Source organism: Halohasta salina (assembly GCF_024178165.1).
Lineage (GTDB): Archaea > Halobacteriota > Halobacteria > Halobacteriales > Haloferacaceae > Halohasta > Halohasta salina.
The window spans coordinates 1-223,534 of record NZ_JAMZIE010000004.1 but is presented as its reverse complement, the minus strand read 5'-3'; the positions used below and the strand labels follow the sequence as shown (position 1 = coordinate 223,534).

The following is a 223,534-nucleotide window of genomic DNA, read 5'->3' as shown; positions in this document are numbered from 1 at the left end:
GCCCACTGTCGACGCGTTGGCGTCGGTCGTCGAATCGGTCCCCGGCGTCGACCGCGTCGCCGAGCTGTCGGCGACCGTCACGGTCGACGACGACCGTTATCGACTCGGCGCGGCCGCCCGGTCGCTGCCGGCCGACGGGCTGATCTGCGACGGCAGCCACGAGATTACGGTCCGGGCGGGTGATCTCCGGTGAGCATCGAGGTGCCGGAACTTGACGAGGCGGAGTACGAAGCGCTGCTGGAGCAGGCGAAAACGGTAATCGCCTCCCGGAGCGACACGTGGACCGACTTCAACCCTCACGATCCCGGAGTCACGATCCTCGAACTGCTGGCGTGGCTGACCGAGACCCACAGCTACGAGTTCGACCGGATCACCGACGCCCACCGCGAGAAGTACCTCCGGCTGCTCGGGGCGAGCCCTCATCCGCCCCGTCCCGCGTCGGTCCGGCTCGATCTCTCGTCGTCGGGGTCGACCGGCCGGCTCCCGGCGGGCACCCGACTGTCGGCGACCGACGGCGACCGGACCCTGCAGTTTACGACCGACCACGCGACGACGATCACCGACGCGTCGATCGCGGCAGTCGTCACCGACGCCGGCGAGCCCACGCCGCGGACGACCGCCAACGACACCGCAGGGATGTCGTTCCGCGCGTTCGGCGACGAACCGACCGCTGGCGACGCCATGGCACTGGGCTTCGATGGCGATCCGTTTTCGTCCGGCGATCTCACGCTGTTCGTCGACTTCTACGACGACGACCTCCCCGACCCGGCTGGGCTCGATGCCGACTCGTTGGCCTTCGATCCGCCGACGTTCGAGCCGTCGGTCGACCTCTGCTGGGAGTTCTGTCGACCGAAGCCCGCCGGCGATGGGGTGGCGTGGGAGCCGCTCGCCGTGGTCGACGACACCACCACCCGGTTCTACGAGACCGGCTTCGTCACGCTCGAACGCCCCGAGCCGTGGCGGCCGGCGGCGTGGGACGCTGCCGACGCCGATCTGTTCGACTCCGACTCCGGGCTGGTCTGGCTCCGGTGTCGGCTCCGCCGTGGCGGCTACGAGATCCCGCCACAGTTCGACAGCGTCGAGACGAACGTGGTCACCGCCAGCCACCGGCGTCGACACGAGGCCGCCCTCGAACCGGTCGGCGACGGGCCCGCCCCCCGGACCTACCGGTTCGACCACGCGCCCGTGTTGTCGGCGACCGTCTCGATCGACGGCGAGCCGTGGACCGAGGTCGCGGATTTCGACGCTTCGGGCCCGAACGACCGCCACTACGTCCTCGATCGGGCGGCGGGCGAACTCACCGTCGGCGACGCCGAACGCGGGGTGCGTCCCGCCCCCGATGCCAGCGTGACCGCCAGCTACGTCGCCGGCGGCGGCCCCGCGGGGAACGTCCCCGCGACGGCCGTCTGGACGGTCGACGATCCCGATCGCCCGCTCGGTGACGGGACGCTTGCCGGGGTCGACATCAGCCCGCGGGGGCCGGCGACTGGCGGCCGTGCGGCCGAATCGGTCGCCGATGCCGCCGACCGCGTCCGCCGCGAGCGCCGGACACCCCACCGGGCGGTCATCGAGGACGATTACGCGGCGATCGCCGAGCGGACCCCCGGCCTCCGGATCGCCCGGACCGCCGTCCGGCTCCCCGAGTCAACCGACACGCCGGCGGTGACCGTCGTCGTCGTGCCGTACGCGCCGCCCGAGGTCGACCGTCCCTCACCCAGCGAGGGGTTCCGCGCGGCCGTCCACCAACAGCTCGACCGCCGACGGCTCCTGACCGACCGGATCGAGGTCGTCGGCCCGACCTACGTCGGGCTGGCGGTCTCGGTGTCGGTGACGCCTGCCGAGCCGGTCGACGGCGGCGTTCGGACGGCCGTCGAGCGCCGGCTCCGGTCGTATCTCGACCCGATCCGAGGGTTTGAGGGCGACGGATGGCCTTTCGGCCGGTCGGTGTCGACCGCCGACATCGAAGCCCAACTCCGCGCGGCACCGGCGGTCGGCGGCGTCGAGTCGGTGTCGGTGCGGGCGATCGGCGACGCCGCGGTCGACGCCGACGGCACCGTCCGCGTCGACGACCGCTCGCTGTTCGCTCTCGATACCCTCGACGTCGAGATCGCCGGCCCGACCGACGGAGGTGAGCGGCCGTGAGTCCCGCGCGAGCCACGACGCTTACTGCGGCCGACTGGGAGACGTGGGCTCACCGGAACCTCGCGGTCCACGACGGCGGGCTCGAACTCGCCACTGAGCCGACCCTGCGGGCCGAGCGGGTGGCGCTGCCGGCGGTCGACCTCGCAGTCGGTGCCGGCGGCACACGCTACTCGCTGGACGCCGACGGGGTCGTCCGGAGCTACGACGGCCGCCGGTCGACCACCCGCCGGCTCTGGGAGCCCGCCGATGGCGGGGTCGACGAGCCGCGGGCGATCGCCGTCGACGGCGACCGGCTGGCAGTTCTCGGAGCCGACGGCGCGGTAACAGTTGTCTCGATCCGCCGCCGGCAGGCGATCGACACGACCCAAGCCGGCGTCGACGACCCGATGACGATTGCCCCGGTCGACGACGGCTGGCTGCTGCTCGATGCCGCCGGCGCGGTCCGGCTGCTCCGGACCGATGGCCGGACCGAGACCCACTGGGAAGGGTTCGCCAAACCGCTCGATATGACCACCACCGCAGCCGGGGACTGCTACGTGCTCGACGAGCGGACCGAACGGCGGCGGATCCGGAAACAGGCCGCCAGCGGCGACCACCTCGACGGCCGGATCCCGACCGGCCGGCGGCGAGTGCTCCACAAACGGACCGCCGACGGCGAAGTCGACCCCGACCCGTTCCCGCTGTCGAACTTCGAGACCGCTGACGGCGAGTCGTTCGTCCCCAACCGTGTGGCGACCGCGGCCGCGGTCGACACGCCGGTGTGGCTGGCGGGGTCGGCGGGCGACCGGTCGGCCGTCGCGGCCGCCGATCCCGAGACGGGGAGGGTCGACGTCCGCCACCGGCTCGATGGCTCCTGCCGGCTCCTTCGTGCGCCCGCAGTCGACGCCGGGACGATCTACGCTGTCGCTGGGGGCGATCTCATCCGGCTGGAGCCCGTCGAGCGACGACGGCGCGACGCCGACGGAGCCTACCGCGGGGTCGCCTACCGGCAGTTCGACGCCGGCGAGTCGGTCCAGTGGCACCGGCTGGCGCTGGGGCCCGAGCCCGCGGGGACGAACACGCGGCTCCGCGTCTCGTATCTCGCAACCGACGACCCCGCGCCGCTGTCGACCGATCTCACCGACGTGACCGGGCTTGAGGAGCCACCCGACACCGTCTGGGAACTACTGGCGATGGAGCCGGCGGCGCTGGCAGCCCGCACCGACGGGCTGAGCGAGGCGGCGGCCGCCGACGCGATCGACGCCGGCTTTGCGGCCGTCGGGGATGCCCTCGACGATCAGTGGCGGACCGTCGACGCGCCGACCGACGCGCTGTTCGAGTCGGCGACCGGCCGGTATCTGGTCGTCCGGCTGGAACTCGTCGGCAGCGAACGGGCCTCCCCGCGGGTCGACTCGCTGCGTGTCTCGTGGCCCCGACAGTCCTCCATCGAGTCGCTGCCGGAACTCTACCGGGAGGACTCGGGCTCCAAAGCGTTTCTCGAACGCTTCCTCTCGGTGTTCGACACCGCCTTCGACGACCTCGAAGCCGACGCCGACTCGCTGACCAGCCATCTCGATCCGGCGGCGGCCCCCGCCGAGAGCCTGCCGTGGCTCGCCGACTGGCTCGGGGTCGACCCGCCGGTCGACTGGCCGACGGCGGCGACCCGCGAACTCCTTTCGGCCGCGCCGGAACTCTCCCGCCAGCGCGGGACGGCTGCGGGGCTCCGGCGGCTGTTGGGGATCTACCTGCGGCACCTCCCGGCCCCGGAGACTCCGCCGGGCGACCGGTTGGTTCCCGGCGAGGCGGCCGCCGGTGGCGACGACGCGCTGGCGGGCGTCGACCACGGCCTGTGCCTGCTCGAACCACGCGATCTCGATGGGACCGCCCCGGTGGCCCGCGCGGCCTACGAGCGTCACCTCCCGAGCCAGCGGTCGGTGGCGGTCTACGCCGGTCCCTTCGATGATCCCGCCCACCGGACGGCCGTCGAGACGATCGTCCGCGAGGAGACGCCCGCCCACGTCGAGGCCTCGGTGGTCGACCTCGACCCCACGTTCCGGCTCGGCGGCGACAGCTTCCTCGGCTGCAACAGCCGGCTCGGCGAGCGCCGGCTCGAACTCGGGTCGACGTCGCTCGGCCACACCGCAGTGCTCGATTGATTCGAATTTCTGGCTGAGTGAAACGTAGGTCTATATACCAGAAGTCGACACAGTACCGTCGGTTGTTGTGTACATGGGAGACGAGAGCAACGACGCCGGGGGCGAACCGACCCAGTTCGAGAAAAACCGGTTTTTCGAGGGGAAGCTGATGACTGCCCGCGACATGCGGACCGAACAGCAGTACCACGCCGGTCGGCTGGAGCTAGTCACCCGGCAGACAGCCGATATGGGCGTTCTTAGCGGGTTGGAACTCCGATCGGTCGAGCCGGCCGACGAGGGACTCGCGGTCACTGTCGGGCCGGGGGTCGCCATCGACGCCGCGGGCCGGCCGATCGTGGTCGAGTCGCCGACGACGGCCTCGGTTCCGGAGCCGACGGGCGACGAACTCTACGTCTTCGCCCGGTTCGACGAGGTCGACCTCGAACCCGTCGCCGTTCCGGACGCCGGCGGCTCCCGCTCGGACCCCGAATCCAACCGAGTCGTCGAGCGCTTCGAACTCGCCGCCCGCGAGCAGCCGCCCGAGGGGGTCTCCCCTCCGTCGGTCGACATCGAGGTGGCCGACGACGACGCGCCGGCGGCGGTCGCCGATCGGCTGCTGGCCGCCGCCCACGAGGCCGACCGCTCGGAGGCCGACGCACCCGCGGAGACGGCGGTGTATCTCGGCGGCTTCGAGCGCGGTCCCGACGGCGCGTGGCAGCCGTCGGAGACGGCTCCAGAGCCGGCGTATGCGGCCTCCACCGACCTATTGTTGGGGGTACTCGCCGACCACATCGCCGACACCGACAACCCCCACCGGACGACGACCGAGACCGAGCCCCCGACGCCGGAACTCGATCCCGCCGAACTGGAGGGGATCCACGAGCGCGTCGACTACCTCCAATCGGAGCTGTCGGCGCTCAAAAACCGCCACCGGCGGACGGCAACCCATCTGCGGCTGCGGAGTCTCGACACCACCGCCCGGCGGTTCCGGGCGGTCGCCGAGGCGTTCGCCGACCACGACGGCGCGGTCAGCAAGGCCGCCCGCGAGGTCGCCCGGCAGGCCGCCGCCGCCAGCCGCGACGGGGCGGGTGAGGAGCCCAAATCCTACCGGTCGGCGGTCCGACAGCTCCACGCGGCGCTAGCGGCCGTCGGCGACGACCTCGCCGGCACTGCCCGCGAGCCGACCGCCGACCGCTACTACGATGCGGTCGCCGCGCTCCAGTCGACCATCGAAGCCGACGAGCCGGCCGTCGACGTCGCCATCGCCCTCGATCGCGTCGCCGAAGCCGCCGCCGGTCTCGAACGCCTCCACCCGGTCGCCGCCGAGGCGTGAGCCTCCGTTCTATTCATTTAAACTGAATTATTGCTGAAATTACGTAATTATATAGGCCAAAACGGGGCCCAGATACGGTGTACCGTTGCGGACAGCTACTGCAGTTCGATCGCAGCTACAGACGATACACAGATGCCAGAATACCAGTCCCCAGGCGTATACGTAGAGGAAGTCGATACCGGATCCAAATCCGTCGAAGGAGCCAGCACGTCCACTGCCGGCTTCCTCGGCGAGACCGAGCGCGGTCCGGTCGAACCGACGCTGATCACGAGTTTTGGTCAGTTCAAACGCACTTTCGGCAAGAGCCCCTCCAGCTCGGATCTCGACGCCGCCGTCGACGGCTACTTCAAAAACGGCGGCAGCCGGTGTTACGTCGGCCGTGTCACTGCGGCCGCTCCCGACGACGTCGCCACCGCGGAGTTGGCCGACGCCGCCGGCCAGCCGGTGCTCGAACTCTCGGCCAACGGCCCCGGCGGCTGGGGCAACAGCGTGGCAGCCATCGTCTCGGAGGGTGACGGCGAGTACTTCGATCTCACCCTCCGCTACTGGTCGACCGATATCGAAGCCGTCGACCAGCCTGCCGCCGACGAACCCCACCCGGCCCCGGACGTCGAGACGACCTACGAGGACCTCTCGACCGATCCCGAATCCAGCCAGTTCTACGAGTCCCAGCTCGCGGGCTCGGTGCTCGTCGACGCCGAGTACCTCGGCGACGGCCGGCCCACCGCGGGGCTGACGTGGCTCTCGACGGCCGCCGGCGCGGCGCGGGCGGCCGCCGACGGTGGCAGCGCCCAGCAGGCCGTCGAGATCCCCGCGGACCTCGACGACAAAAAGAAAGCCGAACTCAAAGAGATCGGCGAGCCGCTCGATCTCGACACGAGCCAGAAGAAGGCCGACCTGAAGGCCGATCTCGAAGCGGTTCGTGACGGCGACAAATCGGTCGACGTCGAGGTCGCCTCCGACCTCTCCTCGAAGCCCGAGGGCCACGAGGTGTCGCTGTCGGACTACGAGGGCATCGACCAGCCCGGCATGCGGACCGGACTGGCGGGATTCAAACAGCACGACGACATCTCGCTGGTCTGCGTCCCCGACGAGAACGATATTACGGGGCTCACCGATGCGGTCGTCGCCCACTGTGAGAACAAGGGCGACCGGTTTGCGATCCTGCAGGCCCCGCAGGTCGCCGGTGCGGTCTCGGATATGGAGACGCCGGTCGACTCCTCGTATGCGGGCTACTACTACCCGTGGATCGAGGTTTCGGACCCCCACACCAACCGCCAGAAGCTCGTCCCGCCGGGCGGCCACGTCGCTGGCATCATCGCCCGCAGCGACGCGACCCACGGCGTCCACGCCGCCCCGGCCAACGAGCCGGTTCGCGGTGCGGTCTCGCTCCAACACGAGATCACCAAAGACGAACAGGACCTCCTGAACCCGAAGGGGATCAACTGCCTGCGGAGCTTCCAGGGCCGCGGCATCCAGCTCTGGGGTGCCCGCACTACGTCGAGCGACCCCTCCTGGAAGTACATCAACGTCCGTCGACTCTTCCTCTACGTCGAGCAGTCGATCGAGGAGGGCACCGAGTGGGCGGTCTTCGAGTCCAACGACAAGGACCTCTGGGCCCGCGTCCGGCAGTCGGTCGAGAACTTCCTGACGACCGTCTGGCGCGACGGCGGCCTCCAGGGGTCGACCGCCGACGAGGCGTTCTACGTCAAATGCGGCGAGGAAACGATGACACAGGACGACATCGACAACGGTCGACTGATCGTCGAGATCGGCATTTCACCCGTGAAGCCAGCCGAGTTCGTCGTCTTCAGAATCGGCCAGTGGACGGCCGACGCCTGATCACACCTAACGATTTACACACTCACCAATGCCAGACAGACACGGTCCACTCCGAGCCAACCGGTTTCGTATCGAACTCGACGGGATCCAGATCGGCGGCTTCCGCCGCGTCGAGATCCCCAGCCAGCGTACCGAACAGGTCCAATACCGCGAGGGCAACGATCCCACCCACGATCGGGCCCTCGGCGGGAAAACCGTCTACGACGACCTGATCCTCGAACGCGGCTCGAAGCAGGAAAACAGCGAGATGTTCGACTGGCGGCAGACCGTCGTCGAGGGGAACGTCGACGAGGCCCGCAAGGAGATCGCGGTCATCCTCCAGGACGAACAGGGCGAATCGCACCTGCGGTGGAACTTCACGAAGGCCTGGCCCAAGGAGTACCAGCCGCCATCGTTGAACTCCGGGGCCGGCGGCGGCGACAACGTCGCCGTCGAGACCTACGTCATCACCTTCGACGAGATGGAGCGGAAGGACGTATGACGGGGTCGACACGCCTCGCTATGGAGCCGCCGGCCCGCGTCGGCACCGCACGCCTCGACGACGAGGGGTACCTGCATACGGGTCGCGCCCAGCGCCAGCCTGATCGCGTCGTCGTCGAGTGCGGCACGGGGGGTGAGCAATGACCGACTCGACGCTTCAGACCGAACACGAGTTCACCCTGCCGCAGGGGTACGTCGACGACGAGGGCACCCTCCACAAGGAGGGCCGGATGCGGCTGGCGACCGCGGCCGACGAGATCAAACCCCTCAAAGATCCCCGCGTCCAGTCGAACTCCTCGTATCTGACCGTCGTCCTGCTGTCGCGGGTGGTCACCGAACTCGGTGATCTGGAGACGGTCGACCCCGAGGTGATCGAGTCGCTGTTCGTCACCGATCTGGAGTACTTGCAGGGGCTCTACGAGCAGATCAATAGCCCCGACGACCCACAGGCGGCCGTTCCCAACGAGGGCGGCATCGAGCCGACCGGGATGGACGCGATCGGCGGCGAGGCTGACGCGGCCGACGGCGACGAGATGGACGGGGCCGAACTGGGAAATCCGACGGGCTGAGGCTGTACGATCCCGATGAACTGTACGAGGAGATCGCCTTCGTGGCCTACCATTTCAACTGGAGCCACGACGAAATCTTGGGGATGCCCCACTGGGAGCGCCACCGCTGGTGTGAGGAGATCAGCACGATCAACGAACGCCGCAACCGGGAGTCCGGCGGCGGCCCGCCCGGCGGCGGGCTCGGCGGGTCGACCGGCGGCTCCACCGAGGGCGGCGGGATCGAACTGGTCAATCCGGAGTTCGAGGGGTGACCGCTAGTGGTCGACAACCCCTACTCGCAGTACAACTTCGAACTCGAAGTCGACGGCCAGCCGGTCGCCGGTTTTTCCGAGGTATCGGGGCTGACCATGGAACTCGATACGGTCGCCTACCGCGAGGGCGGAGTCAATGACCATGTCCACCAGCTTCCCGGCGGGTTTGCTCACGCGAACCTCGTCTTGCAGCGAGGCCTGACCAAGGACACGACCTTCTGGAACTGGCTCCATGAGGTGATGAGCGGGACGATCAAGAAGCGAACGGTCGTCCTCAAACTCAAATCCGGATTCAAAGGCGACAGCGCGTGGGGCTGGGAGTTCACCAACGCCTACCCGGTCAAGTGGAGCGGCCCGGACCTCACCGGCGGCGCAAACGGGATGGCCATCGAGTCGATCGAACTCACCTACGAACGGTTCGACACGCTCTCGGGGCTCCCCGAGTAGCTGCCGCGTGTGTTTCGGTTGTTCTTCGCCTCTCAATCCCTCCAGTCGAAAGTGGATGCAACGTTTTCCGTGCCGAACTGGACATACGTAGCCTCCAGCGCCCCGACAGGAGCCTATTAGTCGATCCCGACCCAGCTACTCGTATGGACAGTGACGCCGCCGTGCTCTCCGCCGACGCCCCGCTGGATCTCCGGCTGTCGGGGCCCGAACTGGATCGGACCCGCGACCACCTCGTCTCGTTCATCCGCGAGACGGTCGACGCCGCCGATGCCGAGGGGGCGACCCTCGGCCTCTCGGGGGGGATCGACTCGACGACGACTGCCCACCTCGCAGTCGAGGCCCTCGGGACCGACGGCTTGCATGGTCTCGTCATGCCCAGCGAGGTCAACGATCCCGAGGTGATGAGCGACGCCGAGCGCGTCGCCCAACAGTTGGAGATCGAGTACGACGTGATCGAGATCCAGCCGATCGCCGAGCAGTTCTTCGAGGCCGTCCCCGAGGCGGCCGACGATCGGATGGCGACCGGCAACGTCTACGTCCGGACGCGCGCCGTGTTGAACTACTTCGTCGCCAACGCCGAAAACCGGGTGGTGCTGGGGACCGGCAACCGTGCGGAGGCGATGACCGGCTACTTCACCAAATATGGGGATCAGGCCGTCGACTGCAACCCCATTGGTAACCTCTACAAACAGCAGGTCCGCCAACTTGCGGCCCACATCGGTGTCGACCACGATCTGGTAATGCAGACGCCGACCGCCGGGATGTGGACCGGCCAGACCGACGAAGCAGAGTTAGGCCTCGACTACGACCAGTTGGATGCCATTCTCGCGCTCCACGTCGACGGACCGCTGTCGGCGGCCGCAACGGTGCGGGCCCTCGATGGGATCTCGTTGGCGGCCGTCGAGCGCGTCGAGTCGCTGGTCGAGACGAGTTCCCACAAGCGATCGATGCCGCCGGCACCCGAGCCGCTGGAGCTGTAGGGTTTCCAAAGGTCTTTGACTGCCCCGATCCTAGCAAGAAGGGATGGATACTGCCGCGCGGGCGCGGGCTGCAGCACGGGAGGTGGTGACGGACATCGAGCCCCGTCACCTCCGCGAGGTGCTGTTCGACCGGCTTGCGAATGCGTCGATGGCCCCCGGCGTGCTCGTGTTCCTGAGTGCACAGGCCAGCGACCCCGACGTCGATCTGGAGGCGCTGGCCGAGCGGAGTGCCGGCGTCCAGCTCATCTACGAAGGGCTCCGGCTCACCCGGTCGTTGGCCCACGACGAGCCGTGGACCGATACGACGACCGACGAGATCGACGCCGACATCGACATTCTGGCCGCCGACGTCTTCGTCTCCCGGGGGTTCTACCTGCTGGCACGGTCGGAGGCCGCCGCCGCGGCTGTCGAGACCGTCCAGTCGTTCGGCCGCGATCAGACGCTCCGCGACCGGCCGGCCGCCGACGGCGCGACCCTCGACCGCAATCTGGAGGCCGACATCTTCGCACTGGCGGTCCGGGCCGGACTGACCGCCGTCGACGCCCACCCCTCGACGGAGGTCCTCTCGTTTGCAGCCGATCTCGCCCGCGAGGACGGCGAGCCGCTTTCGGCTCCGGGCGTCGTCCTCCCCGAGTCGGCGGTGAGCCGGCTGACCGAACTCTCCGAAGGAGTCGACGGTCGACTCCCCTCCTCGGCCAGCGACGGGTAGCAAACCGCCCGCCTGCGAATCGAAACCCATAAAGACATCTCCCGACAACCAATGAGTGCGTGCCTGGGTAGCTTAGCGGTAAAGCGCGTCCTTGGTAAGGACGAGACCCCGGATTCAAATTCCGGCCTAGGCTTTCTCTCAGTATTGTTTCATCAGTTTTACTGCTCGTTTCGGCCAGCCTGTTCCGGGACGGAGTTTTAACCAGTCGGGGCGCCCAACCTCGTTTATGATCACAGCCGACCGCATGGCGGCCGTCGACGCTAACGCTGCCGCCCTCGGTATCCCACGCAAGCAGTTGATGGAGTCCAGCGGCAACGCCGTCGCCCGCGTGGTCCGCTCGGAAGTCGAACCCGACAGCCGAGTTGTCTTCGTCTGTGGCCGCGGCAACAACGGCGGCGACGCCTTCGTCGCCGCGCGCTTCCTCAGCGACTACGACGTCGAGGTCGCCCTGCTGGGTCGACCCGACGCCATCGGCACCGAGATCGCCAGCGAGAACTGGGCGGCCCTGCAGGCCGCCACCCTCGGGACGACGACCGTCACCGACACCACCCAACTCGACGATCTCCGACTGGAGGACGCCGACTGTATCGTCGACGCGATGCTCGGCACCGGCGTCACCGGCGCGCTCCGCGAGCCCGAAGCGAGTGCGGCGCGGGCGATCAACGCCACCGACGCGCCGGTCGTCGCGGTCGACGTCCCCTCGGGGGTCGACGCCGACACCGGCGATGCCGCGGGCGTGGCGGTCGACGCCGACCACGTCGTCACCTTCCACGACACCAAACCCGGCCTCGAATCACTGGACACCGCACTGACGGTCGCCGACATCGGGATCCCCGAGGCCGCCGAATTGTTCGTCGGTCCGGGGGACCTGCAGGGTCGACGCCGCGCCGCCGAGAGCCACAAGGGCGACCACGGCGAACTCCTCGTCATCGGTGGCGGCCCCTACACCGGCGCACCCGCCCTCACGGCGCAGGCCACCCTCCGAGCCGGTGTTGATCTGGTCCACGTCGCCTGTCCCGAATCGGTCGCCGCGGGGATTCAGGCCTACAGCGAGAACCTGATCGTCCACCCCTTCGAGGGCGACCGACTGACGCCCGCGGCGGTCGACGACGTACTCGATCTCGCCACCGGGATGGATGCGGTGATCTGTGGGCCCGGACTCGGGAGCCACGAGGAGTCGCTCACGGCCGTCGAGGCCTTCCTGTCGGCCTACGCGGGTCGCGCGGTGGTCGACGCCGACGCACTATCGGTGGTGCCTGAGGTCGACACGGACGCGACGCTGGTCTGTACACCCCATCAGGGCGAACTTGTCGGGATGGGCGGTGAGACCGCCGACGACTGGGAGCGACGCGCGGCGTTGGTCAGTGAGTTCGCCACCACGATCGGGCAGACGCTGCTCGTGAAAGGTGCCTACGACGTCATCAGCGACGGCGAGGAGACACGGATCAGTCGGACCGGCAACCCCGGAATGACCGTCGGCGGCACCGGCGACGTGTTGGCAGGAGTCGTCGGCGCGCTGCTGGTCGGCCGCGAGCCGCGGTCGGCCGCCGCCGTCGGCGCGTACGTCAACGGCCGAGCCGGCGATCTCGCCTTCGACGAGACGGGGTACGGCCTCGTGGCGACCGATCTCCTCGACCGACTCCCGGAGGCGATCGCCCATGAGTGAGGACCCGACCGAGGAACTCACCCACACCGACGACGAGGGGTCGGTCCAGATGGTCGACGTCGGCGCGAAACCCGACACGAGCCGGCGGGCGGTCGCGGCGGGGACGATCCGGCTGGAGCCCTCGACCATTGAGGCCATCGACGCCAACCAAGTCGAGAAGGGTGACGTGCTGGCGACTGCGCGGATCGGCGCGATTCAGGCGGTCAAACACACCTGGGAGACGATCCCGATGTGCCACCAGATCCCGATCACGAACGTCGACGTCGAGTTCGACCTCGGCGAGGATCGGGTCGAGCTTACGGTCGCCGTCGAGACCACTGGCAAAACCGGCTGCGAGATGGAAGCCCTGCAAGGCGTGACCACCGGTCTGAACGTCGTCTGGGACATGTGCAAAGCCGCCGAAAAAAACAGCGAGGGGCAGTATCCGTCGACCGCGATCGAGGACGTACACGTCGTCGAGAAGCGAAAACGGCAGCTATAGCTCCACTCGCCGGCGCTGTCTCGGCTGGATCGAACCGGTTGTTGTTGACTGTTCGGTAGTCGGCTAGCAACTCTCGTATACGTATATTAATCATTATGGTATATGTTGCGTCTGTTAGCACAGCATTATTTTATAATCATATAAATTGAAGAAAACTATTCACAACCGGCCGTCGAACTCCCCTGTTGCGGACGAAGGTGTTATCAAATGTCAATGCAAGCCGTGGTCTATCAAGGACCACACGATGTAGCCATCGAGGAGGTCGACGAACCGCAGATCGAACACGAAAACGACGTTGTGATCGACATCACGACGAGCTGTATCTGTGGGTCGGACCTGCACATGTACGAGGGCCGAACCTCGGCCGAGGAAGGGATCGTCTTCGGTCACGAAAACATGGGTGTCGTGACCGAAGTCGGCGAGGCAGTAAGCACGCTCGAAGAAGGCGACCGGATCGTCGCTCCCTTCAACGTCGCCTGTGGCTTCTGTCAGAACTGTGAAAACGGCAAGACGGGCTTCTGTACCAACGTCAACCCCGGGTTTGCGGGGGGTGCCTATGGATACGTTGCAATGGGGCCGTACAAGGGTGGACAGGCCGAGAAACTCCGCGTTCCGTACGCCGATTTCAACGCGCTGAAGCTCCCGGAGGGTGACGAACACGAGGATTCCTTTGCCCTGCTGGCCGACATCTTCCCGACCGGCTGGCACGGTACTCGGCTTGCGAACCTCGAACCCGGCGAGTCGATCGCCATCTTCGGGGCCGGACCGGTCGGCCTGATGGCCGCCTACAGCGCGGATCTGCAGGGAGCCAGCGAGATCTACGTCGTCGACCGCGTGCCGAGCCGCCTCGAACTCGCCGAAGACCACTGCAATGCGACGGCAATCAACTTCGAGGAGGCCGACCCCGTCGAGCAGATCACAGACGCCCACGGCGCGATGGTCGACAAAGGCGTCGACGCCGTTGGCTACCAAGCTATCGACCCCGAAACCGATCCGACCGACGACGCCTACGATCCGGCCCGCGAGAACCCGGCGGTCGTCCTCAACCAGCTAATTCAGGTTGTTCGACCGACTGGACAGCTCGGCATTCCCGGGCTCTATGTGCCCTCGGACCCCGGTGCGCCCGACGAGATGGCCGCACAGGGTCGACTCGGGATCGACTTCGGGAAACTGTTCGAGAAAGGGATCAAACTGGGCACCGGCCAGTGCAACGTCAAGTCGTACAACCGCGAACTGCGGGATATGATCATCTCGGGGAAAGCCGACCCGAGTTGGGTCGTCTCCCACCGCGTCGACCTCGACGAGGCCCCGGAGATGTACGAGGCCTTCGACAACCGCGAAGAAGGCGTGACGAAGGTCCTGCTCGAACCATAACCGGCCGACCTTCTTGCCGCCGAGTTATTTATGCGCTACCCTCGGAGCCACGCGGTTGGGTGTTCGGCCCGGAGATGGTCTTGGTATGCTTTCGTGAGTTTGGCGTACGACGTTTCGACCGTGGTCCACGCGCAGTGTCGACATTCGCCGGTGAGTGTGGCTGTTGGATGGTGTTGGTTCATGGATGCCCGGCTACCGGACTGCCCGGCAGGCTGGTCGGGTCTTCGGGTGCATATATAAGACTGTATCGGTAACCTGAATCTCAGCTAACGGGTACGTTCCGTTTCGTGGTCCGCGAAACGCCTAACAGCGTCTCCGGCGTACCGGTCGCTATGTGCAAATACTGCGCCTACAGCTTCACTGAGGGGTGGACGGCCCTCCTCGAATATGACGATGTCTATCAGAACGCCATCGGTGGCCGATCCGAGTCGACTCACGGCTTCCACGAGTCGTGGGACGAACTCCGTGACGAACTCGAAGTGTAACACGTCCCTCAGGTAGCCCCCGTCGACTCGATCGGAAACGGCAGTTCGACTCCGTCCTCGACCGACGCCGCGTCGACCACACAGTCGTCGAGCCCGGCTTCGATCGACGCCCGATCCATGTCGGTCCCGATGAAGACGAGTTCGGTCCGTGGCTCGTCGTCGCCCCACTCGCCGATCGACCCCGCCTGTACCACCCCACCGGCGCGGTTCATCCCGATCACCTCGTCGCTCCCGACGACGTAACAGACGCCTTTAGCACGAATTACTCCCTCAGGCCGCTCGACGAGTCGGTCGGCCAGCGCCTCGGGATCGAACGGCCGCTCACGGCGGTAGACGAAGGAGTCGACAGCGTGTTCGCCTCCGTGGTCCCCGTGGTTGGCATCGTGATCGTGGTCGGCCCCGGCCCGTGCCTCCCGGAGTGCGGCCTTCCAGCCGACCGACCGGCTGGCCTCCGCGAACGAGAAGCGGCCGGTGTCGATCACGACCTCGGGGTCGACGTCGGCGTACTCGGTCCGCCGAACCTCCGCCCGTGGGTTGAGTTCGCTCACGACCTCAGTGATCTCGTCGAGCACGTCGTCGGGGACCATATCGCATTTATTCACGAGCAGGACGTCACAGAACTCGACCGACTGGACGAGGACCTCGGCGAGCGGCCGCTCGTCGTCGGTCGCGTCGGCCGGCAGCGACGCCCCCGCGTCGAACTCCTTCCAGAAGCCGTAGGCGTCGAGTACCGTCACCATCGTATCGAGCCGGACTGCGTCGGTCGGATCCGGTCCATCTTCGGGCGGCTCGGTGAGCCGCCGGGCGATCGGCGTCGGCTCGGAGATCCCCGAGGCCTCGATCACGACCGCGTCGACGTCCCGCCGGTCGACGAGATCGACGATCCCCTCGACCAGATCGCCCTGCAGCCGACAGCAGATACAGCCGTTGGAGAGCTCGATGAGGCCGGCCTCGGGGTTTTCGCGTTCGATCAGGTCGGCGTCGACGTTGACCTCGCCCATGTCGTTGACGACGACCGCGAGTTCGTAGCGGCGCTGTTCCAGCAGGCGGTTGAGCAGCGTCGTTTTGCCCGCACCCAACACGCCGCTGAGCACTGTCACTGGGGGTCGCTCGTCGCTGGTAGTCATGCGTCGACTCCGGTTGGAGCCCGCAAAAAAGCAGAGAGCCGTCGGTATCGATGACTGTCCCGGTCAGTTCAGGGTCAGCGACGCGATGTCGCCCTCGATCTCGGCGATCATCTCGGTCTGCTGGCGGTTGAGCCGGGTGAGGTCGTCGGTCTCGTCGGCAACGTGTTCGGCCTGCGTGACGATCTCGTCGACCATCGAGGCGATCTCCTCGGCGGTGGCGGCCTGATTGTCGGTCGCCTCGGAGACCTCGGTGATCCCCTGGGCGGTCTCCTCGTTGGCCTCGACGATCTCGGTGAGGTTCGACATCGCATCCCGAACCCGGTCGACGCCGCGGTCGACGTGGTCGGTGGTCTCGTCGAGACTGGCGACGGTCTCCTCGGTGTCGTCTTGGATCTCCTCGATCTGCGTCTCGATCTCCTTGGCGTACTGCTGGGTCTGGTCGGCCAACTCCTTGACCTCGTTGGCGACGACCGCAAAGCCCGATCCCGCCTCGCCGGCGCGGGCAGCCTCGATCGAGGCGTTGAGCGCGAGGATGTTGGTCTGTTCGGCGATGTCGTTGATCGCGTTGGCGATGCCGTCGATCTCATCGACTCGCTCCTGAAGGCGGTCGACCTCGGCGACGACGTCGTCGACGGCCGTGCCGATGTCGTCGATCACGACCTCGGCGTCGTCGGCGGCGGTCTTGCCGTCGATCGCCAGCGTCTCGGCGGTCTCGCTGACGCGTTCGACCTCTTCGGCGGTCGCGGCGACCTCCTCGATCATCGCCGAGAGGTTCGAGACCTCGCTGGCGATCTCGTCGACCTGCTCGAACTGCTCGTCGGCCGCCCGCGAGATCTCGTCGGTGCTGTCGGCGACGTCCGCGGCGGTGTCGCCGAGCGAATCGAGCGGCTCTCCGACGGCCTCCCTGACCGCCCCCGGCGTGAGCTGTCCCGCCTCTTCCTCTTTGTCGTCGACGAGATCGGTGACATCCGGGGCGATCCCGACCGTGCCGGCGATATCGCCCGCCGCGTCGTACAGCGGCCCGGCGAACCCGCGGCTGTAGCGCCGCCCGCCGATGCCGCCCGCCGGCTGCGGCTCGGCGTCCCGGACCGCGCCGGCCTCCCGGAGCGCTCGGGCGGCCGCCAACTCCCCATCGCCGTCGACCTCTTGAGCGTGTGTCCCGACCGCCGTCTCGGTGTCGACGCCCGTCAGCGAGGCCATCCCGCCGTTCCAGTGGGTGACGACCCCCTCGGCGTTCAACACGACTGCCGGCTCCGGCAGCTGCTCGATCACGCTGTCGAACAACGATTTCCAGTAGTCGCGCTCCTGTCGCATCCGTTCGTGTTCGTCCTCGGCCGTCACCGGCGGCGTTAGCGCTGCCATATCCCTCAACTATATTCAATAATTAAATAATTCACCCCTGACATTCCGCGGCGAGGCAGTGGCGTCGCCGGGAGCGATGGCGGCGTTCAGGCCGATTCGGCGGCGTTGAGTGCGGCGGCCTTCGCGCGGGCTTGCTCGACGATCGCCGGCCGGGCGTCGAACTCCAAGAGTACCTGATCGGCCTCGTAGGACTCGGTCTCGACGTGGGCGTGGTCGTGGATCCACGAGACTAGACTCATCGTCTCGTCGGCCATCGGCACCAGCAGGCGCTCGTGGTCCCAGTCGGGGAGTTCGGCCTCAACCCGCCGGCGGAGCGTGTCGACGCCTTCACCGGTCTTTCCCGACACCGCGATCGGGTCGGGAGCGATCCCCGACAGCGCCGCCCACTTCTCGTCGCGTTCCGACGCCGACAGCAGGTCGACCTTGTTGAAGACGGTGAGGATCGGGGCCTCGTTGCGTTCGTGCAAGGTGTCGTGGGAGGTGACGAGTTTCTCGCGCATCTCGGCGACCGGCTCGCTGGCGTCGACCACCAACAGGACGAGATCCGCCCGGTACACTGATTCGAGGGTCGACTGGAAGGACTCGACGAGCCAGTGTGGGAGGTCGGAGATGAAGCCGACCGTGTCGGTCAACAGCACCTCCCGGCGGTCCAACTCGGCCCGGCGGGTGGTCGTCCCCAGCGTCGTAAACAGCATGTCTTGGGATTCGGCCACCGAGTCGAGATCCGGGTGTTTCTCGGCGTTCTCGTCGACATCGAGTTCCGCCGCCAGCCGGCGGAGCAGCGTCGACTTGCCGGCGTTGGTGTAGCCCGCCAAGGCGACGAGGTCGAACCCCGACTCTCTGCGTTCGTCCCGGCGTTTGGCCTCCGTCTCGGCGATGGCGTCGAGCTCGTCTTTGATGTTGGCGATCTGGGATTTGATGTCCTGCTCGCGGCTCTCGTCGTACTCGCCGAGCCCCATGAACCCGGGGCGTTCGTCGCGTTTGGCGAGGCTTGCTTTGGCCGCCGCCCGCGGCAGCTCGTAGCGGAGTTCGGCGAGTTCCACTTGGAGCTGGGCCTTCCGAGTCTGGGCCCGCTGGCCGAAGATGTCGAGGATGAGCGTAAACCGGTCCAACACCTCGGTCTCCTCGGGCAGCGTTCGGCCGATGTTGAACATCTGGAACGGGCCGACCTCGTTGTCGATGACGACAGTGTCGGCGTCGACCGCCTCGACGAGTGCGGCCAGCTCTTCAACTTTCCCCTCGCCGAAACAGTAGGCGGGGTCCTCGGTGCGCGTCTGGGTCAGCTCGCCGACGACGGTGTAGCCCGCTGCGGCCGCTAGATCCCGCAGCTCCGAGAGGTCGGCCGTTCCGCTGTCGACGCGTTTGGCGACGATCGCTTTCATGGCACCTCCAGCCGGTGGGCCGGCCGGCAGCTACTGATGGTCAGCGTGAACCACATCCATGGGTCGGGTTGGCGCGCCACGGTGAAGAATCCCTCGGGGTCAGCGTGTTTTGATGTCGTCTTCGTCCTTGATGATCCGCGTTTCGGCCTCGCCGCTGGTCTCCTCGTTGACCAGATCGTAGAACTCGTTTTGGAGCCCCGCGGGGAAGGTGACGACGCCGACCCACGAGCCGTCGGCCTGCCACTCCTCGCGTTCGAGCTCGCCGTACTGCCGGACCTTCGCCTGAGCGCTGCCGGCGTACTCGGCGGGGAGTTGGACCGCGATGGTGACCTCGTCGAACCGGATCGGGATCACCGGCCGGAGATCTTCGAGGGCCTCGTCGACTTGGGATTCGACGGGCTCCATCGGGTCGATCCGGAAGCCGGCCTCTTCGAGGGCCCGCTCGATGCGCTCGGGCGGGTGAGGCGCGTCGTCCATCTGGGGGTTGACCGCGTTGCGCGCGATCCGGTTGATCAGCTGTTTCCGCTTCTGTTCCTGCATCTCGCGGCGCTGCTCGGCGGTGATCTGGATCTCTCCCCGCTGGATGACCTCGGGGATGATCGCCATGGGGTCGGTCGTCCCGAAGACGTCTTCGAGGTCGGTCTCGGCGGGCCGGTCCCCGCGGGAGGCGTTCTCGAAGACGTCCTCGGCGGCGATCACGTCCTCCAGTTCGCCGTCGAACTCCTCGCGTTTGATCGCCAGTGCGGCATCCGGGTCGACGAGCACCTCGAAGCGCGCGCCGTGGGATTCGAGCCGCGCGGTGACTGCATCCTCGAGCGAAATCATACACGGACGTAGCGCCGCCGGTGATAAAAACTCTCCCCGAAGGCACTGTTGGCCGGCGGCGGCTGCGGCGCAGTCGACCGATCTGCCCGATCAGGCGGCCTGCCACTCGTCGCGGCAGGCGTCGCTACAGAAATGGTAGTGGACTGCTTTGCCCTCATCGATCGCCGTGACGACCCGGTGGCTCGTCGACTGGATGATCTTGTCGCTACACTGTTCGCACTCCGGTGCGTTGTCCTCCGTCACATCTTCACCAATATCGGACGTGGGATCGACCATACTCCACAGAGAACGGTCTCGGTATGTTAAGGTGTCTACTCGGAGTCGGGTTGGACGACCACGATCCGCAGGTCGTTGACGTTCGTCCCCGTCGGTCCGGTACGAACGAGCGCGTCGGCCGCCTCCAGCACACTGTAGGCGTCGTTGTTGGCCAACGCCGCGGCCGCCGCCCCGTCTTCGACGGTCCCGCAGTCGACAACCGCCCCGGCGGCGTCGGTCGGGCCGTCGATCCCGTCGGTGTCGATCGCAGCGACCACGACCCCCGACTCGTCGCATTCGAGCGCCGCTGACAGCGCGAACTCCTGGTTCGGTCCGCCGGTGCCGTCGCCCCGAACCGTCACGGTCGTCTCGCCGCCGGAGACGACCGCTGCGGGCGGGTCGAGTGGCTCGCCGGTTGCCCGCATTTCTTCGGCGATCGCCATCCCCGTTTTGGCGGCCTCCCGGGCCTCGCCGCGGATCCGCGAGGAGAGGAGCAGTGGCTCGAACCCCGCCTCGCGGGCCGCCTCGGCGGCCGCTTCGAGGGCGACGGCGTTGTCGCCCAGAATCGTGGTCGACACTCGGTCGAAGACCGGATCGTCGGGGCCGGGTGTCTCCGCGATCTCGCCGGCTGCGCCCGCTTCGATCCGCCGCCGGACCGCCTGCGGTACATCGCAGTCGTAGCGGTCGAGGACAGCCAGCGCCTCGTCGTAGGTCGAGGCGTCGCCGACGAACGGTCCGCTGGCGATCGTGCCGAGATCGTTGCCGACGACGTCGCTGACGAGGAGACACTCGACGCGGGCGGGCGCTGTCGCCGCGGCCAACTGCCCGCCCTTGATCGCCGAGCAGTGTTTGCGGACGGCGTTGATCTCGTCGATCGTCGCCCCGCTGTCGAGCAGCGACTGGGTGGTCGACTGGAGATCCGCCAGCGACAGCCCCTCGGCGGGAGCCGCCATCAGCGCGCTGCCGCCCCCGGTAATCACCGCCAGCACCAGCGTCTCTTCGCCCGCATCCCGCGCGGCCGACAGTAGTCGCCGACTACTTTTCAGGCTCGACGCTCCCGGCACCGGGTGGTCACCCGGCAGTTGGTCGACCCGTTCGGCGTCGACCGGTTCGTTCGTGACGACGACCCCGCCGTCGAGTCGGTCGTCGAGGATCGCCTCCAACTCGGCGGCGACGACGCCGGCAGCCTTCCCGCCGCCGAGGACGCGGAGGGTCTCGTAGTCGTCGAGCGAAACGGCCGATTCGCCGACGGAGAGTCTCGACCCCGAGACGGAGACGCGCTCCCGCGTCAGCCGGGCGGGATCGGCGGCCGCGATGCCCGCGGTGAGCGCATCGAGGGCCACCCTGTGTGCCGCCGACCGTTCGAGTTCCTCGCGCTGGTCGATCATAGCGGTCGTTCCGTAGCCGGCTACAAAATAGTGGGTTCCGGATCGGCGCGGGTCGACGGCGGGTCGTCGTCGGTTTCCTGTCGGCCGGTGTCGGCGACGGCCGGTTAGTCGTCGGCTACCTGGCCGCCGGTGTCGGCGACGACGTCGATATCGGCCGGCTGACGGGCGCTGTACTTGGCGACGAACTGGTCGAGCCGGTCGGGATCGTTGGCTCCCGGCAACTGCTCGTCGGCGGTGATCGACTCGCCGCCGACACCCAGCACCTCGTCGACGTGGTCGGCGACGGCCTCGGCCATCATGCGGTAGGTCGTCAGCTTGCCGCCGACGACGCTGGCGAAGTTCTCGACACCGTCTTGCTCGTGGTCCAGCAGGAAGAACCCTCGCGAGATGCCGCGTTCGTCCCCTTTGCCTGAATCTTTGCTCCCGCGGCCCGCCTCGTCGGGCGCGTACAGCGGCCGGACGCCCCAGTAGGTACGGGCGACCTCACGGCCGTCGAGTTCGGGCAACATCGCGGCACACTCCTCGAACATCTTCTCGATCTCCCACTGTTCTTCCTCGTAGTCGTCGGGGTCGTCGACCGCGACGCTCGTCGTCCCGAGGACGACCTGACTCTCGTGTGGGATGATGATGTCGCCGTCGTCGGGGACCCGACACCGGTTGAGCACGGGGCCCAATCCCTCGTAGTCGACGCCGACCATCACGCCCTTGGTGGGCTGCATTTCGACGTCGATGCCGGCCATCGCCGCACACTCGCCGGCCCACGCGCCCGTCGCGTTGACGACGTACTCCGGCTCGATCGTCTCGTTTGCCTCGCCGCCGACCTCGACGCTGGTGATCGCCCCGTCGCTGACGGTGATCGCCTCGACAGGGGCGTGTGTCAGTACCGTCGCGCCGTGTTCCTCGGCGCTGGCGGCGTTGGCCGCTACCAGCCGCGAGGGGTAGATCACGCCGTCGGGGACGACCATCGCCCGCTCGACGTCCTCGGAGAGTTCCGGGACGCGGTCGCGAGCCTCGTCACCATCGATGACCTCCGCCGGGATCCCGTGTTCCTCACAGCCTTCGAGTTTCGCCTCGAAGTACTCGGGATCGTCCTCGCTCAACTGGACGAAGATCCCACCGGTGTCGCCGATCGCCTCGCCGGCGATCTCGCGGATGATCCGGTTTTCCTCGATACATTCGGCCGCGCCCTCGGGGTCCGACTCGGCGTACCGCGCCCCACTGTGGAGCAGCCCGTGTGATCGCCCCGTGGTGCCACCCCCCAGTCCATCGCGTTCGACCAGCGTGACGTCGACGCCGCGGGCGGCCAGATCGCGTGCAGTTCCGACGCCGGTTCCGCCACCGCCGATGACGAGTACGGTTGTCTGGTGTGTCATAGTATACCACTCTGGCCGGACGACGTACTGTCGGCTCCGTCGGGGGTCGTCTTGACGGCCAGAGAGTTACGCATAGATACGGACCGCGTACTGATAAGCCCAATTCTTTTTCCAGTGAATCCTCGGGATTAAACCCGGAGTTCCGGGTCGACGTCGGCCGACAGGATCTCTCTGATCCGTCCGTCTCTGGCCGCCGGCTGTTCGGCACAGCCAGGGCCGGTACAGACCGACTCGAAGGCGTCGGGGTAGCTCAGATCTCCCGCTCCGGTGATCTCGACGCCCGTCGCCTCCCAGCCGTCGGCGACGTCGGCTTCCTCCTCGATTGCCTCCGACGAGGCGTCGTTGTAGATGGTGACGTTTCTGATGACGCCGCTGCCGCCGTCGGCCCCTTCGTGGAGTTCGATCGCCGAACTCGCTTCCGGATAGGTCACCCGAATCTCACAGTCCTCGATCCGGATGTTCTCGCCGGGATTCCGGACCCGGATCCCCCGCATGTTCAGTTGTCCGCGCCGACTTTCGGGTGCGGGCCCGTCGTTGACGACGAGGCAGTTCCGCACCACGCTGTCGTCGGAGCCGATCCGGATGCCCGCGATGTTGTTGTTGTGCGATACGCAGTTTTCGACGATGACGCGGCCGCCCGCCCCGTCGTCGTACCCCGGCGAGGAGGCATAGATCCCGTTGTCGGAAAACCCCCAAAAATAGCAGTTGCGGATGTCGACCGTCCCCCCGTGGTCGCGTGGCACGTAAAACGGCCGACACTTGGTTCCGTCGGCCGCGCCGTCGGGGAAGTCCACGTTGTCGGCGACGATCTCCGCATCCGCCGCGGTCTCCAGCCGGAAATGCGATTTGTCGCTCGGCCTGCCACCGACGGTAAGGTTGCGGAGTTCGATCGTCCCCGACTCCGCCCGAACGTTGTTGCGGAACGCATCGCCCGTCAGGTCGAGGCGCACGTCGCCGTCTCCGACGACGGCCGCGTTTTCGGTCGCCCCCTCGAACCCGCCGCCGTGCCACGCGTAGCTCCCCGCCGGGATCGAGACCCTCGCGCCGTCGACGAACCACTCTTCGAGGTAGGGATCGACTACCGCGCCGGTAGTCAGTCCCTGCGCGCCGAGGTCGACGGTGCCGTCGGCCGTGGCTCCGGCGACGCCCGCAATGGCCGTGGCCGCGACGGTACCCCCGACTACGCGTGTCGTGCGTGCGAGGAATGCCCGTCTGCTCCCTACTGATCGCCCAGTCGTCCCGCGGTGGCTGCCCATGCCCGAACCCGGACTGTTCTGAAAATAGTCCTTCCTACCAGATAGGTAGCGTTACCGATAGTAACAGTTCCCTTCGGTTCGTTACGTACTCCATACTCACCAGTCGGATGTGAGTGTCTCTGCAGACGGATGGTCAATGACGACGGACTGTCGGCTACGGCAGGACGTGTTCGTCGACGGTCACGACCCGCGCTGTTGCTCTCGCGCAGTCGAACGCGGGAACCGACGGTGTGGAGGACTAGTTGACGAGAGCTTCTTCGAGCAGTTCGAGGGGGTGGCGGATCTCGTAGCCCGTCCCATGGTTCATCTGCATCGCACAGGTGGGACACTCGGTCATGCCGACGTCGCCCTCGGCGTGTTCCATGTGGTCGAACATCTCGGCACCGATCTTCATCGAGGTCTCGTACTTCTCGGACTTCCAGCCGTAGGTCCCGGAGATGCCCGAGCAGGACTCGCCGACGTCCTCGATATGTGCGCCGTCGAGTTCGCGGAACAGTTCGACGGCCTGTCGATCCAGTCCCTGATTCCGTGCGTGACACGGCGCGTGGTAGGCGAAGGCCTGTGGGTCGACCTCCGACTCCCGGATCGCACCCTGAACGTCCTCGTGGATGCGGAGGAACTCCATGGCCTCGTAGGTGTGTTCCGACAGCTCCTCGACGCCGTCGATGTCGAACAGTTCGGGGTACTCCTGACGGAGCGCCATCGAACAGGAGGTACAGGAAGCGATCACGTCCGCTCCGTTGTCGATCGCCTTACCGAGTTCGCGGACGTTGACTTCCGCCTCACGGCGGGCGTCCTTCAGCATCCCGTTTGCGAACATCGGGGTCCCCGAACACTGCTGTTTCGGGACCAGCACTTCGTAGCCGAACTCCTCGAAGACCCGGACCATCGCCTTGCCGACCTCTGGGGTGTTGTAGTTGGAGTAACAGCCGTGGAAGTAGGCGACCTGCTTGTCGGGGTTGCTGACCTTCGAGCCGCCGCGCTTCTTGAACCACTGCCGGAAGGTCTCGGTGGCGAACTCGGGCATATCCCGCTCGGTCGGCAGTCCCATGATCTTCGCGCCGATGGTGCTGGTGATGCCCAGCCCCATGAAGAAGTTCGAGATTCGCGGGATCTTGCTGCCGATGGAGGCCAGCGTCCGGTAGTTGGCCAGCATGCGGTTGCGGATGTACTCCCGGGAGAGCTTGTCCATGTGTTCTTCGACGTACTCCCCGCGGGCGGTGTTGTGCATCTGGCTGAGCGGCACCGACGACGGACAGGCGTCGTCACACCGCATACAGTTCGAACACGAGAGGATCGAGTCGTCGATGTCGACGTCCTCGTGACGTTTCAGCCGCCACTGTTCGGGACCCTGGAACTTCGGCCCGGGGAACTCCTCGTCGACCTCCGCGACCGGGCAGGACGTGTCACAGCTCGTGCATTTATAACAGTTGTCGGCACCCGGCCGGAGGTCCATATCCTCGCTGGAGGGGAAGACGTCGACCGGCTCGAACTCATCTACCGTTGTCGAATCGAAATCGCTGGGTTGTTGTGCGTCGCTCATTGGCTCACCTCGTGTTTCGCTGCCTGTTTGCCGGCCTGCTCCCCAGCGACGACCGCTGTCGCCAGCGAGACGCCGCTCTGGGACTTCTCGGCGACCGTATCCGCGCCGCCGACCACCGCGCCCGCCGCCCGGAGGTTGTCGAACTCGGGGGCGTCGGTCGCGTCGAGCGGCCGCATCGTCTCGTCGACGACGACTCCGAAGTGGGCGAACGGCTGATCGCCGAAGGCCTCCTCGTCGAACCACTCGTAGCGGTCCTCCGGATGGGGGATGTGGCAGTCGAAGATGGGCTCTTCGACGCCGTCCTCACGGGAGGAGTCGATCCCCTTGCCAACGAGGCCGCCGGTCGCCAACACGTACTCGTCGGCGTGGTACGGTACCTCGCGGCCCTTGCTGTCGACGGTGACCGACTGGATCTCGCCGCCGTCGGCCTCGAAGCCGACGACGGGGTTGCCGGCCGAGATGCGGACGCCCGCCTCGTCGACCGCGTCTTTGAGCGTGTCTTCGAGCCGCATGCCGGGGTAGCTCGGCGGCCCCATCGGGATCTCGAAGACGTCGACGCCGAGGTGGCGTTCGAGGTCGGTCCGGACCGCCTCGGCGTGGTCGTCGCCGAGGAACGCCGGGAAGCCGACGCGTTCGGCGTCGCCGACGTGGGGTTCGACTTCGGCGGCCAGCGCCTCGCGTGCGCCCATCGATCGCCCCTCGTAGTCGACGGTCTCGTCGATGTCGAGCCGTTTGGCGAACCGGGTCACCCGGGAGTCGTTGACGTACTCGCCGGGGAAGTTACACTCGACGCCCTCGACGTCGAAGGGGACGCCTGCGGCCTCCAAGTGGGCCGCGAGCATCTCGCCGTTGTACTCGGTCATCTCCTCGAAGCCGACCACGAGCATCGGCCGGTCGTCGCTGGCGATCCCGGCGGCGGCCGCGGCGGGATACCGGGCGGTCGGCTTGACCGCGCCGCTGAACGTCGGGATCAGGGCGTTGGTGTCGGTATGGCTGCCCTGATAGGTCTCGCCGGTGATCTCGTCGAAGCGAGCCAATCCGTCGCGGACCGCCGCCTCGCCGGCGATTGCGTACGGGTGGTCGGCCGGCAGGTCGTCGAGCTCGGCGAAGGGGTCGACCACCGGATCGTCGCCGTCGGCATACCCCAGTACGTCGATCAGCCCGCTGGCATGGCGGAGCGTCGACTTCTTGTAGGTCACCAGTCGGACCGACGCGCCGGTCTCTGCGGCCTCGATGGCCGCGACCGAGCCGGCCAGGCCGCCGCCGATCACGATCACGTCCTCACGGATCGCCACGGTCAGTCATCCCCCGTTCGCCCGCCGTCGGTGGCGGCCGTGCTGGCGGTGCCGCCGGCGCCACCGGCGGTCGCCCCGCTGTCGAAGGCCGAAAAGTCGACCACGCTGTCGGTGGTCGCGGCGTCCTTGTCGCGGTTCATCGTCGTCGCGTGCAGCGAGTACTTCAGTGCCGCCTGCGAGAGTTGGGTGCCCCACATCGCGTGGCGCTCGCCCTTCCAGCGTTCCTGATACAGTTCGTCCCAGGCGTCGTAGGCGATGTCGGCGTCGTACTCGTCGTACAGTTCGGCGGCCATCCGGTGGGTACAGAACGCCCCCTGACAGTTACCCATCGAGGCGCGGGTCCGGATCCGCGTCGCGTTGAGGTCCGAGCCGGCGCTCTCGATGCTGTCTTGGATCTCCGCACGCGTGACGGCTTCACACTCACAGACCGTCGGGTTCGGGCCGTCGTAGTCCAGTACTTCGTCGGTGCGGGAGCCGAGCCGCTGGGTGCTCCGTCGACCGATCGGCGAGCGGATCCCGTACTCGTCCATGTAGTCGTCGAGCACCGAGAAGTCATCGCTGCCGGGCAGCGGCACGTCCGCGGTGCGACACTCGGCGTCGATGTCGAACTTCTCGCAGACGTGGTCGGAGATCTCCTCGGCCATCAGTCGGTAGGTCGTGAACTTCCCGCCGACGATGGACGTCATCCCCTTGACGTTGTCCCGTTCCTCGTGGTCGAGCAGGAAGTACCGGCGGGTGATGTCCGTCGAGTCGCTGGTGCCGGTCTCCGGCGGCTCGTACAGCGGCCGGACACCCCAGAAGGAGCGAATCGTTCGGGCTTCCTTGAGGATCGGCACCAGCTCCGAGAGGGTGTCGATCATCAGGTCGACTTCCCACTGCTCTTCGGGGTAGTCCTCGGGATCGTCGACCTCGATATCGGTCGTCCCCAGAATCGCCGTCGTCTCGTGTGGGACGACGATGTCGGCGTCACCCTTCGGCTTACACCGGTTGATGACGGTGTCGACCTGTCGGGTGTTCATGATCGTCATGACGCCTTTACCGGGTCGGACCTCGATTTCCTGTTCGAGGCCGGCCATCTCGCCGATCTGTCCGGCCCACGCGCCGGTCGCGTTGACCACGTAGTCGGCGCGAATCTTCTCGCGCGTGCCCGGCTCGCGGTGGACGCGCTTGCCGGGCCCCGTCTCGTGTTCGACCTCGACGCCGACGACCTCGCCGTCCTCCGTGAGGAGGTCGACGACCGGTGCGTGCGTCTCGATGCGCGCGCCGTGTTCCTCGGCGCTGGCGGCGTTGGCGACACAGAGCCGGAAGGGGTCGATCGCGCCGTCGGGCACTTTGATCGCCTTGTCGATATCCTTGGCGAGGTACGGCTCGATCTCGCGGGCCTCTTCGGCCGACAACACCTCGGCGGGAATGTTGCACTCCTTGCAGCCCTCCAGTTTCTTCTGGAAGTACTCCTCGGTGTCCTCGGGTCGCTTGACGAACAGCCCACCGGTCATCTCGACACAGTGGCTGGCGATATCCCGTAGAATTCGGTTTTCGTCGATACACTCTTCGGCAGCAATCTGGTCCGCAACGGCGTACCGGCCGCCGCTGTGGAGCAGTCCGTGCATTCGTCCTGTCGTCCCGTGGGTCAGGTTCCCCTGCTCGACGAGCGTGACGTCGACCCCGCGCATAGAGAGGTCGCGTGCGATCCCGCACCCCGTGGAACCGCCCCCGATGACGACAACGTGTGGCTTGTTACTCATCCGTTCAGTTGGGTTTTGCACTATAGTAACTTTACTTTACCCCTACTGGCCCGATCGGCGTAACGTTCGAGTTGTTTCTCAGTCGACACAATAAATAGGCCGGTAATGTGTGCTAAATACTACCAAACGAACATGGATATTAAGGACAATTATGGGTAGTAGAGCAAGATTTATCATGTTATTCTATAGTGTTTACCCGTGGTCAGGGAACCGCCCGTAAAGAACGGTTCCCGGGCCAGGGGGGTCTCCCCCCAAGGAGTGTGGTGAACACATATGTCAGACACATACGTCGGTTCCATCGATCAAGGGACCACAGGAACGCGGTTCATGGTCTTCGACCATGGTGGTAACGTCATCGCAAACGCCTACGAGAAACACGAGCAGATCTATCCGGAGCCCGGTTGGGTCGAGCACGACCCGATGGAGATCTGGGAGAACACGAAAGCGGTCATCAATCAGGCGCTGGACGACGCCGACCTCGACGCCGAGCAGCTCGAGGCCATCGGCATCACGAACCAGCGAGAGACCACGATCGTGTGGGACGCCGAGACCGGCAAACCAGTCCACAACGCGCTGGTCTGGCAGGACCGCCGTACCACCGACCGTGTCGAAGAGATCCAGGAGATGGGCAAGGTCGAAGAGATCCGAGAGAAGACGGGTCTCGAATGTGACGCCTACTTCTCGGCGACGAAAACCGAGTGGATCCTCGACAACGCCGACCCGATCAAGCTCCAGCGATCCCGACCGCAGGACGTTCGGGACCGCGCCGAGGAAGGCGAGCTCCTGATGGGGACGATCGACACGTGGGTCATCTACAACCTCACCGGCAACCACATCACGGACGTCTCGAACGCCTCGCGGACGATGCTGTACAACATCCGCGAGCTCGAATGGGACGACGAACTGCTGGACCTGTTCAACGTGCCCAAGGCGATGGTGCCGGAAGTCCGTCCGTCCTCCGACGACGAGACCTACGGTTCCACCGATCCGGACGGCTTCCTCGGTGCCGAAGTGCCCGTCGCGGGTGCGCTCGGTGACCAGCAGGCAGCCCTCTTCGGCCAGACCTGTTTCGACGCAGGCGACGCCAAGAACACCTACGGTACCGGTTCGTTCATGCTGATGAACACCGGCAACGAGGCCGTTCCTTCGGATCACGGCCTGCTGACGACGATCGGCTTCTAGCGCTCGGGTGAGCCGGTCCAGTACGCCCTCGAGGGTGCCATCTTCATCACTGGCGCGGCCATCGAGTGGCTCGAAGACATGACCCTGATCGAGGACGCCGCCGAATCCGAGAGTCTCGCACGCAGCGTCGACTCCACGGACGGCGTCTACGTCGTGCCCGCCTTCACCGGTCTCGGTGCCCCCCACTGGGATCAGCGCGCACGCGGTACCATCGTCGGCATGACGCGTGGTACCCGACGCGAACACGTCGTTCGCGCGACCCTCGAGTCCATCGCCTACCAGACGAAGGACGTCGCCGAGGCAATGGTCGAAGACGCCGACATCGATCTGTCGAGCCTCCGCGTCGACGGCGGTGCAGTCAAGAACAACTTCCTCTGTCAGCTCCAGTCGAACATCATCGGTACGGAGATCGTCCGTCCGGTCGTCGACGAGACCACGGCACTGGGATCGGCCTACGCCGCCGGGCTCGCCGTCGGTTACTGGGACACCGTCGACGAACTCCGCGACAACTGGCAGATCGACCGCAGCTTCCCTGTCGACGAGGACGCCGACATCGAAGTCAACTACGACCGCTGGAAGGACGCCGTCGCCCGAGCCGAGGACTGGGCTCGTGACGGGGGCGAGTAACGATGGTAACGGAAGCACTCACTGATCCGACGTTCTGGATCGCGTCGTTCGCGGGCGGCGCGTTCGGTGCGGCGATCGGTGCTCTGCCGGCGTTCATCTTCACCGGCTTCATGGTCATCGCCGGCGAGGCAGCAGGCGCACTCGGTCTCGAGGGCGCTGGTGAAGCCTCGCTGACCGCCACCGGCTTCACCGGTCTCCTCGGCTTCGGTCCGGTGTTCGGTCCGCACATTTCGTTCGCAGCCGGTGCGGCCGCAGCCGCCTACGCAGCCAAGCAGGGCTACATCGACGACGGAAAGAACATCCTGTGGGCCGCAGGGACCCACCACACCGACGTGCTGATGGTCGGTGGGCTCTTCGGCCTCATCGGCTTTGCCGGCACGGAACTCGGTCGCACGATCGGGATCCCGACCGACAACATCGCGCTGATGGTGTTCGTCTCGGCGCTGCTCCACCGCGTTGCCTTCGGCTACAGCGTCATCGGCGAGATCACCGGTAGCGGCATGTTCGACGTCGGCCCGTGGGAGCGCGACGAGGACGAAGCGCCCGGCATCTGGCTGCCGTGGCAGTACAAATGGGGTAACGTCGCCCTCATCGGTGTGATCGGCGGTATCCTCGGTGCCTTCGCGTTCCAGGCCACCGGTAGCCCGCTGATCGGCTTCGGTATCAGCGCGGCCAGCCTGGTGTTCCTGCAGGCCGGTGTCGACAACATCCCGGTCACCCACCACATCACGCTGCCCGGCGCAGTCGGTGCACTCGGCGCACAGGCTGCCGGCTACAGCCCGGCGCTCGTGTTGATCGTCGGTGGGCTCTTCGGAGCCTTCGGCGCAACGATGGGTGAGGTCTGTAACCGTGTGTTCTACATGCACGGCAAGACCCACGTTGACCCGCCGGCGTTCGGCATCTTCATGTCCGGCCTGCTGTCGGCCGTCCTGACGGCCGCCGGCGTCCTGGGGACCACCTTCTGGGCCCCGATCAGCGCGCTCGGCCTCTAAGCCACGCCGCGCCAACCACTCCTTGCTCACCGGATTGGTGAGTTCGGAGCCGCTATCGGCCGTCCGCTCGGCGGACGGTTGTTGAGGCGGTTTGCGTTTTTTAATACACGAGAGACACCAATGAATCTCGAAGAGCGGATCGTTCGCCGACAGCAGCCCGACAGCGAGCCGCGGCTGGTGCTCGAATCCGACGCCCTGAATCCGATCGCCCACCCCACCGAGCCGGTCGGTCGGGGGCTCGTCATCGAGCAACTGCTCGACGCCATCGATCCGGCGTTCGAGGATCGCTGTCCGCCGGACTGCTACGTCTGGGGGCCGAAAGGAACCGGTAAATCCGCCGTCGTCCGCTCGCTGTTCGCCCAACTCGACCGGCTGATCGGCCGGGCCCACGGCCGGATCTACACCACGACCCGCACCGAACCGACAGCGGACATCGCCTTCGTCTACACCGACGGCCGGGTCGCCAAAACCGGGTTCGCGCTGCTGCATGCCGTACTCAACAGCCTCACGGCCGATCCGGTACCGAAACAGGGTGTCAGCGCAGACACCATCCGTCGCCGGCTGGCCGACAGACTCGCCCCCGGCTCCCGGTCGGTCGTCGTCGCCGTCGACCACGTCGGCGAGCCCGAGACGCTGTCGACCGAGGCCGTCTGCGAGCAGTTCGCCCTGTTCGGCGAGTCGGTCGCGCTGGTGCTCTGTGGTCGTCAGGAGCCGGCGGCGGTCACCGGCCCGCTGGAGGATCCCGAGACGGTCCGGTGTGACACCTACCGCCGCCACACCCTGATCGAGATCCTCACCAGCCGCGGGGCCGACGGATTGACACGGTCGGCGATCAGCCACGAGCGGATCCGTGAACTCGCCGGCTGGGCCGACGGCGACGCCCACGACGCGCTGGCGGCGCTGTTCAGCGCCGGTCTCGACGCCCAGCGTCGCGGCCACGACCGGATCGACGCCGACGCCCTCGAGGCCGGCACCGACGCCGTCCCCAAACCCTGCGTCTCGCTTGGCCGACTGTTGGCGCTACCCGAGAGCCGCCAGCGGATCCTCGGCCGGCTGGTAGCGCTCCCGGATGCCGACCGCAACTCGGTGAGCGCGGCCGCCGACGCCATCGCCGGCGACCGGATCGAACTCTCCCGGTCGACCATCGAGCGCGTCCTCTACGAGCTCGCCGAGGCCGGGATCGTCCGCCGGCTCAAAGTCGACGCCGAAAGCCACGTCGGCCGCCCGCCCTCGCGGCTCGAACCACGGTTCCCCACGCTCGTGTTCGATCACCTCACCGCAACCGGCTGACCGCCACGTGGATGGTTTTCATTCACGATAATTTGGAACACAAGCTTATTTAAACGGTCAGTGAACACCGGACCACATGCACGTCCGACTGAGAGCCAGCCCTGCCATCGAGAACGTCCCATGGTACCGTCTCACAATCGGTGCCGCTGTCGTTGGGTTGATCGCCTTCTGTGTCGCCGCCAGCGGTGTGACCGACGCCTCGCTGGGTGTCGGTTCGGTGCTCGGTTTCTTCGGTCCGTTTTCGAGATGGGGCAGCGACGACGACGCCGACCCCGATGCCGACCCGCTGTCGCCCGACGCCGGCAGTGCGGCGGTCGACCCCGACGCCGCTGACGATCCCGACGCTTCGAAGGACCACGACGCCGCTGCCGACGCGGAGCCGGCACCGACGACCGAGTCCGACGCCGAGTCGACGACTGATCGCGACGTGGAGCCGGTCGCTGCCACGACGGACGCCTCGGGTTCGCCGACGGCCTCCGACGGCGGCGAGCCGGTCGCTTCCGACTACTCCGGTTCGGCCGACGGGACTGGCTCTCACTCGTCGGATCTCGACTGGGAGCGGTTCTCCTCGCAGCTCGTCTCGGCGATGGAGCAGTGTGCCGACGGCGATCTCACCGTTCGGATGGACACCGACCGTGCCGACCCCGAGGCAGCCGCGGTGGCCAACGCGTTCAACGGCATGCTCGACGAGTTCGAGGACACGATCCAGACCGTAGACGAGTTCGGCGATCAGGTCGACGGCGCGACCGAGCGCGTCACCAGCCGGGTCGACGAGGTCAAGCAGGCCAGCAAGGAAGTCAGCCACTCGGTGTCGGGCATCTCGGAGGACACGACCAAACAACACGAGATGATCGACGATCTCTCCGACGAGATCCGGTCGCTGTCGGCGGCGACCGAGGAGGTCGCCTCCTCGGCCAACGAGGTCGCCCAAGCCTCCGAAACCGCCGCCGAACGCGGCGAAGAGGGCCGAGAGTTGGCGACCAACGCCTTGGCCGAACTCGACGAGATCGACACCCGGACCAGCCGAACCCTCGAAGCCACCGAGGAGCTCGACGACCTGATCGGCGAGATCGAGGACATCGCGGAGTTCATCGGCGAGGTCGCCAGCCAGACCAACATTCTCGCGCTCAACGCCTCCATCGAGGCCGCCCGCGCGGGTGAGGCGGGCGAAGGGTTCGCCGTCGTCGCCGACGAGGTCAAGAGCCTCGCCGAGGACGCCGAGGAGGCCGCCGGCGACATCGAGGAGTCGGTCGCCACCGTCCGCGAGCAGGCCGATACCACGGTCGACGAGATGCACGAGACCCGCGAGCGGATCGACGCCGGCGTCGAGACGATCGAGGGTGCCGTCGAGACGTTCCGGCAGATCGCCGACGACGTCGAGGAGACCAATGTCGGCGTCCAGGAGATCAGTCAGGCGACCGACAGCCAGGCCGAGTCCCTCCAGGAGGCCGCCGCGATGGTCGACGACGTCGGCGAGATCTCCGACGAGACGGCCGAACGCTCCGAGACCGCCGCCTCGGCGGCCCAACAGCAGACGACGGCGCTGGCGGAGGTCTCGACCGGCGCGACCACCCTCGACGAGCGGGTCGACACCCTCGGGACGCTGCTGGACTCCTACGAACTCCGGGAGACCCGCTCGCGGACGACCGTCGGCGAGAACGTCACCGCCGTCGAGTTCTGGCACGCGATGGGTGGCGAAAAGGGGCTGTTGCTCGAAGAGCTGATCCGCGAGTTCGAAGAACAGGCCGACGGCATCCACATCAATGCCACCTCGAAGGGGAGCTACCGCGGCACCCTCGAGTCGACGCTGTCGGCCGCCGAGAAGGGCAGCCCCCCGGTGTTGGCACAGATCTACGAGATCGGGACCGCCCGCGCGATGGACAGCGGGGCGTTCACCCCCGTCGAGGGCGTGTTGCCGAACCGCGTCTCCATGCGTGACTACGTCGACCCCGTGTTGAGCTACTACCGGACCAACGGTCGGCTCAACTCGATGCCGTTCAACTCCTCGGTGCCGGTCCTCTGCTACAACGAGGCGGCCTTCCAACAGGCCGGCCTCGACCCGAACAACCCGCCGACGACCTTCGAGGAAGTCACCGATGCCGCCCAGCAGCTCGTCGACCAAGGGGTCGCCGAGAAGGGGATCACCTTCGCCAACTACTCGTGGTTCGTCGAGCAGTGGTTTGCGACCGCCGGCCAGGAGATCGTCAACAAGAAAAACGGTCGGGCGGGAACGCCGGACGAGGCCTACTTCGACAGCGAGGCCGCCCAAGAGATCTACGGCTGGTGGACGAACCTCGACGAGCAGGGACTCTACCACAACCCCGGCATGGAGGCCCGTGGGAAGGCCAAAAAGGCCTTCTACGAGGGAACCGCGCCGATGGTCATTGCCTCCTCGTCGTCGGTCGGCGGCATCACCGACACCGCCGACTTCGATGTCGGCATCAGCGGCCATCCGACGCCCGGCGCTGGCCAAGGGCTGATCGTCGGCGGGGCGTCGCTGTGGGTCTCCGATTCGGCGACCCAAGCCGAACGCGACGCCGCCGGCGAGTTCCTCGCGTGGCTCACCCAGCCCGAACAGCAGGCCCGCTGGCACCGCAAGACCGGCTACCTGCCGGTCCACGAGGGCGGGATCGACAAACTCGAACGCGACGGCTGGTTCCGGCAGAACCCCGGCCACGAGGTCGCTATCGAACAACTACTCTCAAGCAAGGACAGCCCCGCGACCAACGGCGCGCGGATCGGCCCCTTCAGCACGGTCCGGACGCTGGTCGGCGAGGCCTACCCCGAGATCCGCGACGGCGACCTCGAAACCGAACTCGAACGCCTCAACGACCGGGTCGAGAGCCAACTCGACTCCTACAGCCGAAACGGCCGGTAGCCCCACGCTCTTTTGTCGGATTCTCGACTAATCAGTCGACAATTGCGAGTCGACCCGTTCCTTTCGGTCGGTTGTCGCGTCGCAGCGGCCTGTCTGCACTAGTATAAAGACCGTCGGCTCCAACAATGGGGTATGGAACGAATCCTGACAGTCGTCCCTGACGACGGACTTCACGCCCGCCCAGCAGCCACCTTCGTCGAGACCGCCGGCGAGTTCGACGCCGAGGTCACCGTCGCGGCCGTCGACGGCAACCGGCCGGCCGTATCGGCCGACAGCATGCTCGGGGTCACCGGGCTCGGCGTCCGCGGCGGCGACGAGGTCCGGCTGGTCGCCGAGGGCCCCGACGCCGAGGCCGCCCTCGACGCCCTCGAGGTGATCCTCTCGACGCCGGAAGACGAACTCGACGAGATGGAGTTGCCGTGACAGAGCGCCGCTTCGAGGGGATCGGTGCCACGCCGACGCTCGGCGTCGGCACGGCGGTGTGGTACCGCCCGACCGACGTGACCGACCTCGAGGAGCCGCCGGTCGACGGCGTCGACCCCGTCGCCGAGCGCGAGCGGTTCGACGCCGCGCAGGCCGACGCCCGCGCCGAACTGGAGGCCGAACGCGAGTCGACGCGCGAGCGCGTGGGCGAGGATGAAGCAGCAGTGTTCGACGCCCACCTCAAGTTCCTCGAAGATCCACAGATCGAAAGCGGGGTCGAGGAAGCCCTCGAGGAGGGACTGCCGGCTCCCCACGCGGTGAAAGAGGCCTTCGCGGGGCCCATCGAGCAGTTCGCGGGGATGGACGGGATGATGGCCGAGCGGGCCGACGACCTCCGGGACATCCGGGACCGCCTGCTCCGGCTGCTGACCGGCACCGAACGCACCGACCTCGGCTCGCTGCCCGATGGGTCGGTCGTGTTGGCCGAACTGCTCACCCCGAGCGACACCGCCCAACTCGATCCCGACTCGATTACGGGGATCGCCACGATGGAGGGCGGCCGGACCGCTCACGCCGCGATCATCGCCCGCTCGCTGGGGATTCCGGCGGTCGTCGGTGTCGGTGACGAACTCGACGCGGTCGACGACGGCACCGACGTCGTCGTCGACGGCGAGGACGGCGTCGTGATCGCCGATCCCGACGCGGCGACCCGCGAGCGGGCCGCCGAGTCGACCCAGACCGCCGTCGTCGAGGAGTCGGTCGCAACCGCCGACGGCCGGTCGGTCGAGATCGCGGCCAACCTCGGGACACCCGCCGAGGCCGGCCCGGCGGTCGACCGCGGGGCCGATGGTGTCGGTCTCTTCCGGACCGAGTTCCTCTTTCAGGACCGCGCCGCCGCGCCCGACGAGGACGAGCAGTACGCGGCCTACCACGAGGTCTGTGAGGCCTTCGCGGCGGGCGTCGCGGGCGACGGCGAGCCGCGGATCGTCGTCCGCACGCTGGATGTCGGTGGCGACAAGCCCATCGACTATCTGGGGCTCGATCCCGACGAAAACGGCTTCCTCGGCGCACGCGGCATTCGCCTCTCGCTGGACGAGCATGCCGACCTCTTCGAGACCCAACTCCGGGCGCTCCTGCGTGTCGCCGCGACCGACGCCGGGGCCGGACTCGCGGTGATGTTCCCGCTGGTCTCGACGGTCGAGGAACTGGAGGCCGCCCTCGAACAGGTCGAGAGTGTCGCCGACGATCTCGACGACGAGGGTGTCGACTACGCCATCCCCGAACTCGGCGTGATGGTCGAGACGCCAGCGTCGACGTATCTGGCCGACGCCTTCGCCGAGCGCGTGGATTTCCTCTCGATCGGCACCAACGACCTTACCCAGTACATCCAGAGCGCCCAGCGCGACCTCGATCGGATGAGCGAGTATCAGGACCCGCTGGCCCCGGCGGTCCTCCGGGCGATCGACCGCACCGTCACCGCGGGCCACGCGGGCGACGCGTGGGTCGGGATGTGCGGCGAGATGGCCGGCGATCCCGACCTCACGGAACTGCTGGTCGGACTGGGTCTCGACGAACTCAGCATGAGCGCCGTCACGATCCCCGATGTGAAGACGGCGATCCGCGAGGTCGACACCGAGGCCGCTGCCGAACTCGCCGACGCCATGCTTGCGGCCGATACGCTCGCCGAGGTCCGCCAGCGGCTGTAGCTCGATTTTCGGTCGATAATTAGGCGCTGGCTACCGTCGCCTCGGTTGGTCGAACGACTACGAAAACATCCCCTCGCCGGCGGTAGCCTTAGCTTACCTTTCGGTAGGTGCGGGCTTCTTCGGCCTTTTCGAGTACCGAGTCGACGGTTGCCTTCTTGTTCGTTGCCTCGACAGCCGCGTTGAGCGCGCCCTCGAGGATCGGTGCGTCGGCAATCGTGGCGTTGGCCTCGGTCATTTCGATGGCGAGTTCGGCGTTCATCACCGCGCTGCCGAGGTCGACCAGCACGACGACGCCCTCGCCTTGGTCGGCGGCCGCGATGGCCTCGCCGATCCGGTCGGCGTCGGTGCCGATGCCGCCGTCGCCGTCGCCGCCGGCGGGCTCCAGCGGGGCGTCCCCGCCCATCTGGGCGGCGAGCTCGCAGATGCCCTCGGCGGCCGCATGGCTATGGGAGACCACGACGAGGCCGATCACGACTCCTCCTCGTCGGGCGTTTCCTCGGGGATCGTCGGCGAACTGGCGTCGACGTCGACCTCGCCGTCGAGGTAGTCGTCGGCGACGTCGAGGAGTTCCTGCATGATGAACCACGTCGAGGTCGCCCCGGGGTCCTGATGGCCGACCGACCGCCAGCCGAGGAAGGAGGCCCGGCCCTTCTGTGCCCGGAGCGGGACCGTGTACTCGACGCCCCGCTCGGCCGCAGCCGTTGCCTTCGCCAGCGCCGTCAGCGGCGGGAGCTCGTCGACCTCGATCGACTTCTTGAACGTGTGGACCGCCGGCGTCAGCGCGTCGACCATCGTCTTCGCGCCGAGTTGGGCGTCGCCGCGGTCTTTGACCTTCTCGAGGTAGGCCTCGGCGAACGCCACCGAACTCTCGGCGGTCAGTCCATCGTCGAGGGTCGCACTCGCGCTCATGATCGAGCCGCCGTACAGCGGCCCGGAGGCTCCGCCGACCTCCGAGATCAGCGTGACACCGATCGTCTTGACCAGTTCCTGTGGCGTCGACTCGTCGTCGTCGACCACCGCATCCGCGGCTGCCCGGAAGCCGCGTGCGAGGTTCGACCCGTGGTCGGCGTCGCCGATCGCCGAATCCAGATCGGTGAGATGCGTCTTTTCGTCCTCGAGCCGGTCGGCGACTGCCTCGGCGGCTGCCCGGATCGCCTCCCGCTGCGTTGCTTCATCTACCATACGTACGGAGAGTCCCCCGAAGGTCAAAGTATTTATGTTGAAAAACAGTGAAAAATGTCGGATTACCTGTCTGTACCGGTGTCAGGTTCGGCGTGTCAGCGGTGATCGTCGAAAAACAGGGTGTGCTGATCGGCTCAGACGGTGAGCGCGGGCGTGTCGGCCGGCGCTTCGAGCAGGTCTTTGAGTTCGTCGTCGACTGCCGCGACGGTGATCGACGCCCCCATCATGTCCAGCGAGGTCATGTAGTCACCGACCCACGCGTCCCACGTGTCGAGGCCGTGATCGTCGACGATCTCCTGGAGCCTACGGTTGAGGATGAATAGTTCGGACTGTGGGGTGCCTCCCATCCCGTTGACCATCGTGATGATTTCTTGGCCCTCGTCGAGATCGAGGTCCTCCAGAACGTTCTCCGTGAGGTGGTCGGTGATCTCGTCGGCGCTCATCATATCGGTGCGCTCGGTGCCCGGCTCACCGTGGATCCCGATCCCGAGTTCGATCTCGTCGTCGGGGAGATCGAAGGTCGGTTCACCCTTGTCGGGGGTGACACAGGAGGTGAGTGCGACCCCCATCGTCGCCACGTTGTCGATCATCTTGTTGGCGACGCGCTCGACCTCTTCGAGGTCCGCGCCCTCGGCGGCCTTTGCCCCCGCGACCTTGTGGACGAAGATCGTGCCCGCGACGCCCCGTCGACCGCTGGTGTACAGCGAGTCCTCGACGGCGACGTCGTCGTTGACGACGACCTGTCTGACGTCGACGTCCTCCATTTCGGCCATCTCGCCGGCGGTCTCGAAGTTCATCACGTCGCCCTCGTAGTTTTTGACCACACAGAGGACGCCCTCGCCCGAATCACAGGCCTCGATCATCTCGTTGAGCTGGTCGGCCGTCGGCGAGGTAAATACCTCACCCGCGGCCGCACCGTCCAACATTCCGTCGCCGATAAACCCGGCGTGTGTGGGCTCGTGGCCGCTGCCACCGCCCGAGACGATCCCGACTTTGCCCGAGACGGGAGCGTCTGCCCGTACCATCACCTCCGTATCATCGAGCCGTCGAAGCTCTCCCGGATAGGCCGCGAGCATTCCTTCGAGCATTTCGTCGACGACTGTCTCTGGATCGTTGATCAGTTTCTTCATACGACGCCAGATACTACACCATCTATTATGAAAAAGATGAGTTCTTCCGCACTGACAGTACCGCCCGTCGAGCCGTTTTTGCGTCTGCCCACCAAGATTGTCCATGGTACCACCGCTTGCGCTTGATATCGACGGCACGCTGACGACGCCGGACCACCGGGTCGACCCGCGGGTGTTCGAGCGGCTCCCCGAGTGGCCTGCGCCGGTCGTCATCGCCACGGGCAAATCCTTTCCCTACCCGGTCGCGCTCTGTCATTTCGCCGGCATCCCCGAGCGCGTGATCGCCGAAAACGGCGGCGTCGTCTGTGCGGACGATCATCTGGCGTTTCAGGGCGACCGGTCGGCTGCCGAGGCCGCAATCGAACTGTTCCGCGAGCGGGGCGGCGATCTCGGCTGGGGGACGGTCGACACCACCAACCGCTGGCGGGAAAGCGAGATCGCCGCCTCGACCGAGGCCGACGAGGCGCTACTGCGGGAGGTCGCCGCCGAGTTCGACCTCGAAGTCGTCGACACGGGCTACGCCTACCACCTGAAGACGCCGGGCGTCGAGAAGGGTGAGGGCCTCGTTGCGGTCGCCGACCTGCTCGGCCTCGACCCGAGTGCGTTCGTTGCCGTTGGCGACAGCGAAAACGATGTCTCGCTGTTCGAGACCGCCGGGGAGTCGTATGCGGTGGCCAACGCCGACGACCGGGCGCTGGCGGCGGCCGACCACGTGACCGACGACTCGTACTTCGACGGGACGCTGTCGGTGCTCGACGCGCGTAGTCAGTGACTACTATGTGAGTAGTCGCCGGCGACGATCCGACAATCACTCTCGCGTCGGCGCGTTCCAAACGGTTTATACTGGCCCCTCAAGAAGAGACGGGCATGCCGCGAGAACAGAAGCAGGTTCGCGACCTTCAGGAAGGCAGCTACGTCATGATGGACGACTCCCCGTGTAAGATCAACCACTACAGCACGGCCAAACCGGGCAAACACGGCAGTGCGAAGGCCCGTGTCGAGGGGAAGGGCGTCTTCGACGACAAAAAGCGGAGCCTCAGCCAGCCCGTCGACGCCAAGATCTGGGTGCCGATCATCGAGCGAAAACAGGGGCAGGTCGTCTCCGTGACCGGTGACGACGCCCAAGTGATGGATCTCGATACCTACGAGACGTTCACCATGCGCATCCCCGAAGACGAGGAGTTCGAGAGCGACATGAACATCGAATACCTCGAGTACGAGGGCCAGCGAAAGGTCGTGTAATGTTTCCCGGCGCGACTGTCGACCGCGAAGCTGCTTCCTACGTGGTCGTCGGCGCGCCGCTCGACGTCACGACCACCTTTCAACCCGGGACCCGGTTCGGTCCCGACCGCATCCGCCGCTTTTCGGAAAGTTACGACGACTACGACCACCGGACGGACCGGCATTTCACCGACTGTGAGGTCCACGACGCCGGCGACGTCCGCGCGTGGGACGACGTGGCCGAATACTGTGACTACCTCGGCGGCCAACTCCGTGATATCGTCTGGGACGACGCCGTTCCCCTCCTGCTCGGCGGCGAGCATACCGTGACGGCTCCGGCGGTCGAGGCGGTCGACCCCGACGTGTTCGTCTGTCTGGACGCCCATCTCGACCTCCGGGAAGAGTACGACGGCAACGCGTGGAGCCATGCCTGCGTGACGCGGCGCGTACTGGAGACTGCAGAGGAGGCGATCATCCTCGGCGCACGAACCGGCTCGGAAGCCGAGTGGGAACGGGCCGAAAACGACGACGTGACCATCGTTGCGCCCGACGACGTCGACGACTGGCTGGCCGATCCACCCGCGTTCGGCGACCGGTCGACGTATCTGAGCGTCGACATCGACGCCGCCGATCCGGGCGTCGCGCCCGGCACGGGGACGATGGAGCCGTTCGGGCTGAGTCCTCGCCAGATGCGCGATGTGGTGCGGACGGTCGCGCCCCACTGCGAGGGGGTCGACGTCGTTGAGGTCAACGACCGCGACGACGGGCAGGCCGCCGCGCTGGCCGGCAAACTCCTTCGGGAGTTCGTCGTTTCACACGCCGCGGCCACAGAGCACGCTGCTGGCGACCACTGACGGCACTCGTGTCGAACTGCCGGTTTCGTTATTCCCCGACTATTTAAAAGGTTGGTCGGGACTAGACGCTCGGCTTCACGCCTTCGTCGACCGGCTCCTCGGCCGTCGCAGCCATTCGTCGACGGTTCGCGTAGCCGACGTAGGCCATCGTCGCCCCGGTCATGAAGACGTTGACCCCGAACAGCAGGCCAACGGCCCACAGCAGGCTCCCCGGGAGGCCGGCGACGAGCAGTCCGGCCAGCACCAGCGACAGCAGGCCGCTGGCGATCAGCGACGTCCAGCCAGTGTGGGCCCGTGACCGCAGGCCCATGCCGATCTCGGCGATGCCCTCGAAGACGAAGAAGGCGATGACCAGCGTCGTCAGCGTGGCGAGGCCGACGATAGGATTCGTGAGCAGAGCGACGCCAGCGATGCCGTAGACGCCAGCCAACAGGACCTGCCAGATGAACGCGCTCCAGCCGCGGACGCCGAAGGCGCCGACGAGGTGGACCACCCCGCCGACGACGAGCAGCCCGCCGAGCAGCAGCGACAGCGAAACGCCCGTCAGGAACGGGGCGACTATCGCCACGAGGCCGACGATCGCGATAGCGAGACCGCCGATGATGACCGGTCGCCAGCTTCCGGGCGTGGTCATCGTCGTCGGTTGGGTGGGGGATTCGGTTGCCATGATCACTGTCCCAGTGGCTCGCTACCGAAATAGCCGTAGTCGACGGATGACCCCCGCTGTGGAACCGGTGGTAACCGATAGCACCCCAGTGCGTTCCCGTTCGTCCCAGTTGCTGACTCCGGGCCAAACGGCAGCTACAGCGCCCCAACGGCTATATAGGTCTCTACAGGCAGGTGTATGGCTCCTAGATACGGCTTTAGGTTCCCGGATCCGACCTGTATCTAATGAGTGGTCGACCGCTTCGGAACGCCGGAAGCACCGTCATGGCGCGACTCGCTGCCCCTACCACCAGCCGTCCCACGCGGCTCGCGGTGCTCGCCGATCCCCACGTCTCGACGCGGGCCGACGGCTCGCCGAAGCAGTTCGAGCGAACCGAAGGCTTTCTGGAAACAGCGATTACCGACATCAACAGCCGCGACGTCGACGCGGTCGTCTCGGTCGGCGACCTCACCAAGGACGGCGCGCCGTGGGACTTTGCTCGTGTTGACGACCTGCTGTCCGACCTCGACGCCCCGTTTTTCGCGGTCCCCGGTAACCACGACGTCCCCAAAACGTTCGACGCCCATCGGTCGGCCTCCCGCGGTCGCTTCATCGACCGCTACACGCCCGGGAAACTCCCGTATCAGGTGGGAGTCGGCGGCGTCGACCTCCTCGGCCTCGACAGCGCGTGGACACCCGACGGCGACCTGCGCGAGAGCCACGACGGGCGGGTGACGCCGAGGCAGTTGGACTGGCTGGCCGACCGCGCCGAGACCGCCGACTGTCCGGTCGTCTTCACCCACCACACGCTGCCGCCGACGGCACGACAGGCCGCGAACTCCGGTGCTGCGACCGGCGTCGACATGTCGGCCGTGCCGATCATGCGTAACGGCGAGGCGGCCATGGAGACGCTGGCCGGGGCCGGCGTCCCGCTGGCGCTCACCGGCCACATCCACCTCCCCGGTGTTGCCGCCCGCGAGACCTCCACTCACACCGTGACCGAGGTTACCGCGCCGTCGATCTGTACGTTCCCGCAGGCGTATCTCGTCGTCGACATCGACAGCCGCGGGACGACCGTGCGCTACGTGTCGACGGCCTCGCCGAGCGAGTCGATGGCCGCCTACAGCGCCCGCCTCGACGGCACCGATATCGACCGCGCACAGGCGGCCGTCGGCGCGACTCGTACCGCTCAGTTCCCGCTGGTCGAAGACTGGCATCCGACACCGCCGCCGTCAACCCCCTCGCCGACCGCGCCGCTGTCGACCCCACAGCGGACTGACGACTGACCCCCTCAGAACAGTCCGCCCGTGAGCCGATCCAGCAGCCCCCGCTTGCTGGTCTCGGCGCTCGTGGTTTCGGCGGTCGGCGCGGTCGCTGCGGCCGTCTCCAACTCGGCGATCACCCGCTCGTAGCGGTCGACCATCGCCCGCTTGGACTCGTGGTGGCGTTCCAACTGGTTCCGGAGCAACTCGACCTGCGACTCCAGTCGCTGGATCTCCGCGTCGGCCTGCCGTTTCTCCTGCCGGAGCCGGTCGACTTCGGCTTCCAACTCGGCCCGCGGCTGGCGGTCCGACCGACGCCGTCGTCCCGACTGTTGGGCCGGCTGTGGGTAGGTCCGACTCCCACGCCCCTCATCGCGCACCGTCCCCGTCGGGAGTGTCGACGACCACATGTTCCGTAACATGTCGGGCACATACAAAATAGTATGTCAGACAGTCGCATGACAGTCCCGGTGGCCGTCGCTGGCCCCCGTTTGGGGGCTACTCGGTTTGCTCGCGGAGCTTCCGGTAGCCGAGATACGCGAGCCCGAGGCCACCGAGGGCCGCCACCAGCGGCGAGCCGACGGCGTTCGACACCCGTTCGGCGACGCGCCCGACCGTCGACTCCGGGGCGTTGATGTGTTCGAGGACGGCCTCGGTGTCGTTCGGCACCGGCTCGGGGTCGCCGCCGGCCTCGAAGGCGGCGTCGGGATCCTTCAGCAGGTGGCCGGTCGTCAGGCAGACGACCGACTCGTCGGCACCGATCTCACCCTGTTTGCGGAGCTTGCGGAGCCCGGCGACGGAGGCCGCCGAGGCCGGCTCGACGCCGATCCCTTCGCCCGCGAGCGAGCGCTGGGCGTCGGTGATCTCCTCGTCGGAGACCGAGACGGCAGTGCCGCCGGTGTTGCGGATCCCCGGCAGCGCCTTCGGTGCGTTGACCGGGTTACCGATCCGGATCGCCGTGGCGATGGTTTCGACGTCGTCCCACCGGCGGACCTCGTCGTTACCCTCGCGGACGGCTTCGACCATCGGCGCAGCGCCCTCCGCTTGGACGCCGGTGAGTTTCGGCACTTGATCCTCGTCGAGGGCGCCGCTCTGGACGAGTTCGCGGGACGCCTTGTAGAGCGCCGAGGTGTTGCCCGCGTTGCCCACCGGGAGGACGATCCGGTCGGGGTACTCGCCGTAATCGGCGTAGTGTTCTTCGAGGATCTCGAAGCCGATCGTCTTCTGGCCTTCGAGGCGGAACGGATTGAGGGAATTGAGCAGGTAGACCTCACCCATGGCGGCGAGGTCCTGGACGATGTCCAGACAGCTATCGAAGTTGCCGTCGACCTCCAAGATCCTCGCGTTGTGCAGGCTCGCTTGGGCGATCTTCCCGGCGGCGACCTTGCCCGAGGGCAACAGGACGAGCGTTTCCATCCCGCCGCGGGCCCCGTAGGCCGCCAGCGCCGCGCTGGTGTTGCCGGTCGAGGCGCAGGCGAGTCGACCGACGCCGAGTTCCTTGGCGACGCGGACGCCCACGGTCATCCCGCGGTCCTTGAACGAGCCGGTGGGGTTCATCCCCTCGTGTTTGATCCGGAGGCTGTCGACGCCGATCGACTCTTCGAGCCGTGGGGCCTCGTGGAGCGGGGTGTCGCCCTCCGGGAGGGTGACCCCGACCTCGAACGGCAGGCCGGCGTTGTACCGCCAGACGCCCCGGCCCTCGAACTCCTCGAACGTCGGCGGGTCGGCGTACCGGACTTCCAGCAGCCCGTCGCAGTCGTCACAGGTGTACCGGATGTCCTCGAAGGGGGCGAACTGTTCGCCACACTCGATACACTCCAGCCAGACGCCGTCGTCGTTCGCACAGCCCGGGGCCGGCTGGGCCGGGGCCGACAGGTCGAGACTCATTATCTACTTCTGATGTGGCTGGCGTAAAAAGACGGTCGGTTGTCGACTGCCCTGTCGGTCAGCCGCCGAACTCGTCGATGGCGTCGTGGACCGAGTCGGCCCACTCGTCGAGCGACTCGTGGAGCATCCCCTTGGCCGTCGGCAGGTCGACCGCGGTGTACTGGTAGACGTAGCCGCCGGGATCCAGCAGGCGGCGCTGTCGTTCGACCAGCCCCTTCTCCCGGAGCGTCGACAGCGAGCGGTTGACGTTGCTCCGGTCCCGGTCGAGGGTGCCGGCGAGTTCCTCGACGGTACTGCCGGGGTGATCGAGCAAGACGAGATAGGTCCGGCTCTCGTGGTCCCGGATGCCGAACACACACGAGAGGATGTGGGCGAACTCCGGCTCGGTGGTGCCCACGAGGGATTCGATGTCGGATGGGTCGCTCATGGATGGCTTTCGGACCGGTTCGGGGTAAAACTACGCGCTACTCGCCGTACCCCATCTTTCGGACACACTCCCGCATCTCGGCGGCGTCGCTGTGTTTGTGGAGCCGGGTCGGCGTATCGCAGTAGAACCACTCGCCGTCGTACCGGAGGCTGATCTCCCGTGGCTCCCCAAGCAGTTCGACGGTCACCAAGATCCGTCGGCCGGCTTCGAGTGCGTCGACGATCTCGGCGGCCGTCCGATCGCCGGGCTCGATGCGAAGCGGCTCGGCCATCGTCAGTTGGTCGTCGACCGGGTATCGTCGTCGTCCTGTGGTTCGGGCGGCTCGACGCCCTCGGCGGCTTCGACGCTTTCGGTCTCCTTTTCGGTCGTCACGTGCCAGCGATCGATCGTGTCCTCGTACTCGCCGAGTTGCTGGGAGACCGCCTCCTTGAGTTCGTCGTCGTTGACGTTGACCTCGAAGATGAACTCCTCCTCGCCGTTGCCCTGTGTGGTTTTTTGGATGTTGGCGCTGATCAGGTCGTTATCGAAGTAGTAGGGCGCGAGCTGTGTCATCACCTTTTCATACACTGTGGTCTCGACCGTCCGCAAGGCCTTCCGGCTCACCGAGTCGGCCGCGCGGGTGACGTAGTCGATCGAGTCCTGCCAGCGTTCGACCGCGCCCTCGTCGTCGCCGTTGCCGATCTTCTCGTAGGACTCCGAGAGCTTTTCGCCGGCCGTCCGGACGTCCTCGGTGGCTGCTTTCCCCGCTTTCTCGCCTTCGCCCTCGCTGACGCTGGCTTGGTCGGCCGTCTTCTCGTTGACGTCCTCGTTGAGCCGCTCGTGAGCCTTGGGTCGCCACTCGTTCCACTCCTTGAACGCGGCCGCGAACGGGTCGCCCTCCGCCGTGCCCGTCTCCCGGAGTGCTTGGGTGATGCGCTCGCCGTGTTCGACGACGTCGCTCCACTCACCGCGTACTTTGAAGCCGGAGATACTCTCTTCCATCGCGTTGGAACGCCCCTATGACGGCCGCCTACATAAACTTCGTTGACGGCTGGGAGCCCGACACACGGTTCGGTCGACGGCCCCGGCTGACGGTCCGGTCGACTGGTCCCGCCGACCGGCCCGTGCGCCCCGAGACAGCACTGTTTTCACCGTGCCAGCCAGTCGACCCGTATGGCAAACCCAACCGCGACCCTACACACGAACCACGGCGACATCACCGTCGAACTGTTCGAAGAGCGCGCTCCCAACACGGTCGGCAATTTCATCGGCCTCGCGACCGGTTCCAAGGAGTGGACTGACCCCGAGACCGGCGAGACGGTCGAAAACGAACCCCTGTACGACGACGTGTTGTTCCACCGCGTCATCGAGGGGTTCATGATTCAGGGCGGCGACCCCACCGGCACCGGCCGCGGTGGCCCCGGCTACCAGTTCGACGACGAGTTCCACGACGACCTCACCCACGACAGCGCAGGGATCCTGAGTATGGCCAACTCCGGGCCGAACACCAACGGCTCGCAGTTCTTCATCACCCTCGACGCGACGCCGCACCTCGACGGCAAACACTCCGTCTTCGGCGAGGTTACAGAGGGGATGGACGTCGTCGAGGAGATCGGCTCGGTCCGCACCGACGGCAACGACAAACCCTATGACGACGTGGTGCTCCAGTCGGTCGACGTCGAGTGGCACTAACTTCGGGTTCACCCCCCGGCCGACTCCTCACATACAACTACTCGCCGACTACTCTCGGTTCCCCGTCGACGGGCTGTACTCCCACTTGACCGACTGGCGAATCATCTGATTGCGGTCCTATATAAAACACCTCGACAACGCTTATCAGTCGTCATGGTATACCATGCCACGAATAGTATGTTCGAGCAATTCTCGGGCGGCTACTACCTCGGCAAACTGTACGTCGAGCCGCACGACGGCGAACAGGCAGTAATCCATCGGGACGACCACGAAGCGGTCAACGAGCAGTTGTATGCCGACGGCGACGGCATCGAGCGGCTCGACGCGCCGCTCGTGATGAAAGTCGATAACACACACTTCCCCGTCCACGGCGACGAGGGGGTGCCGTCGGGAACCCTCGCGGTACCGGCCGAACTGCTCGACGAGGCCGCACCGAGCCAGCGCGAGGTGCTGTTAGCGAAGGCCAACCGGGCGATGGAACTGCTTCGCTACTCGGGGTGGCAGCCGGCGGCCGGGACGTAAGCCGACCCAACGTTTCAAGTTCGCTGACTGCCCCCTTGGGGTATGCTTGACGAACTGCTCGGGCGGGCCGAACTCAAAGACCGTATCGAGGAGTTGGAGGAGGAGAAACACCACTTAGAGCGGCAGCTAGAGGCCGAATCCGAGCGGCGGGCCGATGCCGTCGCCGACCGCCAGCGGGCCGAACAGCGGGTCAACCGGCTCGAAGACAAGATCACCGAACTCGAAGACCGCCTCGACCGTACCGAACCGGACGCCGACGTCGACCGCTCGCCGCGCGGGACTGAATCGCTCCGTGGCGAGCGACTCGCCGCAGTGCTCGATCGGCTCCAGTCGTTCGAAACGGGGCCCGAGGGCGCGCTGACGGCCGCCCTCGTCGACGCCGAGGGTGGCCTCCCCGAAACGGTCAGTGAGGTCGCCGGCGATTGCGCCGCCCCGCTTCGTCGGGCGGCACCGACGATCTACTACACCGACGACGCGGGACTCGTCTCGGCGGCGCTCCGGCCACCGCTGATGCCCGAGGGCTTCGTCGACTGGGCCGACGCCTTTCGTGTCGAGGCGTCGTGGTTCCGACCGACCGGCACGCTGGTCTTCGGCGTGGTTCGGGCCGACGTGTTCGCCGTTGGCGTCTACGACGCGGGCGAGCGCGTCGCGTTCGACGGGTTCGAAAGTAACATCAAATCCGACCACTCGAAAGGCGGGTTCTCACAGGGTCGTTTCGAGCGCATCCGGAACGAACAGATCGACGACCATCTCGACGCGGCCCGCGAGCAACTGACCGATCACATCGAGCAGGCCGACCCCGACCGCGTGATCTTGACCGGCGAGCGGTCGGTCCTCCCGGATCTCGCCGACTTCGCCGACCACACCGCCAGCACCGACGCCGGTGGGAACCCCGAGGCGGCACTCGACCACGCGTTTCGTGACTTCTGGACGACCCGGTTAGTCCGTCTCTAACGTCGGTTGGCAGCCAGTAGCCGTCGACTACCAGCTATCGAACGACGGTGACCGGAACGGGCGACCGCCGGACGACGGTCTCGGAGACGCTCCCCAAGAGGAGCCGGGCCGCGCCATCCCGGCCGTGGCTCCCCATGACGATCTCGTCGATCGCGTTGTCCTCGGCGTAGCCGACGACTTCAGTGGCTGCCCGCCCTACCAGCAGGTCGGTGTCGACGATGCGGTCGGCACCGACGATCTCGCGGGCCTCGTCGAACAGTTGCTCGGCGAACTCCTGTTGTTCGTTTACCATTCCGGCCGTATCGGCGACCATCCCGTCGATATCTCCGGCCCCAGCGGCGGGATTCAGGACGTGGACGACGACGAGGTCGGCGTCGGGAAACGTCTCGACTGCGTACCGCAGTGCCTCCTTCGACTGTGGCGAGCCATCGAGCGGCACGAGTAGTGTTCGTGGCATTGTCCCGGTGTTCCCATGGCAGCTACTAAAATCATCGCGGCTGCTCACGCTGGCGTCCCGAGGACCGTAATATCGTAGGCTGCGATGTCGCCCGGCGCTTCGAGCACGATCACGGTGAACCGCCACGACCGGCCACCGTCGAGGCCACCGACGCGGTCGAGATACCGGCCGAGCAGCTGCTCGTCGCCGTTGTAGACACGCACACGGACCTCGCAGCGATCGATCCGGCTACCGGCTCGGTTGACCACCGTTCCCTGAACGGTCGCGCCGAGATACCCCGACTCGAAGACGAACGCGTGGTCGACGAGGTCGACGGCGCTCGTCGGTGCCACCGCGTCGCTGGGGTCGGTCGTCGCCTGTTGGGTCGCCACCGACAGCTCGGCGGGCGTTCGTGGCTCGGCATCCGCCGGGAGTTCGACGGTCCCACGCTCGTAGTCCCGCCCGCCGGAATCGTCGGTACAGCCAGCGAGGCCGACCGTGAGGACGCCCCCGACCCCGCCCAACAGTCGTCGACGGCTCGGTTTGCGATCCATCAGGTCCCTCATTCGACATCCGTCTCCCGTTCGGTCTCTCGCAGGATGAACGGCCCCATCGCGAGGGTATGTTTGGCGACGGTCGCGATCCGCAGGATGAAGACGATAAAGACGACGAACGGTGCGATCCCGAGTGCGAACCCCGCGCTGGCCAGCCAGACGAGGTTGTCGACCCCCAGTGTCGTTCCGTACAGTGTGGTCGCGTCGACGTACATGAGAAACACCCCAACCACGGCCAGCGCTGGTAGCGCGATGTAGAGCAGCGCCCGCGAGAGGTTGATCAGCTCCCACTGGAAGTACAGCGTCTTGAAGTGTTCCCGCGCCTCGCCGAAGAATTTCAGCAGCGAGAGCAGTTCGTCGAGCGCCGCCTCGGCCTCGGTCGACAGCGATTCGCCGTGGTGGTGACGTATCCGACGGGCGGCGTAGATCTTCCAGGAGTAGTTGAAGTCGAGTGCGGCCAGCATCACCTCGAACGTTCCGAACTGCGCGCCGTCGAGATCGTCTCTGACCGTTTCGGCGTTCCGGGTGACATCGTCGACGAAGTCGGTTACTGGTTCGGCACCCTCCGGGTCGTCGGCCGTCACCGTCTCACCGAGTCGGCCGGCCCGGTCTTCGATTCCACCGACGAGTTGGTCGAGAAACGCCGCAGGCTCCGGGTTGCTGACCCCGATCCCGAGTGTCGATTCGACGTCCGTCTGGAACCCCATCGCCTCCTGCATCCGGCTCCGCTGGTCGCCGACAGCGCCGAGTTCCTGTGAGAGTACGAGTTGGTTGATAGTGACGACGATCGAGGTGCCGGTGATGATCGCCCCGATGAACGGTGAAAACAGGTATCTGATCCCGTTTTGGCTCGCCGCGATCTCTCGGAGGGGAGCCAATCCGAGCCGACTCGTGACGACGAGAAGACAGAACACGACAGCGAGAATGACCGCGACGAGCAGCCACCGGTCGACCGCGATCAACAGGCGCATCCAGTACCGACTCCCCTCGGTTCGTGCTTCGAGACGATCACTCGGGGTTGAGTCGCTCATCAGGTGTCCTGTCCGACGGGCGAGACACCCAAAACAGTCCGGAGCTACCGAACGCCCGGACTGTCGTCCGCAGTCGACTGTGGCCTACGACTCGTCGTCTTTGAGTTCGTCCAGCTCGGCTTCGACCTCGCTGTCCTTGAGTTCGGCATCGACGTCGACGTCGCCGTCGGCGTTCAGCTCCTCGTCGAGATCGGTCGACGCCTCGGTGTCGGTGGTGGACTCCTCTTCGGCGGGGGCCTTCCCCATCTCGGCTTTCAGCGTGTCGAGTTCGGAGTCGACCTCCCGACTCGACGAGAGCTCGTCGAGCTCGCGGTCGATGCTGTCCTTGTCAGACAGGGCGTCGTCGAACGCGCCGGTGTCTTCGAGTTCGTCCATCGCCGCCGAGCGGGCCTCCATCTCGTCGGTCCGCTCCTCGGCGCGCTCGATCGACCGGGCGACGTCATCCATCTCGTCGCCGACGCCGGTCATCGCCTCCGAGACACGCGTCGAGGCCTCGGCGGCCTCGTAGCGCGCCTTCATCGTCTCCTTTTTCGTTTTGAACTCCTCGATCCGGCCCTGCAGTTCGTTCTTCTTGTCGACGAGGTTCTCCTGGGTGTTTTCGAGGTCGGCGATCTGCGTCTCCAACTCCTCGATCTGGCTCATCTTCGACTTCTTCTTTTCGAGGGCCTTCCGGGCCAGATCGTCCCGGTCCTGCTGGACGGCCTCCCGTGCTTGGCTGTTGTGTTTCTCGACGTTCTCTTCGAGCCGGCGCTTCTGGATTTCGAGTCGCTTCTTTTGGGTCGTGAGGTCGGCGATCCCCTGTTTGACGTCTTGGAGTTCGTCACGCATCTTCTCGTAGGAGTAGTCGAGCGACTCGCCGGGGTCCTCGGTCCGGTTGAGGATCGCGTTGATCTTCGACCGGATAACGTAGGACGCACGCGAAAGGATTCCCATAGCCGCCTTAGGGACACCGACGGCATAAAACCTGATACAGTGTGTCTCGTGGCGTCCCGTACCCGACCACCTCGCCGGTCCCGATCGGCTCCGACGGCCGTCGACCCGATACAACGTTCGTGATCATCTCAGGGTAAAGATATATGTCGATTGGGTACTCAGTACCGAGTAAATACTTATGTCCACCCACCGCGAGTCCATCGAGGACCACACCCACAAGCCGGAGCCGACGTCGACCGTCCCTGCCGAACCCGGTATCGTCTCCGAATCCGACACCGACGACAACGCGAAACCGAACACACCCTACGGTAGCGAGGGGATCGTCTCGGAACCGGATACCGACGACAACGCGAAATCGAACGCGCCCTACGGTAGCGAGGGGATCGTCTCGGCGCCCGATACCGACGACAACGCGAAATCGAACGCGCCCTACGGTAGCGAGGGGATCGTCTCGGCGCCCGACACCGACGACAACGCGAAATCGAACGCGCCCTACGGTAGCGAGGGGATCGTCTCGGCGCCCGACACCGACGACAACGCGAAGTCGAACGCACCTTACGGTAGCGAGGGGATCGTCTCGGAACCGGATACCGACGACAACGCGAAGTCGAACGCAGCGTACGGTACCCAAGACGCCGTCGACGGGACCGACGAGGCGTAGCGCACGGACCGACGAAGCGGCGCGGCCACTGCTCGCCGTCGGCCGGAACTCTCGTTTTCGAGACGGGTAGCCTACATCGGATCGGTTCGGGGCGAAAATACCCATAGCCGACAGGCTGCTTAGTCGAGGCATGGGCGATCGGATCTACAGTATCGACGCGCTGCGGATCGTCGCTATGGTGTTTATCGTCATGATCCACACTGACCCGTTTGCGGGGCTCTCACGCGCCGGGAACGCGGTGACGTTCGTGATCAAGACCACCGGCCGGTTTGCGGTACCGTTTTTCTTCGTCACCTCGGGCTACTTCTTCGCCCTGAAGGCCGCCGACGGCGATCCGGCCGCCTACGTCTCCGCCCGGGTCGCCTCGTTGGGCTCTATCTACGTGTTCGGACTCCTCCTCTGTGCGCCGACGTTCCTCGCCGGGCGACTCGCCCGCGCTACTGTCGAGGGACGCTCGCTCACCGCGACGACCACCGAGAGCCTCGCCGAGTTCGTCGATCCCCTCGACCTGTTGTACTACGGCACCTCCGTCTCGGAGATCCTCTGGTTCCTCCCCGCGCTGCTGTTTTCGCTCCTCTTGGTCGCCCTGTTTATCCGCCTTGATGCGGCGAGCTACGTGCTCCCGGTCGCGGCGACGTTCCACGTCGTCGGGCTGCTGGGCTCTACCTACACGATGGTCGTCGACGTTCCCTTCGAGATCCGGGACGCGTTGTTTTTCGGCTTCTTCTATACGAGTCTGGGGTACACGATCCGTACCCGGAGGTGGGAGCCGAGCGCCGACCACGGGCGGCTGCTCGCGGGGCTCGTCGTCGTGTTCGCGGTCCTCCAACTGGTCGAATTTTACGTGCTTGGCTACCTGCTTGCGGGCGAGGCCTTCGGCGCGTCCGTCTACGCGCCGAGCTACGGGATCGCGACCGCGCTGCTGACGGCGTCGTTGTTCCTGTTCCTGCTGTCGCGCCCCCGGCTGGGCGTCGACACGCCGCTCCCGTCGTGGGGGATCTACGCGGTCGGCATCTACGTCGTCCACCCGGCGGTGTTCGCGCTGATCCGGGCCGGCCGCGACGTCGTGGAGACGATGGGCTACCCGATCTCCGAGACGATCATCTGGCACCTGCTGTTGACGCCGACGCTGTTCGTCGTCTCGTGGCTGGGCTATCTGGCGGCCGATCGGCTCCGCGTTATCGAGATCGGCGGCACCCACTGGCCCGGCGGGCCGTGGCTACGGGCGATTCGGTCCGGGTAGGCCGTGGTTAACTGTAGTCCCGCCAGCGGTAGCCGCACTCTTTACATTTGAAAAACCGGGTCGGTGGCTCGTCGGCCGCGCCGGTCTGTTTGATCGTGTACCACGCCTCGCCGTGGCCGCACTCCTCGCAGGTCACGTCGTCGGCGGTCGGTTTCCCCTCGAACTGGTCGCCCTCCTCGGTTTCGATCAGTTCGTCGCCGCTCTGGGACTCCGTCGACGTGAACTGGGCGGCCAGCTCGGTGTCCTGTTCGGCCGTCGACCCGCAGTCGTCGTTCGTACAGACCATTTGGCCGTCCTCAGAGCGCATCATCGAGCCGCAGTCGTCGCAAAATTGCATGCCCGCGGTTGGGGCTCCGGACAGTTAATCCCCGCCGTCGAGGATCGTCCGATCCGGCCCCGTCTCGGTGACCACCGGGCAGTCACGCACCCGGAACCGGCCGTCTTCGACGACCTCGACGATCGTGGTCCCGGAGTGGGTACACCCCACCTCGGGGGGATCGGTGAAGTAGGGACACTGCTGGCAGTACTGACGTTTGTCGACCAGCGTCTCGTCGCCGTCTGCTCCCGGGCCGGCCGCCGGCTGGCCGTCCACGGAGCCGGTCTCCGACGTCGCACTCGGTTCGGCCGCCGCCGACTCCGCGGCTGTGGCGGCGCCGGCCGTAGTAGCGTCGGCCGCGGTCCCGCCGCCGGGCAGTTCGTCCCACAGCGCCTCGCCGTCGATGTCCGAGACATCCATCTCGTCGAACGCTTCGTCGGCGTCCGGCGGCTCCTCGTCGTCGGCCGGGATGTCGTCGATCGACGACTCGGCGGTCTGCGTCTCGGTATCTCGGTCGGCATCCGGCGCTCGGGTTGTTTCGTCGAGCGGTTCGTGGTCGGTGCGTGTCGCTTGGGCTGTCTCGCCGAACGGTTCCTGGTCGGGCTCGGGCGTCTCCGCGTGGGATTCGCCCGCAGGGTGTGTCTCCTCGGGTGTCACCGGCTCGGCGTCGCCAGCGGATCTCCGACTGTCGGATGCGCTCGGCTCGTCGCTGTCGACGATTGTGGCGTCGACGACCTGTTCCTCGTCGGCGGGGTCGGCGCTGGTGAAATCCTCGATTTCGTCCCAGACCGACGGCTCATCGTCGGGGTTCTCGTCGCTCATTGTTGTCTCTGGGTGTCGTCGGGCTCGAAGGCCTGTTCGGTAGTCGAGCCGGCTTCGAGGGCCGGTCGGTCGGCGATCGTCAACCACGCGGATTTGAAGAACATCGATCCCGGTTCGAGGCCGTCGAAGACGCTCCGGCAGTGCGGACAGGCGGGCTCGGCCAACAGCGGCAGCGAGACCATCTCGCTGCAGTTGTCACACCGGGCCGATTCGATATCCTCCCGGGCGGCGGTTTCGAGCAGTTCCGCCAGCGCGGTCTGGTGGGTGACGTGGCTCTCGATCCGCTGGACCCGCCGCCGCAGGTCGACGACTACCTCCGCGAGCCGGTCGGCCTTCGACTCGACCGTTCCGACCGACTCAGACAGCGAGCCGACCTCTCCCTCGGCCGCCTCGAACCGATCCTCGAAGTCGGCTTCGAGTGCCGACAGCTCCGCCTCGAGGGCCTCGACCGACTCCGATAGCTCGTCGACGCTCCCGGCGTGTGCCCCCAGTTCGTCTTCGACGGTCTCGATGCCGGTTTCGAGTTCGTCGAGCCGCTCGTCGATGGCGTCGTGACTGTGATCGGCCGGCGCACGCGCCCGCGCCTCTTTCATCACGTCGACGATCCGCGACCGGAGGTCCTCGACGTGGGCCTCGAGGTCGGCCTCCAGTTCGTCGATCCGCTCGGCTCCGGCGTTGGCCTCCAGTTCGTCGATCCGCTCGGCTCCGGCGTTGGCCTCCAACTCGTCGATCCGCGACTCCAGCTCCGAAAGGAATTCGTCGGCCGCCTCGTCGGCGTCGACACCGTCGGCAAGCAGCTGATAGGATGCGACCGCACGAGCGAGCACCGTCTCCCGGTTCTTTCCGGTTTCTTCCGTGTATGCCGCGACCCACTCCTCGAGTTCCGACGGAAGTGGCCCCGGTTCTTCCTGCTCACTCGCCATTGATATCTACCTAACAAGCCCTAAACTTAAAAATCCATGATAAATGAATGGACACGATCCCGGAATCGTGTCCACATATAGTTATGTTCTGCTTACCGGATTATCTGATCTTGCGGACGTTACTGAGGTCGTAGCCGCCCTCGTGGATTTCGCTTTCGAACTGCACGATGTCTTCCTGTTCGAGCCGCGACAACACCCCGCGGAACTGTTTGACGACCATCACCCGTGCGCGCTTAGAGCCGCCGGTCTCCCAGGAGAAGTCGATCGTCCCGCTGGCGGCATCCGAGAGCTGTCCGCGTCGGGTCGGCGTCAGCGTCTCCTCGCTGGCCAACACGAGGATGAGCCCGCCCCACTGTGCAGCGGCGCGTTTGAGCCCGCGGATCAACATCGGGATGTCCTGCCATTCGAGGTCGTCGCCGATCGCACTCAGGAGGTCGGTAATGGCGTCGAAGACGATCAGGTTCCCCGAAGCGTGTTCGGTCAGATAGTCGCCGAGCGCGCTGAGGACCTTCTGGCGGTTCCCTCCACCGCTGAGATCCGAGAGGTCGGTCGTCCGGCCCAGATACCAGTCCTGTGGGATCCGGCTCGACTGGAAGTATTCCACCGAGAGGTCCTGATACCGGATGTTGTCGATTGCGGCGTCGACGATGTCGTCCGACAGCGTGTAGCGTAGCTCCTGTTCGAGCGTCGACTTCGCCGACGTAAAGGAGATGTAGTGGACCTCCGGCGGCAGTCGGGAGCCTTCGGGGACCTCGCCGTAGTGGAGATCGAACAGCTCGCTGTCCGTCTTGGCCAGCGCGTTCATCGCCGCGCTCGTGTAGACGAACTCCCGGGCTCCCGCCCCCGCTTCGCCGGAGAGCAACACGACGCTGCCGGGCGGTGCACCGCCCTCGAGCAGCGAGTCGAGCCGGGAGATGCCGAACGGAATATCTTCCATGGCTACCACTATTCGGGCCGCTTTTTATCCGTTACGCCGATCTTACGCCGAGTAGTCACTGCCTACGGTGCGGGCTCCTTCGTTCCGCCCGGCGGCGACCACCACCTCGCCGTCGAGGCCGGCGGCTGCGAGCGCTCGTTCGGCGGCCTCGTGGGCCGCCTCGGCATGGTCGACGTCGGTCACGCCGTAGACGGCGGGCCCCCACGACGACTGGCCGGCCCCGTAGACCGCCGGTTCGGCACTGAGGGCATCCACCAACTCGCCGACCGGCGGGCGGTAGACCCCACCCTGCTCGTCGGCGTACCACGTCCCGTTGAGTCGGCCGATCTCGGCGACCGCGCTCCCGAACCGGTCGGCACTGCCGGTGGCGATCGCCGGCAACACCTTTCGAGTGATCGTGCCGGCGATCCGGTCGGCGGGGGCGGGATCGGCCCGCTCGACCACGCCGCGGATGCTCTCGTCTTCGGCCGCGCCGCTGCGGCCGGGGTCGGCGGCCGGCAGGACGACCAGAAACCGCCAGTCGTCGGGGATCGGGTGGCGCGCCGCGATCGGCGGCACCGTCCAGTCGCCGTCTGCCGGGCGGTCGGTGGTGAACCGCGCCGTGGGGTGGCCGCCGTCGACGACGAACCCACCCCGTTCGAAGGTCGCTACGCCGATTCCCGACCGCCCGCCCCGCCCGAGATCGGGCGCGAGCGCGCGCACGTCGACCGTTCGCTCGTAGGCACCGCCGACGGCGACCGCAACCGCGAGCGCCAGTTGGGTACCGCTGCCGAGGCCGACGTGTTGCGGGAGCGGGTCGGTGACGGTAACTGCCGCGCCCGGCAGATCGAACAGCTCACAGACGGTTTCGACCGCCGGCACACAGCGCTCGGGAGCATCGATCGCCTCGGCTCGGCTGGCTTGCAATGAGAGCCGCGGCTGGTCGAGGGCGACGCCGAGGGCTCCGTACAGCCGTTCGTGGGCCAACGAGAGGTTCCCGAAGCCGAAATGTAGCCGCGATCCAACGTCGACCGTCGTCATACCCCCCGTTTGGACCGCGCCGGTATTCGGGTTTCGACGGTGGCAACCGTCGGCGGCGTCTCCTCGACCGGCGATCGGCCCCCGTTTGGCGTCGACTACTGCGATTCGGGGCCCCAGTAGTCGCCGCCTAATTTTCCTGTCGACGGGACAATCGATCCGTATGGACGCCCTCATGATCTACGGCGCGTACGGCTATACGGGCGAACTGATCTCCCGTACAGCCGCCGCCCGCGAGTTTGATCCCGTGTTGGCCGGGCGTGATCCCGACCGCCTCCACCCTCTCGGCACCGACCTCGACTGTCGAAGCCGTGCGTTCGGCCTGACTGACGACATCGAAGCCCACCTCTCGGGGGTCGACGCGGTACTCAACTGTGCGGGTCCGTTCGACGCGACCGCCGAGCCACTGGTCGAGGCCTGTCTGAACCGCGGTGTCGACTATCTCGACATCACGGGCGAACTCCCGGTCTTCGAACGACTGGCCCGCCGTGATGGCGAAGCCACTGCGGCTGGCATCACGCTCATGCCCGGCGTCGGCTACGATGTGGTACCGACCGACTCGCTTGCGGCCCACCTGCAGGCGCGGCTCCCGGAGGCGACGCATCTCGCGTTGGCGCTGTCGGCCTCCGGCTCGCTGTCGGGTGGGACGCTCAAGACGTTGCTCAACGGGGTCGGCTCCGGCAGCGCGATCCGCGAGGACGGCCACCTCCGGGCGATCCCTACGGCCTCCAAAACCCGGGTCGTCGACTTCGGGACGGGCACCGAAACGGTGATGACGATCCCGTGGGGCGATCTGTCGACGGCTTACCGGACGACCGGCATCCCCAATATCGCGGTCTACGTTGCGGTCCCGGACGCAGTTCGTCATACACTCATGCTCACCCGACCGTTCGGGGGCGTGCTGGCGACCGAACCGGTCCAGCGACTGTTGAAAGGGCTGGTCGACCGGTTCGTCGAGGGGCCGAGCTGGGCTGCCCGCGCCGAAAACGAGACTACCATCTGGGGGGAGGCGTGGAGCGAATCGAGCGGCGAAACGGTTCAATCGATCCTCCGGACGCCCGATACTTACGAGTTGACGGTCGCGGCCGCCCTCGCCTGTGCGGAGGGCGTCCTCGACGGCGAAGCCCCCGATGGGTTTGCGACGCCTGCCGGCGCGTTCGGTCCCGATCTCGTACTCGAACTGCCGGGTGTGAGCAGGCAAGATCGATAGCGTTCCCGGTGGATCGCGGTACCTGCGTGCGCTGTGTGGCCGCGGCGACACCGATCAGGATTAGTGCCGCAATCACGACTTGGCCACCCGGCCACGAGCCTTTTGAGGAGTGGCGTGGTGCTCACGGTGTGCGTCAGTTGCAGGTGCTCGTCGACGACGACACCCGCGAGGCGGTCGCTGGGCTCTTCGACGCGGAGGGCGTCGACTACGTCCGACAGGAGGCATGGATCGACGGTCGCCGGCAGTGGCTGTTTTCGGCTCCCGTTCCCAGCGACGCGATCGGCTACCTGCTGGGTCGGCTCGACGAGGCGGGCGTCGACAACGAACAGTACACCGTCATCGGGAGCCTCGAAAGCGCGATCACGCCCCACGACGAGGCGCTTCAAAACCGGTTCGCCAGCGATTTTGACCCGCTCACACAGCCGGAGCTTCGGTCGAAGGCCAAAGACATGAGCTCGGATCCGACTTCGTTTCTGTCGATGATCTTTCTGAGCGCGGTCATCGCCGTCGTAGGGCTCCTCATGGATTCGCCGGCGATCGTCGTCGGCTCGATGGTGATCGCGCCGATCGTCGGCCCAGTGTTGACCGCGACCGTCGGTGCTGTCACCGGCGATCGACGAATGTTGCTCGATAGCATCTGGCTTCAGGCGGGCGGCCTCGCCGTGGCAGTCGCCGGGGCTGCACTGTTCTCCGGCGTCGTTTATTTCACGGGGTTCATGCCGCAGCAGCTCGCTATCACCTCGATCGAACTGATCGGTGTCCGTCTCTCGCCGGGGCTGCTTTCGGTCACTGTCGGACTCGCTGCGGGAGCCGCGGGCGCGTTCGGACTCACGACGAAGGGGCCGACCTCACTGATCGGCGTCATGATCGCGGCCGCACTCATCCCGGCGGCCGCAACCACCGGGATCGCGGTCGTCTGGCGCGAATCGCGGCTCGCGGTCGGCTCGCTTCTGCTCTTGGTGGTGACGATGGTACTGATCAATCTCGGAGCGTTCCTCGTGTTGGTGGCGATGGGGTATCGCCCCGACGCATCCGGCTGGCTCCTCGGTTCGGCCTCACGACGCGAAACAGTCGCTGTCGTCTCGACTGCGGTCGCCATCGGCGTGGTCGTCGGCACCGTCGGCGTCGGGACCGCCCAGCAGATGGCGTTCGATCGACAGGTCGCCACCGAAGTCGACGGGCTCGCCCAGCAATCCGACTACCGATCGGTCGACCCGGTTGCCGTTCGAACCGAGTACAGCGACGACACGCTCCTCGGCCAGCCGGAAACCGTGACGGTCCATTTCGCCTACACCGGCAGTGGTGATCCGCCGGCCATCGCCGCGGAACTCGAAGCCCGAATCAGTACTGCGACCGGCGAGCCGGTGACGGTCCGGACCCGATTTACCGACTACAACCGGACGCGTTCGTTCACCGAGTCGACCACGACCGCCCGACTCGCCGAGCCGTTGCCGCAACGAGCACCGAACAGTCCAGTAGTCGACGCCTACGACCGCCCGCCCGCTCAGTAGCCGTCGACTACTCTCCCCGTGTGAACACGAGACAGCCAGCAACCCCATCGAAACGGTTTTGACGAAACCTTACACACAGTCAGTATGCCGACCGAACCCGACACGGGATACGACCCCACACTGGGGCGGAAGTTCATTTTTGTAACGGGAGGTGTGATGTCCGGTCTCGGAAAAGGAATTACTGCGGCGAGTACGGGCCGCCTGCTTGCCAACGCCGGTTTCGACGTGACCGCGGTCAAGGTCGACCCCTATCTCAACGTCGACGCCGGGACGATGAATCCCTACGAACACGGCGAGGTCTACGTCCTCAAGGACGGCGGCGAGGTCGACCTCGATCTGGGGAACTACGAACGGTTCCTCGGGATCGACATGACCTCCGATCACAACGTCACCACGGGCAAGACCTACCAGAGCGTGATCGAAGCCGAGCGCGCCGGCGACTATCTCGGCAAGACCGTTCAGATCATCCCCCACGTGACGGATGATATCAAACGGCGCATCCGCGAGGCCGCCGAAGGAACGGACGTCTGTATCGTCGAGATCGGTGGCACCGTCGGCGACATCGAGTCGATGCCGTTCCTCGAATCCCTCCGGCAGTTCGCCTCCGAGGAGGACGACGAGGACCTGCTCTTCATGCACGTCACTCTGGTCCCCGACTCGATGAACGGCGAGCAGAAGACCAAACCCACCCAACACAGCGTCAAGGAACTCCGGTCGATCGGCCTCCAGCCGGATATTCTGGTCGGTCGGAACGCAGAGCGCCTTGAAGAGGGAACCAAGACGAAGATCGCCCGCTTCTGTGACGTCTCGACCGAGGCTGTCTTCTCGAACCCCGATGTCGACGACATCTACAAGGTCCCGCTGATGGTCGAAGACGAGGGGTTAGACGAGTACGTGATGGAGCGACTCGGGATCGCCGACGGCGCACTCCCCAAAGCCGACCGCTCCCAGCGCTGGCGCGAACTGGTCACCCGCGAGCGGAGTGGCACCGTCGAGATCGCACTCGTCGGCAAATACGGCCTCGAAGACGCCTACATGTCGATCCACGAGGCACTGAAACACGCCGGGATCGAACAGGAAGTCGACGTCGACGTTCTCTGGGTCGACTCCGAAGCGATGCACGACGACCACCGCGACCGGCTCGAAGCCGCCGACGGGATCATCGTCCCCGGCGGCTTCGGCTCCCGTGGAACGGACGGCAAGATCGAGGCCGTCCGGTATGCCCGCGAGAACGACGTTCCCTTCCTCGGGCTCTGTCTCGGCTTCCAGATGGCCGTGATCGAGCAGGCCCGCAACGTCCTCGGACTGGAGGGCGCACACTCCGCCGAGATCGACGAGGAGACGCCCCATCCCGTCATCGACATCCTTCCAGAGCAGAAGGAGATCGACGACATGGGCGGGACGATGCGGCTCGGCGCACACGAAACCCAGATCGAAGCCGACACGCTGGCCGAAGCGATCTACGAGGCCGACTCGTGTACCGAGCGCCACCGCCACCGCTACGAGGTCAACCCCGAGTACATCGACCAACTCGAATCCGAAAACATGGTGTTCTCCGGAACGGCGGGTCGACGCATGGAGATCCTCGAACTGGAAGATCATCCCTTCTTCCTCGGCACGCAGTTCCATCCTGAGTTCCGGTCCCGCCCCGACCGCGCGAGCCCTCCGTTCGTCGGTTTCCTCGAAGCGATTCTCACGCGAGACGAATCCGACACCGAAACTCCCTCCGAAGACGAGGTGACGATCTAATGGTCAATCCTACCGAATTCATCGACGAGGCAGTCGAATCGATTTCCGAACAGATCGGCAACGACAACGCGATCATCGCGCTCTCCGGTGGCGTCGACTCTTCTGTCGCCGCCACCCTCGCGTACCGCGCAGTCGGCGACCAACTGACCCCGGTCTACGTCGACACCGGCCTGATGCGCAAGGGTGAGACCGACCAGATCCGCGAGACGTTCGCGTTCATGGACAGTCTCGAAATCGTCGACGCCCGCGACCGCTTCTTCGACGCGCTCGCCGGCGTCACCGACCCTGAGGAAAAGCGCAAGGTCATCGGCGAGCAGTTCATCCGCGAGTTCGAACGCGAAGCGAAGGAAACCGACGCCAAACAGCTGGTCCAGGGAACGATCTACCCCGACCGCATCGAGTCGGAGGGCAACATCAAATCCCACCACAACGTCGGCGGGCTGCCGGACGTGGTCGACTTCGAGGGAATCGTCGAACCCGTCCGGGATCTCTACAAGGACGAGGTCCGGGAGGTCGCCCGCGAACTCGAATTAGAGGAGATCATCTCCGAGCGCATGCCGTTCCCCGGCCCCGGCCTCGCGGTCCGCGTCATCGGCGAAGTCACTCCCGAGAAGGTCGACGTGGCCCGCGAGTCCTGCCACGTCGTCGAAGAGGAGTTAGAGGAGTACGAGCCGTGGCAGGCCTTCGCCGCCGTGATCGGCAAGGCCACCGGCGTCAAGGGTGACAACCGGGTGCACGGCTGGGTCGTCGCAGTGCGCTCCGTCGAGAGCCGCGACGGAATGACCGCCCGCGCCCAGGAGATCGACTGGCAGACCCTCCAGCGTATCCAGAGCCGGATCACCGGCGAAAACGAGACCGTCGCCCGCGTCGTCTACGACGTCACGCACAAACCCCCGGCGACCATCGAGTACGAGTAATGGCCCAGACCGCAATCGTCGCCGGCTCCGACCCCGAGGGGCTCGTCGACGCACTCGAAGCCGAGGGGCTCTCTGTCACTCGGATCACCGACACTGTGTCGGCCTCAACGCTCGACGACGCCGGGATCGACGACGCCGACCTGCTGGTACTGACCGACGTGGCCGAAGCCACGGGGATCTCGGTCGCCAAGGACCGCAACCCCGACGTGCGGGCGGTCGTCTACAGCCGCGAGTCGCTGCCGGAGTTCGCCAAGGGGCAGGCCGATCTGGCCGTCGACCCTGCGCTGTTGGCCGCCGACGTGGTGGCCGAGGAGTTGGCGGTCGACGACTCGGATTGACGGTCCGTTCGTGCGGCAGTCGCGTTCCGGCGTGTGATCAGCCGCTTTGCTATCGGCTCGCCTCGTAGCCCGCCACGGCCTGTTCGTACCGCGCTTCGACCGCCGTCCGATCGGTGACGGTGTGTGTCTCCTCGTTGTGCCACCAGTACAGCGCCGTCAGTTTGGCCGCCAGTTCGTCGTCGATCGTGCCCTCCTCGAGTAGTTCCGTGACGACAGTGACTTCCAGTCGACCCGTTTCGTCGTCGGACCCGGTCGCCTCTGTCGTGAGATCGTCGACAGTTTCGAGGCCAGCCTCGCTCAGTGCCTCGGCCGTCCCGTCCGACAGGCCGAGCAGTTCGGCGAGCCGCTCGGACGGCAGGCTGTTGTCGCTGCCGACCGGCACCTCGATCGCCTCGCTGAAGGGGTCGACGTCGCTGGCTTCCGCATCCTCGATCGCGGCGTCGAACTCCTCGCGGGCCTGTCGGTAGCGGATCTTCGAGAGGGTGTACTCTCCCTGTGCGTGTGCGACGATCGCGTTTTGGAGGCTCTCTTCGCCAAGCTGGAGCGATTCACGGATCGATTCCTGTGCTTCCAGTGCCGTCTCAGCGGCCGCCCGGTCCTCGCGAGCTTGGGCGACCGTCTCCTCGATCTCTTCGGTCGCCTCCTCGTCGGCAGTCTCCGCGGCGGTGGTGTACAGTTCGATCGCCGCTGTATACTGTTCGATGGCCCCTTCGAGATTGCCCGCGTTGCGTTCGTCGACCGCCTCGGCGAGCCGGTCGTCGGCATCCGCACGCAACGCCTCGGGATCGTCCGTGTCGGCCGACTCGACCGGCGTGTCGTCGGCCGCCGTCTCGGTCGACTGGTCGGTATCGCCCGGCTCCGGTTCGGGGTACTCATCCGTCTTCGATTCGGAGTCGACATCGGTCCCCGGTTCGGTGTAGTCGTTCGTCCCCGAGCCACGCATCCTCCAATAGGCCCCGCCGCCGATCACTAACGTTGCCAACAGGCCAATACTGCTGAGTGTGGCGATCTGGATGAGTTCCTCCCCGCTGTCACTACTGTCAGTCGACGGCGGCTCGTCGCCGGTCTCTGTCTCGACTGGTTCCGGATCTGTCTCGTCGTTCGACGTCGTCTCGGACTCCGATTCGGGTTCCATCTGGTTCGTCGCGCTGGTATCGATCTCGATACTCTGGTCGGCGTGGGCCCACTCGCCGTGATGTCCCAATGTGCCGGTCAGTACTCGTGACCCCTGACTCGACTGTGTGGTCCCCCCGTCGACCGCATAGAGGCTTTCCCGGCCGCCGCCGACGAAAAGCGTCCCCTTCCAGACGGTCGGTGCCGAGGTCGGATCCAGATCGGTACTCCAGTTTTCTTCGCCGGTTTTAGCGTCCAGACTGTAGAGGGAACTGTTCCCGATAAACAGTCGTCCGGAGACGAGCGTCGGGGCCGCTCGGATGTCATCTCCCACGTCTTTCGACCACCGCAGCCCACCCAGTTCTGCGTTCAACGCGTAGATCGTCCCCGTTCGGTCGCCGATAAACAGCGTCTCCCTGACGAACCCACCGTCGCCAACTGTCGGTGCCGATAGACCGCCGACCGTCTCGTAGTTCCACTCCTCTTTGCCCGAGTTGGCGTCGACTGCGTAGACGTTCCGGTCATCGCTGCCGAAATAGACGAGCCCGTTGGTTGCCGTCGGCGACGCCCGGATCGCTCCCTCGGTCTCGAAGCTCCACTGTTCGTCGCCCGACTCCGTCTCGACGGCGTACAGGCTCCCATCGGTACTCCCGACGAACACGGTACCGTCGTGGACGACCGGCGATCCCTCGACCGCGCCGTCGGTCTCGACGCTCCACTGTTCGGTGCCCGAACTCGCGTCGATCGCATACAGGTTGCCGTCGTCGCTGCCGACGAACACGGTTCCGCCGACGACAGTCGGCGAGGAGCCGACCGCACCGTCGGTCTCGAAGCTCCACTGTTCGTCGCCCGATTCCGTATCGACGGCGTACACCGCGTTGTCGTCACTGCCGACGAACAGCAGCCCGTCGACAACCGTCGGCGACGAGCGGACGGTTCCACGGGTACTGAACCGCCAGCGGAGGCCTGCCGACGCCGTATTCACGGCGTAGACGCTGCCATCGTCGCTGCCAACGTAAACGAAATTCCCGACTACGGTCGGTGACGATTGGACGGTCCCGCGGGTCTCGAACTCCCATAGCTCCTCGCCGGGCGCGGCCGCGACCGTCTCGCTCCCACCGGCGATCCCCGTGGCGACGGCCCCGACTCCGATGGCCGTGCGCACGGCCTGCCGACGAGTGACTGTCTTCCTCCGACTGCGATCCATATCAGCTCCTCGCACGTTTATTATAAATAATTTCGTATGCGATTTAAAAAGATTCTATATTTATTATTTATTTGTGTATTTATTCACCGTTAGCTGGCTTCGAATCCGATCGTCGACCGCTGGTGTCGGTCGGTTATCTCGGCCCGCTCGGTGAACGCATAGCTGTCTTCATCGTGACTCCACGAGAGTGCTGTCAGCTTCGTCGCGGTTTCGGGGTCGACCGTGCCCGCCGCTTCGAGCCGGTCGACCGCCTTCGGTCGTGTCGTCTCCGCGCCCGTTCGAGCATCAAGATCACCCACGGTCGTGATCCCATCGGCTTCGAGTGCCTGTACCGCCGCTGCGTCGAGTCCCGACACCGCACCGAGTCGTCTTGTTGTCAGCGTGGTTTCGATCTCGACCGGCACGTCGACCGGCGTCTCCAGCAGTGGCGTCTCGCTGTCGTCGAGCGCCTCAAGGGCGGTCTCGAACTGAGTGCGTGCCTGCCGGTAGCGGATCCGTGCGAGCGTCCGCTCGTCGTCGGCGTGGGCAGCGACCGCCCGCTGAAAACTCCTCTCGGCGGTCGACAGTGCCTCCCGAAACGACGACTGGGCTGCCTGCATCGACTGGAGCGCTGCCCGGTCGGTCTGGAGTTGCTCGATCGTCTCCTCGATCGACTCACGTGTGTCGCCGGTCGACTGGGCCGCTGCGGCGTGGTACAGCTCCAGCGCCTCGGCGTACCCTTCGATCGCGGTTTCGGTTCTGCCGTCGCGTCTCGCCCCGACGGCCGCGTCGACCGCCTCGTCGGCGTCGGCACGTAACTCCTCGGCCGTCGCGTCCGGTTTGTCGACCGCCGACTCGTCGTCTGCTGTCGAGTCCGCCGACTCGTACAGTCGGGTCCCACCAGCAATCACGATACTCGGGAGCCACACGAACAGCATGAACGCCATACCCAACTGCACGACTCGTAGGGTTTGTGTCGACAGCGAGACAAACCCGGATAGATGTAGCACCGTTAGTAACGTCAGCACCGACAGCAGGCCCATCGAATAGAGGGCGAACCGGTAGATCGTGGTCGACTTTGCCATGGTTGTTTTCGGCACTACCCGAGCTGGATGTCTTCAGTGGTATTTCCGGCGATTTCGACGGTCCCGGAGTAATCTTGATCTGAATTCGATTCGCTCACTGGAACTGATGCTTCCAATTTATATGTTCCGTTCTGGAGTACCGGCTCCGTTTGGTATTCACCTCGTTCACCGGAGGTAACCCGTATTCGTCCATCGTCTTCATCGGCTAGCAGTGATTCGTTTTCGATACGTATGTTTACTCCATCTTCTTCCAACCCACTCGCGTCGGTGACCGTTCCGCGCAAGCTGAACGTCTGTGCGGTGAACTCGCTGCCCGACTCGTCGGTCGAATTATCTCCTGAGGGGGCTTGCGAATCGGATTCAGCCTCCGATCCTTCTTCACCCCCGGTTTCATTTCCCGACGCGGTGTCACCGCCCGTTTCTGTCTCGTTGGTTCCCGAATCCGAACCTCCCACAAATGGTAGGAAGGAGAACATTCCGCCTGACTCATCGGACTCGCTTGGCGTCCCCAAGCTGACCTGTTGTTCGCCGGGTTCGACCCCCGTCTCTTCGTACTCGTCGCCGTCGACGGTCGCTGTCACGTCGTATGTCCCGTTCGGCGGTACGCCGGTAAACTCGTACTTGCCGGGGCTGCCGATAACTCCGAACAGGCGTCCACTCGTGGTCGTTTCGTCGGGACTCTCAAGTTGGTCGCCGGTGAGTTCGACAGTCACCCCCTCAGCCGGCTCTCCATCAGCATACACGGTTCCGCCGATCGTCGCGCCATCGCCGCCCGAACCCAACAGTCCGAACGTTGTCGCCCCGTAGAACCCGCCGAGCAACACGAGCAACACCACCGCGCCGATAAACATGTACTTCCCGACCTTCGGCGAGAGCAGCGTCCGTTTAATACGCTCGCCCTTTGAGGCGGGCGCCCCGCGTGAAGATGGCCCCGTCGACCCGGTCGACGAGAGACTAGGAACCTTCCGTTTAATCTCGTCGGCCGACAGTCCGTGGTCGCGTTTGAGCGTCTGGACCGACTGTTTGATGCTGTCGATCTCCTCGCTGATCAGTTGGTCGCGGAGCGACTGTTTGGCTTGTTCCCACCGACGTTCGGTCTCGCCGAGCGGTTCGATACCCGAGTACCGTCCGACGGTGACCGCCACATCGAACGTCGAAAGGCTGGTGGCCTCGGCGCTCGTGATCGCCACCGAGTGACTGTCTGCCAGCTCCGACAGTAACCCCACTGCGGCGTCCGGACCGCCGACGCCGACGTTCGTGAGTTGTCTGTTGGTGGCGAGATCCTGCAGAATCGTCAGGTCGTTTTTCGCTCCCGGCGTCGACGCTCGACCCGGGTCCTCCAGCCGCTGAAACACGGCCATCTCGTCGGCCGACTCGTCGAGGATGTAGCCCCACTCGTCGAGTCTGGTCCTGAGTGCGTCGGTAAACTCGCCGATCGAATCGTTCCCGTTTCGCGCAGTAAACTCGGCGTAATACTGCTCGGAGCGTGCCGTCTGGGTCGCTTTGGCCCTGAAGTAGCCGATTACACGCCGCTCCTGTGGCTCGATAGCGAACCGCACGCTGGCGAGGTTCAGGTCCTTGATTCGCTCGCTCCGTCCGGCCGTCTCAGCAATTGGTGAGTATTCGTTTCCTTCGGAATCGTATACTGTGAGTATTGACATACGTGGTTACCCCACTTTTTTGAGTAGTTCGTCGAAGCCGATCGTCATGACGTTCCCGTTGGGGTCCCGCATCGGCACCCGATCGCCAGCGTCGTCGACCTTCGTCTGGTAGTAGACGGGATGGATCTCGTTGCCGGCCGTGTTCTGGACGAGCGTTCGGACCGTTTGGTCGTTGGCGACGAGTTTCTTGTTGACGTACTCCTGAAACTCGTCGAAGTACTGGTGGGCTTCGAGCGCCCGTTCGTCACGGAATTGTTCGGCGAGGATGTCGCACTTCGTGGCGACCAGCAGTACGTCTGTTCCCGAGGCCTCGTCGAGGATATCGAAGTACGGTTCGATTCCGAGGGACTCGTTTCGATGGTAGCGTTCCATATCGATCACGAGTATCAGCGTTTCGGCGTCCCGAACGCGCTGTGCGAGCAATCGCAACGTCGAGTTGTCGATCTCGTCATCGGCGCTCATCAGCGCGTTCGGCAGCTCGTCGAGGTACTCGCCCGCGTAATCGAGACTTTCGATCTCGACGTTTTTCGGGAACACCCGGCCTTTCGTGAAGTTAAATCTGAGATCTTTGACGTCGGCTGACGCGGTCGACCGGATCTCCCAGCCGGCGTCTTGGCCGACCGCATCGAGGGAGCTCACGAGTTCCATGAGGTCACCGCTCGGGTTCATCGGCGTGTCGGCCTTGCGGTCGGTTGCATCGTCGAGGGCGGCCAGATACTTCCCCACCAGCAGCAGCGATTTCCCCGATGCCCGCGGGCCGAGAACAAAGAAGGTTTCGGAGGAATCGTACTGGACGAATTCGCGGAGAGTCAGCACGAACACGACTGACATGAGCCCGTTGACGAACATCCCACTCTGCGTGAACGACAGCGAGCCACCCACGTTCTGAACCGACACGCCAGCGTCACTGACGGCCAGCAACTGTGGGAACGTGACATGGTATTCGATCATCCCGACGACGATGATGCCCGTCAGTACGAAATACAGTCTGGATGCCGCCCGACGGAACTCGAGTGCGTCGGCGGTTCTGACTTCGAGCAGCTGCTGCCCCCCGCCGAGAATCGTCCCCGCAACGATCCCGCCGACGATCAGGACGATGTTCGCGCCGAAGTCGATGTTCGGAATGAACAGGCCGACCGACAGGAGACCGACCAGTGCGGCTGCGGTTCCGAACCCGAGCAACACGCCCTGTATGCGTTTCTTCGGGTCGGCGATCATCAGCGCCAGCAGCCCGAGATACAGTCCGAACATCCCGGCTGCAAACTGTTCGAGGCTCACTCCGACGAGCGGATCCAGCGAGAGGATCAGCGGTTTGGCGAGCTCGGCTCGCCGCCAGGCTTCGCCGAGTGTCGAAAACAGCATCCCGCCGACGCCTATCACGACGAGGAAGTAGACGCCGAGTTTGACCTTCTCGCCGTTTTCTTCGAGGAACTCTCCGATCCCCATACTACTCGGCTCCCTCCGTGTCGGTATCGGTGAATTCGACGGTCTCTTGATATTCGTCGAGGAGTTCGTCCCTGATCGTCATCTCGTCGCGGAGATAGAACTCGACATCGTTCGGATTCTCCATATTCAGGATGTCCTTCCGACGGACGTACCGACCCTGATCGAGCCCGTAGGTGTGGTGGACGAGGATCTCCGTCTCGTCGGACTGCTCGCGGGCCTTGTAGCCGGCGTGGTAGCCGTCGGCCTCGACTTCCGCACGCAGGTTGTCGAGGAACACGCCGTCGATGAAAATGCCGAGCCCGACATCCCAGTTGTTGCCGGCCTCAACCGGGAACGACGCGAAGTTTTCGCTTCCCGGTCCGAGGTTGTAGGCTCCCTGAAACACGCCTTTCAGATCCGCGACATCGCCGATCTGGCTCATCGCGCGGCTCATCACGCCGACGACGATCTGCATGTCGTTGTAGCGCGCCCGATCGTTGCTGATCCGGCGTTTGCGGATCCCCGTATATTTGGGGTTCTGTGCGTTCTTGGCGAGCTCCTCCAGTGCGCCGCGGAGCCGCTGCCGTTCGACCTCGTCGTTGAACAGCTTGCTCTCGCTGATATCCGAATCCGCGCGGAGCTGGAGGATGTTGTTCGGCTGCATCGTCTTCACGTAGCTGTACTCCTCGTTTTCGGTCGACATCGCCGTCGAATCCCGATCCTTCCGGTAGGCCTCTCGGGACTCGCGGTAGGCTTCCTTCGCGTCGTCGAACGCTTCCCGGAGCGCGTTTGCCTCCTCGAAGAGATCGACCGTCCGGTCGAATCGGTCGACTTTCTGTTCGGTCCCTTTGAGATCCGCCTCCAGTTCGTCACGCCGCTGTTCGATGTCGTCGGTTTCGAGCACCTCGTCCTCGATCAGATCCTCGATGTCGCGGGTGATCTCTTCGAGGCTGTTTGTGCTGTCCAGCCGCCGCTCGATGTCGTCGACGACCGCTGCCGGCGGATCTTCGAGTTCGTTCCGTGTCTCGTTGAGGATCGTTCGCCGCCGCTGTTCGGCCTCCTTGTCGAGCGTTCGGCCGAGCGTCTGGGTGTCGAACTCGACGGTAACCGACAGCGAGTCTCCCGCCCGGGAGATCGAAAAGACGCCCGTATCGCCCAGTTGGGTCCGCTTCATCCGGTAGTTCTGTTTGGCCTTTTCGCGGTCCTCCTCGGCGGAGGTCTCCCACGGGGTGAGCCGCTCGATCGTGCCGCCCTCCTCGTTCATCGTGAGGAACGATTCCTTGGCGTCCTTGAGGTTCGCCAGCGACGAGTTGATGTCCCGCTCGATGTCGCTGACGCTGATCCCGATCCGGTCGAACTCCGCGGTGAGCTCTCCGAGTGCCTCCCGGACCTGTGCCTCGTTTACCGCTTCGAGTTGCTGTTGGGTCTCTGCGTTCTCGACCTCCCGGGCGAACGTTTCGAGGGCCACCTCCAGATCGCCGCTGATCCCGTCGACCGGGATCGACTGACACTCGGTGTACTCCTCGTAGGCGGTCCGCACCGACCGCTCCCAGTCGTCGACGCGCCGATCGATCTCGTCTTGTTGCTCCCGCCGCCGCTCTTCGAGCTCCGCCGAAACCTCTTCGAGCTCCGATTCGAGGTGCTGTTTCCGCTCTTCGGCCTCGTCGAGCCGCGCCTCGATCTGGTTGAGGCGGACCCCCGCGCTGACACCCTCGTCCTCTAATCCGAGCAGGTAGCTGACGGTGCTCTCGATGTGGGTGTTGTCGATGCCGCGCAGCCGGACGAGCAGGGTGTGCCGGTGGGTGAGCCGCCTGAGTTCGTCTTGGATGACGTTGGCGAGCTGTTTGTCCGTGCTGTCGACGAACTGTTCGGCGTCGTCGCCGATCTGTGCGGTGCCCGCACGGATCGAGCCGCCGATCACTTCGATCTGCTCGACGATCTCCTCGGATTCGGCTTTGGCCTGCGAAATGATATCCCGGTAGATCGAGACTGACTCGTAGTCGAGTTCGGAGAACAGATCGAAGTTCAGCAGCGATTCGATCTCGTTGAGGCGGTTCTCGATGTCGCTCAGATCCGAGTCGTGGAGTTCGCCTTCGGGACCGTCGGGACTCCAGGCCTTCGTGAGGAACCGGTCGACTTCGGTGTAGATCTTCTCCTCGGCTTCGAGGGCGTCCTGTTCGGCGGTGAGCAGTTCCCTGATGACGGATTTGGCCTCCTGTATCGCGTCGACGTTGTACCGGACGACCTGCGGCACGCCGATGATGAACGGCGCGAACGACGGCGTATCGGCGAAGGGGTCCTCCATATCCATCATGTTGTAGTAGGAGGCGATGAGGTAGATCGCCGCCCGGTCGAACTCGATCAACGCGTCGGAACTCTGGAGGATGTTGGCTTTCTTGCCGCCGAAGCCGGTCGGATCGATCGGGATCAGCACCCGGTCTTTGAACAGATCCTCGCCGTTGAGGCTCAGATGCTCAAGCTCCGAGAGTGTCGCGTGCGCGTTTGCGTTCTCGGCCTCGCCCTCGTCGTCGTTCGGGAGCACCCCGAACAGCGTTATTTCGGCGGTCCGCTGGGTCTGTTTGAGGTCCTTCACCAGATCGATGAACACGCCCGAACCGGTCCCTCCACCGAGGCCGGCGATGACCGCGACTTTGCCACGTCGGGGAAGGTCGATCGAGGTCCGGACGTCGTCGTCCTCGGCGTAGGCCTTGTAGTACAGCCCCTTTCCCAGCCCGCGTTTGCGGACGACACCCGTAGCGAAGTTCAGGTTCTCGTTGATGAACTCCGGCTTGAGCCACCAGTTTTCCTCCTCCATCCCGACGCCGGAGGCGATCCGGGGGACCGTCGACTCGCCGATCAGGTCGTTCTGATCGTGGAGCTGGATGTTCTTTGTCAGCGGAAGATAGGTGATGTCGATCTCGCCAGGCCGGCCGGAGTGTTCCTCTCGCAGCCGGTTTTTCGTCTCCTGTATCTCGGCTTCGATCTCCGAGATCCGTTCCAGATCACGGTTCTCCTCCTCTTCGGCCGTATCGATGATCGTCACCGTCAGTGTCCGCGGGTTCGGCCGGGGGCGCAGCACTGCCTCCTGTACCCACGTTGCTCGCAGCAACTCGTAGGTAATCGCCTTCCCAGCCCCACCGACTGCGAAGATCCTGTCCGGCAAATTCATATTGACGTCTTCGTGATTTTCGTGATATCAAATAAATGTTCGGAGACAAACATTGAAAGATGGGGTTCGCGAGTCTGATTTTTGTATCTTCTATTGGGATATATTCTCACAGGGGGCCGTACTGGCATCTCTATGTGTACGATATAAAACAAGTTCACATCCGTCTGCCAAGCAGTTGGCGTCGACCACTTGCCTGTCGACCGCCGGATGTCGATCAGCCGGCCACCGGGAGCTCGACGACGAAGACGGCTCCGCTGGCCTCGGCCGGCGAGCCGGCCTGGTCCGCCTGGTCTTCGATCCAGACCTCGCCGCCGTAGCCGTCGACGAGCGTCTCGACCAGATACAACCCGATGCCGGTGCCGGTGCTGTCGAGGCCTTTCTGTCCCTTGCCGAACAGCTGTTGTTTCCGTCGGTCGGGGATCCCGGGACCGTCGTCGGCGACCCGGATCGTGACCGTCTCCTCGTCGTCGGTCACCGAAACGGTGACTGTCGGCTCCCCGTCCCGGTTGTGCTGGATCGCGTTGGAAAGCAGGTTCCGGATCACCGAGCCCAACAGCGCGTTGGCTTGCACCTCGCGTTCGGGCACCAGTCCCTCGGTTCGGACCGTCGCCGCGGGGTTGAGCTCGCTGACCTCCGCGATTTGGGTGTCGAGCACTTCCCGGACGGCGATCGGCGTGGTCTCGGCCTGCCGGCTGAGCATCACTTCGGCCAGATCGCGGGCGCTCTCGGTGAGTTCGATCGCGTTGGCGGCGCTGTCGGCGATCCGCTCGCGGTGGGCCTCCCCCGCCGCGTCGACGTGGGATTCGAGCATGTCGGCGTAGGCGCTCACCAGCTGGAGGTCGTTGCGGATGTCGTGGCGGACGACCTGATTGAGCACTTCGAGGTCGTCCCGCTGGGCTTCGAGCCGGCGCTGGGAGGTCTTGAGTTCGGTGATGTCGGTGTAGTGCTCGATCCGACCGCCGGCGAGTGCCCCCGACCGGATCGGTTTGCTCCGGTGGAGCAGCCAGCGTTCGGCCCGCTCCTCGCCGGGTAGCACGTGGCATTCGAACTCCTCGACGTACGTGTTGTCCGTGTAGGTGTCGAGAACCGTCTCGGCGAACCGCTCGGGACGCTCGAAGATCGACCGGATCGTCGACTCGATCAACTCCCGTTTGTCCCGGCCGACTACTGCCTCCCGATCGAGCCCGAAGTAGGTCGCCGCCGTCTCGTTGATCCACCGAACGGTGAACGTGGAATCGAGCACAAACATTCCCATGTCGGCCGTCTCCAGCGCTGCCGGGAGTGCGGCCGGTGGGCTGGTGAGGGCTGCTCGATCCCGCTCGGCTGTCGCGTCCTGTCCGCTCATCGTGTTTTCATCCTAATACAAACTACAAAAACACTATCGGTACTCGTGAAACGGTTGCCAATCCACGAACTAGTTGGGAGAATATCCGTACGTTTGGGCGGTTCGGATACCCATTTCGGAACTCGATCCTTCGGCGATCGGCTCGACGAGTCGACCGGAGTTCGGCGGGTTACTGCCACTCGATCCGGTAGACCTCGGTGTCGACGTCGCGGCGGTCGTCGGTGTGGTGGTCGAACTGCCGGGGCATCTCGAAGCCAGCGGCGAAGGCGTGTGTCACCTCGCCGCCGTTGTCGGCGGCGAAGGCATCGATGAACGCCTCGCTACCGGCGTTGTGGACCGAGTAAGAGACGTCGGCGATCTCGGCGGCCGTCCGCAGGAACCTCTTGTCGGCGCCGGACTGCCCGTTCTGGGCGCCAAACGGGGGGTTCATCACGACCGTCGACGGTTCGGTCAGCGAGAGCGGTGGCCGGGTGGCGTCGGCTTGGATCCAGTGAACGGGTGTGGTGGTTCCCACCCGGCGGCGGTTCTCGACGGCCGTTCGGAGCGGTTCGCCGTCGATCTCGACGCCGACCACCCGCTGGGGGCCCCGGAGGGCCGCCCCGAGAGCGAACATCCCCGTTCCGGCCCCGAGGTCGACGATCGTCCGCCCCTCGATGTCTCCCTGCAGGTCGGCCAGATGGATCACGTGGGCCGCCAGCCCCGGCGGGGTTGGGTACTGTTCGAGCGATGCCCGTGGGTTCTCGAACCCCGCGACCACCGCCAGTTGGCCTTCGAGTTCACGCTTGCTCGGCATCTCACCACCCCCCGACCGGCCACCGCTGGCCGGTCGTGCGTCCGGCGTTCATACCCCTCCTACCGGCCCCCGAGTCAAAAGTGTTGCAGCCACTCCGCCGGGGGTTTCCCCACGTATACTACCGCGGTATCAGTGCCGACGGACCTGTCGGCCGTTCGACTCCATACTGGTCGCCGACGCCGGTCGACTGCTACCAATCAAGTGCCGAAATCGGCGTTAGAAGGTGCTCTAAGCACGGTTTTTTGCCGAACATCAAAAGTTAACATTGAGTAACAAGTCTGTTTTGTTTCAAAAACTTTTAAATGAAGGCCGAACCACAAACCTTATAATGGAACGTCCGAGCAGGCAGCGCCAACAGGAGCGAGAATCGGAACAGCAGTCGGACGAGACCCTAGAGTGTCCCGAGTGCGGTTCGGACGAGATCGTCACCGACGCCGATCAGGGTGAGTTGGTGTGTGACGACTGTGGGCTGGTGCTCGACGAGCGACAGATCGACCGCGGTCCGGAGTGGCGGGCGTTCAACCACTCCGAACGCCAGAACAAGTCCCGTGTCGGCGCACCGATCACCGAGACGATGCACGACCGGGGGCTGACGACGACTATCGACTGGAAGGACAAAGACGCCTATGGTCGGTCGCTGTCATCCGAAAAGCGGAGCCAAATGCATCGCCTTCGGAAGTGGCAGGAGCGCATCCGCACGAAGGACGCCGGCGAGCGCAACCTCCAGTTCGCACTCAGCGAGATCGACCGGATGGCCTCGGCGCTGGGCGTCCCCCGGTCGGTCCGGGAGGTCGCCTCAGTCATTTATCGGCGGGCGCTCAACGAGGACCTGATCCGGGGGCGCTCGATCGAGGGCGTCGCTACGGCGGCGCTGTATGCGGCCTGTCGACAGGAAGGCATCCCGCGGAGCCTCGACGAGGTCGCGGAGGTATCGCGGGTTCCACAGAAGGAGATCGGCCGGACGTATCGGTACATCTCTCAGGAACTCGGCCTCGAACTTCGGCCGGTCGACCCCAAACAGTTCGTGCCGCGGTTCGCCTCGTCGCTCGGCCTCAGCGAGGAGGTACAGGCCAAAGCCACCGAGATCATCGACGTCTCGGCCGAACAGGGACTGCTCTCCGGGAAGTCGCCGACCGGCTTCGCCGCGGCGGCGATCTACGCGGCCTCGCTGCTCTGCAACGAGAAGAAGACCCAACGCGAGGTCGCCGACGTCGCACAGGTGACCGAGGTGACGATCCGCAACCGCTATCAGGAGCAGATCGAGGCAATGGGGTTTAGATAACGGCGCGTTCTCCGTTCTCCGTTCGCTGTTTTCGCGGTCGTGAGCCGTGTGTCGCCCCCGAACCGACCGGTCGACGCACGCGATCACGGACCGGTGATATTTAGCCGTCGCCACTGGAGATGTCGGTATGACTGACGACCCCCTTGCGTGGGAGACGATGGCATCGGAGATCGACTACAGCTGTCCGGGCTTCGATGTTCGCCGCGATGCGGTCCGACTCCCCGACGGCACCGTCACCGACTACCACCACGTCGACGAGTCGCCGGCGGTGGTTATTCTCCCCCTCACACCGGACGGCGACGTGGTCGTCATCGAGGAGTGGCGACAGGCCGTCGGCGGAGTTAACCGCGGCCTACCGGCGGGTTCGGTCGAGGAAAGCGAGGATCTTTTCGATGCCGCCCGACGGGAACTCCACGAGGAGACCGGCTACGAGGCCGGGAGTCTCGAACACCTGCTGTCGACCGAACCCTCCAACGGGATCGCCAACTCCGTCCACCACCACTTCGCCGCCCACGACTGCACCCCTACTGCCGAGCAGAACCTCGACGACAACGAATCTATTCGGGTCGACGTTGCCGACTACGACGACTACCTCGCCAGTGTGGTCGACGACGAGTTGGACGACGGTCGGGCGGCTCTGGCGGTGAGCTACTACGAACTCACCCAGCGGTAGCCGAACGCAATCCTTACCGCGCCACTCCGGGAAGACGGCGTATGCGCGACCACTTCGAGATCCGGGACGCCGACGGCGCCGGCCGGATCGGCCGGCTGGAGGTTCCACGGGCGGGCCGTACCGTCGAAACTCCGGCGTTGCTCCCGGTGATCAACCCCAACACCCTGACGATCGAACCCTCGCGGCTCGAATCCGAGTTCGACGTCGAGGCCCTGATCACGAACTCCTACATCATCCGCCGAACCGAGGGGCTTCGCGAGCGGGCTCTCGACGAGGGGCTCCACGACATGTTGGGGTTCGATGGGGCGATCATGACCGATTCGGGATCGTTCCAGCTCGCCGAGTACGGCGAGATCGACGTGACGACCGACGAGATCCTCCGGTTCCAACACGAGATCGGCTCCGACATCGGCACGCCGGTCGACATCCCGACGCCGCCCGACGTGAGCCGCGAGCAGGCCGAGTCCGATCTGGCGGTCACCGAGCAGGCGCTGGCCGACGCCGAGGCAATCGACGTCGGCGAGATGCTCGTCTCCGCCCCGGTCCAGGGTGCGACCTACCCCGACCTGCGCGAGCAGGCGGGTCGACACGCCGCCGGCACCGATCTCGACGTGTTCCCCATCGGTGCCGTGGTGCCGATGATGAACAACTACCGGTATGCCGACCTCGTCGAGGCGGTCGCGGCAGCCAAACGCGGCCTGTCGACGGACTGTCCGGTCCATCTGTTCGGCGCGGGCCACCCGATGATGCTCGCGCTCGCCGTCGCGCTCGGCTGTGATCTGTTCGATTCGGCCGCGTACGCACTGTATGCCCGCGACGACCGCTATCTCACCGTCTCGGGGACCCGACATCTCGACGACCTCGATTATTTCCCCTGCTCGTGTCCGATCTGTGCGGCCCACACGCCCGCCGAGATCCGCGAGGAGGCCGACGAGCCCCGCGAGCGGCTGCTCGCCGAACACAACCTGCATGTCACCTTCGAGGAACTCCGCCGGATCAAGCAGGCGATCCGGAGCGGCACCCTCCTCGAGTTGGTCGACCGTCGGGCCCGCGGCCATCCCGCGATGTACGACGGCTATCGGGCCCTCTTGGATCACGCCGCCCAACTCGAACGCGAGGACCCGATCTCGAAGGGCACTTTCTTCTATACCTCGCCGGAGAGCGCGCGCCGCCCCGAAGTCCTGCGGCATCACGAGCGGCTCGACCGGCTGTCGACGCCCGAGTCACTGCTCCTCACCGAGGCTGGCGCGCCCGACGGCGACGAGTACGACGCCGCATGGCGGGTGTTGCCGCCGTTCGGGCCGTTCCCGCGGGAACTCGCCGACAGCTACCCCTTTACCGCGGCGGTCCCCGAGCAGCCGGATCGTGCCGGACAGCTCGCCGCAGCCGATGGCGTCCGCGCGCTCGTCGAGGCGAACCCCGACACCGAGTTCACCCTCGCTATCGACGAGTGGCACGCCGACGCCAGAAAGCGAGTCCCGGATCGGGTGACCGTCGAATCGCTGCGTGCCATCCAGCAGCGCGGTCCGGAGTAGCCACCGCCTACTTTCGGACGCCGGTCATCCGCTCGCTGAAATCCCATGTGTAAATGCGGGCGGGATCGATTCGGATCCGGACCTCCTCGCGGTCCGGCGAGAGCAACTGCTCGGCCAGCGGCGAGTCGGTGCCGCCGAGATAGCGCTCCAGTAGCTCCCGTAACAGATCCTTGTCGGTGTCGGCGTCGACGCTCGCGGTGCCGTTCCCGCGAACGCCCTTGTACGGTGGCTCGTTGGTCGAGATCTCGAAGGCTACCCGGTTGTCGCCCGCGAGGTAGTCGACGACATCAGCGCTGGCGCTGGTGGCACACCACAGCGCGCCGTCCCGATACAGGTACCACAGCGAGAGCATCCACAGCGTATCGGCTCGGGTATGACAGGCGAGCCGGACGGGGATCGTTCGGCCTTCGAGAAACGCTTCGGTTCGCTCGCGGTCCCACGCGCCAGTCGGTTCCATACGCTGGTCTCGCGCGGTAGCTCGAAAAACCTCGGGGTCGACGAAAAGCAAGATAGTTGACCCTCGCCTGCCCAGCACAGGTATGACAGAGTATTTCGAGGTGCTGAACCGGGACGGTGCGGCCCGGCTCGGCGAACTCCGGCTCGACGAGCCGCTGGTCACCCCGGCGCTGCTCGACGACGTGCTGGTCGACGGCGGGAGTCTGTGGACCGCCGACCAGCCACTGCCCGAGGGTGATACAGACCAGCTTACCGTCCTCCCACACCGCTCGCTGCCCGCCGGCACGCGCGAGGAGGTCCGAGAGGCCTTCGCCACCGAGGCCGTCGATGCCGAGTTCCCCGCGGCGGCCGTCGTCTCCTCCCGGTCCCCCGACGATCTCGGCGTCGACGCCTACATTCTCAGTGACGCGTCGGGATTCGTCGGCCACGGCGAGGGGCTTAAATACGCCGTAATCCGCGTTAAACAGGCCCTCCCAGCCGACACCGCCCTCGTCCTCTCGGGGGTCGCCACCCCGCTCAACGTCGCCACACTGGTGTACGCCGGCGTCGACGGGGTCGACGCCAAACTGGCCAAGGTGAAAGGCAGTCAGGGCAAGTATCTGACCAGCGACGACGAGGCCTTTCTGGAAGACCTCGACGAACTGCCGTGTGCGTGTTCGGCCTGCCAGCAGCCCCGCGAGGAGTTCACTCGTGAGGACTGTATCGATCACAACGTCGCGGCCCTGCGGGCGGAACTCCGGCGGGTCCGCGAGCGCATCCGGGCCGGTCGACTCCGCGACTACATCGAGGGACAGGCCCGCCACGACAACTGGCTGACCGCCGCGTTTCGTGAGTTCGACAGCCAGTACAGCTATCTCGAAACCCGAACCCCCGTCGTTCGGAACAACGAACTCGCCGCCGCGACCAGCGATTCGCTGCGACGGGTCGAGATCCAGCGCTTTGCCGACCGCGTCACGAGTCGCTACCGCAACCGGTTCGACAACCCGCTGGTGCTCGTCCCCTGTTCGGCCCGCAAACCCTACAGCGACTCCCAGAGCCACGGCCAGTTCCACGACGTGATCGCCTACCGGGGCCACACCGTCTCGATGACCTCGCCGATCGGCGTCGTCCCGCAGGAACTCGAGTTGACCTACCCGGCCCAACACTACGATTCGGTCGTCACTGGTCGCTGGTCCGAGGACGAAAAGGAGTTCGTCGCGGCCGTCCTGCGGCGCTACCTCGACCGCAACGACTACTCGCGGGTGATCGCCCACGTGCCGGAGCATGGCTACCGCGACATCGTTGAGCGCGTCGACGCGGACTCCGCACTCGACTTCGAGTACACGGTTGAGGACCACCCGACCGACACCGACTCGCTGGGCAACCTCGCGGCGGCGCTGGAGGGCGAACTCAAATACGGCAAACGCGAGCGCCAGCACAACACGGTCAAAGCTATCGCCGACTACCAGTTCGGGCCCGACGCGGGCGACGCGCTGTTCGGCGACATCGAGATTCGGACGACCGGCCGGTATCCAAAACTGCAGGTCCGGGACGGCGACGGCGAGCAGTTGGCGACGATGGTCCCCCAGTACGGGATGTTGGCGATGACGCTGAACGGGGCCGATCGGTGGGTCGACAGCCATGCGCCCACGAAGGTCGTCGAAATCGACGGCTTTGTCCCCCACGGCAGCGTGCTCGCGCCGGGCGTCGTCGACGCCAGCGAGTCGATCCGACCGGGCGACGAGGTCGTGATCCGAGGGCCCAAGGCCTTCGGCATCGGGCGCGCCGAGATGAGCGGTCCCGAGATGGCCGAGTCGACACGCGGCGTCGCCAGTACGGTACGACACGTCAGGGAGCGGTAGCCGGTCGACTACTTTGTTACACGGCTTCTACTGAAGTATCGCCGCGGATACGGCGGGGCAGCGCGCCGACCGGACAGACATTTGTAACTGCCGCCCCAATACGGACCACTGACCGCCAATGGGAGGAGCTACCGATGACGACCACTGAGGACGCACTCGCCGAGAGCGACGAGCATCCGATCCTGCTGTTCGACGGGGTCTGTAACCTCTGTGACGGGTCGATTCAGTTCCTCATCCCCCGAGATCCGGCGGGCACGCTCCGGTTTGCGCCGCTGCAGTCCGACCTCGGCAAGACGGTTCGGGAAGCCACAGGGCTGTCGACCGACGAGCTCGAAACCGTCGTATTCGTCGACGACGGCCACGCCTACATAAAATCCGACGCGGCGATCCGGATCGGCGAACGGCTCGGCGGGATCTACCGACTGCTGTCGCTGGGGCGGCTGCTTCCGCGGCCGCTTCGGGATCGGATCTACGACTTCGTTGCCGACCACCGCTACGACTGGTTCGGCAAGAAGGACCAGTGTATGGTCCCCGACGCGGACGTTAGTGACCGGTTTCTCCAGTAGTCGACACCTAACTTGTCGGTTACGCGCTTTATAAATAAAACAGAACGTTCAGTAGCGTCGGCGTCGAACGGGCGGTCATGTCTCGGTCTATCCGGGTGCTCTACGTCGACGACGACCCCCAGTCACTGGACGTGATCCCCAACCGGTGTGAGGCGGTCTCGGAGCTCCGGTTCGAGACCGAATCACGGCCCCGCACGGTGACAGAACAGCTCCACGACGATCTCGACTGTCTGATTACCGACTACCGGATGCCCTCGATGGACGGGATCGAGCTGCTGACGGAGGTCTCCAACCAGCAGCCCGATCTCCCGATCCTGCTGTTGACGGGCCACGGCGGCGGCGAGATCGCCAGCGAGGCCCTCCAGAAGGGCGCGACCGAGTATATGGAGAAGTCGACGGCGATCGCCCAGCCGGACCTGCTGGCCAACCGGGTTCGGAACGCCGTCGAGCAGATGCGCCGCGAGAAGACCAACCGGGCGCTGGCGACCGACGCCAACCGGTTCATCCGGGCGACTTCGCCGACGGCGGTCTACGAGGCCGCCGTCGATCTGACCTGTGAGACGCTGGGGTTCGAGGACGCCGCGGTCGTCGAGGACACCCCCGAGGGGTGGTCGGTCGTCGCTCACAGCGGGCTGGATGCGAGCCTCCGGAGCGAGCTGCCGACCGCCGAGCCGCTGGCGGCCGCGGTCGACAGCGACGAGCCCGTGGTCGCCGAGTCGGGTGCCGTCGAGGCCATCGACACCGCCAGCTGCTGGGTCCCGCTGGGGAGCCACGGCGTGTTGGTCGGCCGGACCGCCGAAGCCGACACCGACGTCGACTATCTCCGGGATGCGATTCTGATCGTGGCGACCAATGCCGAAAGCGCCTTGACCCGGCTCGAACAGGCCGCCCTGCTCGACGAACGGAAACGCGAGCTCGAACGCCAGCGCACCGAGTTGGCCTCGCTGCGACAGACCAACGAGGTGATCCGTTCTGTCAACCGTGCGATCACAAGCGTCCGGTCCCAGCGGGAGATCGAGCGGCTGGTCTGCGAGCGGCTGGTCGGCGACGATCGGTACACCTACGCGTGGATCGGCGAGTACGATCTGGAGACCGATCGGGTAACCCCGCGGGCCAAATCCGGGCTGGGGGCGGCGGTGACTGTCGGCTCGGCGGTTTCGCTGGCCGATCGCTACAGCGCCGAGACGCTCGAAACGGTCATCGATCACCGGCAGGTCGCCGTCGAGGCACCGACTGGGCCCGAATCCATCCCCGGCTCCGCGTCCGGTTCGGCCGTCGACGCCGGCACTTCGGTGCTGGTGCCGATCGTCCACAACGAGGTGTTGTACGACGTGTTGATCGTCCACTCGGCGGACCACACCTCGGTCGGCCACCGCGAGCAGGACGTGTTGGCCGAGCTTGGCGAGACGATCGGCTACGCGCTTCGGACGGCCGAACAGCGACGCGCGCTGGTCGGGGATAGCGACACCGAGGTCGTCTTCGAGATCGGCTGTGAGAGCGACCACCTCATCCGGCTGTCGGCGGCTGCCGACTGTACCGTCTCCATCGAGAGTCTGAGCACCCGCTCGGACGGCCGCCTCCGACAGTTCGTCCTCGTCGAGGGGACCGACCCCGACTCGTTCCGCTCGTACGCCGACCGGACCGGGATCGACGACCCCACCGTACTGGTCGAACGCGAGGGCTGCTTCGTCGCCACGCTCACCACCGACGGGAGCCCGGTCGTCGACTGTATCGCCGAACAGGGAGTGTCGCTGACGGCCTTTAGCGCCACCGAGGGTCGCGGCACCGTCTCGATGACCGTCCCGAAGTCGACCGACATCCGGGCGCTGGCCGAGCGTTTCGAGTCGGCGCTCGGCTGGGCCGAACTCCGCGCGAAACGCCAGCTCGACACGGCGGCCGACACCCCTCAGGGGTTCCGCGAGCAGCTCGAAGAGGCGCTGACCGACCGCCAACACGAGACGCTGCAGGCGGCCTACCACGCCGGCTTCTTCGCGTGGCCCCGCACCAACACCGGCGAGGCGATCGCCGACCGGCTCGGGATCGCCGGCCCGACCTTCCTCCAGCATCTCCGGGCCGGCGAGCGCAAACTCCTCGAAGCCCTCTTCGAACAGGACCGCCCCGTCTACAACTGACTGGGTCGACGACCGACCGTTCTCACGGCCTATTAGGCCACTCATCGCGGGTATCTATACACATAGGCATAGTGGATGAGGTGTGCCTATGGACAAAGGTATAATCGTTAATGAGGTGGCCCAGTTGGTGATAGACGTGTTACGATCGATGGTCCGGCGTTCGACGGACGGCGTCGAACCGGATTCGGACGGTCGATCGGCACAGACAGTCCCACCACAACCACGCAGCTATCGACCGACCACACCGGACGGCCGACCGTGATTACGCCCACGGTCGGCGTGGTCGGCGATGAGCTGTACTACCGCCGCTGACGCTTCCCTCCTCCCACCACACTTCACCCCTCCGACGCGACAGTGTCCCGATCAGGTTACCGGCCTCGCTCACCGTGTTTCGAAATAAAACCGTTCTTCGGCTCCCGACGCGAGTTCCAGCGTGACCGTGAGATCGGGACTCGACGGGTCGTCCGAAATCACGAAATCGCCGACGTCGTGGCTGAACCGCCGGATGTCGACCTCGGCGTCGTCGGTGCCGGCGTTGATCTCGGCGACCTGCCCGCCGTCGGTACTGTCGTCGACCAACTCGTAGCGGACGCCCGTCGCGTCGAACGCGTCGGGGCTTCCCGCCCGGTTGGCGGCTCCGAGTTGGTTCGTCCGGCGGATCTCGAACTCGTCGGCGTTGGCGTCGTCGACGGTCATCCCCGACTCGATTCCGCTGGCGTCGACCGCGAACGCGTCGACGGTCACCTGCTCGGTGCCGGTGTTCTCGATACGGAACTCGAGGATGTCCTCGCCGCTGGTGCGAGGTGGCTCCCCCGGCGCATTGGCAGGCACGAGCGCCTCGTTCGAGGAGTTCTCCCACGGGTTCGTCCCCAACAGGTCGTTGATCTGCTCTTTTTCGCTCCCGAAGCCGGCGAACCCGCCAGCCAGCACCGTGAACACCGACGCGAGCAGCAACGTGATCGCGACCATCAGCACGACGCCGACGACCGGCGAGATACCGCGTTCGCCCATGGTTGATCTACCGGCTCGCGGGGTAAATGCCTGTTCGGGGAACGGTCGACCCGGTCGTCGACCCCTTCGGGGTGCGATGCGGTTTTACCCCGCTGGCGAGTAGGCCCGCCAATGAGTAAGCCGAGCCCGGAAGTCTACGAGGAGGGCCGTGGGATGGACGCCCACAACACGGTGATGCGGGAGATCCGCGGCCTCAAGGAGAAACAGTACGACCCACACGAGCCCACGCGCGTCTGGGTCGACGAGGACAACACGCCCGACGGCGTCTACGAGTCGCTGACGATCATCCTCAACACCGGCGGCTGTCGGTGGGCACGGGCCGGTGGCTGTACGATGTGTGGCTACGTCGCCGAGAGCGTCGAGGGCGGCACCGTCGAACACGAGGCGCTGATGGACCAGATCGATGCCTGTCTCGACCACGAGGCGGCCAACACCGACGAGCCGGCCGACCTCATCAAGATCTACACCTCCGGGAGCTTCCTCGACGAGCGTGAAGTCCCGGCCGAGACGCGGCGGGCCATCGCCGAGACGTTCGGCGACCGCGAGCGGATCGTCCTCGAATCCTTGCCTGACTTCGTCGACCACGAGAAACTCACGGATTTCACCGACCACGGACTCGCTGTCGACGTCGCGGTCGGCTTAGAGACGGCGACCGACCGCATCCGCCACGACTGCGTGAACAAGTACTTCGACTTCGCGGACTTCGAGGACGCTTGTGCGACCGCCAAGGAGGCTGGCGCGGGTGTCAAGGCCTATCTGCTGATGAAGCCGCCGTTCCTCTCGGAGCGCGAAGCTCGCGACGACATGATCGAGTCGATCCGACGCTGTGCGGCTGTCGAAGGCTGTCACACGGTGTCGATGAACCCCTGTAACGTCCAGCAGTACACGATGGTCAACGAACTCTTCCGCGAGGGTGGGTATCGCCCGCCGTGGCTCTGGTCGGTCGCCGACGTCTTAGAGCGGACCGCCGACGTCGAAGCCATCGTTGTCTCCGATCCGGTGGGCCACGGGTCGGACCGGGGGGCCCATAACTGCGGGGAGTGCGACGACCGAGTCCAGAAGGCGATCAAGGACTTCGATCTGCGACAGGACGAGAGCGTCTTCGAACAGGTGAGTTGCGACTGCGAGCGGACGTGGGACCTCGTGATCCACGAAGAGACCAGCTACGCGATGCCACTGGCGCGGTGACGACGGCGTTGACACGAACGGTGTGGTGTTTGCCTTACTAATCTCGGTTGGTTGTCTACTTGCCAGTAGTTTGTTGTATAAAACAGTCTACCAACGGTGATCGTATGAAAAAACTATATCACTTTACTGGTCAGTACGTTCCGTATGAATAATGATAGCGGGCGACGGTCGAACACGTTTCGTGGCGACGCTCAAGCCGTCACTCCCGTGGTCGGGACGGTTCTCGCAGTAGCGATTGTTGTGATTCTTGCGGCGGTAATCGGTGCGACTTCTCTCGGCTACACTGACAAACTCGGCGAAACTTCGGCTACGGCTGGCGGGTGTGACGAGCGAATCGAATTTGATCCGGAGAACGTCGACGAGTATGCCGACGATGTCAAGGCCAGTTGTTTGGGTATCTCGTTGTGGTCGTTCGATGAGTCGGAGCGGTCACCGACAGTTCCGGACGGCATCGGCCCAAACGAGGGGACAATAACTGGACCAGCGACTTACATCACAGGTATCCGAAACACGGCACTCTCACACGACAGAGATTCATACGTTGCCGTCCCGGACGATGAATCGCTCAATTTTGAGGCCGACGAGAGCTTCTCCATCACTGGGTGGGTCAATATCGATAGCCCAACAGGTAACATACAGTCGTTCGTTTCCAAACGGGACGCGTACGAAGATGGCTATATTTTTTTCATGGACTCAAACGATAAACTTGGTCTGAAATTCGGGGATACCTCCGACGCCAGGGATGTGCGATCCGGATCTGTGCCGATGAATCAATGGGTACACGTCGCCGCGGTCGTCGACCGAGGCGATCAAACGGTGTCGCTTTACGTCGATGGAGAGAAACTCACGACGGCAGACGTGAGTTCCGTTTCCGGTAGTATCAATCCATCATCGGAGCTACGAATGGGAACTGGAACAGCGGCAAGCGATTACGATCTTGATGGCGCACAAGACGAGTTCCGCATCTTTTCACGAGCGCTTACCAGCAGTGAGATTTCCGAACTACACTCTGAGAAAAGGTAACTGTGATCGCGTAGATCTAATTATTGGTACCGGGCCAAGAGCCAATACACCACGTAGACTCACGGGCGTTCTACGGACGAAACCCGGTCAAAATGTCGGCCCCGTCGGTGCCGCCGACATCCGGTAGCGTCGACCGTTCGGGATGTGGCATCAACACCGCCACCGACTCGTTGTCGCCGAGGATGCCCGCAACGTTGCCGGTCGAGCCGTTGGGGTTGGCCTCGTCGGTGAGGTTCCCGTCGGCATCGCAGTACCGAAACAGGATCCGGTCGTTGGCTTCGAGTTCGTCGTAGCGTTCGTCGGTGATCTCGAAGCGGCCCTCGCCGTGGGCGATGGGGATTTCGATGACGTCGCCCTCGTCGAACGCCTGAGTCCACGGCGTGTCGGCGTTCTCGACCCGCAGGAAGACGTGTTCACACTGGAAACGGGCGCTCTCGTTGGTCGTAAACGCGCCGTCGGTCAATCCCGACTCCGAGCCCACCTGTGCACCGTTGCAGACGCCGAGGACGGGAATGCCGTCGTCGGCAGCCTCCCGAACCTCGGCCATGATCGGCGAGCGGGCAGCCATCGCCCCGGCCCGGAGGTAGTCGCCGTAGGAGAAGCCGCCGGGAAGCATGATGCCCGTCGTCTCTTCGGGGAGGCCGTCCTCGTGCCAGACGCGTTCGGCCTCGATATCGAGATAGTTCAGCGCCCGTACTGCATCCCGGTCGCAGTTCGAGCCGCCGAACTGGATGACGGCGACCGTCATTGGGCGTCGTCGGCCTCCACAACCGAAACCTCGTAGTCGTGAATCGTGGGATTGGCCAGCAGGCGTTCGGCCATCGACTCGGCGCGCTCGGCGGCTTCGTCGGCATTCTCGGCATCGAGGTCGACCTCGTAACGATCTGCCGACCGGAGCGCCGAGAGATCGAACCCGAGTCGTTCGAGCGCCCGTTTCGTGGTCTCGGCTTCGGGGTCGAGGACGCCGTGTTTCAGCCGCACGGTGACGGTCGCGGTGTAGGCAGTCATAGCTGAGGCTGGGCGAGCGTGGTCAAAAGCTCTTTTGGAACCGCTCGTTTGGCCACGTTCGTGGACATCTCTCACGACCGGCTGACACTCGCGGGATGGACACGTTTTTGACTGCGGGTAGCTATCGCCCGGTAATGACCGCACTCGACAGCGGCCCGGAGGTGTCGGTATGACGACCGAACTCACCGAAATCACGGTTATCGGAGGCGACAAGACCGGACTCATCGCGAGAGTCACGACGCTGTTGTTCGAGCGCGGAATCAACATCGAAGACCTCGATCAGGCGGTCCGCGACGGCCTGTTCCGGATGTCGATGCGTGTCGACACCAGTGAGATGGAGACCGACCCGGACGAACTCCGGGAGGCCCTCTCCGAGCTGGGCCGCGAACTCGGCGTCGAGATTCAGGTCCGGTTCCCCAGCGATCGGGAGACCCGGCGGATCGCCGTCTGTGTCACCAAGGAGTCCCACTGTTTGGAGGCCCTTCTGGAGGCCCAAGCGTCGGGCGAACTCGACGTCGAGATCTCGGCGATCATCAGCAACCGCGGGACGCTCCGCGAACTCGCCGAAGCCCACGACGTTCCGTTCTACGACGTCGGCGACGGCAAGGGGTCGCCCGACGAGGACCGGATGCTCGACATCCTGACCGAACACGACGTCGACCTCATCGTCCTTGCGCGCTACATGCGGATCCTCGGCCCGAAGATCGTCTTCCGCTACGAGGACCGTATCATCAACATCCACCCGAGCCTCCTGCCGGCGTTCCCCGGCGCGGCGGCCTACCGCCAAGCCAAGGAGGAGGGCGTCCGGATCGCGGGCGTCACCGCCCACTACGTGACGACCGACCTCGATCAGGGCCCCATCATCACCCAGCGGGCCTTCGACGTGCCGGACGACGCCCTGATCGACGAGATCAAGGCCCGCGGCCAGCCGCTCGAAGCCGAGGCGCTGATCGAGGCGGTCGAAATGCATCTCGACGACGCCGTCTCAGTCCACCGCGGCCGGACGAGCCTCCGGGACGAGGCCGACCCCACCGACTACCAACTCGGGCTCTCCGAGGCAGCCCAAGAAGCCAATCCGAACGAACCGGTCGACGGTGGCATCGAAAAACGGGATACGCCGACAGTAGCCGACGACTAACAACGCGTCTTTTCAACTTTCAGTGGATCGGCCGACGGTAGTCGACGAGTAACGACGCGTCCGTTCAAATATCAGAGAGTTGGCCGACGGCGTCGTCGACCGGCGGCGCGTCGAACCACTCTGTCTCGGTGTAGGCGTTTGCGCCTGCGGCGTACATATCCGAGACGGCCGTTACGACGTCGTCCGGCAGGCCGATGGGGTCGACATCACAGAGCTGTCGCCAGTCGGCGATGTCGGCCTCGGCCACGTCAGCTTTCGCTGCCGAGACGGCTTCGACCCACGCGGGCTGTTCGCGCTTGTAGTACTGCCGGATGACCTCCTTGGAGAGTTGGCGGCCGCCGTAGGAAAACCGGTTTTCGTCGAAAGTACCGACCACGTCGGCGACCGCGATCGTCCCGTCGTGGTAGAGACACTCGATCTTGCCGTCCTCGTGGCTGAAGCCGACCGATTCGGCGTGGTCGGTGACGATCTCGTTGACCCGTAGCGCGACCGATTCGAGTTCGTCGATTGAGGCGGTTCCGGCGATCCGGTCAGCCTCCTCGCGTGTGAGATACCGATCCTGTTCCTCGTACTTCGTGGAGAACTCGACGACCGGCTCGGGGAGGTCGACGGGTTCGTCGGGCCACTCGCCGAGGTCGAGCCCGTAGTCGGCTGGCTCGCCCCGTTTGCGGAGGCTGGAGCCGACTGGGACCGTGTTGCGGAAGACGACTTCCAGCGGGATGAGAAAGTTCTCGCTCGCCGCCTCGTGGTAGGCGTCGTAATCGTAGCCGTCGTCGCTGTCGTAGGGGAGATCCGGGACTTGTGTGAGTTCGATGGCCATCTCTGTCGGCGGTTCCGAACAGTTGGCGAGGTCGACGACGTCGCCGTCGCCGTCGATGCCATCGGCATCGCTGTCGACAACCCCCCGGTAGTGGGTCGCAACGCCGTGATCCGCCAGCAGTTCGAAGTTGAACGCGCCCATCGTACAGAGGCTCGCGCCTTTGTGTGGGATGGCGTCGGGCATCTGCCCCCAGTCGAAGACGGAGTAGGCGTCGGTGAAGACGAACCGTCCCGCGCCGAGATCGGTCGCGGTCGGCTCGCTGTCGACGCGGAACTCCTTGACGCTCGTCATGCTCGTATCGCCGACGGCCGCCCGTATGAATCTTTCAGTTCCGCGCCTCCGGTGACCGACTCCTTTTTACTCGGCGTCTGCTACCCCCGGTAATGACGCGCCGGTCGGCCGCCGAGCTTTCGCCCACGGACATCGAGTTCGACCACACCCCCGAGACCGATCAGTCCTTCGAGAACGCTCTCGCTAACGCCCGCGGTAGGGAGCGCCTAACGGTCGACGACGCGGTCGAACTCCTGACGACCGGCACCGACAGCGAGGGGATCGACCCGCGCCGAAAGGAACAGGTCCTCGAAGCCGCCGACCGTAGACGGGCCGAGATGGTCGGTGAGGACGTGACGTTCGTCGCCAACCTCAACAACAACGTCACCACCGCCTGCAACGTGGGCTGTCTGTTCTGTAATTTCAAGAACTCCGCCCACGCTTTCGAGGCCGACAGCGACGCCGACCACGCTGGCTTCACCAAGACGCCCGCCGAGTCCCGCGAGATCGTCGACGACGCCCTCGATCTCGGCATCTCGGAGGTCTGTTCGGTGTCGGGGCTCCATCCGGCGTTCGCGCTGGATGACGAACACCACGAGATTCTCGCGGGCTACGACGAGCCCGCGCGCGAGGTCAACTACAAACCGCCCGCCCAATACACGACCGATCCCGGCACCTACACCGATCAGATCAGTGCGATGTCTCTTGAGGGGATCCACGTCCACTCGATGACTCCCGAAGAGGCCTACCACGCCCGCCGGGGGACCGACTGGTCCTACCAGCACGTCTACGGCCGACTCCGCGAGGCGGGCCTCGATACCGCCCCCGGCACGGCCGCCGAAATCCTCGTCGACGAAGTACGGGAGGTGATCTGCCCCGGCAAGATCACGACCGACGACTGGCTCGAAGCGATGGAGGGCGCGATGGCGGCCGGACTGGGGACGACGGCGACGATCATGTACGGTCACGTCGAAAACGAGATGCACCGGGCGATGCACCTCAAGCGGGTCCGTGACCTGCAGGACCGAACCGGCGGAATCACCGAGTTCGTTCCCCTCTCCTTTGTCCACGAGAACACCCCGCTGTACAGACACGGGGTCGTCGACGGCGGGGCCAGCGACGCCGAAGACGAACTAATGATCGCCGTCGCCCGGCTCTTCTTCGACAACATCGACAACATCCAGAGCTCGTGGGTCAAGTACGGCAACGCCAAGGGACTCAAACTGCTCAACTGCGGGGCCAACGACTTCATGGGGACGATCCTCTCGGAGGAGATCACCAAACGCGCCGGCGGAAGCTACGGTGAGTTCCGGAGCGTCGGCGACTACGTCGAGATGATCGACGCGATCGGTCGCCGGCCGGTCGAACGGTCGACCGACTACCGAACCACACACCCGATCGAACTCGACGGCGGCCCCTACGGCCCGACGCTCGGCCCACGAGCCGACGGAACGCCGATGCTGCCGACCGAGACACCGCTGTCAGCCGACGACTAACCACCGGTAGTCGACGCCTACTTTCACGATGGCTCCTGTGGGATCGTGAGCGGCGACTCGTGTTTGGCGACCCGCCGGTAGCGCCGGCCGGCCGACGACGCTTCGGTCAGTGCGTTCTCGATGCGCGTCGACACCCAGTTATCGCCGCTTTCGCCGGCAGTTTTCGGCGGATGCGCAGGCTCGACTCCGTCGCGCCGGACCGACTCCGGCAGATACCGATCGTAGACTGGGAGCCGTTCGTAGAGATCCAACCCCGCGTCGGCAGCGATCGCCCGGAGTTCGTCGAGTGCGGGCCACGCGTAGTCGGGGTTGATGTAGTCCTCGGTCACCGGGGAGACGCCGCCCAGATCGTCGACGCCGCAGTCGATCAACTCCCGCGTCGGCGAGAGGTTCGGTGGCACCTGCACCGATACCGACTCGGGGAGTGCGACCCGTGCCATCGCCACGACGCGGCGCATCGTCTCGACGGCGGGTTGGTCGAACGACGAGCGCTCGTTGGGGACGACGTTCTGGACGATCACCTCCTGAATGTGGTCGTACCGCTCGTGGAGCGCGGCGATCGCCAGCAGGCTCTCGGCGCGATCCCGCCACGATTCGCCGATGCCGACCAGCAGGCCGGTGGTGAACGGTACCCCTTCGCGGCCCGCCGCTCGGATCGTGTTGAGTCGCTGGCCGGGGGTTTTGCGACGCGACCCCGCGTGGGCGTCGACGTCAGCGGTCGTCTCCAGCATGACGCCCATTGAACTGTTGACCTCCCGGAGCCGACGAAATTCCGACTGGGTGAGATCGCCGGGGTTCGAGTGGGGAAGCAGTCCCTCCTCGATGGCCATCTCACAGGCTGCATACAGGTAGTCGACGATCGAGTCGTATCCCCACGCATCGAGCTGGTCGTGGACGGCGGTGTAGCGGTCGTCGGGCTTGTCGCCGAACGTGAAGAGGGCTTCCGTACAGCCGGCGTCGGCACCCGTTCGAAGCACGCTCCGGATCGTCTCCGGTTCCATCAGCGTCGCTTCTCCCGGCACGTCGTAGTAGGTGCAGTAGCTACATGTGTATCGGCAGGCAGTCGTCAGCGGCAGGAAGACGTTCCGCGAGAAGGTGAGTTCGTCGGGCGTCGTGACGTCGCCGGATGTGACCGCGAGGAGGGCGTCGACGGCCGCCTCGTCGATCGCCAGCTCGATGTCGTACTCCTCGGCGGCCGGGAACATAGCCACGTCTCGGGGTCGGACCGTCAAAAACGGCTCGTCTCCCGGTCCCCGCCGAGTAGGCAGTGTCTACTCCACCCGCCGGACCCCGACACGACCCCCGTCCGTGTCGAGTTCGAACCCGGCTTCGAGGAGCCACTCGTGGGCTGTCCCCGAGCCGTGGATCAACACCTCGGCCAGATCATCGGGCTCGTCGACGTCGGTCGCCAGCCGGCGGGAGTCGACGGTTTTGACGCTTGCTCCGAGATCGGCGGCCGCTCGGCGGTGGTCGCAGTAGGAGGCCCCGTGGTAGTCGACCCGAAACCGTGGCTCGCGGACGGCCAAGGCGTTGGTCCCGCCACCCAATCCGGGGGCGATCGTGACCTCGGCATCGCTCTCACGGAGTCGCTGGATGTCCGTCGGCGTTACGAGCGGGAGGTCGGCCATCACGACGAGCGTCGGTTCGCCGTCGGCGAGGCGTGCGTTGACCGCCGTCGTTAGGTCGCGGTCGTCGACCGTGACGGCGGCACGGCCGGTCACGCGCTCGTCGTCGATCAGGGCCGTCGAGAGCACCGTCGGGTCGACGCCTGCGGCGTCGACCGCATCGAGGACGTCGATCAGCATGGCGGTGGCAAACGACTGCCGTTCGGCCGTCGAGAGCACTGATGCGAGGCGGGTTTTCGGCTGGTCGGCTGCGAAGGGGATGAGACAGCGCATCGGAAAGGGGCGACTGGAGGGCCGCCGGAAGAATCAGAACAGCGATTCGAGCTCGTCGCTGTCCTCGTTGACCAGCGAATCGAGGTTGTCCTCGCTCTCGTTGCGGATCTCGTCGATGTTCTCCTGTGCCTCGATGGCGACCTGCTGGAGTTCCTTGATCCGGGGGACGTTCGTTACGCCCGACAGGAGGACGACACTCGAAACGCGTCCGGAGCCGTCGATCGGGTAGTCGCCGCCACGGACCTCCATGCTGCCGGTTTCCTCTTCGAGCCACTTCCGGCCGCGCTCGATACCTTTCCGGTTGAGGTAGTTCGTCGGCCCGGCCAGCACGACCAGCGCCCGCTCGCTGCCGTCGATCTCACACGGCAGCGTCAGTCGGCCGAGCGCCGCCTTCCGGACCAGACTCGTGATCCGGTTTGTCGTGTTGGCGCTGTCGAGGTCGTCGGTGCCCTCGTCGCCGCGGAACCGCGAGAGCAGCCCGCCAGTCGAGGCCTCCTCGACCTCCTCTTCGGCGAAGCCGATCGTCGAGACCCCGCCACCCGACAGGGTGTTGATGATCTCCGAGGAGTCGACGACCGACTCGGCGACTTCTTGGCCCTGTCTGACCTCGCCGGCCCCGAAGAGGATCCCGAACCGGCGGACGATCTCCTCGTTGATCTCCGCGTAGCCGCCCTGGACGGACTCGCCGGTCTTCCGCCAGGCGTCGTTATCGAAGACGAGCAGGTTGTCGACCTCGCGGACGAACGTCTGGAAGGATCGGGCGGCGTTGAGGGTGTAGATCCCACCCTCGTCGCTGCCCGGCAGGACGCCCAGCCCGTAGACGGGCTCGGTGTAGATCCGCTTGAGGTGTTTGGCGATCACGGGCGCGCCGCCGGAGCCGGTGCCGCCACCGAGACCCGCGACGACGAGGAAGGCGTCGACTTCGTGGACCGGAATGGAGTCGATCGAACCCTGGATCTCGTCGATGTCCTCCTCGGCGATCTCCGCGCCGAGCTCGTTGTCCGCCCCGACACCGTGGCCTTTGACCCGCGACTGGCCGATGAGCACACGGTTTTCTTCCGGGATATGCTGTAACCCCATGAGGTCGGCCTTCGCGGAGTTGACCGCGACGGCCGCCCGAACGATGTTGGACCCGGTTTCGGCGTCGTACTCGAGGAATCGATCGACGATCTTACCCCCGGCCTGGCCGAAGCCGATCATTGCGAGTTTCATACGTTTTCTCCCCTTGCCATTGGGACGTATACAGTTGGAAGATGAATATAAGACTTGTGATGAGGTTAGTTTTCGTACCAACGCCGAAACGCCTTTTTCTTGGGGTTTCGGGCGTCGAGACTGTCGAATAACCCACGCGAAGAATCCCGGCAATTCCGACGGTAGGAACTGATTATAATACGTCCCTCGACGGCGTAGCACGCTACTAACTATCAGTTGTCGGCTCTCCGTCCGACGCCCTCACTGGTCGACCGACTCGCGCGCGGACTAGTCGCTGCTCTGGACGGTCCAGTCGACCGACTGTTTGCGGCTCAGGCGATGCCGAGATACGAGCCCAACGAGGTGAGATCGGCGGTCGTCAGCCCGAAGGCCTCGATATCGTTGTCGTCGGTGGTGTTGTCGAACTGCAGCGAGCGGTACTGGTCGGCACCCATCGGGAAGCCGGGGAGCTTTCCGCCGAGGCTGAGGCCGACCCCGGCCAGCGGCATCGGTACCGATACGATAGAGACGGACTTCCCGGCCGCGTCGTAGACCATGTTCGTGATCTCTCTGAGCGTGAGCTGTTCGGGGCCGCCGAGCTCGTACGTTTCGCCGACGTGGGCGTCGTCGTCGACCATCTCGGCCAGCATCCCGACGAGGTCGTCGACGTGGATCGGCTGGAACCGCGTCTTGCCGCCGCCGGGCAGCGGGTAGACCGGCAGTCCCGGCGCGAACATCCCCTTGAGTTTCTTGGTAAAGGAGACGAACTCCCCGCCCTCGCCGAAGACGACCGAGGGTCGGACGATCACCCAGTCGAGATCCGACTCCCGGACGTGGGCTTCGGCCTGCCCTTTCGCCCGGATGTAGGCGGTCGACCCCTCCGGGTCGGCACCGAGGGCGCTCATCTGGACGAACCGCTCGACGCCGCCCGCCTCGGCCGCAGCGACGAGGTTCTCGGTGCCGTGGCGGTGGACCTCGTCGTGCATCTCGTCGCCCCCCTTCGGCTTGAACAGCGGCGAGAGTGCGACCAGATTGACGACGACGTCCCCTCCGTCGACGGCGGCCTCGATCGAGTCGTAGGCGGTGACATCCCCCGATTCGGTTGCGACGCCGTCCGGTATGTCCGCGGCGTCGGGGTTGCGCGCCAGCACCGTCACCTCGTGGCCGCGGTCGACCAGTTCTCCGACGAGGTTCGTCCCGATAAATCCGTTCCCGCCTGCGACTACAACGTTCATACCACAATGTCTCACTGAACCGACCTAAAGGTAGCGCGACCCGCCGGCCGAGAGCGAACCGTTCATACGCCGCCGCTCGGAGTGGGTTGTATGCTCGTGACCCTCGAAGGACTGGACGGGAGCGGCAAAACCACTGTCTGGAACGCGTTAGGCGACGACTACCCCGAGGCGGTCCGTACCCGCGAACCGACCGACTCGTGGTATGGCGAGGCAGTCGACCGCTCGATCGGCGACTCCGAAGCCGACCCGCTGGCGGAACTGTTCCTCTACACCGCCGACCACGCCGACCATCTCTCGCGGGTGATCCGGCCCGCGCTCGCCGAGGGTCAACTCGTCGTCTCGGACCGCTACAGCGACTCCCGATACGCCTATCAGGGGGCGACCCTCGACGGCGTCGTCGAGGAGCCGATCGCCTACGTGCAGTCGATCCACGAGCCGTTCACTCGGCGGCCGGATCTGACCATCTATCTCGACGTCGACCCCGAAACCGCCGCCGAGCGGAGCGGCGGGACGAACAAGTTCGAACGGGTCGCCTACCTCGCGGATGTCCGGGACAACTACGAGCAACTGATCGCCGCCGACCCCGAACGGTTCGTCCGGGTCGACGCCAGCCAGCCGCCGGCGGCCGTGTATGCCGACGTTAGGGAGTGCTTAACGGCCGTACTGTGATCACCGCGCGGGCAGGTCGACCTCGTCGGGTTGGGCGACATACAGGAGGTCGAGTGTCAGCCCGACCGCCAGCGGCAGCCCGATCAGGACGCTGAAGACGACCGTCGGCGAGCCGAGGTTCGGGCCGATCCCCAGCAGCCCGGTGAACACGAGCGTCGACACGAAGAGAACGACGGGGATTCCCGTCAGCGCATACAGCACCCAGCCGAACTGCGTCTCCAGTCGGAGGCGGAGAAACCGGGTGCTCACGGCCGCAAACAGGGTGTGGCCGACAAGCACGCCGGCGAACAGTACGAGCCCGATAATCGAAGCCATATTGGGTGTAGTGGCCGACGGGACTTTGGCGTATCGACTCCGCGCGTCAGTCGCTCAACGAGACGTAGGTCTTCGTTTCGAGGACGCCGTCGAACGACTGGATCTCGCTGGCGGGGGTCCGGAGGGCGTCGTGGACCTCGTCGGTCGAGAGTTCGGCGATGAGGTCGTACTCGCCGGCGACGATGTGGGCCTCGGTCACCGGAGCGAGGTCCCGTATCATTCCGAGTAGCGATTCCGAGGCAGCCACTCCCGTTTTCACCATGACGAACGCGCGAACCATGTGACGAATACGCACACCAACAGCAAAAACGTTCCTACACCCGCCGGTACCGGGGCGGGGATACAGTTATCCGCCGGGAACGTGTTATGTCTTCTCATGCGCTTTACTATCATCGGTGCCGGTCGAGTCGGGCTCCGTACCGCCCGCGTCCTCCGCGAGGAGGGCCACGAGGTGACGCTCGTCGAGCGCGACGCCGAAACGGCTGCCCGCGCCCGCGAACGATCCTTCGAGGTGATCGAGGGCGACGGCTCCCGCGAGCAGGTACTCCGGGAGGCGGGCGTCGAGACGGCCGACGCCGTCGGCGCGTTGACGAGCGATCTCAACGCTAACTTCGCGGCCTGTCTGATCGGCAAAGGCCACGGCTGTCGGACCGTCCTTCGGATCGACGAGGACTACCGCGAGGGCATCTACCAACAGTACGCCGACGAGGTCGACGAGATCGTCTACCCCGAGCGGTTGGGGGCGATCGGCGCGCGGAACGCGCTGCTCGGCGGCTCCATTCAGGCGATCGCCGACGTCGCCCAGAGCCTCCAGATCCTGCTGATCACGATCACCGACGGCTCGCCGATGCGGGGATACACGCTGAGCGAGGTCGCCCTCCCCTCGGAGGCCCGCATCCTCGCGTTCGGCAAGGCCGACAGTCCGCTCGGGATCCCGCTTCCCGACGACTCGCTCGAAGCCGGCGACCGGGTAGCCGTGCTCGCGGAGTTCTCCGAGCTCGCGGAGGTCAGACAGCTGCTCGTCGGTGACGAGCCGGCGACGGCGGTTGCCGGGGGTGAGTAACGATGGCGGTCACCGCATACATTCTCGTCAAATCCAACACCAGCGAGGCCGACCGGGTGAAAAGCACGATCGAGTCCCTCGACGGCGTCACAGGGACCGATATCGTCGCTGGCGACGTCGACTTTATCGCCAAGGTGTCGGTCGACTCTCCCGGGGCGGTCAAGGACATCGTCGCCGGCGGGATCCAGCCGATCGACGGCGTCGAGACCACACAGACCTACATCGCGATGGCGTAGATGGTGCCTAATTGCCGCCGGCGTCCCGCGCACGGCTGATGAGCCCGTCTACGGGCTCGGTGTACTCGTAGCCCGGGATGATCCCCTGGACGTACGTGCCTTCGACGTAGTCGATCACCGCCGCCGCGTCGTCGACGCCACGGCGTTCGTTGATATCCTCGAAACTGACCTGTGTGATCGCTTCCTCCGACCCGCGGCTGACCGTCGGCTCTAGGTCCCGGTCGGTGCGGAACACGCCGCCGATATCGGTGACGCGGAGTTCGAACGTCTCGTACCAGCCGTCCTCGACGACTGCAGCGACATCCTCTTCGGTCACGGCGTCCAGTAAGGGAACCCTCGCCTCGATATCGAACCGGATCCGGCCGTCGACCGTCGTGGCCGTCACCGTCCCGTCGAAGGCCGTCGCGGTCGACTCGAAGGTCGACTCGTCGGTCTGCTCGAAGGCCCTGTGATCGGCAAACGCCCGTCGGACTCGGTCGGGGAGCGAACTCATAGCTCCCGATAGGAGGTCGACCCTCAAAAACGCCGCTCTTCGGAAACACCACCCCCTAGTTCCGATGGGCAACGTGTGGACGTTTCGCTACCTTTCGGCACCATGTTCCGCACCCGGTATCATTAAGTAAACACAGCCTAACCGTTCAGGTGACGCTTCGCTTTGGAGGGCCGAAGCGTCAGCGGGGACCAATCTGAGGTCGGCTCGCCTACGCGAGACTTTTTCCCTTTCGTGTGGGCGAGCCAGCCTTTTTCGCTGGATGCCTGATTCGTCGAGTTACGACTCCGTGTTGATCTCTGGCTGATAACCGGTGCTTACTTCGTAGTAATCGGCACCTACTAGCGCTGCGAACGTCGAGACGCCGGTCGGTCACGCAATGTGAGGGCTGGGATTCGAACCACGGTCGCTCCTTGCAGTCGCTCTCTGATTCGGATCCATCCAGTAAGATGTCGGCCCTGACTTGCGTTCGGGCGCGAAATGCGAGGGCTGGGATTCGAACCCAGGGATCCCTTCGGAAGCGGGTCTTAAGCCCGCCGCTTTTGGCCTGGCTCAGCCACCCTCGCGCAGTCGTTCTTCGCTCATCCGACAAAAGTGGGTTTCGATGTGGGCTACCAGTCGACGCTCAGCGAGCCATCGCCGTGGGGATCGGGCGCGATCTCGACGTCCCGCTTGCGGTCGACGATGTGGATCACCCCGTCGCCTTTTTTTGCCGGACAGAGTTCGGCGGCCCGTACGTTCTCGTTGAGTTCCGACTCCTCGAGGAAGTAGGTTCGTGGGTTGGCGACACCGGTTTCGAGATCGAGCTCCCAGTTGGTTGAGGCCTCCGCACAGCGGCCCGCGCCGAAGCACTTGTTGGCCTCGAAGATGATCTTGTAGGGTTTCTCCTCGATCGGCGGGGCATCGTCGGTCGTTCCGAACTCGCTGGGTGTCGGCCGCTCGTCGCTCATGGGTGGTGTAGGGAGGCGGGTGGGGTTTCATCTATCGGTTCGGACAGTTGTGGCCGGGCGTCGTGGCTAACGGTCCCTTTGGCCTCGAACGGGACGCTTTTGCGGCCGACAGGGAAAAGGGGAATATGACACAGCCGACCGGTTCGTTCGGCGAGTGGCCCCTCAAGCGACTCATGACCGAGGTCTGTGGGTCGGGCCACAAATCCGCCGAGGATCTCACCCGCCAGCAGGCCGCCGAGGCCTTCGAGCGCATCATCGCGGGGAAACCTGACCCCACCACACTGGGGGCCTTCTGGCTCGCCAACCGCTGGAAGCGCAACACGCCGACCGAACTCGGGGCCTACACCGACGTCATGTGTGAACACGTCGACGTCGCCGAACCCGACTGCGACCCCGTCGACTGTGGGGCCAACTACGACGGCAAGGGCCGGTCGGCGATCCTCGGCGTCGCGGCGGGCGTCGTCGCCGCCGCCGCCGGCACCCCGGTCGTCGTCCACTCCGGGGATCGCGTCCCGACCCAGAAGCAGGACGCCTACAAACACGTGCTGGACGAACTCGGCGTCGCCACCGAACTCAGCCCCCAAACGTCGGCCGATATGGTCGACGCCACCGGGTTCGGCTTCTACTACCAGCCCGCGTTCAACCCCACCGTCGACGAGCTGTTCGACCGCCGCGACCGGATGGGCGTCCGGACGTTCGTCAACACCATCGAGACGCTGGCGAACCCGGCCAACGCCGACGTCCATCTCGGCTCCTTCTACCACCTCGCGTTCGCCAAGAAGATCGTCGATACCTTCGCCGAGAGCCGCCATCAGAGCCCCGACCGCGTGATCATGTTCCAAGGGATGGAAGGCTACGACGACATCCGGCCCGGATTCACGAAGGTCGCCGAATGGACACGCGAGCCGCGAGGCGGCCCGGACCGGGCGAGCGGTGACGACGAACCACGGGCCGACGGCGAGTTCACCGATTACGGGATCGAGACCGCCGACTACGGGATGGATTTCGAGACCGAGGATCTGCACGTCGACGACGTCGCGGTCGACTCCGCGGCGATCACCGAGGCCGTCGTCGCTGGCGATCGCGACGACCAGTTCGCCGACGCCGTCGCGCTCAACGCCGCCCTTCGAATTTACGCCCGCGACGACGTCGACTCGATCGAGGCCGGGGTGTCGGCGGCCCGCGAGGCGATCGCCGACGGCAGCGCCGCGGCGGTCCTCGAGGATCTCAGGGCATTCTAACTACCGGCTGTGACGTTTCGTCCCGAATAATACGGCAGTACGTCGGTCAGTACCACAGCATCTAAACCCCGTTCGAACATATAGGTATTCGATGCAACGTGTTCGGCGGCCGCAGCCACAGGCGTTCGACCGCGTGCTTTCCTCGATGTGTACGGTCCCCCATCCCGAAGCCCACGAGGAGGCCGTGCGGTTCCTTGCGGCGAACCCCGGCGATCCGGCCACCTACGAGACGGTCGCCGAACTGGAACGCGAGGCCGTCGACCTGCTGGGCGAGATCGCCGGCCTCGATTCGGCGCTGGGATATATCGCCAGCGGCGGCACCGAGGCCAACATTCAGGCCGCCCGCGCCGCCCGCAACCGCGCCGAAACGCGTGCCCCCAACATCGTCGCCCCCGAGAGCGCCCACTTCAGCCTCACCAAGGCCGCCGAGGTGTTGGGCATGGAACTCCGGACGGTCCCGGTCGACGCCGACTATCGGGCGGATCTCGATGCGGTTGCAGCGGCGGTCGACGCCGACACTGCTCTGGTCGTCGGCGTCGCCGGCACCACCGAGTACGGCCGCGTCGACCCGATTCCCGAACTCACCGCGATCGCCCACGATGCGGGCGCACGGATGCACGTCGACGCCTCGTGGGGCGGGTTCGTCCTCCCGTTTACCGACCACTCGTGGTCGTTTGCCGACGCGCCGATCGACTCGATGGCGATCGACCCCCACAAGTTCGGGCAGGCACCGGTCCCCGCCGGCGGCTTTCTGGCGCGTGACCGGGCGACGCTGGACGCGCTGGCAGTCGATACACCCTATTTGGAGACCACCTCGCAGGCCACACTCACCGGGACCCGGAGCGGCGCGGGCGTCGCGGGCGCGCTGGCGGCGATGGAGGCGTTGTGGCCCGACGGCTACCGCGAAAGCTACCGTGACCAGCAGGCCAACGCCGACTATCTCGCCCGGGCGTTTTCGACCCGCGGCATCGAGACCGTCGACCCCGAGTTGCCGCTCGTGGCCGCCTCGCTGTCGCCGTCGACGTTCGACGCGCTCCGGGAGGCGGGGTGGCGGATCTCCCGCACCGCCAGTGGCGAACTCCGGATCGTCTGTATGCCCCACGTCACCCGTGAGGCGCTTGAGGCGTTCGTGAGCGACCTCGACCGGGTTCGGTCGTGACCGGTCGACCTGCCGTGTCGGGGCAACCACCGGTGTTTGGCGGTCGACACCCCTGGACCCCCACAGAGAACGCGCTTAAGTAGCCACCGACCCCACCGTTCGGTAATGGCTATCGACCCGAACTTCGATGTGAACCGCGAACAGGTGGGTGAGGAAAACGGCCTCGACGTCTGGGGCCCCGTCGACCCACCCAAGAAACTTGGCATCCGCGGCACCCACGTCGCCGTCGACTACGACATCTGCGTGGGCGACGGAGCCTGTCTCGAAGACTGCCCCGTGGACGTCTTTTCGTGGGTCGACACGCCTGATCATCCGGCCAGCGAGAAGAAGGTCGAACCCACCCGCGAGGACCAGTGTATCGACTGTATGCTCTGTGTGGATATCTGTCCGGTCGACGCGATCGACGTCGATGCCAGCCGGGAGTGACGGTTTCACAGCCGGAAACAGTCTCGATGGTTTTTGTTATTCGCTGACTAATGCCGGTGTATGAGCGACTGGTCTCCACCTGCCGTTCGACGGTCGTGGCTCGCTGTTTTCGTGGTCGGCTATCTGCTTGTCCTCGCCTACTCGGTTGTCATTGCCAGCCAGATCCTCTTGGGTATCTGGATCGGCGTTCTCTGTGGGGCGCTGTATCTCGGCTGGCGGTTCCTTGCGGCCGTCGAGGCGATCGCCGACGCACTCCAGCGGATCGCCCGACAGCGGGAGACCGATTAAAACGACGGCGCGAGCCCGACGACCTGTGCCGCCGCTGCCCCGAACAGCAGCAGTGATAGCCCCACAATCGGGTAGTCGACCCACCCGAATCCCAATGGCGGCAGCGTCGGGTTCCACGAGAGACAGCGCGCCTGCATCGCGGCCGACAGCCGGTCGGCACGCCGGAACGCCCGGTTCAGCCCGACGGCCGCCAGCGTCGACATCCGTTCGCCGAGTGGCCGATCCGTCCCCAGTCGGGCGGCCTCGGCGTCCCGCATCGCCAGCAGATCCCGCCGCAGGACGGGCAGAAACCGGGCGACGAGTTCGATTCCGAGCCCGAGGAACTGCCCCGGTCGACCGGGCACCGTCCGCTGGATCGCCGCCCGCGAGTCGGTGACCGACGTGGTCCGAATGTAGCCGCCACCCACCGCGATCACCAGCAGGTTCCGAACGCTCGCCAGCGCGGGGTCGACGGCCGCCGCAGGGACGAGCCACGGCGGGCCGAGTGTGAGCATAGCGACCGCCGGCGCGGCCAGTAGGAACGGCATAACGAACCGGTAGGACCAGACTACTCGGAGCGGATTCGTGTCGGCAGCCGCCAGCGCGAGCAGTCCCAGCGTGCCGACGGCGAGCAGGCCCCGCGGGGAGGTGTAGGCGAAGGCGACTGCTGCGAACGCGAGCTGAAAGCAGAGTTTGGTTCGCGGGTCGAGTCGGTGGGCCAACGAATCGCCCGGCTGGTATCGGAGCATTAGGAGTCGGGCGTCGACGCGGTCTGCCCCGGACGCGCGGTCTCGGGCGGCACGTAGACGTCGAGGGCCGCAAGTTCCTCGCGGGCGGTCGCGGCGTCGGTATCGACCGCGATCCGGCCGTCGACCATCCCGATCACGCGATCGGCGGCATCGATCACGCCCCGAAGGTCGTGGGTAACGACGATCACGCTGGTCCCCGCGGCGTGGAGCGATGCAAGTCTCGAAAGCACCGACCGTCGGGCGGGTTCGTCGAGGCCGGTCAGCGGCTCGTCGAGCACGAGATGGGCGGGTTCCATCGCCAGCGCGCCCGCGATGGCGACCCGCTCGCGTTCGCCGCCCGACAGCCGGTCGATCCGCTCGTTGTCCCGCCCCGCGAGCGCGACTGCTTCGAGGGCCGCCTCGACCCGGCGGTCGACCTCGGCGTGCGACAGCCCGAGGTTGTGCGGGCCGAATGCCACGTCCGCGCCGATGGTCGCGGCGACGAAGGCGTCCCGCGGCTCCTGAAACACCATCCCGACGGCCTGCCGGGCAGCGACGAGATCGTCCTCGACCGGGGTTCCGTCGACCAGTATCCTGCCGTTGTCGGGGGTTACGAGCCCGTTGAACGTCCGAACGAGTGTCGTCTTTCCCGACCCGTTCGGGCCGACGATGGCGACGTACTCGCCGTTCTCGATGTTGAGGGAGACGCCGTCGACGGCGATCGTCTCGTCGTACTGGCAGACGACCTCGTGTGTGCGGATCATTCGACTGCGGCGATCGCGTCGCGCCGGAGGATGCCGACGACGGCGGCGATCTTGACGGCCTCGAAGGGGACGAACGCGACCGCCGAAAGCGAGAAGGCCTCGACGAGGCCGACGTTCTGGATCACCGCGAAGCCGACCGTCCCCATCGCGTAGATGACGACCGTGCCGGCGACCATCGCACCGACCAGCAGCGGGACGCCGACGGTGGTGTAATCTTGGAGATCGGTGCCACGGTGGACGACGAGGCCGACGACACCCGCGCCGACCGGGTAGGACCACAGATAGCCGAGGGTCGGACTGCCGAGCAGGACGCCGAGCCCCGCCGAGCCACCGGCGAAAACGGGGATCCCGACCGCGCCGGCCGCCAGATAGAGGCCGATCGAGGCCGTCCCCCACAGCGGTCCGAGCATGATTCCCGCAAGGTAGACGCCGAGGACTTGCAGCGTCACGGGGATGCTTGGCGCGAGCGGGTTGGGAAACGAGACGTAGGAAAACCCCGCCACGAGCGCCGCGAACAGCGCCGCACGGGCGAGATTGCGCACGGTCGTTCCGTCGACCAGATCGACTGATTCCGTCGAAGTTGCCATACCCGACGACGATCGTAAACTAACTTCAAAGAATCGGTTTACGACGTTTCCTTCGTCGCTGTTGATGTTGCCTCGGCCGCCGAGCGGCGGCTTCCAACCCGGTGAGACCGCAGACAGGCTTTTATATCCGCACGCTGTGATGGTTCCATCCATGGACGACAAGACCGCCGAACTCCGGGACATCTTCATCGACGCGACCGGCTCGGACACCGTCACCGAGAGCCAAGCCGAGTCGCCGGGCTCGCTGACCGACACCGATACCGACGTCACCGATCGGCTGGTGGAACTCGTCGACCGAATGCGGGACCGCTACGACTTCGAGACCACCTTCGACACCGAGACGCTGTGTCGGATCGTCCAGTGGTACTACAGCGACTGTACCGATCGGGAGATCGCCGCCGAACTCGCCGCCGACCCCGAGGCCGTCCGCACCGCGCGGCTGGACCTCCATCTCGTCGACGATGACGACCGCGAGGCCCCGTTCGACCTCGACGGCCTCCGCCGACTGGTCGTCGACGACGTCCCGCTCGCCGAGCGGGCCGAGCAGCTCGGGATCTCCGAGGAAACCGCCCGCCACTACAGCGAGGTCGTGGCGGCCGATCTCCGGTCGACGCGGGCCAACAACCGGTTCCGCGACGAGTTCGCCGAACTGTTGACCGACTCGGATCTCACGGGTCAACTCGCCCGCGACGCCCGCGAGGACGGGCTCCGGGAGGCCACCGAGGATATCGAGACCGATGTCTCCTTCTGAGGGCGGTGTTCAGATACGGATCGAACCGTGAGGTATCCCGTTTTGTGACTGCCGAGACCGCCGACGCCTCAGCGGCAGTCCCGACGGAATCACGGGTCGTTTCACGGATCGAAACGCGACGAACGAGGCGGCTGTGGATGCTCGAACCGGGGCAGTTCACGGCGTCTCCTCCGTTCACGCTCCCGGTCGGTTTGACGGCTATTTCTAGTATATAAACACTTCGCCCAACTACGGGGTCGAAAGCCCGGAACCCAGTTATACCGTCTTTCCCAGTCTCTGTCGGGATGTGACGATGACAGATTCGCGGACGCAGTTTCCCGACGCGCTCGTACAGTTCCTCGCCGTCCCGTTCGACGGCGATACCTACAGACGGCTGTTGTACCTCGTGATCGCGTGCCCACTCGCCGTGGCGTACTTCCTCGTGACGTCGACCGGCCTCTCTGTGGGCGTTGGACTCTCGGTGACGGTAATCGGGCTGCCGATCCTGTTGGTGACGTTGGTGACGGTAACGTGGGCAGCGTGGTTCGAATCGTATTTGGCCCGTCGCTGTCTCGACCGCGAGTCAGCAACGCCTGTTGCACTCACTGGGCTCCGGATGGACCTCGATGCCGAGGATATCGGCATTTACACCGCGTGCAAACGGTTTGTAACTGATCCGTCGACGTGGACGAGTCTCGGGCTCGTTGCAGTGAAATCCGTCTTCGGCTTGGTTGCGTTCATCGTTCTCGTGACACTCACGACAGTAGTTGCCACGCTGATCGCTGCGCCGGCGCTGTACGACAACCCAGAGTTCCCCTATCAGGTGGCCACCTACACCGTCGACACACTCCCCGAAGCAGTCGGTCTGTCGGTTGCTGGAGTCCTGCTGGGGCTGGCCTCGCTGCATCTGTTGAACGCCATCGCGGAGTTCGGCGGGCTCCTCACCGAGTCATTACTTGCGGCCGGCCACTCACTGGAGGAGCGACCCCGATGATACAACAATGTGCTTCGCCGGCCGCGAAGTCGACTGACACATCGCAGCGGAGCGTCTCGATGGAGGTACTCATCGATCTTCTCGACGACGACCACGCCCGCGAAATCAGTGCCGTCATCGTCGACGAACCGAAGACCGCCCGCGAGATCGTCGCCCAGTGTGAGAGCTCACGTACGACGGTGTACCGACGGCTCAGTCGGCTTCAGGAGGCCGGCCTCCTCTCGACTGACCTTCGGTACGACGCCGATGGTCACCACCGAACCACCTACTATCTCCGGTTCGACAGCCTGTCGATCCGTCTCGATACCGGCGGGCTTGACTGTGCGATCGAGTCGACTGACGGCTGATCGAGCAGCGACGCTGCGGACGGTCTCTCAGCCCGTTCCCGTTTCAGTTTACTAGCTGGAGTCTCGTGTGTCTCGGAAGTGCCGGCACCGATCCCCCAGTAGTACAGATACCCGTACCGACGAAGATCTGAAGCGAGTGGGACAGATATCACAGTCGCGTTTCCGGGTGGGATCGCCGTCAGCCTCCACAAACGAGCCTCCAGAGAAGCGGTTCAATAACCAGTCTCCGTTTTTCACGTAATTGCAGGCGGAAGCTCCGACTTGTGTGTGGCAAAGCTACGAGAGGAGTGCATACAGAATCGCAGAGAGGCCAGCAACGGTAACGAGTCCCCGAGCAAGTAAGACGGCCGTATCACTGCCACCGGCCTGGTCGACAACGATCGCTGTGAGGAAGGCACCGGCAGTCAGCAGACCGATTCCGACAGCGAGCCACCGCATCATCGGCGAATCGTTCCGACGATAGCCTCGATAGGCCAGCGTTGCCACGAAGAGCCCGACGATCCCTGTCAGAGCCCCGGAAGCCACTGCAATGGCCGACGGCGTCACGAGATCGCCAATCATCGTCTCTCACTCCCATAGATCGCCCAGAGGATCGTCCCCAGTCCAAGCAGCTCGAAACTACTGACGAGGATAGACCGATTGACCGTTCCGACGGCGGTGAACGAGGGCAACCCGACCCGAAGCAGTTCCGGCACCGTCGTCAGGAAAATCAGGCCGACTGCGAGCGTCAACATCCCGCGATGCCCCGGCCCACGGCGATACCCACGTACGAGTAGCACGGCGATCAGCACGGATAACCCCACAGTGACTGCCGAGAGTCCGAAGATCCCCACCGCAAGCCACAGGTTGCCACCTGTCGTGCTGAACTGAAGCAGCGTCATTGGGATAACCCCTCGAACAGATCGGTGAAGCGGTCGGAGGGCTGTGCAGCACTGCGGGTTACCGTGACGTCGTAGCTGCCGTCCGCGAAGCTAACAGTCACCTCGTCGACGATCGCGACGTAGCGTTTGTAGTGGTGGCCGTCCGGATCGAGCGCCTGTCGTTCCTCGACGAGGTCGACGTTCTGTAATCGGTCGAGCCGGCGGTAGGCGGTGGGATCGGACATCTCACAGCTGCTACAGAGTTCGGAGACGGACATCGGTTCGGTGGTGAGTGTGGCGAGGATCGCCCGCGCATACTCGTCTTCGAGCAACGCGAGGAGTTCCTCGTCGTCCATACCAACCATAGCGAACTGACATAAATAAAAGACCCCGGCTTCCGACCGAGAAGCCGTCCCTGCACCCATAGGCCCCTCGTGGACCTCTCTGTAGGTATGTCGTTGAAATCACCGATCGACCGCGTACCGCCGACAGTACAGCAGGGATGGCAGCGACTCATATGGCCACTTTGGAACCGCACAGAGGGTCGACTCCGCGCACCGCTCCGTGCGCTGGTGCCGCTCGTGGTGTCGTTTCTCGGGCTTGCCGCAGCCATCTCGACGACGAGAGCCCGGTTCGACCACCCGATAAAAGAGCCAATCGAGTTGCTCGGCCTCGTCGCGGTGCTCGCCGGGAGCATCCTCATCAGTTCGAAACTCCTCGACAGGCGGCCGCTCGCCAACTACGGCCTCGCAGTCGACCGCGACTGGCTGCGGTCGTTCGCCGTCGGTGGGCTGATCGCGACGGCGGTCAACGCCGGCACGTTTCTCGTCGCGCTCAGCGTCGGCTGGATTACGGTGGTCGACGTCGCCGGGGGCGCTGACCAACTCCCGTTTCTGGTAGCGATGGCGGTGACGTTTGCCCTCACGGCGGTCGCGGCGTCGTGGGAGGAGTTCGTCTTCCGCGGAGCGATGCTGAAGAACCTCGCCGAAGGTGCCGACGGCCATGTTCCGCGCTGGGTGGCCGTTGGTCTCGCCCTCGCTATCAGTACTGGCGTCTTCGCGTTCATGCATAGCGGTAAGGTCACCGGCCCTGGAGGATATGGCTACTACCTGCTGGCTGGGCTGATTTTCGGCGGTATCTACACCCTGACGGGTGATCTCGGCCTGCCGATGGGGTTTCACGCGTGCTACAATTTCAGCATGAGTGCGATCTTCGGTCTGGGAGTCTCACAGCGGTCTCCGGAACTGTTCGTTCTCGATGCTGGCGGACCGACGGTCTGGATCGGTGAAGAGGGCCTTCTCAGAGTGATATTCGCCGCCGTCGGCGGCCTGTTGCTCGTCGTGTACATCCGCTGGCGGGACGGAACACTCGGTATCGACGATCGAATACCGCAATGGACGCCGGTCGACAATCCGGGCTCCTGACAAGCCGGGATCACTCGTAGCGGTGGAGCCCACAGTACTCGGCCATCACCGCCTGCTCGGCCTTTCGCAGGTGTTCGGCCGCCGTACTCGCTGCACAATCGAGGGTCGCAGCGATCGCCTCGATATCGCTCTCACGTGGAACCGCGTAGTAGCCGGCCTCGACCGCGGCAGTCACCGCCTCTCGCTGGCGGTCTGTCAGTTCTGGATCGAAGAGAGCCTGTCGCCAGTCGTAGTCGCCGACCTGCTGGATCGTCACCGTCACCGCCTCGGGGATCTCATCGAGCGTTTCCTGCAGGCTGGAGCCGTCGCCGACGACGGTGAGGTTTGCCACCCCGTCCGGAAGGAACTCGATCGGCGGCACGATGATGACGCCAGTTCGGTTGAACGAGTCGAACATGGCCTCGTCGACGGCGTTGCGCTGCTGCGTCAGAAAACAGTAGAAGCTTCGGTCGTCGATGGCCGTAATCTCGAAGTCGGTGACCATGTCGGTCGCCTCGAGGGCCGCCGCGTACGGCTCACGGTCGCCGACGACGTAGAACAGGAAGGTATCGAGTTCGCCTATCGTGTTGCCGTGAACCAACACATCCCGGTCGACGGCATCCGATTCGTCGATAAACTGTTGCATCGGATGCATCGCATCGGCTGCAAACCAAAGTGTGAGCCGAACGTATTTCACAGCCAACTGATGGACGTTGGTAAATAAATAACCGGAGTAGTGAGGCAGAATTGTTGGATAGATAGCGACGAAGGGACAGCTATGTCGACCGAAGCCGTCAGCGATGTGCCAGCGGAATCCGACCGCTCCGGGATTCTCGCTCCGGTGACAGCGTCTCTCATCGGACGGGAGACACACCGTAACGCGCCGGCAGGACGGATCAAGCCCCAAGACGTCCCGGACGTTCTCCGCACGCTCAAAACCGAGTCGGGGTTGGACCACCTCTCCTGTGTGACTGCCCAGCAGTATCCGGACCGCTACGAGACGATGTACCATCTGCGCTCCTACGACGATCCCACTCAAGAGGCGAGTATCGTCGTGCCGACATCCAGCGAGGAGCCGCGGTCGACGTCCGGTACGACGGCGTTCCAGACGGCCGCGTGGCACGAACGCGAGGCCTTCGATCTCGTGGGGATCGAGTACGACGACCATCCCGACTTGCGGCGGATTCTGCTGCCCGAGACGTGGCAGGGCCATCCACTCTCCCTGGACTACGATCAGGACCAGCCACAGATCGTCCCGCTTCGGGAGCAGGACGGCTCGGCCCACGCGATCGCGAGCGAGGGGCGGGAGGGAACGATGTTCATCAACATCGGGCCGCACCATCCGGCGACACACGGGGTGATGCATCTCAAACTCACCCTCGACGGCGAACAAGTCGCGGCCGTCGAGCCCGATATCGGCTACATTCACCGATGCGAAGAGCAGATGGCCCAAAACTGCACCTACCGCTACCAGATCATGCCGTACCCCGACCGCTGGGACTGGAGCGGTGGCGGCTTGCTCAACGAGTGGGCCTATGCCCGCGCCGCCGAGTCGCTGGCCGACATCGAGGTCCCCGAGTATGCACAGGTGCTTCGGACGATGTCGGCCGAATTCAGCCGGATTCTGGCCCACATGCTGGCAGCCGGGGCCTACGCGCTGGACGTCTCCGGGGATTTCACGGCCACGTTCATGTATGCGATCAACGAGCGCGAGCGGGTCCAGAAGATCCTCGAAGACCTCACGGGCCAGCGACTCATGTTCAACTACTTTCGGCTCGGGGGTGTGGTCTGGGACCTGCCGGAGCCACGCAGTGAGTTCTTCGAGCAGGTCCGTTCGTACCTCGATGGACTCCCCGAACGCCTCACCGACATTCACAATCTCCTCACCGGCAACGAGATCATCCAGACGCGAACCGTCGACACCGGCGTCCTGCCGGCCGAGGTGGCCAAAGACTACGGCTGTACCGGCCCGGTCGCACGCGGATCGGGCGTCGACTACGATCTGCGACGCGACGACCCCTACGGCTACTACGACCGCCTCGAGTGGAACGTGATCACCGAACCGGACGGCGACAACTACTCGCGGCTACTGGTTCGGCTTCAGGAAGTCGAAGAATCAGCCAAAATTATCGACCAGTGTGTCGACCTGCTCGAAGAGTGGCCCGTCGACGAGCGAACGATCCAGTCGAACGTCCCACGGACGATCCGGCCCGATGATGACACGGAGGGATACTGGGCTGTCGAGGCAGCCAAAGGCGAACTGGGGATATACATGCGGGCAGACGGCACCGAGAAACCCGCGCGGTTCAAGATCCGCGGCCCGTCGTTTTCGAATCTGCAGGCGCTCCCCGCGATGACCGTCGGCGGACAGGTGCCGGATCTGATCGCAACGCTGGGCAGTCTGGATACGATTATGGGCGAGGTCGACCGGTAAGCCGGTGCTGCGGTAGCCCGCACCGCCTGTCGGTTCTATGTTTTTATGATACTACCGTCGTGTGATTTCGGGCTTCGTCAAATATCAGCTTACAGTACAGTCGACGGCGTCCCCCAACCGAGTCGAAGCCGTCGCGTTCTAGCGACTCCATTCCCGTTCGTCGCTGGTGGCTACTCCTCTTGCGGTGGTAGATCGCCGAGCGCAGTGATCCCGGAGTTCTGATTACTAATCATCAAAACCGCTCCGTCGGCGATAACCGGTGGGGTACTGATAACCGGGTCGAACGTGTCGTCGATTGCATGATACCACTGGACCGTTCCGTCGTTCCGGCTGAACGCAGCAATACATGGCCAAGACGTGTCAAGAGGAAACCTATCGGAAGAAATCGGAGCGACGACTGCGTTTTCTCCGACGGCGAGGCCGTCGGCCTGTGGCGTTCCCTCTACAGACCACTGCTCGGTACCATCGGTAATCGACAGCGCAGAGAGTCCCCCACCATCGAGGACGAATGCCGTCGTATCAGTGACCGCAAACGCACTGATCGGACGGTCCGAAACAGTGATTGATCCAGTCGGTTCTCCGTCGACTAGATCGTAGATACTGAGTTGTCCCTCCTCGCCGATGAACACGCCATCCTCGGTGGCGACAGGGGGTGTCGATGGATCGGTGAGTTGTTGCTCCCACACGAAATCCCCCGTTTCGATCCCGAAACAGCGGAGAATCGGCCTGTCTTCCTGCGTGTAGCCGGCTGCATAGACCTGCTCGTCTCTCACTGCAGGTGGGGTCGTACGAACGGACGCCAACATTTGAGCCGTCCACTCCGTCTGACCCGAAGTGATTGAAACTCCGATAAGTTCGATTATCGGGTCGCCCTCCGAAGGGCGTTCAAACGGTACAACGGCAATCCCGTCGTCAGCACTGACCGTTATCGGCCCGATTGGGACACCATCGATCGGCTGTTCCCATTGCTCGCTACCGTCATCGGGATCGAACGACCGTAACTTCCCCTCCAATCCAAGCAGAATACGATCCCCGGAAACAGCGGGCTGTGTTACGATACCACCGGGGGAGTCGACATCGAGGTCGGTCTCCCAGCGCTGTTGCCCAGTTTGGGCATCCAGTGCCGTCAATTCGCCACTAACTGAATACACCGTCTCTCCAGCGATCAGCGGCGGAACCGTCGTGGCACTGCCACCGTTCCACGCTGGCGTCCCGCGATCGGGAACGGTCACGTCTGACACACTGGTATTTTGGGCATCGTGCCCAGATTGGTGCCACGTTCCTGAGGGCGCCGCTTGGAGTTCTCGATCGCCACTCCCGAACTCGCCCAGACAACCCGACAATATCGGGATAGAAAATCCGATAGTGGAGGCTACTGTCCGCCGTCGACTCCAAGGCATACTCCCCTCTTTCTTGTGATATTTTTAAATCATTCCCGGAATTTCCGTCTGTGATACAGTTCTGCGTCGAACGGTCGTAGTAGCCGATGGGAAATAACACCGATCGAGTTCGAACACGTCGACCGCAGTGGTCCAGCAGCGGTTAAAGACACAATTATTTGACTGTTCACTTGCAACTACAGGTTATGAATCGGCGTAACTTCGTTGTTGGGACCGCACTCGTGGTTCCCAGTCTCTTTGCTGGCTGTCTTGACGGGACCTCGGGTGGTGACCCGTCCCGCCCGGATCCGGGCGACATCTCTATTGATGGGCGAGTTCACAACGAGATGGACGAACCCCACACGTTCGAGGTACGTGTGGAAACCGAAAACGGGTACGCTCTCGCGGACGACGCCTACGAGGTGCCCGGAGGTGGGACTGAGCGGATTGCAGGCATCGGGGTGCCGGGAGCCACCCAAACATTCACCATCGCTGTTGATGGGACAGAGCATTCCGAGACGCTCTCGCTTGCTATCGAGCCGGCAGATCACGTTGTGGATGGCTACGTGGATATCCGGTACACGACAGCCGGTGAAATCGAACTCGCGGTGACACCGCGAAGCGAGTCCACTGACCCCGATTCGGTGCCGGTGCTGACTGGGTATTCGGTGAGCGATTCGGTCGTGAGGCCGGATGTGGAGCGGGACTCCGAGACGGACTCGTGGGGGCTGTTCCTCGCCAGCCGTCGTACCGCCACCGAGTACTTCGGCGACGTCGACGACAGCGCGGTAGAGGAATTTATCGCTGAGACTGCCTTCGACGAAGGCGATCGGCTTGTCTACGTGCAGGCGTCCGCACCACAGACGTGTTACGAACTTGCACTGAGTGCGGAGCCATCTATCGACACCAATGGCGTGCCGGTCGTCGATACCGAGGTAACCCGGACCGCATCCGCTGATGAGGCATGTGGTGACGCTGTCACGCCAGTCGACCTTCTAGTGCGGCTTTCGTTTGACGTCGACGGTCCACCGGCTGATGTCGTGGTTGTTCGCGTCACTGGCTCAGCAGGCACCCAGCGCGAGGGGTTCCAACTCGAAGCCGAACGGTAGCTGCGATCGATCCGTTATACTGGACTCGTTGTAGCGGCACTGTCGAGACTGAGTACCAGAATACTCGTGACGCCGGCTCTTTTTGTATCGCTGTCATCGCGTCCGTCGACGAAAATCAATGGAGGCCTCCGAGGGACCGTCGAACGCGGACACCGCTACACCGATGACCGCCGATTCGGCGGGGACAGGCTCGCGTGCTTGCGTAGCATTTGGTTGCTCGGGAGTTTCGTCGGTGCGTGATCTGGTCCCCGAACTCCCCTCCGAGTCGGGGCGAACCGTTATATACGAAATCGCCGCCATCGGCGGTATGCCGACGTTCAGCGATCTGAGTCGGGCCGCCTACTGCCCCCGACAGCTCTACTACGCCCGCCGTGACGACGACCGTGGCCCCCCACCCGAGGCGGAAGCCCGGCAGGCGCTGGCCTTCCGGTACGACGAACTCCGTGAGGCCGACGATGAAACGCTGGCCGACCTGCCGATCGACTCCTCGCCGGTCGACTACCGGGACGCCCTCGACCGGCTGTCGACCCGCCCCGATTGGCAACAGCTCTGCGAGCCGACCGAGCAGGAGTACTACGTCGAAGGGAAGGACTGCCACGGTCTCCTCCACAAACTGCTGGCCGGCGATCCCCCGGTTCCCACCGTCGTGTCGCCCGGCGAGCCACCCGAACAGGGCGTCTGGGAACCACAGTCGGTCCGGGCGGTCGCGGCCGCCAACGCGCTGGCGTGGGAGCGTCAGCGAGAGATCCCCCGCGCGCTCGTCGAGTATCCAGCGGTCGGGATCGTCCGCGAGGTAGAACTGACCTGTCGGCGAACCGCGGCCTACCGCCGGGTGCTTCGCACCGTGCGGTCGATGGACGGCCCGCCGCCGCGGGTCGACGACAGCCGGTGTGAAAGTTGCGAGTACCGTACCGAGTGTGGTGTCAAAACTCGATCGCTGCGCTCGCTACTCGGGTTCTGAGTCCGGGTCGACCGCTTCGAGGGCGGCCCGACAAGCGTCGGCGGTGATCTCCGCGGCGTCGGCCTCAACCAGCGTCCGGCGGGCGGCGTCGACGACGATCTTAGTGAGCGCCCGTGCGGAGTAGCCCTCGGTGTCGGCCGCCAGCGCGGCGATTTCCTCGTCGTCGACCGTGTGAGCCCGATCCGACAGGTGGGTCTCGATGATCGCCTCGCGGGTCGGCTCGTCGGGCAGGCCGACGAACAGCTCCTTGTCGAACCGGCTGAGTGCCGCTGCGTCGAGTTCGTCGTAGGCGTTGGTCGCGCCGACGAACAGCACGTTGTCCTCGCCGATATCCTCGATCTGGGTCAGAAACTCGTTGACGACCTTCTGGTCTTCGGCGTGCTGGTTGGTCGACTGGCGGGCCTTCAGCACCGAATCGATCTCGTCGATGAAGATGAGGGCCCCGCCGGCCTCGTCAGCGAGCGCCCGCGCCTCGGCGAACAGTTCGTTGATATTCTCGGCGCTGGCGTTGATGTATCGGGAGAGCACATCGCCGCCGCTGAGGGTGACGTAGGGGTAGCCGATCTCGCCGGCGACCGCCTTGGCGAGGTAGGTCTTGCCCGTCCCCGGCGGGCCGTACAGCAGGATGCTCGGCACCGGCACCCCGAGTGCGGCGGCCTGTTCGGGGCGATCCCGGAAGGGGACGATGACGTTGGTCCGAATGGTTTCGGTCAGCTCCGGCCGGCCGCCGTAGTCGGCCATCGTCACCGCTGACTCGTCGGTCCACGCCTGCGTGAGTTCCTCGTCGAGTTCGGCAGCGACCGCCGGCTGGTCGTCGACCGCGGGCTCGTCGTCGTGTTCGCCTTCGCTCTCGCCGTCGTCGACCTCCGCGGTCGCTTCCTCGCCGTCGCTGTCGGCGCTGGCAGCGTCGGTCTGGGTGCCCGTTGGCCGCCGCCCGCGCCGGGGGTCGACCGCCGCCGGCTGTGTCTGGTCCAACACCGGTCCCGTGAGCCGCTCGGTGTGGGGGTAGGGGTTCCGCTCGGATTCCAAGACTGCCTGCGACGGCACGTCTTCCGGGAGGTCGCCCCTGAACTGCCGGTATTCGGGATACAGCAGCTCGGCTTTGAACCGGTCGCCGGTGTCGGTCGCCGGATCGTACTCCGCGAAGTAGCGCTGGTAGATCTCTTGGAGCGTCTTGGTGATCTCGGTGTGGTAGACGACCGTGATGTAGTCGGTCGACTCGTTGTTGACCACGAGCACGTCGCTGGGATGGCGGTCGCCGAACTGTCGGTGTTCGAACTGCGATTCGAAGTCGACCAGTCCGTTCCAGAACATGGCCAACAGCTCGGTGCTCTCGGGTTCGAGCACCACGTCGGCGATCCGGTCGCCGTCGCCGTTGGCGAAGCCGCCGGTGACGGTCCCGCCGTCGCCGCCGTCCCAGAGTTCGGCGAACGGCTCGGGAACCGGGGCCGGCCGGGAGACCAGTCGGATCGCCCGCCGGTCGACGATCTTCACCGCGTCGATCCGGCCGACGGTCCGGGCCTGATGGATCCCCCGCCCCGAGAGCTTTATCCCGTCGCCCTGCTGGATGGCGTCGACGCGCTGCTGGAGCTCGGTGTCGTAGCCGCGCGTGCCGACCGTCGCCGGCTCGCCGGTGACCGAGTACATCACCAGATACCCGGGCTCGCGGCGGACGACACGGTACTTCCCGGTAGTGGAAAGCGGCGGGTTCGCTGACATGTCACTCCCTGTACTGCCCCATGTTGCCGGTCGGCCTGTATTAACCCTTTGTCCGGCCGTTCAGCCCTCGGCGAGCCACGTCTCGATCGCCTCGACACCCGCGCCGCGGCGAATGATCTCGCCGGCGGTGACGTCGACGACCGTGCTCTCGGTGCCCGGTGCCCGACCGGTGTCGACGACCCCTCCCACTGCCTCCCGGACCGACGCCGGCAGCGCCGCCGGCTCCCGGACGCTCGGCTCGCCGCTCCGGTTGGCGCTGGTGGCGGTGATCGCCCCCGCCACCCGACACAGTGCCAGCGCGACCTCGTTGTCGGGAATCCGGACGCCTACGCGGGGTCGACCGTCCGTCAGTACGTCCGGCAACGCCGGTTTGCGGTCGACGATGACCGTCACCGGGCCGGGGAGGAACCGATCGATGAACGCGCGTTCGCGGTCGGTCGGTTCGGTGTACTCGTGGGCGTGGTCGGCGTCGGCGAACGCCACCGACACCGGCTTCTCCCGCGGCCGGTTTTTGATCTCGAAGACGCGGCCGACCGCGTCGGCGTCGGTGGCGTCGGCGGCCAGCCCGTAGACGGTCTCGGTCGGGTAGACCACCGCCTCGCCGGCAGCGATGGCCGCGGCCGCCTCGTCGACGGCCGCCTGTGTGTCGTCGGCCAGTGTCATGGGTTCGGGGAAGGGAAGCGACGCGAAAAGGATACTGTTCCGGGGTGGAGCAGTCAGTCGAACAGTTCGACCACTGGACCACATATCTAACTTCGACTCGTCGACTTTGTCGATCACGCTGCTGATTCGGCTCGTCAACGTGTTCACGACCGCAAATCACACCCAAACCGACCGTCAGCACTTCCCAAGCAGTTCTTGATTCTGCGGATCGTGATATTCGGGATATATATCGAGCAGAGTGTACGCGACGGTCGCTTTGAGACGGCCGTTGCCGAGAACACGGAACTGCTCGGGTGGCTCGATTCCCATGCCGACAAAGCAGTCACGGATCTGGCACTTGAGGTGGTGATCGAGGTAGTCCCGAAATTCAGCGAGTGGACCGGGATCAACCGGTGGGAGTTCGATCAGCGTATCAGGGGCGCGTTCGAACGGATCGGTTGCAGGGTCGGTAACAGTGACGTCGCTGTGGTCGTCCAGATACGACGCATAGAGCGACGATACAGCGTCGATATACAGCCCCGAACCGGGCTCTATCTCCCCTTCGGTAGCTCGTTCAGTAATCTCATCCGTCACCGACCGCCAGTCTTCGATAGTAGCCGTCGAAAGATCATCTAGCGACCGTGCAAGTGTCTCGTCGGATAGATCCAGATCGTAGGCACTGGCGATATCCGCGGCGTCGGCAACAATATCGGTATCGAGTGGGTCGATACCCAGATAGACGTTTTGACGGTAGAAGACACTGTCTGGTCCCGCTGCCTCGGACGGTATCGGAATTGCCCGGTCAACAGTGTCGTGATAGCTCAGCATCTGTGTGTGTAGCTCCCCGAACAACGTCTCGAATTCCGCGTCACTGAGCTCTTGGATGGCAAGCCTGACGGCGTTGATCCGCTCGGGGTGATCTGTCGACGGAACGGTGTCATACCCTCGGTCGACGTAGACGTAGTACCGGGCGAATCGGCGAGCCTGCTCGACGTGTTCGTTTCCTTCAGCCGTTCGCTTGGCTGCCTTATCTGGGTAGCCGTCCTGTTCGTGGGCGTAAATCTCTCCACTATTTTTATGCATCTCGATCTGATGCTCAACGCCATTGTTATCGGTTATTTTAGTCCCGATGTCTGCATCGTCTTCGCCGATGATTGTCCCCTGCATGATTTTGTTTTAGAATTTCGTGTTGTCAGAACCTGTATCGGACCTATCGAGATACTTTCCAAGTTTCTTCTCGATAAGCTGGTCGACGTACTCTTTCGCATCACTTGCTTTCCCACTCACAACCTCACTACCCTTCTCGTAAGCACTACCGGTGAGGGTTTTCGTGACATCACCGGCAATCCCCTTGGCCATCTCTTGGCCAACAGCAGCACCGCCAAGTGTGCCGAATCCAGGAAGTAGTGCCGACCCTGCGGCTGCGCCGATGAGTCCACCGACGGCACCGACGGCACCTTTCGCTGACGACTTGGCGACCTTCGAGCCCGCCGAGTCGGGAGCCATCTCTGCGAACAGCTTCGCCTGATTGGCTTTGATCTGCTCGACTTCTTCGGCAAGCGCCTCGGGATCGGCTGTCACTTCATCAACGACTATATTCACTTCTTCGTAGGTGGATGAGTTTGCCTTGCTAGCGCTCTCACTAGGGCTCCGGTCGCTCTGTGAGGATAGGCTCCCGAGACCGGCCCGCTGAACGTGAACCTCGGTACCAGCCAGTCGCTGAATCCCGAGATCACCACCAGCCATCACGCGCTGTGCCGTCTCCTCGGCCTCACGTTCAAGAGCAGGGTCTGGGTCGACCTCCAACTCCATATCCTCCTGCGGCAGCATCGACACCGCACCCTGAGTTTGCTGTCTCACGTGTGCGAGTTCGTGAGCCAGTACGTGCTGGCCCTCTGTTGACTCCGGATCGTACTCGCCGGCGTTGAACGCGACGTGATTGCCAACGGTGAACGCGCGGGCGTTGATCGACTCACAGGCTGCCGCGGCCTGCGGACCGGTGTGAATCCGCACGTCGCCGAGCGAGTCGCCCATACGGTCTTCCATCGCGCGTTGAATGGAGGCGTCCAGCGACCGGCCGCTCGACGAAATCACCTCCCGAACCGCATCAGGAACACCCGTCTCACCAGCCGACTCCATTTCGGCGGCGGCCTGCTCGCTCCGTAACACCGACCGGCGGTTCTGCCGTTCGATGTTCGTCGGCACTTCGGGCGGGCGGTTGGCCTGCCGCTGGCGGAAGGCCTCCATATCCCGCGTCTTGCCCAAGATGTCGGCGGGCATCCCCTCGTCGACCCAGTCGTGGACCTGCAGTCCGTAGGTTTCCTCGGCGATCTGTAACCGCTGGAGGGTCCCGTCGTCGGGGATCGCCATCCCGTAATGCTGTTCGCCTTGCTCGATGGTTCTGGTCCAGACGGCTCCAGTCGACCCCTCGTGCTGGCCGGTCGACTGCTGCTGACGAGCGGTTCGCCCGCCAGCAGTAGTCGACTGGTGCTTGGACCGGCGTGACGTACGGAATCCCATTGAAGACGCTCTTGTCGGGAGTTCGCCTCGTCCTTGTATAAATAATATCGGAGCAACAGATCCGGCGGAGAGCGATTCGGGCAGCGGTGCTGGCTGCGGTCGGCCACGCGATCGAGCCGGCCGGCACCAACTGTTATTGAGCCGGGCGTCGACCATCCAGTATGACCCTGAGTGATGAGGAGATAGCTGCACAGCTTCCCGACGAGTGGGACCGCGAGGGCGACGAGATCGTCCGCGTTTATGAGTTCGACGACTACCTCAACGGTGTTTCGTTCGCGAGCGACCTCGCGGAGATCGCCGACGAGGCGTTCCACCACCCCGAGTTGATCATCGGCTTCCGGAGCGTCGAGGTTCGACTGACGAGCCATGAGGCCGGCGGGATCACCGACGACGACATCCGGCTCGCCGAGCAGTTCGACGACGAGTACTAACCTGCGGATGGCCGCCTACGTGTTCCGGATCCGGCTCCGGCTCGGTCCCGACGGCGTCCAGGTCGACCCCAACGAGTTCGAGACCGTCCTCCGGATCCCCGCCCCGACGCCGGGCGAGGAGGGGTGGCTGTTCTTCCAGCAGCACCTCTGGCGCGGCGCGGTCGGCGATGCGGCCCACATGCGATCGGTCGCCGAAGACCACCTCGACGTGCCGGTCGACTCGATTTCGTTCAGTGAACTCGAAACCGATCGGTCGTATCTCGATGCACTGAATGCCGAGATCGCAGCGGATCTCGACCGGTTCAACGCCGACTCGGTCGACGAGGTGCTCCACAACCACCTCGGGAGTTCGATCCACGTCCGGCCGGGCACCTGAGTGGCTGGCGACACACGGTCGGAGTGGACTCGACCCCGACGGTCGGAACGCACATATGGGTCGCCTGCGTAACGGGCGGTGAATGGTCACCGAGGAGTACGATTTCTGGCTGTTCGACCTCGACGGGACGCTGATCGACACCGAGTGGGGCTACACCCGCGAGGTGTTCGACCGCGTCGGCGACCGGCTGGGCCGCCAGTTTACCGACCGGGAGGCCGAAATCCTCTGGCACGGCCTCGGCGGCCCGCGGAACCCACAGCTCCGGCAGTGGGGCGTCGACCCCGAGGCGTTTTGGCCCGTCTTCCACGACGAGGAAGACCCCCAGCGCCGGGCGGAGTCGACGTATCTCCACACCGACGCGGCGGCCTTCATGCGCCGGATGCAGCGCCGGTCGGTGCCGGTCGGCGTCGTGACCCACTGCCAGGAGTTCTTGACTCGGCCCGTCCTCGACCATCTCGACATCGGTGACTGGTTCGATACGGTCGTCTGCTGTACCGAGGATCTCGGCTGGAAACCCGACCCCGCGCCGGTCGCCCATGCGATGGCCGAGTTGGGCGTCGACGCCGACCACCGCGGCGTCCTTGCGGGCGACGGCGAAAGCGACATCGGCGCGGCGTGGAACGCCGGCCTCGACGGGATCCACGTCGAGCGCCACGGCCCCCAGCGGCGGGGGCGATGTGTGCTCGGCGACTACCGCGTCGACTCCTTCGAGACGCTGCTGTCGGACGTCGCCACTGACGGGGGACGGCAGCCCGACTGACTTCGACTGAGCGCGGCGGGTCGACCGGGGAATCGGCGGTTACTCCGGGTCCACCCGGAGTCACAACGGCTTTTTGTCCGTCCCACGTTGGTCAGGTATGTTCACCGGGATCGTCGAAACCGCGGGCGAAGTGGTCGGGGTCGAGGCCGACGAAGACGGCCGCCGGCTCCGGATTCGGGCGTCGGATCTCGATGACCTCCACCACGGGCAGTCGATCAGCGTCAGCGGCGTCTGTCTCACCGTCGAGGCCTTCGGCGAGGACGACGACGCGGACTGGTTCGAGGTCTTTCTGGCGAGCGAGACGGTCGAGAAGACCTACCTCGGCGAGGTAGCGGTCGGCGACGCGGTCAACGTCGAGCGCGCGATGGCCGCCGACGGTCGGTTCGACGGCCACGTCGTCCAGGGCCACGTCGACACCGTCACCACGATTACCGGGATCGAGGAAGTCGGCGAGGACTGGCGGTTCGCCTTCGAACTGCCCGCCGACCACGGCCAGTACGTCGTCGACAAGGGGTCGATCTGTCTCGACGGCATCTCGCTGACCGTCGCGGCGCTCGACCGCGAGGCCGGGCGCTTCGAGGTGGCGATCATCCCGACGACCTACGAGCAGACGACCCTCCGGGAGAAGGCCGTCGGCGATCCGGTCCACGTCGAGGTCGACGTGATCGCCAAATACGTCGAGAACATGGTCGACGGCTACCGGGAGTAATTCGAGGTCGAGTGGGACTCTCGGGAGCCACCCGACGCCTCGCGGTGGCCGCTCGTGGTAGTAGGAATCGCCTACTCACCGGTAGGAACCGCCTATACCCTTTTGTAGCGGTACACGGTCCCACAGAACGGGCGGGTTAAGTTCCTCGCCACCCATTCGCACGTATGCACTGGGCCATCGCTGACGACCGACGACCACTGCTGTCGAGACGCGCTTCAGCATGAGTAAAGACCAGATCACAGTCCGTGGCGCGGAGGAACACAACCTCAAGGAACTCGACGTCGAGATTCCCCGCGAGGCGTTTACCGTCGTTACTGGCCTCTCGGGCTCCGGCAAGTCATCTCTCGCCTTCGATACGATCTACGCCGAGGGCCAGCGGCGCTACATCGAGTCGTTGTCGGCCTACGCCCGGAACTTCCTCGGGCAGATGGACAAACCGAAAGTCGAGGCCGTCGAGGGATTGTCGCCGGCGATCTCGATCGACCAGAAGAACGCCGCCAACAACCCCCGGTCGACGGTCGGGACGGTCACCGAACTCCACGATTACTTGCGGCTGTTGTACGCCCGGATCGGCACACAGTACGACCCGCTCACCGGCGAGGAGGTCGGCGAACAGAGCGCCCAAGAGATGGTTCGCCAACTGCTCGAATTCCCCGAGGGCACGCGGGCGATGATCGCTGCGCCCGTCGTCCGGGATCAAAAGGGGGCCTTCGAGGATCTGTTCGACGACCTCGTCTCGGAGGGGTACTCCCGGGTCGAAGTCGACGGCGAGCAGTTCGATCTCACCATCGAGAAGCCGGATCTCGACAAGAACTTCGACCACACGATCGACGTGATCGTCGACCGCGTGAAGCTCTCGGCGGACGCCCGCTCGCGGATCACCGACAGCGTTGAGACTGCTCTGGAGGAGGCCGACGGCGTCCTCAAGCTGATCGTCCCCGATCCGCCGGCCGAGCCGCCGCTCGGTTCGAACTCGCGGTCGACCGGGGATCTCGCCGGAGACGGTGACGATCGCCTCGTCGTGGAACTCTCCGAGGCACTGGGCAACCCCAACAGCGACTTCCAGTTTTCGGAGATCGAAACCCGCTCGTTCTCCTTCAACAGTCCGCACGGGGCCTGCCCCGAGTGTGAGGGGATCGGTCAGGCCAAGGAGGTCGACGAGGACCTCGTCGTCCAGGACCCCTCCAAACCGCTCAAGGACGTTTTCGAGGCCTGGAGCTACAACCGCTCGTACTACCGGACGCGGATCGACTCCGTGGCGGCGCACTTCGGCCTGAGCGTCGAGACCCCGTGGGAGGAGATCGACGACGACATCCAGCGGCAGTTCCTCTACGGCACCGACCGCCAGGTCGTCTTCGAGCGGTCGACCCGAAACGGCACCCGGCGCAAGGAAAAGCGGTTCGAGGGTGTCATTCCCAATCTCGAACGCCGCCACGTCGAGACCGACTCCGAGGGGACCCGCGAGCACATCGAGGACTACATGGCCGTCACCGACTGTCCGGTCTGTGAAGGGACGCGGCTCAAAGAGCAGTCCCGACACGTGCTGGTCGACGGGACCTCGATCACCGAGGTCAACAAGATGTCGATCGGCGATGCACGCCGCCACTTCGAGGGGCTCGAATCCAACCTCTCGGAGCGTGACCGGACGATTGCGACCGAGATCCTCAAGGAGATCCGCGCGCGGCTCGGCTTCATGGAGGAAGTCGGCCTCGAATATCTCACCCTCGACCGCGAGGCTTCGACCTTGTCGGGCGGCGAGAGCCAGCGAATCCGACTGGCCACACAGGTCGGTTCGGGGCTGGTAGGAGTTCTCTATGTCCTCGACGAGCCGTCGATCGGCCTCCACCAGCGCGATAACGACCGCCTACTCAACACCCTTGAGGGGTTGCGCGACCTCGGCAACACCCTGATCGTCGTCGAACACGACGAGGAGACGATGCGCCGGGCCGACAACGTCATCGACATGGGACCGGGCCCCGGCAAGCGCGGCGGCGAGATCGTCGTCCAAGGCGAGTTCGACGAGATCTGTGCAGCCGACGACTCGGTCACCGGCGACTACCTGTCGGGCCGCAAGGAAATCCCTGTCCCCGAGGACCGGCGCGAGGCCGACGGCGAACTCACGATCCGCGGTGCGCGCCAGCACAACCTCACCGATCTCGACGTCTCGATCCCGCTGGGCGTCTTTACGGCCGTCACCGGCGTTTCAGGATCCGGGAAGTCGACACTCGTGCACGATATCCTATATAAAGGACTGGCGCGCCAGATGAACGACAACACCAGCGTCGACCCCGGCGACCACGACGCCTTGGAGGGCGTCGACGACATCGAAACGGTTCGGCTGATCGACCAGAGCCCGATCGGCCGCACGCCGCGATCCAACCCCGCGACCTACACCGGCGTCTTCGACTACATCCGCGAGCTGTTCGCCGAAACGAAGCTCTCGAAACAGCGTGGCTACAAGAAGGGCCGCTTCTCGTTTAACGTCAAGGGCGGCCGGTGTGAGGCCTGTGGCGGGCAGGGCACGGTCAAAATCGAGATGAACTTCCTCTCGGATGTCCACGTTCCCTGCGAGGAGTGTGGCGGCGCACGCTACAACGACGAGACGCTCGATGTGACCTACAAGGACAAGACGATCGCCGACGTACTCGACATGGAGGTCAGTGAGGCCTTTGAGTTCTTCGAGGCCAACTCCCAGATCCGCAGACGGCTCAAACTGCTGAAGGACGTCGGGTTGGGCTATATGTCGCTCGGCCAACCGTCGACGACCCTCTCGGGCGGTGAGGCCCAGCGCGTCAAACTCGCCGAGGAACTGGGCAAAAAGCAGACCGGCGACACGCTCTACCTGCTTGACGAGCCGACGACCGGCCTCCACAAGGAGGACGAACGCAAACTGATCGACGTCCTCCAGCGGCTGGTCGACAACGGCAACAGCGTGGTCGTCATCGAACACGAACTCGATCTGGTCAAGAACGCCGACCACATCGTCGACCTCGGTCCCGAGGGCGGCGAGGGCGGCGGCGAGGTCGTCGCCAGCGGGACGCCCGAAGCGGTTGCCCGGACCGACGACTCCCACACGGGGCGATATCTCCGGGATTACCTGCCTGCGGTCGACATGGACGGCCCCCGGTCGGACCGTCGCAAGCCTGCACAGGTCCCGAGCGACGACTAACCGTTTTTATCGGTTGGTTTCGTGTGGTTTTCCAGTCCGACCCGGCTGACTGTGATGAGTGTGAAGACGTCGTTCGTGCCGTGCTAGCCCTTGGACGGTCCGCGGGCCGATGGTATACGGCGACTAACAAGGTATCGGGGCGACTCACAGGAATGGGTCGACGTCCCGTGGGACGACCCGCTGACCGACCGGCCGTCGCGCGGGCCGGTCTCCGTTTTTGAGTGACCGGCGGCGTTTTTTACCAGAACGCCGCAGACTCGCACATGTCAGCCACCCTCTTTCAGATACCCGTCGGACCGGATGTCGTCGTCGTTCTGCTCGCGCTTCTTATGATCGTCGGCGTCCTCCTCGGGATCGCTGTTATCGCCGTCGTATGGTATCGCCGTCGACAGGCTGCCGACGAAACCGACACCACCGATCGAGTGGCGGAAATCGAGTAGCGCGTCGAGGAACGCGAAGACGACTGGAACGGCCGTTTCGGTCGTGGTAGGCGCTGGCTACTCGGCCCGATCGATCCGGTGGATCGACTGCTCGCTCGCTGGACGGAGGATATGAACTAACAAACTATATGCAAATCGACCCCCACGCTCGGGTATGTACGATTTCGTCGTCGTTGGCGTCGGGCCCGCCGGCGCGCGGTTCGCCCGGCGTGCGGCCGAGTCGGGCTACGACGTCCTCGCCCTCGAAAAGGGGACCGTCGGCGAGCCACTGGCCTGCTCGGGCCACGTCAGCACCGACATCTGGGCGTACGTCCCCGACTCCGCCCGCGACGAACTCTTCGAGAACCGGATCTACGGCGCGAATTTCTATACTGGTGGCCCCGACAGCGACGCCCACCTATTTTATAAGACCGAGGAAGTCTCGAACGTCATCGACCGCGTCGAACTCGACCGGACACTCGCCGACTGCGCCCGGCGGGCCGGCGCCGACGTTCGGGAGGGTCACACCGTCACCGCCGTCGAGGAACAGTCCGACCACGTCGACGTCACCGCGAGCGTCGCCGGCGAGGAGGGAACCACGGCGTTCGAGGCGAAGATGGTCGCCGGCTGCGACGGCCCCGTCTCGCGGGTTCGGCAGGCCGCGGGGCTCCCTGAACCGGGCGAGAAACTCCACGGCGTGTTGGCGTTTACCGACGAGGTCGACCACACCGAGACGGTCGACGTCCACCTCACCGTCCCCGGCTTTTTCGCGTGGCGCATCCCTCGCGGCGAGGCGGGCGTCGAGTACGGGCTGGCCGCACCGCCGAGCGACGACGTGACCGGGCTGTTCGACCGTCTCACCACGCAGTACGGTGTCGAGACCGACCGCTTCTGTTCGGGCGCGATCCCGATCGGCCCGCCGGAGTCGGTGTCGACCGACCGGGTCTTTCTAATCGGTGATGCCGCAGGCCAGACCAAGCCGTTCACCGGCGGCGGCATCCTGTATGGGATGACCGCCGCCGACTGTGCGGCCCGGCATATCCGGCCCGACCGGCCGGCGTCGCTGGGGATCTACGAGTCGGCGTGGCGCCAGACGCTGTCGACCGAGATCCGGATGGGCCACCTGCTTCGCCGGGCCTACTCGCTGCCCGAGCCGGTCCAGCAGTTCGGCCTCCGGCTGTTGGCCGGCGAGATCGGCGTCCACATGGACAAACCGTCGTCGTTCTTCTCGAAGACCCACCTCAAACGGCTGTTGTCCTGATCACTGGTCGGCGGCCGGACCGTAGCTCGGCAGCCGCAGGGAGTCCGCACTCCCGGTCACGAACGGGAGGTCGACGGCCTCGGCGTCGGTTCCCCCCGCCTCCGTTTCGACTGCGACCCCATCGAGGACCGCCTCGAAGTCGACGAACGCCAGCGCGATCGGCGCGTCGAGCGACGGGCTTTCGATCGCCCGCGTGATCTCGCCGACCTCGCTTCCGTCGGCGGCCACCGTTGCCCCGGCGTCGACGAGGTCGTCGGTCCGCAGCCCGACGAGTCGGGAACTCGGCCGACCGCGGTTGTCGACCTTCGAGACCAGCTCTTGGCCGACGTAACACCCCTTCTCGAAGTCCAGCCCGTGTCGGAGGCCGGCAGTGTTGGGGATCCGGCCGTCGAGTTCGGACTCGAACAGCGGCGTGCCGGCTTCGAGCGTCAGCGACTCCCACGTTCGGTAGCCGAAGGGCGCGGCGTTGAGCCCGCGGTTGATGAGCGTGTCCAACAGCTCCTCGGCGTCGGCGGCCCCACAGATCACCTCGTACCCCTCCTCGCCGGTCGGGTTGTCGCTGGCGACGACAGTCACCCCGGCGTCGCCCATCGAGCCGCGCTCGAAGGTGAGTTCGGGTTCCGGCGCGCCCGCGTGGTTGAGCACCGAGGCGATCTTCTCGGTCGACATCGGGCCGTGGACGCCGAAGACGCCGAACTCCTCGCTGGCGTCGCTGATCTCGACGTCCTGGATGAACACCTTCTCGCGCCACTCGGAGGCCAGCGGTCCGGCCTCGGCCGGCGGCGTAAACAGCAGGAGTTTCTCGCCGGCGTTGTAGATGTAGAGGTCGGCCCGGATCCGGCCCTGTGGGGTCAACAGTAGCGCGTAGCAGCCCTCGCCGTTTGCTTCTGGGACGCGGTTGGAGACGATGTTGTCGACGTACTCGATGCGATCGTCGCCCTCGATTGCGACGATGCCGTACCCCATCTCGATCACGCCGACCCCGTTGCGGACTGCCCGGTGGGCGACCGCCGGCCGGCCGTAGTGGTCGACGACCTCGCGGCCGCTGTAGGTGGTAAACGTCGCACCGAGATCGGTGTGACTGTCTCCGACGAGCGTCATTACCGGTCCAATGTCCCGATGGAGTAAAACAGCGACGCCTCGCGGGTTACAAGCCGAGTCGATCCCGGATGACATCGACCAGCGTCGGGTCATCGTCGGGGACCGGATTCGTGTCGATCACGTGGTCGGCCGGTTGGATGCGGACCGTCCCACCCTGCTCGTCGACGGTGATGAGGCCGTCGGCTTTCAGCGTTTCAAGCGCGGTCTCGATGCCATCGATATCGGTCTCGACGACCGCGCGCAGTTCGAGGACGGTCATCCCCTCCTCGGCGTGCTCGACGAGCGCATCGAGCACGTCGACCTCGACGGCCGGACGGTCCCGGTACTCGGGCTTTGCTCCCATACCAACACATACCAACGGGATGAATTTACCTCTACCGGAGGGAATGGTCGTGTCAGACGGACGGCGGACGGAGGGAGTAGCTTTTAGTCATCAACATCGATATGTGGGCTAATGGGACTCCGGTGTCTGCTCAGCCACGATTTCGGCGAGCCAGAACTCGAACGCGAACGCGAAGAACAGGGAAACGAAGTCGTCATCACGGTCAACGAGGTCAAAACCTGCACCCGGTGTGGCGAACGGCGGGTCGTCAGCGAGAATACCGAGGTCACCTCGATCGACCAGCTCACCGACACTGCGACCGCCGCCGAGGGCGAGGTCGCCCAGCCGGCCGCCGACACTGACGCCGCGGGGGCAACCGCCGACGTCCAGCCGGGCGACGAGCCGGCCGCCGAGCCGGTCGAACCCGCGGCGGCCGCCGCCCCCGCCGACACCGGGATCACGATCGACGAGTCGACGACCGACGACGCGGAGATCATCGACGACGGGCCGGCCGACGACACCGAGGCCGACGCCGAGCCCGCCGACCTCGGGGCCGCCGAGCCCGACAACATGACCGTCGACGACGTGGAGGCGGCGGCTGCCGAGCCGGTCGAGACCGCCGGCGACGACGGCGTGATCCTCGACGACGAGCCGGCCGCCGAGGCCGACGCCGATGACGGGCCCGCTTCGGCGGCTGCCTCCGACGCCGAGCAGACGGCCGACCGGGAGCCCGGCGAGTGGCCGGAGTACGACGACGGCGACGACCCAGCCGAAAGCGACCGGGCGTGGCCGGACGTCGAGGGCGACGACGAGGGGTTCGCCGCCGAAGAACCGCCCGAGGACGGCGGCGAGGACATGACTTTCGGCGGCGGGTTCACCCCCGAAATCACCGAGACCGAGGCCGACGGCGAGGCCGAGCTGTCTTTTACCCGCGCCGAGGAGGCGTCCGTCGAGTACGAGCCGACCGTCGACGACATCGAGACGGAGTTCTACTGCCCGGAGTGTGGCTTCTCGCGGCTGGCCGGCGACTCCTCGATGCGGGCCGGCGACATCTGTCCGGACTGCAAACGCGGCTATATTTCCGAGCGGCCGATCTGAGGCCGGATCGGAACGACGAAACAGGTAAACCGTCGCCTCGCAAACGGATGGCCGATGAAGGAGTACAAGATGCGTCGCGGCGAGCATCTCGACGACCGCGTCCCCGACCTCGAGTCGACGATCGAATCGTACTTCGGGCCCGTCACCGGTACCGAAGAGGTAAACGGCCACGAACTGTACGTCGTCGCCGACCCCGACAACCCCGCCTTCGACCGGATTCTCGCCGGTGCGGCCGCCTACAGCGGCAAGAAGGACAAACTCGCGGTCCACTTCGAGGAGCGACCCGCCGAGGAGGTCATCGCCGACGGCGACGCCGACGCGGCCGCCGAGGCGGTCTCGCTGAAAAACGAGTTCCTCCTGGAGGCCACCGGTCGGGACGCCAAATCCCGCCGCGAGTCGATGAAACGCACCGTCGAGGACGACGCCCCCGACTACTGACTACTGGCTCGGGGCGACGTAGCCGACGCCTCCGGGACCGCAGTCGACGTCTCCCCGCCGGAGCCGACGGCTCACTGTTGCGACCGTCGCCGGACGGGTCGATCGATGTGACCGTGGGAACGGTACTCGGTCCTGAGTAAAAACGGCTTAATTAAGTAGTATCGCCCGCCCTGTTTGCGTGATGGCCTACTACGTGGGCGTCGATCTCGGGGCAACGAACGTGCGGGCGGTCGTCGCGGACGAGTCGTCGACGATCCTCGGTACTGCCCGCGGGTCGACGCCGCGCGGACCGAGCGGCATCGCAGTCACCGAACGAATCCTCGATCTCATTCGGGAGGCCTGCGGCGAGGTCGGGATCGCCCCCTCGGTGGCGGCGGCCTGTGGTATCGGCTCGATCGGCCCGCTGGATCTCGCCGCTGGCGCGGTCGAAGACCCCGCGAACCTCCCCGACGCAATCGAGCGGATCCCGCTGACGGGGCCGATCTCGAAACTGCTGAACACCGAGAAAGTCTACCTCCACAACGACACCAACGCCGGCGTCATCGGCGAACGGTTCCACTCCGAGCGCAACCCCGACGACATGGTCTACCTGACGATGTCGTCGGGGATCGGCGCGGGCGTCTGTGTCGACGGCCACGTCATCGCGGGCTGGGACGGCAACGCGGGCGAAGTCGGCCACATGACGCTCGATCCGCAGGGAATCATGACCTGTGGCTGCGGCCACGACGGCCACTGGGAGGCCTACTGTTCGGGCAACAACATCCCCGAGTACGCCCGGCGACTCCACGACGAGGATCCCATCGACACCGCCCTCCCCCTCGAAGATCCGGACTTCTCGGCGGTCGACGTCTTCGACCACGCCGGCTCCGACCGGTTTGCGGCCCACGTCATCGAGCAGGTCACCCACTGGAACGCGATGGGCGTCGCCAACATCGTCCACGCTTACGCCCCGCTGGTGATCAGCGTCGGCGGCGCGGTCGCGCTCAACAACCCTGAACTGGTGGTCGACCCCCTCCGAGAGCGCCTCGACGAGATGGTGATGGCGAACATCCCCGAGGTCATGCTGACCGACCACGGCGACGACGTCGTCGTCAAGGGCGCGATCGCCAGCGCGCTCACCGACGGCACTGGCGACCGCTCGCGGCTCTGAGTGGCCGTCTGAATGCGGCCGGTCGACCGGCTCGAACGCGGATGATCGTTTGTGACTGATTCGCAGGCGAACCACAACTTACCCATAGTTGCAGCCCCAAACGGTATCCAATGAGCGACGAGAACGAGAGCCTCAAATCACGAGTCGAGACATGGATGGTCAAACAGATGCCGATCATCCAGATGCACGGCGGCACCAGCGTGGTCCGGGAGGCCGACGCCGAGACCGGACAGGTCGTCGTCGAACTCGGCGGCACCTGTTCGGGCTGTGGGATCTCCAACGTCACCGCCCAGAACATCAAACGCGACATGTTCATGGAGTTCGATGAGATCGAAAACGTCGAAGTCAAGGTCCCCTCTACTGGCGATACAGGAGCCGATACGGTCGAAGGCGGCCGCGGCGGCGATCTACAGTATTCGAACGAATCTGCCGGTCACTTCTGAGGCTCTCTGGGTCCCGTTATCTGCGTGTCCGTCCGGTCGACTCGTTGCGTGAACGGAAAGCCACTTGCACCCCGCCCACTGACTACCATCTATGAGTACGACCCCACCCGCCCAGACGGCCGCCGAGATCGTCGTCGTCGACTACGGGCTCGGAAACCTCCGGAGCGTCACCCGTGGACTGGAACGCGCCGGTGCCGACGTGACGATCACCGAAGACCCCGAGACGTTCGCCGACGCCGACGGCATCGTCCTTCCCGGCGTGGGCGCGTTCCGCGAGGGGATGGACAACGCCGGCCCCTATCGGGAGGCACTCGCCGACGCCGCCGACCGCGGCCAGCCCATCTTCGGGATCTGTCTCGGGATGCAGATGCTCCTTGGATCGAGCGAGGAGGCCGAACACGCCGGCGAGGGCGACGTCGAGGGGTTGAGCTTCGTCCCCGGCACCAACGTCCGCTTCGATGTCGACCGCAAGGTCCCACACATGGGCTGGAACGAACTCGACGTCCAGCGCGACCACCCCATCGTCGAGGGCGTCGACGGGGAGTACGCCTACTTCGTCCACTCCTACTACGCCGACCCCGACGACGACAACGCCGTCGTCGCCACCGCCGACTACGGCGTCGACTTCCCTGCGGTGATCGCCAACGAAGAGGGAACCGTCTTCGGTACCCAGTTCCACCCCGAAAAGAGCGGCGAGACCGGGCTGCAGATTCTGCGGAACTTCGTCGACCTCTGTGCCGAGTAACCGTCTTCGTGTATAAGTAGCAGCCGTGTATTTATTAGGCTAGTCGAACCGGACGCCCAGATCGTGGAGGCCGTCGTTGTTCATGGCGACGTTGATCAACAGTGGCGTCACCGACTCCACCTCGGCAGCGTTGGCGATGCCGCCGGCATCCAGCGCGCGAAGGCCGTCGATATCTTCGGCGAGCGAGGCGACCGTCGACTTCGCCGACTCGTCGTCCGCGAGCACCAGCGTATCGATCCCCAAGTCGGCATCCAGATCGGTCAGTCGTCCGGCGGCGAGGTTGTGGAACGCGCCGACGACCGGGACTCCTTCGGGAGCGGCGTCGACCGCGATCTTGGTCACGCTGCCCGCCCCCGGTTTGTGGTAGTGGAAGCCGTCCTCGTCGCGTTTCATCCCCGTTGCGGGCGTGACGAGGATGTCGCCTTCCTCTAGGGAGTCTTCGACGGCCTCGATGGTGTCGGCGATGTGGTAGGCCGGTACGGCGAGGACGACCACGTCGGCACGGTCGGCGGCCATTGCGTTTTCGAACCCGGTGAGCTTGGTGTCGACGCCCCGACTCTCGATCGTCTCCTGGTACTCGTCGGCTTTCGCCCGTGCCTTTTCCGGATCGCGGGAGCCGATCACGATCTCGTGGTCGGAGTGGAACGCCCATCGAAGCGCGAGGCCTTCGCCGATATCGCCAGTGCCGCCGAGGAGTGCGATTCGCATGCCACACAGTCGGAGCGGTTCGGCCCTAAGACTTGCGTGTGCGGCGAACCCTCCCGGTATCGATGTCACGGTCGGCCATCCGGTTCGCGTCGAGCGACCCGTCGACAGATTTTTCTCACGGGATTCGAACCATTCCAGTATGGACGTTCATGTGAATCGCCTCGGCGTCCTTGGCGTCTGTGGAGTCGCGGGTCTCTGGACGAACGAACCGGCACTCTACGCACTGTTCGCCCTCTTTGCGTTATTCGCCACCGATCGAACGATCACGCTTCCCGTTCGGAACCGGGACTCCCCGTCGTGACCGCCCGTCGTATCGAAAGGCGGTGTTCGTACGGACGGCCAGCGAATCGGTCGCGCTGCTACCGTAGATACGCCGGTAGTTCGTTGATCGACCCGAGTACCGCGGCGGCCCCAACGGCGGCGAACTTCGCGCGGCCCGCCTCGCCGGTCAGGCCACCGGTGAGTACGCCGATCCCCTTGTAGACCGTCTCCGGATCCTCGCGGTCCGCGTTGACGGCGGTCTCGATGTCGTCGAGGGTGTCGCCGACGAAGACGACGGCGTCGGAACCGAACCGGTCGGCCAGCGTCAGCAGCGCGTAGGGGTGGGGCTTGCCCTGCTCCCAGTTGTCCATCGTAAAGCGGTGGGCGTCCTCGACGTCCAGCCCGACGCGATCCAGCGCGATCGTCGCCTCGGCGGCGGGTCGACCCGTCACGACGCCGACGTTGTAGCGGTCGGTCAGCGCTGCCAGCGTTTGTGCGTCGGCGATGACGGGCTCGTCGTGGATGTAGCCCGCCGTCTCGAACGGCGGCTCGCCGTCTTCGAGCTCCCGATACAGGTCGGCACCGAGATAGAGGGCTTGGAACACCTCGCGGAGTTCGTCGGGGTCCCACTCGTCGACGACCGACTCGAAGGTGGCGTTCGGCAGTTCGGCCGCGAGCGTGGCCTCCGCGCCCTCCAGCCCGCCGCCGTGGGTGGCGATGCCGTCGGCGTAGGCGGCGACATCGGCGTCGTACCCCGCTCGGTCGGCCAACACGTAGAGGGCCACGGCGTCGGTCACCAGCCAGTCGTTGTTGAAGCCGCCGGCGTCCTTCAGGGCCTGAATGGCCTCGCGGTCGACCGTCGCGCCGTACACGCGGTCGACGCTGTCGACGACCGCCCGCCGGTAGGAGTCGGCCACGTCGACCAGTACGCCGTCGATATCGAGCACCACCGTGTCTACGTCCATCGGCCGGACCGAGACGGGGCACTGAAAAAAACGTACCGAGACGCCACCGCCGGGCGGCCAACCGGGAGACGTGACGCCGATCCGGCGTGAGGCTTAATAACAACCCCTCCATATCGCACTGCATGCGTGTCGACATCGTGCCGATCGGGGACGTTCCCGCACAGGTCAAGCGGGAGTCATCCGCCAGTCTTCGCTCGGTCTACGGCTGTGAGGTGCGGGTCGAAGACGGCCAGCCGGTCCCCGACGGCGCGTTCGACCCCAACCGGAACCAACACCGCGCCGAGGATCTGATCGAACTGGTCAGCCGTGTCGGCTCGGGCGACAAAAACATCGGCATCACCGCCAAGGACCTCTACTACCGCCGGCGCAACTACGTCTTCGGGCTGGCCTACCTCAACGGCAACGGCTCGGTCATCTCGACCCACCGCCTCCAGACCTCCTCCGACGGTGGGATCTCCGCCAAACCCGAAACCGCCGTCTTCGCCGATCGGGTCCGCAAGGAAGTCATCCACGAGATCGGCCACACCCTCGGCCTCGAACACTGCGACAACTCCAAATGCGTGATGAGTTTCTCGCCCACCGTCCGCGAGGTCGACGTCAAAGAGGAGAACCTCTGTGGCTCCTGTAGCCGACTCGTTCGCTGACCACCGGTAGCCACCGCCTACCCGACCGTAGTCACCGCCTACTCGCCGGTTTCTATCGCTTCGCCGATCGCCAACAGTCGCTCGATCAGCGTGTCGACATCGGGAGCGAAGACGACGATCCCGGTTCGGTCTTCCCACTCAGCCGCCGCGAGCGCCTCAGTGTCGGTGGCTTCGGCGACCGGCCCATCGACCGCCGCCAGTGCGGTGTCGACGCCATCAGTGAGCCCACAGCCGGCCGCAAACCGGAGTTCGGGGTGCGATTCGCGGGCCTCTAGCAATCGCTCGGCGAGTTCGGCTGCCGCGACGGGATCGTCGGGCGTCGACGGGGCCTCGTGGCCGTTCGGTGCGAACCGGTCGTCGATCACCGCGGCGGCCGTCTCGGCGTACCGGCTCACGCCGACGACCGTCAGCCCTGCCTCGGCGGGGCCGTCGGCCAGCCGCTCTCCGATCGATGCGAGGGCCTCGCTGACGGCCACGCGGTCGGCCCGCTCACGGAGGTCGACCATGTGGTGGACCGATCCCGGTCCCGAGCCGACGTCGATCCCGTAGCGGACCGCCCGCTCCATGAACGCGACGCCGCCGGCGACCGCTTCGGTCAGCGACTCGCCGCCGGCCAGCCGCGCGGCGATCGCACTCGACAGTGTACAGCCCGAGCCGTGGGTCCCCTCGGTGTCGACCCGAGGGTGGCTGAACCGTTCAGTTCGGGGGTCGTCGCCACCGACGACCAGCGTGTCGACCACCTCGTCGCCGCCGAGATGACCGCCCTTGACGAGCGCGGCGTCGGCCCCGTCGTCGACCAACTGGCGGGCGGCGGCCTCGGCGTCGGCCGCGTCGTCGATCGCCATCCCGGTGATGATCTCGGCCTCGTCGACGTTCGGCGTGACCAGCGTCGACTGCGCGATGAGTTTCGTGTACGCGTCCTCGGCGTCCTCGCTCAGCAGCCGATCGCCCGTGGCGGCGACCATCACGGGGTCGACGACCACGGGGCCCGCGTAGTCGGCCAGACAGTCGACGACGGTCTCGATCACCGGCGCCGTGGCTAGCATCCCTGTCTTGATCGCCCCGACGGCGAAATCGTCGTCGACGGCCTCGTACTGGGCGACGATGTGATCGTTCGGCAGGACGTGTACGTCGTGGACGCCGGCGGTGTTCTGGGCGGTCGTCGCGGTGACCACCGAGGTCCCGAAGGCGTCGTGAGCCTCCATCGTCTTGAGGTCGGCTTGGATGCCTGCGCCGCCGCCTGAATCGCTGCCGGCGATCGTCAGCGCGACCGGCGGGGAGACGGGGGCGTACTGGCGTGTCATCGGCCGGGCCCTCGCGTCCAGTCGGTCGCCGGTCGTCGGGGTACGGTCGTACTCATGGCTGGTAGTACGGGTTCATCGAGTTAATTGCACTGACTGCGCGGTCGGTGGCGGTCGGAACTGCCACGCACAGTCGACTGTCGTGGTCGACGACTGAAACCGAGTTTTATGCCGACTGCGGCGGTGCTATGGGCCATGACAACTGGTGAGTCGGCGTGAACCGGATCGCCGGGGGGATACTCGGCGGCGCGACCGGTATCTCGGTGATGTCACTGCTGTTTCTGATGTTGGAAGTCGAGACCCGCGAGCAGATCCGGGCCTTCGACGCGGTCGCCCGCTACGTCGGGATGCCCGGTAACACCTTCATCGGCTTCGTGGTCTTCGCGTTCGTCGGAACGGTGATCTGGCCGCTGCTGTTCGTCGCCATCGAGCCCTCGCTACCGTTCGACGACCCGCCCTCAAACGGAATGATCCTCGGAACCGCTCTCTGGATCGCGTTTTTCGTCCTTGGCCGTGGCGACATCTCCGGCCCACTCTTGGCGGTGTTCGCCGGCTTCACCATCGCCGCCCACCTCGCCTACGGCTTCCTGTTGGGGGCGTTTTATCAGCGGTTCGGCGACACTGCCGAGTCGACCGCCGATCGTCCCCGTGAGCAGGGTGTCGACCGGAACGCGCCCTGAGTCCCGCTCGCCGAATCTATCCCGTCGACCGACATTCTTGACAGCACGCAAACACTTCTAACAGTCCCGAGACGGTAGGGGTGTGATATGTGTTCCCAGCACTCCGGGAGTGGTCGATCGTGCGGGTAACTCTCGCCATACTGGCCGTCTTTGCCGTCTGCTTTGTTGGCGCGGCGGTGCTGGTGGCTCGGCGTGCGACCCGCTCGGAGTCGACCGACACACGCCTTCGCCCCGATGGTGGCTTGTCGGCGTATCTGCCGGGGCGAGGGACGGAGTACGAACACAAGCCCGGTGGGATCTTCCGGTGGCTGACGACGGTTGATCACAAGGACATCGGCATCCTCTACATCCTCTTCGGGATCGCCGCCGGGACGTGGGGGGCGACCGACGGGATGATGATGCGGGCCGAACTGTTCACCGCGAACCCGACCATCTGGGACCCCCAGACCTACAACGCCGTCTTCACGATGCACGGGCTGACGATGCTGTTTTTCTTCGTCACGCCCGTTTTCTTCGGCTTCGCCAACTACTTCATCCCGATCCTGCTGGACGCCGAAGATATGGCGTTCCCGCGGATCAACGCCATCGCGTTCTGGTTGATTCCGATGGCCTTTCTGTTGGCACGGGCCGGCCTGCTCACCGAGGTGCTCGGCAAGTTCCTTCTGGCGTTCGGGATCGACATCCCCGTCTTACTGATCCTCGAACCGCCGGCCAGCGGCTGGACGCTCTACGTCCCGCTGTCGACGACGCTCGAAAACCCCCAGATGGACCTGCTGCTGTTGGGCCTCCATCTCAGCGGCCTCGCTACGGTGATGGGGGCGATCAACATCATCGCGACCATCTTCACCATGCGCGGTGAGCGGGTGACGTGGTCGAACCTCGACATCTTCTCGTGGACGATCCTCACCACCAGCGGGATCGTGCTGTTTGCCTTTCCGCTGCTCGGCAGCGCGCTGCTGATGTTGCTGGCCGACCGGAACGTCGGCACCGCCTTCTTCACCGCCGAGGGCGGGCCGGTCCTGTGGCAACACCTGTTTTGGTTCTTCGGTCATCCCGAGGTGTACATCCTCGTGTTGCCGGCGTTCGGGCTCGTGAGCTACATCCTCCCGAAGTTCGCGGGCCGCAGACTGTTCGGCTTCAAGTTCATCGTCTACTCCACGCTGGCGATCGGGGTGCTGTCGTTCGGCGTCTGGGCCCACCACATGTTCGCCACCGGGATCGACCCCCGGCTCCGGGCGGCGTTTATGGCCGTCTCGATCGCTATCGCCATCCCCTCGGCGGTCAAGGTGTTCAACTGGATTACTACCTTGTGGGGTGGCTCGATCCGGCTGACGACGCCGATGATCTTCTCGATCGGCGCGGTCGGCACGTTCATCATCGGCGGCGTCACCGGCGTCTTCCTCGCGTCGATCCCGGTCGACCTCGTGCTCCACGACACCTACTACGTCGTCGGCCACTTCCACTTCATCGTCGTCGGCATCATCACGTTCATGGCGTTTGCGGCGGGCTACTTCTGGTTCCCTCTGTTGACCGGCCGGATGTACAACCGGACGGCCGCGAAGGTCCACGCCTACGTCACCATCGTCGGCGTGTTTACGACGTTTACGCCGCTGCTCGCGCTCGGCTACCTCGGGCTCCCCCGTCGACGGGCGGCCTACCCCGCCGAATTCGAGGTGCTCCAGCAGTTGGCAACCTTCGGCGCGGTCCTTCTCATCGTTGGACTCGGCATCTGGGCGCTGAACCTGTTTCAGTCGTTCCGGATCGGGCCGAAAGTAACGGACGCCGACGTCTGGAACCTCAAGGAGACCGGGCAGTTCACCGCCGAATGGCAGTGGTTCGAGCGACGGCTCGCCGAGAACCGCGAGGACGTCGACTCCGCTGGAGGGGTCGAAAGCGAGACGGATCGTGCGGAGTGACGGCCCAAACCCGCGGCCGGCTGGCGCAGCTCGACGAACCGCTCGAAGCCCACCGGGTACGGTCGACACCGGAGCCACCCGACAGCCACTTACTCGCGGGCGGTCTCTGTCGGCTGATGAATCGGAGATCCCTCCTCGCCGGAGCGGCGGCCGCCGGTACTGTCGGACTGGCGGGCTGTTTGGGCGGACTGCTGGCGACCACGAACAGCGAGTCGACCCCTGCGGGCGTCAGCGAATCGGTACTCGCGGCGACCGACTACGAACTGGCCGGTATCGAACAGCGAACGACCGAGGAGACCGTCGCGTTCGCCGGTCAGTCGGAGACGGTGACCGTCAGCAACTACCTGACGACCTACGAGCGACGGGTCGGTATCGAAGGGGTCGCCGAGACCACGACCGCGAGGTTTGCGGTGTTTTCGACGCCGAAGCTCGCCGTGTTCGGCCGGCCGCTGAACCCGGTCGCCGAGCAGTCGACGCGGGAGCTCGTCGGGCTCGTAGAGGCAGCGGACGACTCGATCGACGACCCGGAACACGATGCCGACGAGACCGTGACCGTCCTCGATCAACAGGCCACAAAATCCAGATTTGCCGCCACGACGGACGTCGGGGGGTTCCCGATCGAGTTGGACGTCCACGTCACCGAAGCCGTCGAGCGCGGCGACGATTTCGTGGTGACGTTTGCCGTCTATCCACGCTCGTTCCGGGAGATCGAAGCCGACAACGTGACCGCCCTCGCCGAGTCAGTCTCCGTCGAGCCGCCGACAACCAACGAGTCAGCCACCGACGACCCGGCCAACGAGTCGACGACCGACCAGTAGTCGCCCTCCGTCGACCGGTAGGCGGCGCAGACCGAGCCGTAGTCAGTGAATACTAATCGGTAGTCAGTAACTAACCGGCCGGCAACCCGGGCCGGTCGCCGGCGATCCGGGCGTCAGTCGGTTCGGTCGACCCTCCCCCCGAGGTCGTCGAGGACGTCGAAGAAGGTGGGGAACGAGACGTCGACGTGGTCGGCTCCCCGAACCGTGGTCGTCCCCTCGGCGACGAGTCCGGCGACTGCCAGCGACATGATGATCCGGTGGTCGTGGTAGCCGTCGACGGTTGCTCCCGAGAGCGTCGAGTCGCTGCCGTGGATGGTCAAGGTGTCGTGTTCTTCGGTGACCGAGACACCCAGTTTTGCCAGTTCGGTGGCCATCGCGCTCACCCGGTCGGTCTCCTTGTACCGGACGTGTTCGCAGTTCTCGATGACGGTGTCTCCCGCGGCGACCGCGCCCAACACGGCGATCGTCGGCAGGAGGTCCGGGGTGTCGCCGACGTCGACTGTGGTCCCAGTGAGGTCGGAGCGGGCGACGGTGATCTCGCCTGCGTCGCGGTCCCACGCGATGTCGGCGTCCATCGCTTCGAGAACCCCGACGATCGCGCTGTCGCCTTGGGCGCTCGGTTGGGCTCCCTCGACGACGACCGACTCGTCGGCGGCGATTGCGCCCGCCGCCAGCAGGTAGGACATCGACGAGAAGTCGCCGGGGACGTGGTACTCGCCGTCCGTCGGCGCATACGACTGGCCACCGTCGACGACGAACCCCTCCGCACCGGCCGACCGAACGCCGCCCTCGCCTGTCGCGCCGACCGGTTCGGCGGCGACGCCGAAGTCCTCGAGGACTTCGAGGGTGATGTCGACGTAGGGGGCGCTTTTGAGGTCGGTCGTCAGATTCAGTTCGATCCCCCCATCCGTAACCGCGCCGGCCATCAACAGCGCCGAGATGTACTGCGAGGAGACGTCGCCGGGGATGTCGACCGTGCCGCCCGCCAGCGGCCCCTCGATTACGAGCGGGGCCTGTCCGTTGCCGCGGGTGCTCTCGGCGCGGACGCCGAGCGCATCGAGGGCCTCCAGCAGCGGCCCCTGCGGACGGGAGCGCAGCGAGTCGTCGCCGGTCAGCACCGTCGACCCGTCGGCGAGCGCGGCCGCGGCGGTCACCAACCGCATCGTCGTCCCGCTGTTGGCGCAGTCGATCACGTCGCCGGGGACCTCGGGCCGGCCATCGAACCCCGTGATTTCGAGATGGTCCTCGTGGCGGTCGACCGTCCCGCCGAAGGCCCCGACCGCGCGCATCGTCGCCCGCGGGTCGGCGCTGTCGAGCGGATCGAAGACGCTCGCGCCGTCGCTGTACCCCGCCGCGAGGATCGCCCGGTGGGTGTAGCTCTTCGATGGTGGTGCTCGGGTCGTGCCACCGACCGTCGACGTCGAGATGTGTGCGTCCATACCTCGTCGTCCCGGTCGAAGGCTATCAGAATACCGGAGTCGGCTCGGTCGGCAAGCCCTCTCCAACGGAGGTATATGAGTATACGCCGACTAATTAAACGGATCCTTGACGGTGTAGTCGTCGGACTCCTCGTCGGTCGAGGACTCCGGATCCTCGTCTTCGAACTGGAAACCGTGTTCGCCGTCCTCGTCCGCTTCCTCGCCGGTTTCCTGCCCGTCTTCTTTGTCGCTGGCTGCCTGCTCGTCGACCGCCTGATCGTCGGTCGCTTCGTCGTCGGCTTCCGGTTTGTCCGCCTGCCCGTCGACCGTCCGATCCGGTGTTGGTTCCCCGTCGGTCTCCCGTTCGTCGCCCATCTCGGGCTCCGCGGCAGGTGGTTGTTCGGCGGTCGACGCGTCGGTAGTCGCCGCTTTACTGTTCGGTTCCGCGGCCGCCGACTGCTCGGTGGCCGGTGTCTCGTCGGTCGATCCCTCGTCGACCGCCTGCTCGCGCTCGAAGTCGACGGCCCGTTCTTGGAGCGCCTCGATCCGTGGGACCTCCGTGACGTTCGACAGCAGGACCGTCGCGGTGATCGACTCGGCGTCGTCCAACGGCTCGTCGCCGGCCAGAATCTCGACGGTCCCCGTCTCGTCTTCCAAGAGTTTCCGGCCGGTCTCGAACCCCTTCCGGGAGAGCTCCCGCGGTGGCCCCGAGAGGACCAACAGCACCCGGTCGGCCGTCGAGACGTCACACGGCAGGGTGAGCCGCGATTCGAGTGCGCGTTTGACGAGCTGTTTGATCCCCATCGCGTCAGTCTGAGGCTCGGGCTCCGGCACGTCGAATCCGAGCAGCCGGCGGAACCGGTCGAACCATCCCTCGGACTCGACGTCGAGTTCGGTCCGTGCGTGGCCGATTGTGGCGAGCCCACCGACCTCGAGGGTCCGGCCGATGTCGTTGGGGTCCATCCGGAGCTCCGACAGCGGCGGCCCCTCACGCTCGCCGACCGCGAACAGCGAGACGACCCGCTCGGCGACCGCCTCGTTGACCGCCGCGAACGGCTCGGTCGCATCGTCGTCCTCCCCGTCTTCGACCGGCGCAGCGCTGGCATCGGCGTCCCACGCCTCGTTGTCGACGGGGAGGACGGCGTCGGCCAGCGGGACGACCGTCCGGATCGCGCGGGCGGCGGTCCACGCCCGGCGGTCGGACTCGTCGCTCGCGGGCAGCACGCCCAGCACGTACACCGGGATCTCGTAGATAGACTTGAGTTCTTCGAGGAGAACGCTCCCGAGGCCGGCCCCGGTGCCGCCGCCGAGGCCCGCGACGACCAGCGCTGCGTCGACTTCGGTGTCGTCGACCGTATCGAGCGCCCGACGGATCTCCGGGAGATCGTCGCGGGCGGCCTCGACGCCGAGATGAAGATCTCCCCCGACCCCTTCCCGACGGTCGGCTCCCGCGTCTTCGGGGGCGACGACGTCGGGATGGGTGTCGCCGATAACGACCATCTGCTCGTCCTCCAACTGATCGGCTGCCGCGAACGCCGACGGCGTGGTGTTGAACGCGATGGCGTTGCCGGCGGTGAGCGACCCGTCGAGCGCCGATTCGGCCGCAAGCAGCCGATCGACCAGTCGGGTGCCCGCGTTGCCGACGCCGAACAGCGCGAGCTTCATCGGTCGGCCCCACGCCGCGGCGACTGGTGGACGCGCCTACACGATGGGGTCGAGCTCATTGTCATCGTCGGTGATCAGCGAGTTGATCTCCTCTTCGCGGACGGCATCGAGTTCCTGGATCTTGTTCTGTGCGTCGACCGCCTGATTCTGGATCTCCTTGATCCGCGGCGTCTCGGTGACGTTCGAGAGCAACACCACTGCGGCGAGGGTGTCGGAGTCCTCGCGGGGGTCGTCGCCCGCCAGCACCTCGACGGTGTCGGCCTCCTTTTCGAGCCACTCACGGGAGGCCTCGATCCCCTTCCGGGAGATCATCGAGGAGGGGCCGGCGAAGACGATCAGCGCGCGGTCCGCGCTCGATACCTCACACGGTATTGTTAGTCGGGAGTTAACCGCCCGGCGGACCAGTCCCTTGATTTTGGCAGCGTCCATCGAGTTGATCTCTTCGTCCTTGTCGGGGCTCTTGTACTTCGAGAGCAGCCCCTCGGGTTTGTCGAGATCACTGGATGCGTAGCCGATCGAGGAGACGCCGCCGGTATCGAGGGTCCGCATGATGTCGCTGGAGTCCATCGCGTTCTCCCCGACGTCGCTGTCGTCGACCTCGCCCGCCGCTAACAGCGTGACGATCCGGGTGGCGAGCTCTCTGTTCATCTGTTCGTAGCCTTCCTCGACGGTCTGGCCGCGGGAGCGCCAGGCGTCGTTGTCGAAGGCGATGAAGTTGTCGACCTTCGTGACGAACGATTGGAGGGAACGAGCCGCATTCAGCGCCGGGCGGCCGCCCTCGTACTCGCCCGGCAGAACGCCCAGCCCGTAGACGGGCTCGTCGTACATCTTCTGGAGTTCGTCGATCACCACGGGTCCAGCCCCGCTGCCGGTGCCGCCGCCGAGCCCGGCGGCGACGAGGATGGCGTCGACCTCGTGGATCTCGACGTCGTCGAACACCCGGCGGATCTCGTCGATGTCGTTTTTGGCGACCTCCGCGCCGACCTCGCCGTCGCCGCCGACGCCGTGGCCCTTGGCCTTCTGGTGGGTGTCGCCGATCAGCACCCGGCGGTCCTCGGGGACGTACTCCGGTTTGGCGAGGTCCGTCCGGGCGGTGTTGATGACGAGGACGTGTCGACAGAGGTCCCGTCCCGTCTCCTGTTCGAATTCGAGCATCCGGTCGATGAGCTTGCTGCCGGCGTTGCCGACGCCGATAGTTGCGAGTTTCATATCAGTTGCCTCCGATTGGCGTGAGTCGGGTGCCACGACTGATATATGTCTCGCCGATACGCGGCCCGCCGAGCAAACGAGTTACGAGCATTCGTCTGTCGGATTCGTTTGGCAGCCACACATATTAACGTACGTCAGACACTGAATCTCCGAAGAACCAGTCAGTTCCCGTGTGCTGTATTCCGAACCGACACCACATGCGGCCGGCAACCGGTGGGTGGCGGTCCGGGGACGGTCGACCTGGAGGACGAACTACTTGTGTTCCGGCCGACAAGGGGGTGTATGGAACCGGATCTCTCGCGGCTCGATGCCCACCTCGCGGAGCTCGGCGTCGACGCCTATCTCATCAACGCCGACAGCACCGACTCGAACCAGCGGTATCTCTCGCGGTTCGGCGCTCCCGACCCGTTCCTGACGTGTTACACGCCCGACGAGCTCTCCGTGCTCGTCTCGGGGTTGGAATACGGGCGGGCGAAAACCGAGAGCCGGGCCGACCGCGTTCGCCGCCCGGTAGCCTATGACAAACGGGAGTTAGTCGACGCCTACGGGCCGCGAGAGGCCGATCACCGCGTCGCGGCCCGGTTTCTGTCCGACTGCGGGGTCGAGTCGGTCGCGGTCCCCGAGGGGTTTCCCGTAGGGGCCGCCGACGGCCTCCGCGAGCAGGGGATCGAGGTCGTCGTCGACGCCGACGACGTGTTGGTCGACATCCGGGCAGTGAAGACCCCGGCCGAACTCGACCACGTCCGGACGGCCCAGCGGGCCAACGAGGCCGCGATGGCCGCCGCCGAGGCACTGCTCGAACGGGCCGCCGTCGACGCCGAGGGACGGCTGGTCGTCGACAGCGAGGTCCTGACCAGCGAGCGCCTCAAGACCGCCATCGAGACCACCCTGCTCGAAGCGGGCTGTGGGCTCGACGAGACTATCGTCGCCTGTGGCGCGCAGGCCGCCGATCCCCACGACCGCGGCAGCGGACCGCTGTATGCCGACGAACCGATCATCGTCGACATCTTCCCGCAGGACAAAGCCACGAAGTACCACGCCGATATGACCCGGACGTTCTGTGTGGGCGAGCCGAGCGAGACGCTCGCCGAGTGGTACGCACTCACCGAGCGGGCGCTCGCGGCGGCGCTCGATGCGGTCGAACCCGGTGCGACCGGTGCGGACGTCCACGCCGCCGCCTGTGAGGTCTACGAGGACGCCGGCCTGCCGACGCTGCGGGCCGACCCCTCGACCGAGGTCGGCTACATCCACAGCACCGGTCACGGCGTCGGCCTCGACGTCCACGAGCGACCCCGCCTGAGCGTCGACGGCGGCGATCTGGTGGCCGGACAGGTGATCACCGTCGAGCCGGGGTTGTACGACCCCGACGTCGGCGGCGTCCGGATCGAGGACATCGTGATCGTCACCGACGACGGCTACGAGAACCTCTCCGAGTATCCGATCGAGTTAGTCGTCGACTAACCCGGCGTCTACCCTTCCGCGGCCGCCGAATCGGGAAGGTTTTCGGTGCTGTCGTGTCACCCGCCGATATGGCAGGGATCGACGAGCCACTCATTTCGGAGTATCTGGAGTCGTACGCCGAGACGCAGGGCGTCCTCCCGGATCGGATCGCCGCGTTCGGCCGGCAGTACCGCCAGCAGGGGTATCTCACGCGCGAGCAACTGTACGAGATCGCCTACGAGTCGTCGACCCGGAGTGCCTACCACGTCGACCGCAACCCCGAAGCCCGCTGTGAGGAGGTCACCGCCAACGTCCGGCGCGTCGACGGCGACTTCTCGAAGATCCACCTCATTGCTGGCCTGCGCGGCTTCAAGGCCCCGACGGCCTCCTGTGTGCTGACCGCGCTCGATCCCTCGCGGCACGCGATCGTCGACACCCGCGTCTGGGCGAGTCTCGAACGGTTCGACTACGTCGAAGGCCGCAAGGAGTCGTTCGACGCCGCCGACTACGTGACGATGATCGAGCCGATCCGCGAGATCGCAAGCGACACCGGCTACTCGCCCGAGGACGTCGGCTACGCCCTCTTCGCCTACGACGTCGACCACCGCGAGGGGACGCTCCACTGATCGCCTCCGTGGACCGTTCGACCCGAACTGTCACTCTCACAAACCTATAAAATAGTCCCCGGAGATCGAAAATACAACATCTGATAATAGTACGGAAACCAATAACAGGCTGTCTCGCCTATTTCTGGATATGCCACAGGGCAACCCCGAGGGAACCCGGCGCACACAGTCGGCGTCCGACGACACGCTCGGCGGTCGGGAGTCGACCGACGAAGACATCGACATCTCGACGGACGCGCTGTTGGATACCCTCCCACAGCCGGCCTTTATGATCGACACCCAGCATCGGATCATCGGCTGGAACCGGGAGATGGAGGTGCTGACGGGCATCGACCGGAAGTCGGTGCTGGGCGACGACGACACGGCGCGGTTCTTCCGGGACGAGCGAACCCGAACGCTGGCCAACGCCGTCGTCGACAACCCCGACCGGGCAGACGAGACGTTCGGCGCCGAGCGGTCGGGCCGCGACCAGCGGGCCTACGAGGTCGAACAGGAACTCGACAACGCCGACGGCGAGACGCTGTACGTCCACTCGGTTGCGACGCCGATCACTCAGGCCGGGGAACTGCAGGGCGTCATCCAACTCATTCAGGACAACACCGAGGTCATCCGTCGCCGGGAGGCGATGGCCGGGCTGGTCGAGGAGGTCGCCGACACCGCCCAATCGATCGAAGACGGCAACCTCGGGGCCCGTGTCGACTACACCGACGGCCGCGATCTCCTCGACGCCGAGGTCCTCGAAATCTCGGATGCGATCAACGGCGTCGCCGACTCGACCCAGACGATGATTCAGGGGCTCGTCGACCAGATCGAGGAGCTGTCGACGGCGGCCGACCAGATCGCTACCGAAGCCGTCGAGATCGACGAGGAAGTCACCGATCAAAACCGGTCGCTCCGGGAGGTCAGCGACGAGATGCAGAACCTGAGTGCGACCATGGAGGAGGTTGCGGCCACCTCGGATCAGGTCGACGCGGCGGCCCACCGTGCCGAGCAGGCCGCTGAGGAGGGCGCACAGGCCGGCGAGAGCGCCCAAGAACAGATGACTGAGGTCGTCGAATCGACCGAGGAACTCGTCGCAACGGTCGAACAGTTGGAGGGGCGGATGGACGCGATCAACGAGGTCGTCGAGGTGATCGCGGATATCGCCGACCAGACCAACATCCTCGCGCTCAACGCCAACATTGAGGCCGCCCGGGCCGGCGAGGAGGGCGCGGGGTTCGCCGTGGTCGCCGACGAGGTGAAAAGCCTCGCCGAGGAGACCAAGGAGAACGCCGACGAGATCTCCGAGCTGATCGGCGAGATCCAGGCCCGGACCCGCGAGACCGCCGACGTCTCGGAGACCACGAACAAGCGGGTCCGCAGCGCCAACGAGGAGATCTCGGGCGTCTTGGAGTCGCTGTCGGACATCGTTGCGGCCTCCCAGGAGGCCGCCCACGGGATCTCGGAGGTCGCCGACACCAACGACGACCAGGCCGCCTCGCTCGAAGAGATCACTGCCACTGCCGAGGCGGTCGCCAAACAGGCCGAGGAGATTGAGGCCGGGATCGGCGAGATCACCGACGGCGCAGCCGAACAGCGGGACGCCATCGACGACATGGTCGACTACCTCAACGAGTTGGCCAATCTCGGCGGCGACCGCTCGGCGGCGGCCGGACGAACCACCCGTCGCTGACCGACGGGGACGAACCGAGATCCAAAAAACCGGGAGAGCCGACTACAGCGAGACGTCGACGCGCCCTTCGTTGCCGTCGATACCGGAGATTTCGAGGGTTGCCTCGTTGCGGCCGGTCGTTTCGATGTCGATTCTAGCAGTGAAGGAGGTCTCCATCCCCGAGATCATGCTGTCGACGTTGGTGCCCATCTCGGCGCTCCGGTCGATGGCGACGACGCCGATCCCCTCGCCGCGGCGGAGTTCGGTCAGGAAGTTCGAGTTGAGAAACCGGAACACGGACCGGGTGTCCTCGACCTCGCCCGCGATGGTCGAACAGAGGAAGATCCCCGACCGGAACCGGTCGGTCGACTGTTGGGCCGTCGCCACCAGCGTCGAGAACTGCATCCCGACCTGTGTGAGATCGGCGATGTCGTCGACGCTCGTGACGTCGTCGCCGCGGGCGGGACCCTCGGCGGTCAGGATCGAGGCCCGCGAGCCGGCGTCGCTGCGGGCGTCGTTGAGCAGGCGCTGGATCGACCGGCCGCCGGCGTTGGTCGCCAACACGATGCTGCGCTCGTCGTCGTCGGCCGCGACCAACCGGGCGAACACCGTCTTCAGCGCCGCGGTGTCGTCGCCGGTCAGCAGGATCGAACTGCCGGAGTCGATACCGTCGATCGGCAGGTCGGCCGCACTGAACCGCTCGGAGTGGACGCTCATTGGCTCACCTCCATGCCACGGGCCTCACGCACCGACTGTCTGAGTTCGAGGATCTCCATGGCCGTCTCGGCGAACTGTTCGAGCCGGTGTTTCTCCTCGGCAGTGTAGGTCTTGGCCTCGTGGTCGAGCGCACAGACCTGTCCGATGACGTGGCCGTCGGAGCTGGTCATGTTCGCGCCCGCATACGAGACGATGCCGAGGTTCTCCAACTGCTCGTTTTTGTTGAACCGCTTGTCGTCGGCGATGTCCTCGACGACCATCACGTCCTCCTGCAGCATGCTGTGGGTACAGATCGTGTCCTCGCGGGTCAGGCTGTCCCAGTCGGCGCCGGTACAGGCCAGGAAGTTCTCCTGGTCCTCCTCGATGAGGCCGATGAAGGCGACCGCGATATCGAAATGAGCAGCGATGAGGTCGGTGAGCCGGTCGAAGCTCTCCTCGATCGGTAGCTCCTCGATGTCGTAGCTATCGAGGGCTTTGAGCCGTTCGTCCTCGTCGTCGGGCGTGAGAAAGCCGACTTGGGCGCTATGGTCGATCACGTCGTTGACGATGAAGCCGAGCCGATCGGCGGCATCCGGCAACTCCCGGTTGAGGTACTCGACGACCAGTTCCTTGAACGAACTCGTGTCGATCTCGCCCGGCGAAACGTCGGTAAACAGCACTACAGGCGTCTGTGGACTCCGTTTCCTGACGGCCTCGATTACCTCCATCCCGCTGCCGTCGTCGAGTTCGTACGCAGTAACGACCCCGACGACAGGTTCGTCGTCGATCGCATCGATGGCCCCGCTCACCGACGTCGCCTCGATTGCAGTGAGATCTTCCTCCGCATCTATCGTAGCCGCGACATCCGAAACCCGGGCTTCGGTGTCGACACATAAGACAGTCCGTGTCATCACTACAGCTATGGCTGGTGTGAGTATAAAATCGAGTGATAAATTATCATAGTTGAGTTTACGCGGGACGATGGTATATAATAGGTACCTAACCCTGTCGGTTAGCAACCGAGCGCCTCGACCAGCTTTTCGTTTTCGTGGCGGCGCTTGACTGCGACACGGACGTGGGAGTCGAGTCCGTGGAAGGTCGTCGCATCGCGGATGGCGACCCCGTTCGAGCGGGCCTCCTCGACGACCTCGCCGGCCGGGCGGTCGGCCTCCAACAGGAGGAAGGGGGCCTCCGAGGGGACGACCTCGAAGCGGTCGGACAGCCGGTCGGCCAGCCACTCGCGCTCACGGTCGACACGCAGACGGGTCGCCTCGACGAAGTCGGTTGCGCCCAGACAGTGTGCGCCGACCGCCGCCGCGGGCGTGCTCAGCCCCCACGCCGGCCGGGCGACGTCGAGTCGCTCGCGGAGCCGTCCGGTCGCCACCAGAAAGCCGGCCCGGAGCCCCGGCAGTCCGAAGATCTTGGTCAGCGAGCGGGCGACGACCACGCCCTCGGTGCCGGCCAGCGAGGGGTCGTCGACGAAATCCAGAAAGGCCTCGTCGACCAGCAGCGTCGTCCCGGCGTCCCGACACCGGGCGGCCAGCTTCTGCAGCCCGGCCGGACAGTAGGCGGTGCCGGTGGGATTGTTCGGGTTGCAGACGATCACCAGTTCGTGGTCGGCGGGATCGACCGAGGTGATCTCGTCATAGTCGACGAAGGCGGGCTCGCCGCCCTGTAGGCGGACCTCCTTGGCGTACTCGCCGAAGCTCGGGGCCGGAACCGCGACGCTGTCGCCGGGGTCGACCAGCACCGAAAACACCAGCCGCATCCCCGCCAGTCCGCCGGCGGTGGGGATGACCTGTCCGCCCTCGACACCGACGTACTCGGCGGCGGCCGCGCGGAACTCACAGTAGTCGTCGGCGGGATACCGGCGGGCGGCCGAGAACGCCGACTCGTAGACCGACACCGTTCCCGGCGGCGAGATCGGGTTGGTGTTGGCACTGAAATCCAGACGACGAGGGTCGGCGGCTCCCCCGTGGGGCACCCGGTCGAGTTCGTCGAGTATACGGGGATCCATAGTCGACCGATAGAGAACACCATTATAAATTATTGTTTAATAACCAGCGAAAGCTGCCGTTTCTAAAGTCCGGTCCGGTTATTCGGAAACCGAGTAGTACGATTCTCGAATTATCTTTTCGGCCAACCGAAGATCGGCCGGTCGGTTGACGTTGACCGCCAGCGGTTCTGCCTCGACGACGAGCCGCCGATCGGCTCCCTCGCCGACGACGTTCAGCCCCGTCGGCACCACCGACCGGCCTTCGTGGTCGACGGTCGTCTCGGCGCTGGCTCCCACCGATTCGGCGACCGACAGCGGCACACAGACCGCGACCGAGCCGCCGTCGGCCGCCGCGAGCGCGCGGTCGACGTGGGCGGCCTCCAGAAACGGCAGGTCGGCGCTGACGGTGACCGCCGGCGTCCCGACCACATCGAGGGCGGCGGTGAGATCGTCGACGTACCCTTCGCCGGGCGTTTCGACGACGGTGACGTCTGCGGCCTCGGCCAGCCGGGCGGCCGTCTCGGGGACCTGCGGCGAGACCGCGGCGTAGATGTCGCTGACACTGCTCGCCCGGAGCGCTGCCCGGACGCGGTCGACCATCGGCCGGCCGCCGATCTCGACGAGCGGCTTTTCGGTCTCGCCGACCGCCGGCCGGAGCCGGCTCCCCCGGCCGCCGCACATCACCAGCGCGTGGGGACTCACAGCAGGATCCACAGCGACACCCCCAGATGGAGCCCGACCGCGCGGGCGAGTTCGTTCGTCGCGCCGATCACGTCGCCCGACACCCCGCCCAGCGCCCGGTATCCCCACGTCAGGGTCACCGCGCCGATCAGCGGGCCGGCCGCGAGCGCGCCCAGCAGTGCGATCGTCGACCCCTGGGGGGCCAGCAGGATCGCCGGCGCGGCGACGACGACCGCCGGCCCGTAGGCCGCCCGGTCGGCCCGGTCGACCAACTGCGAACCGAGCCCCTCGTGGGCCGGCCGGCCGTAGCAGATCACCAGCACCATCCCGAGTTTCGCGCCGACCTCGGCGGCGACCACCAGCCGGAAGGCGGTCATCGCGTCGGTGCCCGCGAAGCCGAGTGCACCCAGTGTCAACACGACCAGCGTCACCGCCAACAGGAGCATGCCGCCGACACCGGTCGCGGAGTCCTTCAGGACCTCGCGGCGGCGCTCGGGGTCGCCGTGGACACCGATGGCGTCTCCCACGTCGGCCAGCCCGTCGGCGTGGGTGATCCCCGAGAGGCCGAACAGGACGACGAGATACGCCGCGACGACCGTCGTCGGCTGGACCGGCAGGAAGAACGCCGCGCCGGCGGCCGCGCCGACGAGATAGCCGACCAGCGGGATAGTGTAGGGGTGGCTCCGGAACGCCGCCCACTCGGCCTCGCCGCCGCCGACCGGCAGCCGCGTCAGGAAGGCGATTGCGCCGCGAACCGCTCGAAGGGGGTTATGCAAACAGGACCACCGCCCAGCCGCCCAGCGCCAGTAGGCCGGCGCGGTCGACGATCCCGATGCCGCGGTGGGCATCCCGAGCGGTCGGGAGGTCGGCCATCGAATTGAGCGTGTAGGTGCCCGGTTTTTCGAGCCGGACGCCGACTGCCGCTGCCAGCGCCGCCATCGGCCATCCGGAGTTAGGGGAGTCGGGCACTCGGGCCCAGCGTCGACCGGTGAAGAGGGGATCGGGACTCCCCGCGGCGGCCGCGATCAGCAGGGCAGTCAACCGTGCGGGGAGCCACATCACCAGATCGTCGAGTCGGGCGCTGGCCCACCCCACCGGCTTCGACCGGTAGCCGACCATCGAGTCCATCGTGTTGACCGCTTTCACCCACGCCGCTGCGGCGGCCGCGATCGGAAGCGTCGGCCAGCCGGCCAACGGAGCCGCCAGTGCCGCCAGCCCGAACGCCGACAGGGGGGCGATCAGCCCGTCGGCGAGGTTCTCGGCGGCGCTCTCGACGGCTGCACTGCGTATCAGCTCGGGCGATAGCTCGCTGGCCTCCCGGCCCGCCAGTGCTCGCAGTTCCTCGCGGGCGCGTGGGAGGTCGGTTTCGGCGCGGTCGACCACCTCGCGGGCGGTCGCGGTCAGCAGCCGGAGGCTGGTCGACGAAAACAGGACCCCGACGGCCACGGCGGCCGCCGGGATCGGTCCGAGGCGGCCGGCGGCGGCGACCGTCCCGCCGGCGACCGTCGCCGCCACCAGCGGGAAGCCCAGCGCTGCCAGCCCGCCGACCAACCGGGGGGTTCCCCACGCTCGGTCGACGAGGGCGACGAGCCGGCCGAACCACGCGACCGGATGGAACCGGGCGTGTGGCTCGCCGACCAGCCGGTCGAGGATGCCGACCGCCACCACGACCGCCGCGAGGGTCACCGACATACGCGGCTCCTCGTGTGCTCGGCCACGTCCGTCATCGTGTCGGACACACCTCGTCGAGCCGGTCGGGGAGCCGTGACAGCGGCGTGTCGGCCACGTCGACGAACGTCCCACCGCAGTCCTCGATGCCGCCGTCGACCGCGGGGCTGTCGCCGACGTAGACGAGTCGGTCGACCGGGACGCCGAGTTTGCGGGTGACCGTCTCAAAGGCCCGCTGGTCGGGTTTCCGCCAACCACAGCCGACACTGGAGACGACCGCATCGAACTCATCACGGGATACGTCTGATCGGATCAGCGTCCGGCCGACCAGTTCGGGGACCGAACAGTTCGACAGCAGCCCGACGGGACCGTACTCGCGGGCGGCTTCGAGGACTTCGACTGCGCCCGGCCGGGTGTCGACCGTCGGATCGAACGCCGAGACGACGGCTCGACGTGGTGCGTTGTTCGGCGCGTCGACGCCCCGGCTCCGGAGGGCGGCGCTGACGTGGGCCGGCAGCGGCACCTCCGCGCCCTCCGGGGCGTCGATGTGGGGCTCGCCGTAGGCCGTCGCCCAGTCGTCGGGAACCACAACCCCGCGGTCGGCCAGCGCGTCGGCGACCGCGCTGGCGGGGTCGTCCGGTCGCTCGGCGTCGACAAGCGTGCCGAACAGATCGAAACAGATGGCGGCGTCGGAACTCACTGTGAATAACTACGGTACGGCGGGCTTGAAAACACCGATATCGGCGGTCGTCGGTCGGTCGACCGGTCGATCAGGCGAGGCGGGCGAACGCCAGTGTGCCGCTGACGTTGTTGATGTAGATCTCGACCTCGTCGCCCTCCTCGGCGCCGGGGACGAAGATGGTGTACTTGCCGCGTTCGGCGACGCCGTCGCCCTTGCGGCCAGTCCCGGTGATCTTGACCTCGTAGGTTTCGCCCTCCTCGATGTCGGGGGTGTCGCTCGTGTCGTCGGTCCGGCGGCGTTTGGCGACCGGCCGGAACGCCCCACAGGCCTCACACCGCAGCATCTGGGTGCGGTTCTCGGTGACGAGCCTCGTGTCGGGGAGGCCACACTCCGAGCAGGTGACGTACTCGGCGATGTAGGATTCGACGGCGGCGTCGAACTCGGCGGCCGAAAACGAGCCGTTGTAGCGGGCCCGGCCGTCCTCGTACTGGCCGGCGGTCCCGAGTTCGCGCTGGATCGTGCTGTGGAGGTGTTCGGGGTCCCGGTCGAGGGCGTCGGCGATCGCCGAGAGGTTCGTCAACCGCGTAAACGCACCGTCTTTCTGTGCCTCCGCCTCGGGGACATCGAGCCGCTCGTCGGAGCCGCCGAGATCCGGCAGCTCGTCGATCGCCCGATCGAGGTTCGATTCGTAGTCCATACGACAACCTTGTGAGCAGGCGGTAAATGGCTTGTGAGAGAGGGCTCCGCATCCTTCGGGGTGGATGGTGTCGACTGGAACCGCCCTCCCCGAATTGAACACTGTGAGACGTGCTCACTTCGTTGCGCGCGACTCACAAGCTCAATTCGGGTCGGGAGAGATTTTTCACTACTCCCTTCGGTCGTAGGAAAATACTCACGGCTACGCCGTTCGCTATCGAGATTTTCACTTCGTTCAAATCTCGCAGTCCGCCCTCCCCGAATTGAACGGGGGACAAGTCGATCTACAGTCGACTGCTCTACCAGGCTGAGCTAAGGGCGGTCACCGAATCCTATCCGGGTGGCACAATTAAGGGTTACTGTTGGCCGCGACGAGCGACGGGAAGGTTCAAATACAATGGTACGAATACGCATACGTAATGAGCAAGATCACGTTCCGCGCCGACGAGGAGCTCGTCGGTCGGCTGGAGGGCCTCGAAGCCTCGAAAAGCGAGGTGATGCGGGAGGCCCTTCGCAGCTATCTCGACGGCGAGGCACGTGAGCCGGCGGCGTCCGACGGCCGGTCGACCGACGAGGTGACGATCGACGAGCTGGTGACCGACCGGCTCGATCGACTCGTCGCCGAGCGGACCGCCGAGCCGCGTCGGACGCCACCGGTCCCCGATCTCACGGTCAACGTCTCGGTCGAGGGGGCGGCCGCCGACAGCGTGTCAGTCGACGCCGACCGCGAGACGGAAGCGCGTAAGACAGACACTCGTAAGACGGACGCCGACACCGAGCCGCCGGTGACCTGCAGCCAGTGCGGGGAAGCAGTCGACGAGAGTCACGTCTACTGCCCGAACTGCGGCGAGAAAAACAGCCACCGCCTGTTCTGTGAGTGCGGCGACGAGATCCGATCCGACTGGCGGTTCTGTCCCGGCTGCGGCCGCCGCACCCCGGCAGCCGACGTGTTAGACAACGCGTGACACGCTGAAAACAGACGTTTCAAGGTCTGAAACGGTGTCTTACACGAGCTGTCTTACGACCGCCGGTAGTTTTATATATATTCAGCATATCTGTACGGTTGCGTAAGACAGTCGTCTTACAGCACAGGTCCGCCGGATGGAACCGGTCCTCTCGGGCGGCTGGCATCGGCTGCCGGCCATGCTGTCGACTGTCTTACCGGGGAATGTAAGCATGGAGCGTGTGACACTACGGATTCCAAAGCAGCAGATCGAGGAAGTCGAGGAAATGGTCGACACCGGCCAATTCCCAAACCGGAGCGAGGCGATCCGGTCGGCTGTCCGCGAGATGCTCAACGACCACGACGAGGCAGAGCCACGACGATCGAACAGCGACCGCAACTGGGCCAAGGTGTAAGATGCAGGATATCGTTCAGGACGCCCTCGAAAACGCCGAAGCCGAACAGCGGGAGATGGATGCCGCACTCGACGACGACGACGAGTTCGGCGACCCACGAATCGTGATCGTCGGTGCCGGTGGTGCCGGCAACAACACCATCAACCGACTGTACAACATCGGCGTCGACGGCGCCGACACCATCGCGATCAACACCGACAAACAGCACCTCAAGATGATCGAGGCCGACACCAAAATCCTCGTCGGCAAATCCCTCACGCAGGGACTCGGTGCGGGGGGCGATCCCTCGATGGGCGAGCGTGCCACCGAGATGGCCCAGGGGACGATCAAGGAGGTCCTCGGTGAGGCCGACCTCGTGTTCGTCACCGCCGGGATGGGTGGCGGCACCGGGACCGGTGCGGCCCCGGTCGTCTCGAAGATCGCCAAAGAACAGGGCGCGATCGTCGTCGGCATGGTGTCGACGCCGTTCAACGTCGAACGCGCCCGCACGGTGAAGGCCGAAGAGGGGCTCGAACGCCTCCGCAACACGGCCGACTCGATCATCGTGCTGGACAACAACCGCCTGCTGGACTACGTCCCTAACCTACCGATCGGCAAGGCCTTCTCGGTGATGGACCAGATCATCGCCGAAACGGTGAAGGGGATCTCCGAGACGATCACCCAGCCGTCGCTCATCAATCTCGACTACGCCGACATGTCGACGATCATGAATCAGGGCGGCGTCGCCGTCATGTTGGTCGGCGAGACACAGGACAAAAACAAGACACAGGAAGTCGTCAACGAGGCGATGAACCACCCACTGCTGGACGTCGACTACCGCGGCGCCTCCGGCGGGCTGGTTCACATCACTGGCGGTCCGGACCTCACGCTGAAGGAGGCCGAAGGGATCGCCGACAACATCACCGAGCGCTTGGAGGCCAGCGCGAACGTGATCTGGGGTGCCCGGATTCAGGACAACTACAAGGGCAAGGTGCGGGTCATGGCGATCATGACCGGCGTCCAGAGCGCTCAGGTGTTGGGTCCGACGACGCAGAAACAGGCCGACAAATCCCGGCAGAGCCTCGATCAACAGCAGAGCCAGTCGTTCGACGCGAGCGCGAACGTCTCGAATCAGAACAAAACCTCCTGGGAGTCCGACGGCGGCACCGACGAGCTCGAACGGTCCAACGGGCTCGACGTCATCCGCTAACGTCGGCTTCCGTCAGTGGTTCCCGTTTTTTGACACCGATACCGACGACCCGTTACGTTAGGCTTGCGGCGACCGCTCTTCGAACGGTTGGACGACGACGAACCCCTCGGTTCCGTCGAAGTTCATCTGGTAGGTCTCGCCTGACGATTGACCAATCGAGTCCTTCAAACTCCGATCAGCCTTGAGGCTCGGCGAGAGGTTGCTCGACCACGCAACGGTCGCATCGGGATCGGTTCGGACCGGCGGCTCCAACACCAGCGGGTCGCCGTGGGTCGTGATGGCGACCGTCCCCGGTCCGGTCAGAAAGACGTTCAACAGACCGGCGGCTGACGCGCCGCCGAGGCTGCCGATGGTACTGATCTCGTAGCCGACCCGGTCCTCGAAGGCCAGCACGTCGTTGCCGTTGACCGAAATCGACTCCCCGGCACCCAGTTCGAGGATCTGGATCTTCTTTTCCTGATCGGCGAGATAGACGTGGCCCTGACCTTCGACCTCCATGACGGGCGTCCCCTCGCTCGTGACCTTGCTTTTGATCATCCCTGTGAGGCCGCCTTCCGCGGAGGATTTCCCCGTAAACGAGAGGTCGCCATCGTAGGCGATCATCGATCCTGCCTTGGCGATGATCGTCCCGTCGACGTCGATATCCAGTAGTTTGCTGTTTTCCAACTCGAAGCGCTTGCCGGTCTCGCCGGGTTCGTTCCGCGAGACGAAATCGTCCAGTTCCATACCGTACTCGTCCGACGGCAAAGACATAAAGACCGGTATAACTCAAACGCGGGTTACAGCGGCCCGCGGCGGTTATACCGCGTTGATCGATTCGATCAGTCGACACTTCCGACAGACGCGGCTTCCGGTCTTCGAACCGCACTGTTCGCACTCGTTGAGATCCGCGCCCTCGTCGCTGCGATAGCGTTCGGCGGTCAGTTCGGCGAGTTCCTCGTAGCCGGACATGATCGAATGTCGGGTGCCGGGATGGTTCTCTTCGAGGTCCCACAGCAGCTCCTGGATCTCGCCGCGGTAGGCCTCACTGGAATGTGGGCATTCGGTGATGTGGGCGGGCAGATCCTTGATGTGGGCGTACAGCGCGACTTCCTTTTCGGGAACGTCCCGTAGGGGTTTGGCCCGCGGCACGAACTCCTCTCCCTCGTTGCGGTCCTCGAAGCTCCCGAGACTGGCATCGAAGTGTTTGGCGATCTGTGTGACGTCGCCTTCGAGAACGTTCATCAGGGCGGTCTGGGCCTCGTCGTCGAGGTTGTGACCCGTCAGCAGCTTGTCCGCGCCGAACTCCTCGGCGTACCCCTCCAGCAGATCACGGCGGAACACCCCGCAGTAGGCACAGGCAGCCATGTTTTCGGGGTCGTCCTCCACAACATCGTCCATCCGAACCCCGAACTCCTCGGCGTAGCTCACCAGTTCGTGGCGCATGTCGAGGTCGTCGGCGAGCTCGACACACGCGTCGACGCTCTCGTCGCGGTAGCCCTCGATCCCCTCGTGGATCGTCAGCGCCATCATGTCGACTCTGGGATCGTGGCCGAACGTCTCGTCGAGGATGTGGGTCAACACGACGCTGTCCTTCCCGCCCGAGAGGCCGATCACCCACCGCTCGGGGTCCTCGGGTGTGCTGTCGGGCGACAGCAGGGCGTCCTCGCGGATGCGGCGGCGGACGCGCTTGTCGACCGAGCGGCAGAAATGCGTCTCACAGAGATGCGCCCCCGAATACGCAGCGTGCATCACTGCCTCCTCGCCGCACTTGTCGCACTCCATTACCGACCGTTTGCCGGGCGGCGGGGATACGGGTTTCGTCTCCGCCGTGATCGCGGGGGTCGACCGGTTCGAATCGAATTCGATATCGTGATATGTGATTTATGAATCCACATTACCTTTATCGACGGCCGTCGACCCATCGGTATGGCACGAATCGCAGTCACTGGTGCGACCGGCAACGTTGGCCGCGAGGTGCGGGCGGCCTTCGAGTCGACTGCCCTCACCACGGTCAAGTCGGCAGAACGGCGAACATGAGTCTCACCGATATTCAAAAGCAGTTCGACGCAGCCGAACCGCTCGCCAGTCGGGATTGATACACCGCTGTCGAGTGTACAGTTGTGGGCGAAACCCGTTTGGCTCCAGCGTGCCTCCCTCCAGCAATGACTGACAGCCAGCGACTCGACAGGGACGCCGCCCTCGACCGGGTCGAGCAGTTCATCGAGACGGTCGACGACGAGCCGATGCCGGTCCCAGTCCGGGAGATCTGGGTCTACGGCGACGTGGCCCTCGGCCTCGATCCGATCGAGCGACTCGACATCTACCTCAAAAAGGACATCCGGCTCCGGGGAGACAGCGAGGCCGCCGAGGCCTACTACGAACAACACGCGGTGAAAGGCGTCGGCCAGAGCGTCTCTGCCGAGTGGGCCGAAAGCTATCCGGAGTACGTCCGAGCCAACGACAGCGGCCACGCTGCCCCCGAGAAGTGTCTCGCGGCCCACCTGCTGGGCGAGAGCGAGCCGATCCACCTCGAAGTCTGCAACGCGAGTTTCGACGAGAACGTCACCCAGCGGCTCCGCGGCGCGCTCGCCCGGGAGTCCTACGAACAGATCCTCGATCCCCGTGGGGTGTGTCTCTGGGTCGATGGCCAGTGGGACCACGATCTGCTCGATAAGCTTCGTGGTGGTGAACTCCCGTTTCCGACGCTCTCGGGGGCACTCGAACAGATGGGTGTCGACAGCGAGACGGCCGAAGAGGCTGCAGACCGCGTGAGTCGCTACCGAACCGAACATACCGGTGCGACCGTCCGCGGCGACATTATTTAACTATCCGTGTGGATCGGTGCGGAATACGTTCTGATAAACTTCATACCACGATATAAAATAGCTGGGCCAGCACTCATTTGTCGTTGCCCGTGGCCCGTGATGTATGCCCTCCACCGAGGAACTGGCTGCCTTCATCGAATCGGTCTCTTACGACGAGCTTTCGGACGAAACGAGCGAAGAGCTCAAAAAGCGCGTCCTCGATTCGGCCGGGATCGCCATCGGCGCGATGGGCGAGCCGCCGGTCGAGGCGGTCGGCAAGACGGTCACCGAGTTCGGCACAGAGGGCCCGTGTCGACTCTGGGGTCGTGACGAATCTGCCTCACCCAGTGGGGCGGCGATGTACAACACCGCACTCGTCCGGTATCTCGACTACATGGACTCGTTTCTCGCCCCCGGCGAGACGCCCCATCCCAGCGACACCATCGCGAGCGTCGTCGCCTGCGGCGAGGTGGTCGACGCCTCCGGCCGCGAACTCATCGAAGCCGTCGGCGTCGCCTACGAAGTACAGGGCGAGTTGGCGTGGAACGCGCCGGTCCGCGACAAGGGATGGGACCACGTCACCCATACCGTCATTGCCGCGGCGGCGGGCGCGGGGAAGGTTCTCGGCCTCGACCACGAGGAACTTCTGAACGCCCTCGGCATTGCAGGCACCGCTCACAACGCTCTGCGTGTGACCCGAACCGGCGGCATCAACGAGTGGAAGGGGGTGGCGAGCGCGAACGCCGCTCGGAACGCGGTGTACGCCTGCTTCCTCGCTCGCAACGGTGTCGAAGGGCCGACGAACCTCTTCGAGGGCCAGAAGGGGTGGCAAGACACGATCTCCGGCCCCTTCGAGGTCGACCTCGATCCGGGCTGTGAGCGCGTCTTTGACACTATGACAAAACGGTACGTCGCCGAGACCTACGCCCAGTCGGCAGTCGAGGGGGTGATCGAACTCGCCGAGGAACACGAAATCGACCCCGACGAGGTGGCGTCGATCCATCTCGACACCTTCGCGGGCGCGAAGCTCATCATCGGCGGCGGCGAGGGCTCGCGGTACGAAGTCGAAACTAAAGCCCAAGCCGACCACTCGCTGCCGTATATGCTGGCGGTCGCACTCATCGACCGCGAACTCACCAACGACGCCTACGAATCGGAGCGGATCAGAAGCGAGGACGTCCAGACCTTGCTTCGGACCGTCACCGTCGACGAAGACGACGCCTTTACCGAGCGGTTCGAAGCTGGTGAGATGCCTGCCCGCGTCGAGATCGAACTCGACGACACGACCTACGAAACCGAAAAAAGCGCGTTCCGCGGCCATCCGACCGATCCGATGGACTGGGCAGATGTCGAAACGAAGTTCCACGAGATGGCGAGCGATCGGTACGACGACACCCACCGCTACGGCTTCGTCGACACGGTCCGGACGCTCGAACAGTACGACGTGATCGATTTCACTGAACTGTTCGCATAGCCCGCTCACGTAGCTGCAACGTAGCTGGAAACTACCGCTAAGTGCCGCTCACCCGTCAGGATGGCCATGGTCGACCGCACCTTCGAGTTCCTCCACACGAACCACCGCCCCGAAAAGCCACGCGACACCGGCATTACGGAAATGCGCGGGCCCTACTACGATCCGATGGGCCCCCGCGAACTCCGGGACATCTTCGAGACGATGGGCAACTACGTCGACATATACAAGTTCTCCGGGGGCTCGTTCGCCCTGATGCCCGAGTCGGCAGTCCGGGAACTCATCGATGTCTGCCACGAGTACAACGTCTCGGTGTCGACCGGCGGCTTCATCGAGAACGTCCTCGTCCGGGACCACGACAAGGTCGAAGAGTACGTCGCCGAGGCGGGCGAACTGGGCTTCGACATCGTCGAAGTCTCCAGCGGTTTTCTCGCTACTGGCACCGAAGACATGGTCGCGTTGACCGAACTCGTCGCCGACCACGATCTGAAGCCGAAACCCGAGATCAACGTCCAGTTCGGCGCGGGCGGAGCCTCCAGTGTCGAGGAACTGGAGAGCGAACCCGAGATCGACCCCGGCAGCGCGATCCGGGAGGCCAAACAGCATCTCGACGCCGGGGCCTACAAGATCATGGTCGAATCCGAAGGCATCACCGAGCAGGTCGCCGAGTGGCGGACCGACGTGGCCTTCGAGATCGCCAACGAGGTCGGCATCGAGAACTGCGTCTTCGAGGCTGCCGACCCGGAGGTCTTCGAGTGGTACATCAAGAACTTCGGTCCGAACGTCAATCTGTTCGTTGACAACTCCCAGATCGTCGAACTCGAATGTATGCGGTCGGGGCTGTGGGGCAAAAAGAGCAGTTGGGGCCGGACCGTGACCTACACGCGAGAGGAGTGACGCCGACCTCCCGCAGTTGTGATGGGGTTCGGATCGACTACTCGGCGCAGTGTCGACGCGTGTACGCCCGTAGACTGCCCACGACGTAGATCACGCCGAGGCCACGGGCGAGGGCGGGGAACCAGTCGACCCACTCGATCTCTTCGGGGTTTCGGTAGGCGATCCGCGCGCCCCAGTCGAGATACCGCTTCGGGAACAGCAGGACGATCCCACCCGCAATTCCGAGCAGGTTCAGCAGCCACGCGTAGCCCCGACCGCCGACGAGAGCAAGGAGGCCGATCAGTAGCCCTTCGGCCCGGACCGCCGAGGGGAGCCAATCCTTGCCGATGGCCGCCTCGGGGTTCTCGAAGGCGACCTGCTGGTACCAGTCGGTGACACGGTCCGGAAACAGTGCCATGACGATCCCGAGCCCTGTGAGTAGTGTTCGTCCCATAGCTATCCGAGGACTACCACGAACGTAAACCGTATCGCCGATTCGGCTGACAGCACCGCCGACCGATCACCGCGAGGAGACGACTGCCCTCCTGACCCGGAGTACCACTGTCGGCATCAGTGGTTTTGTTACCGGGCTGTACGGACTGTCGGTATGGTCTCGTCGACGGTGACGCTGGCTGGCATCGGTGCGACGCTCGTGTTGTTGCTGTTGAGTGCCTTCTTTTCGAGTTCGGAGATCGCGATCTTCTCGCTATCGGCCGAACAGGTCGATCAGCAGGCGGCCACTGGGGATGCCGACGCCCGACTCCTGCAGGAACTGTACACCAACCCTCACCGCCTGTTGGTGACACTACTGGTCGGCAACAACATCGTCAACATCGCGATTTCGAGCATCATCACGGTCCTCGTCGTAAGTTATCTGCCCGCCGGAACGGCGATCGTCGTTACGACGCTACTGACGAGCCTCGTGATCCTCGTCTTCGGCGAGATCGTCCCCAAAGCATTCGGCCTCGGCAATGCCGAAACGTGGTCGCTCCGGGCCGCCCGTCCGGTCTCCCTCGTCGAGCGATCCCTCTCGCCGCTGATAACGATCTTGGAAGCGGTCACCGGCCGTCTCAACGCGCTGCTCAGTGCCGACGCCGAGATCGAAAAACCGTACGTCGACTAGCCTACTGGCGCGGCGTGACCCGCATCTCGATCGGGTCGAGCGGCCGGGTCGTGATGCTGACCGAGAGGTCGACGTCGGGATCGGAAACGAGTTCGAGATGGTTCTGTTGAGCGAGCGCCGCAAGGATGAGTTTGCCTTCGACCATGGCGAACTGCTGGCCGATACACCGCCGCGGGCCGCCACCGAACGGGAAGTACGCGAAGTCCGGACGGTCGCTCTCGTCGGCGAACCGCTCGGGTCGGAACGCGCTTGGCTCGTCCCAAAACCGGTCGTCACGATGGAGCACCCACTGTGAGGGCGCGACAGTCGACCCTGCCGGAATCCGGTAGCCGCCGAGTGTGACGTCCTCGGTGGGTTCCCGCGGAATCGTGGGCACCGGCGGGTAGATCCGCATCGCCTCCTTGAGTACCTGTTCGGTGTACTCCAAGTCGGGTAGGTCCTCGAAGGTCGGCCCTCGACCGCCGAGGACGTCGTCGAGTTCGTCGACCAATCGACGCTCGACCTCGGGATGTTGGGCGAGCAGGAACCACGTGAACGTCAGCGGAGTCGCGGTCGTCTCGTGGCCCGCAAAGAGGAACGTCATCAGTTCGTCGCGGACGAGTTCCTCGGACATCGTCTCGCCGTCGTCGTCGGTTCCGGCCAACAGCATCGACAGCAGGTCGTCGTGGTCGTCGGTCTCCCCTCGGCGGGCGTCGACGAAGGCTTCGATAACCGACTCCATCTCCTCGATACCTTCCTTGTAGCGCCGCCACATCGGGATCGGGACCCACTGGGGGACCATCCGCGCGATGGGCTGTTTGGCCGGCTCGCCGGGCTCCTGTAACTGTTTAACGGTCTCTCGGATCCCGCGTGCCTCGTACTCTATCTCGGTGCCGAAGATCGCCTTGACGAGGATGCGAAGCGTCAGCGCCTTCATTTCATCCTCAATGTCGACGGTCGGTTCGCCCTCCCAGTCGGCGGCGGCCTCCCCGATCTCGTCGATCATTGTGTCGGTGTACTGTTTGATACGGCCCATGTAGAATGCCGGTTCGATCCGCGCCCGTTGGCGTTCCCACAGCTCGCCCTCGCTGAGGATGAGCCCCTGTCCGATCAGCGTCCCGAGGTCCTCCTTGCTCTGGGTGGCCTTCCGGAACTCGTCGTGTCTGTCGACGAGGATCTGCTCGGCGAGTTCCGGGCTGCTCACCTGGTACAGATCGCCCATCCCGAGCAGTCGAAGCCGGACGAGATCGCCGTGTTCGGCGGCGGCCTCGAACAGCCCACCTTGCTCGGCGACCAGTTGGTGGGTGTTACCGATCACCGGGAGTCCGTCGTGGGTCGGCGGCTCGCGTTCGTCGACCGGCGGGGCCTGCGGCTCGGTCGGCTCGGACATGGATTCCTGTTTCCTCGGGATCAGGAAAGGCGTTGCCCCCTGTTGCGGGTGGTGAGACGCTGACGTGAAGTTCGTCAGCTGTCGTTGCTCGACGCTGCAGACGTCTCGACTCGCCCGACGGTCACGTCGAAGGGAACGTGTTCGACGCGTTCGTAGTCGCCCGCCTGCATTTCGTCGACGACCGTCCGGCCCATCTCGCGCCACTCTCGACGGAGGTCGTCGTAAGTCGACTCCTGACCCTCCATCCCGCGGCGGAGTTCCATCTCGTGGTCAGCCAGCCCCGCGCCGCTGGCCTTGCGGGCCGCATCCGTGAGCGCGGCCTCGCTGTAGGGCGGCTCGGTCCGTTTTTCGTGATCGTAGCGGTGAGTCGAGATCACCTCGATACCGCTCTCCTCGAACAGCGATTCGACCCGGTCGCCGAGGGCGACGTCGGTTTCGACACCACGGAGATACGCCTCCCGGACGCGGGTTTCGAGGTCGACCTCCGCGCTCACCGTGGAGTCGACGTCGACTGCGGCGTTGTTCGGCTCGACGGCGGCGACGAGGGCCGACGAGACGCGGGCGAACTCTTCGAGGGCGGCCGCCGGGTCGGGGAGGTTGATCAGGAGTGCCTGACAGACGACGAGGTCGAAACTGTCGGTCGCAAACGGGAGTCGGAATGCGTCGCCAGCGACGGCCGGGACGTGGGCGCTGGCGACCGCCAGCAGTTCGCGGTCGGCGTCACAGCCGACGACCTCGGCGGTCGACTCCTCGGCCAAGACGCGCGTGAGTTCGCCGGTGCCGCAACCGACATCGAGAATCCGGGTTCGGTCGGAGAGGTCGAGGTCGGCGAGTGCCTCACGGGAGTCGGCCCACATCCCCTCGCGGGTTCGTTCGAGATACTCGGCGGAGAACCGGCGCACGGCCGATCAGTTCTCACGGAGTTCCTTGACTTTCGCGATGTTCCACTCGAAGCCCTTGCCGTCCTCGGTCGGGGTTTCGAGCGCGTACGGGAGGTCTCGCAGTTCGGGATGGTTGATGATCGCCGCGATACCGTCCTCCCCGATGTAGCCCTCGCCGATCAGGGCGTGTTCGTCCTTGTGGGTGCCGATGTCGTGTTTCGAGTCGTTGAGGTGGATGTATTCGAGGTATTCGAGGCCCACCACGTCGTCGAAGCGCTGGATCGTTTCGTCGACGGCTTCGGGTGTCGTCAGATCGTTGCCCGCGACGAGCGTGTGGGCGGTGTCGATACAGATGCCGATTTCTTCATCCGTCCGCTCGATGATCCCTGCGAGGTGATCGAACTCGCCGCCGAGTTTGGTGCCGCTACCGGCGTCGCTCTCGACGAGGATCTGGACGTCCTCGGGCACGTCGAGTTCGTCGATGACCTCGGCGGCGTTGTCGAGACCCCCCCCGACACCTGCGCCGGTGTGGGCACCGAGGTGGACGTTGACGTAGGGGATACCGAGTTTGTCGGCCGCATCGAGTTCGGCCTGCATGCTGTCGATCGACTTCTGTCGGAGGTCGTCTTTGGGGGTACAAAGGTTGACGAGATACGCCGAGTGGATCACCCACGGCCCCTCCAGTTTCTCGGCGGTGAGCTCGCGGAAGCCTTGGGCGGCCTCGTCGCTGATTTCGGGCTGTTGCCAGACCTGCGGCGAGGTGGTGAAGATCTGGCCGCAGTTGCCGCCGAAGGCGAGCTGGCGGTCGACGGCGTTGCGAATATCGTTGTACTCCGGGGTTGCGGTGTCCGAGGAGACGCGGGACCCTGAGATCGAAACGTGTGCACCGACGTTCATACTCGGTGGTAGGTCGACGGCCCTCAAAGCGACTTCGATGGCGGAAGCCGAGTCGTCGGCAACGGAACGGCTGCCGAGAACAGGCTCGGCTTCCGGCCGTCGTGTCGACTGTATCCGTGTGCCATTCGTTGAGCTGCTGTCGCCATGTCGACAGTACTGTGCAGCTATCTCTAAGCCGGTCTCGCCCGAACTGTCAGTTGTGAAGGATTATGGCTACTCGAACACGCTCCGATATCGAATCACAGCTGCCGACGTTACGGACCGAGATCCGCGGGGAGATCCTCCTCCCTGACGACGAAGCCTACGACGTCGCTCGTTCGGTCTGGAACGGGATGATCGACCGGTGGCCCGCGCTGATCGTCCAGCCGACTGGGACCGCGGATGTCGTCGCCGCCGTAAACTTCGCCCGTGAGTCCGGGATAGAGATCGCCGTTCACGGCGGTGGTCATAATGTTGCTGGCTATGCCGTCGCTGACGATGGGCTCATGCTCGACCTCTCGGCGATGAACGGCGTGTCCGTCGACCGCGAGGCACGGACAGTCCGCGTAGGAGCCGGGGCGACGCTCGGCGACGTGGATCACGAAACCCAACTGTTCGGGCTCGCCACGCCGCTCGGGGTCGTAAGCGAGACTGGAATCGCCGGATTAACGCTCAACGGTGGCTACGGTCACCTCTCACGGGAGTACGGACTCTCAGTCGACAATCTCCTCGAAGTCGAGATCGTGACCGCCGACGGGCAGGTTCGCACGGCGAACGAACACCAACACGAGGACCTGTTTTGGGCCCTCCGAGGTGGCGGCGGCAACTTCGGCGTCGTCACCGCCTTCGAGTACGACCTCCACGATGTCGGCCCCGAGGTCCACCAAGTCTTCGCGTGGTACCACGGCGAGGAGGCCGCCACCCTACTGAGTCGCTTCCGCGAGTGGACCGAGTCGGCGCCACGGAGCACCGCGATCCTCCCGTTCGCCGCCACAGTCCCCGAACTCGACGAGTTCCCTGCCGAGTCGTGGGGCGAGCCCGCAGTCGCCTTCCTCGGCTGCATCCGGGACGACCCCGACGAGGCTGAGGCGATGATGGCGTCGCTTACCGAGGGCAGCGACCCCATCGCGGACTTCAGCGGGCCGACACAGTTCGAGGCACTGCAGACGCTGCTGGATGAAGACTACCCGGACGGCCTCCGCTACTACTGGAAGTCGACCTATCTCGCGGACCTCAATGAGGAAGTCATCGATCTCATGCTCCGTTACAACGAGGCCGCGCCGTCGCCGCTCTCGACGGTCGACATCTGGTGGCTCGGCGGTGCGGTCGCCGACGTGCCACAGGACGCCACTGCCTTCTGGCACCGCGACAAACCGTTCATGCTCACCTTCGAGGCCAACTGGGAGGATCCCGAAGCCGACGAGGCGAACATCGAGTGGGCCCGCGAGGGGTTCGCAGCGTTCGAAGAACTGTCGGTCACTGGCGGGCGGTACGGCAACTTCCCGGGGTTCGCCGAGGATCCTGCACGGCTGCTGTTCGGCGAGAACTACGACCGACTGGTCGACATCAAGGGACAATACGACCCCGAAAACCTGTTCCACCTGAACCAGAACGTTTCGCCCCGTGCCGAGGCCGATAGCTAGTCGACAGGCCAACATCGGACCTCGGCGTGATGGCTAAGACGGTTCGCACACGATAGCCGGTATGGGCGATCCAGCCTGTTACCGGCGGTACTGTCCGGACTGTGATCTGCAGGTGACGATCACCGCAACGGAGTGTCCCGAGTGCGGTCGATCCCTGCGGAAAAACGACTAGTAAACGCCGTCAGTCAGTCGACCGCTGGCCCGGAACCCGACACACCCACTCGTCGGCCCCGTACTTTTCGGCTACGCGTGCCTCGGCTCGCCGGAGTTCGTCGTCGGTCCACGATCCCTCGCTGGCTCCCGACCATTCCGCGAGCGCGGATTCGAGGGCAGCGACGGCTTCAGTTCGGCTGCAGTCGGCCTGCTCGTCGATCCCCGTGACTCGATCGGCGAATGCGTCGGCGTCGGTCGGGGGTCGACGAACGTCGACAGATGCCGGTCGGCCAAGACGCTGTAGGTCAACGAGCCGTGCTGAATGACGGCGTCCTTCCGGCGGTACTGGGCGTTGCCGCTGATTTTCTTGCCTCCGGCGACGATATCATGCGCGGGATGGAGTGACCGAAGATAGCACGAGGGGGTGTAGAGCGCCTCGGCCTCGCTGTCGACGAACCTCGCGTCGACTCCCATCCGGTCGAACGCATCCAAAATCGGCGCACAGAGCTCGTGGTACGCATCCAGCAGGTCGCTCGGGAACTCGGCGGCCGGAGCCGTGATCGAGTAGGAGATATCACCGTAGGTATCGTGGTAGATCCCGCCGCCGCCGGTCTGTCGGCGCGTCACGTCGATGCCGGCCGCTTCGCAGGCGTCCCAGTCGACCGTCTCGGGGTCCTGATGGTACCCAAGGGAAAGACAGCCGGGCTCCTACTGGTAGACGCGGACGGTCCGGGGGCCGCCCGCGGCGGCGGTTTCGGCGGCGGTCTCGTCAAGGGCCATCTGCATCGGGCCAGGCCAGGCTTCCTCGCGGATGAGTCGCCACTCTCCTGTGGTGGTGTCGTGGTCCACGGAGGTTTGGTCGACTGAATCGGACATATCGATAGTGCCCCCTGCCGAAACAAAGCGATTGCGTCCGGAGAGAGACTTCCGTAGATGGTGGCTACTTTTGTGGATCGACCCGCTGTCAACAAGGGTGCCAAAGCCGTCCTCGATAGGTCGCGTTTTTTGTACCCGACCGAGGATAGATACAGAACACAATGAGTCGCCGCCTGAGGAGGCCCGGAACCAGCGGAACACGTCGACCTACGACGCCCACTCGTTCGTCTACGAGTACGGCGAGGATGGATTCGCCACATGGATGGACGGGTTCGGCGACAGCCTGCTGGCAGGGACACTCCGAATCTGACCAACAGGCATTAAAAAAAACGACTAACGTCCGGTAGCGACTCCCTACGATCTACAGCCACTTGCTGACATAGGGGCCGTCTTGGGTGTAGCCCAGCTTCTCGCGGTAGTACTGCCGGACGCCAATGCCCGAGATCACGCTGAGTTTGTCGAAGCCCGCGTCCACGGCGAGTTCTTCGGCCTTGGCGAGCAGTTTTTTGCCGTAGCCGCGGTGTTGCCAGTCGCGGTCGCCCGCCTCCTTTCCGATGCCGGCCTCGCTGCCGTAGACGTGGAGTTCGCGGACGATGGCCGCGTCCTGGAGCTCTCGTCGGACCGGATCGTTCGGGAAGCGGAGCCGACAGAAGCCGATGAGCAGGTCCTGGACGGGATCTTCGAAACTGATGAAGTGCTCGGTGCCGCCGCAGACCTCGTAGGTCATGATGTCGAGTTCGATATCCCCGGGATTGGGGTCGGCCTCGTTCATTCCGACTTCGCGGGCGCGGATGTCCCGAATCTCGATGCCCTTCTCTTCGGCCCGCTGGCTGGCGAGCTGTCGGAGGTTCGACTTCCAGACTCCGGCGTCGATGAAGTCCGCGGGGATGTCACGCTGGACGCGCTGGAGCCGGGTGTACTTCGGGATCATCCCCATCACTTCGGCAATGAGGTCGGCGGCCTCCTCGTTGTTGAGCGGTTCGTACTCGTCGCGCCGCCACATGTCGTAGGTGAGGGTGTCCCGAACGACCAGTGTGGGGTAGATCTTGAGGTAGTCTGGCTTGTAGTCGGAGTTCGAGAACAGCTGCCGGAAATCCTCCAGACACATTTCCTTGGTCATCCCCGGCTGGCCGGGCATCATGTGGAAGCCCACCTTGAACCCCGAATCCCGGAGTCGACGGTTGGCGTCGATGGAGGCTTGGGAGCCGTGGCCGCGGTGCATCTCCCGATTGATCCGCTCGTAGGTCGTCTGGACGCCGACCTCGACCTTCGTGCCGCCGAGGTCGAGCATTCGGTCGATCTGCTCGGGGTCACACCAGTCGGGTTTCGTCTCGAACGTGGTGCCGATGTTGCGGATCTCGTTGGTTTCGTTTTCGGCGATCACGTCTTCGAGGTACTCGAACTCGTAGTCTTCCGGGTCCTCGGCGAAGCTCACGCCCTCGGCGGCCTCCGGCTCGCTGTCGAGATCGTAGTCGTTCATCGCCTGGAGGGCTCGTTTGACGAACCACTCCTGGTAGTCGTGGCTCCGGGCGGTCATCGTCCCGCCCATCAGGATGAGTTCGACCTTGTCGACCGGGTGGCCGATCGTTCGGAGTTGGTGGAGCCGCAGGGTGACCTGGCCGTAGGGGTCGTAGTCGTTCTGGACGCCGCGGGCGGCGGCGGGCTCGTGGCCGGTGTAGCTCTGGGAGGAGTCGAACTCGCTGGCGGGGCCGCCGGGACAGTAGAGACACTTCCCGTGGGGGCACATGTGCGGCGAGGTCATGATCGCCACTGGCGAGACGCCCGAGGCAGTGCGGACTGGCTTGCGCTTGACGACCGCCTTGACGTCCTCGCGGTGTTCCTGTGGGGCGAACTCGAGGAGTTCGGTGTTCTTTGGCACCTTGGGTGCGGAGTACTCCGAACAGACGTCGAGTTTGGCCGATTCGAGGTCATCGCGGTCGACCTCGCCGTCGATGATCTTTGCGACGAGTGCTTCGCAGGCCCGTTCGAAGGCGTCGCTCCGGCCGGCAGCCTCGGAACTCACGCCGGCACCTCCCGAGTGGTCATTACTCCCCGTTCGGCGAGTTTCGGGGTTAAGGGTGTCGCTCACTGGGTGGCGGCCGTTTTGAGGCCGCCTTTGACGACGAACACCGGGATCGGTGCGTTGTCGACGACGCGTTCGGAGACGCTGCCGAGCGCCTGCAGTTTCTCACGGGGCGTCTTGCCGTCGGTGCCGATGACGATGACGTCGCTGTCGGTCTCGTCGGCGTGGGCGACGATCTCCTTGTCGGGGGTGCCGCGGCGAATTTCGGTTTCGAACTCGAGACCCTCGGCGGCCGCCCGGTCGGCGACGGCCTCGACGGCCGCCTCGCCGGCTTCGACCAGATCGTCGGCGACGGCCTCGCGGTCGTCGGCGTCGGCGGCGTGAACCGTCCGCGTGTCGACGACGTACAGCGCCTGTATCGTCGCGCCGGTGTCGGCGGCGAGTCGGAGGGCGTGGGGCAGCGCCTGCTCCACGGCATCGCTACCGTCGGTCGGAACCAGCACCGTATCGTACATGGTTCCACACAGGAAGGCCCCCGGCTTAATTGCATCCCTTGGCCCAACCTACAAGCCCTATCGGTTCTTATGAATGGTATGGGACGAGACCTACCGAACCCCCCGGAGTCGGGCCTGCTGAACGCGCTTCGCTTCGGTGACGACACCTTCCGGTTCATCGAGGCGATGCAAGCACGGTTCGACGACGCCGCGGCGGTGCCGATCCCCGGTCGTGCACCGCTTGTGGTGGTTACAAACCCGGAACTCGTCCACGACGCGCTCTCGCGGCCCGCGGAGTTCAGCCGCGTCCCCGCAAGCGGCCCCGCCGCGCTGATCGCCACCCAAGGACTCGTCCAAAGCGAGGGCGAGTTGTGGGAACAGCAACGGGGCATCATGGGGCCGGCGTTCATGGGCCCGCAGGTTCGAGCCTACGCCAACACTGTCGGCCGGCGCGTCTCGACGCTCGTCGACGAATGGTCGACCGCCCTCGACGGGAACGAGTCGATCTCCCGCAACCTCCACGGTGAGATGACCGCCCTGACTGTCCGCGTCGCATCGGAAATCCTGCTCGGCGAAGACATCGGTCTCGAACGCGCCGAACAGTTCCACAGTTGGATGCAGGTCGCCGGCGACGAGTTCGAGTTCGGCCTCGATGCGGTCACCCCCGAGTGGGTCCCGACTCGGACCGACCCCGAATTCAAGGAGGCCGCCGAGGGGATTCTCGGCCTCGCCGAGGAACTCATTGAGCGGCGGCGCGCGGATCTCGCCGATCACGACCCCGAAACCGACGAGGAGCGGCCGAAAGACATGCTGACGATGCTGTTGCAGGTCGAAGACGATCCGGACGTGGAGTATCCCGACAACCAGATCCGCGACGAGGTGGCGACGTTCCTGATCGCGGGCCACGAGACCACTGCGCTGTCGCTTACGTACACCCAGAGCCTCCTCTCGAAGCACCCCGAGATCCGCCAGCGCGTCCGCGAGGAGGCCGAGGCGGTCATCGGCGACGAGACGCCGAGCTACGACCACGTTTCCGATCTCGAATATACGGGCCGGGTCTTTCAGGAGGCCCTCCGGCTGTATCCGGCAGCGTGGGCCGTTTTCCGCCAGACGTCGGCGGACGTGCGGCTCGGCGACTACCGCGTGCCCGAAGGGGCGGCGGTCATCATGCCGCAGTGGTCGATCCACCGCGATTCGCGGTACTTCGACGACCCCGAGACGTTCGATCCCGACCGCTGGGAGGATCGGTCCCCGCAGTCGGTCGAAGCCTACTTCCCGTTCAGCAGTGGGCCCCACGCCTGCATCGGTCGACAGTTCTCGATCACGGGCGCGCGGTTGGCGCTGGCGGCGATCGTCAAGTCGTTCGACGTCGACGTCGCCGACGACGCCCTCGACGACCTCCGGGCGACGCCGACGCTCCGACCGGGCGGCCCCGTCGAGTCGACGATCACGCCGCGTCGATCGGCTCGCCAGCGGCAGTAAACGCCACGACCGACCCGGCGTCGACGGCCACCGCGACGGCCTCGCCGACCGCCGGCGGCTCCCTCCGGCGCTCGACGACCAGCGCCGTGCCGTCGTCCGTTTCGACGGTCACGTCGTAACGCCGGCCGAGGTCGGCCACCCGGCGGACGGTCCCCGACAGCTCGGCGTCCGCGTCCTCCGGCGGCCGGATCGACAGCCCGTGGGGGCGGAACAGACAGCGGACCGACGCCCCGACCGGCGGCGTCCGCCCGGCGTCGGGCAGCGTGAGTTCGTCGCCACCGACAGCGAGCCGGAGCGGCTCGGTGGCGGCGATCGTCGCCGGAAGCTCGGTCGACCGGCCGAGAAACGACGCCACGAACGGCGTCGGTGGCGACTCGTAGAGCCGACGGGGCGGGCCGACCGCCGCGACCGCGCCGCCGTGCATGACCACCAGCCGGTCGGCCAGCTCCATGGCCTCCTGTTGGTCGTGCGTGACGAACAGCGTCGTCACCCCGGTTTCGCGCTGGATCCGGGCGATCTCTCCCCGGAGCTGGACCCGGAGGGCCCGGTCGAGCGCCGACAGCGGTTCGTCGAGGACGAGCAGGTCGGGCTGGGGTGCCAGCGCCCGTGCGAGTTCCGCCCGGCGCTGTTGGCCGCCGCTGAGTTCGTTCGGGTAGGCCGTCCGCCGATCGGCGAGGTTGACCAGATCGAGGTACTCGTCGACGATCGCCTCGTGCTCGTCCGGGTCGACTCCCTGTGGGCCGAGCCCGTAGGCGACGTTCTCGCCGACGGTCATATGCGGGTAGAGCGTCGACTGCTGAAAGACGAGGCCGACCGCCCGCCGTTCGGGTGGCTGGCCGGTGACGTCGTGGCCACGGAGCCGGACCCGGCCGGCGGTCGGGGTGAGGTGGCCGGCGATCGCCTGGACGAGCGTCGTCTTCCCGCAGCCGCTGGGGCCGAGCACCGCGACCAGTTCGCCGGTGTCGAGGCCGAAGGAGACGTCGTCGAGCGCCCGTTCGGTCCCATAGCGGTGGCCGAGGCCGTCGACGTTGAGCATCATCGCTCGACCACCGTCGGCAGCCGGCCGAGTCGCTGGATGGCGGCGACGACAAGCAGCGTCAGCCCGAACAGCGCCAGCGCCAGCGGGAGGATAGCGTCGATCCCGCCGCCGATGAAGTCGACCCAGATCTGGGTGGGGATCGTCCGGGGGTTGTAGGCGACCATCATCGTCGCGCCGAACTCTCCCATCGCCCGCGCGAAGGTGAGCACCATCCCGGCAGCGATCGAGCCGCGGGCCAGCGGCAACGAGACGTTTCGGAACGTCGACAGCGGTCCATACCCCAGCGAGCGGGAGGCCTGTTCGAGCCGTTCGTCGATCGCCCCGAAGCCGGCGCGGGCGGTGATGATCACGAACGGTGCGGCGACGAACGTCTGGGCGAGGACGACGCCGATCAGGCTGCCGGTCAGGGGGATCCCGACGCTCGCTGCGGCCGACCCGAGCGGCGTGAACCGCCCGACAGCAGTGAGGATCATCGCCCCGCCGACGACCGGCGGGACGACCAACGGGAGGACGACGAGCCCCTCGACGAGCCGTTTGCCAGGGAACGACTGCCGGGCCAACACGTAGGCCAGCGGGACCCCGAAGATCGTCGCGATCGCCGTCGACACCGGCGCGGTGAGAAGCGAGTGGCGGATCGCCTGCTGGGCGCCCGGCGCCGACAGCTGGGCGAGGATCGGCGTCGACCCGACGCGGGCGAGAAACGCGGCGAACGGCAGCGCGAAATACAGGAGGAGCAGCCCGCCGAGCGCCGCGGGGACCAGTAGCTCCGGTCGGCGGGCGGCCCCCCCGGCCCACGCCCGGCGAGCGAGGCTCACAACGCGATCGCCTCCGGAACCTCGCCGTTTGCCCGCGGGAACGCCTCGCCGACGGTCAATCCGGCCGCCTCGAGGATCTCGGGGTGGTCGACGATGTACTGGCCGAGCCGCTGGCCCCCCTCGAGGTTGTCGGCTTCGGGGTTGACGGTGAGGTTGTAGAGAATGGGTCGGCCCTCGATGGTTTCGCCGTCCTCGAAGGTGTAGGTCGCCTCGGCGTACGCCTCGGCCCGCTCGGGGGCGGCGAAGTTGTACGCGGCAGGGAACTCGAAAAACGGGAGGTCGTGGTCGACGGCCATGTTGCGGTAGACGACCGACCCCACACGGGAGCCGGTCTCGACACCCGCCAGTAGTTGTGGCTCCTCGGGCTCCTCGTAGACCCGGTCGGCCATCGCCTCGCGGAACCCATCGAGGCCGTGTTCGCCCGCTGCGAGTTTGAACGCCTGGATGGCCCGGTAGCCCAGCGGGTCGAGTTCCGGGTCGCTGATAGCGAGGTCGCCGTCGTCGGTTCCGCGGGCGAGTTCGTACCACGGCTCGCCGGCGTCGAGCCTCTGGCCGAACTCGGTGTCGGCGTTGTAGCCGATCCCGAGGCTGTTGGCGGCGAACTCGACGTCCCAGTCGGTGAACTCCGGATACAGTCGGTCCCGGAGCAGCGTCGCGTCGGCGCTGACGATTACATCCGGGTGTTTCGTTCGGTCGGTGACCATCCGCATCACTGCGTTCGTACCGTAGTATTCGCCGTGGATGCTGATGCCAGTGTCGGCCTCGAACGCCGGCCCGAGGTGATCCTCGAAGGTTCGGGCGAGACTTCCGGCCGACAGCACCTCGACCGAGTCCTCGTTGCCACTTCCACCGAGACAGCCCGCGACGGCCCCCAGCGCCGACGCGCCGATCGCGGTCAGCAGTGCCCGGCGGGATCCCGTCTTCGTCGTCCGTCTCGTAACCATATGTCGTCCCATAGGTCCTGTTGTGTTGATTGAGTTCCGATTCCGATGTAATGCCTTCCGATTACGTGAGCCGTGGTGGCCGACGGCGCCGACAGTCGAAGTGGACACCGGTGTTCACGATCCGGCGAGGCGATTACGCTAGGTCGTCGCCGATGGCGCTCGTCATCCGGTCGAGCGTCTGGACCGCCCAGTGGTAGAACGGCGAGTCGGCCGTCGACTCGACGCGCTCGCGGAACGCCGGGAGCCACTCGAAGTGGGCCACGTGGAACGCGGCGTACTCCTCACGGTTGCCCGCCTCCAGGAGCAGGCTGGCGTACTCCAACAGCAGCGAGATGTGGTCGGCCGGGTAAGCCGCCGGCACCTCGGCGTCGAGTGCCTCGTAGCGCTGCTGCATGTCACTGGCCGGCGGCCCCGAGAGGATCCCCCGTTTCTCGCCGTCCCACCAGGCCTCGTAGGCCGACTCCGCCGGCGGGGCGTACTCGCCGTCGAAGGCCTCGAACGTCCGGAGATACGCCTCCCGCGGCGGCTCGTCGAACCCCGGCGGCGGCTCAATGCCCTCGACGCCGAGGGTCTCGGCGTACTCGTCGATGGTCGCCGCGAGCGTGCCGTCGTCGACGGCCTCGACGAAGGCGTCGTCGGGGTGTTGGAAACACGATGCGAGCAGCGCGTAGCAGTCGGCGTAGGTGTCGTTCATCGGTAGCTCCGTGTGCAGGTCGGCACTGTGACAGCGGTAGTATATCGGTCGAAAGAAGCCGGCGGGAATGAGCGTTACGTCACGATGATGGGCTGCTGGACCGCCGTGAAGATCAGCAGGAACCGCAGGAGGAACGAGCCGGCGATAACCAGCCCGAACTTCGCGGTCGTCACGCGTCGGCTCGCCAGCACGCTCCCGCTGCCGACGAGGCTCTGGGCTGCCGAGATGGCAAGCGGGAGCAACAGCCCCGCGCTGATCATCCCGACCAACAGCAGCAGGCCGCCCCCGCTGGTGAGCCCATCGAGGGTCCGGGCGGCCCCGTAGCCGCCCGTCGTCAGCGTGTACAGCAGCGCCGCCAGCACGACCGCTTCGCCGAGGATCACGGCGTCGTCGAGCAGGCCGAACCGGTGGACGAGGTGGCTATCGAGGTCGTTCTGCCAAGCGGTGACCGCGATCACCATGGCGATCCCGGCCGAGAAGCCACTGGCGACGAACAGCGGCGGCAGCAGGGTCCCGTTCCACAGTGGCACCATCCAGCCGACCGCGCTCAACAGCAGGGCGGTGTAGATCACCAGCATGACCGCCAGCGCGGCGCCGCCGACCTGCACCAGCCGCTTGAGCACCCCGGTCGGGCGGGTGCGATCCGCCCCCCAGTCGACGAGGTCGATCCCCCAGTCGACGAAGAGGTTGTTGCCCAGCTTATTGACGACGTGCCGCGGCAGGCCGCTGGGGTCGTCGGTGGCCTCGGCTCCGAAGGTCGCCCAGATCATCCGCGCCATGACGACGAGGCTGAAGGTGACGACCACCCAGGTGCCGATCGCCATCCAGGACGTCCAGTTGGTGAACTTCACTGGGAACATGAACGCCCGGAGGAACGGCCCCGAGAGGTGTGCCAGCAGCGTCCACGAACCGACGACGATGGTGCCGAACGAGAGCGTCCACCCCCAGCGGGTGATGAACTCGTAGCCCTCGTGGCCGCTGCGCTCACCGAACCACTCGGCGATCGCTGCGACGAGGAACGCACCCCCGGAGATGCCCCCGAGGAAGAGGTAGATGGCCACGAAGACGTCCCAGTGGCCAGCGCCACCCCACCAGAGTCCGAATGATGTCATCGTTGATCACGCCTCGTATGGGAACGCGTTGGTGTCTTCTCTGTTCGCCTCGACGATCACGTTGGCCGGCTCCTGTTCGAACTGCTCGACGGCCTCCGTGGTGGCCTTGTCCTTCAGCTCGCTGATCGGCCCCGCTTCGATCGCGCCGCCGACACAGTTGTCGACACAGGCGGGCTGTGAGCCGCCGCCCTCCTGTTCCTCTCGCGGCGGCATCTCGTAGCCACCGCCCGGCCCTTCGCCGAGACAGAGGTTACATTTCGACATGATGCCGCCGTCGTCGTAGGTCGGTGCGCCGTACGGGCAGGCCCACCCACAGTAGTGACAGCCGATACAGCTGTCCCGATCGACGACCACGATGCCGTCTTCCTCGCGTTTCTGGATCGAGTTGCACGGACAGACCTTCTCGCAGGGCGCATCCGAGCAGTGCATACACGACATCGAGATCGGCAGCGAGCTCACGTCGGGGAACTCGCCGGTCGTGACGTTCTTGACAGTTCGCCACTCGTCCTGTTCGGGGTCGCGGCCGTGTCGCTGTTTACACGACACCGAGCAGGCGTGGCAGCCGATACACTTGTCCGAGTCGAAGTAGAATCCCCACTGTTCACCCATTTTAATCGCCTCCGTTGACCGCAACCGCGATGTGTCTGTCGACCTGTCCCGTGATCGGGTCCATCTGGGTTTCGTGGAGTTTCATGGTGTTCAGCCCCTCGTAGTCCGCTTGGGTCGAGCCCTCGCCGAAGCCGTACTCGCTGGTGACGACGCCGGGTTTGATCAGCTCGGTGACGTGGGCCATCAGCTCGCCCCCGCCGGTTTCCGACTCGATGGTCACCATATCGCCCGTTTCGATGCCCCGCGCCTCGGCGTCGACCGGGTTGATATGGAGGTAGTTGCCGCGGTAGTCCTTCTCGTGGAGATCGTTCTTCCGAGCGAACTGCTCGAGCAGCCGGTCGATCCCCTGATCGCTGCCGTGTGAGAAGTACACCGACCGGATGTCGTAGAACTCCAGTGGGTACTCCTCGCTGAGTTCGTCGCCGTAGGTGCCCGGCGGCTGCCACTCGGGGACGGTGTCCATCCCGGCCTCTTCGGCGGCCTTGGTGAACGCCCCGATCTGGTCGAGATCGAACCGGAACGCCGGGCCCTCGCTGTCGCGCCACTGTTCGTAGCCGTACTCGCCGACGAGCTCGTAGTTCTGGTCGCCCGTCGAGAGCTCTTCGAGGGTGAGGTCGAGTGCCTGCAGCTGGTCGTCGATGAACTCCTCGTGGTCCTCCCACGGGAAGTACTCGCCCCAGCCCATGGCATCGGCGAGGCCGGTCAGGATCTCGAAGTCCGGCTTCGTGTTGAACTGCGGTTCGACGGCGGCCTTCCCGCCGACGACCCACTGCTTGTCGCTGTAGGAGCTCCACGAGCCGGTACCGATGGTGTCCTTTTCGAGCTGGGTGGCGTCCGCGAACACCACGTCGGCGTTGCGGGTGACGCCGTTCCAGTAGGCGTCGACGGCGATCACCAGATCCATCTCGTCGAGGGCCTCCAGCCACGCCTCGGCGTTGCCGTCCTTCAACGGCATGTCGTGGTGGCAGTACATCCCGTTGATGTGGCCGTTGTCGACCATCTCGGGGACGAGGTTGTGGGCGATCCCCGTGATGTGGCGGGCGGGATTGTCGCTGTACTCGTCGTACTTCTTGAAGGCGGGCGTCTTGCCCGCGGCGTTGTTCGGCAGATCGACGCCAATCGTCGTCGCGGTGCCGCGGGCCTCGCCGCTGCCCTTGCCTTCGGGGGTCCACTCGCAGACCTCGAAGGGGTCGGCCATCGGCGTCGACTTCCAGAGCCGCAGCCCGCCGGGGCGGTCGATGTTGCCGACCAGCCCGTTGAGCGCGATGATGTTCTGGGTCGCCTTCCAGCCGTTGCCCGACTGGGCGGTCCCCGACCACACCGAGATACCCGCCGCCGGGGCGGCCTCGGCGAAGCCACGGGCGATCGCGCGGATCTTGTCGGCCTCGATCTCGGTGATCTCGGCGGCCCACTCGGGCGTCTTGTCCGCGACGGCCTCCCGGTAGGCTTCGAAACCGTAGGTGTGATTCTCCACGAAGTCGGCGTCGTAGCGGTTCTCCTCGATGATGACGTTCGCCATCGCCAAGGCGAGGGCGCCGTCGGTCCGTGGCTTGATCGGCAGCCACGCGTCGGACTTCTCGGCGGTCTCGGTGTACTGCGGGTCGATGGTGACCAGCGTCGCGTCGTTTTCCTCGATGGCTTTCAGGATCCCCTTGGCCTCGAACTGACCGGCGAAGGCCTCCAGGGGGTTGCGGCCCCACATAATGAGGTACTCCGAGTTCTGGTAGTCCGGCACCCGGGCGTTCGAGCCGACGCCCATCATCCCGCCGTTGACGAACGTCGGGCCGGCACAGACGTGGATCCCGCGGCCGATCCGCTCGGGGGTGCCGTAGAGGTCCCGCCAGATCGTCCGGAAGATGGGGGTCTCGGCCCAGCTTCCGGCGTCCAGGAACGTTTCGGCCCCGTGTTCCTCGTCGAACTCTTCGAGTCGCTCGGCGGTGTACTCGAAGGCCTCCTCCCAGGTCGCTTCCTGGAGTTCGCCGTCCTTGCGGATGTATGGCTGTTTGATCCGTTCGGGGTCGTGGGTCTTGTCGAGTTGGCCCAGGCCCTTGGGACACAGCGTCCCCTCGGTGCCAGCGCCAGCGCTCCCACGTGGGTTGCCGTCGACGCCCGTGATGCCGACGACGGTGCCGTCGTCGGTCACCTTCACCTCCTGGGCGCAGTTGTGACAGCACATCCAGCAGTTACCGTAGGCGGTGTTGGCGTCGGCGACCGGGGTCGCGGTCCGGTCGGTGGTGCCGACGCCGAGCTGTTCGGCGGTGTCCGCACACCCGCCGAGCGACGCCATGGCGGCCGCGCCTGCGCTCGCCTTCAGCAGCGAGCGCCGCGTCAGTCCGCTTCGTGATTCGCTACTCATCGCGCATCACCGCCGCCGGGCTGTAGTCGTCACCGAACTCGGCGATGAGCTCTTCCTCGTATTTCTCGTGGAACGCCTGTTCGTCCAGCTCGCCGTTGGCGACGCGCATGGCGTCGATCCCCATGCGCCGACCGAGCTCCTGGTCGTACTCGCTGTCGTCGGGGGCATCGTCGAGGTCGTCGACGAGATCCAGCGGGTTCATCCCCGCGTCGTCCGCTCCCAGCGATGCCGATGGGTCGGTTGGGTTGCTCATATCTGTACAAGCGATCCATACCCCCGTATCACTCACTCTCAACCGGTGAAGGTTTTATATACTCACCTCGACCCGACGGGGTCGACTCCTCCCGATCGTCCCGGTCGAACGATCGCCGACACCCCGGTCGAACGATCGCCGACACCCCGGTCGAACGATCGCCGACACCCCGGTCGGAGGGCTCCGACGCGCTGGTCGGGAGGCGCTTCGACCGGCGGGGTCGACCGGGTTTCCACCCAGCCGTTCGCAAGCCGGGGCGTACCCGGATCCGTGCCGGGATCACCGCGCGCCCGTCGGCGCGTCGTATTTAAAACCTTATCCAGTTGAGCAGTAGGGCAATGGTGTGCGGGCGCTTGGGAATACATATGACAACGAGGCACTCGACGCCCTACAGTTACGAGATCGAGTTCGACGTGATCGGCACCTGTCGGGGGCAGTACGACCAGTGGCTGGCCGAAAACAGCATGGAGTGGGTGACCCACGAGGCGGTGTCGACGTTCGACGTCTGGGAGAACGACAAGGGGATGTCCCCGGAGGTGAAGTTCCTCTTCGGCTTCCAGTCGTTGGAAGCGTGGGCCACGTTCGTCAACAGCGAGTGCCACGCGAAGGCCAAAGACAGCCTCAAACAGGTCGTCACCGGGCTCAACGGAACGCTGTGGGAACGCGACAGTATCCGGCTTGATGTCTCCGACCGCGAGCTGCCGGCGACCATCGCCGACTGTGATCGCCTCCCCGCCACGACGGAGGAATCGCTGTGACCCACGCGATCGAGGAGGCGCTCCGGGAGATCACGGTTCCCGCGCCGTCGAGCGAGGACGACGCGTCGAGTGAGGCGGAAGCGGCGACCGAAGACATCGTCTCGGCCGGGCTGGTCGGCGAGATCACCGTCGACGACGGGACGGCCCACGTGCCGCTGGCGTTCGGCGCGCCGTACTCGCCGGCCGAGACCGAGTTGGCGGCGGCGGTCCGGGAGGCCGTCGAGGCGGCGGGCTACGAGCCCTCGCTGTCGATCGCCATCGACGACGACACCCCGGCGGCCGACGACGACGCGCCGATCGTCATCGCTGTCTCCTCCGGGAAGGGCGGCGTCGGCAAGAGTACGATCGCGGTCAACATCGCGGCGGGGATCGCCGACCGCGGCGCGCGGGTGGGGCTGTTCGACACCGACGTCTACGGCCCGAACATTCCACGGATGCTCGGCGTCCAAGGTGAGCCGGTGCGGGCCAACCAGCGTCAGGAGATCGTGCCGGTTGAGGCTCACGGCCTGAAGCTGATGAGCGTCGGCTTCCTCGTCGACGAGGAGTTGCCGGTCGTCTGGCGCGGCTCGATGGTCGACCAGACGCTCACGGAACTCTGGCACGACGTCGACTGGGGGCCGCTGGACTACCTCGTGGTCGACCTGCCGCCGGGCACCGGCGACGCCCAGCTAACGATGCTCCAGCAGATGCCAGTCATGGGGTCGGTCGTCGTGACGACGCCGCAGGACGTCGCCCTCGACAACGCCCGCAAGGGGGTCCGGCTGTTCGACGACCACGAAGCCGAGGTGTTCGGCATCGTCGAGAACATGAGCGCGTTCGTCTGTCCGAACTGCGGGGACCACCACGAGGTGTTCCGGGCCGGCGGCGGCAGCCAACTGGCCGAGGAGTTCGACCTCCCCGTGTTGAGCCGGATCCCGCTGGATCCCGCCATCGGCGAGGCCGGCGAGGTCGGCGAACCGATCGTCCTCGAGGACTCGACGGTCGGCGAACTGTTCGCCGATCTCGCCGCCGACGTGATGGATCACGTCGGCCAGCGTCGTCGGCAGTCACACGCTGCGGCGGCAGAGCCAGCCGAGGAAACCGAGGGCGCCGACGAATGACCGGCGACCGGTACTGCTACGAGCCGATCGGGGAGATCCGAACGCCGTTCGAGACCCCCGAGGGGATGCCGATCCAGCCGGCCGGCGAGGCAAGCGCCCGCGGGACGGTCGTCGTCGACCCGGCCTACGAGGCGGGGCTCGCGGATCTCGATGGCTTTTCGCACTGTATCCTGGTGTACCACTTCCACGCCGGCGACGACGACTACAGCCTGCGGCCGACACCGTTTCTCGACGAGACGGAGCGGGGACTGTTTGCGACCCGTGCGCCACGCCGACCCAACGGGATCGGTCTCTCGATCGTCGGCGTTGAGTCGGTCGACGGCCGGGAACTCGCCGTCAGCGGGATCGACGTGGTCGACGGGACGCCGCTGTTGGATATCAAGCCGTTCGTCCCGCAGTTCGACGTGCCCGCCGACACGGCCGCCGGCTGGGTCGACGCGACCGACGCGGGCGTCGAGTCGACGACGGCCGACGACCGGTTCCGCTGAGTCGGTCGGCGCTGTCGAGCCGACTACAGGTCGACCCGCGAGCCAGCGCCGACCCGCAGGAAGTCCTCGCCGAAGGCGTCGGCGAGGGCCCGTTGGGCGAGGCGGCCGGTGCAGTGGGTGGGGGCGATCCGCTCGATCCGGCCCTCGAGCCACGCGACGATCGGCTCGATCTCGGCGAGGTCGGTCGACCGGAGATGCGTCCCGCCAACGACCGTGTGGATCGGCTCCTCGAAGACCGATTCGGCGTGGCTGATCGTGTTCCGGAGCCCGGCGTGACAGCAGCCGACGACCAGCCCGAGCCCCTCCTCGCCCTCGACGACCAGCGACTGGTCGTCCCACACGGGGTCCTCGACGCGCTCGCCGTCGACGACGTGGCTGCCGGTGCGGCTGTCGGGGTACTCCCGGGGGATTTCTCCGAGGGCGTGGACTCCCGGTGCGACCTCGGTCGGCTTGCGGTGGGTCCGCAACTCTACCTGCGAGGCGATCCACTCTCGGTCGTAGGGCATCCCGATCGGTTCGTCGCCGTGGTATTTCGGCTCGAAGGCCGCCGGATGGCAGTACAGTTCAGTGGCGTCGTCCAGAAACGCCGGCAGCGCGGTGGTGTGGTCGTAGTGACCGTGGCTCAACACGACCGCCTCGAAGGGGCCCATCCCGAGGGTGGCGGCGTTGTCGGCCGCAACGCCGGTCTGGCCGGCATCGAACAGCAGGCCGTCGACCGCGGCCGCGAACCCCCACTCGGCCCGGAGCCCCTTGGGTCGCGAGCCCGCAACCGCGTTGCCCGCGAGGATCGTGAGCGTCGGCATTGTATCACCTGTGCGTTCATGCCGGTCGACCGAATAGCTATTGGTCGCCTGCACGGGCCAACAACGGTCCAATCAAGTGCCGTCCAGTGTAGCGTTTCGAGCCGATGCTTCCCTCGCGAAGGCTGGTCGGAGGGTATTCTATAATAATGGGAACTACAAACAATATATAAACCTTCGCGTCACTCCGGTGTGAGTATGGATCCGCAGTATCTGATCGTCGGCGGGAACGCCGCAGGGATGAGCACCGCAACGCGGCTGCGTCGGCTGGACGAGGCCGCCGACATCACCGTTATCGAAGCGACCGACAACGTCTCGTATGCGAGTTGTGGGCTCCCCTACCATCTGAGCGACACCGTTCCCGAATCGGAGCTGGCGGTCATGGGTGCGGCCCAACTGAGTGCGGCGTTCGATCTGGACATCCGAACCGGCCAGACGGTGACCGATATCGACCCGGACGACCGGCAGGCGATGGTCGACCCCGGCGACGGCGCGGCCTACGACCTCGCGTACGACGAGTTGGTGTTGGCCACCGGGGCCGAGCCGCTGGTGCCGCCGATGTTCGACGTCGAGGCCATCGAGCACTGCCACACCCTCCGGACGGTCGACGATGCGGTCGACGCCCGCGAGGACGTCGAGGCCGCCGAGCGTGCACTCGTCATCGGCGGCGGCTACATCGGTATCGAGGTCGCCGAGAACCTCCAGGCGGCCGGCCACGAGGTCGTCGTCGCCGAACTCCTCGATCAGGTGATGCCGAACACCCTCGGCGAGGAGATGGCCGCACTCGTCGAAGGGGAGATCGAGGCCCACGGCGTCGACCTCCAGTTGGGCACGGGCGTCGAGGATCTGACCGAGGCCGACGACGGGACGATCATCGCCGCGATCGACGGCGTCGACCACGAGTTCGATCTGGTCGTGATCGCCACCGGCGTTCGGCCGCGGACCGAGTTGGCCGAGGCCGCCGGCGTGGAACTCCACGACAGCGGCGCGATCGCAGTCGACGACCGGCTCCGGACCGACGTGCCGTCGATCCACGCGGTCGGCGACGCGGTGGCGGTCCCCAGCGCCTTCGGCGAGCGGGCGTGGATCCCCCTCGGCGGGCCGGCCAACCGCGAGGGCCGGGTCGCGGCCAACGACATCGCAGGCCACGACGACACGCTGGATCCGGTGCTCGATACGGCGATCGCCAAAGTGTTCGATCTCGACGTGGGCACGGTCGGCCGCACCGAGGAGACGCTGCGCGAGGCGGATCGCTCCTACGAGGCGATCTACACGGCCGAGCCGGACCACGCCGGCTACTACCCCGGCGCGACGGACATCCACTTCAAACTCCTGTTCGATCCCGACGACGGGACGATCCTCGGCGCCCAAGCGATCGGCGAGGCCGGCGTCGACAAGCGGATCGACGTGTTGGCGACCGCGATGGCCCACGACGATACCGTCTTCGACATCCGGGATCTGGATCTGGCCTACGCACCGCCGTACTCCGCAGCGAAGGACCCGGTTAACGTCCTGGGGATGATCGGCGCGAACGTCGTCGAGGGGGTCGCTGACATCATCCACCTCCAGGAGTTCCGAGAGCAGCGTGCGGACGCAACAGTGGTCGACACCCGGCCGCCGGAGATGCGCGAGGCGCAGGGATCGATCCCGGGCGACGAACACGTCCCGCTGGGCAAGCTCCGGTCGTGGGCCGCCGAGCGGGCGGTCGACGACGAGGTCCTGACCTACTGCAAGATCGGCAAAAGCTCTTACATGGCGACCCGGATCCTCGACCACGAGGGGATCGAGGCCCGCAGTCTCACCGGCGGCTACTACCGCTACCGGGCGGCCGAAGAAACGGACGACTGACTACTCGGAGAACTGCCCCATCACGTTCCCCTCGGCGCGGGCGAGCCGCTGGGAGAACGCCGACGTCGAGATGCCGAGCTGGTCGGCCAGCGAGGCCATCGACGGCTTCTCGCCGGACTCGTAGTAGCCTTCCTCGATCGCCAACTCGAGGGCCGCCCGCTGTTTGGGCGTCAGCGCCGAGACGTCGACCTCGTAGATCTCCTCGCTGAGTTCCTCACCGCTGCCGGTGTGGGTCATACTCACCAGCCGGACGGTCGAGCCGACCTCGTTGAGGTCGGCGACGAGGTTCGAGACCTTCGCGGAGTTGGGTAGAAACGCCTTGATGAAAAACGACTGGCCGTCGGCCCGCAGGAAGTGTGGGATACAGCCGTAGGCCGCAAACACCGACGACGGGCAGTAGTCGCACACCTCGTCGGTGTGGTATTTTGTGATCACGCGGTCGGACTCGGCGTCGTCGCCCTCGCCGTTTTCGGACTCGGCGTCGTCACCGTCTTCGGGGGCAGTGTCGGCCGCCCGACAGGCGTCGATCGTCGTCTCCTCGGGGCCACAGGACTCACACACCGTCGCCTCGGTGTGACAGACGCCATCGACGACCCGGACGTCGACGTCGATCACGTCGCCCGCGAGGTCGTCCATGAAGCAGGGGCCGCCACGCTCGATTTCGAGGACGACCCGGAGATCGCGGTCCTCGACGGCTGCTGGCTGAGGATCGGCCGGGGGATCCGATCCATCGGAACGGCTCATAGCCGCATCTGAGAGCCCAAGCAGTAAAATTCTTCGTCGGTCTCCCAGCCCGCGGGAAGCCGCTACTCGTCGACCAGATCGTCGATCCACGTCAGGGTCGCCATCGCCTTCGGGAAGCCCAGCGTGGGGATCGACAGCAGCGCCACGTGCCGCAGCGCATCGGGGTCGAAGCCCTCATCGAGGGCCCGCCGGACGTGGGAATGGACGGCACCTTCGGACTCCGAGCCCGCCGCCAACGCGAGTTTGACCAGCCGCTTGGTCTCGCCGTCGATCGGGCCGGCCGCCGAACAGGCCTCGCCGAGGCCGCTGTACTGCTCCCAGATCTCGGGGTAGTCGTCGGCCAACTCGCCCGCCGTCGACGGGAGTTCGTCGGTGTCTTCGACAGTATCTGTCATATACGGACTTCCAAGGCAGAACGCAAAACTGTTGTGACAATTATTGGTTGCCGGGAACGCCGACCGCCGAACTCAAATCCCGGCGGCACCGAGCGAGCCACAATGACCGATCGCCCACGGAGCGGCGTGGTGTTGGCCGGCGGCTACTCGACCCGCTTCGAGGGGGCCGACAAGGCGCTGGCGACCGTCGACGGCCGTCCCATGCTCGCCCGCGTCGTCGACCGCCTCGCGGGCGTCGTCGACCGCCTCGTCGTCAGCTGCCGGACCGACCAGCAGCCGGCCTTCGAGACGGCACTCGCAGGCGTCACTGATACGCCGGTCGCGTTCGTCCACGATCCCGAACCGGACGGCGGGCCGCTGGCCGGCCTCGCCGCCAGCTGCGGGGCCGTCGAGACGACTTACGCCGCGGTCGTCGCCTGCGACATGCCCTTCCTCGACCCCGCGTTCGTGTCGTTCCTCTTCGAGCGGGCGGCGGGCCACGACGCAGCCATTCCCGAACTCGAAGGAGGCCATCTCCAGCCGACGCAGGCGGTCTACCGGGCCAACCGACTGGAGGCAGTCGCCACCCGGCAGCTGGCGGCCGACCGGCGGAGCCTCCACGGTGCGCTCGACGAGATCGATACCGTGGTGATCCCGGCGTCGACGGTCGCGGCCCACACCGACTGGCGGAGCCTCCGCGACGTGAACTCCCGTGCGGACCTCGAAGCGCTGTAGTCCGTCGGTCAACCAACTCAACGTTTCAGTCTGCAGAAACTATTTACTCGAACCGACGCGTCTGCGGACATGAACCGCCGAACCGTGCTTTCGGGGGCGACGACGGCCGCAGTCTTCGGGCTTGCCGGCTGTGTCGACGACGCGCCCGCCGAACCCGATGCGGCCGCGAACGAATCGACCGGATCCGACGACTCGGGTGGGTCCGACGACGACTTCTGGCAGTCGGTCGACGAGCTGCCGACGTTCAGGGAGCCGACGGTCGTCGACTTCGAGACGGCACCGCTGACGGCGGCGATCGTTGGTCGCGGGCAGCGAACCGACGACGGCTTTGCGGTAGGGATGGATTTCCGCAGCGGCGCGACCGCCGAGGCCCCTGCGACCCTCGTCGCCACCGTCGCCAACACCAGACCGTTCGAACAGCCGCTCGAACTCCGGCGGCTCGGGCCGCTGGACTCGCCGTCGCTCGCACGGATGACCGAGGGCGATCGAACGACGGTCTACCTCGCGCCGACCGAGGCCCATCCGCTCGCCGAAACTGTCCCGACCACCGAGCGGGACGACGGCCGGTGGCGGTTGGCGGACCTCGGCGACGACTGGTATGCCGAGACCGTGACCGTCGACGGCGAGACCGGCTTCGTCGCCGAGTACCACCTCGTCGGCCACCATCTCGACGACGAGCCGCCGATCGGTCCCGGCCGGTATCGGTTCGAACGGGACGACCGGCTGGCCATCGTCGCGTGGTCGACCGACGAGCCGGGGCCCGACGGAAACTCCGGGTTGGCCGGCCGCGAGCCGCCGGGGCTGCCGGGCGAGCAGTCGACCGTCTGGTACCATGAGTCGACGCCGTCGACCGAGCGGTTCCTCCGGCCCGACGCCGAGCAGGTGGAGCCGCCCGAACGGATCGGCTTCGAACTCGTCAACCACAGCCGGGAGTCGATCTCCGGAAACCCCTACTACTGGCGGCTCCACAAGCTCGTCGACGGTGGGTGGTACCCGATCGCGCCGTGGGAGTGGCCCCAGCCGGCGGCCGAACTTACCCCCGGCGACCGCTCGGCAACCGAACTCGGCGTCTATCACGAGGCCGCCCCCTCGTCGACCGACGGCCGAGCGGTCGGTTTCCTCGGTGGCGGGCTCTACGCCTACACCGGCGGCTTCGACACCGAGACCGAACAGTACGCCGCGCTACTCGCGGTCGACGCGCCGGCCATCGCGGTCGACATCGAGTCGGACGCCGAAATCGTCGAGGAGGGCTCGACGACCGTCGTCGAGCTTCCGAACCACGCCGAGGCCCGTCGACCGGCGACGTTCACGGTGCGCCGGGCCGACGGTGAGCCGGATCGAGAGCTGGTCCCCGAACAGCTTCCTCGCCGACCGTTCAGAGGACTCCGGAACGCGCTGCCGCTGTTCGACGCGGATGTCGACGCGGTCCGCGTGAAGACCGACCGCGGCACTGCGCTCCGACTGGCCGGCTACGAGGAAAACGAGACGGTCACGATCCGATACGAGGACGAAACGTACAGCGCGGTTGGCACACTGGACGGGTAGTCGAACCGTGAACTCGATTTTTATATCTGCCAGCCAACTGTCATAATGTGAACAGTCACCAATCCACATCCGATAACACGTCGGGAGTGACACAGTAATGCGAAACGCAAAGATCGTCTGTACGATCGGTCCGGCCTCGGACTCGCCGGCGACGCTCGAAGCCCTCGCCGAAGCCGGGATGTCGGTCGCCCGGATGAACGCGAGCCACGGGACGCCCGACCACCGGCGGACGGTAATCGACCGGGTCCGCGAGGTCGACGCAAAGACCGACCGCCCGGTCGCCGTGATGCACGACCTGCCCGGCCCCGAAATCCGCACCGCGCCGATCGACGACAAAATCCGACTCGAAGCCGACTCGACGGTCCGGTTCGTCGAGGGCGAGGAGGCGACTCCCGAGGAAGTGGGGGTCTCACACAGTCTGACCGCCGTCGACCCCGGAGACCGGATCCTGCTCGACGACGGCCGGATCGAGACGACTGTCGAGGCCGTCGACGACGAGGGCGTTACGGTCACCGTCAAGAACGGCGGCGAACTCGGGGGTCGAAAGGGCGTCAACGTGCCGGGTGTCGAACTCGGATTGCCGACGGTCACTGAAAAGGACCGGCAGGAACTCGAAGTCGCCGCCGACAAAGGGGTCGACTTCGTCGCGGCCTCCTTCGTCCGCGACGGCGCGTTCGTCCACGAGATCAGCGACACCCTCCAAGAGTTGGGCGCGGACATCCCCGTCATCGCCAAAATCGAACGCGATGTCGCCGTCGACAACGTCGACAGCATCATCGACGCGGCCTACGGCGTCATGGTCGCCCGTGGAGATCTCGGCGTCGAGATGCCGCTCGAAGACGTGCCGATGACCCAGAAACGGATCATCCGCAAGTGTCGGAACGCCGGCGTCCCCGTCATCACGGCCACCGAGATGCTCGACTCGATGACCGAGAGCCGTCGACCGACCCGCGCGGAGGCCTCCGACGTGGCCAACGCGGTCCTCGACGGCACCGACGCCGTGATGCTGTCGGGCGAGACGGCGATGGGGGCTCACCCGCCGCTGGTCGTCGAGACGATGGATCGGATCGTTCGGGACGTCGAACGCAGCGAGGAGTACAAACAAACCGTCGAGCAGAACGTGCCGGAGGCGGATGTGCCACAGACGGATGCGCTGGCGCGAGCCGCCAGATATCTCGTCGGCGACATCGACGCGAGCGCCATCGTTGCGGCGAGCGAGTCGGGGTATACGGCCCAAAAGGTCTCCAAATTCCGGCCGTCGGTGCCGATCGTGGGCTCGACGCCGAGCGACGAGGTCCGCCGTCGACTCGCGCTGTCGTGGGGGATCATCTCCGAGACCACCCCCTACACTTCCGAGGGAGCCAGCGCCATCATCGAGAACGCGGTCCAGACCGGACTCGAAACCGAGGCCGTCGACAGCGGCGATACGGTCGTCGTCCTCTCGGGAATGATGACCGAACTCGACGGGACGCACTCCTCGAACACCCTCAAGATCCACGTCGCCACCGAGACGGTCGGCTCCGGCGAGTCGGTCGTCGACGGCGTCGCTGTCGGGGCGTTCCACTGGATCGACTCCGGCGGCCTGTCGGACGTGCCCGCGGATTCGATCGTTGGGATCCGGCGCGAGTTCGATGGTGAACTGACCGGCGAGCCAGCAGAGATCGCGGGGATCGTCGACTGCCGCAGTGAGCCGAACAGTGCAACGTCGGTGGCACGCGACGGCGATATTCCGACCGTCTCCAGTGCGGATCTGACCGGCGACATCGGTGACGGGGAGACGGTGACTCTCGACGCGGAGCGCGGTATTATCTACCGCGGCTCGGTCAGTCAACTCGACCCCGCAGAGCGATAGCGACCGCTCCGGCGGGGTAGGTGTATAAAAACGAGCGATGAGTCCATCTGTTCTGATGGATCGACTGGGCGGTCAGTCGTCGGCCGGGGCCGTGATTTCGGGCGTCGACGCCTCGCCGTCGACGGCCCGCTCCTCAGGTTCCTCATCCGTATCGATTTTTTCGGTCTCCGGCTCCTGGTCTTCGACAACCGCATCCCAATCGATCTCCATGTCGACGTGATGTCACATGGCAACGTACACCACGAGCTTGGAGCGATTAAATCCTCGGTCGTCTCAGTTCGCTGAAATCACGTGTCGGCTTCACGCAACTGGGTGAAGTAGGGTTCGGCCTGCACGTCGTCGGTGATCTCCTCCAGCGACGCGTCGGTGCCACAGTCACAGCCCGGTGGTTCTTCAGGGTCGGCAAACACGGTTTCGCACCGTCGACAGGCGAAAAATCGCAGTCGAAGCATACGCTCCGTTGGCGTCGAACCGGTAAATGGTCTCGGGGGTCGGTACGCTCACAGTGTTCCGTCGTCGGCCATCGCCCGGAGTTCGTCGACCCGCTGGCGGATCTCGTCCATCTCGTCGGCCTCCTGCTTGTTGTCGACGTGGCTGTACATCAGTCCCATCCGGTGGTTGCTTCGGAGGGTGTCTTCGTTTCGATCCAGAAAGTCCCAGTACAGCGCGTTGAACGGGCAGGCCCCCTCGCCGGTGGTCTTCGTCTTGTAATACTGGCAGTCCCCACAGTAGTCGGACATTCGGTCGACGTAGTTGGCCGACGAGACGTAGGGTTTGGTGGCGAAGACGCCGTGGCCGTACTGGCCCATCTCGACCACGTTCGGCGTCGTCACCCAGTGGTAGGCGTCGACGTAGGTCGCGTGGAACCACGCGTTGAGTTCACGCGGCTCGATGCCCCACAGCGTGGCGAAGTTAGCCAGGATCATCAGCCGCTGGATGTGGTGGGCATACCCCCGGCGGTGGACGTCGTCGACGGTCTCCGAGAGACACTGCATGTTCGTCTCGCCGCTCCAGTACAGTTCCGGGAGGTCGTGCGGCGCGCCCAGCTGGTTGGCCGTCGCCAGTTCCGGCATCGTGTGGCGGTAGACGTGCCGCATGAACTCCCGCCACCCCAGAATCTGACGAATGGACCCCTCGACGGAGTTCAACGGGAGGTCCCGAGTCTCGTAGGCGGCTTCGATCTCCTCGATCACCTCCAGCGGGTGGAGCAGCCCGAGGTTGACTGACGAACTGAGGAGACTGTGGGCCATCGCCCAGTCGTCGGCCCGCATCGCGTCCTGATACGGACCGAATTCCGGCAGTCGCTCGGTGACGAAGTGGTGGAGGTGTTCGCACGCCGCCTGTCGTGTGGTGGGCCAGTGGAAGTCGGCCAGATCGGTGCTGCCCCACGTGTCGAAGGTCGACTCGACCCACGCCGCGGTCTCCTCGACGATTGGGTCAAGGTCCTGCTCGGGGACGGCGGGCGGCTCCCAGTCGTCGGGTGGGAACGCTTGGTTCTCGTCGTCGTAGTTCCAGTCACCGCCGACCGGGTCTTCGCCGTCCATCAGCACGCCCGACTCCCGGCGCATCCAGCGGTAGAACCGCTCGTGTTTGAACGTCGACTTCCCGCTGGAACCGCCGTTGGCCCACTCGTCGAACGCCTGTCGCGTGCTAACAAAGAGTTCGTTGTCGACGAAGCGAACCTCGCCGCCAGCCTCCTCTGCGAGTTCACCGAATCGGTGTTCGGAGCCGTAGCTCGGCGACCGCATGGCGACGAGTCGGCTGTCGGGGTTGTTCTCGAAGAAGGTCGACAGTCCGTCGCCGAAGGAGTCGGCCCGAATGTAGGTAACGTCGTAGCCGTCCCGGCGCAGGCGGTCCCGGAACTGCCGCATCGCCGAAAAGACGAGCGTCAGCTTGTGGTGGTGGTACGGCATCCGGGCAGCAAAGTCGCGGGCTTCGATCAGCAGGACATCGCTGCCCTCGGGTGCCCGGGCGACCGGCCCACACTGCCGGGTGAGTTGGGTGCCCAGAACCCACGGCACCTCGTCGGTCGAGAGGCTGTAGTCGGGGGGCTCCCCGACGATGGGTTGGTGCATACGGGTTGTTGGAGACGGGGCTACATCAGTTGTTGCTCGGAGGTGAGCGATGCAGCGATGACGGGAGGCGCACAGCGACGAACGGAGTACGGAGTCGACGGTCGACTACTCCCGACTACTGTTCGATCGTCGGCCCGGCCAATCGCCCGGGCGTCCACTCGCCGTCGAAGTCCTCGTGGATGTACTCACGTGCGTTCTCGCCGGAGTAGCTGGCGACGATCTGGCCGTCGCCTTCGAGGAAGTACTGGTAGGTCGTCAGTCCCGCCAGTCCGACCGGACCGCGGGCGTGGATCTTGCCCGTCGAGATGCCGACCTCCGCCCCGAGACCGAAGCGGTAGCCGTCCGAAAAGCGGGTCGACGCGTTGTGGAAGACGCTCGCCGAGTCGATCCCCTGCATGAAGACGCTGGCGGCGTCGGCGTCTTCGGTGATGATCGAGTCGGTGTGTTTCGAGCCGTAGGTGTTGACGTGGTCGACCGCGTCGACAAGCGAGTCGACGATTTTGAGGGAGATGATCAGGTCGCCGTACTCAGTCGACCAGTCCTCGTCGCTGGCGGCATCCATATCGGCAATCTCGCGCACGCGCGTGTCGCCACGCATCTCGACGCCCGTCTCCTCGTAGCGGTCGACGATCTCCGGCACGAACTCCTCGGCGACCGACTCGTGGATCAGCAGGGTTTCAGCAGCGTTGCAGGCGGCGGGATACTGGACCTTCGCGTCGTGGGCGACTTCGGCGGCCATCTCCAGATCGGCGTCGTCGTCGACGTAGACGTGACAGACGCCCTCGGTGTGGCCCAGCACGGGGATCTTGGTGTTGTCCTGAATGTAGCGGACGAACTCCGAACTGCCCCGGGGCATCAGCAGGTCGACCGACTCGTCCATCCCCAGCAGGGTGTCGACGTCCTCGCGGGCCTCGATCAACTGCGCCCACCCCTCGGGCAGGTCGCTCGTGGCCTCGACGATGATGTCGTACAGCACCCGATTGGATTCGCTGGCCTCGCTGCCACCCTTGAGGATGACGCTGTTGCCGGATTTGAGGCTTAATGCGGCGATCTGCACCAGCGCGTCGGGTCGGGACTCGAAGACCGTCCCGATGACGCCGATGGGGACCGCGCGCTTGTAGAGTTCGAGGCCGTCGTCAAGTCGGCGTGCTTCGAGGGTTTCGCCGAGGGGGTCGTCCTGCGCGGCGACGCTGCGGACCATCTCGGCGATCGAGGCGAGCTTCGACTCCGAGAGGGTGAGGCGGTCGACGAGCGCTTGCGTGTACTCCCCCTGTTCGAGCATCCTCTCGGCCTCCTCGACGTCCTCGGCGTTGGCTGCGAGGATCTCCTCGCTGTGGGCCTCGATGGCGTCGGCGATCGCTTCTAGCGCCCGGTTTCGTTCGGCCTCCGAACACTGTGCGAGTTGCAGTGCGGCCCGCTCTGCGTCGGCTACCTTTTGCTCCGTTGTTTGGTCAGTCATCGTGGTCACCGTTGATGGGCACGAATATGGTCCCCACGGGTTTTTCAGTGGCGATTTGCTCCAGCACGTCGGGCTCGGTCGACCGCGCGATCACGGCGGGAATCCCGTGTTCGCTCACCGTCCGGGCACCCGAGACCTTCGTTTGAATCCCGCCGAAGCTCTCGGCGGCGCTCTCCTCGATCAGGTCCTGGACGTAGCCGTAGTTCTCGCCGACCGCCTCGATCAACTCGGCGTCGTCGTCCTCCTTGGGATTGCCCGTGTAGACGCCACCGACGTCGGTGAGTGTGACCAGCAGGTCGACGTCGACGCCCATCGCGATGGATGCGGAGATCATGTCGTTGTCGCCGATCCGGAGCTCTTCGGTGCCGATCGCGTCGTTTTCGTTGATGATGGGGACGATTCCCCACTCCAGCAGGGTCTCGATGGTGTTGTGGAAGTTCGTAAACCGGTCGGGGTTCTCCAGATCGTCCTGTGTGAGCAGGATCTGGGCGACCGTGTAGCCGTGGCGCTCGAAGCTCTCGGTGTAGCGTCGCATGAGGTGGGATTGCCCCACCGTCGACAGCGCCTGGAGCTCTTCGAGCGTCTCCTCGCCGTTCCCCACGCGACCTTTCCCGGCTCCCACGGCCCCCGAAGAGACGAGGATGACCTCCTTACCGCGGTCCAGCAGGTCGACCAAGTCGTCGACCAGTTTGTCGAGTTTGTCGTCGTCGAGGTTCGACTCGCTGTCGGTCAGCGAGTTGGTCCCGGCTTTGACGATCACGCGGTCGGCGGCGGCCGCCTGCTTGCGGGCGGCGGCAGCCGTCTCGGGGTCGACGGTCTGCTGTCCGTGAGCCGTCTCGACCTCGTCGTCGGCCTCACTCATCCTCGGCGTCCCGCGCCAGTTCCTTCGAGCGCTCCTCGGCGGCGGCCACGGCCTCGCCGACTTCGGCTTCGACGTCGCTGTCCCAGAGGACGTCCATCCCCTCGATAGTCGTCCCGTTGGGCGAACAGACCGCGTCGATCAGGTCCTCGACGGATTTGTCGGACTGTTTGACGGTCTCGGCGGCCCCCTTGAACGTCTGGGCGGCGAGCGTCCGGGCCTCCGCTCGACTGAGGCCGCCGTCGACGCCGGCTTTCGCCATCGCGTCGAGAAGGTAGAAGACGAAGGCGGGGCCGCTGCCGTTGACCGCGGTGGCGATATCCATCTCTGACTCACTGACCTCGACGAACTCGCCGACTGCGCCGAGTATCTCGCGGATCTCGTCGGTTACATCGCCCGTGACGGCGGCGGCCATCATCCCGTACTCGGCGGCGAGGTTCGGCATCAGACGGACGACGCTGGCCTCGGTTTCGGGTTCCAGCAGGTCCGTCGACACGCCGGCGGCGATCGACAGGAGGGTCTGATCGCTGTCGAGGTCGAGATCCGGCAGGATCGCCCCGACGAGATCCGGTTTGACCGCCAACACGACCACCTCGGCCTCGGATGCGACCGAGAGTTCGGTGGTGGTTTCCTCGCAGTAGGGTGCGATCGCGTCGAGAACGTCGGTGTCGACGTCGCAGGCGGTTACCGTGTGATCGCCCGCTTTGTGGAGGCCTTTGATAAATGCGCCCCCCATGTTCCCGCAGCCGATAACGCTAATATGTGTCATTCTGTGTGCTCCTTGGAGACGAACGGTGGCAGACCGACTTGAGCGTTGTGAGATACGTACAACAGCAATCCGTTTGGCAGTAGTCCCAGCTACGCGTCGATGGACTCGTCGAGATAGGGTTCACACACTCGCCTTACACCTTCTTCGAAGCCGATTTCTGGTTCCCAGCCGGTCGCCTCATTAAACTTCGTGATGTCGGCCAGCGTGTCGTGGACGTAGCCATCGAACGGACACTCGACATATTTGGGTTCGATATTTGTTCCCAGCGTGTCGTTGATCAGATCGATCATTTTGTTAAAGCTGTAGGATTCGCCGGTACCGACGTTGTAGACGCCTGTCAGCTCGTAGTCGGCAGCGAGTTCACAGGCTCGGCTAACATCCTCGACGTGGGTGAAATCACGCGTCTGGCTGCCGTCGCCGAACAGTTCCGGAGCCTCGTCGTTGGCGATGGCATCGGCGAACTGCGCGACCGTGTTGGCGTACTCGCCTTTGTGTGCCTCGTTACCCCCGAACCCCTGATAGACCGAGAAGAACCGAAGTCCAGCCATCGACATGTCGTGGTGGTTGGCGTAGTACTCGGCGTAGCGTTCGCGGGCGAGTTTCGAGGCTTCGTAGCCGGTATGGGCTTCAACATCCATACTCTCCGGTGAGGGTTCGGTTCGGCTGCCGTAGATCGATGAGGTCGAGGCGTAGACGACGGTCTCACACCCTTGTTTGCGGACCTGCTCGACAGTGTTGACGAACCCCTCGACGTTGACCCGACAGCCACGCTGGGGGTTCTCTTCGTGCATATTCCGCGAAGAGAGTGCCGCGGTATGAAAGAGAACATCGACATCTGCAGGAAAATCGTCGTCGAGGACTGACGCCTCGACGAACTCAACTGCCTCAGAGAGGTTCTCGGGCGTCCCGAGGTAGGTGTCGTCGACGGCGATCACGTCGTTGTCGACGGCGAGATGGTTGGCGAGGTTCGAGCCGATAAACCCCGCGCCACCGGTGACGAGAACACGTTGATCGTGCATACTCAAACCTCTGTAGCACTGTTCATTACTGCTTTGCTTTCGTCGTTCATGACTGTCCGTGATGCGCTTGCATTTCGTAGAGGCCGGCGTACGAGCCATCGGCTTCCAGTAGTTCCTCGTGAGAGCCCGACTCGACGATTCGCCCGTCGTCGAGGGTGTGGATCCGGTCGGCGTTGCGAACCGTCGACAACCGATGGGCGATGGCGATCATGCCGACCGCCCGATCCATCGACTCGATCGACGCCTGCAAGTCGCGTTCCAGCCCCGAATCGAGATCGCTGGTCGCCTCGTCCAACACGAGGAAGTCGGCGTCGGTCAGCAGCGCGCGGGCGACCGCGATCCGCTGGCGCTGGCCGCCGGAGAGCCGGACGCCGTCGTCGCCGAGTTGGGAGTCGTAGCCGTTGGGCAGATCGTCGACGAACTCGTCGACCATGGCGATCTCGCAGGCACGTTCGACCTCGTCGCGGGTCGCCTCGCGGTTGCCGACCGTCACGTTGCGCGCGAGCGTGTCGTCGAAGATGAACGGTTGCTGGCGGACGACGGCGATCCGTTCGCGCCACTCCTCAAGGGCGAACGCCTCGATCGGCGTCCCGTTGGCCCGAATTTCACCGCTGTCGGGCTCGTAGAGTCGGGCGAGCAGCGAGACGATCGTCGACTTCCCCGCGCCGGACTGGCCGACGAAGGCGACGAACTCGCCGCGGTCGACGGTGAATGAGACCCCGTCCAGAACGTGTTCGTCGTCGGAGTAACTGAACGTGACGTCCTTGAAGCTGATTTCGTCGACCGACGCGACTGACCGGTCGCCGCCGGTCTCCTGCCTGGTGTCGAGGTCGTCGAGAAACTCGTGGGTGCGGACGAGATGCGATAGTGCACCTTCGAGGCTGTACAGTTGACTGTTGAGCGTGCTCACCCGCGGGGCGAGTTGGAACATGGCGATGAGGAAGATGCCGAGTTCGCCGAGTTCGAGCCCCGAAAAGACGAAGCCGACGTAGATCAACACGAAGATCGTGATCGCGGCGGCGAGTTGGTAGAAGTTCGTGATCGCGGCCTCGTTCCGCGAGATGGCGACCTCCGAGGTCCGGTACTGATCGATCGCGGTCTGGAAGTTCTCGAAGAGTTCCCCGGACATCCGGAACAGTTTGACGTCGCGGATCCCCTGTGTACCGGCTTGGACCGCGGTCTGGACGCGCTCGTTGGCCTCGGCGACACGCGTGCCGACGGTGACTGCGGGTTCGATCCCGACCCGGAGGACGACCGTGATCGTCCCGAGCAGCCCGACGGCCAGCCCGGTCATCAGCGGCGTAATGTAGAGCATCACCGCGAGATACATCCCGACCAAAAAGAGTCGCTCCATCGTTGCCACGCCCTTCTGTATCACTTGACCCGAGAACCGGGTCTCGGTGATGATCGCGTTGAGGATATCGTCCGATCCTTCGGCATCGAAGTAGCCGACACGAGCACCGAGCGCGTCCTCGAAGGCACGGGTCCGCAGTGCTGCTTCGTAGGCCGTAGCGAGGTACGCCTTCAGCCACGCGACGAGGAACGACAGCGTATACCGGACGATCATCACGCCCGTCACCCCGACGAGCAGATAGGCGAGGTCGAACGGGATGCCGAAGAATGTGTAGATGGTGAGGAACGTCTCCAACACCGGGCCGCCGCCGTCGACCGGCCCCTCGGCCTGCGCGACCTCGATAATCGGATGGATAAAGCCGAGACCGACGCCTTCGAGCGCGGCGACGAAGCCGCCGAGGAGGATCAGCCCGGCAGTGAACGCCGGGCGGTAGCTGGCGACCCGCCGGAGGGCTGCCAGTTTTTCGCCCCATGTGAGGTTGGCATGATCGGTGCTGTCGGTCATTACGGGAGGCTGTGATGGCGGACGTGAAAGGATTGCGGAACGATACTGGTCGGCCCAGTCGCCAGCCGACCCTACCACGTCAAGCCTTCATACACGATGCCGTCCCGGCGGTCGATGGCGCGTCGACCGTCGACGACGACCGGGGTCGACATGGCGTCGAACTCCGCGTCCAGCGCCGTGATCTCCGGCCAGTCGGTCACGACGAGCGCCGCCGAAGCGCTGTCGAGGGCGGCTTCCGGCGAGTCGACGTACTCGATCTCCGGGAACTGCTTGCGCATGTTGTCGGCGGCAACCGGATCGTAGGCGACGACCGTGGCACCGCGTGCTTGGAGCCCCTCGATCACCGGGATCGCCCGCGAGTTCCGGATGTCGTCCGTGCCGGGCTTGAACGAGAGCCCGAGAACAGCGACGCGTTCGTCGGCGACGTCGACGTGGCGATCAAGCAGCGAGAGCAGCCGCGCTGGCTGGCGGTCGTTGATCTCAGTCGCCGCATCCAACATCAGGGGTTCGTACCCCTGTTCGCGGGCAGCAGCCCTAATTGCAGCCGTGTCTTTCGGGAAGCAGCTACCTCCCCAACCGAGGCCGCTGCGGAGGAATCGGGCGCTGATCCGGTCGTCGAGGCCGATGGCGTCGGCGACCTCGTAGGCGTCGACGCCGTACTCCTTGCAGATGTTTCCGATGTCATTGATGAGGCTGACCTTCGCGGCGAGAAAACCGTTGTTGGCGTACTTGATCATCTCGGCTTCCTCGATACCGGTGTCGACGACCGGTGCACCGGTCTCGGCGATCAGGGGCTCGAAGACGTCGTGGAGCGTCTTCCGGGCGGCGTCGCTGTCGGTTCCGAGGACGATCTTGTCGGGATCGAGGAAATCGTCGACAGCGGTCCCCTCTCGGAGGAACTCGGGGTTCATCGCCACGTGAAGGTCCTCGCCGAGCGTCTTTCCGGAGGCTGCTTCGAGGATCGGCGCCAGCGTCTCGCTCGTCGTCGTCGGAATGACCGTGCTCTTGGTAGTGACGACGTGGTCGCCGTCTTTCGCCTGCAGGGTTTCGCCGAGCGTTTCGGCGGCCGCCTCGATGATCGAGGTGTCGATGCTGCCGTCCTCGCGGGCGGGGGTCGGCAGCGCGAGGAACGTGACCTCGGTGTCGAGAACGGCGTCGTAGTCGGTGGTCGCGGTGAGGGCCTCGCCGCTGTGGTTTTCGAGCAGTTCGTCGAGTCCCGGCTCGTGGATCGGCGAGCGGCCGCTGTTGATCGTATTGACGATTTCTGCGTCGACGTCGACGTTGACGACCTCGTGGCCCATATCGGCGAAACAGGCCGCGATGGTGGTGCCGACGTAGCCGCTCCCGATGATACTGATTCGCATTGATTGGTCAGTCTCTGTCGTCGCTACTCAACCTTTGGATTTGGCTACTCTGAGCACTACCGGCGAGCAGATTGGAGTCGGTTACGAATGATAACAAGACATATACAGACAGATTGCCACCGATGAATTAGTATGAAAGCAGTTGTGTTAGCTGCCGGCGAGGGGACCCGGCTTCGGCCACTGACCGAGGACAAACCGAAGGGAATGGTTGAGATCGACGGCCAGCCAATCCTGACCCACTGTTTCGACCAACTCGTCGAACTGGGGGCCGACGAGCTGATCGTCGTCGTCGGCTACCTCAAAGAGCGGATTATCGACCACTATGGCGACGAGTACGAGGGTGTGCCGATCACCTACACCCACCAGCGCGAACAGAAAGGTCTCGCCCACGCGCTGCTCTCCGTCGAGGAGCATATCGACGACGATTTCATGTTGATGTTGGGTGACAACGTCTTTCAGGCGAACCTCGACGATGTCGTCCGTCGACAACAAGAAGACCGGGCGGATGCAGCATTCCTCGTCGAGGAAGTGCCGTGGGAGGAGGCGAGCCGCTACGGCGTCTGTGACACAAACAAGTACGGAGAGATCACCGATGTCGTCGAGAAACCCGACGATCCGCCGTCAAACCTCGTGATGACTGGGTTCTACACGTTTTCACCGGCTATCTTCCACGCCTGCAAGCTGGTCCAGCCGTCGAACCGCGGCGAATACGAAATCAGTGAAGCGATCGATCTGCTGATCCGGAGCGGTCGGACCATCGACGCGATCGGCCTCGAAGGATGGCGCATCGACGTGGGTTATCCCGAAGACAGAGAGGAAGCCGAAGAGCGGTTACAGGCGGCTGCCGAGGCTTAAATCCTTTTAAGACTGCCTCACCAGCGGATCGTACCACTCCTCGTTTGCGCGGTACCAGTCGATGAACTGGTTCACGCCGTCTCGGATGTCGACCGTCGGTTCGTAACCCAACAACTCGTTTGCTTTCGAGACGTCGGCGTGGGTGTGTTCGGCGTCGCCGGTCCGCGCGTCATCGTAGACGATATCCAGCGTCGGGTCGATTTCGTCGCGGATAACTTCGGCAAGCGTCAGGATGTCGATGTTGTCGGTCGACCCGATGTTGACGATCTCGCCATCGGCGCTGTCGTCGGTCAGTAGCTGTTCGTTGACACGGCGGATATCCTCGATATAGGTGAAGTCACGCGTCTGGTCGCCAGTACCGTAGATCTCCGGCGGCTCACCGTGCAGACACCGGGAGACGAAGTTCGTCATCGCCATGTTCGGCCGCATTCGCGGCCCATAGACGGTGAAGTATCTGAGCGCGACCGTCGGGAGGTCGTAGATCTCGTTGTAAACACGGGTGTACTGCTCGGCGGCGAGTTTCGAGACGCCGTACGGCGAGACGGGGTTCTTCGGATGGACTTCGTCGTACGGGAGGTAGTCGGGCTTGCCGTAGACCGACGACGAGGAGGCGACGACGACGCGGTCGACGTCGTGTTTCGGGCGGCTTCGAGCACGGTGACGGTGCCGTCGACGTTGTAGTGGTTGACCTTCGCTGGCTGCTCGACACTTTTCCGTACCCCGGCCTGTGCGGCCTGGTGATAGATCACGTCGGTCTCGGCGACGATCTCGTCGACCGTCTCGTCGTCGGTGACCGAGCCGTCGACGAGTTCGTAGCTCCCGCCGCTCTCGTCGGCTGCCTCCCGGCCGACCGAGACGGTGTGATCTTTGATTCCGAGATCGTAGTACGGAACGAAGTTGTCCAACACCGTGACGTCGTGGCCGCTGGCCGCGAACTGTTCGGCAATATGACCGCCGATGAATCCAGCGCCACCGGTTACGAGGACACGCATTGGTTCGGGCTTCGTTGGATGACACAAAAAGGCCGCTCTTTTCGAACTGAGGTGGTGATACGAGTACCGCAGGGCCGACAGCAGCTCTATTCGACTGTTACGCTCTTGGCGAGGTTTCGTGGCTTGTCAATCGGTCGACCCAGCGCGTCGGCCAGATGATACGAGAACAGCTGTAGTTGGACGTTGGCCAACACCGGCGCGGCCCGCTCGCTCGTTTCCGGAATCATGAGCGTCTCGTCGGCGATTTCGGCGGCATCGGACACTCCATCAGTAACCGCAATCACGGGTGCGCCGCGAGCTTGGACCTCCTTGATGTTGCCCAGCGTCTTCCGAGCGCGCTCGTCGTCGCCGGTGACGACCGCAAACACCGGCGTCTCAGGCGTGACCAACGCCAGCGGGCCGTGTTTGAGTTCGCCAGCCGGGAACCCCTCGGCGTGTTCGTAGCTGATTTCCTTGCATTTGAGCGCGCCTTCGAGGGCGACCGCGACGTTCGTCCCCCGGCCGATAAAGAAGTAGGCGTCGCTGTCGGCGTACTCCTCGACGAGTTCTCCGGCCCGTGAGGAATCGAGGATCGACTGGACGTCGTCCGGGAGATCCCGGAGCGACTCGATCAGCGGCCGAAGGTCACGTGGCCCGTCGACCAACTCCTCGGCGAGCAGGTTACAGCCCACTAGTTGCGAGGAGAAGGTCTTAGTTGCCGCGACCCCGATTTCGGGTCCAGCGCGGATGTAGACCGCGTGGTCGCACTCGCGGGCAGCTGTCGAGTTGACCGTATTGGTCAGTGCGAGGGTGCTGACCCCGCGACTCTTGGCATCCCGGAGGGCGGCGAGGGTGTCGGCAGTCTCGCCGCTCTGGGTGATCCCGACGACGAGCGTCCCAAGCGAGACGGGCGGCGGCGACAGCGCGTACTCGCTGGCGAGATACGCCTCGGCGGGGATGCCCATCTCTCGGAGGATCGCCGCGCCGTAGAGGGCGGCGTGGTAGGAGGTGCCGCAGGCGACGAACTGGACCGCATCGGGCTGTGGGATCTCGTCGACCTCTTCGAGGGTGATCGTCCCATCCAGGGCGTCGGCCCGGCCGGAGAAACACTGCCGGAGGGCGGTTGGCTGCTCGTGGATCTCCTTGAGCATGTAGTGGTCGTACCCGCTCTTGCCAGTCGCTTCGGCCGTATACGAGACGGTTTCGACCGCCATGTCGACCAGCTGGCGGTCGCTGTCGAGGACGGTGTAGCCATCGGGGGTGGCGACCACGCGCTGGCCGTCCTCCAGAAAGACGACATCGCGGGTGTGGTCGACGAACGCGGGCACATCGCTGGCCAGATAGGTGGTTCCGTCGCCGACGCCGACGACTAGTGGCGACCCCTGTCGAGCGGCGTAGATCGTCTCCCTGCCCTCGACAATTGCCGCGATGGCGTAGCTCCCCTCTAGTCTGTCGACCGTGTCGTGGAACGCGGTTTCGGGGTCGACGCCGGCATCGAGTCGCTGGGCGATCAGATGCGGGACGACCTCGGTGTCGGTGTCGCTGGTGAAGGTGACGCCTGTCTCTTCGAGTTCGGCTTTGAGTGCGGCGTAGTTCTCGATGATCCCGTTGTGGACCACTGCGACCCGCCCGCTTTCGTCGGTGTGTGGGTGGGCGTTGCGGTCGGTCGGTGGGCCGTGGGTACTCCAGCGCGTGTGGCCGATGCCGTAGGTACCGGTCGGCTCGGTTGCGTCGACGACCTCGGACAGCGCATCGAGTTCCCCCGATTTGCGGAGCACTGTCGTCTCAGGACCGAGGGCGATCCCCGCCGAGTCGTAACCACGGTACTCCAAACTACGGAGGCCGTCCATCAGGACGTCGACGGTGCCCTCGCCGCGACCAATCGAGCCGACGATCCCGCACATCAGCGAACCACCTCGCTGCCAGCGTCGATGCGACCACGAACGATGACCCCCTCGCCGACCGTCGCGTCGGGGCCGACCAGCGCGCCGGGTTCGAGGCTGACACCGCCGCCGAGGCCGACACGGTCGGCGAGGACGCCCCCGAGGTCGACGTCGCCGTGGACTTGGTCGTCGAGGACGACGTCGGCCGGGCCGCCGGCGACGGTGAGCCCGGCCCCGAGCTCACAGCCCTGTCCGGCGACCAGTTCGATCGCGGTCGTGTTGGGGCCGATGGTGGTGTCGGTGTCGACGACGACATCTTGCAGGACCGAGCCGGAGCCGACCGTCGCACTCGCCCCGATAGCAGCGTAGGGGCCGACGACTGCCCCGGCTTCGATGACGGCATCGCTGTCGACGACCACTGGCCCGACCAGTGTCGCCTCGGGATGGACGTGTGCGGTGTCGTCGACGTAGATGTCGCCGTCGATGGCCGGGGCGTCGACCCAGCCGCGGGAGAGCAGTTCACGAGACAACGATAGTAGGTCCCACGGATGGGTGGCATCTATCCAGAAGTGGTCGGTCCGGACTCCGCCGACGCTGTGTTCGTCGGCCGCGATCAGCCGCTGGATCGCGTCGGTCAGCGGGAGTTCGCCGCGCTCGACCGACAGCGTCTCGAGCACTTCGAAGATCCGCTGGGAGAATGCGTAGACACCGGCGTTGAACAGCCGGAATTCGCCGCTTGCTGGCTGTTCGACCAGTTCGGTTACGTCATCGCCGTCGACTGACACCGCGCCGTAGTCGGCGGCCTCCGGTCCCTCGACGACCGCGAGCGTGGCGGCGTCGGCGTGGGCCTCGCCAACCGCCTCGACGATCCGGTGGTCGACGATCTGGTCGCCGTTGACCAGCAGGAACGACCCCTCCGGGCCGTCCCGCGCCTGCAGGAGGGCGTGGCCGCTGCCGAGCTGGTTCGTCTGGGTGTGGTAGGTGATCGGGATCTCGCGGTAGGTCGGCCCGAAATGCGAGCGTACGCGGTTGGCCTGGTAGCCGACGACGAGGTGGATGTCGTCGACGCCGGTGTCGATCAGGGCGTTGAGGACGTGTTCGAGGATCGGCCGCGTGCCGGCCGGAAGCATCGGTTTGGGCCGGTTGGCCGTGAGGGGTCTGAGTCTGACTCCCTCCCCGGCAGCGAGGACGACCGCCGAGGAGAGTTGGTTGCCCGAAGTTGTAGAAACGTCTGACATGGGATCGAATTCGTCTGTTTGGCCTTAACATTTGCTTCGATACAGTTACCGGATATAGTGAATGTAAGACGATCCTGACTAGATCTGGCTGGGTGTCGTGAAGCGCTATCGAAAGAGGGTATACACGAATACTCGGTGGGTTTATCAGCACTAGCCGATACGGTCTTTGATATATGATGATCGACGGAAATAAAGTCCTTCTGACGGGTGGTGCTGGGTCGGTCGGTAGTATGCTTGCTCCCAGGTTGCTTGCGCGCGACCCGGAAGTACTCCGCGTGTTCGATAACGACGAGGCAGGACTTGCAGACCTCAAATCGGCACTCAATGACGACCGGTGCCGGTTTCTCGCGGGGGACGTACGCGAAGCGGGCCGACTCCATCGGGCGATGGAGGATATCGACGTCGTGATCCACACGGCAGCAATGAAACACGTCGACGTCTGTGAGTACAATCCGTTTGAGGCGGTGAAAACGAACGTCCTTGGGATTCAAAACATCGTCGACGCAGCGATCGATTCGGGCGTCCAGCGCGTCGTCTTCACCAGCAGCGACAAGGCAGTCGATCCGGCCAATACGATGGGAACGACGAAGCTCCTCGGCGAGCGACTACTCACTGCCGGAAACAAACACAGTGGTCGCTCGGACCTCCGGTTTACTTCGGTCCGATTTGGGAACATTCTGAACTCTTCGCAGTCGGTGGTACCGCTGTTCGTCGACCAGATCCGGGATGGCGGGCCAGTCACACTTACCGACACACAGATGACGCGATTTTTCCTAACGTATGACGACGTGTTCGATCTCATCTCACAGGCGATCGAGAAAACCGAGGGTGGCGAAGTGTTCGTTTACAAGATGCCCGCGATTCGGATCGAGGATCTCGCTGAAGCGATGATCGAGGTGTTCGCCCCGCAATACAATCACGATCCAAGTGATATCGATATCGATATTATCGGTCGCAGACCCGGTGAAACGTTTCACGAGGAAATCATGACCGAACGGGAGACGAATCGCGCCTACGAGAACGATGTCCTGTATGCGATCCGACCGGAGACGAGCGAGTACATTTCATTCGAGAACGGCAACAATTTCACACCTGCCGACGACATCGTACGTTCGTCGGGTGACGCCCCGAAACTCTCGAAGGACGAAATCGTAACACTTCTCGAAGAGACGGGCGCAGTTGAGGTAACCAATGAGTAACACTGTCGTCGTTACCGGTGCAGCCGGCTTTATTGGCCGGTGGGTAGTCAAGGAACTACTTGACTGTGGGTACACCGTGCGCGGACTCGACGATCTCTCGAACGGGTCACGTCGGAACGTTGCGGCCTTCGATTCGGATCCGGCGTTCGAACTCACCGTTGGTGACGTCCGTGACCCCGATATCGTCGACTCGTTGTTCGACGATAGGGTCGAAGCCTGTTTCCACCTCGCGGCCGAAATCGACGTGCAGGAAAGCCTCGACGATCCACAGTCGCATTTCGAGACGAACGTCGTCGGGACCCAGACCGTCCTCGAAGCGTGTCGACGTACCGACACGCGACTTGGACTCGTCGGGACGTGTATGGTGTACGATATGGTCGACTCGGGATCGGGAATCGATGAGACACACCCGGTCAAGCCCGCCTCGCCGTACGCTGGCTCGAAACTCGCGGCGGAGGACCTCGCCGAGAGCTACTACCACGGCTACGACCTTCCTGTCGTGATACTCCGGCCGTTCAACACGTACGGCCCGTTCCAGAAGACCGGAATGGCTGGCGGCGTCGTCTCGATCTTTACGAGCCGAGACCTCGACGGCGAACCGCTGAAGATCTTCGGTGACGGCACACAGAGCCGCGACCTGCTGTACGCGACCGATTGCGCCCGGTTCATCGTCAAGGGGACCTTCTGTGAGGAGGCCACCGGCGAAGTGCTCAACGCCGGGACCGGCTCGGATATCTCGATCAACGATCTCGCAGAACTGGTTGCTACCGGGGATACCGAGATCACTCACGTCGAGCACCATCACCCTCAGAGCGAGGTACAGACGCTCCGGTGTGATCCGAGCAAGGCCGAGTCGATGCTCGATTGGGAACCCGACGTGTCGCTGGAAGACGGGATTGATCGGCTTCGAACGCGGCTCCGCGAGGAGGCCGCCGAGTAACGATGGCCGACGATCGACCGGCCCACTACGGCGGCGAGCCGATCCGGGAGTCGGTTCTCGGATACGGCAGTCAGAGTATCACTGATCACGAAACCGAGGCTGTCGCGGAAGCGCTTGAAGGCGACTACATTACGCGCGGGCCGACCGTCGACGAGTTCGAAACTCGTGTTGCCGATATGGTCGGCGTTGACCACGCCGTCGCAACGACCTCCGGGACAACCGCACTGCATCTGGCCGGTGCGGCGGCTGGCTTCGGACCGGGCGACGAGGTGATCACGACGCCGCTGACGTTCGCGTCGACGGCTCACGCCGCGACGTACAACGACGCAACCCCGGTATTCGCCGATATCGATTCCCACCGTCGGACGCTCGATCCTGACGCTGTTCGTGAACAGATAACTGAGGACACCGCTGGAATCGTCCCGATGCATTACGCAGGCTATCCCGCAGATATAGAGGGGTTGCTTGCAGTGGCCGACGAACACGATCTAACGGTGATCTGGGATGCCTGCCACGCTTTCGGAGGGACGTGGCACGACGAGCCAATCGGTGCCCAGCGAGATATGACGATGTTCAGTTTCCATCCCGTCAAAAATATCACGACCGGCGAGGGCGGCATGGTCGTCACCGACGACGACGACCTTGCCGAGCGACTTCGGCGGCTCCGGTCGTTCGATATGAACTACGAACCCGAAGGTCACGACGACGAGCCGTGGTACCAGGTGACCGAGGGACTCGGCTACAACTACAACGTCACGGATATCCAGGCCGCCCTCGGACTGGCACAGTTGGATCGTCTCGACGAGTTCAAACAGCGACGCGACGAGGTCGTCGACCGGTATGACGCTGCGTTTGCTGCTATCGACGGCATCCGGACGCCACCGGAACCGGTCGACGCCGACCCGATGTATCACCTCTACGCCATCGAGGTACGCGAATCCTTCGGCTGTAATCGCACGGAATTTGTCAACGCGATGCACGCAGAGAATATTGGCGTGCAAGTCCACTACGTTCCATTGCACTACCACCCGTACTTCCAGGAGTTCGGCTACGAACCGGGACAGTTCCCCGAGACGGAAGCAGTGTACGACGGGTTGGTGAGTCTCCCGCTACATGCGGAGATGGATGACGGCGATATTACGGACGTCATAACTGCCGTCCAGCGGCTGTCGACATATCACCAGTAGGAGCGTTTATTTTCCTTCCACCGCGAAACTACGGTATGGAGACGTTCACGATTGGCAACCAACCCGTTGGTCCGGAGGAGCCGACGTTCGTTATCGCGGAGGCGGGATCGAACCACAACGGCGATTTATCGACTGCCAAGGAGTTGATCGACGTTGCCGTCGACGCCGGAGCGGATGCGGTGAAGTTCCAAACGTTCCGTGCAGAGGATATGTACGTCGAGGACAGCGGTGAAGTCGAATATCTCGACGACGATCGTTCGATCTACGAGATCATCGAGTCGATGGAGATGCCCCACGAGTGGATCCCGGAACTCTACGAGTACTGTGTCGAGCACGATATCTACTTTTTGTCGACGCCGTTCGACGAGCGATCCGCCGAGCTACTCTCGGAGTACGTTCCGGCATGGAAGGTCGCAAGCTACACCAGCAGTCACCATCCGTTTCTCCGAGAGTTAGCTGACAGCGACAAACCGATCATTATGTCGACCGGAGCCCACGAGCTGTCGGAGGTTCGGGAGTCGGTCGACGTACTGGAGTCCGCAGGCGTCCAAGGACTTGCACTCCTCCAGTGTGTGGCTGCCTATCCAACCCCGCTCGAAGATATCAACGTCCGCGTCGTCGAGACGCTCGTCGACGAGTTCGGGGTTCCGGCTGGTCTCTCGGACCATACGCTCGACCCCGTGACTGCGCCGGCTGCCGCGGTTGCGATGGGAGCGAGCGTTGTCGAGAAACATTTCACACTGGATAAATCGATGGAAGGCCCCGACCATCAGTTCGCGCTCGAACCCGACGAGCTCAGCGAGATGGTGACTGTGGTTCGAGACATCGAGGCCGCCCTCGGAACCGGTGAGAAGGTCGTGATTGATGTCGAGTCCGAACTCTACGACAAAGCCCGGCGCGCTATCCATGCTGTTGAGGATATCCCGGCCGGTGCAGAGTTCACTGACTCAAATCTGAAGATACTCCGCCCGGGTAAGAGAGAGGCCGGTCTGCATCCGAAGTTCTACGACGAACTTCTTGGGAGAACCGCTGCTCGCACTGTCTCAAAAAGTGCCGGTATACAGTGGGATGATGTAGAGCGCTAGGGATCGTAGACGTACTCTATCCAGTCACTGTCAGCATCACGCTGTTGAAAGCCACACCGTTTGAACAGCCGTTTTGAAGCCTGGTTTTCATCATGAACCTCGGCATATAGCGGTGCTCGATAATCGAAACGCTGACACAACCACTCAACGGTGACCGTTGCGACTCCGTGACCGCCTGCGGAGAAATCACCGAGAAAAATCCCAACCTCATTGGCCTGGTTGATATTGATCGCTCCAACCCGGCGTCCATCGAAATGGATTATGAAATCATAGCGGTCTGTATCGCGTGATTCGAACCACGACACGTGTTCGTCCCACGTAAGCGGACCGTCTTGCTGGCGAAAGTTAGCATACACTTCGGGGTGTGATCGCCAGGCAAGCACGAGTTCTAGTTCACGAGATTCCAGCGGTGATACCCAGACAGAGGGTGTCCCTTCTCTGAGTTCGGTACATGCTCCACACAGTGTCTCCGCCTCGTTATCCTTAGATTTTTGTCGACTAGTTGGAAGCTCACAACCGTCACAATTCGGCATTATTGGGCATTGTGGGTGGGTTCGTTAAAATACGTTTGGCTTAGTCCCTCTCTCTTGTCGGGGTTATTGATCGGCACGTGTCTCGGTAATCGAACGGAGCGCGTCACGTACTCGTATGACACCGTTTCCGTCGACGAGTTCTCGACCACGCCTCTGCCGGGTTCGTCGCAGTTCGGTCTGCTGTATTAATTCTTTGATAGCGTTCCGGAACGCCTTCTCGCCAGCAGTTCGCTGCAGTACCGTCGCAATATCTCGACGACGGAGGCTCGACGCAACTGCCTCTTGATTATTTGCTACCGGAATACTCAGTATGGGTGTCCCCAGCGCGAGGAGTTCATACGTGGTCGTACTGGCTGTGCTCACAGCGAAATCTGCCTCTGCCATGAGCGTTACCAGTGTCTCCGGATTACGGCTGACACGGACTTTAGTGGAACTGGTAGCCGCTGCTTTCCGAACCTCCTGTTCGAGCTCTGCAGGGCATCCTGGACCGACAACGGCGTCTACCCGGAGGTCAAAGCCGTCGAAGGCACGAACCGCGGTCGGAGTCAAACCAGCGGTATCGCTGCCACCCATCGTAATGAGCGCACGCTCAGGCTGTGGCCGCCACGCCGGGTCCTTCTGTAGACGGGCACGAACCTCACGCCGCAAGATGACGTAGTCGGGACCGAGACAGGCTTTGGGCTGTTGGCCGACATATGTGTAATCGAGATCTGCTGCATACAGGTTTCCGTTTACAAGGAGGTCCGCACACACTGCGTGTCGGGCATCATCCTGTAGTACCGCAAGCGGAACTCGCTGCCGTACCGCCTGCTGATAGCTAGTATCGACCGGATAGCAATCAGTAAACACGACATCAGTTGCTGCTGTATCGAGCCAGTCAATAAACGGCGAAGGGTCGCTCCTCGAGGGAAGCTGAGATATCGTAACGCTCTCCGGGAACACTGTCCGAGCCGGCTGTGGAGTCGTCGTTGCAACAGTAACTGTCTCTCCATTTCTCTGTAGCTCTTCGGCGAGTGCAGCCGAGCGAAACAGATGGCCGTAGCCGATTTCGGAGCCCCCATCGGCCCGGATTATAACGTCCATTGTTCCGCTATCCTCATGAGCTCGGAGTTTTTTGGCTGACTGACCGGTTCATCGAGCTGAGGCCGTGTTCATCGATGTATTCGACTGCATCGACAACAGAAAGAAACGATTCGTAGCTACTGTTCTCGTAGATGGTTCGGAGCAGTTCATAATCCGGTGCCTCATCCAGCGTGAGTCTGAGATCAGTTCGGTTCTGGAGCCGCTGTTCTTGAAATACATCGTCGGCTGTTACGTTCCCTATCGAGAACTGGTCTGGGTTCTCACGGTAGTATGGTGTGACATGTTCCCGGTGGTGAGAGTCAGCCGTCTTGGTCTCGACAACATCGAACGAATCGAAGGTAAATGCTTCAACATCCAACCCCCGCGGAAACGTGCGCTCGATAATGTTTGTCGCGTAATCCAACTCATCAGCACGCAATCGATCTACGACCGCATCAATACAGGCTGGCGACACAAGCGGACAGTCTCCCGTGATCCGAACGATTATATCGGACGCCTCGCGTGCTGCTGCGGCGTGAATCCGACCCAGTACATCTGCTTCCTCACCCCGGAACACCGTTGCGCCGCTCCGTTCCGCATAGGTCGCAATGATGTCGTCGGGTTTTCTGGTGCTTGTTGCGACGACCACGTCGTCAACCGTTTCGGCTGCTGCGACACGCGCTATTACATGCTCTATAACATGTCTCCCATCGAGGGGAAGCATCATTTTCCCCGGTAGTCGTGTCGAACTCATTCTCGCCTGAATGATCCCTGTGGTGTGCATGATGAAGAGGGTCTGTCTGTTGAAGAAGACACTGCCGGGTAGATAACGGTTCTGACGTAGCCACTCGGCGGCCAAAAGCTAGCCAGTCAGTTGGCTTCGATCAGTCAGTTGTTATCGATCCGCGTGAATGCGTCGTCGGCTGGCTGCTGCCGACAGCTTCCGCTTCGCTCACCGCACGACCAGTATCGATAATTATCAGGACACCACTAGTGTCTCGAATCGAGGGAGCTGAGTAGGCCCTGTTACTCACTGAGTGTTATCTCCAGAACGCTGGCCCACTCGTTGGGGTACTCCACATCAAGTTGTGTTGCAGAAAGGCCAGCGTCCTCTGCCATTCGGATTAATTCTTCAGGATAGTAGGCGTAATTGTATGGCTGGGTCTCTATTGGTCGGTCAATCGGTTGCTCAGTGAACGTTGGGTAGAACACTGATTCATCGTGCATCACAGACCCAATATTGTCAAGACACTCTTGAATAAGTTCACGAGGCATATGTGTCCAAACAGATTGACAGTTAATATAGTCAAATTTTTTGTCTGCATAAAACTCATCAAACTTCAAATCCGCGTTAACAAAGAGGCTGGGTTTCTTTTCTCGCATCGTTGATTCGCCAAGTCGCTGTTTCCCCGCCTTGATGAGTGACGGGGAGATATCCATGCCGTAGTAGTTTTCGGGGTTGAGGTAGTCGATAAAGCTCTCACCGGCGAACAGACAGCCACAGCCGATATCAAGCATTGCGTCAGTCTGCGAAAGGCCTTGATCCTTGAAAAATTCGAACTGAGCGGTTTTGAGATCCGAGGAACTACCTGCAGGGATAGGGCCATCACGGTGGCAGCGGAACTCTTGATACCACCGAGAGCCCTCTATGTAGGAATCTGCCCAGAGATAAGTGATCCACATCGGAACATCGTTTTTCAGGTATCCAACTGCGCTTTCGAACGGCGAGTTTGAGAGCGTAGAAATCGCCTTTTTTACTGGCTCGTTTGATTTCGTCATAAATATCAGTTGCCAGCCATAGAATAAGTGGTTTTTGCTTCACTGTCTAGTTCAACCATGCAATCGAACTGACGATTCTAAACACTGGTTTCGTTATACAACGCCCTGCTGTCGAACACACTAGTCCCAACTACGTTAGGCCCTGATACCGATTCTGCGCCTGACGACTCATCAGCACGGTATCGGTGTCTCGGATCGAGTTGACTGGTTAGGCGTTGTGAGCTACTGATACGGAACCGCTGTCCATCGGACAACGTATAAAACGAAATACTTATCGGCTGTAATATTATTTTGTCTGTCGTTATGCGTCGAGAAAAGGCACGCCAACCCATTGTTCAACGAGCCAAGCGAGTGTATTCAGAGGAAGGCTTGGTCCCGCTTCTTATAAAAGGGTATAAGGAAGTCGTTCCAAACTGGCTGAAATTCAGATACGGTGCCAGACGGACGCTCTCGGACCCTGCTATTCTCCGCGGTCATATCGATCAGTACCTGCTTCGGCAGCTTAACGTTCTGTATCACAACTATTTCACCGAGCAGACCGGCGAGAACTTCCTGGACAAGGATTGGGATAATTTGGTGTTGCTTGATGCGTGCCGATACGATGCGTTCGAGCGAACTGTCACACTCGACGGTGAGCTAGACAGCATCATGTCGTTAGGGAGTAAAAGTGCGACGTTCATGGAGCGCAACTTTTCTGGCAACGAATACCACGATACAGTGTACGTTACAGCAAACAGCTATGCAGCGACGTATGCCCGGGACGTGTTTCATGATGTGATCACTCTGTGGGATGACGACTGGGACGAAGAGCTACAGGCAGTGCCGCCTGAGGCAGTCACTAGAGCAGCAGTTGAAGCCCACGAGAAATACCCGGACAAACGCCTTCTTATTCACTATATGCAGCCACATGCGCCGTGGATCGGTGACAAAGGAAAGCAGTTCATCGAAGACAATGGGCTGCGAGGAGCGAACTCTAAATATCCGGACGAACAGACGATCGACACCTACTCTGCTGTCTTCCATAATCTCATCGACTGTACCGACGAGGAGTTAGTCGAGATATATGATGAAAATCTGGAGGTCGTCATGGAGTGTGTGAAAGATCTGCTGTCGAAAATCGACGGGAAAACAGTTCTTAGCGCTGATCACGGCGAGATGCTGGGGGAGACCTCACACCCAATCCCGATTAGTTGCTATGGACACCCGGAGGTGCCAACGGACGAACTACGTCGCGTTCCGTGGTTTGTCGTTGCGGGTGGTTCGAGACGGACGGTTGTTTCAGAACCACCAAAAGAAGAAACCACTGCCGATGCTGACGTCGCTGAGGAGCGACTCAGAGCGTTAGGATACAAAGAATAACGTCGGTCTTGACCTCGGTTTCGAGGCTCTCAGTCGGCCCGCTGTTCGATGAGATCCAATACGGCATCGATGGTCGCACGGGTTTCCTTCTGTTCTGCTTTCGCCCGGTCTGCATCGTGGAGGGTTTGCCGCAGCGAGTAGACCGATTCGACGATATCTGTCTCCGTTGGCTCGTCGTCGATTGCTTCGGCGATCACCTCTGGAAGCGATCCCAGATCGGTTACTCGACGGACACCGGGGATATGGCTATAGAATGCTCGCCCCATATTTACGACCGATTTCCCGAAAATCAACGCCTCGACTCCGGCGGTGTTGTTGATGGTGACGACAGCCTCGGCACCACGTATGGCGTCGTGAGAGTGCAGATCGGGATGGAGCACCTCGACATTCGAGCGTTGGTTCAGATCGTACAGCCATCGCGGTGATTCTTCCCCCGGATGATGTGGATGTGGTTTGACACAAAGCGTGACGCCTTCCGGCAGTATCCGGGCGAGATATTCGGCCGACCAGCACTGGTCATAGTGTTCCGGCGCATACACCGTCAGCCGTGATTCAGCCCGATACTGCAGCGGGAAAAACACGTAGCGTTCCTCTTCACAGAACGTTTCGGACCGCGAGACCGACGTACAGATGCGTTTGTTTAGCTTTCCTTTCAGTTTCCGCTTGGCGGCATTGAGTCCAACTCTGTGAACCTGCCCCGGTTGATCCCTATTGATGACCTGGTCACGGATGGTGTCGAGGAGTGCGACAATCCGGTTGTTGGCCGTCGAACCGTATGTGAAGTGTTTTCGTCGGTTTCTGAACTCCTCGATATACTCCCGTGTCCACTCTTTGCCTTCGTCCGGTATCTCGTCGTACTCGATAATGTCGTAGGTATCCCACAGCTCGCGGAGATGTGTCGATACGGAAAACGAATCGTCAAAGAACCCAAAGCCGCGCCAGATCGTCGTTCCGCCGTAGTGTTCGGTGTAGTACTGTGCCAAGAGCCTGTGGATTTCGCCACCCCGCTCCTGAAGACAGTAGTCGAACTCGTGGTTTTCAAACAGCGTCTCGAGGGCATCTACAGACCGGCGTATTCGTCTTCGTGTCTCGGCTTCAGTCAGCGTGAAATACTCACGCTCTGTAACCGACAGCTGACTGATACTCGGGATATCGTAGCGCTGTTCGATCGACCTGAGATCGATCGACTCACGGGAGACCAGCGAGGAGAGCCGAAACACCTCCGCGTTTTCTGTTGGAATCTCTTTTTCTGACGGCGTGAACACTGCTGTGCGATAGCCTCTCCGTTCGAGTTCATCAGCCCAGGCCCCCGCAAGCTGGATATCCGTCCGGTTCCAGGCTGTGGTTAGTAAAAAGTCGAAGTCCATTATTCGGAGATATATTTGAACTGATTTATAATTGTTGCTCTGTATCTTCGTTCGGTCACCGCTGGATGACTGCGGTCTCGGAGGCTAGGTTTCTCTCAGCATTCCGCTGTCGTCGACCCGAACCAACCGTTCTGTCGGTGACCCGAACCGTTCGTTGTTCTACTCGGCCTCGACGTCGAGATACAGGCCGTCAGGTGGCTATTGGGCACGAGTGACGACTTTTTCAGGTGTGTGAGGGAATATTAAGCGCCTCGTACACCGCCTCTTCCCGTGCGATCAGCTCCTCGGCGGCTGGCACCTCGATATGTGGTTCGGGGACGGGGTCGTAACTCAGATGACGGTGCTCGTAGGCGACCCGGTCTTGATACTCACCGATAGCAGCTGCTGTTTCCGAGTCCGTGTGCGCATGCAGAACGTATGTGCTAGCCCAATCAGGCAGGTAGAGAAGCAGCGACAGCAGGATCTCACGATACGTATCAACTGCGGGAAGAACGTTACCCAGAAGCGATTTGAACTGCGGCACAACGGCATTCGTCTCGTCAGTCGCCAGCTCCGGTCGGTACTGGACGTTCGTCTCTGGGAGATAGTACTCGACCAGATCCGACCATGTCCACTGCGGTTGGTTGACCACTCCGTACGTTCCGGGGTCGGGCTCCTGTTGCACACACTGTGAGATGGTTTCTGCAAGGGTCACCGTGTGGGCAACGTTGGTTTGACGGTCGGGACGAACTGGAAGATACACCCGTTGTCGTTCCTGTAGCTCATCGACGAAGTGGTTTGTGAACTCCTGATTTGGACCGTAAATAAGGCCGAGACGAAGGTTGTACCATTCGTGGTCCGTTCCTCGACACTCGTTTTTGACGATCGACTCCAGATGTCGTTTCGTCCTCCCATACCAGTGGAGGTCGCTCAGTCCGATATCCGAGCCAAAGGCGACGATTGAACTGAAGTAGACGACTGTAGCATGGGCTGGCGCATACGTGATACTGTTTCTGACGATTGCCTCGTTTATCTGCCGCGCTGGCCGTGGTTTCGGTCCTCGGAACCATGGGGCGAACGCTGCCACGATCACTGCATCCACATCCGCAAGGAGGCGTGGAGCAGCCTCCTGGTCGGTGATCTCGCCGACCCTGCAATTGAACCCATGGGACTCAAACATTGCTGCTGAGATCTTGTTCCGGATCACTGGATACACTGTGTAGCCGGCCTCACGCAACAGAATACTCAGCTCCATCCCTACCTGCCCGTTTGCGCCAATGATAGCTATTGACTGGTTATTCGAAGTCATATATTTCGTTCGTGAGTCGAGTTACCTCTGGAGCGGTCTGAATAATTGTCCCGTAGCCGGTGTCGTCATGTACGTCTGATAGGAACTGTTGCCACCGTAAATAAAAGGCTTCGATGTTTTCGTTCGCCCATGCAGACGCCGGGGCAAGTTCTAAGCGAGTTTCTGGTGGAGTGAGACGCGGTCGTGACCCGATCTCATCGAACCGTGTCTGAAGGTCGGCATCCGAGCTCAAACTCGCTACAAACGACTCGTTCGATGCTGACGGATAACAGTCAACCGTCGCCTCTGGGTCGGTCTGATCGAACGCGACGATCGTGTTTTCGAACACACATATCGTTTTGTCCGGAATCGGGTACAGATCGGTCGTATGAAATTCGACCGGTATCTCCCGGCCATCGGACCGAAACTCGAAATCCACAGACATCTGGACATCGATCCCCTCTTTGGACTCGACGTCAGCCTGTTGTACCTCTTTTTCGTAGCCTTCGAACACGATCTCCAGTTGGCTGAGTGGATGACAGCCGCGTTCCATGAGCACTCCGCCACCGCTCAAAGCAGGGTCTAACTTGTAGCTCCCGGGGCTCAGACCGGTTGCACCCACTCTCCCCTGTTCGGTCATGACTACCCGTTTGGGCGGTCCGAACACGCCCGACTGAACTATCGTCCGAAGCTGCCTTGTCGAGGTAAAACACGTCCGCATATAGTCGCAGAACACTGTCTCGTGAATGTCGAGAAGGTGAGTGTGTTCCTCCAGAGATGTCGCAAACGGCTTCTCGACAAACAGTGGAACGTCCCGTCGGGCGAATTCCTCGTGATACGGCTCTCGGACACCAATTGGAATCGCGAGAACTGCAATATCACAGGCTGGAAGCGAGTCCGGCTCCTCGATCCCGATCGTGGCGTCGGCATAATCATCCAACTCCGAGGCACGCTCCGGATCGACATCAGCAATATACGAAAGAGTTAGGTCTGGCATTTTGGAGACAATTGGTGCATGGATATTTTCCGTAATACTCCCTGCACCAACAATGCCTACCTTTAGTGGATCAGCCATTTCTTCTGGCACAGAAAGAAAGCAGGATATTACATATCTTATACTTTTCGATGACAACACTACCCTTTTCAGCACCTCCTCGGCTGGTGTTTGGTGGTCGAATCGCTGGTTCGGCTGTTTTGATTGTCATATATGTGACTATTCGGCCAGCAGCCGCAGCTCACGATGGCCTGTCGAACAGGCGACAGGGAGCTGCTTGTCGCGGTTCGATTACCGAGCCCCTCTCTCTGTAGTGTGGTTAGTCGGGAGTTCGATACTGAAATAAACATATTTAACGCTCCTATCTCACGGTACAACAATGAAAATTACAATTGTTACACCCCGCTATCCACCAACAATGAAAGGAGGGGGTGAGCGAAGTGTCCAACTTCTTGCGAATCATCTGTCTGACTCGTCTCGGATCGACGATCTTACGGTTTTCAGTTTCGATGGCACAAAACAGGAGCAGATCGATGGCGTCAGCGTCTGTCGGCTGGGGAGTCCGTCGCCGCTGTTCACAGAGTATCAAAACGTCGCCGCAGTTCCCAAGCTCCGAGAGAGACTCTCCGAGTTCGATGTCGTCCACGCCTACAATATGGAGCTCCATCCCGCAGTCGGCTACCTCTCGTCGAAACTCGACATCCCCTCGGTGGGAACGCTCAACTCCTATCATTTCTTCCCGAAGTCGGTGAGCAACACGACCCCATCGCCTCTTGAACGGCTCTACGAGTTGGTCGGCCATCCGACTACTAACAAACTACTTCTTCGATACATGAAACAAATCTATCATTTTACCGCACTGAGTAAGTCTGTCCGGGATATTTACACCGACAGAGGGTTTGATCGTGACCGGATCTCGGTCATCCCGAATATGATCGACCCCCTGTTTACCGTGCCCGAGAGCTCGACAGCTGACGATCAGTACTCGCTTCTCTATGTAGGGACTGTGTCTGAAACAAAGGGCGTACACCACCTCATCAGCGCCATGACGAAGCTTCCCGAGGAGTACCGGTTACGGATCGTCGGTGGAGGCGATGTAGACCGTTTTCGATCACTGGCCGACCGGCTTGATGTGCTCCAGCGAATCGAGTTCTCCGGCTGGGTTCAACATGACCAGATTGCGGCGGCGTATGCGTCGGCGGATATGTTCGTTCACCCAGGTATCTGGCCGGAACCGTTTGGTCGAACAGTCATTGAGGCTATGCAGGCGAGACTCCCAGTCGTCTGTACGGATATTGGTGGGCCACCGGATATCGTCCGGGATGAAGAGATGATCTGTGAGCCAGCTAATCCAGATGACCTCGCCGCGACGATACAACACACCCGGAGCCTCGACCGTGATGTCGGCACAGCCAACCGCAAATATGTACTGGACCGCTACTCTCCGTCTGCTATCGGCTCACAGTACATTGATCTCTACGATGAACTGGACAGCAGCGCTGACTGAGCTTGCTGTCGGTTTCTTCCCCGATAATCGCTCCGTGGGGCGACTCCCCCTGTCGTGTTATTTGTAGCCGAGGGCTTCGAGTCTGTCTTCAGTTGCACTGTCTACCGTTGGTTCGTCGAGTTCGTCGTGGCTATCTGTTCGGTCGAGATATGTATCCATCTTCTCGCGGAACTGCTCAACGATGGCTTCCTGTTCGCTCAGTGGCACGCGTTCACACTCTGGGAGCCGCCACAGCTCCATCTCCTGGTCGGACTGTTCGGGATTCTCTTTGGTCCGCCACCAGACGAGTCGCCACGAGCCGTCCTGATAGGATAACACGTCTTTGTCACCAAGAAACATTCCTTGTTCTGTCTCACTCAACTCTCCGGTGAGCGACGGAACAAGACTTGTGCCCTCCCAGTTCGAATCGATCTCCAGATCGAACAGTTCGGCGATGGTTGGGGGAAGATCTACGAGTGAGTTCAACTCATCAACGTGCGTCCCCTCCGGAATTCCTGGTCCGAAACAGAACAGCGGGATATGGAAGCTTTCCTCGTAGCCAGCGGGTGGATGCCCGAACACTCCGTGTTCGCCGAACAGCTCGCCGTGATCCGAGGTGATAATGAAGACGGTGTCTTCGAACAGGCCTCGCTGTTTGAGTGCCTCGATGAGTTCACCGATATGGTGGTCGAGATAGCGGATGTCTCCACGGTAGAGCGACCGGAGATCGTCAGCCTCCGCCTCTGATAGCTCTGTGCCCTCCTCATGCATTTTTCCGTTGAGCGAAATCGCCCGGCTGTTCGAAATCGAGCTATCGGTTACCTCTTCGAGGAACTCATCGGGCGGATAAAACGGATAATGAACATCCATATAGTGTGTCCAGAGGAAAAACGGGCTGTCGTCGTCGTACTCCTCGTCGAGCCACCTGAGTGCTTTTCCGTTGAGTTTCGGTGCCGCGGTGTAGTCGCTGCTTCCGGAGGTCGTTCTGGCGAAATGGTAGGCCCGCTTGAGCAGTTTGTACACCGTCGAGTCGCTGTCGAGGTTCTGTGTGATGAGATAGCGGAGTCGGGAGAGCTGACCGGCCTCATCGTCAAAATCGTTGTACGTTTCGAACCCGACATCGTAGTTCTTCTCATCCCGGAGATGGGGGTTCGTGTGGAAGCCGGCGGTCTCGTAGCCAGCATTCCGGAACTTCTCGGCGAGGAACGGCCGGTCATCGGAGATGTATCCGTGACCGCCGTAGTGGTCTGCATACGTCCCTGTTAGAATCGTCGGAAACGAAATCGGCGTCGAGTAGCCGTTCGAATACGTCCGCGTAAACCGAACACCACTGTTTACGTACTCGGTGAGTCGAGGCAGGAACCCGGCTGCCTCGGTCGCGTGATCTGCACGCAGACTATCGATAGTAAGAAGAACGCAGTTCTTTGTCATTGTCTACCCCAACCAGATTCACAAAAGGCAAAGCTTTTTTGAAACTCCCTTTCAGCTACTGGGGTTACAACACCGTCGGCAATTCTACCGGTGAGTTGTTCCGTATGGTCGTTCTGAACTGAATCGATATCGCATACAGCGTCGTGAAATACACCCCGGCACCCAACAGAATAAGTGCCACGACGAATACCGTGTTGTGGATGCTTGAGACGGTCGACTCAACACCGAGTCGTATGGCTCCGACAACGAGTGCCATTGTTAGCGCAGCCGCCAGCTGACGGCCAAGCTCCGATATCGGGACCTCGAAGTCAGCTATCGTCCGCAGATATCTGAATGAGACGACGAGCCCGATACTGGCAGCGATGACAGTCGCCACCGCAGCACCGACCCATCCAAATGCATACACCAGCGCCACATTCAGGACCAGATTCACAGCGATAAAGGTGGCATTTACTCGGAATGCAATCCCCGGACGATCAACTGCATTCAGACCGTTGAGGAGCTGATTTTGGTAGTCGTAGATGAGCATTGCGAGGATTAAGAGACTGAGAACTGCCACTCCACGAGTAAACTCACCGCCGTAGATCCGTAGTAGTCGATCCGCAACGATGAGACTTCCAAACACTCCTGGAATCGCCACAAGGCCGCTGTAGGTAAGCGAGTCAGAGATGAGACTGCCGAGCGAATCAGTCTGCTGCGTAGAGTTCGCATAACTTAGCTCCGGAAACAGTGTGTTCTGAATACTCGACCCAAAGATACCGATGAAATTAGTTATCCCCCACGCCACAGAGTAAATGCCAACTAGTTGTGGCGACACGAGCGCGCCTAACACCATAACATCAACATCGTTGAATGACCTTCCCTTCAAGCTCCCTAGCCACGAATACTTTGCAAATGAATATATTCGTTTGAACTTATCCTTGGTAGGCATTTCGAACTCTAAGGAGATAAACCACAGTCCTAACGCTGCTGCCAAAAAGAGACCTGCGATGTACCCGAAAATCATCCCGGTTAATCCATAACCGACAACGACGAGCCCGATCTGGGTGAGGCTCCGACTGATCGTCTGTGTCGGTGTGAGATACGCGACGAGGTGGACTCGACGTTCACCCATTAACGATGCCCCGGTGATGCTGTACAGTATCGAGAGAGGAGTCATAACTGCGACAAAAACCCAGGTGTCGATACCTACATACGAATTAATACTCTCCCGCAGAAGCACTATCACAGCTACCAGTACACACCCCAAACCGAGACCGAGAAGAATGCCCGCGGAGTAGTATGCTGATGGCTCTTCTGCTTCGCTGATTCGTTTGTTTACCGCCGTTGAGATACCGACCTCTCCAGAAAGCGCAAACCACTTTGTCACGATCAGAACCAGCGAGTAGTAGCCTAATACCTCTGCGCCTAACTCCCGTGCAAAATACAGTGTTGTTAGAAAAGCTATAAATGAGCCGAAATATTTCGACAGTGAGAGAAGAACTGAGGTTTGACCGATTCGCATGTTATAAAGAACTCCTCATCAGTAGCTGATTCAGTATGTTCCCCGATGTAATGTATATCATTTGGAGTCTCGGCTACTGATGGGGACTGCAGGAACTCCCCCAACTATAGTATATGGGTCAACGTCTCCTGTGACGACTGCTCCGGCTCCTACCACTGCACCCTCTCCAATAGTAACATCGTTTAGAATTTTCGCACCGGTTCCGATCCAGACATCGTCTTCAATTACGATCTTACCGTGGGAACTTTCCTGTTTGTATATCATTTCACTCCGTTCCATACTGTGCGTGCTTGCGTACATACTCACTTGACTCGCAATGCGCACTCCATCGCCAATTGATATGTTCCCGGACAGATGGCCATACTCGTGAAACGTGCAGTGAGAGCCAAACGTAATTCCCCTTCCGGCTTTAATATGCGTATCATGTCCTATGTACGTTCCCCCGCCTATCTCGAACTTCTCTGGATGCTTTATTTTCGATGTCACTGACACCCATCCTCTCGTCGTGAACTGCAATCCTGCGCGTAGTATCGATAGCACTCGAAACACGCGCCAATAAAGCATGAAAAGAAAATCAATTGGATTATACATCTGATTCCTGAAGCTATTTTCGTTATTTGACGTGTGAATATAAACCTTTTCTATCGGCACTGTCTAGTTAGCGACCTCCTCAGTTGGCGTTCGATCATCTAGCGATTGATGCGGTCGCTGGCGGTTATAATAATGTACAAACTGCGAACACCAGCGACGAACGCTCGACCGACTGCCCACC

The 223,534-nt window shown here is 64.5% G+C and carries 221 protein-coding genes, 3 tRNA genes and 3 pseudogenes (1 of these 227 cut by a window edge); 105 read left to right on the top strand and 122 right to left on the bottom strand.

The window, feature by feature from the left end:
* The 17 genes from NKJ34_RS10965 to NKJ34_RS10885 form a co-directional block, all read left to right on the top strand.
* On the top strand, positions 1–193 hold the final stretch of the coding sequence (locus NKJ34_RS10965; protein WP_253738341.1) for a baseplate J/gp47 family protein. The gene continues 2,876 nt to the left of window position 1, outside the view; the window shows 193 of its 3,069 coding nt (coding positions 2,877–3,069); its start codon lies off the left edge, out of view; it ends in the stop codon at positions 191–193.
* On the top strand, positions 190–2,142 hold the full coding sequence (locus tag NKJ34_RS10960) for a putative baseplate assembly protein (RefSeq protein ID WP_253738340.1): 1,953 nt from the start codon (positions 190–192) through the stop codon (positions 2,140–2,142). The genes NKJ34_RS10965 and NKJ34_RS10960 overlap by 4 nt, the downstream gene beginning before the upstream one ends.
* Positions 2,139–4,277 (top strand): phage tail protein, encoded by a 2,139-nt coding sequence (locus NKJ34_RS15880; RefSeq protein WP_253738339.1) that lies wholly within the window; start codon positions 2,139–2,141, stop codon positions 4,275–4,277. The genes NKJ34_RS10960 and NKJ34_RS15880 overlap by 4 nt, the downstream gene beginning before the upstream one ends.
* 73 nt (positions 4,278–4,350) lie before the next feature.
* The gene (gene cis13, locus NKJ34_RS10950; protein WP_253738338.1) at positions 4,351–5,589 is read left to right on the top strand and encodes a CIS13 family contractile injection system protein; all 1,239 of its coding nucleotides are present in this window, start codon (positions 4,351–4,353) and stop codon (positions 5,587–5,589) included.
* Between the two features lie 132 nt (positions 5,590–5,721).
* The gene (locus NKJ34_RS10945) at positions 5,722–7,431 is read left to right on the top strand and encodes a phage tail sheath subtilisin-like domain-containing protein (protein WP_253738337.1); all 1,710 of its coding nucleotides are present in this window, start codon (positions 5,722–5,724) and stop codon (positions 7,429–7,431) included.
* Positions 7,432–7,459: 28 nt separating this feature from the next.
* A complete protein-coding gene (locus NKJ34_RS10940; RefSeq protein WP_253738336.1) occupies positions 7,460–7,912 on the top strand; it encodes a phage tail protein in 453 nt (150 codons plus the stop codon).
* Positions 7,909–8,055, top strand: coding sequence for a hypothetical protein (locus NKJ34_RS10935; protein WP_253738335.1), 147 nt, complete (start codon positions 7,909–7,911; stop codon positions 8,053–8,055). The genes NKJ34_RS10940 and NKJ34_RS10935 overlap by 4 nt, the downstream gene beginning before the upstream one ends.
* Entirely contained in the window at positions 8,052–8,480 is a 429-nt protein-coding gene (locus NKJ34_RS10930) for a hypothetical protein (protein ID WP_253738334.1), read from the top strand. Before NKJ34_RS10935 ends, NKJ34_RS10930 begins: the two co-directional genes overlap by 4 nt.
* A 41-nt stretch (positions 8,481–8,521) precedes the next feature.
* On the top strand, positions 8,522–8,731 hold the full coding sequence (locus tag NKJ34_RS10925; protein ID WP_253738333.1) for a DUF6760 family protein: 210 nt from the start codon (positions 8,522–8,524) through the stop codon (positions 8,729–8,731).
* Between the two features lie 6 nt (positions 8,732–8,737).
* Positions 8,738–9,178, top strand: a complete 441-nt coding sequence (gene cis5, locus NKJ34_RS10920; RefSeq protein ID WP_253738332.1) for a CIS5 family contractile injection system inner tube adaptor — start codon at positions 8,738–8,740, stop codon at positions 9,176–9,178.
* 143 nt (positions 9,179–9,321) lie between these two features.
* Positions 9,322–10,158: an NAD+ synthase gene (locus NKJ34_RS10915; RefSeq protein ID WP_253738331.1), complete on the top strand. Its 837-nt coding sequence runs from the start codon at positions 9,322–9,324 to the stop codon at positions 10,156–10,158.
* Between the two features lie 43 nt (positions 10,159–10,201).
* On the top strand, positions 10,202–10,867 hold the full coding sequence (locus tag NKJ34_RS10910; protein WP_253738330.1) for a DUF7114 family protein: 666 nt from the start codon (positions 10,202–10,204) through the stop codon (positions 10,865–10,867).
* A gap of 61 nt (positions 10,868–10,928) precedes the next feature.
* A tRNA-Thr gene (locus NKJ34_RS10905) sits at positions 10,929–11,000 on the top strand.
* 93 nt (positions 11,001–11,093) lie between these two features.
* Positions 11,094–12,533 (top strand): NAD(P)H-hydrate dehydratase, encoded by a 1,440-nt coding sequence (locus tag NKJ34_RS10900; RefSeq protein WP_253738329.1) that lies wholly within the window; start codon positions 11,094–11,096, stop codon positions 12,531–12,533.
* Positions 12,526–13,014: a cyclic pyranopterin monophosphate synthase MoaC gene (gene moaC, locus NKJ34_RS10895; protein WP_253738328.1), complete on the top strand. Its 489-nt coding sequence runs from the start codon at positions 12,526–12,528 to the stop codon at positions 13,012–13,014. The genes NKJ34_RS10900 and moaC overlap by 8 nt, the downstream gene beginning before the upstream one ends.
* A 213-nt stretch (positions 13,015–13,227) precedes the next feature.
* Complete coding sequence (locus NKJ34_RS10890; protein WP_253738382.1) at positions 13,228–14,388, top strand: glutathione-independent formaldehyde dehydrogenase; 1,161 nt, start codon at positions 13,228–13,230, stop codon at positions 14,386–14,388.
* 332 nt (positions 14,389–14,720) lie between these two features.
* Entirely contained in the window at positions 14,721–14,873 is a 153-nt protein-coding gene (locus NKJ34_RS10885; RefSeq protein ID WP_253738327.1) for a hypothetical protein, read from the top strand.
* 8 nt (positions 14,874–14,881) lie between these two features.
* Here NKJ34_RS10885 and NKJ34_RS10880 read toward each other — a convergent pair whose 3' ends face one another.
* The 11 genes from NKJ34_RS10880 to glpA all read right to left on the bottom strand — a co-directional run bounded on the left by NKJ34_RS10880 (position 14,882) and on the right by glpA (position 28,424).
* Positions 14,882–16,000 (bottom strand): CobW family GTP-binding protein, encoded by a 1,119-nt coding sequence (locus NKJ34_RS10880; RefSeq protein ID WP_253738326.1) that lies wholly within the window; start codon positions 15,998–16,000, stop codon positions 14,882–14,884.
* 63 nt (positions 16,001–16,063) lie between these two features.
* The gene (locus NKJ34_RS10875; protein WP_253738325.1) at positions 16,064–17,362 is read right to left on the bottom strand and encodes a methyl-accepting chemotaxis protein; all 1,299 of its coding nucleotides are present in this window, start codon (positions 17,360–17,362) and stop codon (positions 16,064–16,066) included.
* An 86-nt stretch (positions 17,363–17,448) separates the two neighbouring features.
* Entirely contained in the window at positions 17,449–18,744 is a 1,296-nt protein-coding gene (gene hflX, locus NKJ34_RS10870; RefSeq protein ID WP_253738324.1) for a GTPase HflX, read from the bottom strand.
* A gap of 99 nt (positions 18,745–18,843) precedes the next feature.
* Positions 18,844–19,569 (bottom strand): ribosome assembly factor SBDS, encoded by a 726-nt coding sequence (locus tag NKJ34_RS10865; protein ID WP_253738323.1) that lies wholly within the window; start codon positions 19,567–19,569, stop codon positions 18,844–18,846.
* Between the two features lie 90 nt (positions 19,570–19,659).
* Positions 19,660–19,845 (bottom strand): DUF7576 family protein, encoded by a 186-nt coding sequence (locus NKJ34_RS10860; RefSeq protein ID WP_253738322.1) that lies wholly within the window; start codon positions 19,843–19,845, stop codon positions 19,660–19,662.
* Positions 19,846–19,880: 35 nt separating this feature from the next.
* A complete protein-coding gene (locus tag NKJ34_RS10855) occupies positions 19,881–21,212 on the bottom strand; it encodes a glycerate kinase type-2 family protein (RefSeq protein WP_253738321.1) in 1,332 nt (443 codons plus the stop codon).
* Between the two features lie 104 nt (positions 21,213–21,316).
* Positions 21,317–22,585 (bottom strand): FAD-dependent oxidoreductase, encoded by a 1,269-nt coding sequence (locus NKJ34_RS10850; RefSeq protein WP_253738320.1) that lies wholly within the window; start codon positions 22,583–22,585, stop codon positions 21,317–21,319.
* Positions 22,586–22,713: 128 nt separating this feature from the next.
* The gene (locus tag NKJ34_RS10845; RefSeq protein ID WP_253738319.1) at positions 22,714–23,841 is read right to left on the bottom strand and encodes a right-handed parallel beta-helix repeat-containing protein; all 1,128 of its coding nucleotides are present in this window, start codon (positions 23,839–23,841) and stop codon (positions 22,714–22,716) included.
* Between the two features lie 238 nt (positions 23,842–24,079).
* Positions 24,080–25,384 (bottom strand): anaerobic glycerol-3-phosphate dehydrogenase subunit C, encoded by a 1,305-nt coding sequence (locus tag NKJ34_RS10840; RefSeq protein ID WP_253738318.1) that lies wholly within the window; start codon positions 25,382–25,384, stop codon positions 24,080–24,082.
* Positions 25,381–26,679: a glycerol-3-phosphate dehydrogenase subunit GlpB gene (glpB, locus tag NKJ34_RS10835; RefSeq protein ID WP_253738317.1), complete on the bottom strand. Its 1,299-nt coding sequence runs from the start codon at positions 26,677–26,679 to the stop codon at positions 25,381–25,383. Before glpB ends, NKJ34_RS10840 begins: the two co-directional genes overlap by 4 nt.
* 2 nt (positions 26,680–26,681) lie before the next feature.
* The gene (glpA, locus tag NKJ34_RS10830) at positions 26,682–28,424 is read right to left on the bottom strand and encodes an anaerobic glycerol-3-phosphate dehydrogenase subunit GlpA (RefSeq protein ID WP_253738316.1); all 1,743 of its coding nucleotides are present in this window, start codon (positions 28,422–28,424) and stop codon (positions 26,682–26,684) included.
* A 273-nt stretch (positions 28,425–28,697) separates the two neighbouring features.
* Here glpA and glpK point away from each other — a divergent pair.
* The 6 genes and pseudogenes from glpK (at position 28,698) to ptsP (ending at position 37,522) form a co-directional block, all read left to right on the top strand.
* Positions 28,698–30,233: pseudogene (gene glpK, locus NKJ34_RS10825) on the top strand (glycerol kinase GlpK).
* Positions 30,234–30,235: 2 nt separating this feature from the next.
* A complete protein-coding gene (locus NKJ34_RS10820; protein ID WP_253738315.1) occupies positions 30,236–31,225 on the top strand; it encodes a DUF7973 family transport facilitator in 990 nt (329 codons plus the stop codon).
* Positions 31,226–31,345: 120 nt separating this feature from the next.
* Positions 31,346–32,515, top strand: coding sequence for a Cdc6/Cdc18 family protein (locus NKJ34_RS10815; protein ID WP_253738314.1), 1,170 nt, complete (start codon positions 31,346–31,348; stop codon positions 32,513–32,515).
* A gap of 76 nt (positions 32,516–32,591) precedes the next feature.
* Positions 32,592–35,393, top strand: coding sequence for an extracellular solute-binding protein (locus tag NKJ34_RS10810; protein ID WP_253738313.1), 2,802 nt, complete (start codon positions 32,592–32,594; stop codon positions 35,391–35,393).
* 132 nt (positions 35,394–35,525) lie between these two features.
* Positions 35,526–35,816: an HPr family phosphocarrier protein gene (locus tag NKJ34_RS10805; protein ID WP_253738312.1), complete on the top strand. Its 291-nt coding sequence runs from the start codon at positions 35,526–35,528 to the stop codon at positions 35,814–35,816.
* Positions 35,813–37,522, top strand: a complete 1,710-nt coding sequence (gene ptsP / locus NKJ34_RS10800) for a phosphoenolpyruvate--protein phosphotransferase (protein WP_253738311.1) — start codon at positions 35,813–35,815, stop codon at positions 37,520–37,522. The genes NKJ34_RS10805 and ptsP overlap by 4 nt, the downstream gene beginning before the upstream one ends.
* An 88-nt stretch (positions 37,523–37,610) precedes the next feature.
* Here the strand turns inward: ptsP and dhaM are convergent, their stop codons facing one another.
* The 3 genes from dhaM to dhaK all read right to left on the bottom strand — a co-directional run bounded on the left by dhaM (position 37,611) and on the right by dhaK (position 39,834).
* On the bottom strand, positions 37,611–37,994 hold the full coding sequence (gene dhaM, locus NKJ34_RS10795) for a dihydroxyacetone kinase phosphoryl donor subunit DhaM (protein WP_253738310.1): 384 nt from the start codon (positions 37,992–37,994) through the stop codon (positions 37,611–37,613).
* Positions 37,991–38,704, bottom strand: coding sequence for a dihydroxyacetone kinase subunit DhaL (gene dhaL, locus NKJ34_RS10790; protein WP_253738309.1), 714 nt, complete (start codon positions 38,702–38,704; stop codon positions 37,991–37,993). The genes dhaM and dhaL overlap by 4 nt, the downstream gene beginning before the upstream one ends.
* 134 nt (positions 38,705–38,838) lie before the next feature.
* Positions 38,839–39,834: a dihydroxyacetone kinase subunit DhaK gene (gene dhaK, locus NKJ34_RS10785; RefSeq protein ID WP_253738308.1), complete on the bottom strand. Its 996-nt coding sequence runs from the start codon at positions 39,832–39,834 to the stop codon at positions 38,839–38,841.
* A 103-nt stretch (positions 39,835–39,937) separates the two neighbouring features.
* Here dhaK and NKJ34_RS10780 point away from each other — a divergent pair, with 103 nt between their 5' ends.
* The 3 genes from NKJ34_RS10780 to speB all read left to right on the top strand — a co-directional run bounded on the left by NKJ34_RS10780 (position 39,938) and on the right by speB (position 41,909).
* Positions 39,938–40,606, top strand: a complete 669-nt coding sequence (locus NKJ34_RS10780; RefSeq protein ID WP_253738307.1) for a phosphoglycolate phosphatase — start codon at positions 39,938–39,940, stop codon at positions 40,604–40,606.
* Positions 40,607–40,701: 95 nt separating this feature from the next.
* Positions 40,702–41,076, top strand: coding sequence for a translation initiation factor IF-5A (locus NKJ34_RS10775; RefSeq protein WP_253738306.1), 375 nt, complete (start codon positions 40,702–40,704; stop codon positions 41,074–41,076).
* Positions 41,076–41,909 carry an agmatinase gene (gene speB / locus NKJ34_RS10770; RefSeq protein ID WP_253738305.1) on the top strand — a complete coding sequence of 278 codons (834 nt, stop codon included), beginning with the start codon at positions 41,076–41,078 and terminating at the stop codon, positions 41,907–41,909. Before NKJ34_RS10775 ends, speB begins: the two co-directional genes overlap by 1 nt.
* 61 nt (positions 41,910–41,970) lie before the next feature.
* Here the strand turns inward: speB and NKJ34_RS10765 are convergent, their stop codons facing one another.
* A complete protein-coding gene (locus NKJ34_RS10765; RefSeq protein WP_253738304.1) occupies positions 41,971–42,576 on the bottom strand; it encodes an HdeD family acid-resistance protein in 606 nt (201 codons plus the stop codon).
* A gap of 224 nt (positions 42,577–42,800) precedes the next feature.
* On the opposite strand from NKJ34_RS10765, the gene NKJ34_RS10760 reads away from it, so the two are divergent.
* Positions 42,801–43,841 (top strand): metallophosphoesterase family protein, encoded by a 1,041-nt coding sequence (locus NKJ34_RS10760; protein ID WP_253738303.1) that lies wholly within the window; start codon positions 42,801–42,803, stop codon positions 43,839–43,841.
* 5 nt (positions 43,842–43,846) lie between these two features.
* On the opposite strand, the gene NKJ34_RS10755 is transcribed toward NKJ34_RS10760, so the two are convergent.
* The 5 genes from NKJ34_RS10755 to NKJ34_RS10735 all read right to left on the bottom strand — a co-directional run bounded on the left by NKJ34_RS10755 (position 43,847) and on the right by NKJ34_RS10735 (position 47,112).
* Positions 43,847–44,227 carry a hypothetical protein gene (locus tag NKJ34_RS10755; RefSeq protein ID WP_253738302.1) on the bottom strand — a complete coding sequence of 127 codons (381 nt, stop codon included), beginning with the start codon at positions 44,225–44,227 and terminating at the stop codon, positions 43,847–43,849.
* A gap of 88 nt (positions 44,228–44,315) precedes the next feature.
* Positions 44,316–45,704 carry a threonine synthase gene (gene thrC, locus NKJ34_RS10750; RefSeq protein WP_425491813.1) on the bottom strand — a complete coding sequence of 463 codons (1,389 nt, stop codon included), beginning with the start codon at positions 45,702–45,704 and terminating at the stop codon, positions 44,316–44,318.
* 58 nt (positions 45,705–45,762) lie between these two features.
* Entirely contained in the window at positions 45,763–46,131 is a 369-nt protein-coding gene (locus NKJ34_RS10745) for a helix-turn-helix domain-containing protein (protein ID WP_253738301.1), read from the bottom strand.
* Between the two features lie 37 nt (positions 46,132–46,168).
* Positions 46,169–46,402, bottom strand: a complete 234-nt coding sequence (locus tag NKJ34_RS10740; RefSeq protein ID WP_253738300.1) for a DUF8001 family protein — start codon at positions 46,400–46,402, stop codon at positions 46,169–46,171.
* Positions 46,403–46,404: 2 nt separating this feature from the next.
* A complete protein-coding gene (locus NKJ34_RS10735; protein ID WP_253738299.1) occupies positions 46,405–47,112 on the bottom strand; it encodes a DUF5828 family protein in 708 nt (235 codons plus the stop codon).
* Positions 47,113–47,283: 171 nt separating this feature from the next.
* Here NKJ34_RS10735 and NKJ34_RS10730 point away from each other — a divergent pair, with 171 nt between their 5' ends.
* The 3 genes from NKJ34_RS10730 to NKJ34_RS10720 all read left to right on the top strand — a co-directional run bounded on the left by NKJ34_RS10730 (position 47,284) and on the right by NKJ34_RS10720 (position 49,278).
* The gene (locus tag NKJ34_RS10730) at positions 47,284–47,802 is read left to right on the top strand and encodes a peptidylprolyl isomerase (RefSeq protein ID WP_253738298.1); all 519 of its coding nucleotides are present in this window, start codon (positions 47,284–47,286) and stop codon (positions 47,800–47,802) included.
* Between the two features lie 177 nt (positions 47,803–47,979).
* Entirely contained in the window at positions 47,980–48,324 is a 345-nt protein-coding gene (locus NKJ34_RS10725; RefSeq protein WP_253738297.1) for a DUF5802 family protein, read from the top strand.
* Positions 48,325–48,366: 42 nt separating this feature from the next.
* On the top strand, positions 48,367–49,278 hold the full coding sequence (locus NKJ34_RS10720; protein WP_253738296.1) for a Vms1/Ankzf1 family peptidyl-tRNA hydrolase: 912 nt from the start codon (positions 48,367–48,369) through the stop codon (positions 49,276–49,278).
* A gap of 34 nt (positions 49,279–49,312) precedes the next feature.
* Here the strand turns inward: NKJ34_RS10720 and NKJ34_RS10715 are convergent, their stop codons facing one another.
* From NKJ34_RS10715 to NKJ34_RS10700, 4 genes are all read right to left on the bottom strand, one after another.
* Positions 49,313–49,735: a universal stress protein gene (locus NKJ34_RS10715; RefSeq protein WP_253738295.1), complete on the bottom strand. Its 423-nt coding sequence runs from the start codon at positions 49,733–49,735 to the stop codon at positions 49,313–49,315.
* Between the two features lie 44 nt (positions 49,736–49,779).
* A complete protein-coding gene (locus NKJ34_RS10710) occupies positions 49,780–50,268 on the bottom strand; it encodes an FxLYD domain-containing protein (RefSeq protein ID WP_253738294.1) in 489 nt (162 codons plus the stop codon).
* An 8-nt stretch (positions 50,269–50,276) separates the two neighbouring features.
* On the bottom strand, positions 50,277–51,299 hold the full coding sequence (locus NKJ34_RS10705; RefSeq protein WP_253738293.1) for a DUF7972 family membrane protein: 1,023 nt from the start codon (positions 51,297–51,299) through the stop codon (positions 50,277–50,279).
* A gap of 84 nt (positions 51,300–51,383) precedes the next feature.
* Positions 51,384–52,232: a PspA/IM30 family protein gene (locus NKJ34_RS10700; protein ID WP_253738292.1), complete on the bottom strand. Its 849-nt coding sequence runs from the start codon at positions 52,230–52,232 to the stop codon at positions 51,384–51,386.
* A gap of 178 nt (positions 52,233–52,410) precedes the next feature.
* Here NKJ34_RS10700 and NKJ34_RS10695 point away from each other — a divergent pair, with 178 nt between their 5' ends.
* Positions 52,411–52,893, top strand: a complete 483-nt coding sequence (locus tag NKJ34_RS10695) for a hypothetical protein (RefSeq protein ID WP_253738291.1) — start codon at positions 52,411–52,413, stop codon at positions 52,891–52,893.
* A 130-nt stretch (positions 52,894–53,023) separates the two neighbouring features.
* Entirely contained in the window at positions 53,024–54,136 is a 1,113-nt protein-coding gene (locus NKJ34_RS10690) for an acyltransferase family protein (protein ID WP_253738290.1), read from the top strand.
* 7 nt (positions 54,137–54,143) lie between these two features.
* Here NKJ34_RS10690 and NKJ34_RS10685 read toward each other — a convergent pair whose 3' ends face one another.
* The 5 genes from NKJ34_RS10685 to NKJ34_RS10665 all read right to left on the bottom strand — a co-directional run bounded on the left by NKJ34_RS10685 (position 54,144) and on the right by NKJ34_RS10665 (position 58,154).
* The gene (locus NKJ34_RS10685) at positions 54,144–54,473 is read right to left on the bottom strand and encodes a transcription factor S (protein WP_253738289.1); all 330 of its coding nucleotides are present in this window, start codon (positions 54,471–54,473) and stop codon (positions 54,144–54,146) included.
* Between the two features lie 24 nt (positions 54,474–54,497).
* Positions 54,498–55,274 (bottom strand): DUF8135 domain-containing protein, encoded by a 777-nt coding sequence (locus tag NKJ34_RS10680; RefSeq protein ID WP_253738288.1) that lies wholly within the window; start codon positions 55,272–55,274, stop codon positions 54,498–54,500.
* A complete protein-coding gene (locus NKJ34_RS10675; RefSeq protein ID WP_253738287.1) occupies positions 55,271–56,197 on the bottom strand; it encodes a hypothetical protein in 927 nt (308 codons plus the stop codon). The genes NKJ34_RS10680 and NKJ34_RS10675 overlap by 4 nt, the downstream gene beginning before the upstream one ends.
* A 100-nt stretch (positions 56,198–56,297) precedes the next feature.
* Positions 56,298–57,134, bottom strand: coding sequence for an RAD55 family ATPase (locus NKJ34_RS10670; protein WP_253738286.1), 837 nt, complete (start codon positions 57,132–57,134; stop codon positions 56,298–56,300).
* A gap of 42 nt (positions 57,135–57,176) precedes the next feature.
* The gene (locus NKJ34_RS10665) at positions 57,177–58,154 is read right to left on the bottom strand and encodes a beta-ribofuranosylaminobenzene 5'-phosphate synthase family protein (protein WP_253738285.1); all 978 of its coding nucleotides are present in this window, start codon (positions 58,152–58,154) and stop codon (positions 57,177–57,179) included.
* A 160-nt stretch (positions 58,155–58,314) separates the two neighbouring features.
* On the opposite strand from NKJ34_RS10665, the gene NKJ34_RS10660 reads away from it, so the two are divergent.
* From NKJ34_RS10660 to NKJ34_RS10640, 5 genes are all read left to right on the top strand, one after another.
* Complete coding sequence (locus NKJ34_RS10660; protein ID WP_253738284.1) at positions 58,315–59,361, top strand: saccharopine dehydrogenase family protein; 1,047 nt, start codon at positions 58,315–58,317, stop codon at positions 59,359–59,361.
* A 128-nt stretch (positions 59,362–59,489) separates the two neighbouring features.
* Positions 59,490–60,872, top strand: coding sequence for a DUF389 domain-containing protein (locus NKJ34_RS10655; RefSeq protein ID WP_253738283.1), 1,383 nt, complete (start codon positions 59,490–59,492; stop codon positions 60,870–60,872).
* A gap of 84 nt (positions 60,873–60,956) precedes the next feature.
* Entirely contained in the window at positions 60,957–62,621 is a 1,665-nt protein-coding gene (gene pyrG / locus NKJ34_RS10650) for a CTP synthase (RefSeq protein ID WP_253738282.1), read from the top strand.
* On the top strand, positions 62,621–63,538 hold the full coding sequence (gene guaA, locus NKJ34_RS10645) for a glutamine-hydrolyzing GMP synthase (RefSeq protein ID WP_253738281.1): 918 nt from the start codon (positions 62,621–62,623) through the stop codon (positions 63,536–63,538). Before pyrG ends, guaA begins: the two co-directional genes overlap by 1 nt.
* Complete coding sequence (locus NKJ34_RS10640; RefSeq protein WP_253738280.1) at positions 63,538–63,876, top strand: DUF7126 family protein; 339 nt, start codon at positions 63,538–63,540, stop codon at positions 63,874–63,876. The genes guaA and NKJ34_RS10640 overlap by 1 nt, the downstream gene beginning before the upstream one ends.
* A 49-nt stretch (positions 63,877–63,925) precedes the next feature.
* On the opposite strand, the gene NKJ34_RS10635 is transcribed toward NKJ34_RS10640, so the two are convergent.
* The 7 genes from NKJ34_RS10635 to NKJ34_RS10605 form a co-directional block, all read right to left on the bottom strand.
* Positions 63,926–66,196, bottom strand: a complete 2,271-nt coding sequence (locus NKJ34_RS10635) for an outer membrane protein assembly factor BamB family protein (RefSeq protein WP_253738279.1) — start codon at positions 66,194–66,196, stop codon at positions 63,926–63,928.
* An 89-nt stretch (positions 66,197–66,285) separates the two neighbouring features.
* Entirely contained in the window at positions 66,286–67,260 is a 975-nt protein-coding gene (locus NKJ34_RS10630) for a hypothetical protein (protein WP_253738278.1), read from the bottom strand.
* A gap of 14 nt (positions 67,261–67,274) precedes the next feature.
* The gene (locus tag NKJ34_RS10625; protein ID WP_253738277.1) at positions 67,275–68,921 is read right to left on the bottom strand and encodes a carboxypeptidase-like regulatory domain-containing protein; all 1,647 of its coding nucleotides are present in this window, start codon (positions 68,919–68,921) and stop codon (positions 67,275–67,277) included.
* 6 nt (positions 68,922–68,927) lie between these two features.
* Positions 68,928–70,367, bottom strand: coding sequence for a ZIP family metal transporter (locus NKJ34_RS10620; RefSeq protein ID WP_253738276.1), 1,440 nt, complete (start codon positions 70,365–70,367; stop codon positions 68,928–68,930).
* Position 70,368: 1 nt separating this feature from the next.
* Complete coding sequence (locus NKJ34_RS10615) at positions 70,369–73,515, bottom strand: tubulin-like doman-containing protein (RefSeq protein WP_253738275.1); 3,147 nt, start codon at positions 73,513–73,515, stop codon at positions 70,369–70,371.
* Between the two features lie 214 nt (positions 73,516–73,729).
* Entirely contained in the window at positions 73,730–74,860 is a 1,131-nt protein-coding gene (locus NKJ34_RS10610; RefSeq protein ID WP_253738274.1) for a sensor histidine kinase, read from the bottom strand.
* A gap of 169 nt (positions 74,861–75,029) precedes the next feature.
* Positions 75,030–75,653, bottom strand: coding sequence for an METTL5 family protein (locus NKJ34_RS10605; protein ID WP_253738273.1), 624 nt, complete (start codon positions 75,651–75,653; stop codon positions 75,030–75,032).
* 328 nt (positions 75,654–75,981) lie between these two features.
* Between NKJ34_RS10605 and NKJ34_RS10600 the strand changes: the two genes are divergently transcribed.
* The 3 genes from NKJ34_RS10600 (at position 75,982) to tgtA (ending at position 79,143) form a co-directional block, all read left to right on the top strand.
* Positions 75,982–76,935, top strand: a complete 954-nt coding sequence (locus tag NKJ34_RS10600; RefSeq protein WP_253738272.1) for a transcription initiation factor IIB — start codon at positions 75,982–75,984, stop codon at positions 76,933–76,935.
* Between the two features lie 127 nt (positions 76,936–77,062).
* Positions 77,063–77,608, top strand: a complete 546-nt coding sequence (locus tag NKJ34_RS10595; RefSeq protein WP_253738271.1) for an NUDIX hydrolase — start codon at positions 77,063–77,065, stop codon at positions 77,606–77,608.
* Between the two features lie 41 nt (positions 77,609–77,649).
* Complete coding sequence (gene tgtA, locus NKJ34_RS10590) at positions 77,650–79,143, top strand: tRNA guanosine(15) transglycosylase TgtA (protein WP_253738270.1); 1,494 nt, start codon at positions 77,650–77,652, stop codon at positions 79,141–79,143.
* A gap of 7 nt (positions 79,144–79,150) precedes the next feature.
* Here the strand turns inward: tgtA and NKJ34_RS10585 are convergent, their stop codons facing one another.
* Positions 79,151–79,600 (bottom strand): pyridoxamine 5'-phosphate oxidase family protein, encoded by a 450-nt coding sequence (locus NKJ34_RS10585; RefSeq protein ID WP_253738269.1) that lies wholly within the window; start codon positions 79,598–79,600, stop codon positions 79,151–79,153.
* An 82-nt stretch (positions 79,601–79,682) separates the two neighbouring features.
* On the opposite strand from NKJ34_RS10585, the gene arcS reads away from it, so the two are divergent.
* The 3 genes from arcS (at position 79,683) to NKJ34_RS10570 (ending at position 84,138) form a co-directional block, all read left to right on the top strand.
* Positions 79,683–81,440: an archaeosine synthase subunit alpha gene (gene arcS, locus NKJ34_RS10580; protein ID WP_253738268.1), complete on the top strand. Its 1,758-nt coding sequence runs from the start codon at positions 79,683–79,685 to the stop codon at positions 81,438–81,440.
* Positions 81,441–81,574: 134 nt separating this feature from the next.
* Positions 81,575–82,006, top strand: a complete 432-nt coding sequence (locus NKJ34_RS10575) for a thiol-disulfide oxidoreductase DCC family protein (RefSeq protein WP_253738267.1) — start codon at positions 81,575–81,577, stop codon at positions 82,004–82,006.
* A 77-nt stretch (positions 82,007–82,083) separates the two neighbouring features.
* Positions 82,084–84,138 carry a bacterio-opsin activator domain-containing protein gene (locus NKJ34_RS10570; RefSeq protein WP_253738266.1) on the top strand — a complete coding sequence of 685 codons (2,055 nt, stop codon included), beginning with the start codon at positions 82,084–82,086 and terminating at the stop codon, positions 84,136–84,138.
* Between the two features lie 381 nt (positions 84,139–84,519).
* Here the strand turns inward: NKJ34_RS10570 and NKJ34_RS10565 are convergent, their stop codons facing one another.
* Complete coding sequence (locus tag NKJ34_RS10565) at positions 84,520–85,149, bottom strand: type IV pilin domain-containing protein (RefSeq protein ID WP_253738265.1); 630 nt, start codon at positions 85,147–85,149, stop codon at positions 84,520–84,522.
* A 111-nt stretch (positions 85,150–85,260) separates the two neighbouring features.
* Between NKJ34_RS10565 and NKJ34_RS10560 the strand changes: the two genes are divergently transcribed.
* On the top strand, positions 85,261–86,337 hold the full coding sequence (locus NKJ34_RS10560; protein WP_253738264.1) for an archaeosine biosynthesis radical SAM protein RaSEA: 1,077 nt from the start codon (positions 85,261–85,263) through the stop codon (positions 86,335–86,337).
* A gap of 144 nt (positions 86,338–86,481) precedes the next feature.
* Positions 86,482–87,360: a LamG-like jellyroll fold domain-containing protein gene (locus tag NKJ34_RS10555; protein WP_253738263.1), complete on the top strand. Its 879-nt coding sequence runs from the start codon at positions 86,482–86,484 to the stop codon at positions 87,358–87,360.
* Between the two features lie 70 nt (positions 87,361–87,430).
* On the opposite strand, the gene purQ is transcribed toward NKJ34_RS10555, so the two are convergent.
* Complete coding sequence (gene purQ / locus NKJ34_RS10550; protein WP_253738262.1) at positions 87,431–88,108, bottom strand: phosphoribosylformylglycinamidine synthase I; 678 nt, start codon at positions 88,106–88,108, stop codon at positions 87,431–87,433.
* Positions 88,105–88,368, bottom strand: a complete 264-nt coding sequence (purS, locus tag NKJ34_RS10545; RefSeq protein WP_253738261.1) for a phosphoribosylformylglycinamidine synthase subunit PurS — start codon at positions 88,366–88,368, stop codon at positions 88,105–88,107. The genes purQ and purS overlap by 4 nt, the downstream gene beginning before the upstream one ends.
* Positions 88,369–88,537: 169 nt before the next feature.
* Between purS and NKJ34_RS10540 the strand changes: the two genes are divergently transcribed.
* On the top strand, positions 88,538–89,506 hold the full coding sequence (locus NKJ34_RS10540; RefSeq protein ID WP_253738260.1) for a formyltetrahydrofolate deformylase: 969 nt from the start codon (positions 88,538–88,540) through the stop codon (positions 89,504–89,506).
* Positions 89,507–89,570: 64 nt separating this feature from the next.
* Here the strand turns inward: NKJ34_RS10540 and NKJ34_RS10535 are convergent, their stop codons facing one another.
* The gene (locus NKJ34_RS10535; protein WP_253738259.1) at positions 89,571–90,617 is read right to left on the bottom strand and encodes a phosphoribosylaminoimidazolesuccinocarboxamide synthase; all 1,047 of its coding nucleotides are present in this window, start codon (positions 90,615–90,617) and stop codon (positions 89,571–89,573) included.
* Between the two features lie 92 nt (positions 90,618–90,709).
* Between NKJ34_RS10535 and cofH the strand changes: the two genes are divergently transcribed.
* Positions 90,710–92,092: a 7,8-didemethyl-8-hydroxy-5-deazariboflavin synthase subunit CofH gene (gene cofH, locus NKJ34_RS10530; RefSeq protein ID WP_253738258.1), complete on the top strand. Its 1,383-nt coding sequence runs from the start codon at positions 90,710–90,712 to the stop codon at positions 92,090–92,092.
* 23 nt (positions 92,093–92,115) lie between these two features.
* Here cofH and cofG read toward each other — a convergent pair whose 3' ends face one another.
* The 4 genes from cofG to NKJ34_RS10510 all read right to left on the bottom strand — a co-directional run bounded on the left by cofG (position 92,116) and on the right by NKJ34_RS10510 (position 96,416).
* Positions 92,116–93,297, bottom strand: a complete 1,182-nt coding sequence (gene cofG / locus NKJ34_RS10525; RefSeq protein ID WP_253738257.1) for a 7,8-didemethyl-8-hydroxy-5-deazariboflavin synthase subunit CofG — start codon at positions 93,295–93,297, stop codon at positions 92,116–92,118.
* Between the two features lie 66 nt (positions 93,298–93,363).
* Positions 93,364–93,990 (bottom strand): 2-phospho-L-lactate guanylyltransferase, encoded by a 627-nt coding sequence (cofC, locus tag NKJ34_RS10520; protein WP_253738256.1) that lies wholly within the window; start codon positions 93,988–93,990, stop codon positions 93,364–93,366.
* A gap of 33 nt (positions 93,991–94,023) precedes the next feature.
* Entirely contained in the window at positions 94,024–95,202 is a 1,179-nt protein-coding gene (locus tag NKJ34_RS10515) for a tubulin/FtsZ family protein (protein ID WP_253738255.1), read from the bottom strand.
* Between the two features lie 311 nt (positions 95,203–95,513).
* Positions 95,514–96,416, bottom strand: a complete 903-nt coding sequence (locus tag NKJ34_RS10510; RefSeq protein WP_253738254.1) for a complex I NDUFA9 subunit family protein — start codon at positions 96,414–96,416, stop codon at positions 95,514–95,516.
* 90 nt (positions 96,417–96,506) lie between these two features.
* Between NKJ34_RS10510 and tmk the strand changes: the two genes are divergently transcribed.
* Positions 96,507–97,085 carry a dTMP kinase gene (gene tmk, locus NKJ34_RS10505; RefSeq protein ID WP_253738253.1) on the top strand — a complete coding sequence of 193 codons (579 nt, stop codon included), beginning with the start codon at positions 96,507–96,509 and terminating at the stop codon, positions 97,083–97,085.
* Here the strand turns inward: tmk and NKJ34_RS10500 are convergent, their stop codons facing one another.
* A complete protein-coding gene (locus NKJ34_RS10500) occupies positions 97,086–97,400 on the bottom strand; it encodes a DUF7991 family protein (RefSeq protein WP_253738252.1) in 315 nt (104 codons plus the stop codon). It abuts the gene before it with no gap.
* A 46-nt stretch (positions 97,401–97,446) separates the two neighbouring features.
* On the bottom strand, positions 97,447–97,680 hold the full coding sequence (locus NKJ34_RS10495; RefSeq protein ID WP_253738251.1) for an Lrp/AsnC family transcriptional regulator: 234 nt from the start codon (positions 97,678–97,680) through the stop codon (positions 97,447–97,449).
* Between the two features lie 96 nt (positions 97,681–97,776).
* Between NKJ34_RS10495 and NKJ34_RS10490 the strand changes: the two genes are divergently transcribed.
* Positions 97,777–98,463 (top strand): potassium channel family protein, encoded by a 687-nt coding sequence (locus tag NKJ34_RS10490; protein WP_253738250.1) that lies wholly within the window; start codon positions 97,777–97,779, stop codon positions 98,461–98,463.
* Between the two features lie 2 nt (positions 98,464–98,465).
* A complete protein-coding gene (locus tag NKJ34_RS10485; protein ID WP_253738249.1) occupies positions 98,466–98,699 on the top strand; it encodes an Lrp/AsnC family transcriptional regulator in 234 nt (77 codons plus the stop codon).
* 7 nt (positions 98,700–98,706) lie between these two features.
* Here NKJ34_RS10485 and NKJ34_RS10480 read toward each other — a convergent pair whose 3' ends face one another.
* The 3 genes from NKJ34_RS10480 to NKJ34_RS10470 all read right to left on the bottom strand — a co-directional run bounded on the left by NKJ34_RS10480 (position 98,707) and on the right by NKJ34_RS10470 (position 100,139).
* Positions 98,707–99,192, bottom strand: coding sequence for a DUF5813 family protein (locus NKJ34_RS10480; protein ID WP_253738248.1), 486 nt, complete (start codon positions 99,190–99,192; stop codon positions 98,707–98,709).
* Between the two features lie 478 nt (positions 99,193–99,670).
* Positions 99,671–99,755: transfer RNA gene (locus NKJ34_RS10475), tRNA-Leu, on the bottom strand.
* A gap of 45 nt (positions 99,756–99,800) precedes the next feature.
* Positions 99,801–100,139 carry a ferredoxin gene (locus tag NKJ34_RS10470; RefSeq protein ID WP_253738247.1) on the bottom strand — a complete coding sequence of 113 codons (339 nt, stop codon included), beginning with the start codon at positions 100,137–100,139 and terminating at the stop codon, positions 99,801–99,803.
* A 125-nt stretch (positions 100,140–100,264) separates the two neighbouring features.
* Between NKJ34_RS10470 and NKJ34_RS10465 the strand changes: the two genes are divergently transcribed.
* The 4 genes from NKJ34_RS10465 (at position 100,265) to NKJ34_RS10450 (ending at position 103,253) form a co-directional block, all read left to right on the top strand.
* Complete coding sequence (locus tag NKJ34_RS10465) at positions 100,265–101,380, top strand: anthranilate phosphoribosyltransferase (RefSeq protein WP_253738246.1); 1,116 nt, start codon at positions 100,265–100,267, stop codon at positions 101,378–101,380.
* A 91-nt stretch (positions 101,381–101,471) separates the two neighbouring features.
* Entirely contained in the window at positions 101,472–102,539 is a 1,068-nt protein-coding gene (gene mfnA / locus NKJ34_RS10460; RefSeq protein ID WP_253738245.1) for a tyrosine decarboxylase MfnA, read from the top strand.
* Between the two features lie 105 nt (positions 102,540–102,644).
* The gene (locus tag NKJ34_RS10455) at positions 102,645–102,965 is read left to right on the top strand and encodes a 4Fe-4S dicluster domain-containing protein (RefSeq protein ID WP_253738244.1); all 321 of its coding nucleotides are present in this window, start codon (positions 102,645–102,647) and stop codon (positions 102,963–102,965) included.
* 60 nt (positions 102,966–103,025) lie between these two features.
* Positions 103,026–103,253: a DUF8066 domain-containing protein gene (locus NKJ34_RS10450; protein WP_253738243.1), complete on the top strand. Its 228-nt coding sequence runs from the start codon at positions 103,026–103,028 to the stop codon at positions 103,251–103,253.
* On the opposite strand, the gene NKJ34_RS10445 is transcribed toward NKJ34_RS10450, so the two are convergent.
* Genes NKJ34_RS10445 through NKJ34_RS10435 form a run of 3 tightly spaced genes read right to left on the bottom strand, consistent with a single transcriptional unit; the run spans position 103,250 to position 105,311 of the window.
* Positions 103,250–103,981, bottom strand: coding sequence for an energy-coupling factor transporter transmembrane component T family protein (locus NKJ34_RS10445; RefSeq protein ID WP_253738242.1), 732 nt, complete (start codon positions 103,979–103,981; stop codon positions 103,250–103,252). The genes NKJ34_RS10450 and NKJ34_RS10445 overlap by 4 nt on opposite strands.
* Positions 103,981–104,724 carry an energy-coupling factor ABC transporter ATP-binding protein gene (locus NKJ34_RS10440; protein ID WP_253738241.1) on the bottom strand — a complete coding sequence of 248 codons (744 nt, stop codon included), beginning with the start codon at positions 104,722–104,724 and terminating at the stop codon, positions 103,981–103,983. Before NKJ34_RS10440 ends, NKJ34_RS10445 begins: the two co-directional genes overlap by 1 nt.
* Positions 104,721–105,311: a biotin transporter BioY gene (locus tag NKJ34_RS10435; RefSeq protein ID WP_253738240.1), complete on the bottom strand. Its 591-nt coding sequence runs from the start codon at positions 105,309–105,311 to the stop codon at positions 104,721–104,723. Before NKJ34_RS10435 ends, NKJ34_RS10440 begins: the two co-directional genes overlap by 4 nt.
* 151 nt (positions 105,312–105,462) lie before the next feature.
* Here NKJ34_RS10435 and NKJ34_RS10430 point away from each other — a divergent pair, with 151 nt between their 5' ends.
* The 3 genes from NKJ34_RS10430 to NKJ34_RS10420 all read left to right on the top strand — a co-directional run bounded on the left by NKJ34_RS10430 (position 105,463) and on the right by NKJ34_RS10420 (position 107,382).
* Positions 105,463–106,062, top strand: a complete 600-nt coding sequence (locus tag NKJ34_RS10430; protein ID WP_253738239.1) for a conditioned medium-induced protein 4 — start codon at positions 105,463–105,465, stop codon at positions 106,060–106,062.
* 292 nt (positions 106,063–106,354) lie between these two features.
* The gene (locus NKJ34_RS10425; protein WP_253738238.1) at positions 106,355–107,035 is read left to right on the top strand and encodes a sensor domain-containing protein; all 681 of its coding nucleotides are present in this window, start codon (positions 106,355–106,357) and stop codon (positions 107,033–107,035) included.
* A 59-nt stretch (positions 107,036–107,094) separates the two neighbouring features.
* Positions 107,095–107,382 (top strand): ArsR/SmtB family transcription factor, encoded by a 288-nt coding sequence (locus NKJ34_RS10420; RefSeq protein WP_253738237.1) that lies wholly within the window; start codon positions 107,095–107,097, stop codon positions 107,380–107,382.
* 276 nt (positions 107,383–107,658) lie between these two features.
* On the opposite strand, the gene NKJ34_RS10415 is transcribed toward NKJ34_RS10420, so the two are convergent.
* The 3 genes from NKJ34_RS10415 to NKJ34_RS10405 are packed head-to-tail and all read right to left on the bottom strand — an operon-like array spanning position 107,659 to position 108,598.
* Positions 107,659–107,943 (bottom strand): DUF7521 family protein, encoded by a 285-nt coding sequence (locus NKJ34_RS10415; protein ID WP_253738236.1) that lies wholly within the window; start codon positions 107,941–107,943, stop codon positions 107,659–107,661.
* Positions 107,940–108,263 (bottom strand): hypothetical protein, encoded by a 324-nt coding sequence (locus tag NKJ34_RS10410; RefSeq protein ID WP_253738235.1) that lies wholly within the window; start codon positions 108,261–108,263, stop codon positions 107,940–107,942. Before NKJ34_RS10410 ends, NKJ34_RS10415 begins: the two co-directional genes overlap by 4 nt.
* Complete coding sequence (locus tag NKJ34_RS10405) at positions 108,260–108,598, bottom strand: ArsR/SmtB family transcription factor (protein ID WP_253738234.1); 339 nt, start codon at positions 108,596–108,598, stop codon at positions 108,260–108,262. Before NKJ34_RS10405 ends, NKJ34_RS10410 begins: the two co-directional genes overlap by 4 nt.
* A 96-nt stretch (positions 108,599–108,694) precedes the next feature.
* On the opposite strand from NKJ34_RS10405, the gene NKJ34_RS10400 reads away from it, so the two are divergent.
* On the top strand, positions 108,695–109,666 hold the full coding sequence (locus tag NKJ34_RS10400; protein ID WP_253738233.1) for a CPBP family intramembrane glutamic endopeptidase: 972 nt from the start codon (positions 108,695–108,697) through the stop codon (positions 109,664–109,666).
* 10 nt (positions 109,667–109,676) lie between these two features.
* Here NKJ34_RS10400 and NKJ34_RS10395 read toward each other — a convergent pair whose 3' ends face one another.
* The gene (locus NKJ34_RS10395; protein ID WP_253738232.1) at positions 109,677–110,291 is read right to left on the bottom strand and encodes a helix-turn-helix domain-containing protein; all 615 of its coding nucleotides are present in this window, start codon (positions 110,289–110,291) and stop codon (positions 109,677–109,679) included.
* Between the two features lie 132 nt (positions 110,292–110,423).
* Between NKJ34_RS10395 and NKJ34_RS10390 the strand changes: the two genes are divergently transcribed.
* On the top strand, positions 110,424–112,079 hold the full coding sequence (locus NKJ34_RS10390) for an NADH-quinone oxidoreductase subunit D (protein ID WP_253738231.1): 1,656 nt from the start codon (positions 110,424–110,426) through the stop codon (positions 112,077–112,079).
* A gap of 170 nt (positions 112,080–112,249) precedes the next feature.
* On the opposite strand, the gene NKJ34_RS10385 is transcribed toward NKJ34_RS10390, so the two are convergent.
* Entirely contained in the window at positions 112,250–113,320 is a 1,071-nt protein-coding gene (locus NKJ34_RS10385; RefSeq protein WP_253738230.1) for an outer membrane protein assembly factor BamB family protein, read from the bottom strand.
* A 485-nt stretch (positions 113,321–113,805) separates the two neighbouring features.
* Here NKJ34_RS10385 and NKJ34_RS10380 point away from each other — a divergent pair, with 485 nt between their 5' ends.
* Positions 113,806–114,567 (top strand): hypothetical protein, encoded by a 762-nt coding sequence (locus tag NKJ34_RS10380; protein WP_253738229.1) that lies wholly within the window; start codon positions 113,806–113,808, stop codon positions 114,565–114,567.
* Positions 114,568–114,874: 307 nt separating this feature from the next.
* Positions 114,875–115,528: a CRISPR-associated protein Cas4 gene (locus NKJ34_RS10375; protein WP_253738381.1), complete on the top strand. Its 654-nt coding sequence runs from the start codon at positions 114,875–114,877 to the stop codon at positions 115,526–115,528.
* Here NKJ34_RS10375 and NKJ34_RS10370 read toward each other — a convergent pair.
* The 4 genes from NKJ34_RS10370 to NKJ34_RS10355 all read right to left on the bottom strand — a co-directional run bounded on the left by NKJ34_RS10370 (position 115,514) and on the right by NKJ34_RS10355 (position 120,259).
* Positions 115,514–117,247 (bottom strand): ATP-binding protein, encoded by a 1,734-nt coding sequence (locus tag NKJ34_RS10370; protein WP_253738228.1) that lies wholly within the window; start codon positions 117,245–117,247, stop codon positions 115,514–115,516. The two genes, NKJ34_RS10375 and NKJ34_RS10370, sit on opposite strands and share 15 nt — an antisense overlap.
* A gap of 60 nt (positions 117,248–117,307) precedes the next feature.
* Positions 117,308–117,904, bottom strand: a complete 597-nt coding sequence (locus NKJ34_RS10365) for an L-threonylcarbamoyladenylate synthase (RefSeq protein WP_425491816.1) — start codon at positions 117,902–117,904, stop codon at positions 117,308–117,310.
* Positions 117,905–118,084: 180 nt separating this feature from the next.
* Positions 118,085–119,056 carry a DUF7958 family protein gene (locus tag NKJ34_RS10360; RefSeq protein WP_253738226.1) on the bottom strand — a complete coding sequence of 324 codons (972 nt, stop codon included), beginning with the start codon at positions 119,054–119,056 and terminating at the stop codon, positions 118,085–118,087.
* Between the two features lie 9 nt (positions 119,057–119,065).
* Entirely contained in the window at positions 119,066–120,259 is a 1,194-nt protein-coding gene (locus NKJ34_RS10355; RefSeq protein ID WP_253738380.1) for an eCIS core domain-containing protein, read from the bottom strand.
* 311 nt (positions 120,260–120,570) lie between these two features.
* Here NKJ34_RS10355 and NKJ34_RS10350 point away from each other — a divergent pair, with 311 nt between their 5' ends.
* The 7 genes from NKJ34_RS10350 (at position 120,571) to NKJ34_RS10320 (ending at position 127,534) form a co-directional block, all read left to right on the top strand.
* On the top strand, positions 120,571–120,840 hold the full coding sequence (locus NKJ34_RS10350; RefSeq protein WP_253738225.1) for a 4a-hydroxytetrahydrobiopterin dehydratase: 270 nt from the start codon (positions 120,571–120,573) through the stop codon (positions 120,838–120,840).
* A gap of 7 nt (positions 120,841–120,847) precedes the next feature.
* A complete protein-coding gene (gene lwrS, locus NKJ34_RS10345) occupies positions 120,848–121,216 on the top strand; it encodes an LWR-salt protein (protein ID WP_253738224.1) in 369 nt (122 codons plus the stop codon).
* Between the two features lie 82 nt (positions 121,217–121,298).
* On the top strand, positions 121,299–121,976 hold the full coding sequence (locus tag NKJ34_RS10340) for an HAD family hydrolase (protein ID WP_253738223.1): 678 nt from the start codon (positions 121,299–121,301) through the stop codon (positions 121,974–121,976).
* Positions 121,977–122,073: 97 nt separating this feature from the next.
* Positions 122,074–122,685 (top strand): riboflavin synthase, encoded by a 612-nt coding sequence (locus tag NKJ34_RS10335; RefSeq protein ID WP_253738222.1) that lies wholly within the window; start codon positions 122,074–122,076, stop codon positions 122,683–122,685.
* Positions 122,686–122,905: 220 nt separating this feature from the next.
* Positions 122,906–125,854: an excinuclease ABC subunit UvrA gene (gene uvrA, locus NKJ34_RS10330; protein WP_253738221.1), complete on the top strand. Its 2,949-nt coding sequence runs from the start codon at positions 122,906–122,908 to the stop codon at positions 125,852–125,854.
* A gap of 221 nt (positions 125,855–126,075) precedes the next feature.
* On the top strand, positions 126,076–126,294 hold the full coding sequence (locus tag NKJ34_RS10325) for a hypothetical protein (RefSeq protein WP_253738220.1): 219 nt from the start codon (positions 126,076–126,078) through the stop codon (positions 126,292–126,294).
* 154 nt (positions 126,295–126,448) lie between these two features.
* Positions 126,449–127,534, top strand: coding sequence for a geranylgeranyl reductase family protein (locus tag NKJ34_RS10320; protein ID WP_253738219.1), 1,086 nt, complete (start codon positions 126,449–126,451; stop codon positions 127,532–127,534).
* Here NKJ34_RS10320 and ygfZ read toward each other — a convergent pair whose 3' ends face one another.
* Positions 127,535–128,635 carry a CAF17-like 4Fe-4S cluster assembly/insertion protein YgfZ gene (gene ygfZ / locus NKJ34_RS10315; RefSeq protein WP_253738218.1) on the bottom strand — a complete coding sequence of 367 codons (1,101 nt, stop codon included), beginning with the start codon at positions 128,633–128,635 and terminating at the stop codon, positions 127,535–127,537. It lies immediately after the preceding gene.
* 46 nt (positions 128,636–128,681) lie between these two features.
* Complete coding sequence (locus NKJ34_RS10310) at positions 128,682–128,978, bottom strand: DUF6432 family protein (RefSeq protein WP_253738217.1); 297 nt, start codon at positions 128,976–128,978, stop codon at positions 128,682–128,684.
* A 111-nt stretch (positions 128,979–129,089) separates the two neighbouring features.
* Here NKJ34_RS10310 and NKJ34_RS10305 point away from each other — a divergent pair, with 111 nt between their 5' ends.
* From NKJ34_RS10305 to hisH, 5 genes are all read left to right on the top strand, one after another.
* A complete protein-coding gene (locus NKJ34_RS10305) occupies positions 129,090–130,055 on the top strand; it encodes a DUF7093 family protein (RefSeq protein ID WP_253738216.1) in 966 nt (321 codons plus the stop codon).
* A 54-nt stretch (positions 130,056–130,109) separates the two neighbouring features.
* A complete protein-coding gene (locus NKJ34_RS10300; RefSeq protein ID WP_253738215.1) occupies positions 130,110–130,493 on the top strand; it encodes a DUF5611 family protein in 384 nt (127 codons plus the stop codon).
* A 181-nt stretch (positions 130,494–130,674) separates the two neighbouring features.
* The gene (locus NKJ34_RS10295) at positions 130,675–131,643 is read left to right on the top strand and encodes an ROK family protein (protein WP_253738214.1); all 969 of its coding nucleotides are present in this window, start codon (positions 130,675–130,677) and stop codon (positions 131,641–131,643) included.
* Positions 131,644–131,753: 110 nt separating this feature from the next.
* The gene (locus tag NKJ34_RS10290) at positions 131,754–132,086 is read left to right on the top strand and encodes a NifU family protein (protein ID WP_253738213.1); all 333 of its coding nucleotides are present in this window, start codon (positions 131,754–131,756) and stop codon (positions 132,084–132,086) included.
* A gap of 91 nt (positions 132,087–132,177) precedes the next feature.
* Complete coding sequence (gene hisH / locus NKJ34_RS10285) at positions 132,178–132,831, top strand: imidazole glycerol phosphate synthase subunit HisH (RefSeq protein ID WP_253738212.1); 654 nt, start codon at positions 132,178–132,180, stop codon at positions 132,829–132,831.
* A 39-nt stretch (positions 132,832–132,870) separates the two neighbouring features.
* Here the strand turns inward: hisH and npdG are convergent, their stop codons facing one another.
* Positions 132,871–133,539 (bottom strand): NADPH-dependent F420 reductase, encoded by a 669-nt coding sequence (gene npdG / locus NKJ34_RS10280; RefSeq protein ID WP_253738211.1) that lies wholly within the window; start codon positions 133,537–133,539, stop codon positions 132,871–132,873.
* Between the two features lie 139 nt (positions 133,540–133,678).
* Between npdG and NKJ34_RS10275 the strand changes: the two genes are divergently transcribed.
* Positions 133,679–133,840: a hypothetical protein gene (locus NKJ34_RS10275; protein ID WP_253738210.1), complete on the top strand. Its 162-nt coding sequence runs from the start codon at positions 133,679–133,681 to the stop codon at positions 133,838–133,840.
* 58 nt (positions 133,841–133,898) lie between these two features.
* Here NKJ34_RS10275 and NKJ34_RS10270 read toward each other — a convergent pair whose 3' ends face one another.
* Complete coding sequence (locus NKJ34_RS10270; RefSeq protein WP_253738209.1) at positions 133,899–134,765, bottom strand: TIGR01548 family HAD-type hydrolase; 867 nt, start codon at positions 134,763–134,765, stop codon at positions 133,899–133,901.
* Positions 134,766–134,887: 122 nt separating this feature from the next.
* On the opposite strand from NKJ34_RS10270, the gene NKJ34_RS10265 reads away from it, so the two are divergent.
* Entirely contained in the window at positions 134,888–135,409 is a 522-nt protein-coding gene (locus NKJ34_RS10265; protein ID WP_253738208.1) for an archaemetzincin family Zn-dependent metalloprotease, read from the top strand.
* 38 nt (positions 135,410–135,447) lie between these two features.
* Here NKJ34_RS10265 and thiD read toward each other — a convergent pair whose 3' ends face one another.
* Positions 135,448–136,713: a bifunctional hydroxymethylpyrimidine kinase/phosphomethylpyrimidine kinase gene (thiD, locus tag NKJ34_RS15975; protein WP_253738207.1), complete on the bottom strand. Its 1,266-nt coding sequence runs from the start codon at positions 136,711–136,713 to the stop codon at positions 135,448–135,450.
* A 212-nt stretch (positions 136,714–136,925) separates the two neighbouring features.
* Here thiD and NKJ34_RS10255 point away from each other — a divergent pair, with 212 nt between their 5' ends.
* The 3 genes from NKJ34_RS10255 (at position 136,926) to NKJ34_RS10245 (ending at position 140,124) form a co-directional block, all read left to right on the top strand.
* Positions 136,926–137,390 carry a DUF6789 family protein gene (locus NKJ34_RS10255; protein ID WP_253738206.1) on the top strand — a complete coding sequence of 155 codons (465 nt, stop codon included), beginning with the start codon at positions 136,926–136,928 and terminating at the stop codon, positions 137,388–137,390.
* Positions 137,391–137,566: 176 nt separating this feature from the next.
* A complete protein-coding gene (locus NKJ34_RS10250) occupies positions 137,567–139,306 on the top strand; it encodes a cbb3-type cytochrome c oxidase subunit I (RefSeq protein WP_425491815.1) in 1,740 nt (579 codons plus the stop codon).
* Positions 139,307–139,422: 116 nt separating this feature from the next.
* The gene (locus NKJ34_RS10245; protein ID WP_253738204.1) at positions 139,423–140,124 is read left to right on the top strand and encodes a DUF6517 family protein; all 702 of its coding nucleotides are present in this window, start codon (positions 139,423–139,425) and stop codon (positions 140,122–140,124) included.
* A 113-nt stretch (positions 140,125–140,237) separates the two neighbouring features.
* On the opposite strand, the gene aroA is transcribed toward NKJ34_RS10245, so the two are convergent.
* The 3 genes from aroA to NKJ34_RS10230 all read right to left on the bottom strand — a co-directional run bounded on the left by aroA (position 140,238) and on the right by NKJ34_RS10230 (position 144,416).
* On the bottom strand, positions 140,238–141,563 hold the full coding sequence (gene aroA, locus NKJ34_RS10240) for a 3-phosphoshikimate 1-carboxyvinyltransferase (protein ID WP_253738203.1): 1,326 nt from the start codon (positions 141,561–141,563) through the stop codon (positions 140,238–140,240).
* Between the two features lie 90 nt (positions 141,564–141,653).
* Entirely contained in the window at positions 141,654–143,207 is a 1,554-nt protein-coding gene (locus NKJ34_RS10235) for a cell division protein FtsZ (protein ID WP_253738202.1), read from the bottom strand.
* Between the two features lie 36 nt (positions 143,208–143,243).
* Positions 143,244–144,416, bottom strand: a complete 1,173-nt coding sequence (locus NKJ34_RS10230) for a tubulin/FtsZ family protein (RefSeq protein WP_253738201.1) — start codon at positions 144,414–144,416, stop codon at positions 143,244–143,246.
* A 282-nt stretch (positions 144,417–144,698) separates the two neighbouring features.
* Between NKJ34_RS10230 and NKJ34_RS10225 the strand changes: the two genes are divergently transcribed.
* The 3 genes from NKJ34_RS10225 (at position 144,699) to NKJ34_RS10215 (ending at position 148,154) form a co-directional block, all read left to right on the top strand.
* Positions 144,699–145,877, top strand: coding sequence for a M24 family metallopeptidase (locus NKJ34_RS10225; protein WP_253738200.1), 1,179 nt, complete (start codon positions 144,699–144,701; stop codon positions 145,875–145,877).
* A gap of 68 nt (positions 145,878–145,945) precedes the next feature.
* A complete protein-coding gene (locus NKJ34_RS10220) occupies positions 145,946–146,482 on the top strand; it encodes a hypothetical protein (protein WP_253738199.1) in 537 nt (178 codons plus the stop codon).
* Positions 146,483–146,612: 130 nt separating this feature from the next.
* Positions 146,613–148,154, top strand: a complete 1,542-nt coding sequence (locus NKJ34_RS10215; RefSeq protein WP_253738198.1) for a methyl-accepting chemotaxis protein — start codon at positions 146,613–146,615, stop codon at positions 148,152–148,154.
* A gap of 42 nt (positions 148,155–148,196) precedes the next feature.
* Here NKJ34_RS10215 and NKJ34_RS10210 read toward each other — a convergent pair whose 3' ends face one another.
* The 9 genes from NKJ34_RS10210 to NKJ34_RS10170 all read right to left on the bottom strand — a co-directional run bounded on the left by NKJ34_RS10210 (position 148,197) and on the right by NKJ34_RS10170 (position 154,874).
* Positions 148,197–148,850 carry a DUF7504 family protein gene (locus NKJ34_RS10210; RefSeq protein WP_253738197.1) on the bottom strand — a complete coding sequence of 218 codons (654 nt, stop codon included), beginning with the start codon at positions 148,848–148,850 and terminating at the stop codon, positions 148,197–148,199.
* A complete protein-coding gene (locus NKJ34_RS10205; RefSeq protein WP_253738196.1) occupies positions 148,847–149,740 on the bottom strand; it encodes a GAF domain-containing protein in 894 nt (297 codons plus the stop codon). The genes NKJ34_RS10210 and NKJ34_RS10205 overlap by 4 nt, the downstream gene beginning before the upstream one ends.
* A gap of 101 nt (positions 149,741–149,841) precedes the next feature.
* Positions 149,842–150,846, bottom strand: a complete 1,005-nt coding sequence (locus tag NKJ34_RS10200) for a threonine-phosphate decarboxylase (RefSeq protein ID WP_253738195.1) — start codon at positions 150,844–150,846, stop codon at positions 149,842–149,844.
* Positions 150,847–150,924: 78 nt separating this feature from the next.
* Positions 150,925–151,506, bottom strand: coding sequence for an NTP transferase domain-containing protein (locus tag NKJ34_RS10195; RefSeq protein WP_253738379.1), 582 nt, complete (start codon positions 151,504–151,506; stop codon positions 150,925–150,927).
* 17 nt (positions 151,507–151,523) lie between these two features.
* Complete coding sequence (gene cobS / locus NKJ34_RS10190; RefSeq protein ID WP_253738194.1) at positions 151,524–152,282, bottom strand: adenosylcobinamide-GDP ribazoletransferase; 759 nt, start codon at positions 152,280–152,282, stop codon at positions 151,524–151,526.
* A complete protein-coding gene (gene cbiB, locus NKJ34_RS10185; RefSeq protein ID WP_253738193.1) occupies positions 152,275–153,198 on the bottom strand; it encodes an adenosylcobinamide-phosphate synthase CbiB in 924 nt (307 codons plus the stop codon). The genes cobS and cbiB overlap by 8 nt, the downstream gene beginning before the upstream one ends.
* Before the next feature lie 31 nt (positions 153,199–153,229).
* Positions 153,230–153,874: an HAD family hydrolase gene (locus tag NKJ34_RS10180; RefSeq protein WP_253738192.1), complete on the bottom strand. Its 645-nt coding sequence runs from the start codon at positions 153,872–153,874 to the stop codon at positions 153,230–153,232.
* A 70-nt stretch (positions 153,875–153,944) separates the two neighbouring features.
* Positions 153,945–154,553: a translation initiation factor IF-2 subunit beta gene (locus tag NKJ34_RS10175; RefSeq protein ID WP_253738191.1), complete on the bottom strand. Its 609-nt coding sequence runs from the start codon at positions 154,551–154,553 to the stop codon at positions 153,945–153,947.
* A gap of 247 nt (positions 154,554–154,800) precedes the next feature.
* Positions 154,801–154,874: transfer RNA gene (locus NKJ34_RS10170), tRNA-Tyr, on the bottom strand.
* A 97-nt stretch (positions 154,875–154,971) separates the two neighbouring features.
* On the opposite strand from NKJ34_RS10170, the gene NKJ34_RS10165 reads away from it, so the two are divergent.
* The 3 genes from NKJ34_RS10165 (at position 154,972) to ftsZ (ending at position 157,100) form a co-directional block, all read left to right on the top strand.
* A complete protein-coding gene (locus tag NKJ34_RS10165) occupies positions 154,972–155,517 on the top strand; it encodes a double zinc ribbon domain-containing protein (RefSeq protein WP_253738190.1) in 546 nt (181 codons plus the stop codon).
* 211 nt (positions 155,518–155,728) lie between these two features.
* On the top strand, positions 155,729–155,911 hold the full coding sequence (locus tag NKJ34_RS10160) for a ribbon-helix-helix domain-containing protein (protein ID WP_253738189.1): 183 nt from the start codon (positions 155,729–155,731) through the stop codon (positions 155,909–155,911).
* A gap of 1 nt (position 155,912) precedes the next feature.
* Positions 155,913–157,100 (top strand): cell division protein FtsZ, encoded by a 1,188-nt coding sequence (gene ftsZ / locus NKJ34_RS10155; protein ID WP_253738188.1) that lies wholly within the window; start codon positions 155,913–155,915, stop codon positions 157,098–157,100.
* Between the two features lie 57 nt (positions 157,101–157,157).
* On the opposite strand, the gene NKJ34_RS10150 is transcribed toward ftsZ, so the two are convergent.
* Together NKJ34_RS10150 and ncsA are read right to left on the bottom strand one after the other, a co-directional pair.
* On the bottom strand, positions 157,158–157,826 hold the full coding sequence (locus NKJ34_RS10150) for an AIM24 family protein (protein ID WP_253738187.1): 669 nt from the start codon (positions 157,824–157,826) through the stop codon (positions 157,158–157,160).
* A gap of 72 nt (positions 157,827–157,898) precedes the next feature.
* Positions 157,899–158,864, bottom strand: a complete 966-nt coding sequence (gene ncsA / locus NKJ34_RS10145; protein WP_253738186.1) for a tRNA 2-thiolation protein NcsA — start codon at positions 158,862–158,864, stop codon at positions 157,899–157,901.
* Positions 158,865–159,244: 380 nt separating this feature from the next.
* Between ncsA and NKJ34_RS10140 the strand changes: the two genes are divergently transcribed.
* From NKJ34_RS10140 to NKJ34_RS10130, 3 genes are all read left to right on the top strand, one after another.
* Positions 159,245–159,907, top strand: a complete 663-nt coding sequence (locus NKJ34_RS10140; protein WP_253738185.1) for a DUF7095 family protein — start codon at positions 159,245–159,247, stop codon at positions 159,905–159,907.
* A gap of 103 nt (positions 159,908–160,010) precedes the next feature.
* A complete protein-coding gene (locus tag NKJ34_RS10135; protein ID WP_253738184.1) occupies positions 160,011–161,360 on the top strand; it encodes an MmgE/PrpD family protein in 1,350 nt (449 codons plus the stop codon).
* 66 nt (positions 161,361–161,426) lie between these two features.
* The gene (locus NKJ34_RS10130; RefSeq protein WP_253738183.1) at positions 161,427–162,254 is read left to right on the top strand and encodes a phosphosulfolactate synthase; all 828 of its coding nucleotides are present in this window, start codon (positions 161,427–161,429) and stop codon (positions 162,252–162,254) included.
* A 37-nt stretch (positions 162,255–162,291) separates the two neighbouring features.
* On the opposite strand, the gene NKJ34_RS10125 is transcribed toward NKJ34_RS10130, so the two are convergent.
* Complete coding sequence (locus NKJ34_RS10125; protein WP_253738182.1) at positions 162,292–162,687, bottom strand: hypothetical protein; 396 nt, start codon at positions 162,685–162,687, stop codon at positions 162,292–162,294.
* 153 nt (positions 162,688–162,840) lie between these two features.
* On the opposite strand from NKJ34_RS10125, the gene NKJ34_RS10120 reads away from it, so the two are divergent.
* Complete coding sequence (locus NKJ34_RS10120) at positions 162,841–163,356, top strand: CNNM domain-containing protein (RefSeq protein ID WP_253738181.1); 516 nt, start codon at positions 162,841–162,843, stop codon at positions 163,354–163,356.
* Position 163,357: 1 nt separating this feature from the next.
* On the opposite strand, the gene NKJ34_RS10115 is transcribed toward NKJ34_RS10120, so the two are convergent.
* From NKJ34_RS10115 to NKJ34_RS10105, 3 genes are all read right to left on the bottom strand, one after another.
* The gene (locus NKJ34_RS10115) at positions 163,358–164,725 is read right to left on the bottom strand and encodes a cytochrome P450 (protein WP_253738180.1); all 1,368 of its coding nucleotides are present in this window, start codon (positions 164,723–164,725) and stop codon (positions 163,358–163,360) included.
* 74 nt (positions 164,726–164,799) lie between these two features.
* A complete protein-coding gene (locus tag NKJ34_RS10110) occupies positions 164,800–165,627 on the bottom strand; it encodes a class I SAM-dependent methyltransferase (protein WP_253738179.1) in 828 nt (275 codons plus the stop codon).
* A gap of 6 nt (positions 165,628–165,633) precedes the next feature.
* A complete protein-coding gene (locus tag NKJ34_RS10105; RefSeq protein WP_253738178.1) occupies positions 165,634–166,503 on the bottom strand; it encodes a deoxyribonuclease IV in 870 nt (289 codons plus the stop codon).
* Positions 166,504–166,712: 209 nt separating this feature from the next.
* Here NKJ34_RS10105 and NKJ34_RS10100 point away from each other — a divergent pair, with 209 nt between their 5' ends.
* The gene (locus NKJ34_RS10100) at positions 166,713–168,125 is read left to right on the top strand and encodes an FAD-binding oxidoreductase (RefSeq protein WP_253738177.1); all 1,413 of its coding nucleotides are present in this window, start codon (positions 166,713–166,715) and stop codon (positions 168,123–168,125) included.
* A 181-nt stretch (positions 168,126–168,306) separates the two neighbouring features.
* Here the strand turns inward: NKJ34_RS10100 and NKJ34_RS10095 are convergent.
* A pseudogene (locus NKJ34_RS10095) lies at positions 168,307–169,154 on the bottom strand (lipoate--protein ligase family protein).
* 97 nt (positions 169,155–169,251) lie between these two features.
* Between NKJ34_RS10095 and NKJ34_RS10090 the strand changes: the two are divergent.
* On the top strand, positions 169,252–169,464 hold the full coding sequence (locus NKJ34_RS10090) for a hypothetical protein (RefSeq protein ID WP_253738176.1): 213 nt from the start codon (positions 169,252–169,254) through the stop codon (positions 169,462–169,464).
* A gap of 51 nt (positions 169,465–169,515) precedes the next feature.
* Here NKJ34_RS10090 and NKJ34_RS10085 read toward each other — a convergent pair whose 3' ends face one another.
* Both NKJ34_RS10085 and NKJ34_RS10080 read right to left on the bottom strand, forming a co-directional pair.
* On the bottom strand, positions 169,516–171,177 hold the full coding sequence (locus NKJ34_RS10085; RefSeq protein WP_253738175.1) for a tRNA uridine(34) 5-carboxymethylaminomethyl modification radical SAM/GNAT enzyme Elp3: 1,662 nt from the start codon (positions 171,175–171,177) through the stop codon (positions 169,516–169,518).
* A gap of 62 nt (positions 171,178–171,239) precedes the next feature.
* Complete coding sequence (locus NKJ34_RS10080) at positions 171,240–171,692, bottom strand: universal stress protein (protein WP_253738174.1); 453 nt, start codon at positions 171,690–171,692, stop codon at positions 171,240–171,242.
* A 78-nt stretch (positions 171,693–171,770) separates the two neighbouring features.
* Between NKJ34_RS10080 and NKJ34_RS10075 the strand changes: the two genes are divergently transcribed.
* Positions 171,771–173,153, top strand: coding sequence for a cytochrome P450 (locus NKJ34_RS10075; RefSeq protein WP_253738173.1), 1,383 nt, complete (start codon positions 171,771–171,773; stop codon positions 173,151–173,153).
* On the opposite strand, the gene NKJ34_RS10070 is transcribed toward NKJ34_RS10075, so the two are convergent.
* From NKJ34_RS10070 to NKJ34_RS10035, 8 genes are all read right to left on the bottom strand, one after another.
* On the bottom strand, positions 173,119–174,192 hold the full coding sequence (locus NKJ34_RS10070) for an ABC transporter ATP-binding protein (protein WP_253738172.1): 1,074 nt from the start codon (positions 174,190–174,192) through the stop codon (positions 173,119–173,121). The two genes, NKJ34_RS10075 and NKJ34_RS10070, sit on opposite strands and share 35 nt — an antisense overlap.
* A complete protein-coding gene (locus tag NKJ34_RS10065) occupies positions 174,189–175,007 on the bottom strand; it encodes an ABC transporter permease (RefSeq protein ID WP_253738171.1) in 819 nt (272 codons plus the stop codon). The genes NKJ34_RS10070 and NKJ34_RS10065 overlap by 4 nt, the downstream gene beginning before the upstream one ends.
* On the bottom strand, positions 175,004–175,951 hold the full coding sequence (locus tag NKJ34_RS10060; RefSeq protein WP_253738170.1) for an extracellular solute-binding protein: 948 nt from the start codon (positions 175,949–175,951) through the stop codon (positions 175,004–175,006). Before NKJ34_RS10060 ends, NKJ34_RS10065 begins: the two co-directional genes overlap by 4 nt.
* Before the next feature lie 133 nt (positions 175,952–176,084).
* Positions 176,085–176,645 (bottom strand): molecular chaperone TorD family protein, encoded by a 561-nt coding sequence (locus NKJ34_RS10055; RefSeq protein ID WP_253738169.1) that lies wholly within the window; start codon positions 176,643–176,645, stop codon positions 176,085–176,087.
* A gap of 74 nt (positions 176,646–176,719) precedes the next feature.
* Positions 176,720–177,757: an NrfD/PsrC family molybdoenzyme membrane anchor subunit gene (gene nrfD / locus NKJ34_RS10050; protein ID WP_253738168.1), complete on the bottom strand. Its 1,038-nt coding sequence runs from the start codon at positions 177,755–177,757 to the stop codon at positions 176,720–176,722.
* Positions 177,758–177,763: 6 nt separating this feature from the next.
* On the bottom strand, positions 177,764–178,366 hold the full coding sequence (locus NKJ34_RS10045; RefSeq protein WP_253738167.1) for a 4Fe-4S dicluster domain-containing protein: 603 nt from the start codon (positions 178,364–178,366) through the stop codon (positions 177,764–177,766).
* 1 nt (position 178,367) lies between these two features.
* Positions 178,368–180,722, bottom strand: a complete 2,355-nt coding sequence (locus tag NKJ34_RS10040) for a molybdopterin-containing oxidoreductase family protein (RefSeq protein WP_253738166.1) — start codon at positions 180,720–180,722, stop codon at positions 178,368–178,370.
* Complete coding sequence (locus tag NKJ34_RS10035; RefSeq protein WP_253738165.1) at positions 180,715–180,975, bottom strand: 4Fe-4S ferredoxin N-terminal domain-containing protein; 261 nt, start codon at positions 180,973–180,975, stop codon at positions 180,715–180,717. The genes NKJ34_RS10040 and NKJ34_RS10035 overlap by 8 nt, the downstream gene beginning before the upstream one ends.
* A gap of 365 nt (positions 180,976–181,340) precedes the next feature.
* On the opposite strand from NKJ34_RS10035, the gene NKJ34_RS10030 reads away from it, so the two are divergent.
* The 3 genes from NKJ34_RS10030 (at position 181,341) to tsaA (ending at position 183,321) form a co-directional block, all read left to right on the top strand.
* Complete coding sequence (locus NKJ34_RS10030; protein WP_253738164.1) at positions 181,341–181,733, top strand: hypothetical protein; 393 nt, start codon at positions 181,341–181,343, stop codon at positions 181,731–181,733.
* Between the two features lie 95 nt (positions 181,734–181,828).
* Positions 181,829–182,833, top strand: a complete 1,005-nt coding sequence (locus NKJ34_RS10025; RefSeq protein ID WP_253738378.1) for an Mrp/NBP35 family ATP-binding protein — start codon at positions 181,829–181,831, stop codon at positions 182,831–182,833.
* Positions 182,830–183,321: a tRNA (N6-threonylcarbamoyladenosine(37)-N6)-methyltransferase TrmO gene (gene tsaA, locus NKJ34_RS10020; protein ID WP_253738163.1), complete on the top strand. Its 492-nt coding sequence runs from the start codon at positions 182,830–182,832 to the stop codon at positions 183,319–183,321. The genes NKJ34_RS10025 and tsaA overlap by 4 nt, the downstream gene beginning before the upstream one ends.
* Before the next feature lie 23 nt (positions 183,322–183,344).
* Here the strand turns inward: tsaA and NKJ34_RS10015 are convergent, their stop codons facing one another.
* Positions 183,345–184,124 (bottom strand): MBL fold metallo-hydrolase, encoded by a 780-nt coding sequence (locus NKJ34_RS10015; RefSeq protein ID WP_253738162.1) that lies wholly within the window; start codon positions 184,122–184,124, stop codon positions 183,345–183,347.
* A gap of 195 nt (positions 184,125–184,319) precedes the next feature.
* Between NKJ34_RS10015 and NKJ34_RS10010 the strand changes: the two genes are divergently transcribed.
* Entirely contained in the window at positions 184,320–185,969 is a 1,650-nt protein-coding gene (locus NKJ34_RS10010; RefSeq protein WP_253738161.1) for an FAD-dependent oxidoreductase, read from the top strand.
* Here NKJ34_RS10010 and NKJ34_RS10005 read toward each other — a convergent pair whose 3' ends face one another.
* Together NKJ34_RS10005 and NKJ34_RS10000 are read right to left on the bottom strand one after the other, a co-directional pair.
* Positions 185,970–186,713 (bottom strand): helix-turn-helix domain-containing protein, encoded by a 744-nt coding sequence (locus NKJ34_RS10005; protein WP_253738160.1) that lies wholly within the window; start codon positions 186,711–186,713, stop codon positions 185,970–185,972.
* Positions 186,714–186,775: 62 nt separating this feature from the next.
* Positions 186,776–187,108, bottom strand: a complete 333-nt coding sequence (locus tag NKJ34_RS10000) for a carboxymuconolactone decarboxylase family protein (protein ID WP_253738159.1) — start codon at positions 187,106–187,108, stop codon at positions 186,776–186,778.
* A 102-nt stretch (positions 187,109–187,210) separates the two neighbouring features.
* On the opposite strand from NKJ34_RS10000, the gene mobA reads away from it, so the two are divergent.
* From mobA to pyk, 3 genes are all read left to right on the top strand, one after another.
* Positions 187,211–187,822, top strand: coding sequence for a molybdenum cofactor guanylyltransferase (gene mobA, locus NKJ34_RS09995; RefSeq protein WP_253738158.1), 612 nt, complete (start codon positions 187,211–187,213; stop codon positions 187,820–187,822).
* A gap of 69 nt (positions 187,823–187,891) precedes the next feature.
* A complete protein-coding gene (locus tag NKJ34_RS09990) occupies positions 187,892–189,367 on the top strand; it encodes a hypothetical protein (RefSeq protein ID WP_253738157.1) in 1,476 nt (491 codons plus the stop codon).
* Positions 189,368–189,464: 97 nt separating this feature from the next.
* Positions 189,465–191,219, top strand: a complete 1,755-nt coding sequence (pyk, locus tag NKJ34_RS09985; protein WP_253738156.1) for a pyruvate kinase — start codon at positions 189,465–189,467, stop codon at positions 191,217–191,219.
* Positions 191,220–191,291: 72 nt separating this feature from the next.
* Here pyk and NKJ34_RS09980 read toward each other — a convergent pair whose 3' ends face one another.
* The 9 genes from NKJ34_RS09980 to aglM form a co-directional block, all read right to left on the bottom strand.
* On the bottom strand, positions 191,292–191,429 hold the full coding sequence (locus NKJ34_RS09980) for a hypothetical protein (RefSeq protein WP_253738154.1): 138 nt from the start codon (positions 191,427–191,429) through the stop codon (positions 191,292–191,294).
* Between the two features lie 77 nt (positions 191,430–191,506).
* The gene (locus NKJ34_RS09975) at positions 191,507–191,671 is read right to left on the bottom strand and encodes a hypothetical protein (RefSeq protein ID WP_253738153.1); all 165 of its coding nucleotides are present in this window, start codon (positions 191,669–191,671) and stop codon (positions 191,507–191,509) included.
* A 48-nt stretch (positions 191,672–191,719) separates the two neighbouring features.
* Positions 191,720–193,294, bottom strand: coding sequence for a cryptochrome/photolyase family protein (locus NKJ34_RS09970; RefSeq protein WP_253738152.1), 1,575 nt, complete (start codon positions 193,292–193,294; stop codon positions 191,720–191,722).
* 115 nt (positions 193,295–193,409) lie between these two features.
* Positions 193,410–194,753: a glutamate-5-semialdehyde dehydrogenase gene (locus NKJ34_RS09965; RefSeq protein WP_253738151.1), complete on the bottom strand. Its 1,344-nt coding sequence runs from the start codon at positions 194,751–194,753 to the stop codon at positions 193,410–193,412.
* Positions 194,746–195,615 (bottom strand): glutamate 5-kinase, encoded by an 870-nt coding sequence (gene proB, locus NKJ34_RS09960; RefSeq protein ID WP_253738150.1) that lies wholly within the window; start codon positions 195,613–195,615, stop codon positions 194,746–194,748. The genes NKJ34_RS09965 and proB overlap by 8 nt, the downstream gene beginning before the upstream one ends.
* Positions 195,608–196,381: a pyrroline-5-carboxylate reductase gene (proC, locus tag NKJ34_RS09955; RefSeq protein ID WP_256488706.1), complete on the bottom strand. Its 774-nt coding sequence runs from the start codon at positions 196,379–196,381 to the stop codon at positions 195,608–195,610. The genes proB and proC overlap by 8 nt, the downstream gene beginning before the upstream one ends.
* Before the next feature lie 89 nt (positions 196,382–196,470).
* Positions 196,471–197,400, bottom strand: coding sequence for an NAD-dependent epimerase/dehydratase family protein (locus NKJ34_RS09950; RefSeq protein WP_253738147.1), 930 nt, complete (start codon positions 197,398–197,400; stop codon positions 196,471–196,473).
* Positions 197,401–197,446: 46 nt separating this feature from the next.
* Complete coding sequence (locus tag NKJ34_RS09945) at positions 197,447–199,258, bottom strand: ABC transporter ATP-binding protein (RefSeq protein ID WP_253738146.1); 1,812 nt, start codon at positions 199,256–199,258, stop codon at positions 197,447–197,449.
* 71 nt (positions 199,259–199,329) lie between these two features.
* Positions 199,330–200,622 (bottom strand): UDP-glucose 6-dehydrogenase AglM, encoded by a 1,293-nt coding sequence (gene aglM, locus NKJ34_RS09940; RefSeq protein WP_253738145.1) that lies wholly within the window; start codon positions 200,620–200,622, stop codon positions 199,330–199,332.
* A gap of 132 nt (positions 200,623–200,754) precedes the next feature.
* On the opposite strand from aglM, the gene aglF reads away from it, so the two are divergent.
* Positions 200,755–201,477 carry a UTP--glucose-1-phosphate uridylyltransferase AglF gene (gene aglF / locus NKJ34_RS09935; RefSeq protein ID WP_253738144.1) on the top strand — a complete coding sequence of 241 codons (723 nt, stop codon included), beginning with the start codon at positions 200,755–200,757 and terminating at the stop codon, positions 201,475–201,477.
* Between the two features lie 6 nt (positions 201,478–201,483).
* Here the strand turns inward: aglF and NKJ34_RS09930 are convergent.
* From NKJ34_RS09930 to NKJ34_RS09920, 3 genes and pseudogenes are all read right to left on the bottom strand, one after another.
* A pseudogene (locus NKJ34_RS09930) lies at positions 201,484–202,469 on the bottom strand (GDP-mannose 4,6-dehydratase).
* Positions 202,470–202,555: 86 nt separating this feature from the next.
* Positions 202,556–204,352: a glutamine--fructose-6-phosphate transaminase (isomerizing) gene (gene glmS, locus NKJ34_RS09925; protein WP_253738143.1), complete on the bottom strand. Its 1,797-nt coding sequence runs from the start codon at positions 204,350–204,352 to the stop codon at positions 202,556–202,558.
* Positions 204,352–205,569, bottom strand: coding sequence for a sugar phosphate nucleotidyltransferase (locus NKJ34_RS09920; RefSeq protein WP_253738142.1), 1,218 nt, complete (start codon positions 205,567–205,569; stop codon positions 204,352–204,354). Before NKJ34_RS09920 ends, glmS begins: the two co-directional genes overlap by 1 nt.
* 173 nt (positions 205,570–205,742) lie before the next feature.
* Here NKJ34_RS09920 and NKJ34_RS09915 point away from each other — a divergent pair, with 173 nt between their 5' ends.
* From NKJ34_RS09915 to NKJ34_RS09900, 4 genes are read left to right on the top strand one after another with little or no spacing between them, the layout of a single operon-like run.
* Positions 205,743–206,768 (top strand): SDR family NAD(P)-dependent oxidoreductase, encoded by a 1,026-nt coding sequence (locus NKJ34_RS09915; RefSeq protein WP_321169451.1) that lies wholly within the window; start codon positions 205,743–205,745, stop codon positions 206,766–206,768.
* Complete coding sequence (locus tag NKJ34_RS09910; RefSeq protein WP_253738141.1) at positions 206,761–207,708, top strand: dTDP-glucose 4,6-dehydratase; 948 nt, start codon at positions 206,761–206,763, stop codon at positions 207,706–207,708. The genes NKJ34_RS09915 and NKJ34_RS09910 overlap by 8 nt, the downstream gene beginning before the upstream one ends.
* 2 nt (positions 207,709–207,710) lie before the next feature.
* Positions 207,711–208,895, top strand: coding sequence for a DegT/DnrJ/EryC1/StrS family aminotransferase (locus tag NKJ34_RS09905; protein WP_253738140.1), 1,185 nt, complete (start codon positions 207,711–207,713; stop codon positions 208,893–208,895).
* Positions 208,896–208,930: 35 nt separating this feature from the next.
* A complete protein-coding gene (locus NKJ34_RS09900; protein WP_253738139.1) occupies positions 208,931–209,980 on the top strand; it encodes an N-acetylneuraminate synthase family protein in 1,050 nt (349 codons plus the stop codon).
* Here the strand turns inward: NKJ34_RS09900 and NKJ34_RS09895 are convergent.
* The 4 genes from NKJ34_RS09895 to NKJ34_RS09880 all read right to left on the bottom strand — a co-directional run bounded on the left by NKJ34_RS09895 (position 209,977) and on the right by NKJ34_RS09880 (position 213,354).
* Positions 209,977–210,513: a GNAT family N-acetyltransferase gene (locus tag NKJ34_RS09895; protein WP_253738138.1), complete on the bottom strand. Its 537-nt coding sequence runs from the start codon at positions 210,511–210,513 to the stop codon at positions 209,977–209,979. The genes NKJ34_RS09900 and NKJ34_RS09895 overlap by 4 nt on opposite strands.
* 63 nt (positions 210,514–210,576) lie before the next feature.
* The gene (gene pseG / locus NKJ34_RS09890; RefSeq protein ID WP_253738137.1) at positions 210,577–211,596 is read right to left on the bottom strand and encodes a UDP-2,4-diacetamido-2,4,6-trideoxy-beta-L-altropyranose hydrolase; all 1,020 of its coding nucleotides are present in this window, start codon (positions 211,594–211,596) and stop codon (positions 210,577–210,579) included.
* 13 nt (positions 211,597–211,609) lie between these two features.
* Positions 211,610–212,359 carry a cytidylyltransferase domain-containing protein gene (locus NKJ34_RS09885; protein ID WP_253738136.1) on the bottom strand — a complete coding sequence of 250 codons (750 nt, stop codon included), beginning with the start codon at positions 212,357–212,359 and terminating at the stop codon, positions 211,610–211,612.
* Between the two features lie 242 nt (positions 212,360–212,601).
* Positions 212,602–213,354, bottom strand: a complete 753-nt coding sequence (locus tag NKJ34_RS09880) for a class I SAM-dependent methyltransferase (protein ID WP_253738135.1) — start codon at positions 213,352–213,354, stop codon at positions 212,602–212,604.
* A gap of 351 nt (positions 213,355–213,705) precedes the next feature.
* Between NKJ34_RS09880 and NKJ34_RS09875 the strand changes: the two genes are divergently transcribed.
* Positions 213,706–214,713, top strand: coding sequence for an alkaline phosphatase family protein (locus NKJ34_RS09875; protein WP_253738134.1), 1,008 nt, complete (start codon positions 213,706–213,708; stop codon positions 214,711–214,713).
* A gap of 29 nt (positions 214,714–214,742) precedes the next feature.
* Here the strand turns inward: NKJ34_RS09875 and NKJ34_RS09870 are convergent, their stop codons facing one another.
* The 3 genes from NKJ34_RS09870 to NKJ34_RS09860 form a co-directional block, all read right to left on the bottom strand.
* Positions 214,743–216,080 (bottom strand): capsular polysaccharide export protein, LipB/KpsS family, encoded by a 1,338-nt coding sequence (locus NKJ34_RS09870; protein ID WP_253738133.1) that lies wholly within the window; start codon positions 216,078–216,080, stop codon positions 214,743–214,745.
* Positions 216,081–216,303: 223 nt separating this feature from the next.
* Positions 216,304–217,368, bottom strand: a complete 1,065-nt coding sequence (locus NKJ34_RS09865; protein ID WP_256488705.1) for an NAD-dependent epimerase/dehydratase family protein — start codon at positions 217,366–217,368, stop codon at positions 216,304–216,306.
* The gene (locus tag NKJ34_RS09860; RefSeq protein ID WP_253738131.1) at positions 217,355–218,434 is read right to left on the bottom strand and encodes a Gfo/Idh/MocA family protein; all 1,080 of its coding nucleotides are present in this window, start codon (positions 218,432–218,434) and stop codon (positions 217,355–217,357) included. Before NKJ34_RS09860 ends, NKJ34_RS09865 begins: the two co-directional genes overlap by 14 nt.
* Before the next feature lie 286 nt (positions 218,435–218,720).
* On the opposite strand from NKJ34_RS09860, the gene NKJ34_RS09855 reads away from it, so the two are divergent.
* The gene (locus NKJ34_RS09855; protein ID WP_253738130.1) at positions 218,721–219,848 is read left to right on the top strand and encodes a glycosyltransferase family 4 protein; all 1,128 of its coding nucleotides are present in this window, start codon (positions 218,721–218,723) and stop codon (positions 219,846–219,848) included.
* 57 nt (positions 219,849–219,905) lie between these two features.
* On the opposite strand, the gene NKJ34_RS09850 is transcribed toward NKJ34_RS09855, so the two are convergent.
* The 4 genes from NKJ34_RS09850 to NKJ34_RS09835 form a co-directional block, all read right to left on the bottom strand.
* Entirely contained in the window at positions 219,906–221,258 is a 1,353-nt protein-coding gene (locus NKJ34_RS09850; RefSeq protein ID WP_253738129.1) for a sulfatase, read from the bottom strand.
* 64 nt (positions 221,259–221,322) lie between these two features.
* Positions 221,323–222,762, bottom strand: coding sequence for an oligosaccharide flippase family protein (locus NKJ34_RS09845; RefSeq protein WP_253738128.1), 1,440 nt, complete (start codon positions 222,760–222,762; stop codon positions 221,323–221,325).
* Between the two features lie 57 nt (positions 222,763–222,819).
* The gene (locus tag NKJ34_RS15845; RefSeq protein WP_321169450.1) at positions 222,820–223,413 is read right to left on the bottom strand and encodes an acyltransferase; all 594 of its coding nucleotides are present in this window, start codon (positions 223,411–223,413) and stop codon (positions 222,820–222,822) included.
* A 3-nt stretch (positions 223,414–223,416) separates the two neighbouring features.
* The coding region (locus NKJ34_RS09835; RefSeq protein WP_253738127.1) for an integrase core domain-containing protein at positions 223,417–223,534 on the bottom strand (118 nt) is incomplete at its 5' end.

Excerpts from the sequence above, each read along its gene's own strand:
- NKJ34_RS10820 (WP_253738315.1), top strand. The coding sequence starts at position 30,236 with ATGGTAACGGAAGCACTCACTGATCCGACGTTCTGGATCGCGTCGTTC.
- purQ (WP_253738262.1), bottom strand. The coding sequence starts at position 88,108 with ATGACGGTCGCCGTCATCCAGTTCGGCGGCTCGAACTGCGACCGGGAT.
- cis13 (WP_253738338.1), top strand. The coding sequence starts at position 4,351 with ATGGGAGACGAGAGCAACGACGCCGGGGGCGAACCGACCCAGTTCGAG.
- NKJ34_RS10130 (WP_253738183.1), top strand. The coding sequence starts at position 161,427 with ATGGTCGACCGCACCTTCGAGTTCCTCCACACGAACCACCGCCCCGAA.
- NKJ34_RS10845 (WP_253738319.1), bottom strand. The coding sequence starts at position 23,841 with ATGGGCAGCCACCGCGGGACGACTGGGCGATCAGTAGGGAGCAGACGG.
- npdG (WP_253738211.1), bottom strand. The coding sequence starts at position 133,539 with ATGCGAATCGCACTCCTCGGCGGCACTGGCGATATCGGCGAAGGCCTC.
- NKJ34_RS10600 (WP_253738272.1), top strand. The coding sequence starts at position 75,982 with ATGGAACGTCCGAGCAGGCAGCGCCAACAGGAGCGAGAATCGGAACAG.
- NKJ34_RS10515 (WP_253738255.1), bottom strand. The coding sequence starts at position 95,202 with ATGAAACTCGCAATGATCGGCTTCGGCCAGGCCGGGGGTAAGATCGTC.
- NKJ34_RS10195 (WP_253738379.1), bottom strand. The coding sequence starts at position 151,506 with ATGTGCGGCGGCCGGGGGAGCCGGCTCCGGCCGGCGGTCGGCGAGACC.
- NKJ34_RS10235 (WP_253738202.1), bottom strand. The coding sequence starts at position 143,207 with ATGAAGCTCGCGCTGTTCGGCGTCGGCAACGCGGGCACCCGACTGGTC.
- thrC (WP_425491813.1), bottom strand. The coding sequence starts at position 45,704 with ATGAGTCTCGACCTGTCGGCCCCGGCCCAGCCGGCCCCGGGCTGTGCG.
- NKJ34_RS10295 (WP_253738214.1), top strand. The coding sequence starts at position 130,675 with ATGGCCTACTACGTGGGCGTCGATCTCGGGGCAACGAACGTGCGGGCG.
- NKJ34_RS09870 (WP_253738133.1), bottom strand. The coding sequence starts at position 216,080 with ATGGACTTCGACTTTTTACTAACCACAGCCTGGAACCGGACGGATATC.
- NKJ34_RS10455 (WP_253738244.1), top strand. The coding sequence starts at position 102,645 with ATGGCTATCGACCCGAACTTCGATGTGAACCGCGAACAGGTGGGTGAG.
- NKJ34_RS09910 (WP_253738141.1), top strand. The coding sequence starts at position 206,761 with ATGAGTAACACTGTCGTCGTTACCGGTGCAGCCGGCTTTATTGGCCGG.
- NKJ34_RS10225 (WP_253738200.1), top strand. The coding sequence starts at position 144,699 with ATGGAACCGGATCTCTCGCGGCTCGATGCCCACCTCGCGGAGCTCGGC.
- NKJ34_RS10220 (WP_253738199.1), top strand. The coding sequence starts at position 145,946 with ATGGCAGGGATCGACGAGCCACTCATTTCGGAGTATCTGGAGTCGTAC.
- NKJ34_RS10135 (WP_253738184.1), top strand. The coding sequence starts at position 160,011 with ATGCCCTCCACCGAGGAACTGGCTGCCTTCATCGAATCGGTCTCTTAC.
- proC (WP_256488706.1), bottom strand. The coding sequence starts at position 196,381 with ATGACACATATTAGCGTTATCGGCTGCGGGAACATGGGGGGCGCATTT.
- NKJ34_RS10690 (WP_253738290.1), top strand. The coding sequence starts at position 53,024 with ATGGGCGATCGGATCTACAGTATCGACGCGCTGCGGATCGTCGCTATG.
- NKJ34_RS10320 (WP_253738219.1), top strand. The coding sequence starts at position 126,449 with ATGTACGATTTCGTCGTCGTTGGCGTCGGGCCCGCCGGCGCGCGGTTC.
- NKJ34_RS10865 (WP_253738323.1), bottom strand. The coding sequence starts at position 19,569 with ATGATTTCGCTCGAGGATGCAGTCACCGCGCGGCTCGAATCCCACGGC.
- NKJ34_RS10420 (WP_253738237.1), top strand. The coding sequence starts at position 107,095 with ATGGAGGTACTCATCGATCTTCTCGACGACGACCACGCCCGCGAAATC.
- NKJ34_RS10900 (WP_253738329.1), top strand. The coding sequence starts at position 11,094 with ATGATCACAGCCGACCGCATGGCGGCCGTCGACGCTAACGCTGCCGCC.
- tmk (WP_253738253.1), top strand. The coding sequence starts at position 96,507 with ATGCTCGTGACCCTCGAAGGACTGGACGGGAGCGGCAAAACCACTGTC.
- dhaK (WP_253738308.1), bottom strand. The coding sequence starts at position 39,834 with ATGAAGAAACTGATCAACGATCCAGAGACAGTCGTCGACGAAATGCTC.
- NKJ34_RS10035 (WP_253738165.1), bottom strand. The coding sequence starts at position 180,975 with ATGAGCAACCCAACCGACCCATCGGCATCGCTGGGAGCGGACGACGCG.
- NKJ34_RS10075 (WP_253738173.1), top strand. The coding sequence starts at position 171,771 with ATGGGACGAGACCTACCGAACCCCCCGGAGTCGGGCCTGCTGAACGCG.
- NKJ34_RS10355 (WP_253738380.1), bottom strand. The coding sequence starts at position 120,259 with ATGGCGATCCCCGACGACGGGACCCTCCAGCGGTTACAGATCGCCGAG.
- NKJ34_RS10560 (WP_253738264.1), top strand. The coding sequence starts at position 85,261 with ATGAGTAAGCCGAGCCCGGAAGTCTACGAGGAGGGCCGTGGGATGGAC.
- NKJ34_RS10030 (WP_253738164.1), top strand. The coding sequence starts at position 181,341 with ATGACAACGAGGCACTCGACGCCCTACAGTTACGAGATCGAGTTCGAC.
- NKJ34_RS10360 (WP_253738226.1), bottom strand. The coding sequence starts at position 119,056 with ATGCAGGGGACAATCATCGGCGAAGACGATGCAGACATCGGGACTAAA.
- NKJ34_RS10200 (WP_253738195.1), bottom strand. The coding sequence starts at position 150,846 with ATGGATCCCCGTATACTCGACGAACTCGACCGGGTGCCCCACGGGGGA.
- NKJ34_RS10245 (WP_253738204.1), top strand. The coding sequence starts at position 139,423 with ATGAATCGGAGATCCCTCCTCGCCGGAGCGGCGGCCGCCGGTACTGTC.
- NKJ34_RS09845 (WP_253738128.1), bottom strand. The coding sequence starts at position 222,762 with ATGCGAATCGGTCAAACCTCAGTTCTTCTCTCACTGTCGAAATATTTC.
- NKJ34_RS10045 (WP_253738167.1), bottom strand. The coding sequence starts at position 178,366 with ATGGGTGAACAGTGGGGATTCTACTTCGACTCGGACAAGTGTATCGGC.
- NKJ34_RS10010 (WP_253738161.1), top strand. The coding sequence starts at position 184,320 with ATGGATCCGCAGTATCTGATCGTCGGCGGGAACGCCGCAGGGATGAGC.
- NKJ34_RS09950 (WP_253738147.1), bottom strand. The coding sequence starts at position 197,400 with ATGCACGATCAACGTGTTCTCGTCACCGGTGGCGCGGGGTTTATCGGC.
- NKJ34_RS10265 (WP_253738208.1), top strand. The coding sequence starts at position 134,888 with ATGCGTGTCGACATCGTGCCGATCGGGGACGTTCCCGCACAGGTCAAG.
- NKJ34_RS09980 (WP_253738154.1), bottom strand. The coding sequence starts at position 191,429 with ATGGAGATCGATTGGGATGCGGTTGTCGAAGACCAGGAGCCGGAGACC.
- NKJ34_RS10915 (WP_253738331.1), top strand. The coding sequence starts at position 9,322 with ATGGACAGTGACGCCGCCGTGCTCTCCGCCGACGCCCCGCTGGATCTC.
- NKJ34_RS10490 (WP_253738250.1), top strand. The coding sequence starts at position 97,777 with ATGCGCTTTACTATCATCGGTGCCGGTCGAGTCGGGCTCCGTACCGCC.
- NKJ34_RS10810 (WP_253738313.1), top strand. The coding sequence starts at position 32,592 with ATGCACGTCCGACTGAGAGCCAGCCCTGCCATCGAGAACGTCCCATGG.
- NKJ34_RS10510 (WP_253738254.1), bottom strand. The coding sequence starts at position 96,416 with ATGAACGTTGTAGTCGCAGGCGGGAACGGATTTATCGGGACGAACCTC.
- NKJ34_RS10310 (WP_253738217.1), bottom strand. The coding sequence starts at position 128,978 with ATGGGAGCAAAGCCCGAGTACCGGGACCGTCCGGCCGTCGAGGTCGAC.
- NKJ34_RS10610 (WP_253738274.1), bottom strand. The coding sequence starts at position 74,860 with ATGAGCGGACAGGACGCGACAGCCGAGCGGGATCGAGCAGCCCTCACC.
- NKJ34_RS10440 (WP_253738241.1), bottom strand. The coding sequence starts at position 104,724 with ATGATCCGCACACACGAGGTCGTCTGCCAGTACGACGAGACGATCGCC.
- aroA (WP_253738203.1), bottom strand. The coding sequence starts at position 141,563 with ATGGACGCACACATCTCGACGTCGACGGTCGGTGGCACGACCCGAGCA.
- NKJ34_RS10350 (WP_253738225.1), top strand. The coding sequence starts at position 120,571 with ATGACCCTGAGTGATGAGGAGATAGCTGCACAGCTTCCCGACGAGTGG.
- NKJ34_RS10305 (WP_253738216.1), top strand. The coding sequence starts at position 129,090 with ATGGGACTCCGGTGTCTGCTCAGCCACGATTTCGGCGAGCCAGAACTC.
- NKJ34_RS10775 (WP_253738306.1), top strand. The coding sequence starts at position 40,702 with ATGCCGCGAGAACAGAAGCAGGTTCGCGACCTTCAGGAAGGCAGCTAC.
- NKJ34_RS10205 (WP_253738196.1), bottom strand. The coding sequence starts at position 149,740 with ATGACACGGACTGTCTTATGTGTCGACACCGAAGCCCGGGTTTCGGAT.
- NKJ34_RS09920 (WP_253738142.1), bottom strand. The coding sequence starts at position 205,569 with ATGTCAGACGTTTCTACAACTTCGGGCAACCAACTCTCCTCGGCGGTC.
- NKJ34_RS10340 (WP_253738223.1), top strand. The coding sequence starts at position 121,299 with ATGGTCACCGAGGAGTACGATTTCTGGCTGTTCGACCTCGACGGGACG.
- NKJ34_RS10875 (WP_253738325.1), bottom strand. The coding sequence starts at position 17,362 with ATGGCAGCGCTAACGCCGCCGGTGACGGCCGAGGACGAACACGAACGG.
- NKJ34_RS10595 (WP_253738271.1), top strand. The coding sequence starts at position 77,063 with ATGACTGACGACCCCCTTGCGTGGGAGACGATGGCATCGGAGATCGAC.
- ftsZ (WP_253738188.1), top strand. The coding sequence starts at position 155,913 with ATGCAGGATATCGTTCAGGACGCCCTCGAAAACGCCGAAGCCGAACAG.
- NKJ34_RS10740 (WP_253738300.1), bottom strand. The coding sequence starts at position 46,402 with ATGGCCGAGCCGCTTCGCATCGAGCCCGGCGATCGGACGGCCGCCGAG.
- proB (WP_253738150.1), bottom strand. The coding sequence starts at position 195,615 with ATGAGTGAGGCCGACGACGAGGTCGAGACGGCTCACGGACAGCAGACC.
- NKJ34_RS10120 (WP_253738181.1), top strand. The coding sequence starts at position 162,841 with ATGGTCTCGTCGACGGTGACGCTGGCTGGCATCGGTGCGACGCTCGTG.
- NKJ34_RS10390 (WP_253738231.1), top strand. The coding sequence starts at position 110,424 with ATGTCGACCGAAGCCGTCAGCGATGTGCCAGCGGAATCCGACCGCTCC.
- NKJ34_RS10685 (WP_253738289.1), bottom strand. The coding sequence starts at position 54,473 with ATGCAATTTTGCGACGACTGCGGCTCGATGATGCGCTCTGAGGACGGC.
- NKJ34_RS10660 (WP_253738284.1), top strand. The coding sequence starts at position 58,315 with ATGGACGCCCTCATGATCTACGGCGCGTACGGCTATACGGGCGAACTG.
- NKJ34_RS10680 (WP_253738288.1), bottom strand. The coding sequence starts at position 55,274 with ATGAGCGACGAGAACCCCGACGATGAGCCGTCGGTCTGGGACGAAATC.
- NKJ34_RS09900 (WP_253738139.1), top strand. The coding sequence starts at position 208,931 with ATGGAGACGTTCACGATTGGCAACCAACCCGTTGGTCCGGAGGAGCCG.
- NKJ34_RS10700 (WP_253738292.1), bottom strand. The coding sequence starts at position 52,232 with ATGGGAATCCTTTCGCGTGCGTCCTACGTTATCCGGTCGAAGATCAAC.
- NKJ34_RS10380 (WP_253738229.1), top strand. The coding sequence starts at position 113,806 with ATGGACGAACCCCACACGTTCGAGGTACGTGTGGAAACCGAAAACGGG.
- NKJ34_RS10735 (WP_253738299.1), bottom strand. The coding sequence starts at position 47,112 with ATGGAAGAGAGTATCTCCGGCTTCAAAGTACGCGGTGAGTGGAGCGAC.
- NKJ34_RS10760 (WP_253738303.1), top strand. The coding sequence starts at position 42,801 with ATGAGTGGTCGACCGCTTCGGAACGCCGGAAGCACCGTCATGGCGCGA.
- ygfZ (WP_253738218.1), bottom strand. The coding sequence starts at position 128,635 with ATGACGCTCGTCGGAGACAGTCACACCGATCTCGGTGCGACGTTTACC.
- NKJ34_RS10705 (WP_253738293.1), bottom strand. The coding sequence starts at position 51,299 with ATGAGCGACTCAACCCCGAGTGATCGTCTCGAAGCACGAACCGAGGGG.
- NKJ34_RS10485 (WP_253738249.1), top strand. The coding sequence starts at position 98,466 with ATGGCGGTCACCGCATACATTCTCGTCAAATCCAACACCAGCGAGGCC.
- NKJ34_RS10375 (WP_253738381.1), top strand. The coding sequence starts at position 114,875 with ATGCCGACGTTCAGCGATCTGAGTCGGGCCGCCTACTGCCCCCGACAG.
- NKJ34_RS09975 (WP_253738153.1), bottom strand. The coding sequence starts at position 191,671 with ATGCTTCGACTGCGATTTTTCGCCTGTCGACGGTGCGAAACCGTGTTT.
- NKJ34_RS10405 (WP_253738234.1), bottom strand. The coding sequence starts at position 108,598 with ATGGACGACGAGGAACTCCTCGCGTTGCTCGAAGACGAGTATGCGCGG.
- NKJ34_RS09965 (WP_253738151.1), bottom strand. The coding sequence starts at position 194,753 with ATGACTGACCAAACAACGGAGCAAAAGGTAGCCGACGCAGAGCGGGCC.
- hflX (WP_253738324.1), bottom strand. The coding sequence starts at position 18,744 with ATGAAAGCGATCGTCGCCAAACGCGTCGACAGCGGAACGGCCGACCTC.
- NKJ34_RS10115 (WP_253738180.1), bottom strand. The coding sequence starts at position 164,725 with ATGTCCGAGCCGACCGAGCCGCAGGCCCCGCCGGTCGACGAACGCGAG.
- NKJ34_RS10125 (WP_253738182.1), bottom strand. The coding sequence starts at position 162,687 with ATGGGACGAACACTACTCACAGGGCTCGGGATCGTCATGGCACTGTTT.
- NKJ34_RS10715 (WP_253738295.1), bottom strand. The coding sequence starts at position 49,735 with ATGCCACGAACACTACTCGTGCCGCTCGATGGCTCGCCACAGTCGAAG.
- NKJ34_RS10730 (WP_253738298.1), top strand. The coding sequence starts at position 47,284 with ATGGCAAACCCAACCGCGACCCTACACACGAACCACGGCGACATCACC.
- NKJ34_RS10930 (WP_253738334.1), top strand. The coding sequence starts at position 8,052 with ATGACCGACTCGACGCTTCAGACCGAACACGAGTTCACCCTGCCGCAG.
- NKJ34_RS10480 (WP_253738248.1), bottom strand. The coding sequence starts at position 99,192 with ATGAGTTCGCTCCCCGACCGAGTCCGACGGGCGTTTGCCGATCACAGG.
- NKJ34_RS10710 (WP_253738294.1), bottom strand. The coding sequence starts at position 50,268 with ATGGATCGCAAACCGAGCCGTCGACGACTGTTGGGCGGGGTCGGGGGC.
- NKJ34_RS10415 (WP_253738236.1), bottom strand. The coding sequence starts at position 107,943 with ATGATTGGCGATCTCGTGACGCCGTCGGCCATTGCAGTGGCTTCCGGG.
- hisH (WP_253738212.1), top strand. The coding sequence starts at position 132,178 with ATGAGTACGACCCCACCCGCCCAGACGGCCGCCGAGATCGTCGTCGTC.
- cofG (WP_253738257.1), bottom strand. The coding sequence starts at position 93,297 with ATGTTCCCGGCCGCCGAGGAGTACGACATCGAGCTGGCGATCGACGAG.
- NKJ34_RS10165 (WP_253738190.1), top strand. The coding sequence starts at position 154,972 with ATGAGCAAGATCACGTTCCGCGCCGACGAGGAGCTCGTCGGTCGGCTG.
- NKJ34_RS10840 (WP_253738318.1), bottom strand. The coding sequence starts at position 25,384 with ATGAGCGACGCACAACAACCCAGCGATTTCGATTCGACAACGGTAGAT.
- tsaA (WP_253738163.1), top strand. The coding sequence starts at position 182,830 with ATGACCGGCGACCGGTACTGCTACGAGCCGATCGGGGAGATCCGAACG.
- NKJ34_RS10565 (WP_253738265.1), bottom strand. The coding sequence starts at position 85,149 with ATGGGCGAACGCGGTATCTCGCCGGTCGTCGGCGTCGTGCTGATGGTC.
- NKJ34_RS10880 (WP_253738326.1), bottom strand. The coding sequence starts at position 16,000 with ATGACTACCAGCGACGAGCGACCCCCAGTGACAGTGCTCAGCGGCGTG.
- NKJ34_RS10575 (WP_253738267.1), top strand. The coding sequence starts at position 81,575 with ATGACGACCACTGAGGACGCACTCGCCGAGAGCGACGAGCATCCGATC.
- NKJ34_RS10040 (WP_253738166.1), bottom strand. The coding sequence starts at position 180,722 with ATGAGTAGCGAATCACGAAGCGGACTGACGCGGCGCTCGCTGCTGAAG.
- NKJ34_RS09970 (WP_253738152.1), bottom strand. The coding sequence starts at position 193,294 with ATGCACCAACCCATCGTCGGGGAGCCCCCCGACTACAGCCTCTCGACC.
- pyk (WP_253738156.1), top strand. The coding sequence starts at position 189,465 with ATGCGAAACGCAAAGATCGTCTGTACGATCGGTCCGGCCTCGGACTCG.
- NKJ34_RS10670 (WP_253738286.1), bottom strand. The coding sequence starts at position 57,134 with ATGGAAGATATTCCGTTCGGCATCTCCCGGCTCGACTCGCTGCTCGAG.
- lwrS (WP_253738224.1), top strand. The coding sequence starts at position 120,848 with ATGGCCGCCTACGTGTTCCGGATCCGGCTCCGGCTCGGTCCCGACGGC.
- cbiB (WP_253738193.1), bottom strand. The coding sequence starts at position 153,198 with ATGTCGGTGACCCTCGCGGCGGTCGTGGTGGCGGTCGGCATCCTCGAC.
- NKJ34_RS10470 (WP_253738247.1), bottom strand. The coding sequence starts at position 100,139 with ATGAGCGACGAGCGGCCGACACCCAGCGAGTTCGGAACGACCGACGAT.
- NKJ34_RS10725 (WP_253738297.1), top strand. The coding sequence starts at position 47,980 with ATGTTCGAGCAATTCTCGGGCGGCTACTACCTCGGCAAACTGTACGTC.
- NKJ34_RS10270 (WP_253738209.1), bottom strand. The coding sequence starts at position 134,765 with ATGGACGTAGACACGGTGGTGCTCGATATCGACGGCGTACTGGTCGAC.
- cofH (WP_253738258.1), top strand. The coding sequence starts at position 90,710 with ATGACGCGCCGGTCGGCCGCCGAGCTTTCGCCCACGGACATCGAGTTC.
- speB (WP_253738305.1), top strand. The coding sequence starts at position 41,076 with ATGTTTCCCGGCGCGACTGTCGACCGCGAAGCTGCTTCCTACGTGGTC.
- ncsA (WP_253738186.1), bottom strand. The coding sequence starts at position 158,864 with ATGGAGTGCGACAAGTGCGGCGAGGAGGCAGTGATGCACGCTGCGTAT.
- NKJ34_RS10940 (WP_253738336.1), top strand. The coding sequence starts at position 7,460 with ATGCCAGACAGACACGGTCCACTCCGAGCCAACCGGTTTCGTATCGAA.
- thiD (WP_253738207.1), bottom strand. The coding sequence starts at position 136,713 with ATGACACGCCAGTACGCCCCCGTCTCCCCGCCGGTCGCGCTGACGATC.
- NKJ34_RS10080 (WP_253738174.1), bottom strand. The coding sequence starts at position 171,692 with ATGTACGATACGGTGCTGGTTCCGACCGACGGTAGCGATGCCGTGGAG.
- mobA (WP_253738158.1), top strand. The coding sequence starts at position 187,211 with ATGACCGATCGCCCACGGAGCGGCGTGGTGTTGGCCGGCGGCTACTCG.
- NKJ34_RS10605 (WP_253738273.1), bottom strand. The coding sequence starts at position 75,653 with ATGCCGAGCAAGCGTGAACTCGAAGGCCAACTGGCGGTGGTCGCGGGG.
- NKJ34_RS10665 (WP_253738285.1), bottom strand. The coding sequence starts at position 58,154 with ATGACGACGGTCGACGTTGGATCGCGGCTACATTTCGGCTTCGGGAAC.
- NKJ34_RS10910 (WP_253738330.1), top strand. The coding sequence starts at position 10,202 with ATGGATACTGCCGCGCGGGCGCGGGCTGCAGCACGGGAGGTGGTGACG.
- nrfD (WP_253738168.1), bottom strand. The coding sequence starts at position 177,757 with ATGACATCATTCGGACTCTGGTGGGGTGGCGCTGGCCACTGGGACGTC.
- NKJ34_RS10005 (WP_253738160.1), bottom strand. The coding sequence starts at position 186,713 with ATGAGCCGTTCCGATGGATCGGATCCCCCGGCCGATCCTCAGCCAGCA.
- NKJ34_RS10000 (WP_253738159.1), bottom strand. The coding sequence starts at position 187,108 with ATGACAGATACTGTCGAAGACACCGACGAACTCCCGTCGACGGCGGGC.
- NKJ34_RS10855 (WP_253738321.1), bottom strand. The coding sequence starts at position 21,212 with ATGATCGACCAGCGCGAGGAACTCGAACGGTCGGCGGCACACAGGGTG.
- NKJ34_RS10300 (WP_253738215.1), top strand. The coding sequence starts at position 130,110 with ATGAAGGAGTACAAGATGCGTCGCGGCGAGCATCTCGACGACCGCGTC.
- NKJ34_RS09850 (WP_253738129.1), bottom strand. The coding sequence starts at position 221,258 with ATGACAAAGAACTGCGTTCTTCTTACTATCGATAGTCTGCGTGCAGAT.
- NKJ34_RS10935 (WP_253738335.1), top strand. The coding sequence starts at position 7,909 with ATGACGGGGTCGACACGCCTCGCTATGGAGCCGCCGGCCCGCGTCGGC.
- NKJ34_RS10500 (WP_253738252.1), bottom strand. The coding sequence starts at position 97,400 with ATGGCTTCGATTATCGGGCTCGTACTGTTCGCCGGCGTGCTTGTCGGC.
- NKJ34_RS10540 (WP_253738260.1), top strand. The coding sequence starts at position 88,538 with ATGACGACCGAACTCACCGAAATCACGGTTATCGGAGGCGACAAGACC.
- NKJ34_RS09915 (WP_321169451.1), top strand. The coding sequence starts at position 205,743 with ATGATGATCGACGGAAATAAAGTCCTTCTGACGGGTGGTGCTGGGTCG.
- NKJ34_RS10570 (WP_253738266.1), top strand. The coding sequence starts at position 82,084 with ATGTCTCGGTCTATCCGGGTGCTCTACGTCGACGACGACCCCCAGTCA.
- arcS (WP_253738268.1), top strand. The coding sequence starts at position 79,683 with ATGACAGAGTATTTCGAGGTGCTGAACCGGGACGGTGCGGCCCGGCTC.
- NKJ34_RS10215 (WP_253738198.1), top strand. The coding sequence starts at position 146,613 with ATGCCACAGGGCAACCCCGAGGGAACCCGGCGCACACAGTCGGCGTCC.
- NKJ34_RS10060 (WP_253738170.1), bottom strand. The coding sequence starts at position 175,951 with ATGGTTACGAGACGGACGACGAAGACGGGATCCCGCCGGGCACTGCTG.
- NKJ34_RS10370 (WP_253738228.1), bottom strand. The coding sequence starts at position 117,247 with ATGTCAGCGAACCCGCCGCTTTCCACTACCGGGAAGTACCGTGTCGTC.
- NKJ34_RS10780 (WP_253738307.1), top strand. The coding sequence starts at position 39,938 with ATGGTACCACCGCTTGCGCTTGATATCGACGGCACGCTGACGACGCCG.
- NKJ34_RS09905 (WP_253738140.1), top strand. The coding sequence starts at position 207,711 with ATGGCCGACGATCGACCGGCCCACTACGGCGGCGAGCCGATCCGGGAG.
- NKJ34_RS10100 (WP_253738177.1), top strand. The coding sequence starts at position 166,713 with ATGGCTACTCGAACACGCTCCGATATCGAATCACAGCTGCCGACGTTA.
- NKJ34_RS10850 (WP_253738320.1), bottom strand. The coding sequence starts at position 22,585 with ATGACACACCAGACAACCGTACTCGTCATCGGCGGTGGCGGAACCGGC.
- NKJ34_RS10765 (WP_253738304.1), bottom strand. The coding sequence starts at position 42,576 with ATGGCAACCGAATCCCCCACCCAACCGACGACGATGACCACGCCCGGA.
- NKJ34_RS09895 (WP_253738138.1), bottom strand. The coding sequence starts at position 210,513 with ATGCCGAATTGTGACGGTTGTGAGCTTCCAACTAGTCGACAAAAATCT.
- NKJ34_RS10585 (WP_253738269.1), bottom strand. The coding sequence starts at position 79,600 with ATGGAACCGACTGGCGCGTGGGACCGCGAGCGAACCGAAGCGTTTCTC.
- NKJ34_RS09855 (WP_253738130.1), top strand. The coding sequence starts at position 218,721 with ATGAAAATTACAATTGTTACACCCCGCTATCCACCAACAATGAAAGGA.
- NKJ34_RS10395 (WP_253738232.1), bottom strand. The coding sequence starts at position 110,291 with ATGCAACAGTTTATCGACGAATCGGATGCCGTCGACCGGGATGTGTTG.
- NKJ34_RS10625 (WP_253738277.1), bottom strand. The coding sequence starts at position 68,921 with ATGTCAATACTCACAGTATACGATTCCGAAGGAAACGAATACTCACCA.
- NKJ34_RS10275 (WP_253738210.1), top strand. The coding sequence starts at position 133,679 with ATGGACGTTCATGTGAATCGCCTCGGCGTCCTTGGCGTCTGTGGAGTC.
- NKJ34_RS10815 (WP_253738314.1), top strand. The coding sequence starts at position 31,346 with ATGAATCTCGAAGAGCGGATCGTTCGCCGACAGCAGCCCGACAGCGAG.
- aglM (WP_253738145.1), bottom strand. The coding sequence starts at position 200,622 with ATGCGAATCAGTATCATCGGGAGCGGCTACGTCGGCACCACCATCGCG.
- NKJ34_RS10230 (WP_253738201.1), bottom strand. The coding sequence starts at position 144,416 with ATGAAACTCGCAACTATCGGCGTCGGCAACGCCGGCAGCAAGCTCATC.
- NKJ34_RS10435 (WP_253738240.1), bottom strand. The coding sequence starts at position 105,311 with ATGGCAACTTCGACGGAATCAGTCGATCTGGTCGACGGAACGACCGTG.
- NKJ34_RS10335 (WP_253738222.1), top strand. The coding sequence starts at position 122,074 with ATGTTCACCGGGATCGTCGAAACCGCGGGCGAAGTGGTCGGGGTCGAG.
- glpA (WP_253738316.1), bottom strand. The coding sequence starts at position 28,424 with ATGAGTAACAAGCCACACGTTGTCGTCATCGGGGGCGGTTCCACGGGG.
- NKJ34_RS10620 (WP_253738276.1), bottom strand. The coding sequence starts at position 70,367 with ATGGGGATCGGAGAGTTCCTCGAAGAAAACGGCGAGAAGGTCAAACTC.
- dhaL (WP_253738309.1), bottom strand. The coding sequence starts at position 38,704 with ATGGTAGATGAAGCAACGCAGCGGGAGGCGATCCGGGCAGCCGCCGAG.
- NKJ34_RS10465 (WP_253738246.1), top strand. The coding sequence starts at position 100,265 with ATGACACAGCCGACCGGTTCGTTCGGCGAGTGGCCCCTCAAGCGACTC.
- NKJ34_RS10070 (WP_253738172.1), bottom strand. The coding sequence starts at position 174,192 with ATGATGCTCAACGTCGACGGCCTCGGCCACCGCTATGGGACCGAACGG.
- NKJ34_RS10630 (WP_253738278.1), bottom strand. The coding sequence starts at position 67,260 with ATGGCAAAGTCGACCACGATCTACCGGTTCGCCCTCTATTCGATGGGC.
- NKJ34_RS10105 (WP_253738178.1), bottom strand. The coding sequence starts at position 166,503 with ATGAACGTCGGTGCACACGTTTCGATCTCAGGGTCCCGCGTCTCCTCG.
- NKJ34_RS10425 (WP_253738238.1), top strand. The coding sequence starts at position 106,355 with ATGACAGATTCGCGGACGCAGTTTCCCGACGCGCTCGTACAGTTCCTC.
- NKJ34_RS10430 (WP_253738239.1), top strand. The coding sequence starts at position 105,463 with ATGGACGACAAGACCGCCGAACTCCGGGACATCTTCATCGACGCGACC.
- NKJ34_RS10675 (WP_253738287.1), bottom strand. The coding sequence starts at position 56,197 with ATGGCGAGTGAGCAGGAAGAACCGGGGCCACTTCCGTCGGAACTCGAG.
- NKJ34_RS10755 (WP_253738302.1), bottom strand. The coding sequence starts at position 44,227 with ATGTGGTCGTCGACACTCCCGACGGGGACGGTGCGCGATGAGGGGCGT.
- NKJ34_RS10290 (WP_253738213.1), top strand. The coding sequence starts at position 131,754 with ATGAGCGACGAGAACGAGAGCCTCAAATCACGAGTCGAGACATGGATG.
- NKJ34_RS10945 (WP_253738337.1), top strand. The coding sequence starts at position 5,722 with ATGCCAGAATACCAGTCCCCAGGCGTATACGTAGAGGAAGTCGATACC.
- uvrA (WP_253738221.1), top strand. The coding sequence starts at position 122,906 with ATGAGTAAAGACCAGATCACAGTCCGTGGCGCGGAGGAACACAACCTC.
- moaC (WP_253738328.1), top strand. The coding sequence starts at position 12,526 with ATGAGTGAGGACCCGACCGAGGAACTCACCCACACCGACGACGAGGGG.
- NKJ34_RS10860 (WP_253738322.1), bottom strand. The coding sequence starts at position 19,845 with ATGGTCGATCCCACGTCCGATATTGGTGAAGATGTGACGGAGGACAAC.
- NKJ34_RS09865 (WP_256488705.1), bottom strand. The coding sequence starts at position 217,368 with ATGACTTCGAATAACCAGTCAATAGCTATCATTGGCGCAAACGGGCAG.
- NKJ34_RS10445 (WP_253738242.1), bottom strand. The coding sequence starts at position 103,981 with ATGCTCCGATACCAGCCGGGCGATTCGTTGGCCCACCGACTCGACCCG.
- tgtA (WP_253738270.1), top strand. The coding sequence starts at position 77,650 with ATGCGCGACCACTTCGAGATCCGGGACGCCGACGGCGCCGGCCGGATC.
- mfnA (WP_253738245.1), top strand. The coding sequence starts at position 101,472 with ATGCAACGTGTTCGGCGGCCGCAGCCACAGGCGTTCGACCGCGTGCTT.
- purS (WP_253738261.1), bottom strand. The coding sequence starts at position 88,368 with ATGACTGCCTACACCGCGACCGTCACCGTGCGGCTGAAACACGGCGTC.
- NKJ34_RS09880 (WP_253738135.1), bottom strand. The coding sequence starts at position 213,354 with ATGACGAAATCAAACGAGCCAGTAAAAAAGGCGATTTCTACGCTCTCA.
- guaA (WP_253738281.1), top strand. The coding sequence starts at position 62,621 with ATGGTCAATCCTACCGAATTCATCGACGAGGCAGTCGAATCGATTTCC.
- NKJ34_RS10015 (WP_253738162.1), bottom strand. The coding sequence starts at position 184,124 with ATGCCGACGCTCACGATCCTCGCGGGCAACGCGGTTGCGGGCTCGCGA.
- NKJ34_RS10160 (WP_253738189.1), top strand. The coding sequence starts at position 155,729 with ATGGAGCGTGTGACACTACGGATTCCAAAGCAGCAGATCGAGGAAGTC.
- NKJ34_RS10885 (WP_253738327.1), top strand. The coding sequence starts at position 14,721 with ATGTGCAAATACTGCGCCTACAGCTTCACTGAGGGGTGGACGGCCCTC.
- NKJ34_RS09945 (WP_253738146.1), bottom strand. The coding sequence starts at position 199,258 with ATGACCGACAGCACCGATCATGCCAACCTCACATGGGGCGAAAAACTG.
- NKJ34_RS10745 (WP_253738301.1), bottom strand. The coding sequence starts at position 46,131 with ATGAGCGACCCATCCGACATCGAATCCCTCGTGGGCACCACCGAGCCG.
- NKJ34_RS10210 (WP_253738197.1), bottom strand. The coding sequence starts at position 148,850 with ATGAGCGTCCACTCCGAGCGGTTCAGTGCGGCCGACCTGCCGATCGAC.
- NKJ34_RS10495 (WP_253738251.1), bottom strand. The coding sequence starts at position 97,680 with ATGGTTCGCGCGTTCGTCATGGTGAAAACGGGAGTGGCTGCCTCGGAA.
- pseG (WP_253738137.1), bottom strand. The coding sequence starts at position 211,596 with ATGGACGTTATAATCCGGGCCGATGGGGGCTCCGAAATCGGCTACGGC.
- NKJ34_RS10890 (WP_253738382.1), top strand. The coding sequence starts at position 13,228 with ATGCAAGCCGTGGTCTATCAAGGACCACACGATGTAGCCATCGAGGAG.
- NKJ34_RS10555 (WP_253738263.1), top strand. The coding sequence starts at position 86,482 with ATGAATAATGATAGCGGGCGACGGTCGAACACGTTTCGTGGCGACGCT.
- NKJ34_RS10615 (WP_253738275.1), bottom strand. The coding sequence starts at position 73,515 with ATGAATTTGCCGGACAGGATCTTCGCAGTCGGTGGGGCTGGGAAGGCG.
- glmS (WP_253738143.1), bottom strand. The coding sequence starts at position 204,352 with ATGTGCGGGATCGTCGGCTCGATTGGTCGCGGCGAGGGCACCGTCGAC.
- NKJ34_RS10150 (WP_253738187.1), bottom strand. The coding sequence starts at position 157,826 with ATGGAACTGGACGATTTCGTCTCGCGGAACGAACCCGGCGAGACCGGC.
- NKJ34_RS09885 (WP_253738136.1), bottom strand. The coding sequence starts at position 212,359 with ATGCACACCACAGGGATCATTCAGGCGAGAATGAGTTCGACACGACTA.
- cofC (WP_253738256.1), bottom strand. The coding sequence starts at position 93,990 with ATGCGCTGTCTCATCCCCTTCGCAGCCGACCAGCCGAAAACCCGCCTC.
- NKJ34_RS10400 (WP_253738233.1), top strand. The coding sequence starts at position 108,695 with ATGTCGTTGAAATCACCGATCGACCGCGTACCGCCGACAGTACAGCAG.
- NKJ34_RS10175 (WP_253738191.1), bottom strand. The coding sequence starts at position 154,553 with ATGGACTACGAATCGAACCTCGATCGGGCGATCGACGAGCTGCCGGAT.
- NKJ34_RS10450 (WP_253738243.1), top strand. The coding sequence starts at position 103,026 with ATGAGCGACTGGTCTCCACCTGCCGTTCGACGGTCGTGGCTCGCTGTT.
- NKJ34_RS10055 (WP_253738169.1), bottom strand. The coding sequence starts at position 176,645 with ATGAACGACACCTACGCCGACTGCTACGCGCTGCTCGCATCGTGTTTC.
- NKJ34_RS10720 (WP_253738296.1), top strand. The coding sequence starts at position 48,367 with ATGCTTGACGAACTGCTCGGGCGGGCCGAACTCAAAGACCGTATCGAG.
- NKJ34_RS10410 (WP_253738235.1), bottom strand. The coding sequence starts at position 108,263 with ATGACGCTGCTTCAGTTCAGCACGACAGGTGGCAACCTGTGGCTTGCG.
- NKJ34_RS10640 (WP_253738280.1), top strand. The coding sequence starts at position 63,538 with ATGGCCCAGACCGCAATCGTCGCCGGCTCCGACCCCGAGGGGCTCGTC.
- NKJ34_RS10535 (WP_253738259.1), bottom strand. The coding sequence starts at position 90,617 with ATGACGAGCGTCAAGGAGTTCCGCGTCGACAGCGAGCCGACCGCGACC.
- NKJ34_RS10635 (WP_253738279.1), bottom strand. The coding sequence starts at position 66,196 with ATGGATCGCAGTCGGAGGAAGACAGTCACTCGTCGGCAGGCCGTGCGC.
- aglF (WP_253738144.1), top strand. The coding sequence starts at position 200,755 with ATGAAAGCAGTTGTGTTAGCTGCCGGCGAGGGGACCCGGCTTCGGCCA.
- NKJ34_RS09990 (WP_253738157.1), top strand. The coding sequence starts at position 187,892 with ATGAACCGCCGAACCGTGCTTTCGGGGGCGACGACGGCCGCAGTCTTC.
- NKJ34_RS10695 (WP_253738291.1), top strand. The coding sequence starts at position 52,411 with ATGTCCACCCACCGCGAGTCCATCGAGGACCACACCCACAAGCCGGAG.
- pyrG (WP_253738282.1), top strand. The coding sequence starts at position 60,957 with ATGCCGACCGAACCCGACACGGGATACGACCCCACACTGGGGCGGAAG.
- NKJ34_RS10805 (WP_253738312.1), top strand. The coding sequence starts at position 35,526 with ATGGAACGAATCCTGACAGTCGTCCCTGACGACGGACTTCACGCCCGC.
- NKJ34_RS10140 (WP_253738185.1), top strand. The coding sequence starts at position 159,245 with ATGACTGACAGCCAGCGACTCGACAGGGACGCCGCCCTCGACCGGGTC.